Origin of the sequence: Aquimarina atlantica (assembly GCF_000626715.1) — a bacterium.
Lineage (GTDB): Bacteria > Bacteroidota > Bacteroidia > Flavobacteriales > Flavobacteriaceae > Aquimarina > Aquimarina atlantica.
The window spans coordinates 173,015-403,700 of sequence record NZ_AQRA01000001.1 but is presented as its reverse complement, the minus strand read 5'-3'; the positions used below and the strand labels follow the sequence as shown (position 1 = coordinate 403,700).

Below are 230,686 nucleotides of genomic sequence, written 5' to 3'. Positions count from 1 at the left end.
CAGGAGCATTAGCACCATTCATAAACCATACTCCAAACTCATCATTACCATTATCTACACCTCCGGCATTATCTGTAGGAGTTGCCAAGAAAAACTGACCCGATGTATTAGAAAGATCAGCAACTACTGGTGGAAAACTAAGTTGTGCAGAATTACCATTAAAATTACCGGTCAAAATTTTTGTATCAGAAGGCCCGTTATCAATATCTCCCACTGGTTCTACTGTCAATATGAACTGAGTTGCACTTGCCAGGTCAGATGCAAATACTTCTAAGCGAACAACTCCTGCAGGGTTAGTAAATTTAGTAGTACTAACAGGTTGCCCATTAACGATAATCCATCCTTGATAAGAGGTTCCTCCTGTAAGAGCCTTTAATCCGATCGTCTCTAATTCTATTATGGCAACCGCTGGGCCATCATCATCACTAGAACACGAATTGAATAGCACTCCAAAAAGCAGAGCAGCTATTAATAATTTTGTTTTTGTCATCATTTTGCTTTTTAATTATCTATCAAATGTAATTAGATTACACTAAAATTAACTCCAAAACACTTACAAAATTGTATACAAAAACACATTCTTCCTATGTAAAAATGCATTCTCTATTTCTCTTGTTGCCCTTCAACATTAGGTCTCTTAAACAATTCTATAAAAGCAGGACCTATATGAGATATGATTTCACTAGCGATCAATCCTTCAAAACCAGTTTTTTGAACAGCTATGTCTCCCGAACTTCCATGTAGATAGACTCCAAAAACAGCAGCATGTAAAGGATCATAACCTTGAGACAATAAACTGGTAATCATCCCTGTAAGTACATCACCACTTCCTGCAGTTGCCATTCCCGGGTTCCCAGTGTTATTCACGTACAATTGATCTTCAAATACAGTTATAGAGTTAGCTCCTTTAATTATTACAACACAATCATATTGCTTTGAAAATGCTTTTGCTTTTTCGATTTTATCAAAATCATCTTTCCATTTACCAACTAGTCGTTCTAACTCTTTAGGATGTGGTGTTAAAATAGTTTTCTTTGGAAGTTTATCTAGAAATTCAGGTTTTTTCGCCAAAATATTAATCCCGTCTGCATCTATAACAAGAGGAGATGTATTTTCTTTTAAAAACTCTTCAAATGCACTAATGGTTTTTTCACCAGTTCCAAGACCAATTCCAATTCCGATAGCTGCAGGTGTAAAATCCAGAGTAATTTCTTCTAATTCGTCATCACTATCTGCAATTACCATAGCTTCCGGAACTGTGGTTTGAAGTACTTCATATCCACATTCTGGGATATAAGCAGTAACCAGGCCTGCACCTGTTTTCAAGGCAGCTTTAGTCGCCAAAACCACACTTCCTATCTTACCATAACTACCTCCTATCACTACACAATGGCCATAAGTTCCTTTATGACTAAATTTATGTCTTGGTCGATATAATGGTAATATTTCATTCTTATTAATCAAGACGCCGATACCGGGATTTTGCATTAGAAAATTACGGTCTAATCCAATATCAATTACCTCCAGGTCTTGCGTATACATGCCGGTCTCTGGTAAAAAGAAAACAAGTTTAGGTAATTGAAACGTAACCGTAACATTAGCAAAAATAACACCTTCGGGATCATCTGGAGCTTTATCAGAGTACAAACCAGATGGAATATCTACAGAAAGTTTAAAACACCTTGAAGTATTAAGATGTTTGATCAAAGAAACCACCCAAGGCACCAGCGGTCTGTTAAGTCCAATACCAAAAATGGCATCAATAATTATATCCTCACGTTTAAGTTGAGGAAAATCCTCTTCACATTTAAGCTGGATTGGCCAATCTTTGGCTATTTCTTTTAATCGATCATAATTAGATAAAAATTCCTGTGATCTGTTATCGCTAAAATTTACTATATAAGTTTTTACATTATACCCATGTTCCAACAGTAATCTCGAAACGACTAGTCCATCTCCTCCATTATTTCCAATACCACAAAAAACGTGGATCATAATTGGAGACCCCTGTAGTCTGCTATGAATCAAATTAAAAATTTGTGTTGCAGCACGTTCCATCAATTCTAATGATGTGATCTTAGCCGAAACCATTGTAGCTTCATCTGCCATACGCATTTGTTGCGCAGAAAATATTTTCATCTATCTATAAGTATTAATATGTATTCTATTAGTTCATGCTTTTATATTAGAAACTCTATGTTGAGAGTTTTTAATAAATTAAATAATCCTTTCTCAAATTCACTAAATACAATTTTAATCTAGCCAGTTTCATGCTTTTTTTATGAATTACACAATGAAATAAGTTATTAATTATTGAATTAGCAAAAGTTTAAGAATGCCGTTAATTTAATTTTCTTTAAAAGTAAAAAATTATACATTTGAACACGCAAAGTAAAGCAAACAAATGTTTAGTACCATTTTTTTATCGGCTTTATTATTTATCTTAGGAACGATTATCGTATCTGAGGCTTCTTCTATTACAACAGGTACTATTACTATTATTACCCTTAGGGGTTAGTTCATTTATATATTACCACCGGACCATGTATGTAATTCATAAAAAAAGAATTACAAACAAAGCTTTTATTAATAATTTTCAACTTAAAAAATATAATATATTATGAACGTTCTAAAATTTGGAGGTTCTTCTGTCGCTAACGCATCAACCATAGAAAGTGTAATAGAAATCATAAAACAACAATCACAAAATCAACCCTTATATGTAGTTGTTTCTGCAATGGGTGGAATTACAGATTTGTTGTTACAAGCCGGAGAGGAGGCTTCTGCTAATAATGAAAATTATAAAAACACACTGGCAGAAATCGAAAAAAGACATTTTGAGGCTGTAAAAACTCTTATTCCTATCGTATCTCAAAGTGCAATAATAAGTAAAGTTAAAGCAGAGCTAAACGCCTTAGAATCATTGTGTGAAGGTGTATATTTATTAAGTGAATTATCCCCAAAAACTGCTGCCGTAATCGCAAGTTTTGGGGAGATGCTCTCTTCGTATATTATCTCAGAAGCAGCCAAAATAAAAGGTTTAGATATTGTTTTAAAAGACTCTAGAGAGCTTATTGTTAAAACGAGTAATTCTAAAGTTATAATTGATTATAAAGAAACTAATGCCCGAATCAAAGAATTTGCAAATAACAATACGCATAAAGTAAGTCTTTTTCCTGGTTTTGTTGCAAGAACACAGGATGGTGAACCCACAACATTAGGAAGAGGCGGGTCTGATTTTACTGCAGCTATTCTAGCTGCGGCTATCGATGCCAACGAATTACAAATCTGGACAGATGTAAGTGGGCTATTTACTGCCAATCCAAAATTAGTAAAACAAGCAAAGCCAGTATGTCATATTTCATATCAGGAAGCTATGGAGCTTTCTCATTTTGGAGCTAAGGTAATCTACCCTCCTACTATACATCCTGTATTAGAAAAGAATATTCCTATAGTGATTAAAAATACTTTTAAACCTAAGGATCAAGGAACTTTTATCACTCGAAAAGTAGAAGAACGAAAAAAACCTGTTACAGGAATTAGTCATATAGATAGTATCTCGATCATTTCTCTGGAAGGAAGTGGCATGGTTGGCATTCCTGGTTTTTCAAAACGTTTATTTGAAGCGCTATTTTTAGAAAACATAAATGTAATCCTTATTACACAAGCTTCGTCTGAGCATTCTATATGCCTTGCTGTCGAAGCTTCTGAAGCAGAGAAAGCTAAGACTATTTTGGATACTACATTCGAATTTGAGATTTCTAAACATAAACTAGATCCCGTTAAAATAGAAAATGATGTAGCTATTGTCGCACTGGTTGGTGATAATATGTACCATCACCAGGGATTAAGTGGCAAAATGTTTAGTACACTAGGTAAAAACAATGTAAATATAAGAGCTATTGCACAAGGTGCTTCAGAAAAAAATATCTCTGTCGTAATTGCAAAAAAAGACATCAAAAAAGCCTTAAACATACTACATGAACGATTTTTTGAAGTAAAAACGAAACAGCTTAATTTATTTATAACTGGTGTTGGAAATGTAGGAAGTAAATTACTTGAACAGCTTCAGCAACAAAATAAATATTTAAAAAATAAACTACGTTTAAAAATTCGTGTGGTCGGGATGTCAAACTCCAAAACAATGGCGTTTAATGAAAATGGAATTGATCTTGATGAGTGGCAAGAAATCCTTGCCCAAGGAGAAAAAGCCAATGCAGAATCATTTTTTGCAAAAGCAAAAGAAATGAATCTACGTAATTCTATCTTTGTAGACAATACTGCAAATCCTAATATCGCTAAGATTTATAAACACTATCTGGCAGAAAGTATGGCTGTAGTAACTTGTAATAAAATTGCATGTGCCGATGAATATTCGAATTATGAAGAGTTACAAGATCTCTCCAGAAAATTTAATGCTCCGTTTTTATATGAAACCAATGTTGGAGCTGGTTTACCAATCATCGATACACTTAATAACTTAATCGCTTCTGGAGATAATATTCATAAAATACAAGCTGTATTATCTGGCAGTCTTAATTTTGTATTTAATAATTACACCGAAGAAGTTACTTTTCATGATATCGTAAAACAGGCTCAGCAAGAAGGATATACAGAACCAGATCCTAAGATTGATTTAAGCGGTGTTGACGTTGCTCGAAAAATCTTGATCCTTGCCCGCGAAAGTGAAAAAGTTATGGAGCTTGAAAATATAGAGAATGAAGCATTTCTTCCTCAGGAAAGTTTAGAATCCAAAAGTGTAGACGAGTTCTTTAATTCACTAGCCAAAAACGAAGATCATTTTAAAGAAATCCTGGCAGAAGCCAACAAAAAACAATGTCGACTAAAGTATGTAGCACAATATGAAGCAGAAAATGCCAAAGTAGGATTACAACATATACCAGTTGATCATCCCTTTTATAATCTAGAAGGAAGTGATAATATTGTACTTTTTTATACCGATAGATATCCTAAACAACCTTTAATTGTTAAAGGAGCCGGTGCCGGAGCCGAAGTTACTGCTTCTGGTATCTTTGCAGATATTATAAGGATTGGTAAAAGTAAATAGTATAAAATGTCGGTCTGACGAATAAAACGTACTAAAAAAACAACAAATGAAAAGTATCAAAATATTTGCTCCTGCTACGGTTGCCAATCTTTCTTGCGGATTTGATGTATTAGGATGTTGCCTGGATAATGTTGGTGACGAAATGGTAATTTCTATCACAGCTGATCCTGGTGTAAAAATAACAAAGATTGAAGGAGCTAATCTTCCGATGGAGACTCATAAAAATGTTGCTGGTGTTGCTGTTGAAGCTTTTCTTAAAGCATACGGAGAAAATATTGGAGTCGCTATTGAGATTTATAAAAAGATAAAAGCAGGTAGTGGAATAGGAAGTAGTGCTGCCAGTAGCTCTGGTGCTGTTTGGGCGGTAAACCATTTATTAGGTAATCCATTTACCACACATGAATTGGTAAAATTTGCAATGGAAGGGGAAAAACTTGCAAGCGGTAACGCACATGCAGATAATGTTGCCCCTGCCCTTCTTGGTGGATTTACTTTGGTACGCAGTTACGACCCATTGGATATTATAAAACTACACTCTCCAGAAGACCTGGTAATGACCGTTATTCATCCGCAAATAGAAGTAAAAACATCAGATTCCCGATCTGTAATCAAACATAAAGTAACTTTAAAAAAGGCAATTCATCAATGGGGTAATCTAGGAGGGTTTGTTGCTGGATTGTTCACAGAAGATTATGATCTAATCGGTAGAAGTTTAGATGATGTAATTATCGAACCATTACGATCTATTTTAATTCCTGAATTTAACAATGTTAAAAATGCAGCTATTGCAAAAGGTGCTTTAGGTTCTGGGATATCGGGTTCGGGACCTTCTATTTTTGCACTTAGCAAAGGTATGAAGGTTGCAAACGACGTAGCAACTGCGATACAAGATATTTACGAAAAAACAGGAATTGATTTTGATATACACATTTCAAAAATTAATAGCAAAGGAATTAAGATAATAGAAGAAACTGAATACAGAAAATAAAAAAATAATGCAATACTATAGCTTAAACAATAATGCACCTAAAGTATCTTTTTCTGAAGCTGTCATAAAAGGTTTAGCTCCAGATCGAGGATTATACTTTCCGGAAAACATAACTCCGTTACCCAGTTCGTTTTTTGAAAACATAGAACACCTGGATAACAAAGAAATAGCCTATCAGGCTATACAACAATTTGTTGGTAATGAAATTCCTGAACCAGAACTACGGGATATTCTGGCCGATGTTTTAAGTTTTGATTTCCCGGTAGTAGAAGTCGAAAATAATATAGGAACCTTAGAACTATTTCATGGTCCTACTATGGCTTTTAAAGATGTTGGAGCTCGTTTTATGGCACGATGCTTAGGGTATTTTAATAGAAATAACGAAAGCCAGGTTACTGTTTTGGTCGCTACCTCTGGGGATACAGGTGGTGCAGTTGCCAATGGGTTTTTAGGAGTAAAAGGTGTGAATGTAGTTATTCTTTATCCAAGCGGAAAAGTAAGCGACATACAAGAAAAACAATTAACTACACTTGGGCAAAATATAACAGCTTTAGAAGTTGACGGAGTATTTGATGACTGTCAGGAAATGGTAAAAACTGCATTTCTGGATGCAAGTATTACCAATCATAAACAATTAACGTCGGCAAATTCTATCAATGTGGCTAGATGGCTTCCGCAATTATTTTATTTCTTATTTGCCTATAAGCAAGTTAAACATAAGAAGAAAGATATTGTATTTTCTGTACCCAGTGGTAATTTCGGTAATATTTGTGCAGGAATTGTTGCTCACAAATTAGGGCTTCCTGTTAAACAGTTTGTAGCCTCGACCAATGTAAATGACACCGTTGTTAGATATTTAGAAACTTCAGAATATGAACCAAAACCATCAAAAGCTACAATTTCTAATGCGATGGATGTAGGAAACCCGAGTAATTTTATCAGGATACAACAACTTTTTAATCATAACTTTTCTGAGCTTAAGAATAACTTCTCTGCATATAGTTTTAACGACGATCAGACAAGAGAAGCTATGAAAATGATTCATAATGAAACAGGATATGTTGCTGATCCACACGGTGCTGTTGGATATTTGGGGCTCAAAGAGCATGAGATCACTAATGATCAATATGGTATATTTCTGGAAACGGCTCATCCGGTTAAATTTCTAAACATAGTCGAAGAAACCCTGGATACAACTGTAGAAATCCCTAATCAAATTCAAAAAGTAATGGGTAAAGAAAAACACAGCATAATGGTAAATAGCTATGAAAAACTAAAAGAGTTCTTACTGCGGTAAGAACTCTTTTAAAAATATAGTATTATTTTTTAAATCTTTATTTAGCCAGGGATTTCATTACTCCATGAACAATATCGGTAGTAGATGCTAAGTATTTGAAATTTACTGTAGTATACTTATCTTCACTCTGACGTACAAAAGGTGAGTTGTCAGCATTTTTCAACTCTGCAGTAAGCGTAACGGTTTCATAACCAAAATTAGCAAAAAACCTACTTTCTGGTGTAGCTACTTCCCTTTTATAAATAGGTACAGGAGATTCTATACGATATAATGATTCTAAACTAAGACTAGATGCCAACATTTCGATTGCTCTATCTTCGTCATTATCCCATCCCATATAATCAGATCGGTGCATCGAATGAATTTTATATTCTTCTTCTTTCAATTTTTTGGTAAACATTCTTGTGCCAACCATATTACTTTTCCAGTGGTCAAAGAACACGACCATAAAATTTCGGTTACGTTCTTTTAATTCTGTTAGTTTCTTAGCAACATAATATGCTATCGCAACTCCTGTAGCATTATGAACTGCACCAGGGCTATCTTTTACAGTATCAAAATGCGCGGCTATTACGACATATTCATCATTGCCATTGGTAGCAGGAATTTCTGCATAAACGTTTGTACCATTAAATAAGTTCCCTTTTTTATCCTTCACATTATAAGAATGCCTTTCAGGCTTAAGTCCTATGTCCTTTAAAGAATTATATAAAAAGTCTGCAGAAGCTTTCCTTTCAGAAGCACTTTCTCTACTTTTTAATTTTTTTCTGCCTTTAATAGGTTCATGACCTGTAAGTTTGGCAACAATTCCTTTTTGGACATTAATAATCTCTGCTTCTTTTCGATCTTGTTCAGTCTGAGCTGGGGCCATCTGAATTACGAAAATAAATAATAGTAAAAATTCTCTATAATAATTCATTTTGTAGGTTTTGTATTCTATTCCCTTTAACACAAATTTATGAAAAATCTGTAATTATACAATTTTGTATTTTTATTGCTTAAAATAACATTTTAATATGTCTTTTGCAAAAACCATACCTTTTATTATAATAACGTTATTATTTGTTCAATGTGACAATAATACCAAAATCAAAAATTTATTAAGTGCTTCAGAAAATTGGAAGGGCGAAGTTATTGAATTTCCTTTAGAGTTTGCCACTTCTTTACAATATTCTGGTGTCGAATATGTTCGTTTTGCTCCAGGATGGGGAAAAGAAGGTGCTTCTGACTATTTTTCATATGCATTTTTATGGGATATAAACGAGGATCCACAGTTATCTGCCAAAAAAATTGAATCCGAAATGGAAGCTTATTTTGACGGCTTAATGCGTTTGGTATCTAAAACAGATGCTAAACAAAAGAGTAAAATACCTAAGTCTAAAGCGTTTTTTGAAAAAGTAAATGATTCTGTATATGTAGGAAAAATACTGACTTATGATGCTTTTACGACAAAAAAGGAATTGAATTTAAATATTACAGTACATTATAGTAAGTGCAAGTTACAAAATAAACACCTTGTATTATTTAATTTATCTCCACAGCCCCTCGAACATCAAATCTGGAAGAAATTAAAAAAGGTTACCGTTACTACCAATTGCGAATAACAAGTTTATTTGTAATTGCAAACTTTACTTATACGTTATTTTAAACCATTGTAGCGCTATAATGGTTTTTGCATCATTTATCTTTCCAGATACTAATAAATCATCTATTTGTGAGATATGATACTTACATAGTTCTATATCTTCCTCCTCTTCCTGTACTCCTCCTCCTTCATATATTTTATCTTTCTCAGAAACTTCGGCATAATACAGATACATTCTTTCAGAAGAACCACCCGGAGTAGCATAAAATGTAGTGATATGTCTTAAATCATTTACTCGATATCCCGTTTCTTCTTCAGCTTCGCGAATAGCACATGCAACAGGGTCTTCATTTGCTTCTAATCCTCCTGCGGGAATTTCAATCAGCCAACCATTACCATTTTTTGTGGTAGGGTAACGAAATTGATTGATCAAGATTAGGTGACCGGTGTCTTTTTCATATAATAAAATAGCAACAGAATCTCCTCGATCTACCATTTCTCGGGAATATGTCACCGGAGTATTTTTATGAAAACGATCATGAGTAACAACAGCTTTTTTAACTTTTAAAAAACCATCATAAACTAAATTTTCATCAAGAATTTTATAATTCATCCATTTAAAATTAGCAAAACAAAATATTACATTTTTGTCACTGCCAAGATATGGTTTTTTAAATGGAAATATAGTGATCAAACGGGTCCATATATAAATGAGCTCGACTAATTTTTAATAGTAATCGAGCCCATTATAATGACTAACTCAAATCCCTGTACTTTTTTTATAAAATTCCTTTTATCGATATAGAATCTAGTATGATCATTTCTGTACCTGCTCCATTTCTAAATGTTACTACCAATCTTCCTGTAGCTAATTTGTTATCTGGTATTGGTATTCTTAATTCTTGCCATGTTCCTTCTACTGCCTCAACATCATCATCAAAAATAGAAAGGATAGGATCTCCTAAACCATCTGCTGTTTCAAAATAAATTACAATTCCGTCTTCGGTTTCCCAGGAAGTGGTTCTAAAAAATAGTTTTACATCTAACACTGCATTAGTTACATCTGGATTTAAACCTGTAATTTCATCAAAGGTTAAGGTTACAAAACCATCGAGATCAGATGTAACATACCCTTGATTTCCATCTATAAAATTAGTTTCGAAACTATCAGGGTTTGCAGCAGTAACGGTAGTGTTATAGACTCCCATTATTTCTTGTTCAATTGCACTAACACTAGCTGCCAAAAAGGATGCTGTAAACCCCAGCTCATCACCTGTACTTACATAACTAACATATGGTACTTCTGATGCCGGGTCTGTATCTTGAATATTTGGCAATGGATCTTGTGTTGCTGCCGGACGTGGATACCTGGTTAAAGTTCCGAAAGTTGGTATTTCTTCAAAACTAGTATATCCAAATTCGAAAAGATCATCTTCTCCTATATTTATAGTTACACTTTTATTTTCTCTTTGGTCTGGTGCTCCTAAAATATAACCCTGTATCGGTTGAAGACTAAATATTACGGCTCTTGATCCTTTAGAAAGCTCATCATTAACCAAAGATTCGAGCAATGTTACATCTACCGTTGACTGCCCTGCAGGTAACACAAAACTACCCGAACCTGCTGGAAGGGTAAAATCAACTCCTTCTTGAGCAGCATCCTGATCCGGAAATGCTATGGTATAGTTTACAGTTAAGTCTGTAGCAAGAAGTTCTCCCGAGTAGGTAAACGTAGTGGTAACGCCTCCCATATCAGATTCTAGGACATTGATTTCATTCGTTTTAAAAGAAATATAACTAAATTCTGAAGGTAATAGCACATCGTTTTCAGTATCACAACCTAGGATACTTACTAAAGCTATGAGGTATATAAATTTTATACTTTTCATTTTTGTTTTGTTTTTAGTATCCTGGGTTTTGTTGATTAGCAATATTAGGGTTTACATTGATTTCATCGATAGGTATCGGTAAAATCGTTCTATTAGCAGGTGCATTAATCTCGATTGGATCCCCATCTTGCCTGTATTTATTAAAAGTGATACCATGCCTGGTAAGATCAAAAAGCCTAAACCCTTCAAAAGCCAATTCTTTTCTTCTTTCTAATAAAATTTTATCAAGCAATGCCTGCCCTGTCTCTGTCGATACAGGTAATGTATCTGGAGGAACAGGTGCTTCTAATGCACGATGAATAATAACATCTAATGCTTGCTGAGCGTCGGAATCTTCATTTAATTGTGCATGGGCTTCTGCTTTTATTAAATACATCTCTGAAAGCCGTAAAACATGTACATTATCATCCTGAGTGTCATTACGAGGAAATTTTTGTATCAAATTTACTGCCCCCTCTGCAGGATACAGCTCTTTTCTAACATCTGTATCGGATAAATTACTTTTAAAATTGTCTGTAGCAAATGCATCTTTATAATTCAGGTAAAAGTGACTAATTGAATTGGATCCCGAATTATCCGTTTCGTTATTCGCAACAACAAATAAGCTTTCTGAATTAAAGTCCTCTGCCCAGGCTGCAATGTAATTATCTCTTGTTAGTAAACTTTTACCGCTAGTATTAATAACGTCGGTAGCCATATCTCTTGCTCCCGACCAATTTTCCTGATGTAAATATACTCTCGCTAATAATGCTTTTGCAGCGTTGATATCTAACCTTGTTGGTCTAGATTCTGTACGCATAAGACTAATAGCTTCTTGTAAATCACTAATTATCTGTTGATAAACAGCTGCTGTTGAACTTCGTGGAGGCTCTTGCAAGTTTGCTCCGTCACCCAGCAGTGCAAAATCTGGTATTGGTACCCCTAAATGAGAAGCATCTGTAGTAAAATTGTAAGGTTGAGCAAATAAAAGTTGAAAATTATGAAAAGCCAGCGCTCTTAACGCATACATTTCTCCTATATACTGATCTGCATCTTCTTGTACTGTCTCTGGAAAAGATAATTTCTTTGCTTCACGAATTACAATTGAAGTCGTCGCAATTATTCGAGACATAATATTCCAAGCCTCATTGGTTCGGGCATCATTAGAGGTAACTATATAATCATCAAATTCTAAATACCTTCCTGTATTGTCAAAAGCGTCAATAAATGCATTATCCGACATAATTTCGGGCAATAGCGTAAAAGTTCTGTTATATAAAGCTGAATTTGCTAAGAAACTATATGCTCCACTAGAAGCCAGTTTCAAAGAATTAATATCTGTAATAGCATTTTCTACTTCGACAGCATCAGAAAAGCGTTGCTCTAAAGTATCCTCACACGACAATAAGGTGAGTATTGTGGCAATAAATATATAAATGTATTTTTTCATGATAATTCGTTTAAAATGTGATGTCTAAACCTAAAAACAATGTACTTGAAATAGGTATTTCCTGATTTAATCTACCGTCTGATCCGGCTTCGGGATCTCGTTCTAATCGATCATCTTTGATAAAAGTGTATAAATTGTTTCCTTTTATATACACTCGAGCGGTAGAAAGCCCAATTCTTTCTATAGAAGTTAAAGGAAGATCATAAGAAAGCGCTACTTCTCTTAATCTTATATAGCTTCCATCATACACAAATCTACTTGATCGCAGTGCAGAACTTCCTGATTGTCCATTTCCATATACAAAAGCAGGAACATCTGTAACATCTCCTGGCTTTTGCCATCTTCTTTCGTAGGTACCACGGCTTACATTTCCGGTAGACGATAATCGTCGAGAACCATCACTATTAGTAAATCTATTCCATGTATCATATACCAAACCTCCCCAGGCTGTATATAATTGAAAATTAAGAGTAATACCTTTATACGAAAAAGAATTTCTAAGGCCTGCGTAAAAATCTGGAGTGGCATTACCTATAATTACTTGTTCTGCATTGTTATAGTTTGCAGTTACTTCTGTTCTAGTATCATCAACATACCAAAGAGCATTACCGTTTGCTGGATCTACTCCAGCATATCTAGGCAAATAAAATGTTTCTATATCCTCTCCTATTGCTACAATACTAGTACCACCTACTATAGGATCACCACCTCTACTTAATTTGGTTACTTCATTTCTATTTGCTGTAAAATTGAAATTTGTTGTCCAGGTAAATCCATTAGTATTCGACACTATATTACGAGAGGTAATATCGAATTCTATTCCTGTGTTTTCCATCGATCCAATATTTTCTGCAATATTATTTCCTTCACTTCCATCTTCTCCTCCATCTCCATTAGCTGCAGAAATTGGTCTCTGTCTTAATAGATCTGTTGTTTCTCTTGTATACCAATCAACACTACCTTGTATTCTATTATTTAACAAGGAATAATCTAATCCTACATTGAATGCTTTGTTCAGTTCCCATTTTATATCAGGGTTTCCTACTGATGTAAAAATTAAACCTGGATTACCATCACTATCATTAACTCTGAACAGGTTAAATATTCCTGTCTCGGGATCATTACCATTTACACCATAACTCGATCTTAATTTTAGATCATTTACAAAGCCAACTGATTCCATAAATGATTCATTGGCAATATTCCATCCCAGACCTGCTGACCAAAATATTGCAAATTGATTATTTTCTCCAAAACTTGAGGATCCATCACGTCGTATAGAACCGCTTATCAAATATTTGTCATTTTGCGAGTATTCTGCATTAAGAAATACAGAGTTTAAACCACTTTGCGCTTTATTAGTGGAGGCCAAGGTTGGGGTACTACCATTATTAAGATCTTCAAAACCATCTGGAATATTTTCTACGGTAAGATCACTAAACTTATTTCTGGTTTTTTGCAATTCGTATCCTCCGAATGCGGTTAAACTGTTGTTATTCCAATTTAGATTATAGCGTAATAGATTTCTAAACAGCCAAGAAAACAAGAAATTAGAATCCTGTTCTCCTCGACCTAAAGGTCTTCCGTCTCCATAACTAGCGGGAAGTCTTATAAACTCGTCCTGAAAGGTTTGATTCATATTGATCAAAGATTCATAAGATAAGCCTTTTACAATTTCATACGATAACCCAGCTCCAGCTAGTATTCTATGATCTATATCTTTTCGTATCTCATCTTGCGCCTGTGCAATTGGGTTATGGGTACTATTGAATCCAAAATTAAATGTTCCGTCTTCATTATAAGGAGATATATCAGGTCGAATTCTATATATCGAACGAACTGGATTAGCAAACTGCCCTCCTGTTGGTCTTTCTTTAGAAATTGATTTATTATAAGATATATTAACATCTAGTTTTAAACGATCTGTAAATTTGTGGTCGATTTTTAGCCTGGTATTCATTCGCTCTAATTGCGAATTTAGAATAATTCCTTCCTGGTTAAAATATCCTCCAGAAAGGTAAAATTTTGTATTTTCTGCTCCTCCTCTTACAGAAAGATTATGCTGTTGGTATAATCCATCTCTAGTAAGTTCATCATACCAATCTGTATTCACATTAGGATTAAATCCATTATCGGTCAAAAAAGTTAGTGCATCAGCATCATTATCACGTATTCCTGCATTTTGCACTCCTTCTACCAATAATTCTTGTAATTCTGAAGTGTTTAATGGTTTAAATCGTTCTGCAACAGTCGCTGATGACAAACCAGATTGTACACTATATGAAACCTGAGTCTTACCAGAAACTCCAGACTTGGTTTTTATAACGATTACCCCATTGGCCCCCCTTACACCATATATTGAGGTAGCGGCAGCATCTTTTAGGATAGACATTGCTTCAATATCATTGGGGTTGAGTGATGTTACCACTGCAGAGTTTGTTGTCTGAAAACCATCAATAACATATAGAGGAAATGCAGATTCGAATGATCCAACTCCACGTATTCTCACATTAGGAGATGCTCCCGGTTGTCCACTGCTTGCGGTTACCTGTACACCAGCAATATTACCTTGAATACTCTCCTGTATAGCTGCTCTAGGTGTAGCTGTAATTGATTTTACATCTATATTTAATGCCGAACCTGTGAGTCTTGATTTTCGCTGAACACCATATCCTGTTACAATAACTTCTTCTAGATTACTAATATCTTCTTTTAGGACTACATCTATAGTATTCTTAGTTACTACAATTTCCTGTGTTTCAAAACCTACATAAGAAAATACCAGGGCATCACCTTGGTTTGCTTCTAATTTGTAATTACCATCAAAATCTGTTAACGTTCCTTTATTTGTTCCTTTAATAATTACGTTAACTCCTGGTAAAGGGTAGCCTTCTTCACTTTGTATTATACCACTTACAAAATTTTGTTGTGTTTTGGTTTTATTATCAATTGTGTTTTTATTGGTTTGTTCTATTGATTTTTCTTCAATATAATCCAATAGATTTTTAAGAGCTAGACCTGATGTTTTTACATTTCTTGGAAATAAAACGATTTGATTTTTATATATCTTAAAATTTATATTAGTATCATCAAATAGTCCGTACAACACTTTTTTTACTCGCTCATTAGTCGCAACAAGAGACACTTTTCTTGAAATATCGACCAAATTATTATTATAAAAGAAACGAAATTCGCTTTTTTGTTCAATCTCTTCAATAGCAGTTTGTAGTGTAACTTCCTCAAGTGAGATTGAGATATTTTGAGAATATGTATTAAATGAAAATAGTTTTGAAATGGTAATACATATAAGTAAAGAATAAATTTTCATAATTCTTATAAGATGTTTTCTGGATAAGAAAACTCCGGAAAGGTTTTTTTTCATAATTTTGTGTGATTTTAATTATTCTAATTCTGAGTCTAATTAAATGATTAACAGAAGAGGATGTTACCGCATCCTCTTCTTTGTTTATTATATTATTCTGAATTGAGCATGACTTTGTTGTTTACATATTTATAATTAATAGGTGAAGACATTTTGATGAGTTCTAACACCTCTTTTAGGGTAAGGTTATCGAACTCTCCTGTATATTTGTATTGTAGAAGTGAATCAGACTTAATTGTAAACTCTACATTATATTTTCTGTTTAGATCTAATACAACTTGTTTTAATGGGGTTTTGTCAAAAATTAATTTACCTTCCTGCCAGGCAACTATATTTTTAGAATCCACTCTATCCACTTTGATATCACTTTTTTCTTTATCAAAAATTGCTCTCTGCGACGGTTCCAAAACGATAGGTTCTTCTTTTTGTTGTTGAAAAACTTCAACTTTTCCTGTTACCAATGTAGTTTCAACTTTTTCATCTTTTGGATAGGATTTTACATTAAACGATGTACCCAAAACCCTAATGTTAATATGATCTGTAGTTACTATAAAAGGTTTGGTTACATCTCTCTTTATATCAAAAAACGCTTCTCCTACTAATGTAACTTTTCTAATACTATCTGTAAATCTATTAGGATAAGTAAGACTACTATTTGCATTTAATACAATTGTAGAACCATCTGGCAATACTACAGTTTTGTAGCCTCCATGGCTGGTCGCTACATGCTTAGTAGTAGAATTAAGAATTTCTGTAGTATCAACAACCGAATCGTTACCAGGAAAAGATGTAAACATATACCACATCATAAAAGGTACTACTATCGATGCTGCAATAGCCGTGTAATAGTATCTTTTCTTTTTAATTCTCTTTGAAGAAAAACGTTGGTATGGAGCATTGACATCCATATTACTTAGTGAATCTAAAGTAGAAGCAACATATTCTGCTTTAAGTAAATTGAACTGTTTTTGATGCTCACTATCTTTTTTAATCCATTCGATTACTATTTTCTTTTCATCAGGACTAGCATCTCCCTTTATAAATTTTATAAGGTCTTTTTCTTGCATTAATTACAATCTTATATTTATACAGACGTACAAATATGGATTACCCCCCAATAACTTTTGGTTTTTTTTAAAAAAAAGATAAGAATTCTCGTAGGTGTAGTCTCATATGCTTTATCGCTTTAGACATATGATTCTCTACAGTTTTAATCGAAATATCTAATTCATCAGATATTTCTCTATTCTTTAAACCTTCAATTCGGCTTTTAACAAAAACTTTTTTACATTTCTTCGGAAGTAATTCGATACCTGTCTGTATTCTTTGTTCTAATTCTTTTTCTAGTATAGAAGAAGCATCCTTATCTGCAAGTGCATTATGGTTTATAAAAGCTTCAAGTTGTACTATATTGTTTGAGCTATTAAGCTTATATTTTTTGGATCGTAGATAATCTAGGCAGGAATTTTTGGTGCTCTTAAAAAGATATCCATTAATATTAGTAGTAATATTTTTTTTGTTTTTCCAAATTTTCACAAATACATCCTGTACTATCTCTTCTGCTTCTTCTTTATTAGAAACATAGCTTTGAGCTACGTATAATAACTTACCATAATAAAGTTCAAAAAGAATTTTGAAGGCTTCTTCATTTCCTTCGTTTATATTCTTAATGAAAAAGCTTTGTGTTATTTGTGATTCCTTTTTCACCAGTACAATAATTCATGATAAAGGTAAATATTTTTTTTTAACGATACTACAACAAATAATTAACATTAAAAATTTCATTATCACAAAATAAGCTACAATACCCTTGGATATATGCATATATCCAAGGGTTTTATTAATTTATTATTTCCACATAAAAACTTTAAAAAAAGACATATTAAGAAGTTTTTATTTCATTAATTTCTATCCTTGATTCTATATACAAATTTTAATCCGCTCCAATCTTTATCTATTGCAGCCACTTTTACATCGACTAATCCTATACTAATTAGGTAATTTCTTATAGGATCTCTTTTAAGATCTGTAGGAATAGATGAGCTTCCTTTTGGCCAACTTACCCATAGCATTCCGTTCTTTTTTAAAGCAGCCTTATACGTGACTGTTACTTCCTGCAATTCTATAAAAGTGGTACAAAAAATATGAATAAAATCTACACTTTCATTTTCAGGCTGCTTTACCTCTCTAATTCTTTTTGGTATGTCTGAAAAAAGACGATAATAATGATTTGGCTGCTTATATAACATTAGTATATCATCATCTTTAATTCCTAATTTTTTGGCTAGAGGTGTACCCGAATATCCTGTTGACATAATTAACATGTGTTTACAATACATTAATAACACTACTCAAAGTTACTAAATACCATGAATAGGAATGCATTTAGAATTATTTTGTACCTTTTATCTATCCAAGTTTTTATTCATAAATACAATATTTAATCAATAATTTATTAGGATTATGTAAAAAAAGCATTGGATACCGGCACAAAGTTTTTTACATTCGGCGTCTATTTGATAACCATAAATCATCTATTATGCAAAATACTGCTTTGACAAAAATTCATACTGCCTTGGGAGCAAAAATGGTTCCTTTTGCTGGGTATAATATGCCTGTATCTTATGAAGGTGTAAATATAGAACACGAAACAGTGCGTAAAAGTGTTGGAGTTTTTGATGTGTCTCATATGGGAGAATTTCTTATTACTGGCCCCAATGCATTAGATCTTATCCAAAAGGTAACTTCTAATGATGCTTCTAAGTTAGTAGACGGAAAAGCACAGTATAGCTACTTACCAAATGACAAAGGTGGGATTGTCGATGATTTAATTGTGTATAGAATTGCCGACCAAAAGTATCTTATGGTAGTCAATGCATCTAATATTAAAAAAGACTGGGATTGGATAAGCAGCCATAATACAATGAATGCTGAAATGCGTGATCTATCTGATGAGTACTCTTTATTAGCTATTCAAGGACCAAAAGCTGCGGCAGCTATGCAGTCTTTAACATCTGTTGATCTAGAGGCAATGAAATTTTACACTTTTGAAGTTTCTGATTTTGCCGGGATCGAAGATGTTATTATTTCTGCTACAGGGTATACGGGTAGTGGTGGTTTTGAAATCTACTGTAAAAATTCTGAAGTAGAACAAATCTGGAATAAAGTTTTAGAAGCTGGAGCAGATTATGGTATTAAACCTATCGGTCTTGCCGCCAGAGATACATTAAGATTAGAAATGGGGTATTGCCTTTATGGAAATGATATTAATGATACCACCTCTCCTATTGAAGCTGGATTAGGTTGGGTTACCAAATTCTCAAAAGATTTTATTAACGCAGAAGCCTTAGCCAAAGAAAAAGAGCATGGTGCAGAACGAAAATTAATTGGTTTTGAGTTAGATGAACGTGGTATTCCTCGTCATGATTATGATATTGTAGACGGAAACGGAAACAGTATTGGGATAGTAACATCTGGTACTATGTCTCCTTCTTTAGGAAAAGGTATTGGTCTTGGATATGTTCCTTCGATTTTTGCAAAACCAGGAAGCAAAATCAATATTCAAGTACGTAAAAATGCGATTCCTGCAACAGTAATAAAGTTACCTTTCTACAAGGGGTAGTTTTACAATAAAAATAGTATAGTTAAGTTTCAAAGTTACAGTAGTAATATTTGAAACTTAATTTTTTTTACACATAACTAATATTGAAGAAAGTTTTAATCATAGGAGCCAGTGGTTTTATAGGAAATGCTTTATATAAAGAGCTTAATTCTTATTTTGATACTTACGGTACATATCATACAGATAATCCCTTTTTTGAAAAAAATCAAAAGTTTTTTCAGTATGACATGGAACTGGAAGATATCTCTATTTTATTAGACAATCTTAAGCCTACTACTATTATTACTGCTCTTAGAGGTAACTTTAATTCACAATTAGATGCACATCAACGTATCATACAGTGGATTCAAAAACATAAATGCCGACTTGTTTTTATCTCAAGTGCTAATGTATTTGATTCTTTTAGCAATTACCCATCATACGAATATGATAAAACCCTTAGTGATAGCGTTTTTGGTAGATTCAAAATCAAAATTGAAAATGCACTAATGCGGTTACCTTCTCATAAATATGTAATAGCTCGGGTACCTATGGTTTTTGGTTCTACTACTCCCAGAGTACAAGAGCTTAAAACTCTGCATGATCTTAGAGCACCTATAGAAGTTTTTCCAAATGTTATTATTAATGCAACTTCGATATCTAAATTAACACAACAAATACATTATATCATTAATCGCAGTAAGAAAGGAGTTTTTCATCTTGGAAGTACTGATCTTATTTATCATCTCGATTTAATAAAAGAAATTTGTGATGCTTTGCAATTAGATGATCCGGTTTTCAAGCAAGTCTATGATTCTAATAATGATCGTTATCTTGCTGTTTTACCAAAAGATAATAAACTTCCTAAAAACCTTCAGATTACTACACAACAGGTTATTGATTCTGTAATCGCTAAATGATTCTTAATATATTGATAATTGATTATTAATAATATATATTCCTGTTATCTTTGTATTATGATTGAAGATGGAAAAAAAATCATATTATTTGATGGTGTTTGCAACTTATGCAACAGTGCGGTTTTATTTACTATTAAACGAGATAAAAATGATGTATTTCGCTATGCCCCATTACAAAGTAAAATTGGCAAAAGATTAATCGCAGAGCGAAATATAGACCCTAAAAAATTAGACTCTATATTATTGATCGAACCTGATATTGCTTACTACTATAAATCTACGGCTGCTCTGCATATTGCAAAACAACTTTCTGGTATATATCCCTTACTTTCGGTTTTTCTTATTTTACCTAGATTCTTTAGAGATTGGATTTATGATATTATTGCCAAAAACAGGTATAAATGGTTTGGTAAAAAAGAAAGTTGTATGATTCCAACTCCAGAACTCAACGCTCTTTTTATAGATCAATAGTAACTGAATCATTATCTATATTCCTTCATTTGGTTTCTGGCATAATAACCGAAGAATCACTAGTTTGGTGTTTTATTGTGTATTCTGTTTGATATTTTTTTCTGAGCTCGTTGGATTGAGCATCTAACTTATTGACATTGTCTATATGTACAATACTTAAGCATATTACAGCAAAAGCAATAAGCACTACGGGTAGTAAAAGCCTTTTCATTTCTATGAGCATTTATGTGATACTTCAAATGTATAGATAAGAACGATACGGCGTAAGGGGATTTTAACTAAGAATGCATAGGGGGTTTTTCCCCTACTAAAATTACTGACAAACAACTTCAAAAAGAAGCGTTACCTATGTTAAAGGTTACTTTTTAACGTTGAAAAGTATAACGAAAACCATCTTTAAACTGTTCGTCAACGATAAATTCATTAGTTGTAATCTCAAAATTACCTAAGTTTCTTTCATTGACGATCAGTTCTTTATTACCATTTATGGTAACAATAGAAAAAGTATAAACCCCTGTTGGAAACAAATCTTCGGTAGAAGAATTAGCCGCGTTATTATTAGTTACTTCTACTCTTTTTTTGGTATCATCAAAATCCCAAACTATAACACCTTTTTCAAAATTATCATTTATACCTGCAAACCCTCCTGTAACATTTACCAAATGCCAAATACCTGTCAAACCAGATGAATTAGAAGGCGGATTAACCGGGTTACCATCATCATCGCCACTACAACCTATTATCACAAATAGGAATACTACATAAATAAAATGTTTCATCACTATTAATTTTGGTTACTACTATATAACAGTAGATGAATTACATTTAGTATACGTTGCGTTAACAAATGTTAAATATCAAAATATGAATCCTATCCTTATCAAACTCTAATTAATCATATCAAAGTTTCTGCAATATGCTCTATTTCATCCAAAAGGGCTCGTAGATCATCTTCCTGAGTTAATGGGTTCATAATCGTAGTTCTTAAATAACGATGCTCTCCTATTGTGGTCTGAACGATATAAAACTTACCAGATTTTACTAACCATTGGCGAATAGCATTATTAAGAGTATTAAGATCTTCACTATCTGTTTTGAAATATCTGAAATTAACAATATTAGCTTCTGGCTCCAGTGCTAACTCAAAAGAAGATCGCTCTCTTACCATTTTTGCAAAGACCGAACCCAGGTCATAAAGTTTATCAATATTTTTTTCGAATATCTCTTCTCCATATGTCTTAAGAATGGTATATACTTTAATAGACATCATTAATTTTGTACATTCAAAAGTTCGTTTTCCCGAATTGTACCATTCTCTGGTATGTTGAGAATCCCAAAGGTATTGAGCTTTTTGAGCAAATGTTTGATAAGCATTTTCTTCTTTCTTAAAAATTAATGCAGTGTTTAAAGCGGGAGTCATTAACATTTTATGAAAATCTATAACTACAGAATCAGCACGAGATATTCCATTGGTTAGATGTTGATATTTTTTTGAGAATACCACTCCTCCACCATGTGCTCCATCAATGTGAAACCACAAGTTATTTAGTTCTGCAAAATCAGCTAATGCTTCTAAATCATCATATGATCCTGTGGCTGTAGAACATGCACAACCGATAAGTGCAATCACATGAAACCCATCAGATTTAGCTTTATCCAAATATGTATCTAACACACTTGTATCTATTTTAAAATCTATATCTACTGGTACTTTAATAATTCCTTCACTTCCTAAACCAAGAATTCTGGCTGCTCTATCAATACAATAATGTGCTTCTTCAGAAACCATAACCGCCAATTTTTCTTGATGCCCCTGTTCCCAAACAGCAGATGGAGCTTTAGCTTTACGTGCTGCTAATAGTGCAGTAAGATTAGCCAAAGTACCTCCAGAAGTAAGAAAACCAGAAGTTTTTGCAGTATATCCAATTCTTTGCGCTACAAAATCAGTAACGATCTTTTCAATTGCATTAGCCGCCATTCCCATTTCATATACACCAGTACCATTACTTAATAAATCAGACATCAGTCCTGCCAAAGTTGAAACCAATGCAGGAACTGCAACTTGATGACCAATATATCTTGGGTGATGTACCTGAACCGAGTGATCCAAAATACTTTTAAACACATCTAATGTTCCTGAATCTGAAGAAAAATCTTCTTTCCAGTAGGATAATTCTTCTTCGGGATTGCGAAAAGGTAGTACAGGATGCTCTCGATCGGTCTGAACCTTTTCTAAGTGATCTGCTAGTAAATCAATAACTTGATGTCCCATCTTTCTAAAGTCTGAAGGATCGTAAGCTTTTTCTAATATATCTGTTTTTGGTATCGTATTCTGCATGTTTCGTATTAGAATTAGGTCTTTTAATAGTATGCATATAAAAAATTAGTGATCAAGAAAAAGTCAGCCTGTATAACAAGCAGTAAAAGTATCAACTACATTAAGACAATCTCTACCAGAATAGCAGGCTGACAAGTTCTGATCAGTAATTCTCCAATATGCGCAATGGATTAAACAAACATTTAAACATTCCAAAATTAGCTATCTACATTTATAATAAAAAATACTTAATTTTGATAGACTAATAATAAAAAGTAATAAATGACACTTCAGCAAATAAAAAGTGTAGTTGTATTATCAGAGAAATTAAATTTCACAAGAGCGGCAGAAGAACTAAACATTGTTCAACCAGCTTTAAGCAGACAAATTAAGCAGTTAGAAGAACAGATTGGAGCTATTCTATTTATAAGAGATAAACGTAACGTAAAACTTACTCCTGCCGGGCAACATTTTGTAAAAGAAGTTAAAAAACAACTTGCTCAATTAGAAAGGCTAAAAAAACAAACTGTTAATATTCACAATGGGCACGCCGGAGAGATAAATATAGGGTTTACGCATTCTATAATGCAAACGATCCTGCCCGAGATTCTAAAAACAATTAATTGTCAAATACCTGGTATAAAAGCAGTTTTAAAAGAAATGAATAACCGAGATCAATACCTGGCATTACAACAAAACGAATTAGATATTGGTTTTGCTACAAACCCGATGGTTCCTTTTAATCTAAAAAGCAAAGTGCTGCGTATTGATAATTTTTTAATACTTCTACCCGAAGATCACCCTGTTGATAAACATAATTATACCGATTTTTCTATTTTCTCTAATGAGGAGTTTATATTTCCATCTGTGGCAGATGGCCCAAATTATGTTCATATCCTGGAGTCTATCTGCATTGATGCCGGGTTTGCTCCAAAAATTGTTCATGAAACAGATTCTGCAAGTACTAGTTTCAGGCTAGTCGAAGCTGGATTGGGAATTTCTTTCGAGCCTGTATCTTCATTACAGGGGCATGAATTTCCTATAAAAATTATTGAATTAAAAGATATAAAACAGAAGGCACAACTAACCATGATGTGGAACCCCGAAAGAGAAACAGAATATCCTCTATTATTTGAATTACTTAAAAACTGGGCAGTTAGCTAAATAAAATAATTAATCAAGTTTAATTTAATTTACCCTTGATAATCATCGTCCCATTCTTTTACATTGGGTTCTCCTAATTTTCCAACCGATTTTGCTACAATCATAGACACAGTAGCATCTCCGGTAACATTAACTGTTGTTCTTAACATATCTAAAGGTCTGTCTACTGCAAAGATGAGTGCTAAACCAATTGGTAATTTATCCGACGGGAAACCAATTGCTTCTAATACAATAACCAACATTACCATTCCTGCACCGGGAACAGCCGCCGATCCAATTGAAGCCAATAAAGCAGTTAGTACTATAGTAATTTGATTACTAAAGGTTAATCCTTCGGGCCAAAGCACTTGCATAATAAATACTGAAGCTACCGCTTGATATAAACTGGTTCCATCCATATTGATAGTGGCACCAACCGGTAATACGAAACTAGATACTTCTTTATCCACACCGATATGTTCCTCTACTCTTTCCATGGTAACAGGAAGTGTAGCGGCACTAGAACTTGTTGAAAATGCTAATAACTGTGCAGGACTGATTTCCTTTAAAAACCACAATGGGGATTTCTTGGTAAGAACCGCAACCAATGTACAATAGAATACGATCATTAATGCTAATCCAAATATTACAACGCCAGCATATTTTAATAATGCTAACAATATATCAGGGTCATCAGAAGTAACCACAACATTAGCTAATAATGCAAAAACAGCATATGGTGCCGTAAGCATAATCAAATCTACCATCTTTAACACTACATCATTTAAACTATCAAAGAATTTCTTAAGAGGTTCTGATTGCGCAGGTTTTATTAATAACATACTAATACCCAAGAAAATCGCAAAGAATATCACCTGCAACATCATCTTATTGTTACTCATTGCTTTAAAAGCATTTTGAGGAACCATATCTACAATAAACTGCAAAGGACCACTTTCTTTTTGTCTACTTGCTTCAGCAATACGTTCTGATATTTTAGCATTACCAGCATATTCTGTACTTAGCTTTTCTATAGTTTCTGGAGTAATTCCATTTCCTGGTTTAAAAGCATTGACCAGTAATAAACCGATAGTTATGGCAATCACCGTAGTTAAGATATAGATAACGATAGTTCTTCCTCCTATCAATTTAAATTTAGAAATATCTTTTAGATCAGAGATTCCTTTTATCAAAGAGGCCAAAATTAACGGAACTGCAATTAGTTTCAACAGATTTACAAATATGGTCCCTAAAGGTGCAATCCAATCTCCTGTAAATTCTTTTCCCCATGAAAATGTTGTCATTAAAAATCCGAATAATATACCTAATATCATTCCGATCATAATTTTCCAATGCAGTGCTATTTTTTTCATGTGAAGAATTTAATTTTTAAGACAAAACAGCGTCCAATATATAAATTTAAAATAATAAAAGGGGATATAAATTGCGAAATACGAAATAAAACATCCGTTTTTTTAGCATATAAGAGTTCCACAGCATAGTAATTCTAATTGTTTCTACATATTAAAACTACATGGTTGTGTATTAATTTATTTCTTAATTGTTCTATTCATTAACCAATAATCGACAAGTACCAAGGCGGCCATAGCTTCTACGATAGGTACTGCTCTGGGAACTACACAAGGATCATGTCGCCCTTTTCCTTGCATAGTGACGATATTACCATCTTTATCGATAGTTTCCTGATCCTGCATAATTGTAGCTACCGGCTTAAAAGCTACATTAAAATAGATATCCATCCCATTAGAAATCCCTCCTTGTATACCTCCAGATAGGTTTGTTTTTGTAGTCCCATCGGTATTAAAAAGATCATTATGCTCACTTCCTTTTAGCTCTGATCCTGCAAAACCGCTGCCATATTCAAATCCTTTAACGGCATTAATAGATAGCATAGCTTTCCCTAATTCGGCATGTAGCTTATCAAAAGCTGGTTCTCCTAACCCTACTGGCACACCAGAAATGGCGCAACTTACAATTCCGCCAACAGTATCTCCTTCTTTCCTAATTTGTTTGATATACTGTTCCATTTCCGAAGCCATCTCAGGATCTGGGCATCGCACAATATTACTTTCGGTTAATGATAAATCAAGTTCGGTATGGCTTTTTCCTAATTTGATGGGGCCAACACCGCTTACATAGGCCTGAAATTTAATATCAGACAACACTTGCTTAGCTATTGCTCCTGCTACTACTCTGCTTGCTGTTTCGCGAGCAGAAGAACGTCCTCCTCCTCTATAATCTCTAATACCATATTTCTGATCATAGGTATAATCTGCATGAGACGGTCGATAAGAATCTTTAATATGAGAATAATCTTTAGACTTTTGATTTGCATTTTTGATTGCAAAACCTATTGGGGTTCCTGTAGTAATACCTTCAAAGATACCAGAATAAAACTCAACAGTATCAGGTTCTTTACGTTGTGTAACAATAGCCGACTGACCAGGTTTACGACGATCAAGTTCTTGTTGAATAGCATCTAAGTTAAGTGTTACACCAGCTGGACAGCCATCAATGACTCCGCCAATAGCTACTCCATGTGATTCTCCAAAAGTAGTAACCTTAAATAGGTTACCAAATGTATTTCCTGCCATGCATACAATTTTTAGCAAATGTAATTTTTAATCTTTAAAAATACAGTAGTATTATGATATAAAAAATCGGGTTTTATTTACAAAAATTGAATCTATTCTCTAATTATAAATAATATCATTAACAAAATTTAGATTCCTTCATTCTCAGTATCAAGCCAAAGGCTTCTTAATCTCAAATTAATATTATGGCTTAATTCTTAAAGACCACATAACAATATGCTTATACTTTCTTAATCCATGATTTATAATCCGTTCTTTTCTTTGTGTAACTATTATGTTTTATATGAAAAAACGTATTGTAGAACTTGTTGTAATTTCGGATATCCATCTTGGTACTTATGGCTGTCATGCAAAAGAGCTTCTCAACTACCTAAACAGTATCAAACCAAAAACTCTTATTCTTAATGGTGATATCATAGATATCTGGCAATTTAGAAAACGATATTTTCCAAAATCTCATCTTAAGGTTATCAAAAAGATTATTTCGTTTGCTTCAAAAGGAACAGAGGTTATCTATATCACAGGCAATCATGATGAGATGCTTCGCAAGTTTAGCGATGCTCAAATGGGGAATTTTAAATTAGTTGATAAACTCGTTCTGGAATTAGATGGCAAAAAAGCATGGTTTTTTCATGGAGATGTTTTTGATGCCTCAATCCAAAATGCAAAATGGTTAGCAAAATTAGGAGGTTGGGGATATGATATGTTAATTCTTTTTAATCAAGCTATTAATTGGTTTCTTGTACGTATAGGAAAAGAAAAATTCTCTCTTTCGAAGAAAATCAAAAATAGTGTAAAAAAAGCTGTCAAGTATATTAATGATTTCGAAGATGTTGCTGCAGAGCTAGCCGTCAAGAATAAGTATAGCTATGTAGTATGTGGTCATATTCATCAACCTCAAATGCGTAAATACGAGGATAAAAGTGGGTCCTGTATTTATTTAAATTCTGGAGACTGGATAGAAAATCTAACTTCGTTAGAATATCATGATGCAGCATGGAAACTAGTACACTATGAGAATGAATCTATGAAAGCTTATGAAGAATCTATTGAAGAGGCCGATAGTTTAGAAATTGATCCCGAAGCCCTACAAGCTTCTTTTATTACCAACCAGGTAATTACATCTCTCAGAAAATTATAACCTGTTTTTCTCACGTTTTATTGTTATTACTTTTTCAATATCCCCAAAAACAGTGACTTTTCCTTAAAAACCTTGTGACATATTTGAGATGTCCCAATAAAACCTGTTGTTGTTACTACTAACCTTTTTTATGATGTACAAAAAACATGTTTTAATTTTTGCAGTTTTTGCATTGATTGTAAATACCACTCAATCACAAGAATTTTCTAAACACACCTGGAATACTTTTTGCCAAATATGATAGCAACTCCACTTCGGCATATCCTCATACAGGGTTTGGATTAGGGATTCGTTATCAATTTTAATATTTGTTTCTTAAGAATTCTATCTATACTAAAGCATTTTTGAGAATGCTAATGGGATGAAGTGCTTCTCGCTGGGTCCCATCTTTTATTTGATGCCTGCAGCTAGTTCCTACAGCCACAATAATAGTATCCTTAGGTGTTTTTCTAACCGATGGAAATAAGGTCTGCTCCCCTATTTGCATACTAATATTATAATGCTCTTTCTCATATCCAAAAGATCCTGCCATACCACAACATCCTGATGGAATAATCGTAACGTTGAAGTTTTTGGGTAAGTTTAGAATCGAAAATGTATTGTGTATACCCGATAAAGCCTTTTGATGACAGTGCCCATGTATTTTGATGGTTTTAGTATCTGTAGTAAACAAATCTGCATTTATATTTCCTTTTTCTATTTCTGTATGTAAGAATTCATCAATCAAAAAAGTATGTGTTGCTACTGATGTTGCTTTTTCTTTATCGTCTGCCAATCTCAAATACTCATCCCTAAAAGTAAGTATGGCAGAAGGTTCTAATCCAACCAAAGGAGTTTCTGCTGTAATATGATTGCTGAACGTTTTAATATTAAGATTTGCCAGCATTTTGGCTTGTTTCAGTAACCCTTTTGATATAAAAGTCCGCCCACTTTCTTTATGATCAATAATCTTTACTTCATAATTTAATCTGGTAAGTAACTTGATCGCATCTATTCCAATTTCGGCATCCAGATGATTGGTAAATTCATCTATAAAAAAGTATACTGATTTTATAGGTTGCTCTGGTTGTATTTTTTTTATATTTTGTTTACACCAACCTTCTAAGGATTGTTTGCTTAACAAAGGTAAATTTCGTTGTTTGGCAATACCTAAAATAGATTTTAAAACACCAGATGTTAATGTATTGGAAAAGAAAAAATTTGTTAAACCAGGCGCGATTCTTCCTATAGCATTCAATCTATTATTGTGGGCAAAAAGCTTTGTACGTAATGATACTCTGTTTTCTTTTTGATATTGATATTCGAATTCTGCTTTCAGCGCAGCTACATCAACATTAGAGGGACATTCACTGGCACATCCTTTGCAACTTAGACAGAGGTCAAAAACTTCTTTTAATTCTTTATTATCAAATTTATTAACCTTCTCACTATTGGTTAAAAATTCTCTTAATGTGTTTGCTCTGCCTCGGGTAGTATCTTTTTCGTTTTTTGTAGCCCGATAACTGGGACACATGGTTCCTCCTGCTTCTACAGACTTACGGCAATCACCACTACCGTTACATTTTTCTGCAGCTCTTAGAATTCCCATCGAGTCAGTAAAATCAAAAATGGTATCTATTTCTGGTTCTTTTCGATCGACCTCATATCTCAGCTTTTGATCCATGGGATAAGCATCTATAATCTTACCCGGATTAAAAATAAAATTAGGATCAAACGTCCTTTTAATACGTTCTAAAATCTTATAATTATCCTCACCAATCATAAAAGGTATGTATCCAGCTCTTACAATACCATCGCCATGCTCACCACTCATAGAGCCCTGATATTTCTTTACCAAAGAAGCTACATCATCTGTTATTTTTTTAAATAGCGTTACGTCTTTACTTTTTTTCAGATCCAGAATAGGTCGAAGATGAATCTCTCCTGCTCCAGCATGTGCATAATACACCGCTTGTTGGTCATAAGATTTCATTAAATCTGTAAATTCTGATATGTAATTTGCCAAATCAGAGATTGCGACTGCCGTATCTTCTATACAAGCAACCGCTTTTTTATCACCAACAATATTACCTAATAATCCTAATCCTGCTTTTCTTAGTTCTAAAGCCTTATCTATTTCTTCCTTACGTAAAATTGGATTGGCATAGCTTAGTTTTGAATCATCAAGAGTTTTTAATAGCTTATCTTTTTGCTGTTCTAAATGATTCGTGTCGTTTGCCCTAAGTTCTAACATTAGGATTGCTTCTGGGTCATCAACAATAAAAAAACGATTCTTTAATTGCTCAATGTTATTTTTTGTACAATCCAAAATGGTTTTATCCATCATTTCGCAAGTGAACAGCGAATGTTGCATTACAGGTGCTACTGCTCTCATACAATCATCAATAGTCCTAAAATGCGCTGCAATCATTAAGGTTTCTTCTGGTGGGAGTTCATCTAACTGTAATGTAATTTGTGTTGTAAAAGCTAATGTCCCTTCACTTCCTGTAAGGAGTTTACACATATTAAAATGTGTATTTGTTGTAGAAAAAACTTCAGAATCAATTAACTCATCAATAGCATAACCAGTGTTACGTCTATGAATTTCTCGTTTCGGGAAATGCGCCGTAATTTGTTGTTGAATCTCTTTAGAATAAAGTTCGGTATAAATCTGGTTATAAATTTCTCCTTCAAGAGTATCCAAATTTCGTTTTGCCTCGAAATCATCTAGTGATATTTCAGAAAAAGTAACTTCACTACCATCAGACAATATAGTTTGCAATTCTAAGACTTTATCTCTTGTAACACCATATTGAATCGATGTAGTACCGCTACTATTGTTTCCTACCATTCCGCCAATCATACAACGATTAGATGTCGATGTATTGGGCCCAAAAAATAATCCATAAGGCTTTAAAAAACGATTAAGGTCATCTCGTATCACTCCTGGTTGAACAGTTACTGTTTTTTTGGTTTTATCTACAGCGATTATTTTAGTAAAATATTTAGAAACATCTACCACAATACCATCCCCCACACATTGCCCCGCAAGCGAAGTTCCTGCTGTTCTGGGAATTATACCAATATCATGCTGAGACGCAAAAGCAATTATTTTTTTTACATCTTGTATTGTTTTTGGAAATGCTACCGCCAGGGGAATTCTACGGTACACTGAAGCATCTGTAGCATATAAAGCAGTAATTAGAGTATCAAATTGTAGTTGACCTTCTAGCTGGTTTTGTAAAGGTGTCAATATACTTTTATCAATCATATGAAATATTCTTTCCTAAAGAATTTAAAGAAACCTGCCTTCTAAAATTGGTATCAAAACAAATAAAACTATCTGTTCCTGCGACTCCATCAATTTGGTGCACCTGTTCATACAGAATCTTACGTAAATGATGATTATCAAATGCAAAAATAAGAATGAAAATAGCATAATGACCTGATACATAATTGCATTCTAATATTTCAGGAATTTCTTTTAAACCGTCAACTACTTGTTTTGCATATCTAGCTTCTCTTAGACGAATACCAACATAAGATTTCGTTTTAAAACCGATTTGTTTTTCATCTACAACAAACTCGGCTTTCTTTATTACACCACGTTGCTTAAGTTTTTTAATTCTTTGATGTACCAAAGAATTAGAAATTTTTAAATTCTCTGCTATTTGAGAGAAAGGCTTTCTGGCATCTTCACGTATCTGCAATAAAATCTGCTGATCTATATAATCAAAATGATTCATACTCATAAAAAATTTAAAACACTTGCAGTCAAAATTGATAATAAAAACAAAACATTACCTTCAATTTGACACAAAATTTATACAATTGAAACTAAAAACAATATATATACACGCAATAATAGTCAAAAATAATAATTTTGCTTCAAATAAAAACATAATTGAAATGGATTTGACTTATTTTTTTGAAGAACTTTGGAAACAATACACTGTAAAAACTCCTTCAGCGCAAAAAATTAAATCTTTATTTGAAGCAGAAGGCAATACCGTTTTTAATGATCATATTGCAATACGTACTTTTAATGATCCCAGAGTTAGTATCGATATTTTGGCAAAACCTTTTATTGCTATGGGGTATGAACCCAAAGGAGAATACCATTTTAAGACAAAAAAATTACGTGCAAAACATTTTGAACACAAAAGTGATGGTAATGCACCAAAAATCTTTATTAGCGAATTGCTTCTTGAAGAATTTTCTGTTGAACTAAATAGCATCATCCAAAACTCTATAAATCAAATAGATCATACAGTTTTACAACAAGAAGATCTTATCCTAAAAGGTAGAGTTTGGGATAAACCATCCTTTGAGATTTACAAAAGACTTCTTTCTGCATCAGAATATGCAGCCTGGGTATATGTTAATGGTTTTTGCTCTAATCATTTCACGGTAGATGTTAATAAACTTCAAACATTTAAAAATCTATCCCAGGTAAATGAATTCCTCAAAGAGAATGGCTTCAAAATGAATACTTCTGGAGGCGAAATAAAAGGTTCTGCCTCTCAATTACTAGAACAATCCAGTATTTTGGCTGATGTAGTCGAAGTAGAATTTGAAGAAAACGTTAAAGAAATCACATCCTGCTATTACGAATTTTCATATCGTTACAAAAATAATCAAGATGCTATTTTTAATGGATTTATTGCTGATTCTGCAGATAAGATTTTTGAGAGTACCGATATGCAGTTACAGCATAGCTAATTCAATCTTAACAAAGATTTAAGACTTATCCTTACAGAATAGGAGATTTATGACGTTATAGTCGGAAATAGGAAATTACTATTTACGATTATGACGAAGAACATATTTTTTATACTTCCTTTTCTATTTCTTTGTATGGGTACTATACAGTCTCAGGAAATTTCTGAACATACTATCGGTTTACGTATAAGCGAAGCAAATGGTTTTTGGGCCGAAGCTTCATATCAAAATGCTTTAAGTTCTAAAACAAGAATAGAAGTAGGACTTGGAGCACAAGGTAAAAGAAGCTACAATGCCCTAAAACTTACCGGGATATATCAGTGGGTTTTTAATATTAACCAAGGTCTAAATTGGTATGTTGGTCCTGGAATCGGAGGCGGATTAGTTGATTTTGACTCTGATATTGTACGTGACGATAATTTAACTACTTTTGGTTTTGTAACGGGAGATATTGGTATAGAGTATAATTTTGATTTTCCGCTATTAATTTCTTTAGACTTCAGGCCAGAAATATACTTCGATAGTTATACCAATGATGATATCATTTTTAACTTTGGCTTAAGTGCCAGATACAAATTTGATTAATACTCTCAATACACTAGTTTTACAAACAATACTTTAAGATACAACACTAACCATTTTTATAATAATCAATTAAAACTTTTAAAAATTTAAATCATGAAAAAACTTTTTTTTGTACTATCAATCATTATCTCGGTTTCACAACTGCAAGCTCAAGATATTCCTGAAAACGCTATAGGAATTCGGTTATCAGAAGGAGTTATTGGAGATGAAGGCTTTGGTCCCGAAATTACATACCAACGACAAATAATAAGTGAGCACAATAGAATTGATGCTAATTTAGGCTTTAAAACAAATTCTTTTATCTCTACATATCGTGGTGGAGTATTTTTTCATTGGACATATAATATTTGGGATAAATTAAATTGGTTTGCAGGTCCTGGTTTAGGTGCAGGCTATATCGATTTTAAAACCAGATATCTTGGTTTTAATGTTGTAAGCGTAGATAGAGATAGTGAATTTTTTCCATACATTGGAGCAGATTTTGGAGTTGATTATCGTTTTGATTTCCCGCTTCAGGTAGCATTTAGTATTCGTCCTACATTTGATATTCATGATATCGATCGACCAAACGGGTTTAGAGATGTAGATAATACCGGAGTCAATGTTGGTATTTCTGCCAGATATACGTTTTAGGCATACATCAAGTAAAATAATAACCAAAACCCCCTTGTTATGATATAACAAGGGGGGTTTAATTTTACCAATAAATGATATTATACTGCTGCTAAAGCACTCTCATACATTTTTATATATAACGGGATAATATTACTTATGTCAAATTTCATTGCTTCTTTATACGCATTTTCTTTAAAGGTTTCTAATCTGTCATCATTTTCAAGAATTTTGATCGAGTTTTCTGACATATCTCTTACATCTCCTACATCACTCATATAACCAGAAACACCATGATTATTCACTTCAGGAATCCCTCCTGCATTACTCGATATTACAGCTACTTTATTTACCATCGCTTCTAATGCTGCCAAACCAAAACTTTCTCGCTCAGATGGAAGTAAAAACAGATCAGAAAAACACAATATCTTATCTATTTCATTACTGTTACCAAAGAAAACCACTTTATCTTTTATACCAAGTTCTTTACATCTTTCTTCTGCCGGTTTACGTTCAGGGCCTTCTCCAACCATCAATAACTTTGCAGGTATCTTTTTCTGAATATTATAAAAAATATCTACAACATCGGTTATACGTTTTACAGCTCTAAAATTACTAATATGAGTAACTATACGTTCTTCTGGAGTTGCCATGAGTTCTCGCTGGCAATCTGTAAAACTAGTTTTTCTTTGGCTCGCATCAATAAAGTTAGGGACTACCTCAATATTGTTTTTGATATCAAACAGGCGTAATGTGTCGTCTTTAAGGCTTTGAGATACCGAAGTAACAATATCACTTTTATTGATACTAAATGTTACTGCAGGTTTATAAAAAGGATGGTTCCCAACCAGTGTAATATCAGTACCATGTAATGTGGTCACCATAGGAACATAAATTCCTTCTTCTTCCAACATTTTTTTTGCCATATATCCAGCATATGCATGCGGAATAGCATAATGAACATGAAGCACATCGATTTTATACTTTTTAATCGTATCAACCAATTTACTAGATAATGCCAATTCGTAGGGTTGATAATGAAAAAGAGGATATGTAGGTACGCTTACTTCATGAAAATGAATATTCGGATTTAATAGATTTAACCTAACAGGCTGTTTATAGGTAATAAAATGTACTTCGTGGTTTAGTTTTGCCAGAGCAATTCCTAATTCTGTGGCCACTACTCCACTACCTCCAAAGGTAGGATAACAGACTATAGCAATTTTCATTCAAATAATTTTTCTTGTGGTACAAGGTACAAGAAAATTGATATTAGATATTGTTAAAAGAGTTGTAAAAAAAAGCAGATCATAAGCCGGATTCTGTTTCCCGATATATCGGGTCCTTATCATTTATCTAGACTAATAATTACTTATCAGCTCAAACCGCCTACCCTCCAACATTGGGCGCACAACCCTCAAAAGCTGGTTTACATGGCGTTGCACCGTATAGAGTTTACCTGGTTTCACTACAGCATTACCTGTACATACTTTCTGCTGCACTTGTCCTCGCCTTACGACGGACGGGCGTTACCCGCTATACTGTGCTATGGTGTCCGGACTTTCCTCCCCCGAATCATCGAGAGCGATAAGGTGATCTGCTTTGTGCAAAAGTATCATAATTCTGAACTTAGAATTCAGAATTCAACATAATTTTTTAGCTGTTAATAACTAAAAATAAAAACCGATAGCTATAATTTATTTTTTGTAAGCAATTTTTAACTTTGTAGCGATGGAGCATTTTATAGTATCAGCACGTAAATACAGACCCCAAACATTTAAAGATGTTGTGGGGCAACAGGCAATTACCAATACACTGCTTAATGCTATAGAAAATAATCATCTTGCGCAGGCTTTATTATTTACCGGGCCAAGAGGAGTTGGAAAAACTTCGTGTGCCAGAATTCTTGCAAAAACAATTAATCAGGATGAAAATGAACATCCTGATGAAGATTTTGCTTTTAATATTTTTGAGCTCGATGCAGCTTCAAATAACTCTGTAGATGATATTAGAAGCCTTATCGACCAAGTACGAATCCCTCCACAAGTTGGGAAATATAAAGTCTACATTATTGATGAGGTACATATGCTTTCTCAAGCAGCCTTTAATGCCTTTTTAAAGACATTAGAAGAGCCTCCTAAACATGCTATTTTTATTCTGGCTACGACAGAAAAACATAAAATCATACCTACAATTTTATCTCGTTGTCAAATATTTGATTTTAAACGCATTACTGTGACTGATGCAAAAAATCACTTAATGCAAGTAGCAGCGCAAGAGGGGATCACTGCAGATGAAGATGCTTTGCAAATTATTGCCCAAAAAGCAGATGGGGCAATGCGAGATGCGCTATCAATCTTTGATAGAGTTGTTAGTTTTAGTGGAAAAAATTTAACCAGACAGGCAGTAACCGAAAACCTGAATGTTTTAGATTATGAAACTTATTTCAAAACTACCGATTTAATACTTGAGAATAATATCCCACAACTCCTTATAGAATTTAACGAAATTCTTTCTCAGGGTTTTGATGGGCATCATTTTATATCTGGCCTTGCATCTCACTTTAGAGATTTATTAGTATGTAAAAATCAAGCTACTATAAACCTTCTCGAAGTAGGGCAACAAACGAAAGCTAAATATTTAGAGCAATCGCAAAAAGCCACACATGCTTTTCTTATTAAGGGTATTGAGCTTGCTAATGATTGTGACCTAAAATATAAAACTAGTCGCAATCAAAGATTGCTGGTCGAGTTATGCCTAATGCAACTTGCCTCTATCCTTGTGGATGGAGAAAAAAAAAATGACAAACCCTACATAATTCCTCCTTCTTACTTTAAGGAAAAAGGAATTAAGCCCGTTAAAATTTCATCTGAAGTAAAAGAAAAGGCTTTAGAAAAAACTGAAACTGAAAAGCAAAACAATACACTTTCTCAAGTAGAAGAAAAAATAGAGTCTTCTGCTACTACCGTTTCTGAAATTACACAAAACAAAGATGTAAAATCTGATATTCAGGAAGATAATCCTGAAAGTACAATTACAACTGAAACTCCTGTAGCAGTAGAGAAAAAACCTGGTTTAATACATAGAGAACGTAGAACTTCTGGCTTATCCTTAAGTAGTATTAAAAGGAAGAAAGAGCATGAAGAGAATAAAGAGGAGCAAATAATTGATCCCAAAAATTTACCTAAAGAAAAGTTTACAGAATCGCAAATGCAGGGGGCCTGGATAGAATATGGCAAAATGCAAGATAAAAAGGGAGAGCGTATTATTGGATCTATGTTTGCTATGAATATCCCAACCCTTGACGAAGATGCTATTGTATTAGAATTACCCAATCAATCGATGAAAGTCGATATGGAAGCTGCTCAATCTGGATTATTGCAGTTTATGTTCAAAAAATTAAAAAATTACAGTATTGAGCTAAAGATTATTGTAAATGAAGAAGCTTCTAAAAAATATGCTTTCACTCCCCAGGATAAATATGAAAAATTAAGAGAGAAAAACCCTCTTATTGATAAGTTACGTTCCTCTTTTGATTTAGATATATAAAAATCTATTCAATACCAATTACAGGCTCTGTATTACAGAATCAAATTACTATAATTAATCATTTTTTTCTTTTCCCCGAAGGCCTTTTAAAATAATTCCTAGTTCTAATTTTGTTATATAAAACCACAATAACGACAAATAAACCTAATATTAGCATTCCTCCTCTTCCAGTTAAATAATCAAATATCTCCATCATAAATTCTATTTCCTGATTTAGTAGTACATCTGTTAGAAAACTTACAGTGTATAAATTGGTTAAAAACAACATAGAAGAAACTATTTTTATGTTTCTATAAAGCGATTTAATCAAGTTCGATAGGAATACATTTTTTTTATCGTATATAGAAAGTTTAGATCACTTCAATATCTTTGTAAAAAAATTATAAAAAAAGAGATATGCTTGGCTTAAAACTTCCTACAGACCCAAGATGGGTAAATATTGTAGAAAAAAACATTGAAGAGATTCTTACAGATCATGCATATTGCGAGCAAAAAGCTACTTCTACAGCAATATCACTTATTGTAAGTTTTCCTGAATACACAGAGTTAGTACAAGAAATGGTAAAACTTGTAAAAGAAGAAATAAGTCATTTTAAAATGGTTCATGATAAAATCCTGGATCGAGGCTGGGTTTTGGGTAGAGATCGAAAAGATGATTATGTCGTTCAATTGGTAACTTTTTTTCCGAAAGGAGGAAGTAGAACAACTCAACTTGTGCACCGTTTATTATATGCAGCTTTAATTGAAGCCAGAAGTTGTGAGCGCTTTAAATTACTATCTGAAGAATTAGAAGATCAAGAACTGGCTGACTTTTATAGAAGTCTGATGGTAAGTGAAGCTAATCATTACACCATGTTTTTAAATTTTGCACGCCAATATGGAAATCGCGAAGAAGTCGATAAAAAGTGGCAGGAATTATTAGTTTTTGAAGCAGAAATAATGAAATCTCTTGGTAATAAAGAAACCATTCATGGATAAATAAGATGAGTTAATGTAGTTATATCTAAATGATTGATAATCATATTGACTTATACAAACGGGATAATTCTTGAGAAGTAAATCATCATAACTCGGAAGCAAAAGACTAGATTGGCATTGACGCTAAGTTTTGAAAACAACTTTATGGTTTATATAGCCTAAGGATAAGAACCATACTCAAATAATAAAAAAAGAGACTGCCTTTTAAACAGTCTCTTTATAAATAGGGTCAAACTTTATTATTATTTAAAAATTTATTTTACAAAAAACTTTTTAGTAAGAGTTGTACCACTATTGGTAACTTTTACAAAATAGATACCGGTAGATAACTTACTAATATCTACTGTTTTTCTCACTATATTTCCTCCCGGAGGTGTTTTAAGATCTATGATTTCTAATGTTCTTCCATTCATATCTTTGATACTGATTTGAGAAGAAGATTTCGCATTACTAATTTCCAGGTTTAAAAGATCTTTTGCTGGATTAGGGAATGCTTTAAATTGTAATCCTCCCGCTGGTCCATCGCCTTTGAAAGCAGAAAATGCTCCTCCACAAGCACCTAAATTAGTCCATCCGTTAAAAGTTCTTTCATATAAAGATCCATTATAAGTTACACGGTCACCTACGTTATATACAGTACCAGAAGAATATGGTGCCACTCCTGCACAAGGATCAGTTGTTGTAGTACATGGCCCTAAATTAGTCCATCGACCATTTTGTACTTGGTATAAATCCCCTTGGTATGTAACTTTATCTCCTTCATAGTAGGTTTTATTAGGATCATAAGGTGCTACACCATCACAGTTACCACCACCACTACTACAATTTCCTGAAGAGTTATAGGTTGTTTGGCCACAAGCAATAGTAAAATTATCTACAGTATCTCCCGAAGCTTTTTTGGCTTGCCACGTGCTTCCTACAGTAGTATTTGCATTATACGAGCCTCCTGCATTGGCAGATCCTTGTAAAGAATTGTTCTGAAAATACTCTAAAGTACAATCTGTATTATTGGTAAATGTTACCGATATAGCATCTCCTGTATTACATCCTCCGCCATCACAAGTCTGTATACAATTTGATCTCGAAATATGATTACGGATCACATTAGCAGGTTGAGAGCCAAACCCTAAATTAAAATCCACCCCAACACTAGTTTGTGGGCAATAGCTCATAATGGTTCCTCCTCCTGCAGGATTCCCTGGTAATCTACAATTTCCTTCTACACGGCCAGCACAACCATCTATAGCTGTATTATTGCCGTTCCACACACATGCATGTGTATGACGTGATCCTACATTATGTCCTGTTTCATGAGAAATTAAGAATACATCGAAAGAATAAGTAGGTACATTACTAAAACTACCTTTAATACCAGAAACAGCATAATTCTTAGAACCACACAAACCTCCAATAGAAGCAGCTAATCCTCCATTAAATGAATAATTAACCAGATGTGCTAAATCTGCTCCATTAAGACCATTATTTCTCCTATATCTACCATAGCTATCAAGATTAGAATTCTGGAATGGCTCATTAGAACTCCAAGCTTTGGTACCAGATAATTTAAGAGTTATCTGATCATTGGCATACAGGGCAGCTACTTGATTAAATAAAGTTTCCATATAATTGGTAGCCTGTTGTTCTCCTCCTTTATCCCTAACAATATCTGCGGCTATATCAAAGAACATTTTTACACACTTTGCTGCTGATTTACTCTGTGGATTATAAGACAATTCTTCAAGAGTGTATCCTTTTTCCATATTGTCTTCTACGTGGCAAGAAAAATCATTTATATGACTAAGTTCCTTGTCCTTATAAATAATATGGTTCTTGCTATTGCTTAAAGCACCTAATACTATGCTTCCTTGGCCATTAGGACTAATAAAACCAGATACATTATCTTTATAAAAACTGATAGCTACTAGAGAATTAGACTGTCCGCTTACCACACCTCTATAATGTGCTATACCAGAAGAAGGCAAAACATTACCCTGTGTACCTTTAGCCAAAAAATCATCTGTTTTAATATTTACTTTTACAAGATCAACCGACATTGCTGATTTCTGCCCTGGAATACTCAAATTCATAGTATTTGGGTAACTCCCTTGCAAAGATTTCATCTTATTTTGATCTAATGAGAATAACACATAATCATGAAGCCCTTTAGGAAGTTTTAGGTTATTTTTTTGTTTATTTATTATTTTGAAAAGTTGAATTTCTTCAAAAGCCGAACCAGATTTTTTTTGTTGGGATACTAGATCACTAGCCTTTTGTGGTTGAGTTTGCGCAAAGCCCATTATTGTAAAAAAAGCAATTGCGATTGTTAATATACGTTTCATATTTTTGGTTTTTATGATTTTGAATCTACAAATTGATAATGGCTGACCCCAAACCATTAACTCTAAAAATTTTATATTAATTAGTTCTAATAAAACTATAAAGTTGATGTACTACATTAATGTGTTAAATTCTAAAATAATGCACTAATTATGTAACACAAGTAGAGTTTATCTAAATAGAAAATGATGCTACACATTAAAACTTTAAGAGTTTTAATAGTAATTTGTATTAGTTAAAAATTTAGTTTAAATGCAAAAAGAAGTGATCATAGAATTATTGAAGAATAATTTACGAGACTATTTATATCTCACTGTTAGAAAAATCATATCCAACAACAGCAAGTGAATGAATAAGCTCTGAGATTGAGGTAATTTTGCATTGATTATTAGGAAATAACTAAATAGCAGTTATTCTAACTGTGAATACAGCCAAAAGCCTTGTGGATTGTAATAGTAACATTTTAGTCAAATTTGTGTTAAAGTTACCGCTAAGTTCATACAATAAATAAATACAATGCAATTAATACATGTCTCAAAACATGTAATAAGACATCTCAATTCATGTATTAAGTCAAATACAAATGATGTAAAATCAAAACACTAATCTTTTTAATATCATTTAAGCCAAAGATTTCGTAAGACCCGTTTTGAAGTCGATAAAAGTAGCTGGAATTGTTAGTTTTTGAAGCAGAAATAATGAGGTCTTTAAGAAATAAAGAAACGATTCATGGATAAATGCAACGGATTAAAAATAGAATAAAGCTATCTTTCGATAGCTTTATTCATTACATCACAAGTAAAGATAATATAACAATCTGAACTGTGAAAACGGACTTTTAATCCTTACCGCATAAATTTGGTATACAGATTAACACTTATCCTCTTTAAAATGGTATAAAAGCAGATACTTTATAAAATTCGTCTGATGCACCTACATCTGTGACCAGGTTAGCTCCCGCAGAAAATCTAAATGCCATACCGTTATCAAGTTTTAATTTAACAGAACCTCCCAAATAACGATATACCTGTATATTCTTATTAACATCGTCATTTTCTAGGTTCATAAAGGCTAATTCTTCAAAAAAACCACCTAGTACTAAACGATCGCTTACATTAATTCCGGGTGCTGCCCAAAAAAGGAGTAAATCTTTGGTCGAGATATCATCTCTATCTCTTAACGATTTATAATAAGCCAGATATGCTTCTATATCAAAAATAGAGTTATGGTACGCCACAAAAGTATTAGGGATTACAGCCTCTCCTATTTTTGTACCTGCAACATCCGAAAAGAATTTACCATGCGCAAACCCAACCCCTGGGTTAAGAAATAATTTTCCGTCCATGAGTTTAAATCCTAATCCAATACCAGTTTCTAATAATTGATCACTACCCGATTCTGGAGTTCCGAAGGAAGGGTTTGTCCAGAACATACTATAAAAAGTAATATCAAAATTTTTATTAGTTTCAAAACCTCCTAAAAATAAGGTCGAAAATCCTGCAACACTATTTTGGATCACTTTTACTGCTAATGTTGCTTTTTTCTTTTTCTCTTCTTGTCCTTGTATTGTTGAATACTGAAAACCTAGTACAATTAATATTATTATGAGTTTTTTCATGATTTAATTTCTTTAATTATGTGTTTAATGATTAGTGAGCTTGAATGATTTGTTTTTGATTAGGAATAGAAAAGTTAGCTTTTCGTTTTTCTACAAAAGCCTGCATACCTTCTTTTTGGTGTTCTGTAGCGAATAATGCATGAAAGGCTCTTCTTTCGTAGAGTACTCCTTCGCGAAGACTTAACTCCATAGCTCTATCTATAGCTTCTCTTGCAACCATAGCTGTTGTTTTACTATAAGAAGCAATAATTGCTGCAGCCTCTACAGATTCTTCCAATAAGGTTTCTACTGGTATTATACGAGACACCAGCCCTGATCGTTCTGCTTCTTCTGCATTCATTAAACGTCCGGTAAGAATCAAGTCCATAGCCTTTGTTTTTCCTACCATTTTTGTTAAGCGTTGGGTTCCGCCAATCCCTGGGATCACTCCCAGTTTAATTTCTGGTTGACCAAATTTTGCTGTATTCGATGCATAAATAATATCACACATCATAGCTAATTCACATCCTCCTCCTAAAGCATACCCAGATACGGCAGCGATTTTTGGAGTTCTAATTGCGGTAAAAGCTTCCCAGGCAGCAAAATAATCTTCATGAAACATATCCATATAAGATTTATTTTCCATTTCTTTTATGTCTGCTCCTGCCGCAAACGCTTTTTTAGATCCTGTGATTACAAAACACCCTACACTTGGGTCCTTATCCAGTTTCTGCATAACAGAAACCATTTCTCGCATCAATTCACTATTTAGTGCATTTAATGCTTTTGGGCGATTTAAGGTTATAATCACTACCCGTTTTCTCTGTTCGATTTTTATATTCATAGTTTTAATTTTTACATAGCATCTCCTAAAGACTATTCGTTTTTTTAAATGTCTTTATTAAAATTGCTGGTTTCAGCTATGTGTTGTTGTATAAAAAAGGTTGAGTTTGTGTTAGTACATATTTAAGTTTAAGAGTCCCAAATTGCGCCATATGCTGGTATCCCTCTACTTTCCATTCCGTAGACTACTTTCCAGGTAAGTTTTTTATTAGAAATACATATTACTGCTTCTGCATTAAAATCTTTATATGCTTTATATGCTAGTTTTACCATATCAGGTTTTCCATGTGCATCTGTATCCCATATGATAGCTTCTGGCTGTGATTCGAGAATTTCTTCTACCAATTCATCACCATATGTTTTTCTTGGATTTCGGGTTGCCCATATTAACCGAGCGGGAGTTTCTCCAGAAAAAAGATGTGGTAAGCATGGGCCAATACCACTACCTGTTGCTACCCAAATAACTTTTTTAAATAGCTTATCAACATTTCCTACTCCTGCAGTAGTGATTCCTTTAACCCACAAGTATTTTGGCATATCATCAATAAGTTCACCTGTCCAATCCCCTGCTCTGGAGATAGTTAAACGAAACCCTTCTCTACCTGGTTCAGGTACATTTGCAAAGGAATGCCACTCCATTAATGGATCTCTACTAATCGCTGTAGAGGAACCTGCAAAAGGGGTTTCTCCATAATTGAATCGTGCTAGAATAACATGGTTTGATGGCCTTGTAATATCGACTTCTACTTTTTTTAATCTTAACCATGGTAATGCTATACTAATTGTTATCACTGTTAATGCCCAAAAACTAAAAGAATCAAATAAGTTTTCTAATAAAGTGTGTTCAGAACCATTTCCTTGTATTATGAGTATCGTTTGTACCCAAAATAATAATAGTGCTGTCCAACCACCAAATCGATGAGTTTTTTCAAAACTATTATGAAATTTTGCTCTTAATTTTGGCAAAGCCATAATAATCATAAAAACTAAAATTCCTGTAAGTATTGTAGTTACCCATAACAGCGTAATATCTTTAGTAGTTTCATTTTGAGGATTAAAAAAATCATAATATAGGGATCCCATAAATAGTATAAACCAAAGGGTACCACTTACGGTCCCACCGATATGAATTCCTCCAAAATGATATATTTTCCCTGCTCTTCTTCTTATCGACAAAGGCCAGCTTGTGGGAATACTGGTTGCAACCCAAAACAAGAAATTAATAACGTATTGCTGTCTGATAAGGATCCCTATTGTAAAGTTAACTAGTGTGATTTTAGAGATAATATCTAAACGCATTTCTTGCTGAGACCACCAATTACCTTCTGTTGCCCCATAGATCATTATTCCGATATTTGCTATTAAAAGCAGTGCAAACAAGCGGTAATAATGCATTAATTTTTCTCCTTTCCACATTCTGCTAAATGACTTTTTTTGAGGAGGTAATTGTATTGCCTCTAAATCGGGGATATCATCATCATCTGTAAATTTTTGATCTTTTTTTGCACTTGTTGTCTTTTCTTCCTCTTCTTGTTTATGAGGAATAAGTTTCATTAATTTCATTTTATCTATTTTACCGCGATCTGTCATAGGAAGTTCTGGCATTGCTACCACTATTGCTGGAACACAGTAATATGGCAACACTTCTTCTACTTGTTTTTTAACCTTTTCCTGGTCAATATCTTCTGGGCTTACAAAGGATATTAAGGTTCTATTATCTATTTTTAAAGTAGCTGCTCTTTTACTTTCTGGCATTTTCTCTATAATAGAGGATACAGAATCTAATTCTACTCTAAAACCACATATCTTTACCTGATCATCGGTTCTTCCCAGATGTTCTAATTCACCATCCAAAGTCCATCTTCCCAAATCTCTTGTTCTGAACATTTTTTTGCCTTGGCCCAGAAATGGATCATCTACATATCTTTCGTTTGTTAATTCTTGATTATTGATATATCCATGAGTAACACAAAGACCTCCTGCCCACATTTCACCGGGTTCTCCTATACCACAAGGTTTTAAGTTTTCATCCAAAACATATACTGTATTATTGGGCGTAGGTTTTCCTATGGTAAGTAATTCATCTGTTGGAAAAAATCGTTTTACGGTATTGATAATCGTAGTTTCGGTGGGTCCGCAAGAGTTATGAAAAGCACAAAACGAAGACCATTTTTCTGCTAAAATCCTTGGACAGGGCTCTCCTGCAACTATAGCTACGCGAACATTCTGGCAAAGTGTAACATCTAAAGAACTAAGAATTGTTGGTGTAGAAATCACCACATCTACCTCACTTACTGTTTCTTGAATATTTTTTCCGCGTATAACTAAGGTGGCTCCGTTTGCCAAACTTCCCAGAATCTCCCAAACAGACATATCAAAAGCAATACTCAAAATTTGCCCTACTTTTAATCCGGGTCTCATTCCTAAATTACCAGGTGACGTAAGGAGTATGTTACATGTATTTCCATGGCTAACCTGAACTCCATTAGGATCCCCAGTTGTTCCGGATGTAAAAATTATATAGCAAATATCATTTTCGGTAACAGGAATTTCTGGTAGTACGATCTTCTCGCTGTTATTTATGTTTAATTTTAAGAAATCATCTATTACTATAAGTTTATTATCGTCTATTACCGGAACTAAATCTTTAAACTCTGATAAAGTGAGTATTAAATTTATATTCGCCGATTTAACAACATACCTTAATTGTTCGTCTTTGGCTAGCCCGATATGTTGAGGAACATAAGCCCCTCCTGCTTTTAAGATGGCTAATATCCCTACTAACATTGGTATTGATCGTTGAACAAATAGCCCAACATTATCACCTTTTTGGATTCCGTTTTTTATGAGTTCTAAAGCCAGTAGATTTGCCTGATGATCCAATTCTTCATATGTGATTACCTTACCTAAATGACTGGCTGCAATAGCATTAGGATTTACCTTGGCATGAGCCTCAAATGCATGATGTATACATCTATACGGAACTCTGGTTATTGGCCCTTGGCCAAACCTTTGAAAAAGATATTGATCTGATAATGATAGATTTGCTATAGTAGATTTTATAAAAGTATCGCCCGGTACTAAGGGTATATGCCCAAAAGTGTCACGTACTTCTGCTTCAGAAGTAGCATGAGAAACTGTGGTTTCCATAATAAAAATACCTTTCTAGTTTAATCTACTAAATGAAATTATCTGATGTAGGCTTCTGGAAATACTATTTTTATAGAGGTTGCATACGCCTCTACACGTTGAGTTTGTGCGCTTCATGAGTTTGTGCAAATTAAGAGTTAATATTTGTTGCATCGAAATTAGAAACGCATAGAAATTATTGATATAAAAATTCTAACACTTAATCATTTTTATTTTGGTTATGATTAGTATGATATTACATTTTTAGCGTAAAAAGAATGTGTTTAAGTCACAATAAAAAACTTAAATATCTGTTAACAATTCGATTTTTTAACATTTATTTAATGAAGGTCAGTAAATAATTCAATTTCTAAAAATAACCCCTATGTGCTTTGAATTATTAAACATTTTAGTAGAAAACAATCAATACAAGTGTAACATTTATTATCAAAATGAGATTATAAAAAGTACAGGGGCGTGCTCTAAAAAAATCTATCTTATTAAGAATGGAGTTATGAAAATTGGTTGTTTTACCGATCCCGGAGAAGAGGTAGTTCTAATTATATTGACAAAAAATCAGGTTTTTGGTGCAAGTTCTATTTTTATAGATTTTTGTTCATATTGTATGTATGAATCTCTTAGTGAGGAAACCAAAGTGTATGAATTTGATAAAAACATCATACAAAAGACCATAAAAAAAAGTCCTAATCTTTATAAAGATTTTTTATCAATACTGGGTAAGGAATATCAGGAGTATGAAAATAGAATAAAAACACTTCAAATTCAATCTGCAGAGTTACGATTGATAAAAGTACTTTTTGAATTTAAAGAAAAATTTGGAGGGCCTTATAATTCTGAAAAAATTGTTATTAATTCACCTCTCAACCAAAATGAACTGTCTAATTACATTAGGGTCTCTAGAGTAACGACTAATAAAATCATTAATAAATTTAATAATAATCATTTGTTAGAATATAGTAACAAAAGTATTATCATAAAGAAGTCTTTCTTTGAAAACTATAAGCAATATAATATATGATATTTTGCTCTATTATAATTTATAGCCAAAAGAGAGTTGAATATTTCTATTACTTCCTTTTGCTCCCCCAGGAATATTTTCATCATCAATAATATTAGACACACCAAAACCATATCGTAAATCAGCAAAGAAATTCTCTGTAAGACGTACTCCAATACCGGCAACAGCAGATAAATTAAATGTATTAAAATTGGTTTCTCCTGTCGAATTATCTTCCCATTCCCAAATCTTAAGTCCTACTTGGGGGCCAACATGAACATTAAACAATTTAGAAAAATTGTATTTAAGCATTATTGGTAATTGAAGATAGTCTACTCTTAGAGATTCGTCATCATTACCTAAAGAAGAATATTGAAACTCTGGTTGAATGCTCCATTTTTGGTTAATAGGAACTTCTGCCAAGAACCCTGCTACTATACCAAATCTGCTATCTTTAAGATTTTCGGGAATATCATCAGAACTAATAGAACTTAGATTAGCTCCAAGTCTTACACCATATGTAATTTCCTGAGCTTGAGATTTTAAAATAACAAACATTAATAAAATCACAGTGAATAGTACTGTTTTTTTCATAGTATAAATATTAGGTTACGGTTCAATTTAATACAAAATAATGGATTTTCTTTAACATTTTAGAGCTCTATACCGATTATTACTCTTTAAAAATCGATAAAATGTATTACTTATGAATTTCAACGATTATTTAGCTTCTCATTATATAATGATTTGATAATCCCATCTGATAGACCAATTTTTGGAACAAAGATTTCTCTAGAACCGCTCCATTTCATTGCAGATAGATATATTCGAGTAGCAGGAATAATTACATCTGCTCTATCCTGATTTAAGTTAAGTTGCCAAATTCTTTCTTCATAGGTTAAAGAATTAAGTAATTTATAATATGAACTTAGATATAAAAAAGATAATGGTTTACCCATTCTTTTACCACTATTCTTAAAAATATTATTAATGTTCCCTCCAGATCCAATTAATGAAACTTTACGGTAACCTACAATACTTTCCTTAATCCAATCTTCTACATTTTTCCATATTTTATCAGAAACCAAATTATTAAGCAATCTTACCGTTCCTAATTTAAAAGATCGGGATTTAATAGTATTTCCATTATGATATAGTGTAAACTCTGTACTACCACCTCCTACATCTACATATAGGTATGTTGCATCTGTATTTATCAATTCATGCAAATCGGTCATTGCAATTATAGCAGCTTCATCTTTACCATCTATAATATCTATTTGAATACCTGTTTTCTCTTTTATAAGGCGAACTACTTCTTCTCCATTCCTGGCTTCTCGCATTGCAGATGTTGCACAGGCTTTATATTTAATTACTTTATGCGTTTTCATTAATAACTGATACGCTTGCATAGCATCTATCATTCTAGTAATATTTTCCTGAGATACCTGTCCAGATTTAAAAACATCTTCTCCTAATCGTATGGGTACTCTAACGAGGCTTGTTTTTTTAAACCTTGTAGTTTTTCCTTTCTCTTCGTGAATACTACTTATTAATAATCGTACTGCATTGGAACCTATATCTATAGCTCCATATTTTTCTATAGTTAACAAAATAATTAATTTCCTAGTTTTTTTAAATAATAGTCGTATGTTGCTTTTTGTGATCTTACTTTTTCCTTATCATTTTTAATGTACACATTATCTTGCTCTTTAGAAAATCTTCTGGCTTTAACATTATCGTTCCAGCAAATATCAAAAGTATCCATTAATTCTAATTTGATATCCTCGTCATAGATGGGGCAAGAAATCTCTACTCTTCTATCAAGGTTTCGTGTCATCCAATCTGCCGATGATATATATACTTTTGGTTCTCCACCATTTTGAAATATGTATAATCGCGTGTGTTCTAAAAACTTATCTATTACACTTATTGCTCGTATATTTTCGCTCATTCCCGGGATACCCGGTATCAAACAACAAATACCTCTAATAATTAAATCTATTTTTACTCCTGCTCTACTTGCCTCATATAGCTTATCTATCATATCATAATCACTCAAGCTATTTAATTTGAGTTTAATTCCTGCAGGTTTACCTTCTTTTACATTTCTAATTTCTTTTTCTATTAGTTTCGCCAGAGAAGATCTTGTGTAATGCGGAGATACCAACAAATGTTTATAGCGGTTTATTTTATAATTTATTTCAAAAAATTTAAACACTCTATTGGTTTCTTTCAAAATAGATTCGTTGGTTGTAAACAACGTATAATCGGTATAGATTTTTGCGGTAGACTCGTTAAAATTTCCAGTACTTATAAAACCATATCGTTTAAGCTTTCCTTTTTCTTCTCGTTCTATTACACATGCTTTACAATGTACTTTAAGTCCGGTAACTCCAAAAATCAAATGTATGCCTTCCCTTTGCATTTGCTCTGCATAACGAATATTTGCAGCTTCGTCGAAACGCGCTTGTAATTCTATTTGCACAGTAACATTTTTACCATTTTTAGCGGCATTTATAAGGGAACTGGCAATATGAGATATATTTGCTAACCTGTATATCGTAATTTTAATGCTTTTTACTTTTGGATCAATTGCTGATTCTCGTAAAAATTTTACCGTATACGAAAACGTATGATAAGGTGTATATTGCAGAAAATCTTTTTTGGCAATCTTATCTAATAAGCTTCCTTGTAAAACAAGACCGGGTATAGCTAAAGGTTTGATTGGTTGGTATACCAAATTGATAGCGCCCAAATCTGGAAAATTCATATAATCTCTACGATTGTGATATCTCCCTCCAGGAATAATACTATCTGTGTTATCAACTCCCATTTTTTCCATCAAAAAATCAAGAGTATCTCTTTCGATAGTTTTATCATATACAAATCGAACTGGTTCTCCGTCACGGCGAGATCGTACACTGCTTGATATTTTTTGAATAAAACTTTTACTCAGATCATTATCAAAATCCAACTGGGCATCCCGGGTTATTTTAATCATATGAGCCGATGCCCGAACATAATTAAAAATACTAAAGTTAATATGCATACAATACCTGATCAAATCATCAAGAATAATGATAAATTGTTTTCCATCCTTTTCGGGAAGTACAACAAATCGATCTGTATTTTTTGGTATCTCGATTAGTGCATATATTTTTTCTTTGGTAGTTTGTTGCAATATTTTGGAGATTCGTCCTTCTTTAGGAACTTTATCCTTTAGTACCAGTTTTACTGCTAAGTACGCTACACTATCTTTTAAATGCGGAAATTTTTCTAGATCATTTAGTATATAAGTAACTAAAGCTGGACTAACTTTAGTTACAAAATAGTTACGAATAAAAGCATCTTGATCTGGAGTAACCTGATTTTCATCAATAATAAAAATATTATGATTTTCAAGTTCAATTTTAATATTATCAATGGTTTTAAGACTTTCTGCCTGTTGCTTGATAACTATATTTGTAATCTTTTCTAATAGTTCGTTTGCTGTGGTTCCCTTAAGTACATTTTTTCCATCCTTTCCTGCCTGATCTATTCGTTTAATGGTAGCATATCTCACCTTAAAAAATTCATCCAGGTTATTAGAAAATATCCCAATAAAACGTAATCTTTCTAATAGTGGAACTGTATCATCTGCAGCTTCTTGTAATACTCTTGCATTAAACTGAAGCCAACTTAATTCTCTATTAACATATTGATTTTTAATATTTTCTGTCATTATCGCAAAAATTTAGGAAAAATTGTTAATAAGTTTTTTCCTACAGAAATATTTTGCCACATATCCACATCAAACTCTATAGCAACTACTCCAGCAGTCGGGAGGTTATCTATATGTTGATCTCCATAAAGATTTGCGATCGAAGTAAAAGCATGGTTATGCCCAAATATCATTAAAGTATTAATATCATTATTGCAATTTTTTATCACATCAATAACCTGGGTTCCCTCAAAATCATAAAGTTTTGGTTCTAAAGAAAATACATTTTCAGGAATATCTAAATGGCTTACAATAATTTTTGCAGTGCTATATGCTCTTTTGGCTGGGCTACACAAAACTTTATCAATCGGTTTCACCAGTGTTTTCAGATGCTCACCAATCAATCCAGCATCTCTTATTCCTCTATCATTAAGAGGTCTTTTATCATCCGATACATCAAATTCCCAAGAAGATTTTGCATGTCTTATTATATATAAAGTTTTCATGAATCTGATACTATTTTAGCAAAAATGAAGTTATTTAATACAAGTTTAAGGATTCGTTTTTACAAATCTTCAATATAAGAATATAAAAAATCAATTTTTATGTAATTATAGGTGAGATTACTTTTCTTATTTATGCTATTTTACTTAACAAATGCTTAATACAAAAATAATGGATAAAGTAGCTAAAATAATGAAAATGAACATAATAAACACTTGGTTTTAATCGATAAAAATGGTATTTACATCGAAAACATGTTTTTTTTCGTATAAAATTAAATGTTAAAATATAAATTTACATACGGTTTTCCCTTAAATCAGAGTGTTTCCCCCCAAACATTATGAGCACAAATTTATCATAATATCAGTAGGGTAATAAAAAACTAAGAAAGGTGGAAAAAGTGATTACTATAAAAAGAGATCTTAAATGGTTTCAAAATATGTTCCTACTTATCATATGCAGTATTGGCTCTACAATTGCATATGGACAGGTAGAGGTACCTCTTAAGAAACGTACAGAATTAACACTTAAGGGGGATTTCAAGTTTGTATCTAATACTGTTCTGGGTAAAGTTAGTAATGATGATGGGTCTGACGTATTTGATCCTAATAAAAGTTACAATGCTGGTGGATTAAACAATCAGTTTAGGATGGGCTTTATCGATATTGATAATGACCCCACTACTTTTAATTCTAGTAGTGCAGATTTGGATATCGATTCTAATTGTAATGCTATTAAACATGTTGGTTTATATTGGACAGCTGCTTATGCAGATGATAACAGACAACATGATATTACTTCTATAAAAATAAAATATCCTGGACAACAGTCTTATTCAACCATTACTAATGGACAAATAATTCATGATTATTATAATGATAGTGAATCTTTGTTCAAACAATATTCTTGCTATAAAGATATTACTGCAGATATTTTAGAATTAGAAAATCCATTAGGAACATATACTGTTGCTAACATCCCTGCTACAACCAGTGCAATAAATGATGATGAAACTTTAGGTAATGGCCTTGCTGGTGGATGGACAATGGTTGTAATTTATGAGGATGATGCCAAACCCAGAAAAAGATTTTATGTATATGATGGCTTTGTAAACATTGATTCAAAAGCAAAACCTGTCGCTTTTTCTTTTAATAATTTTCAAACCATTCCTAACGGAGCTGTTCACGGAAAAATAGGTGTAATTGCTTATGAAGGAGACAAAGGAATTATAGGAGATCGTTTCCAGGTAATGTCTAATGAAACGAATAGATATAAAAGTCTTGCAGATGGTATTAATCCTATGAATAACTTCTTTAATGCCAATATTACCGAAAATGGGAAAAATGTAAAAACCAGAGTTCCTGCCAGCCAAAACACATTAGGATATGATGCTGATTTATTCGATATAAAAAATGTAAGAAATAGTATTATAGGTAACAATCAAACAGAAGCTAAATTTAGATTATCGACTAATAATGACGGGTATTCTGTTATGGCGGTTGCATTTAGTGTAGAAATATATGAGCCTGCAATTCACATTGTAAAAAGATCAAAATATACGGCTAATGGTCAATACATTCATCCAAATGATGTATTAGCTCCTAAACAAGAAATTACATACAATCTTACCATATATAATGATGGTAACGATGATGCAAAAAATACTATCATAAAAGATGTTTTACCAAAAAATGTAGTTTTTTCTGAAAAAACTATGATTTTACCCTCTAAAAGAATAAAGGTAAAATACGATAAAGCATCTCGAACACTAAACTTTATAGTACCTAATAAAATGGTTAAAATAGATAGTGAACCGTTTAAAATTAGTTATAATGTGATTGTAGACACCGAATGTGAATCAATTAACACAATTGATGATATTCTTGTAGTGGATCAACCTGTTATGGCCGAGTTTAATGGAACGCTAAATGAAACCATAAAATACTCTAAAGGATACAATCATATTAACTCTTGTGAATTACCTGATTTCTATCAATTTAAATTAGCTATAGATATTAGTGAATTAAATTGCCCAAACGCCAGTCGTCTTGTTTCTATTCCTAAAAAGAAAATGAATAGCCAATTTGCTGTAGTAATACCTGGGGAGATGGATGAAGTAAACAAATCTAACAATACAAAAAGTGGTGGTATTGCTTCGGGAGATATTGTAAAGTCTAGTGGTACACCTGAATCACCTTTAAAATCAGATTTAAAATTGACCAAAACCATAAATGATCTGATAAATTTGAATGAAATTTATTTTGATTTTGATAAATGGGATATCACCAAAAAAGCAGAAATTGAGCTTGATAAAGTGGTAGATATTATGAATAACGACTACCCAAATATGGTAATCAAAATAGAAACGCATTCTGATAGTCGTGGTGAAGAAAATTACAACCTAACGCTTTCTCAAAAAAGAGCAGAATCTATTTATAATTATTTGATAAGTAAAAATATCTCTAAAAACAGAATTCTATCCTATGTTGGATTTGGAGAAACCAGGCCTGTTAATAATTGTAAAGATGGAGAAGACTGTTCTGAAGATCAATACCAAAAGAACAGACGTTCTAGTTTTGTAATTATGTAATCTTTTTATGGAGATAATCTTTCTATCTCCCAATTCACTTTTTGATTAGAAAAACGAATACGATCGTGTAATCGATTAGCTCTACCTTGCCAAAATTCGAACTCAACAGGTACTATACGATACCCACCCCAGGATTCAGGTTTAGGTATTTCTTTATCTTCATATTCTTTTTCTAAAGACTGTAATCGATTTTCTAACGCTTCTCTTGATTTGATCACTTCACTTTGATCCGATGCCAAAGCTCCTAATTGACTTCCTCTTGGGCGAGATAAAAAATAACGAGTACTCTCTACTTCTTCTATTTTTTGCGCTATACCTTTAATAATAACTTGTCGTTCTAAATTAGGCCAAAAAAAGGAAATACACACTTTATTATTAGCTGCTATAGCTTTACCTTTTTCTGAAGAATAATTAGTATAAAATACAAAACCATCTTTGTCAAAATGTTTTAATAATACTATTCTTGCTTTTGGAAACCCATCTACTCCTGTGGTAGTAATTGTCATAGCGTTAGCCTCATCAACTCCACCAGCCTCTTCTACTTCTGCAAACCAATCAGAAAAAAGCTTAAACGGAGAATCCGGAAGATTCTCTTCTTCTAAAAAACTTTTTTCATATGATTTTCTGTATGCTGTTAGATCTCTATTCATTATCTCAAATTATTATGCAATTTACCTATTTTAAAAATATAGAAAACAATAATAAGTAGATAATTTTTACCATATCAATATTCAAACACTTTACCATCATCTGCTATTTCTACATCATCAAAAACGGTTTTTGCTTCTTCTCTAAAAAGTTCAATATTTTCATATCTGGTAGAATAATGACCTAAAATTAAGGATCCAACATTTGCTTTTTTGGCAATAGTAGCCGCTTCAATAGCAGAACTATGACCCGTTTTTGCACACAAATGTTTATGACTTTCTAAAAAAGTCGATTCATGATACAATACAGTAACGTCTTTTATTAAAGGAATTTTTTCTTCGTTATACTTAGTATCGCTACAAAATGCATAGCTTTTAACAGGTTTAGGAGGGCTTGTTAGCTCTTCATTAGAAATTATGGTACCATTGTCTAAAACAACATCTTTTCCTTTTTTTATCCCGCGATAATATGCCTTATCAATATTATAATTAGATACCTTATCTATTAGCAACGTTCGGTCACCAGGTTTTTCCTGAAATAAAAACCCATTACAATATACTCTATGTTGCAAAGGTATAGTACGTACCACTACTTTTTCATCTTCAAAAACAATTTCTGATTCTGCATTGGTTAGTTCATGAAAATATAATGGATAATCTGTCCACGAATTAGAAAGCTTTAATTGTAATGTAATAACTTCTTTTATTCCCTTAGGACCGTGAATATGTAATGGAGCATCTCTACCGAGCAATCTAAAAGTAGATACTAATCCAATAAGTCCGAAAAAGTGATCACCATGAAGATGCGAAATAAAAATATGTTTGATTCTTGAAAACTTGATTTTATTTCGTCGTAATTCTACTTGAGTCCCTTCACCACAATCAATTAAAAAGATATGGTTGTTTATTTCTAAGACCTGTGAAGTAGGGTTTGTAAATGTTCGGGGGGTTGCAGAATAGCAACCTAAAATCGTAAGTTTCAAAATTATTTTTCCTATTTATTAAACAGGTTGTGAATATAATCTAATCTTATTTATAAATCAATCTAACGACCAAAAGAATCAAATGATGTTAATAATGATATATATCCTTTTGCATCAAGATCTCTTCTATACCCTGTTACTCCTAATACTTTTCCTTCTTTATCTAAAACCAATATAACAGGAAAAACCCATTTTCTGTTATATTTTTGGGCAAGTGCTTCATTTTTCTTTTGTTGATCCAAAGAAAGTTTATTTTTTTTACGCTTGGGAAAATCCGCTTTTACCCAAATGAATTTTTGATCAGCAAACTCGATAAATTCATCATCAGACAAAATATTCCTTTCTAATTTAATACAAGGAGGACACCAATCTGATCCTGTAAAAAACAATATAATATTTTGGTCTTTTTCTTTTGCTAATGACTTTGCTTCATCAAAATCATATTTCCAGTCCTGAGCAATAACATCATGACCAAAACACACAAAAAAAAGTATACTTATAATTGGGGCAAATCTGTTCATGATTTATCAGACGAAAAGGAACATCAATAATTACAAAAAAGTTGAGTTTTTTAAAAACCCAGATCTCTTTCTATTTCTTCCATCTCAACCAAATCATATGCTTCCTGTAATGTAGGTACAATTGTAATTTCGCTTAAGACTTCATCATAAGATATCTTATTGGTAACAATCACGAATGAATGTTTAGCTGCCTTATGTTTATTAGAAATCCTTAGAAACTCATTAATATCATCTACAGAAATTTGTTCTAATGAAAACAGGTTAACAATTATATTATCATTTTCTAGGGAAGCATATTTGTCTTCAAGACCTTTAACAAATTCAATAATTGTAGTTTTTTCTTGTGTGATTATAGTAGTAGAACCTTCTTTATTAAAAATCATAAATTATCGTTTAATTTTTGAAGCTAAAAGATATATTACAGCCATTCGCACTGCAACCCCATTCTGTACCTGATCCAATATTATGGCTTGGTTAGAATCAGCAACATCACTCGTGATTTCTACTCCACGATTGATTGGTCCTGGGTGCATGATTACAATTTCCTTATTCAGACTATCCAATAACTTTTTATTTACTCCAAACTGTTGTGTATATTCTCGTGTTGATGGAAAATAACTAATCTCCATTCTTTCATTTTGCACACGCAACATATTGGCTACATCGCACCATTCTAGTGCTTTTTTTAGATCTGTTTCGACTTGAACTCCTAATTTCTCAATATATTTAGGAATTAAAGTTTTAGGGCCACAAACTTTTACTTCGGCTCCTTGTAATTTTAAAGCAAAGATATTAGAAAGTGCAACTCTAGAGTGCAAAATATCTCCTACAATTACAACCTTCTTTCCTCCTACTTCTCCTAATCGTTCGCGTATAGAATAAGAATCTAATAACGCTTGTGTAGGATGCTCATGCGCTCCATCTCCTGCATTAACAATACTTGCATCGACGTGTTTAGAAAGAAAAACCCCTGCCCCTGGATTAGGGTGCCTCATGACTACCATATCTACTTTCATCGAAAGAATATTATTAACGGTATCAATAAGTGTTTCTCCTTTCTTTACAGAAGAAGATGCTGCAGAAAAATTAATTACATCTGCAGAAAGTCTTTTTTCTGCTAATTCGAAAGATAATCTTGTTCTTGTACTATTTTCAAAGAAAAGATTTGCAATCGTTATATCTCTAAGCGAAGGAACTTTTTTAATTGGTCGATTAATAACTTCTTTAAAGTGATCAGCAGTCTCAAAGATTAAATCAATATCTTCTTTATTCAGATATTTTATTCCCAATAAGTGATGTACACTTAATTCGCTCATTCGTCTTAATTTATAATTTTAAATAAAACAATCTTATTTAGAGATCTTAATTTTCTATTAAATACACGGCATCTTTGCCATCATTTTCTATCCAATCAACTTTTACTTTTTCCTGGTTTATAGCATCTACCTGGCGACCTCTATAATTAGGTTGTATAGGTAAATGTCTACTAAAACGCCTATCAATTAATGTTAGTAGTTCGATTTCTTGTGGCCTCCCAAAGGACTGCACTGCTGTTAAAGCTGCTCTAATACTTCTCCCTGTATACAACACATCATCAATAAATACAATTCGTTTATCTTCTACTACAAAATCAATATGAGTTTTATTAGCCTCAAGAATTTTTTCTCCTCTCCTAAAATCATCTCGATAGAATGTAATATCAAGGTAACCTAATTTGACATCTGTTACCATATAGTCATCAACCAAAATTTTCTTAATACGATCAGCTAAAAAAGCTCCTCTTGGCTGAATACCAATCAAAACAGTATCTCTAAAATGCGTGTGATTTTCAATTAATTGACAAGCCAAACGGTGCAGAATTATATCAATCTCTTTCGCACTAAGTAGTAATTTTTGACTCATAATCTCCAAATGGATATCTGGAATACAAAAGTAGTGAAATTTTAGTACAATACAATTCAATTTTTAAATAACATACTATAGAAAATCTACTTTATAGAAAACACATTACTATGAATTAGTAGTTCTAAATTCATAGTATCTAAAAAAAGGCGTAATTGTCGTATTACGCCTTTACAAATAATCCTTTATACTATATCCCCCCAGCCAATAATACAAACGAGTTTTTGGATACAGGAGAAACCTCATAATTTTTGATATTCTCAATAGTCTCCATGTATTTTTCAGCTTCTAAAAATGCGGTTTCTAAAGCACTTAAATCTGAGCTTTCTTGTACCACAATAGTTTTAGACATAATACCACCATCTGTATATTCTATCGTTATTTTCCATTTTTTGATAGAATGAAAGCTTTTATTCTCAACTGTTTTTTTTGTTTTTTTACTTTTTGGTTCTGTGTCTGAATTCTTTTTTACAGATGCTATGATCACTTTATCATTTGCTACAACCGCCAATCTATTCGTTTCTTTTGCATTTGCCTGAATGACTATTAAGAAGTTTAATACAAATATGATTACCCTGTTTATATTTTTCATTTTAAAAAACGTTTATGATTTTTTTACAATGCAAATATCAGGAAGCTTTACCCTTGGTACCATACCACTAATAGTGAAAATCTCCTCCCGTTTTTCAGGGATATAAAACGCTATAATTTAGCCATACCAACACATTATCATAGCATTAATACCATTATATTATAATTTATTAACCATGCAACTTCTCTTCACAATACATATCAAAAGCCCTGTTATAATCACTGTTACGATATATACAAAAAAAACAGAATTGTAATTTTATATAGAATAAACTCAAAATATATGATAGTCATAACAACACTGAATACAGTGTATTTTTAAAAACAAAAGGCCGTTCTTACGAACGGCCTTTATTATATTAAAAAGTATTGAGAATACTAGTTCCCGCCTTTTTCCATTTTAGCTTTAAGATCTGCTAATGCATCGATATCACCAAGCGTTGTTTTTTCTGCTGAACCTGTAGCAGCTTTCTTCGCAGCTTGTTTAACGATTTTAGCTTCTTCTTCTTTGAATAAAGCTGTATGAGAAGCAACCACTCTCTTGAATTCTTTATTGAACTCAATAATTTGGAATTCCGCTTCATCACCTTTCTTAAGCTTGCTTCCATCTTCTTTTTCAAGATGACGAGAAGGCACAAAAGCAACAACATCTTCGTTAAAATCTATAGTAGCACCTTTGTCTACAATTTCACCGATGGTTGCAGTATGCTTAGTTCCTAAAGCAAATTCACCTTCATATTTATCCCAAGGATTATCTTCTGTTTGCTTATGACCAAGACTTAACTTACGTCCTTCTACATCAAGTTCAAGAACAATTACATCAAGTTTATCACCTACATTAGTAAAGTCTGATGGGTGCTTAATTTTCTTAGTCCACGAAAGATCTGAGATATAAATTAGACCATCGATACCTTCTTCTAATTCTACGAATACACCAAAATTAGTAAAGTTACGAACGATACCATTATGCTTAGATCCAACAGGGTATTTAGTAGTAATGTCTGTCCATGGATCTGGAGTTAATTGCTTTATACCAAGAGACATTTTACGTTCTTCTCTATCTAAGGTAAGAATTACTGCTTCTACTTGATCTCCTACTTTTACGAAATCTTGCGCAGAACGTAAATGTGTAGACCAAGACATTTCTGAAACGTGAATTAATCCTTCTACACCTTCTTCAACTTCAATAAACGCACCGTAATCAGCAATTACAACAACTTTACCTTTTACCTTATCACCAACTTTAAGTTCTTTATCAAGAGCTTCCCATGGGTGTGGTTTTAATTGCTTAAGACCTAATTGAATACGAGTCTTAGCCTCATCAAAGTCTAAGATTACTACATTCAATTTCTGATCAAGTTCAACAATCTCATTTGGATGGTTGATTCTAGACCAAGAAAGATCTGTAATATGAACTAATCCGTCAACTCCACCAAGATCAACAAATACACCGTAAGAAGTAACATTCTTAACAGTACCTTCTAATACCTGACCTTTTTCTAATTGACCAATAATTTCTTTTTTCTGCTCTTCGATATCTGCTTCGATAAGTGCTTTGTGAGATACAACAACGTTTTTGAATTCGTGGTTTATTTTTACCACTTTAAATTCCATTGTTTTTCCTACATATGCATCATAATCACGAATTGGCTTCACATCGATCTGAGAACCTGGTAAGAATGCTTCGATACCAAATACATCTACAATCATACCACCTTTGGTTCTACATTTTACAAAACCATTTACGATTTCGCCTGTATCATGAGCACCATTTACTCTATCCCATGCTTTAATTACACGAGCTTTACGGTGAGATAAAATTAATTGACCTGTTGCATCTTCACGTACATCAATTAAAACCTCTACCTTATCTCCTACTTTAAGATCCGGGTTATAACGAAATTCGTTTAATGAGATAACACCTTCACTTTTGGCATTGATGTCAATAATAGCATCACGATCAGTGATGTTAATTACCGTTCCATCTACTACCTCATCATTTAGGGTATCTACAAAATTCTCGGCAACTAACTTTTCAAACTCTTCAAGTTTAGAATCAGCGATAGGATCTATCCCTTCTTCGTAGTTATGCCAATTAAAATCTTTTAGGAATTGTTCAGGATTTGCTTGTTGCGGAGTTTCAGCTACTGCTTTTTTCTCTACTTCCTGAACGTCTGTGTTTTTTGTTTCTTCAGACATTGAAGATAAAATTTGTATCCTGTATATTATTGAGAATCAATGCGAAAATTATACAGAAGTATTAATTAAAATTACACTACGTCCTTTTTAATTCTCTTATCCGCTAAAAAGGAGTGCAAAATTACAATTTAATTTATTAGAAAGCAAAAGATTACAATTTGTTTCAGCAAATTATTAATACCTAACAATTTCGAATTCACTTCTTCTATTAGTTTGATGATCTTCTTCTGTACATACTTTACTATCGCAGTCAATTAAAGGTTGAGATTCTCCAAACCCAACAAACTGCATTCTTCTAGCATTTACATATCCCACCAAAGCTAGATAATTACGAGTAGATTCTGCCCTTTTTGCTGATAATACCTGGTTATATGATTCTGTACCTCTACTATCGGTATGAGAACTTATATTAATGTAAACGGTTTTATATCGCTCTAACTTTGCCGCAAGTTTATCCAGTACTTTTTTAGAATCAGCTCGGATATTCCATTTATCATAATCAAAATAAATTGGAGGCATATCAAAATATAATTTCCCATTCCTTTCGATAACCGGAGGGCCATCTTTATCTGCAAGAAGAATTTCTCTTAGCCTGGTTTTGGTTATTTCTTCTTTTTTACGCTCTGTGTTAGATTCACTAATTCTGGTACGCTCATCGATATTAGTGCTATCCTTAATTCGTATCCTGTTTTTGTCCTCGTTCTCATCGGTTACAACAGCATCTTTTGCTCTATCCAAATAAATGATATAAGTCTCTTCTTCTTTCTCTTTAACCACCAAAGGTTTGGTTCTGGCTTTATATTTATTTGCAGACGCTTTAAAGTTGTATCTCCCGGGAAATATCTTAATATCAAAAGCCGCAATAGAATCTAATCGGCTCTCATATATTTTTACATTATCATTATTGTACAAAACAACATCTGGATTAGCTATATAGTTATCGGTTGTATAATCCCGAACTTCAAAACGTGCTCTATACTCTCGCGGAAAAATATCTCCAATCTGAGAAAAGGTATAAATATCATCTCCAGCCTTTTTTCTATTTGAAGCAAAAAACCCATCTGTTTCATTGTAATAAGTTATAGAAAAATCATCATAACTAGAATTGATTGGTGCTCCCAGGTTTATAGGTCTTATAAATTTTCTTTTTCTTAATTCTGAAACAAATATATCCATCATACCCAATCCCAAATGCCCATTTGAAGAAAAGAATAGATTTCCTTTTTCTGAAATAAACGGAAACTGTTCTCGATTTTCGGTATTAATAGTTGGTCCTAAATTAGTTGGCTCACCATATGTGCCATCTTTATTTACAGCAACAAAATAAATGTCAAAATCTCCATATCCTCCGGGCATATTAGAACTAAAATACAATGTGTCTCCAGTTACGTTTAATGATGGGTGCTCAATAGAATAGTTCACATCATTAAATTCTAATTTCTTTGGTGTACCCCATTTGCCGTCAACTTTGATGGCCTTATATAAATGAATTGCATTATTATTAATACTATCAAATTTCTTTTTTCCTTTTTCAGAATTACTTTTAGATATGTAGATTGTATTTCCATCGGCGGTAAAACAAAAATTACCTTCATGAAGTTTTGAGTTAATTTCTTTAGAAATGGTTTCAATTTCTGAAACAGGTTTATTATCCTGATCCACTTTCACTTTATAAATATCCAGAAACGGACGATGAGTCCATCTATAATTCTTATCCAAAGGGCCATAAGAACGTCTATCGGTAGTAAAATAAAGGATACTATCTTTCCTAATAGCTCCAAATTCTGAAGCTTCAGAATTAAAAGCAGCACTTGCTATAGTATAATCATCATCCTTTAATTTAAAATCTTCTATTGTAGAAATCGCATCAGAAGCACTAAAATCCCTTACAGTATTATTAGATTTATATAAAGAGAGGTATTCAACAGATTTTTCATACTCTCCTAATGCAGACAACACCTGATACATCATAAAGTTATATTGATTATCATATGTTTTATCCTTATCATAAAATTTACCCGAAGTCAATATTTTTAGATACCGATAGGCTTGTCTAAATTGAAAAGTATTATAGTATGAAGTGGTAATGTTCTTAAGGATATGTTTGGTGTATCCTTCCTGATTAAGTTCTTCTTCGTACTGCGATGCTGCATTTATATAATCACCCTTTTCAAAAAAACGATCTGCTCTGCTTTTTTGTTGAGAAAAGGTAAACTGAGTAATCAGTATAGTTACTATTAATAATATCTTAGCTTTTATCATTTAGAAAAATCTTGGAGAGGAATATTTATTACTAAACTTAAGAAGGTCAAAATTAAATAGTATTACGATTTCATGACTTCCGTTATTATAACCACTTAAATCACTGACACTAAAATCATAGGAATATCCAACTTTTAGGTTTTTTGTAATATTAAACCCTGCCAGAGCAATAAAAGAGTCTGTATATCGATACGATATTCCTAATTCGAACTTATCATAAATTAAAGAGTTTAACGAAAGATCAAAAGTTAAAGGAGAATCTAAAACCTGCTTAATAACCATTGAAGGTTTTAATTTCACTTCATCAACAAAGTCAAAAACATATCCGGCGATACCATATATATGTGTCTTTGTTTGCGCAACACCAATACCATCGATATCTATATCACTAGGAAGTAAATTGGGCGAAGATATACCTGCATAAAAATTATTAGTAAACAAATACAAACCTGCTCCAATATTTAATTGTGTTGTAGATGTATTATCTGCAAATGCAGGATCATTAGCGACATCAGAACCAGAAGGATCAATTTTAAAATTATTGATACCTGCTTTCAATCCGTAGGATAATCTAGTTTGATCAGAAATCTTTGTGATATATGCAAAATCAACATTTATATAATCATTATTAACCGGGATAGCATCTCCTATCCTATCATTTACATAATTTACACTTAGCTCAATTTTTTCACTCATTGGGATATTAGCAAATATATTGGCGGTCTGCGGGGCTCCTTCAATCCCTGTCCATTGTCTTCTGTATAATAACCCGGTCGAAATCAAACCACTTTGACCTGTAGCATATGCAGGGTTAACCGTGCTCATATTATACATATATTGAGAATATTGTGGTTCCTGCTGGGCATAGATCATCGAGCAGAATATTATTGACATTACAAAAACTAACTTCAATTTCATTGGTTTATCTGCTTAGGTAAAAACTTCCTTGTATAGGTAAATTATTTTCAAAGTTTGGAACAAAAACATAAAAGTATGTTCCCGAAGGAAGATCATCTCCTAACTGTACTGATACATTGCTTTCTCCTCTAAATTCTTCTGTATTAATATTTCCTTCATAGACAAGACTACCATACCTATTATATATTTTCAAATCAAAATCAGGAAATGCTTCGGGGATATTATATACCTCTTCTATCAACAAATCAAAAGTATCATTTTGACTATCACCGTTTGGCGATACTCCATCCTGAAAATCAAGAGTACATAATTCTCCATTGGCAAACCTCTCCCCGGTATTTAGTATATTTATCGGAACTTCAAGACGTTCGGATTCGCAATTATTTACATCAATTGCAGCAATATAATACACCTGGTTATCAAATAGTAAAGGATTATCAATAATAGGAATTTCACTTTCTAAAGTAACATACCAGTTATAATTTAGGACATCAACTTCAATATCTTCTAATCTCGCGGCATCAAGAATACAAAATTCCTGAGGAGGTACATTAGGGGTTGGTAAATCCACAATTTGTATCGCTACATTTAAAGAAGACTGATCACAAGGCAGTGTATTTGCTATTACATATCTAAAATTATAAATATTGTTTGTTAATGTCTCAAACTCTACTACCCCATCCGCACTTAATGCACCTGTGTTATCAGTATCTTCAAAAACTCCGATACGGGGAGTATCTCTGTCTAAAAGTGAATATAAGTTAACTCTACCATCGATTTTACAAAAAGTTTCGCTTCGATCACTACCAATATCTACTGGTTCTACAATGGTAATAGTTACTGTAGATTGATCTGACGCAGAACACCCGGGATTACCCGGAACTACGTATATATATTCTCCCGCTCCCAAAATCGGTAGCAAAACATTACTTGAATCAAAAACACCTAAATGATCTGGTGATGTATATCCAAAAGGGCCCGCCCAAGTTCCTGTTGTACTTGGATTGCCTCCTAAAAGGTCAAAAAGGGTTATCGTTAAGTCATCTGAGCAGAGTGTTGCACTTGCATCTTCTCCTGCATTAGATAATTTGTTAATTGTAAATGTTAGGTCTGCACTATCAACACATCCATTTACCGTATTTGTTGAATAGGTAAATGTAAATGTCTGAGAACTGTTGCTATTTGGAAAAACAAATGTATTATCAATAACATCTCCCGCTGAGTTTGTCCATACTCCAGTAGTTGCTATTGTATTACCGTTAGTTCTTAACAAGCTTCTAAGGTCTACTTGCCCTTGAGATTCGCAAAGGTTAATATCTTTTGTATCTTCTCCTGCATAGTCAAAAGGAAGAATTTCTATTGTAACCAAAGCTGTTTCAACATTACATTGGTGTTCACAATAATTTGGTTCTCCAGAATTAGCAAAAGGATCACATTCTATAGGAGCACTAGCATCACAATTAATCCATGGACTCACTCCATACTCAAAAACATAAGTCCCAGGTTGGGCTCCAAAAGTATGTATAGAACCTAAATAAGTATAATCACCCAATACACTTCCTAATGATATTAACCCTAAATTAGATGGTCCCGATACCAAACGCCAATTGGTATAAGAATTAGATTTATAAATAAAATCAAAACTTCCTTCTGTAGTAAACTCTAATAAATCAAATAGATCTAAATCCCCAGGAGTTTCATTTCTACAAATTTGAGGGGGCGGGTTAGGTTGATTAAATGGTCTTAGTTGCTCATAAAAAGTAAAACTAACAGTTGATTCTTCATCTCCACATACCGCTGATCGTTGTTCTACTGCATAAATAAAATTATAGGTTTCACACCCATATCGTAAATTATTACCATTATCAATTAAAGCATCATAAATTGCTCTTAGATTAATCATAGAATCTTGTTCATTTTCTATCTGTCCTGTAGGATCTAAATTATGCAGCCAAATCCCTTCTATGTCTTCTCCAGAAAGATATTGATCGTCTCTCAAATTAATATCTGCATCATAAACTCCCGCTAGCAAATCATCTTCACAAATCTCTGTGATAACAGGCTCTCCAGAATCTACTTGTCTTACCATTGCAATTCTTATCGTAGTCGATTGTGATGTCGAACATCCAAAAATACCGGAAACTGTATATGTTAACTCAAAAACCTCTTGATCTACTAATGGAAGTCCCGGTTGATATGGAATATCCACAAAAAGTTTAGATTCTTCGATTTTTACAAAACTTGAGCTCGACCCATTATATGTCCATTCCCCATTAGAATGGGGAGATGGAGTATTACTATCTAATGCAAAGGCACTAAATAAATTAAAACCATCAAGGTCACAACCTTGAGCATTTACATTAAGCGGTCCAGAAGGAGGTAATGCTACACCAGAATAAGGGCCTAGAATTAATCTTGCTGTCCTAACAGGAGTATCTCCACAAGTAGTTGTATTCCTTAATTCGAAAAAATAATCATTTTGCGTAACAATTGTAGATGCCTTTTTCAACTCCCACATAAATAAATTACCCGATGCAACATCAAACGCTGAGTCAAATCTTGGGTCTATACGCCATGTACCATCAGCAGGAGTTGTTCCAGTTTCATTATATATATTGATAATCCCATCGGGGCCATTAACTCCATCGAAGTCTATATTTTCCATATCACATTTTTCAATGGTAATAAGCCCCAGATTACATTGAGAATATATTTTCTGAGTACTTAGATATATGACAAATAATAGAAATAGTAGTTTACTAGTATATTTCAAAATTGACTTTATTTAATAAATGTTAGATATCTTAAAATAATTGATATACATATCTTACTATATTAATGTAAGATTATAAAGGGTAGGAAAAATTTCACACAAATATATATAAATTTTATACTCTAAAGCCATAATTCAAAAATAGTTTTCTTGTATCAAACAATGCGAAAAATTAAGATCTTGATTTTAAGATTTCTACAATATCTTTTAATTCAACTCCTTTTGCCTGTAATAGTATCAAATAATGAAATAACAAGTCTGCACTTTCGTTTAAAAATAACTCTTCATTATCGTCTTTAGCCTCTATTACTACTTCTACAGCTTCTTCCCCTACTTTTTGTGCTACTTTATTAATTCCTTTCCTAAATAACGATGCTACATATGATGATGTATCTTTCTGATTTTCTTTTCGATTTCTAATCACATCTTCAAGTTCTGACAAAAATCCATAAGATTGTTTATTATCCTCGTTCCAACATGTATCTGATCCTTTATGACAAGTTGGGCCTACTGGATTCACCATAATCAAAAGGGAATCATTATCGCAATCATTCTTTATGTCTACTAGATTCAAAATGTTACCACTTTCTTCTCCTTTTGTCCATAATCTATTTTTGGTACGACTAAAAAAAGTTACTTTTTTAGTTTCTACAGTGGTATTGTATGCCTCTTGATTCATGTAGCCAAGCATTAATACATTCTTAGTTATTGCATCCTGTATAATAGCGGGCACGAGTCCGTCACCATTTTTATTGAAATTTATTTCCATAATTTAAAACACTTCGAGAACTTTACTATGATATCAAAATTTATATCATTTGTTTTTGCCTATCGAAGATTCTTTTTTTATAATCGTACAGGAATTTTATTATCCTGTAATTTCTTTTTTAAGTTTTTAATTTCTATTTCTTTAAAGTGAAAAACACTTGCTGCCAGTGCTGCATCTGCTTTACCTTTTTTAAATGTATCTACAAAATGTTGAACATTTCCTGCTCCACCAGAAGCAATTATGGGGATATTTAGTTCTTCTGATAGCATAGACAATGCTTCATTTGCAAATCCGTCTTTGGTACCATCATGATCCATAGATGTAAACAATATTTCTCCTGCTCCTCGTTTTTCTACTTCTTTCGCCCAGTCAAACAAATCCAACTCTGTAGGTACTTTGCCTCCTACTAAGTGTACTATCCATTTGTCATCGATTTGTTTTGCATCTATAGCCACAGTAATACATTGTGATCCAAATTTTCCTGCCAGATCATTAATCAATTGTGGATTCTTTACCGCAGATGAATTTATAGATACCTTATCTGCTCCATTTTGCAATAAAACATCTACATCTTCAATAGAAGAAATTCCTCCTCCTACAGTAAAAGGGATATTTACTTTTTCTGCTACTTTAAGCACTAATGCTGCTAATGTTTTACGACGTTCTTCTGTTGCAGAAATATCTAAAAACACTAATTCATCTGCACCTGCTTTTGAATATGCATCGGCAAGTTCTACGGGATCGCCAGCATCTCGTAGATCAACAAAATTGACTCCTTTTACGGTACGTCCATTTTTGATATCTAAACACGGTATAATTCTCTTTGTTAACATAATTCTTTTTTACTCAGTTCTTTTACGATGCAATCTCTAATTACTTCTTGAGCTTTATGTACTATAGACTTCAGTTTTTCAAAAAGTTGCTTTTCAGCAGATTTATTTTCAGAAGAAACAGCAAACTTTTGCTCCATTTTTTTATGTTTTTGACAGGACAAACTCTTCTAATTGTTTCAAGCTTATTTTATTTTCATAAATCGCTTTTCCAATAATAGTTCCTTCGCAACCAATTTCTGCCAGTTTTGGTAATTCATCAAAAGCAGAGATTCCTCCTGATGCTATTAATTTAAGTTGATCTGTTTGAGATAATATCCTTTGATATAGCTCGAATGAAGGTCCTTGTAGCATCCCATCTTTACTAATATCGGTACAAATCACATAAGTTATTCCCTCTTTCTGATACTCTTGAATAAATGGAATCAATTCTTTATCACTTTCTTCTAACCATCCACTTACTGCAATCTTTTCATGATGCGCATCTGCTCCTAAAATAATTTTATCTGTTCCAAACTTTTGCAACCAGGATGTAAAAATTTCGGGATCTTTTACAGCAATACTTCCTCCTGTAATTTGATTTGCTCCACTCTCAAAAGCGATTCTAAGATCATCATCGGTCTTAAGACCTCCTCCAAAATCAATTTTCAAGCTTGTTCTTGAAGCGATTTGCTCTAACACTTTATGATTGACAATATGTTTAGATTTTGCTCCGTCTAAATCAACTAAATGCAGATATTCGATTCCATGGGCTTCAAACTCCTTAGCAACTTCTAATGGATTTTCATTATATATTTTTTTTGTGTTATAATCTCCTTTCGAAAGACGAACACATTTTCCTTCGATAATATCTATAGCTGTTATGATTCTCATAGTTTTACTTACTGTATTATGTCTTAAGTATTATGTTTTAAGATTTCTTAATGCTTCGCTGAAGAGAATAGTTCATATTTCTAATCTCTCTACAAGAATTGAGTAATGTACCTATTTGATCCTTACTTATAAAATCTAGCTTCACGATTAAAAGTAATTGTGTTTCTAACTCACAAGTTGATCCATTCGCTATACTCAAAAAATGAATAAACTCTTTTGGTGAATTTCTACCTGCACCTTCTGCAATATTTGATGGAATCGAAACCGAACACCTTTTGATTTGTAACACCAAACCATATTGCTCATTATCGGGAAGAAGCTTCATTACTTTATAAACTTCGCATACCAAATCCATAGATTTCTTCCAAACATTTAGGTTCTCAAATTTATTCATACTACAACTTAATACTTTGTACTTATTACTTTATTTTTACATTTTCAAAAAATTCTTTAATATCTTCTCTCCTACAACACTACTTTTCTCTGGGTGAAACTGGGTTCCGTAGAAATTATCTTTTTGCAGCGCTGTACTATACGTTATTCCATAATGAGTCTTTGCAACTGTATCTTTGGTAACCGGCGCATAGTAACTGTGTACCAAATAGATATATTCATTTTCTAAGATCCCATCAAACAAAGGTGAATCGAGAGATTCTATCTGATTCCAGCCTATTTGTGGTACTTTTACATGATTATCGAATCGTACGACATTAACATCAAAAATCCCTAATCCCTTAGTATTTCCTTCTTCGGTATAGTTACACATTAACTGCATCCCCAGGCAAATTCCCAAAACAGGTTGTTCTAATTCTGGAACCAAGCGATCTAATCCAGAATCTTTAAGTTTATGCATTGCACTACTCGCCTCGCCTACTCCCGGAAAGATGATTTTATCTGCTGCTTTGATCTCTTCGGGATTGTTACTTAATATCGCTTCATATCCCAGTCTTTGTATTGCGAATTTTATAGATTGGATATTTCCTGCTCCGTAATTGATAATTACAATTTTCACTTTATATTTTTAGATTTATGATTTTCAGATTTACAATTCTTCAATCTTAATTCGTGACTAGACTAATTATAGCACTCCTTTGGTACTGGGTAAAATCATTTTATCGGGATCACGTTTTACTGCAACTTTAATAGCTTTTGCAAAAGCTTTAAAAATAGCTTCAATTTTATGATGCTCGTTAGTGCCTTCTGCTTTTACATTAAGATTTGCTTTAGCTCCATCGGTAAATGATTTAAAAAAGTGGAAAAACATTTCTGTTGGCATTTTACCAATCATTTCGCGATTAAATTCTGCTTCCCATACCAACCAATTACGTCCTCCAAAATCAATAGCTACCTGTGCCAAACAATCATCCATTGGTAAACAAAATCCATAACGTTCGATCCCCAATTTGTCGCCCAAAGCCTTACTAAACACTTCTCCTAATGCTATTGCTGTGTCCTCGATAGTGTGGTGTTCATCAACTTCTAAATCTCCTTTTACTTTGATATCTAAATCCATTTGGCCATGACGAGCAATTTGATCTAACATATGATCAAAAAATTCTAACCCTGTACTAATATCACTTCTACCGGTACCATCAAGATTTAGTTTGATGTAAATATCGGTTTCATTGGTTTTTCGGGAAATTTCTACGACGCGATCTTTCAGTTTAAGAAATTCATATATTTTTTGCCAATCATTGCTTTCTAGAGCAATATGATTGTTTAACTCTTCCTTCTTTATTGTAATTTCTCCTGTTCCCAGATTAGTGTTATCGTTAATAAAAATTCCTTTCGATCCCAGATTTTTAGCCAATTCCATATCGGTCAAACGATCTCCAATTACAAAAGAATTTACCAGATCATATTCTTCAGAAAAATATTCGGTCAATAAGCCTGTACCTGGTTTCCTGGTATTTGCATTTTCATGAGGAAAAGTTCTATCTAGAAATACTTTATCAAACACAACTCCTTCATTTTCAAAAGATTTTATAATAAAATTATGTACAGGCCAAAACGTATCCTCAGGAAATACATCTGTACCCAAACCATCCTGATTAGTAATCATTACCAATTCATAGTTTAATTCCTGAGCTATTTTACCTAAATACGTAAATGCCTTTGGATAAAATATCATTTTCTCGAACGCATCTATTTGCTCATCTGCAGTTTCTTTGATAATCGTACCATCACGATCTATAAATAATACTTTCTTTTTCATCTATTTATATATTTATTGTTTTTTAATGGTCAGATAGAATCGCCATAGCATCATTTCGGTTGGATACCAACTTAATTGTAATGGCTTATTTCATACTGTAATATTGTCTCTAGTTTTACTTTTATTTAAAAAATTTCTAAAATGAGTTCATTAGTTTGAAATTAAGGTAAGTACTTCTATCAATTTTTCATTTTCTTCCTTAGTACCTACAGTAAATCGAAGTGTATTTTTGCATAAGGGTTGTGTACTTCTATTGCGAACCACAATACCTTCCTTAATTAACTGATCGTAACGTTTATTAGCGTCATCTACTCTTACCAAAATAAAGTTGGCATCACTTTTAAATATTTTCTCTACAAAACTTATGTTAGATAACGCTTCTTCCAAAAGGGTACGCCCTTCTATTATAGCAGATATTTCAGCTAGAATTTGATCTTCATTACTAACACGTTGCAGCGCTCGCTGTTGCGTTAATTCGTTCACATTATAAGGAGGTTTAATTTTATTTAAAATATCTATTATTTCTTCAGAAGCATAACAAATCCCAAGTCGTATACCTGCCAAACCATATGCTTTAGATAGTGTCTGTGTTACTATAAGGTTTGGATACCTATCTATACTCCCTACCCAACTTTCTCTATCTGTAAAATCGATATAAGCTTCGTCTATAATTACCAATCCCCTAAAACGCTCAAGAAGTTCTTCTATTCGTTTTTGTTCAATCAAATTTCCTGAAGGATTATTAGGAGAGCAAATAAAAAGTAATTTAGAATCACTATTCGCTGTAGCAAGTATCGCTTCGACATCTGGTTGAAAACCTTCTTCTAGCCATACTTGTTGTTCTTCTATATTATTGATCTCTGCTAATACTTTATACATCCCATATGTAGGGGGCAGTGTAATGATATTGTCGATACCAGGTTCGCAAAATGCTCTAAATATCAGATCTAATACTTCATCGCTACCATTACCAAGAAGTAAATTGGTTTCTGAAACTTTTCTTTGATTTGCTATTATCTTTTTTAAGCTTTTCTGTTGCGGATCAGGATATCGATTGACTCCATTTTCGTAAGGATTTTCATTGGCATCTAAAAAAACCATATCCTGATCAAAATCTGTAAACTCGTCTCTGGCCGAACTGTACGGTTTTAGGTATTGTATGTTCTTGCGAACTAATTGTTTTATGCTGAATTGTGTTTTGTTCATTTTTAATGTATTGCTGTTGGTTAAAGCCTAATTAATGATTACCAGCTACTTGTATCAATCGAATAACAATTATTTCAAACTATCTAATCGTAATGTTACTGCATTTTTATGTGCTTGTAAACCTTCTGCTTCAGCCATAAGTTCAATTGCTTTACCTATGTTCTGGATGCCTTGTTTTGATATTTTCTGAAACGTCATTGATTTCATAAAGCTATCCAGGTTTACACCGCTATATTGTTTTGCATATCCATTAGTTGGTAACGTATGATTAGTCCCCGAAGCATAATCACCAGCACTTTCTGGGGTGTAATTACCTATAAATACAGAACCGGCGTTGGTTACATTATCAATATAAAAATCTTCATTTTTTGCACATACTATAAAATGCTCTGGGCCATATTCATTAATTAATCTTATAGCTTTCTGGTCATCTTCTACATAAATCAATTTGGAATTAGATATAGCTCCTTCTGCAATTTCTTTTCTTGGCAAAACTGCTAATTGTTTGGCTACCTCTTTTTCTACCTCATTCATCATTTCTTTAGATGTAGATACCAAAATCACCTGGCTATCTTTACCGTGTTCTGCCTGGCTTAACAAATCAGAGGCAACAAAAGATGCATCTGCAGTGTCATCTGCAACTACAAGTAATTCACTTGGTCCGGCTGGCATATCTATAGCAACTCCAAACTTAGTTGCCAACTGCTTTGCCACAGTTACAAATTGATTCCCCGGACCAAATATTTTATATACAGACGGGATAGTTTCTGTGCCAAAAGTCATTCCTGCAATAGCTTGAATCCCTCCTACTTTACAAATCTTTGTTACTCCACAAAGATTAGCAGCATACAAAATAGCTGGGTGGATTTTCCCTTCTTTATTTGGAGGAGAGCATAATACAATTTCTTTGCATCCTGCAAGGTTAGCAGGAACTGTTAACATCAAAATTGTAGAAAATAAAGGGGCCGTCCCCCCTGGGATATATAATCCTACTTTTTGAATTGGTCTTTTCTCCTGCCAGCATTTTACTCCGATTGTTGTTTCTATAGAAACTTTATCCGTCTTTTGGGCAGCATGAAACTTTTCAATATTAGATTTAGCTAATTGTATAGCATCTTTTAGGTTTTGATCTATTAGTTTTTTTGCTTCTTCTATTTCTTCAGAACCTACAAGAATTGCATCAAGATCTACTTTATCAAATTTCTTTGTATATCGTTGTACCGCCTGATCACCTTCTGTTTTAATTTCATTAAAAACGGTCAACACGTTTTCTTCAATATCTGCCACTGTTTGTGTTGGTCTCTTTAATATTTCTGACCAATTATTTTTATTGGGATTGTATATTTTTTGCATCTCTTTTTCTTTTCTGCTGTAACAGAAACACATTAAATTATTTATAAAACCATTTTTTCAATCGGACAAACCAAAATTCCTTCTGCTCCTTCTGCTTTTAACTCATCAAGAATATCCCAAAATTTATTTTTTTCTACAACAGTATGAATAGAGCTCCAGCCCTCTTCTGCCAGCGGTAATACTGTAGGGCTTCGCATACCAGGTAATATTTTAACGATATCTTCGATTTTATGATTGGGAGCATTAAGCAAGACATATTTAGAATTTCTTGCTTTTAAAACAGCTTTGATTCTAAATTGCAATTTTTCAAGAAGTTTTTTATTGTCTTCTGATATTTTTGGAGATACCGCAAGTACAGCTTCAGACGTAAGCATAACCTCTACTTCTTTAAGGTTATTTTTAAATAAGGTGCTACCACTGGATACAATATCACAAATTGCATCTGCCAAACCAATATTGGGTGCGATCTCTACCGATCCGGATATTTGATGTAATTCTGCCGAGATTCCTTGTTTTTCTAGATATTCATTAACTGTATTTGGGTATGATGTAGCAATTCTTTTTCCGTCGAGATCTTTAATCGAATTGTACTCGAAATCTTTTGGGACCGCCAGAGAAACTTTACATTTTGAAAAATTAAGTCGCTCTGTAATCGAAATATCTTTTCCTTTTTCTATAAGTACATTCTCTCCTATAATAGCGATATCAACGATACCATCTCTAAGATACTGAGGTATATCTCCGTTTCTTAAAAACATAACTTCCATAGGAAAGTTACGGGTTTGAGCTTTTAATTGATCCTTACCATTATCAATCGAAATACCGCAGTCTTTTAATATTTTTACTGAATCTTCATTAAGACGCCCGCTTTTTTGAATTGCAATTTTAATTTTTGACATTTTTTTGTTGTTGTGCTTGAGTAATTCAAAAACGAGTTTTGCAGAAACAAAAAACCCGTTTGAATTACTCAAACGGGTTTTCATATTATTGTGTTATACACATACCATACCTACCACGCCTGAGCGAAAATGTAAGAATGATGATGATGTACAAATATATTATTCATTGTTTTTTCTAAATACCCTGCGAATTTATAAAAAATTATTTTCACTCAAACGCATTTCAGCTTATTTTTTTGCGATTCATCTTTTTTCTATCATTAAATTCATAGAATTTAAAGCCTGCAATAGGTTGATTATAAACATTTTTATAACTTTAAAAAACCAATACTAATCAACAACGCATGAAAAATTTCTCCTCTTTCCTTATTTTTTTACTTTTTGCCTGGCTGGCAATATGGTGGTATTACTCTTGTGATTGGTGTTCAAAAAGCACTGATGAAAGTATACCTGTAGTAGAACAAAAACCTAACCCTGAATTAGAAGCGTTAGCTAAAAAAGCATATGAAGATAGTATCGCAGCAGCAAATAGAAATGTTGGGTTATTTGCAAAAGGCCCCCATGGGCAAGATGTATTTCGATATATTGAAAACCTAAAGATTAACAATACTAATGGAGATGTATTTATCCCCAATTCTTTAAAAGGTTTTAGTCAACAAGTAGCTGATTATTTAGGGAAACACCAAGATCAGGAACTTATCATTTATGGTTATGAAAATTCTTCTGAAAATAGTGATAGTACACAGTTAGGTATTTCTAGAGCTAACTTTATTAAAGATATCTTGGTTAAAGCTGGAATTAATGCAGATCGTATTGTAACTAAAATGCAATTAAATGATTATATCTACTCTGATAATGGAGAATATCCTGGCGGGATATTATTAAATTTCAACACATTAAACAAAGATAGATTGATCGAAGTCGAAAAAAGTATCGCTACAAGAACGTTATATTCTAATTTTGCTCAAAAAACATTTCAACCCGATGCAACTTTATCTAATTATGCGTTAGAGCTTAAAAATTACATTAATAAATATCCTGATAAATCGGTTGTAATCACAGGTCATACAGATGATGTTGGTGAGGAAGAAGCAAATCTTTGGTTTGGACAACAAAGAGCAAATAATGTGAGAGACTATCTTATTTCGCAAGGTATAGCTAAAGATAAAATCATAGCCTTATCTAAGGGAGAATCAAATCCTATCGTTCCGAATGATAGCGAGGAAAACAAAGCAAAAAACAGAAGAATAGAAATAACCGTAAACTAAAAATATTACAACTATGTTAGATTTTTTAAACGAAGCAAATTGGTGGTGCCTATTATTGCTATTATTCCTGGCATTTTTGTTAGGAAGGTTCTTATCAAGAAGAGCGCTCAAAAAGAAATATAAAAAAGCATTAGATGAATGTGAAAGAGAAAATGCTATGCTAAAAAATGCAAGTAATGAAAAAGCAAATTCGACATTTTCTAATCCTGGAAATGGAATTAAAGCGGTTAAGACACGGGGTCACGGAGGAGTTGCGGTTACTAATGGCGGAGAAATGCCTACATTAAATTTTGATAGTTTTGGCAAAGCAGACGCCTCTCAAAAGGATGATTTAAAGCTAATTAGCGGGATTGGTCCTTTCATTGAAGAAAAATTAAACAGTATTGGCATCTATACTTTTGATCAAATTAGTAAATTTACCACAGAAGATATTGATACAGTAACTACGCTTATTCAATTCTTTCCTGGTAGAATTGAAAGAGATAAATGGACAAAGCAAGCTAAAAAACTTAAAGATAAGTAGTAACCACTAACCATTTTACTATTTAGTAAGGCCTTCATAATTTGTATTATGGAGGCTTTTTTATTTATAAAAGTAAACAGAGGTAAAATAACATATTCAAAAAAAAGAAGACTGCCTTTTCAGGCAGCCTCCTAAACAAATCACTATTATAAAAAATATTATTTTTTCACGAATTGTTTGATACTTTTACTTTTTTCTGACTTCAACTCCAGAATATATACTCCTTTGGTTAAGTTTTGTAAATCAATATTATTATTTCGAATAACTCCCTGATTAACAATTTGACCAGTTATATTCATTATTTTATAATTGATTAAAGATGTCGTCTTAGCTGCGTTAATATGCATAACACCTTCTACCGGATTAGGGTAGAAACTTACATCAAAAGCTTTACTTTCCTGGTTATTAAGCCCAAAATCTGTTAAATCTCCTGTTGATCTATCAGCTACAGCTCCTGCATTTGAGGTAGTTAATGAGATATTATCTACAGCCATATCCCCTTGCCAAGAACTTCCTGAAGTACCTATAAAACGCATTTTTATTGATCTTCCTATGTAGGCATTTAAATCAACGTTGGCATTATTCCAAGCATTACCTTGAGTACCTGTTTTACTCCAGATAGATACCCAATTCGCTCCGTTATCATTACTTATTTCTAACTTAAGTTCACCTACTGCATTTCCCAGCATATGATACCTAAATGTAAAACTTGGTGAGTTTACTCCATTCAAGTCAAAACATGGAGAGTTAAGGATTGTTCTTTTATTAGGATTATTAGGAGCAGAAGTCTCAACATATATATAGTTGCTACCTTCTTGTGCTCCAGATGGGCCAGTATTTCTAGAACGGGTTCCTCCAGATTGGCGAGTCCAATCAAAATCGTCCCCAGCACCTTGAGTCCAACCTCCCATACCTGCTTCAAATCCTTCGTTATAAGGAAAAGCACTAATACCGTTTGCGCAACCAGGATCTACAGCATTACAAGGCGCACAATCTCCTCCACAGTCTACTCCGGTTTCATTTCCATTTTGAATACCATCATTACAAGTTGCTACTCCTTGAACCGTAGAAGTATACCTTGCTGCCCATCCAGGTGCAGTCACTGACCCGTCTGATGTAAATCGAACAAACATGGCATTACCTGTGGATACCATTTGATTTGGTAATGTTGCTCCAGAAAATCTACCTAATTGTGTTGCATTAGCGTTTTCTCCATCATATACCGTAACAAAATCATAATTAGATTCTGTGTTATAACTATCAAAGTTTAGTGTTACAGTACCTCCGTTTCCAGGTTTAATTAACCATGTACAATTTTGATTGTTACTGTAATTTTGTGTACCACTACCATCTTCAAAATTGCCAGAATTTGCTGTTAATGTAGCTCCTCCATTACAAGGGTCAGCTGCAGCAGCACTTGTAGTAGTATTAACAATATTACTATCTGCAGATGTATTACCAGCAGCATCTTTAGCTCTTACCTTGAATTCGTAAGAAGTATTTGCAACCAGACCAGTTACTGTTCTATTTGTAGCATTTACAGTTGCAATAACAACTCCATCTTGATATACGTCATATTCTGTTACCCCAACATTATCATTAGATGCTGTCCATCCTAAATCTATAGTTGTCTGTGTTATATTTGACGCAACAAGATTTGTTGGTGCAGTTGGGGCCTCGTTATCCTGTGCTCCATTTGCTGTGAATGAACCTGTAAACACACCTCGCCCATAGGTAGAAGCAATAATTTTATTATTATTTTGATCTCCATTTACTTCCCAATAATCAAAAGAGGTTACACTAGCATCACTCATTCCATTTTGTGATCTAACCCAATTTGGATTTGCCGCATCAAAATTAGTAGTAACCCACACTCCTAGTTGTGTTCCTACGATAACTTCTGTTCTGTCTAATGGATTTTGTAAAATATCTCTAACAGGGATATCCGGAAGATCTCCTTCTTTATTTAACCAATTAGCTCCGGCATCAGAAGAGTACCATACACTAGTAACACCATAGTTATGAATTGTTACCATGATATCATTTGCTGTTGCTCCTAATCTAACAGAAGAGACAGATCCAACAAAAGGAGTATTTATTTCTTCCCAATTAGCTGCGCCCAGGCCTACATTTGTTAATCTTAACAAACCTCCAGAAGCGGTACCAACATACCAAGTGTTATTAGCAAAAGAAGAAGCTATAAAAGCTGTTGGCTTACTAGTTAATAATGCATTTGTAATATCATCATTTCTATTTCCTGCCACATCGATTGTTCTTATAGCATAGTTCCAAGTCTGTGTAGCTGCATCATAAGAAGAGGCATTTGATAATAAATAATTTGCATCACTATCGTATCCCATCTGATTTACAAAATCACCAGTTCCCTGATCATTTACAAGTCTTGTGGCTCCTCCTTGAATTCTACTACGTCCATCCCATGGTAAATTAAATCTATAAATTACATTATGTACATATGTAGCAATCATATATTCACCATCTTTATCTATAAAAGTGTAGAAACCATCTCCTCCTGTTAATGGTTCAGATCCATTTATTCCTGCTACTACATTTCTAAATGCCTGAGATCCATTATCCTGGGATCCCGCAGAAAAAATACCTGCTACATCACCAGCTCCATTAGGTCCTATACCTGCCTTTACATACTGGGTTACATTATAATTATTATTTCTTGCTCCAAATACATTATTATTTGCAGCCGTAGACAGGCTATTTGCATAATACATCCCTCCATCATTACCAAAAATTGCCTGATTTGAGTTTCCGGGTCGAAATGCCATAGCATGCTGATCTGCATGAACAATAGAAGCTCCTAATCCGGCTAAATTATTATTGTTAGACCATTTTGAAATTTGGCTCCATGCATCACCACTATTTGTTGATCTAAAAAGATCAATTCCTCCTACATATACTATATCATCATTATTGGGATCTGATTCTATCATTAAATCATAAAACGCTTGTCCTCTGGTAAAATCATTTGCAGGAATATCATTATCTACATCATTTGGCAATGCGGTTGCAGTTGGGGCAGTTGCAAAACCATCTGTACTTCGATAAACATGAACAGGGTCTATTACTCTATTATTAGCATCTCTGGCAACTCCTTGAGTTAGTGCATATATTTTGTTAGCATCAGTTTCTGAAGTTTCTAATTCTACTCTATTAGAATCATTAAGAGGAGAAGCCGCGGCTTCTGTCCATGTTGCACCATCAACAGAACTAAATACGCGCCCTCCTCCATTTCCTAACGGAGAATTAATTGTACCAACCCATAATCTATTATCGGCTCCTATTTCAAAATCATTAGGTATATAGTAATAATTTACATTATTTCTTTGGTATTGCATATTAGCAGATTCTATTCTATTCCAGTTTGCTCCACCGTCTATTGATCTGTAAATTCCAGCAGACTGTATTCCTAACCAGTTTGTTGGTCCAGAAGAGTCTCCATATCTATGTGCACCTACACCAACAAATAATTCGGTACGATTTTGCGCTGTATTATTCCAAGCTACAATATCATTTACATAATAAATCCCAGAAAGGAAAAGATTTGTAGCATTAAAATTAATATTTCCACCTCCCGCAGGTGGGATATTTAATGCCTGCCATGTGGTTCCTCCATCTGTGGATCTATATACGCCATTACCTACAACATCTCCTGCTGTATATTGTTCTCCTGTACCCACATACCAAGTATTAGAGTTTCTTGGATCAACGGTTATTGAAGTTACTGAAAGGTTTCCGGGAACATTTTGTACACGACTCCATTGTGAAGCCGCAGATGTAATATCATTATTAACCCATAATCCACCACTTACACCACCAGCATAAACTCTTCTATTGTTGGCATCATTAGGGTCAAATAAAATAGCTCGTGTACGTCCTCCAATATCATTAGGACCTCTTTCTACCCAAGGGTTATCTTGTGCATCTCCCGGGGCTCTTTTTGCTGTATTTGCTAATTGTTTTTGAACTGCATAGATCTTCTCTGGTTCTGTTTTACCAGTTGCAGGGTTCATAGTTAACTCCCACATTTGTTCAAAATATTTATTAGGGGGAAGTCCTTTGGCTTTTCTCTCAGACTTTGTGAGTTTTAAAGTTTCTTTAAAGGGGCTGTTTTTTAAATACGAAGCATGTTGTTTTCGTAAATTGGTAATTTCGGTTTCACTTGTATTTTGTTCTAATTTTTCTGTCTTTATAGAATTTACGACAAGTGCGGATAGGGTGACCAGTCCTAGGCCCAGTACAACCGGGCGGGTCAATCTTTTTTTCATATGAGCATTCGTTGAGTTTGAGGTCTAAAAGTAGTATAATTATGGTTTTTTACCTAATTTAACATGAAAACAAGTTAATTTTAACATTTATAATATCACTTTTATATCTGCAAATTCAAGATACTACTATATCCTATTTTTCATCACTCCAAGCTACAGAAGACATTTTCCAATCAAGACCAACTTTGATAAACTGAATAGTTTTCATTCCTCGAGATTCAAAATACACACCGTTTAATTTACCTGATTTTTCATAAAAACTAAATCGTTGTGCTACATTACCGTATATTTCTGTTTTATGTAAAATTTCGCTTTCTCTAAAATCTGTAAGTGTCCCATCGCTTAGCATTTTTTTTCTCGGAGTTATAAACTCATTAAGATCATAGATTTCTGGAACACCATGGGTATTACTTATTATAATGCCATTAGCAATAAAGATATTACCAATTTCTTCAACATTAGGAGTATTCCCCTCTGCATTAGTAAACAGGCTAAAAAATCTCGTTGTTAACTGGTTTAGTTCATTTTCTTCTTTAGTGTCTGTAGGAGTAGAAAAAAACAAAACTGTATCCTTTTCTGGTAATTCTATTGTTTTCACAAAACGTAACCCTATTTTGTTTAACAATTTAATCGAAGCAATGTTATTAGGATTTGTTATTCCAACAATTTTATCAAGATGTAAGGTGTTTTTAGCATAGTGTATTGTTGCATTGGCTATTTCGTACCCATACCCCAATCCTAAATATTCTGGAAGCATTGCAAACCCAATATCAATATCCTCTAGCGTATCTCTATTTACTAGTCCACACATTCCTATAGAAGTACCGGTTTCTTTCAATACAACTACCCATAAACCGAACCCATTTTCTTTATAGCTTTTTATTAAATTATTTTCTAAAAATCCCTTTGCCTCTGCTTGTGTTCTAACATTTCTATCCCCGATAAATTCTATCCACTTTGGAGAGTTAACCAATTCTAAAACAAAATCAGAGTCTTTTAGGCTAAATTCACGAAGAGATAATCTTTCGGTTTCTAGTATTTTTCTCATTTATATTCTAATGTTCTATTAATTATTTTTCACTTATAATACTATCAAACATATCTATATCTGTTGCACCTTCGGTACTTATAAAAAGAATGTTAGTGGTTTCATTTATACATAGCGTTTCTTTTATCGGTTTATATTCTTGTTCTTTCATGATCGCAATAAAACCTGCTAAACCGCTAGCTCCAGATTCTCCAGAAATTATTTTTGTATCTGAACCATTAGGGAAATAAAGTTCCCGAATTGCTTCTCTCGAATACTTATCATCAATTTTGATCGAGATATCACTTCCATTTTTTATTAGATCCCATGCTCCTAGAGAAGGTGTTCCACAGTTAAGTCCAGCCATTATTGTTTCGCTATTTCCTAACGAAGTCGTTATTTTTCCTTTTTTAAATGAGGCAAGAATTGCATCTGCCTCTGTTGGTTCTACAATGATAATTTTGGGACGATTTGCCCCATACTTTTCTAAGTAATACCTAATGCCTGTTCCAGCAAAACTACCTACACCGGCTTGTAGAAAAACAAGATCTATTCTGGGGCATGATGGAAGAAGAAGGCTATCTTCTATTTCTTGAAATAGTGTTAAATATCCTCCCATAATATATGCTGGTATTTCTTCATAATTCTCCCAGGCAGTATCTTGTACTAGCTCCCATCCATTTTTTTCACTTACCGCTTTAGCATAAGCACAGGTTTTATCATAATTACCATCTACTTGTTCAACTATAGCTCCTTCTTTTTCAATTGCTTGTATACGTTGATCTGTCGTTCCTTTTGGGACAAAGACTACTGCTTTTTTATTAAAAAAATTAGCTGACCATGCCACAGCCCTTCCATGATTACCATCTGTAGCAGTACAAAAAGTTTCTATTTGAGGTTTCTTTTTAAGGATTTGATGTATAGCATACGATGCTCCTAACCCTTTAAACGCATTTAAACCAAAACGAAACGACTCGTCTTTGACATAAATATTACCCACATTATACTTTTGGGATAGATTAGGTAAATGAATCAAGGGTGTTGGTTTATACCCCGGCAAAGATGAATGAAATGTCATTGCGTCATCACATTTCTCTAGAATAGCAGTAGTTACATTATCTACAAATGTATTATCCGGATTATTGATATAAAACGAAGAATCCATTTTATTTTTTATCTCCATCTTAAATATTTTTTTGTGTTTATGATCTTCATGGTATAGCATCTGCTATAACTCTCTAGCGTTTATAATTGTCAAGAGGTTTCACACATATTTCAATTCATAAAAAGTACAGGCACTCTAGAGTGCCTGTAAACATAATTACACGATCTTGTTTTTTTATTGATTACCAAGAATTATTGGCATTCCGTTTTTTCCTGATCCTACAACCACCACCTTAGCATTAGGTGATTTGGCGAGTTGTAATGTTGCTTCTATTCCTTTTTCTGTAAGAATTTTATCTGTTAACGAAGCACTTAAAATTTGATTCGCTACTGCTTTACCTTCTGCATCAATTTTTTGTCTTTCGGCTTCTTTTTTGGCTTTTTCTAGTCTAAACTCATATTCTAAAGCTTCTTGTTCTTGTTTTAATTTACGCTCGATTGCTTCTTTGATTGTCGGTGGTAATGTTACGTCACGTACCAACACTTCATTAAGCTGAATGTATTGATCACCAACTATCTTTTTCGTCTCTTCAAAAATTTCTTTTTGGATTGCATCTCGTTTACTAGAGTATAATTGTTCTGGAGTATACCTTCCTACTACACTACGAGCCGCAGATCGTATTGTTGGTAATAAAACTCGTGCTACATAATTTTCTCCTTTTTGTTGATGTAATAATCCCAATTTTTCATAATCTGGTTGAAACCAAGCAGAAGCATCTAATTTAATTTCTAATCCATTAGAAGAAAGTACCTGCATTTTTTCAAAAACTTCTTGCTGCCTTACTTCATAAACGATTACTTTATTCCAGGGAGCAACGATATGAAAACCTTCTCCCAGAGGTGGAGCATCTGTAACAACACCGCCTCCAAATGTTTTATAAAGTACACCGGCTTCTCCAGAACCAATAGTTTCTGTTGATTTTGAAATAAAGACGATTGTTAATACTAATAGAATTAGAATAGGTAACCCTATTTTTGGTAATTTTTCCATAATAATTTTGAGTTTTTAATTTTAAATAAGTCCGTTATATTTTCGTGCAAACCACTCTATAGTAAGTAACAAAATAACTATTGCCAAAAGATATTTCCAGTCAATTAAAGATACTACATTTTCTTTGTTTTTCTGTACAATTTGATATCTTTGATCTTCTAGTAATTCTTTTATAAGTGTATCTTTTTGGTTTAAATAATATGACTTTCCATTAGTATTAGTAGCTACTTGCTTCAGTTTTGTTACATCTGCATTAAGAAATTGTTGTTCTACATCATATTCCAGGATTGCAAAACTTCCAGAACGTGCTATATTCTCACCTAATACTGTTACTGTATAGTCATAATTTCCTGCATCAAGATTGCTTAAATCAACTTCATATGAATTATTTTTCAATAACATAGGTATAGTCTGTGTAGCTTCTGTTTCTTTATTTTTAATTGAAATCCTTAAATTTCCTCTCCTATCAAATTCATAATTCTTGGTAAAATACTCTGCTTTAATAATAACACTGGCATTACCATAATAAAATGACTCTGAGATGGTATTTAATCTACTCTTTCTTTTATTTGAAGCCAGATACTGAATCAGTTTACCAAAAAACTCATCAAAATCTTCAAATTTTTGAGTGTCTAAATAACTTTGAGCTCGCCATCTCCATATTCCCTCTCCAAACAAAACAGCTTCTCTTATTCCTCCTTGTTCTATAGTTGCAAGTAACATTTCATCTGTATCAATATTACTTATTGTTCTATATAATAAAGGGTCATGATTCGAATTCATTCTAATTTCTCCAAAAGTTCCTATTAAGGGAGGGTAACCTTGAAAACCAATATCTTCTTGAAGAAATGCTCCATAATTAGTATTATACCTGGGAACATAATATTCATTCTGCCGTGTAATTTCCTGGGTATATTTATTTTGTATCCTATTAAGGAAAACCCAATCTGTCTTTGGGCCTGTAATTGTAAAATAATTTTTTTTCAAGGTATTTAATTTTTCATATACTGCCCTATATCTAGTATTAGGCTGATACAAAATAACCAATTGATAATCGTCTAACTCTTTATTCTCATTTGGTTTACTAATTGTTATACTTCGTCTTTCATTGCTTTCGACACTTTTCTTTATAGCTCCAAGATCTGGATGTACTATATCACTAATCAACAACACATTGGTTTTTTGATCAATTACCTCGACAGCAAAAGTTTTTGAATTATTAATTGTATTTTTTTCTATATCCAAAGGTACCAATTCGGCAACGTATTGATTTACACCTACTGTACTAGCCGATAGAGTAAAATTAACCACCGTAGAATTATTTGTTCTTGAGAAAGAAACTGGTTGAGAAAAAATTGTATTACTCCCCGATTTTACACGAAATGTAGTTGTAATTTCTTCATTACCAGAATATGTAAGAATTACCTCTACCGGAAATTTATTTTTTAAATATGCATAGCGGTTAACATTAAGTTGCTGGATTTTGGTATCCAGTACCTTAATTGTATCTCCAGAAATAATCGGGTATACCGCTTGCTTATACCCTATACTACTAAATTGATAATCTTTACCGTAAGTTTGATTACCATCAGTGATCACAATTGTAGGAGCAATTGTGTTTTTATGAATTTGCTCTAGTTCTTCTAATGCTTTTGATATATTAGTCTGCTTTTGATCAAAAGAAAAGTGTAAAGAATCATTTAGTTTATCAGAAAACGAATAATAGGCAATATCAAATCTTTCATTAAGTTCTTTATTATCAGTAATTTGGTTTACAAACTGAGTAACTTTCTGATCTTGTTTAAGATATTTTATTGAAGAAGAGTTGTCAACAGCAACTACCAGAGCAGGTTTCTCTATATAATAAGTCTTCTGTTTGAAGGTAGGGTTAATTAACAATAATAATAGAGCAAAAACACTAAGAAAGCGTAAAAAAGCAAAAAACAGGATATTTTTTTTCCTGTTTTTTGTCTTATACCAATATTGAAACAATGCAACAATTAATGCTGTGATAAAAGCGGCTATGATCAATAAAATTGTTTGTGTTTGCATTCTATAAATTACGATATACGATGTGTTGAGTTACGAAATACAGTTTATTTTAGAGTGTTAAGTGCAACTCTTTTCATACAAGTTGAAATTTAATGACTTTAGCATCAAAAAATATTAAAATATTCAAAAAAATGATTCATAAATCGTTAATCGCAATTCTAGAATTAAGTAAGCATTCCTCCGTCTACATTCAGTACTTGTCCTGTAATATAAGCACTTAAATCACTTGCCAGAAATAGACATGTATTTGCAATATCTTCGGGATTACCTCCTCGTTTTAGCGGTATTGCATTTCGCCATCCTTCTACAACTTTTTCGTCAAGTTTTTCTGTCATTTCGGTTTCAATAAAACCAGGTGCAACTACATTGCTTCTAATATTTCTAGAGCCAAGTTCTAGTGCAACAGATTTTGAAAAACCAATAATTCCTGCTTTTGATGCTGCATAATTAGCTTGACCTGCATTACCTTTTACTCCAACAACCGAACTCATGTTTATTATACTTCCTTTACGTTGCTTAAGCATAGTTCTTTGAACCGCTTTTGTCATATTAAATACGCTTTTCAAGTTTACTTCGATAACTTTATCAAAGTCTTCCTCGCTCATACGCATTAAAAGGTTATCCTTAGTAATACCAGCATTGTTCACTAAAACATCAATACTGCCAAATGTTTCTAAGACATCTGCAGCCAATTCCTGAGCCTGATCGTAACTTGCCGCATTACTTTGATATCCTTTTGCTTTTATCCCTAATCCGTTTAATTCTTTTTCTAATGTTTTAGCTGCTTCAACAGAAGAGCTATATGTGAAAGCAATATTTGCTCCTTGTTGTGCAAAAATTTCTGCTATTCCTTTGCCAATACCACGAGTAGCTCCAGTGATAATAGCTGTTTTACCTTGTAAAAGATTCATTCGTTATGTTTCTAATTTTTGTGGTATCTAAACCATTTATAATTTGCATTGTGAATTCAAATATAAGAATTACAAACAGGTCAACAGCAATAAACCCTGTGATTTCTCACAGGGTTTATAAATTAATAATCGTTTATCTGGTTTTATAGTTTTATATCTTCATTTTTCTTCTCATAATTGAAAAGATAATCGATATCCATTTCTTTAACCACACCTAATTTAGATAACGCATCCATATTTACATCTTTTTTATTACCAACTACAAGTACGTTATAGGTTTCTCCTTTTATATTTTCGTTAAAGAAAGATTTAAGATCTTCTAGAGTCATATCTTTAATTGTATTATACATCTCTTCTCGATTATCATTATCTATCCCTCTTTTCTTTAATCCTTCATAAGTCCAGAAAATATTAGATTTGGTTATACGCTGGGCAGCAATTTTCTTTAATGTTGCTTCTTTTGCTGCATTAAACTGTTCTTCTGCTTCTGGCATATTAGTCATCAAATCCATCATGGCATCTACTGCCTGAGGCATCTTATTTGCCTGGGTGCCTATATAGGCATATACATAATTTGAATCTCCTTTTTCTGATGCTGTCGAATATGCAGAAAATGCAGAATATGCCAGTGATTTTGATTCTCTTATTTCTTGAAATACTATAGATGATAAGCCGCTCCCAAAATATGTATTAAACAATCTTGAAGCTGCCATTTTATTTGGATCAAACTCTGATCCTTTAGCCAAAAATATCATTTCACTTTGCACCATATCATAATCCACAAAGTACACATTACCACCTGTTTCTTTTTCGACATATTTAATTGCTTCTGGATAATCCCGCAATTCACTTTGCACTTTATGGTTTTTGTTTATTGATGCAATTGCAGCATCTATATCCTTACCATAATAAAATATACGTTGTTTAAAATTACGAAGCTCTTTAATCTTATCTACTAATTCTTGTGGATCAACAGCTTGTAACTCTCCTATTGTATAGATATTACGCAAAGGAGAATTATCACCATACATACCGTAGTTCATCAACCCATTCCACAAAATGTTTCCTTTTTGTGTTTTCCTATCCTGGCGTCCTTTTGCAATTTGATCAACATATTTGGCATATGTTTCCTGGTTAGGGACTGCATTAGTCCATAAATGCTCTAATAAAGCCAGACCTGCATCAAGATTTTCTTTTAATCCAGAAATACCAACATACGTTTTATCAGCACCTGCATTTACATAATAATCAATACCTAGTTTATAGAATTCTTTCTTTAACTCTTCGGGAGAGTATTTATCTGTACCTAAATAATCCAGATATCCTGTTGCCAGAGAAACTTTACGATCATTATCTCTTCCCATATCAAAAATGATACTAAGATTAAATAAGTCATTATTAGGATTATCAATATAAGATACTTTTAATTCGCTATCGGTTTTAGTTTCTTTAATTGCCGATTTATAATCTATAAACTTAGGTGTTAAAGGGGGTGTTTCTTGTTGAGCGAATGCCTTGATAAATTCTGATTGTTTATCTCTATTTAGTTCTACCGGAGTAATACCAGGGTTTTCTACTTTAGTAATATTTTTATCTTCTCCTTTACGTTTGTATATCACTACATAATTATCCTTGTAAAAGGAATTTGCAAAATCTACTAATTCTTGTTTAGAAACTTTTTTAAGTTCGTTTAAGAATTCGACCTTATCTTTCCAATCCTGGTGATGTATAAATGCATTATAATATGCTGAAGCTAATGCAGTATTATTTTCATATTCTCTTGTTTGACTTAGTTTTAAGTCATTAACTACTGCAGAGATCATCCAATCTTCAAACTCTCCTTTTTTCAATTTATCAATTTGAGAAAGCAATAAATCTTTTACTTCGTCCAGAGTTTGACCTTCTTTTGGTGATCCATAAAATTGGTGATATCCATAATCATTTAAAAATGTAGGTGAACAACCTGCATTTTGAACTACTTGTTTCTGATTTAAGTTCAAATCAATCAGACCCGCATTACCGTTAGCCAATAACATATCTGCTACTGTGAGTAGTTTTTCTTCTTTTGTACCTATTGCAGCAGAGCGAAATGCTACAGAAACAGATTCTGCTGTAGGTCCAAATACTTCTTTAATAACCGGACTTGTTATTGGGTCTTCTTTTGGTAATACAGGGTGAACAACTTCTTTTTTCTCAAAACTACCAAAAGCTTTATTTACTTTTTGTATGGTTTGATCAAAATCAATATCACCAACCAACACCATCGCCATATTATTAGGAACATAATATTTATCAAAATAATTATGTATCGCTACCATTGAAGGGTTTTTAAGATGCTCAGAGGTTCCTATGGTTTTTTGTTGTCCATATGGGTGATTAGGGAACAATCCTTCTAGCATTGCTGCATAGGATTTCCAGCCATCATTATCTTGCCCTCTATTAAATTCTTCATAAACCGCTTCTAGCTCTGTATGAAACAAACGCAATACTAATTGGCTAAATCGCTCGCTTTCTACGGTAAGCCATTTATCTAATTCATTAGCTGGGATTTTGTTTTTGTATACAGTCTCTTCAAACCATGTATGTGCATTAGTTCCTTCTGCTCCCAAAGAGCTAATCATTTTATCATATTCATTCGATATCGAAATCTTTGAAGCTTCGAAAGAAACTTCATCTATCTTTTTATAGATCTCTTTCTTTTTATCTGCGTCTGTTTCTGCTTTATGCTGTTCATATAAATCAGAAATCTGTTGTAGTAGTACTTTTTCTTTTTCAAAATCCTGGGTACCTATCTCATCTGTACCTTTAAAAACCATATGCTCTAAATAATGAGCAAGCCCCGTAGCTTCTTTTGGATCATAATTAGAACCAGCTCGTACAGCTATAAAAGTTTGAATTTTTGGTTCTTCTTCATTTTTAGCTAAATATACTTTTAAGCCATTCTCTAGAGTATATAATCTTAGGCCTGTTGGATCGTTAGTTACAGTTTCATAGTTGAAACCTGCTGCGTCGGTATGTTGTTCGACTTTAATTTCTTGCGAAACATTCGTTTCTGGTGATGATTTTTTACAATTGCTAAGACAGATGACTAACAGCAATAACAAAATCGATTTAATTAATTTCATATATTATTTTAATTATTTTATGGTGTCTTTAACACCAGAGTGATTATAGGAGTTAGTTTATAATTAATGTACTATAATACGTGTAGTTATTATCAATGTTACAGTTTTTAAGGTTTTTTTAACAAAAAACATATAGTAACAAATGGTCAAATGTTACATATAAATACAGACTTACTTCTGGGTCTTTCTAAATGTTCAGGGGTAAAAAAATCAACAAAATTAAATCTAGAATAGCAAAAATCTACTAATGAAGGGAAATCATACCATGTAACCCTGATGGAATAACAGGAACTAATATCGACACTTACCATCCAAGAGAAATATGTTGAGGAAGAGATGGTTTAATCTATAGTATAGTTATTGGTCAATAGCATAAAAAAGGGCTGCAAAGTGCAACCCTTTAATATTATAATATTTTAAAGTATTTTACCCTAATACTTCGGCAACTTTTTTACCTATTTCTGCAGGAGAATCTACTACATGAATTCCGCATTCCCTCATAATTGCTTTTTTGGCAGCTGCAGTATCTTCACTACCACCAACAATAGCTCCGGCATGTCCCATAGTACGTCCTGCAGGAGCAGTTTCACCAGCTATAAAACCTACGACAGGCTTAGAGGTTCCACTTTCTTTTATCCATTTTGCAGCATCTGCTTCTAATTGACCTCCAATTTCACCAATCATAACTACACAATCTGTTTCTGAATCATTGATCAATAGTTCAACTGCTTCTTTTGTAGTCGTACCAATAATTGGGTCACCACCAATTCCTATTGCAGTAGTTATCCCAAGTCCTTGTTTTACAACCTGATCTGCTGCTTCGTAAGTTAAGGTACCAGATTTTGATACAATACCTACATTACCTTTTTTAAATACAAATCCTGGCATGATACCCACTTTTGCTTCTCCAGGAGTAATTACTCCCGGGCAATTTGGGCCAATAAGTCTACATCCTTTATCACTAATGTAGTTTGATGCCGTAATCATATCTGCAACGGGAATACCTTCTGTAATTGTAATAATTACTTTTATTCCTGCATCTGCAGCTTCCATAATTGCATCTGCGGCAAAAGCTGGTGGTACAAAAATAATTGTAGTATCTGCACCTACTTCTCTAACTGCATCTTCTACGGTATTAAAAACGGGCTTGTCTAAATGAGTTTGTCCTCCTTTTCCTGGAGTAACACCTCCTACAACATTTGTTCCGTACTCGATCATTTGACCTGCATGAAAAGTACCTTCACTACCTGTAAACCCTTGTACAATAATTTTTGAATCTTTATTAACTAAAACACTCATTGCGTTATGATTTTTTATTTTTTTTAGAGCTTCAAAAGTAAGCTTTTGAAAATTATGGTTGAAATGAAAAACTAATTATTTTGAAATAAATGACATTATACTTTCTGGAGCATTATCTCCTTGCTGGCTTATTTGATATCCTTTATACAATTTATCATTTTTAAGTTCCCAAATTGTAATAAAATGAGCTATAGGCTCTTCTTTATCTGGCGCTTCGATAGTTTGAACAAAATACGTGTGTCGTACAGTCACTGTATCCCCTTCGGCTATAAGATGACTAATTTCGCATCTTAAAGTTTCAAAAGACAACGCCATTTCATGAAACATGGCCTTAATATCATTAAAATCTTTCTTATTAAACCCAAAACTACTATTCCAATACAATTCAATTTCGGGATGTAAATACTCAGAAAAGGCTTCAGTATTATGAATAAGATCTGTTTTATAAAAAGATCGTACTATATCCTTAACTGTTTTATTCATTTTTTTTCAATTTATCTATTAAATCAGGGATTTGTCGTATTGACGCGATCTCCTTATATTTTTTCCTAAAATCATCTGCAGGAGTTCCAAAATAACTTTTATTGGCTTCTAATGATTTACTCACTCCTGATTGCGCAGAAATAATGGCTTTGCTACCAATAGTAATAGCGCTAGTAATACCAACTTGTCCCCAGATCGTCACTTCATCTTCAATAACAACACAACCCGAAATTCCTACTTGAGAAGCGATCAAGCACTTTTTGCCTATTACAGTATCATGACCAACATGTACCTGGTTATCTATTTTGGTTCCTTCTTTTATAATAGTATCTCCTGTAACTCCTTTATCTATGGTGCAGGACGACCCTAAATCTACATTATCTTCTATTACTACACGTCCGCCAGAAATTAATTTATCAAATCCATGAGGTCTTTTTTGATAATAGAAAGCATCGGTTCCTAAAATAGTCCCAGCATGTATAGTAACATTATTACCAATACTAGTGTTATCATAAATACTCACATTGGCATGAATAATACAATTATCACCAATACTCACATTATTTCCGATAAAACTACCGGGTTGTATGATCGTATTTTTACCAATTTTAGCGGTTTCTGAAATTAAGGAATCTGCTTTTTTGAAGGGTTTAAAATATGTTGTAAGTATATTAAAATCTCTAAAAGGGTCATCAGAAATAAGGAGTGCCTTACCTTCTGGGCATTCTACTTCTTTATTAATCAAAATTACAGTTGCAGCACTTTGTAATGCTTTATCGTAATACTTTGGGTGATCAACAAAAACTATATCTCCCGCGGAAACTACATGAATTTCATTCATCCCTAAAACCGGGAAATTAGAGTCTCCTACATACTCTGACGATATAATAGTAGCTATTTGTTGTAAGGTATGCGCTTGTGGAAATTTCATTATAAAAATTTGGGATATAAAATATTATTCTTTTATTCTTTCTTTATACGTCCCTTTTTCTGTTTCAACTTTAATTTTATCTCCTTCGTTGATAAAAAGAGGCACCATTACTTCTGCACCAGTTTCTACAGTTGCGGGTTTAGTAGCATTGGTAGCCGTATTTCCTTTAACACCAGGCTCGGTAGCTGTTACCTCAAGAATAACACTTGCAGGCATTTCTACAGAAAGAGGCATTTGATCTTCAGAATTAATAATAACGGTTACCACTTCTCCTTCTTTTAATAAACCAGGAGCATCCAAACTAGATTTTTGTAATGTAATTTGATTGTAATCCTCGGTATTCATAAAATGAAAAGTATCACCTTCGGCATACAAATATTGAAATTTATGCGTTTCTACTCGTACATCATCAATTTTATGACCTGCAGAAAATGTATTATCAATCACTTTTCCTGTAGTTACGCTTTTTAGTTTTGTACGTACAAAAGCAGGGCCTTTACCAGGTTTTACGTGTAAAAACTCAATAATTTTATAGATGTCGTGATTGTATCTGATACACAATCCATTTCTGATATCACTAGTATTTGCCATTATTCTTTAATTTCTTATGATTATTATCTGTATCGAATTTCTTAATTAGAAAAATATCCTTTCATAATTCCTCTCTGAGAGTTCTTGATAAACTCTAAAACCTCATCACGTTCTGGTGTTGCTTCCATTTCTGCTTCGATAATTGCAACGGCCTGAGTATTGTTATAGTTCTGTTGATATAAAATTCGATAAATATTCTGTATTTCTCTTATTTTTTCTGTTGTAAATCCTCTTCGACGCAGACCTATAGAGTTAATTCCAACATAGGATAGAGGTTCTCTGGCTGCTTTAACAAACGGAGGTACATCTTTGCGTACTAATGACCCTCCTGTTACAAATGCATGGTTACCAATACTACAAAACTGTTGTACTGCAGCCATACCAGCTAAAACAACATAATCACCAACGTTAATATGCCCAGCCAATGTACTATTATTAGAAAATATACAATTATCGCCAACAACACAATCATGCGCTATATGACAATACGCCATAATCCAACAATTTTTACCAATTTTGGTTTTCATTCTATCGGCTGTCCCTCTATTAATGGTAACACACTCTCGAATCGTAGTATTATCTCCGATTTCGGTTATAGTATCTTCATCATTAAATTTTTTATCCTGAGGAGTAGCAGAAATAACAGCTCCAGGAAAAATACTACAGTTTTTTCCTATGCGCGCTCCTTCCATAATAGTAACATTAGAACCTATCCAGGTTCCTTCTCCTATTACCACATTATTATGTATGGTTGTAAAAGGTTCTATTACAACATTTTTTGCAATTTTTGCTCCTGGATGAACGTATGCTAATGGTTGATTCATCTATTTTATTGATTATTTTGATTTTACAATTTGCGCCATAAGCTCTGCTTCGGTAACTAGTTTACCATTGGCATAGGCAAAAGCCTGCATATGACAAATACCACGACGAATGGGGGTTATCAATTCTAATTTAAATATCAAAGTATCGCCAGGCAATACTTGCTGTTTAAATTTTACTTTATCTATTTTCATGAAATAGGTAAGATAATTCTCTGGATCGGGTACTGTACTCAATGCTAAAATCCCACCTGTCTGCGCCATAGCTTCGATCTGAAGCACTCCTGGCATTACTGGTGCTCCCGGAAAATGCCCTACAAAAAATGGCTCGTTCATGGTTACATTCTTAAGACCAACCACATGTTTATCAGACATTTCTAAAATTCTGTCTATTAACAAGAAAGGAGGCCTATGTGGAAGCATCCCCATGATCTTATTAATATCCATTAAAGGTTCTTTAGAAAGATCAAATTGAGGGACTTTATTACGCTTTTCAATTTTTATAATCTTCGAAAGCTTTTTAGCAAACTGGGTATTTACATAATGTCCAGGCTTATTAGCTATGATTTTTCCTCTAATCCTTGTTCCTATTAAAGCAATATCTCCTATAACATCTAATAGTTTATGGCGTGCAGCTTCGTTTGGATAATGTAATGTTAAATTATCCAAAATACCATTGGGTTTTATAGCGATAGATTCTTTTCCAAATGCTACTTTAAGTTTTTCCATTGTGCTTGGGCTTAATTCTTTATCCACATACACTATAGCATTATTTAAATCTCCTCCTTTAATCAGACCATGTTCTAACAGCATTTCTAATTCGTGTAGAAAACTAAAGGTTCTGGCATCTGCTATTTCCTTTTTAAAATCCGAAAGACGTTTTAAAGAAGCATTTTGAGTTCCTAATACTTTGGTTCCAAAATCTACCATTGTAGTCACTTGATATTCATCAGATGGCATTACAATAATCTCACTACCAGATTCTTCGTCTACATAAGAAATTACATCTTTTACAATATATTCTTCTCTTTCTGCTTCTTGTTCTACAATTCCTGCTTGCTCCAGAGCTTCGATAAAAAACTTACTAGAACCATCCATAATCGGAGGTTCTGATGCGTTTAATTCTATCAAAAGATTATCGATTTCTAATCCAACACAAGCTGCAAGCACATGTTCTGATGTTTGAATACTAACCCCGTTTTTCTCTAGATTTGTACCTCGTTGCGTATTTACAACATAGTTAGCATCAGCTTCAATAATTGGATTGCCTTCAAGATCAATTCTACAAAATGCGTAGCCATGATTCTCTGGTGCCGGTTTAAAAGTTAAGGTCACTTCTTTTCCGGTATGTAAGCCTACACCTGTAAGCTTTATTTCCTTTTTAATGGTTCTTTGTTTTCCTACGACAATATCACTCATTATTGTTTATCTTTTTCTCTAGTTTGTATACTCTATCCACAATTTTGGGAAGATTTTTAAAATGCACATAAGATTTATTAAAGTCAGAGTATCCTAAAGCAGGGGATCCTTGAATAGCTTCTCCGTCTTTTATATTTCTTCCTATACCTGATTGTGCTTGTATTTTTACATTATTACCTATAACAAGATGTCCTGCAATACCAACTTGCCCACCAATAAGACAATGTTTACCTATCTTGGTAGATCCTGCAATTCCTGTCTGGGCGGCAATTGCTGTATGCTCTCCTATTTCTACATTATGAGCAATTTGTATTTGATTATCTAGTTTTACTCCTGTACGTATGATTGTAGACCCTAGCGTAGCTCTATCAATAGTTGTACCTGCTCCTACATCAACATTATTTTCTATGATAACATTACCAGTTTGAGGCACTTTACTATACTCTCCCTTTTCATTAGGTGTAAATCCAAAACCATCGGCTCCTACTATAGCTCCACTATGAATTACACAATTATTTCCGATTATGGTTTCTGAATATATTTTTGCACCGGCAAAAACAATTGCATTATCACCAATGGTTACATTGTCTCCTATATATACATTAGGAAAGATCTTAGCATTTTCGCCAATTTTAACATTATCTCCTATATATGAAAATGCTCCGAAATAAATATTTTCTCCAAAAGATGCTGTTTCAGAAATAAAACTTGGTTGTTCTATCCCTGCCTTATTCATCTTTACCATATTATAATACTCAAGCAGTTGAGAAAAAGCTTTATATGCATCATCTACTCTAATAAGAGTTGTTTTAATTGTAGACTCTGCCTCAAAGTTTTTATCTACGATAGTTATTGATGCATCAGTAGAATAGATATATTGGGTGTATTTAGGATTTGACAAAAAGGTTAATGAACCTTTAGTTCCTTCTTCAATTTTAGCTAGTTTAGATACTTCGACGGTTTCATCTCCTTCGATTTCTCCGTTCAAAATACCCGCAATTTGTGTGGCTGTAAAAATCATTCTAGCAAAAGTATAAAAAATGTGTTAATGTTTGTGCTTTGGATAGCACATAAAATATTTGGTTACCGGTTTTGATAGGGCTTCAAGATTAAACTCATCTGTAGCTTTAACTACATCAACAATTTTTCTTGATTTATATAAAATATTTATATTCTGCTTATTAAGGTGGTAGGCCTGGTTAGAAATAGTCCCTTCAAAAATAAAATAACGAGCTTCTTCATCAGAAATTTTATATTGTTTCTTAAATTTTTCGATATGATTTTCTTTTTTATGGCTCTGAAAAGGTTTCTTTTTTATTTTTATTTTTAAAAGATCTCTATCAATAATCATTGAAGATAACATACTTAAAACAAAATCTTCTGAACGAGACCATTCTTTCATTGCCGAAATAATATCGTAATCGTCTAATCTAGAAAATGTTTCTAAAACTTCTGTAGTAAAATTTTCTGCTGTTATCTTATTTTCGAGAAAAAATGTTAATGCTTCACTAGCTTTTAGCTCTGTCCCCTTCTCTACTAATTCTTTAGCTCTTTTCAATACTCTAATCAATAAATTCTCTGCTACCAAACTTGTTTTATGAAGATATACCTGCCAATACATCAAACGTCTTGCCAATAAAAATTTTTCTACAGAATAAATCCCTTTTTCTTCTACTACCAATTCATCATTAACAACAGTAAGCATGGTAATTAAACGTTCACTATTGATATTTCCTTCGGCTACACCTGTGTAAAAACTATCGCGTTTCAGATAGTCCAAACGATCCATATCTAATTGGCTCGAAATCAACTGATGTAAAAAATTACGGTGGTATTCTCCTTTAAAAATCTGAATTGCCAACGTTAAACTACCGTTAAATTCTTCATTAATCTTCTCCATAAACATAAGAGAAATAGACTCATGATTTACCTCATTTACGATACTATGCTCCATTGCATGAGAAAAAGGACCATGCCCTATATCATGTAATAAGATTGCTACATAAAGGGCTTCTTCTTCCTCTTCAGAAATGCTAACCCCCTTAAAACTAAGAACTCTCACCGCTTTTTGCATAAGATGCATACATCCCAAAGCATGATGAAATCTAGTATGATGTGCTCCCGGATATACCAAATATGAGAGTCCCATCTGAGATATACGACGTAACCTCTGAAAATACTTATGTTCGATAAGATCGAAAATTAGTTCATTGGGTATCGTAATAAAACCGTAAATTGGGTCGTTTAATATTTTAAGCTTATTTCTTTTTTTCAAGTTCATCTTACATTTACGGAAGCAAATATACATATATGCTAGGCATATAAAACATTTCAAAATGAATTTAAATTATTAAAGTTTTCTTAGTAATGTGAATAAATAGGCTATATATTAAGTTTATAAATAAAAAAAATAAAATTTGATGAGTAAAATAAAGATACTTTGGGTAGATGATGAAATTGATTTGCTTAAACCACATATACTATTTTTGGAACAAAAAAACTATGATGTAACCAAGTGTCAAAGTGGAACTGAAGCCTTAGACATAATAGATGATGATAATTTTGACATCATTTTTTTGGATGAAAACATGCCTGGTCTTTCTGGAATAGAAACATTATCAGAAATTAAGGAAAAAGAAGATAGTATTCCTGTAGTAATGATAACCAAAAGTGAAGAGGAATACATCATGGAAGAAGCAATTGGTAGTAAGATTGCCGATTATTTAATTAAGCCTGTTAACCCTAATCAAATACTTTTAAGTTTAAAGAAAAACCTGGATAATTCCCGTTTGGTTTCAGAAAAAACTACAGCTAACTATCAACAAGAATTTAGAAAAATAGCTATGGATATGGCTATGGTAAATTCATGCGAAGAATGGTCTGATCTGTATCAAAGACTAATTTATTGGGAATTACAATTAGAGAATATTGAAGATACGGGGATGTTTGAGATTTTAGAATCACAAAAAGTAGAGGCAAATTCTCAATTCTGCAAATTTATTGACAAAAACTATCCCTATTGGTTTGACAAAAACAAGGAAGCCCCGGTGATGTCACACACTTTGTTTAGAGAAAAAGTAGTGCCCGAAATTAGTAAAAATCAACCTACTCTTTTAGTAGTAATTGATAATCTGCGATATGATCAATGGAAAGCTTTTGAACCTATTATAAATAATTATTATAAAAAAGAACAAGAAGTTTCATACTATAGTATTCTTCCAACGGCAACACAATACGCCAGGAATTCTATTTTTTCGGGACTTATGCCTTCTGAGATGAAAAAAATGCATCCTGATCTCTGGTTAGATGACACAGATGAAGGAGGGAAAAATATGAATGAAAATGAATTTCTAACCGCACAATTACAGCGATTAGGCATGGATATCAAGCATGAATATTATAAAATCACTAACGAAAAATCTGGAAAAACCTTAGCCGCAAATTTTAAAGGATTAAAAGACAACGATTTAACAGTTGTAGTGTATAATTTTGTGGATATGCTTTCTCATAGCAAGACAGAAATGGAAGTTATCAAGGAACTTGCCTCAAATGACAAATCATACAGATCATTGACTCAGAGTTGGTTCAAAAATTCTCCTTTACTAGAAATGATTCAGCAAGCGCAACAACTTGGGTTTAAACTATTGTTAACTACAGATCACGGTACAATAAATGTAAAAAACCCTTCTAAGGTGATAGGTGATAAAAACACTAGTCTTAATCTACGATATAAGACAGGAAAAAGTCTTACGTATGAAAGGAAGGAGGTTTTGGAAGCCACAAACCCAAAAGCGGTACATTTGCCATCAATAAATATGAGCAGTTCTTTTATTTTTGCAAAAGGAGATTATTTCTTTGCCTACCCTAATAACTATAATCATTATGTTAGTTATTATAGAAATACATACCAACATGGTGGAGTATCTTTAGAAGAAATGATCATTCCTTTTATAGTATTAAACCCTAGATAACCAATTTTTGTAGTATTCTTATTAGAATATAGAATTAGAAAAATGACAATAGAATATACCTTGCAGGACCTTCCTGATGTGGCAGAAAAAATAATATCAAATGTAGCTGGTAAAATAATTCTCTTTAATGCCAGGATGGGGGTTGGTAAAACCACGTTAATAAAAGAAATATGTAAACACTTAGGGGTAGAAGATATCATTTCTAGCCCTACTTACTCTTTGGTAAACGAATATGAAAGCAATGATGGAATAATATATCATTTTGATTTTTATAGAATAAAAGAAGAAGAAGAAGCATATCAAATAGGGTTTGAAGAATATTTAGACTCTGATGCATGGATATTTATAGAATGGCCCGAAAAAGTTTCAGGATTATTACCTGAAAATAGTATTAACATTACTATTAATTTACTTGATAATGAAAAGCGGATTCTTTCATTTTAGAAATACTGATAATCAAAGTAATACTATCAAATAATTAATCCTATTTGTTTTCTTGGCATTTTTATTCGTAATTTGAGATACAGAATTTCACACAAATGAGTACACCAAAATCTCCTTTTACCAAAGAGCAGCTGCTACCGCAGGAAGAAATGATAGAAGTAGCCCGCAAAAAAGGAAAGCTTTTTATTGGTATCCCTAAAGAAACTCACTATCAAGAAAAGCGAGTATGTCTTACACCAGATGCTGTAGCTGCATTAACAGCACATGGTCATCGAGTTTTATTAGAAACCAATGCTGGTATTGGAGCAAGTTTTACTGATAGAGATTATAGTGAGGCAGGTGCAGAAATCACTAATGATAAGAGAAAAGTTTTTGGGTGCCCTATCATTTTAAAAGTAGAGCCCCCTTCTTTAGAGGAGCTCGAATATATCAACCCTCAAACTGTATTAATTTCTGCTTTACAGCTTAAAACACAGTCTAAAGAATATTTTCAGGGACTTGCCAAAAAGAGAATCACAGCTCTTGGTTTTGAGTTTATTCGAGATATGGATGGCGCCTATCCTGCTGTAAGAGCGCTTAGTGAAATTGCAGGAACAGCAGCTGTACTCATTGCTTCAGAATTAATGAGTAGTGCTACAACTATGGGTTCGGGATTAATGATGGGTAATATTAGTGGTGTCCCCCCCGTAGAAGTTGTTATTCTTGGTGCTGGTACAGTTGGTGAATTTGCTGCACGTTCGGCTATTGGGTTAGGTGCAAACGTAAAGGTCTTTGACAATTCTATTACCAAACTTCGCTGTATACAAACCAATGTAGGACGCCCTTTATACACATCTACTATCCAGCCAAAAAATTTATTAAAAGCGCTACGTCGTTGCGATGTTGTAATTGGTGCCGTAAGAGGAAAAAATCGTGCACCGATTATAGTTACTGAAACCATGGTAGAGCGTATGAAACCTGGAGCTGTAATCATTGATGTTAGTATAGATATGGGAGGATGTTTTGAAACAAGCGAAGTTACTTCTCATGACCATCCCACTTTTGAAAAACATGGGATCATACATTATTGTGTTCCTAACATCCCTTCTCGATATGCCAGAACATCTTCATTATCGATAAGTAATATTTTCACACCTTATCTATTGCAAATTGGTGATGAAGGAGGAATAGAAAATGCTGTGCGTTTTGATCGTGGGCTTAAAAATGGATTGTATTTTTATCATGGGATTTTGACCAGCAAACCTATAGCTGATTGGTTTGACCTTTCTTATAGGGATATAAACTTGCTCATTTTATAGTAGTATTGCATTACTCTTTTTATAGTAAACTTTGTATCGCTAAGCGTATGATTTTTTAAAACTTTGCTTACTTTTGGCGTCATAATATTGCATTCTATTTATGAAATTAGCACAACGATTATTTTACTACTTAGGCGGGTTTGCCATTGGACTTATTCTTTTATTTTTCTTTCTTGGCGGAAAAAAAGCTTCTTGTGACTATGGTCCTTCGGCCAGAGTACTAAAAAATATTAGAATAAAGAAAAAAGCTTTTTCAGAACAAGCTTCAAGTAATATGATGAAATACGAAATAGATACTGCAGATGTTTCTTTTTTACTAACAAATGGGGATGTGATTTTTTCTAAAAGCAATACTAAACTAGATTCTTGCAAAACCTATTTTATTGAAGGAACTGTTAAAGAAAAAAATGTTAATATGCTTATCGAAAATTGTGATTCTATTGCTAAAATTAATGTGCTGGATGTTATTCCCTAAATTTATTTTCACATCATTTCATTCAACTAATTCGAGAATTGAATTTTATACATATAAAAGAGGCCATTATATTATATAATGACCATATTTGATTATTATTTTATTAGAGTATTTACCTACTTCCGACTATTACCATCTTTGATTCATCTTCTTCTTCAGAACATGTGTCTTCTGTCCCAGAACCCCCATATATTTTAAGCAATAATTTTCTATTTAATGAATTCTTCTTGTTTTCTTTTTCAAAAGTACAGATATCTATTTTTTTTATCATCTTAATCATATTAAGTTTCTTTATCATATTATAAATTATTAGCAATATTGCATTACAAGTTTAATAATTTTCTAATTCTTTTTTTAGTAAAATCATAAAAATATTTATGGTGAAAATTATAAAAAAATTAAGTAGTTTATAACCAAATAAAGTTTAGAAGCCCTCTACTTTTCTCCCAAAATGTAGTGATTCGACTTCGAATCCTTTATTCAAATATAAACGATAAGCATCTTTTCTTTGGAAACCAGAATCTAACGAAACATGATCATACTTATTTTCTTTTGCATAGTCTTTAATCCAATCCAACAGCTGTCCTGCATATCCATTTCTCTTATGGTTTGAATTCGTTATTAAGTCATCAATATAAAGTGTTTTACCACTAAAGAAAAAGTTTAAAGTTCTGAAACCTGCTATAGCAAAAGCAAGTTTATCATTCCCTATAAAAACGATTTGATACCCTTCTTCTAGTTGGTTTATGAATTTCTGTTTTAGAGTTGTGAGGTCTAAATTTGGTCTTAATTCTAAAAGTGTAGGGATCAATACTTCTATATCTTTAAGTTGAGCAATACGTATTTCCATCTTTAATCCTTACATATTTTTAGTTGAGTTCTTTAATGAAACATAATTTCATGGTATACACCCAATACTTTTTTCCTAATCGTTCAATTTCTTTTATCCTTTTAAACCCTATTTTCTCATATATGGTCCGAGCAGGATCCATAAACTCTGATGTATGCAGAGCAATAGTTTGTTCTCCAGTCTTTTTTGCATATCTTAAACAGGTGTTCACCAATTCTTTTCCTATTCCAAAACCACGGTATTTTGGATCAACTCCTAAAAACCGTATATAACACCAATCAGATTGGTACAATTCTGTTGGATTTCCTTTCGGAATAAAATAAATCATTCCAATTATATCTGAATCGATTTCACAAATAAAAATTTTACTAATTTCTATTAGATTTAATACATTTTCTTCACTTTCTAAAACGGTACTCAATGTTTTCCAGTTCTCCGGACTTAACACCTCTGAAAATTCTGCATATGAAATTTTCCCTAATCGCCGTAATCCCTCAAAATCATCAGCATTAGCTTCTCTATATTTCAAACCCATATTCATGTATGACTATTTCGGTTTAGTTTGCATTGCCCAAAACTCAAAAGTTTCATCACCAATCGTAAAAGTATGTTCTCCTGCAATTTGGTAGCCTTTCTTTTTATAAAAAGCAACAGCCTGTTTTTTAAGTTTTAGGTTGGATAACCATATGCAATTGCTTTTGTTATCAACTGCAGCCTTTACTATACACTGATGTAGCTTCCCTCCTATACCTCTTGCTTCATACCCTTGCAGTAAATATATACGTTGAAGCTTACAAATGTGCTTTTCATCTATAAACTCTGAAGGGGAGTCTAGTTTCAATTTGGCATATCCTATGGGCAGTGAATTATAGGTATCTGTAACCAACCAATATAAATTCTCGGGTTTTGTCAAACTATTTTTAATCTTATCAATAGAAAAAGCCCAGTCTAAGTAATTGATCAGATTGCTTTTATTATTAAAAAACTCTCCATAGGATTCATCAAAGGTCTTTCTTCCTAAAGATGAAATTTTTTCTGCATCCTTTATAGTTGCTCTTCTTATGTCAATCATCTTCATTTTTTACCATCTTTTCTTCAGTAAGCTTATTTAAGTTATTATTTTAGTATCTTAATTATTTCTGATAGTGTAACTGTATGCATAAAAATCTTCATCCTTTACAAATCCAATTTTTTCATACAATCTTTGGGCTGTAGCATTATCTTTTCCTGTTCCTAAATCTACTCTTATAGCTCCAACTTGTTTTGCTAAATCAAAAGCTGAATTAATTAAACGTTCTGCAATTCCTTTTTTACGATACTCAGGTACCACAAATAAATCATTCAAAATCACTATTTCCCCCTGTGACACTGAACTAAATGAGTGATAATTTAATACAAAACCTGCAGGGTTACTAGTGTTATCATCTAAAGCTAAATAGGCTATTGCCTCCTTATTTTGAAGCCTTTCTTTTAGGTAAGACCTGTACTTGTTTTTATCTGAAGGCTTCTTATAAAAAACCATATATTGATCAAATAATTCTGTCAAAACATCTAATTCTTCAACAGTAGTTTCAGTAATTTTAATATTCATTTTTTTGTAGTATGTTACTTAGATTTGTTCTTATCTTTTTCGTGGTTCTATATTGTTAAATTCTTTCAAAATCTTTTTAAAAACATTTTTATCAATTGGTTTATATACTTTTCTTGTACCAACAGGGTGTTTTTCTACGCAATTACCTGTCAGACAATTTACCGGTCGAGTTGGTCTTTTTTCAAAACCGCCTCCACAATTAGGACATACATTATGTAAAACATTATCTACACAGCTAGTGCAAAAAGTACATTCATAAGAACAAACCATTGCCTCATCACTATCATTAGGTAGTGCTTTATTGCAATGTTCACAATTAGGTCTTATTTCTAGCATATCCTTTATTTTTTTTATGGTTTGTATTGTTCTAACGCACTTTGTATTTGCTGTTCTTCGGTTGTTTCTGGATATAAAATATATTTTGGAGCGATTATAGGTTTCACATCTTTAACCATAATATTTGTGATTGTTGCAAACGGAAACTTACCCCCGGTTAACTGCAACAAAGGAACTTGCATAGCAGCATATTCGGGGTCGTTTTTTGTTATAATCTTTGCTATTCCTTTTAGCTGAAATCCTTTTTGAACAAAAACATCTATAAAGCTAATACATACATTATTATTCTCTTTAATGTTTTTTACGGTTTGCGGAGAGGCAATATTGGCAATAATAATAGTAGTATGGTTATAATATGTGAAAATTTCTTTGGGTGACACATTAGGAATATGATCTAATGAAGATGTAGCTAACCAGCATAAAACACTTTTATCGATATATTTCTTTATTTCTGCAGTAAGCATTGCTATTATTATTTTTTATTGTTAGTCACATAATTCAATACTGCATTTGGTACTTTAATATCCTTTTGCAGGTCATCATCAGAAATGGCGTCAAAAGCTACTTGTTTAATAGGAATTACTCCTGCCCATATCGGTAAATCAAGATCACCGGGTTCATCATTTACTCCTTCTGCTCTTATTTTTGCCGAAGCCGTTTCTATATTAATTTCAAGAACTAAAGTTCCTTTAAATTCTTTTTCGTTTGGTTGCCTTACATTATCCCAATGACCAGGAACCATATGATTAAGTATATATTCCAGAGCCTTCATTTTTTCTTCTGGGTCTTCTACTTTTTTTACCTTACCAAATACATTTACCGATCTATAATTCGCAGAATGATGAAAAGCCGATCTTGCCAATACCAATCCATCAAGGTGCGTTACCGATATACTAGCCTCTCCTGCTTCTAATAAACTCAGCATCATTCTATTTTTAAGTGACCCATGTAAATAGATCTTATCATCTTTTCTGGCATATGCCATAGGAATCACAATAGCTTGATTTTTATACACATACCCAACATGACACAAAAATGCATCATCTAATATGGTATTAATAGTACCTACATCGTAACTTGCTCTTTTTGGTCCGCGAACTACCTTATTGAGTGCGGAAGTTGAATATTCTGCCATAATTTATTTTATTTCTTACTCAAAAATAATAGTTTTATGGTGTGTTAAAACAATCCAGTTTATAAATAATTAGTAGTCCAGTTTTGTTTCCATTTAAAAATAATATAGTTCTTGTTAGAAATAGTAATCGTAATCTATACCTTCAGTTATGTGATCAAATTATTGGTTTTATAAAATCCGGAAAGCTACCCCCTTCTACAAAATTACCAGGATCACGAAAATTAGCTGAATCTCTTAGTGTTCATCGCAAAACAGTAATTTCGGCATATGAAGAACTTATCTCCCAGGGATGGATCGAAACCATTCCCACAAAAGGTACTTTTGTTACCAGTTCCTTACCAATAGTAAATCCTAAAAATTTTGTTCAACCTGTTCTACAAAACAACATCAAAGAGAAAAGTGGTTTTTCATTTCTTACCCGATCCCATTTAATACGTAAACCCAAACATAAGATCGATCAAAAAATGCTTGTTGTAGATGATGGTTGCCCTGATCACAGATTAGCACCAATAGAAGAGATTGCAAAAGTATACCGAAATATTACCAAAAAAAGTCATTATGAAAATTTGCTCACCTATAATTCTACATATGGAAATTTAGAATTAAGAAAATCCTTGGTTACCTATCTTAATCAAACCAGAGGTTTACACATTACTGTTGATAATATTTTGATTACGCGTGGGAGCCAGATGGGAATTTATTTAAACAGTCAATTACTACTTTCTGCAAAGAATAAGGTTATTGTTGTTGGTAATACTAATTATATGACAGCAGATAATACCTTTAAAGAAGCAGGAGCACGTATAGAACAAGTACCTGTTGATGATCAGGGTTTAGATACTAATGCTATCGAAAAGCTTTGTAAGATCAAACAGATTAATGCTGTTTACACTACTTCTCATCATCATCATCCAACTACTGTAACACTTTCTGCAGAACGACGTATGCACTTACTACAGCTAGCCCAATATTACAATTTTGCAATTATCGAAGACGATTATGATTATGATTTTCATTATAACAATGCTCCGATTTTACCATTAGCCAGTAATGATGACCACGGAAATGTAATTTACATAGGTGGGTTCACCAAAATTATTGCTCCAGCTATTCGAATCGGGTATTTAATCGCCCCGAAAGATTTTGTTGGTGAAGCTGCCAGATTAAGGCGTATTATTGATAGACAAGGAGATACACTGCTAGAACAAACCTTAGCTCAAATGATTAGTACAGGAGATGTACAACGACATTGCAACAAGGTTCTTAAAATTTACAAAACAAGAAGAGATCTATTTTGTTCTTTATTGAAAGAAAAACTAGGAGATTATTTTGATTTTGAAATTCCGAAAGGAGGAATGGCAATATGGGTGAAGTTAAACAAAGCATATAATTGGGATGTAATATGTAATGAAGCCGAAAAACTAGATATAGAGCTTAATCCAGATTGGCGTCGTTATGATAATGACAACTCAAGGCATAACGGAATCAGAATGGGGTTTGCTTCGTTAAATGAAGAGGAGATTCGCGAAGTTATCGAGCGATTAGTAAAAGTATTCGAATTAGTTAAGCAAAAACACAACAAACTGATAACCTGATAAATACTACACAAAATCACTCTATCGTCAAATCATATTTTTCTAACAGCCCTATAAGTCCAGGTGTACTAAATTTTGCTTTCTTTAATTTATTGATTTCTGGATCAATACTAAAATTTGTAGCAGTTCTAAAATCAACTTTCTCTGCAATAGTTCTCTCAAAAATTGCTCCTGATAAATTACATTTGGATAATACTGAACCCGTAAGATTAGCATCTGTAAAATCTGCTTCTTTTAAGCTACAATCATTAAACACAGTATTTTTCATAGAAAAGCCATAAAAAGATGCATAATCAAGATTGCAATGATCAAATTCTACTTCAAACAGAAAATCGTTACACGTACTAAAATCTAACCCTAGCATTTTACAAGCATAGAAAACAACTTCCTGAAAAGAAGTCTCTTTCATCATTACTGCATTAAAATTACAGGTATCAAATTTACATTCTAAAAAAGTAACTACAGACATATCTGTCTTAGAAAAATTACAATTTATGAACGCGCAATTATCATATTCTTTTGATGGTAATTTTTGATTAGAAAAATCTTGGTTTTCAAAAGTTTTATCGATGACTGGATGACTCATAAAATAGATCTCAATAGGTTAGTTTATTCTCCAGGGTGGATTTTTTCTATTATCTCCTGCAAAATATAAAATGATTTGATTTCCATCAGGATCTTTAAGTTTTGCTTCCCTCCATAACCAGCGTTGATCTGTAGGCAATAGATCGAATTGCAGTCCTTCGTTAATAAGGCGTTCTACTTCTTTATCTAATTTTTCAGTTTCAAAATATACATATACACTATTATTATCGGGCAATGCATCAACCAGATGAATAGAAAAAGTAGCATCACCTTCTACACATTCAAAACGTGCATAATGTGGTAATGATTCAACGATAAGATGTAACCCCAATTTCTTATAAAAAGAAATAGAGGTTGAAACATCAAGGGAAGGTATAGTGACCTGATTTAGATTCATTTTATATTCTATCTCATGTATCGAAATTTCTAAGATACCTATAGTTTTCTTCTTTTCTTTTCTTGAGAAAGCAAGTTTAATTCTCTACTGGTTTGCCCGGCAACCGAAGTATTTTCTTCTGCTCTACGAATTAGATATGGCATTACATCTCGCACAGGGCCAAAAGGCAAATATTTTGCCACATTATACCCTTCTGCAGCCTGGTTAAAACTTATATGATCACTCATTCCATACAATTGCCCAAACCAAACTCTAAAATCATCTTTAGCAATATTAAGTTCTTCCATCAATTTCATCGCCAGGTAACTACTATCTTCATTATGCGTTCCTATAAACACAGAAATATCTTCTATATTTTCAAGAATATATTTCATTGTAGTATCAAAATTCTGATCTGTATGTTGTTTGTCTTTGCAAATAGGTGTAGGATATCCTTTTTCCTTAGCACGTTCATTTTCTTTTTCCATATACGCACCACGTACAATCTTTACACCAATCTTAAAATCATAGACTCGAGCCTCTTCGTGTAATTTTTGTAAATACTCTAGGCGATCGTGTCTATACAGTTGCAATGTATTATATACTATAGCTTTTTCTTTATTGTATTTTCTCATCATTTTTGCTACCAATTCATCAGCAGCATCCTGCATCCAACTTTCTTCTCCATCAATCAGTAAAGCTACATCGCAATCATAGGCTTTTTTACACACCATATCAAAACGCTCTTCGATACGCTCCCATTCTTTTTCTTCTTCTGCATTTAAAGGAGTGCCTTCGGTTTTCTTTTGCCAAACCAAAAACCGACCAAACCCTGTAGGTTTAAATACTCCAAAAGGCATTGCATCTTTTTGATCAGCAAATTCAAGGAGTTTCATTGTTTTTTCTAATACTGCATCAAACTGAGCTTCTTCTTCTTTTCCTTCTACAGAATAATCCAATACAGAACATACCCTCTTGTCATACATTTTATCAACTACAGATAAACAATCTTCTTCACTAACTCCTCCACAAAAATGATCAAAAACAGTAGCTCTTATTAATCCTTGAACTGGCAAATGTGCTTTTATGGCAAAATTTGTAACCGCAGTTCCTATTCTAACCAAAGGTTCATTAGAAATCATTTTAAACAGAAAGTACGCTCTTTCTAGCTCTGAGTCGCTTTTTAAGCTAAATGCAGTCTCAGTATTCTCAAACAAATTGTTTTGGTTCATCAAAAGTTAATTTTAAAAATATGCATATAGAAATACGATGAATTCTTATGCATACATTGCACTTATTTTAAGATATCTGCAAATATAGAACTTGCGAGTTTATTTTATTATAAATTCTGCTTAATTTCGCTCCCAATAATTTAATACTATATGAAGCCCATAGTTTCAAAAGACTCTGTTGTATATTTTGGTGAAGAATGCTATACTGCATTGAACGCATATCTCGAAAAAGCTAACCATTCAAAAATATGTATCCTCGTAGATGATAATACCCATGAGCATTGTTTATCTTTATTAATGAGCAAGATTGAAAAAGAATATGATATCGAAGTGATTGAAATAGAGAGTGGCGAAATCCACAAAAATATCGAAACATGTAGTGGTATCTGGAATGCACTCTCAGAATTAGGTATGGATCGAAAAAGCCTCATGATTAATCTGGGAGGTGGTGTTATTACAGATCTGGGTGGTTTTATAGCTTGTACTTATAAAAGAGGAATTAACTATATCAATATCCCAACTTCACTATTGGCAATGGTAGACGCCTCTGTAGGAGGGAAAACTGGTGTTGATTTGGGTAACTTAAAAAATATGGTAGGTGTAATTAGTGAATCCGAAATGGTTCTTATTGACACAGAATATCTGGCTACCTTACCAGTAAATCAAATGTGCAGTGGCTTTGCCGAAATGCTAAAACACGGACTTATTCAAGATCGAGGATATTGGGAAAAAATAAGTGACCTTTCTCAACTTAATTTTGAAGATCTGGATCAGATGATTTATGACTCTGTAGTAATCAAAAACAAAATTGTTTCTAAAGATCCTACCGAGCAAAATGTTCGTAAATATCTTAATTATGGCCATACGCTAGGTCATGCAATTGAATCTTTTTATCTCACGCATCCCGAAAAACCTACATTGCTTCATGGTGAAGCCATAGCAATTGGGATGATTATGGAAGCCTATATAGCTACAGAACTACTTTCTTTAACCAAAGAAGAATTAGAACATATTAGCGCTGTAATTTTGGCTACATTTCCAAAAATAGATATTGATGCAGAAGATTATCAAAAAATTATGGAACTTCTTATTCATGATAAAAAGAATGAGAATGGGAACGTCTACTTTGTTCTGTTAAATACCATTGGCGAAGCAAAATACAACTGTATTGTATCAGACGAATTGATTCTTACGTCTTTTGAGTATTATGCTTCTTTATGATGCTGAGTATAAAAAACATTCATACTACATGATTAGCTAGTATAGTGAGAATCTTTAGGACATTTTGGTTAAGCAGGGATATCTATTTCTATAACAGTACCTCTATTGATTATAGTATCAATATGCATATTGCCGCTTAACACCTTAGTGCGAGATAATATATTGTTTAACCCTATTCCTTTTGATATATTTTCTGTATCGAATCCTATTCCATTATCTTCGATAATAAATTTAATTCGCTTGTCAATCATTATAAACTGTAAACTCACTTGATCGGCTTGAGCATGTTTAATGATATTATTCATTAATTCCTGAGTAATTCTATATAACTCAATTTTAATCTTATCTGTAAGTTGATTAAATCTTGATGATGGGTAAAAATCATTGCTTATTGTAAATGAACAAGTTTTAGACAAATTATTCAGATAATCTTTTATCAGTTTCTCGAATGAAGTTTTTAGGATTTTTGGTGGAATTAAATCATGAGAAAGTGTACGAACCTCATTATATGTTCCATTAACATTTTTAATTACTTTTTGAAGTTCATGATTAGAACCATTTGACAACTTAGATAAATCGAGCTTAATGGCTGCAAGATTCCCTCCAATACCATCATGTAATTCTTTTGCTATTCGTTCTCTTTCTTTTTCCTGACCATTGATATTAGCGTTTATTGCTTCTATTTCCTTTCTTGCAATGATTTTTTGGGTTTTTAATCGTTGTCGATAATACATTAATGCCAAAAATAAAACTATAAAAGCCAGAACTCCACCACCTATTATAATATTTCTGATTAGCAATTCTCTAGCAAGACGAGATTTCTGTATACTTAACTGGTTATTTTTGATTTCTTTTTCTGCTATTTCCAGATTATTTTGCATATTTAACTGTTCGATCTCACTCTGTTTTCGAGCCGATTTTAATTGAATTATATCACGTTCTTTTCGCTCTCTTTCTAAATCTTTTTCAAGATTTACTCGATATAATTCATTCTTTTGACTATTAAATAAAATGGTTTGATATTCCTTTTCTTTTTGCAAAAACAATATCTCTTTTTCCTTTTTATCGGTATCATACTTTATCTGTATATCTGCAATTTGCTTAATCTTGTTAAGATTAAAAATACTATCTTTTATAATAGAGTATTTTTTATAGTACTCTAAGCTTTTTTCATATTTATTTAATTTTTCATAACATTTGGATAACCAAAAATAATTATTCTTAATTTCCATTTTAGATTTCATTACTATAGATGTTTTTAAGCTTTTCCTAAAAAACATCTCTGCTTTTTCGTATTTCTGAAGTTCGTAATAAATTGTACCTAACCTTGTGTATGATTCTATTTCTGGTTTTTTAAATTCTTTCAATTTATGCTCCATACTCAAAACCTGAAGCATTAAATCGAGAGCCTCTTCAATTTCACCTTGATTATACTTACATTCTGCCATAGCATTATAATAAAGTATCAGTTCTCTGGAGTGACCCATTTTTTTCACCTTATCATGTGCTTTTTCTAAATATAGCATAGCTTCTTCAAATAGCTTTTGTTTCACTTTTAAAGCTCCCAAGCTCAAATAAGAAATCGCAATGCCTTTCTGATCTCCTAATTCTTCACATAATACCACCCCGTTTTGATAATTCTCTTCTGCTTTGCTAAAATTATTTAATTGGTAAAAAGCCTCTCCAATATAGTTATACACTACAGACAGTGAACTTTTATCATTTAATGCTTCATAAAAACCTAAACTTTTATATAAGTACTCAATGCTTTTTTCATAGCTCCCTTGTTCAATATGTATAGCTCCAATTTTTCTATAAATACTAGCTTTCCCCCTTTTATTATTTGTTTTATTTACTATTCCTAAAGCTTTAACAAAATAATTCATAGCTTTCTCATAGTTACCTTTACCAAGAGAAGTTTCTCCTAGACCAGAGTATACAAGTATTATCCTATTATGATATCCATATTGTTCGCATGTTTTTAAAGCATCCATAAAATGCTTCTCCGCTTCCTTAAATTTCTCATAGTTGCTAAGGGTTACCGCCCAATTGATATTTATTGCACTACTTGCTCTCGGATTCTTCTTTTCTACCGCTAATTTAAGAGCTCTTTGATAATGCTCACTTATCTTATCTAAATCTCCATGTTGATAAGCGATGATATCGGCAATTTTTACATGTAAATTAATCTGTAAATTTTTATCTTTTAATGATTCAGCTAATTTTAATGCTTCAAAAGCAGAGCTTTCAGCCTCCTCCATTTTTCCTCTTTCAAGATAAATACTCACAAGATTATTTATACTCCAAGCAATCTTTTTTTTACCCCCTATTTTTTTACTAATTTTTAATCTTTTAAGATAATATTCCTCAGCTTTGTCGTAATTATTTGTTTTAATATATAACTCTCCTAAGTATCCATATAAATCAACTTCATCTTTTTCACTTTTAACTACAGAGAATATATCTTTTGCTTGTTCAAGATGTTTTTCAGCTTCATCAAATTTACCTGAAACTGTATATGCATCTCCAATTAAAATATGAGCTCTTCCTATATGTAACTGATCATTATATTTTTCACTTAACAATATAGATTTGTTTGCATACTTAATGGCCTCTTTTTGCTCGCTGTTTTGGTGAGATTTAGCCAATGCTAATAATATAGAAATACGTTCTCTTTCATTAGAATTAGCTAATCTAGTAGTAAGACTATCAATAACATTGAGGTTTTGCGCCCGAGTCACTGGAAACGATAAAACAAGTACAAGAAAAATTTTAATGAATGATTTTGATTTTAAAATATTTTTCAAAACGCAAGGGGTATTTTTTGATGAGTAAGCTAAAATAAATAATTCACCTATTAAATCCTATAAAACTAACTCCCTGTACATTATAACTACCTAATTATAAAAAAGTACTTTGTACTTATACTAAAAATCAATATTGAAAAACTACATTTTTAGTATTTCACTACATTAGCAAAAGACAATACTTATTAAAATGACAACCTTTTGAGAAAAAAATTTATAAAGCTTTTTAAAATACTACTACTAAGCATACTCACATTAGTAGTTATTACTGTTGCAACTTTGTACTTTTCTTTACATGAAAAACTTCCTGAAGGAAAACCTGGTCCTGAAGCTGATAAATTTGCATTAAAAATACTAGATGCCGTTAAGCATGAAAACTACCTAAATACTGATTATTTGCAATGGGCTTTTAGAAATAAAAACCATTATCTCTGGGATAAAAAATCAAATATTGTAACTGTAAAAATAGACGATCAATCAGTACTTCTGCATTTGGATACTCCAGAAAAAAACCGAGTACATAGTACCATGCATCTTAGTCATCATGAGAAGAAAAAAATGATAGAAAAAGCATTGATGAACTTTAACAATGATTCTTTTTGGTTGATTGCTCCTCATAAGCTTTTTGACAAAGGAACGATTCGTAAATTGGTAACCTTAGAAAACGATACTAAAGGATTGTTAGTTACCTATCAATCTGGAGGAACTACTCCCGGAGATTCTTACCTATGGAAAGTGGATAAAAACTACAGGCCTACAAGCTACAAAATGTGGGTATCTATTATTCCTATTGGAGGTCTTGAAGCTACCTGGGAAAACTGGATAACAACAAAGACAGGAGCCCACCTCTCCCAACACCACAAATTACTTGGCTTCGGAATCCCAATACGTAATCTTAAAACCTGGAATGATTAACAAGTATAAAAAAGTGGGGCTTGCACCCCACTCTATTATAGCCCAATAGTATATTCTACTTATTTTATAGATATTTTTTTGGTAACTGTCTTTTTAGAATCTGTTACCTGAACAAAATACATACCCGGAGAGAATGTGCTAATATCTATAGTATGACGATCTTTTCCTCCCGGAGGAGTATCTAAATCAACAACTTTTAATATTCTACCATTAATATCTTTAATAGACAATGTAGAAGAAGTATTTAATACATTACTAACTTCAATGGTAAGAATTTCATCGGCTGGATTAGGATACGCTTTAATACTTAGCTCACCAGAAATTCCATCTCTTTGTAAAGAAGCTTGAGTAGCAGAACCACAACGTCCAAGATTTCTCCAACCAGTAGATGTTCTTTCGTATAAACTTCCTTGATAGGTTACTCGATCTCCTACAGCGTACGTTTCTGAAGATGACCATGGAGAAACTCCTGCACATGGATCATTTGGATTAGTTGGGCATGGTCCCAGGTTTTTCCAACCTGTCGACGTTCTCTCATATAAACTTCCTTGATAGGTTACCCGATCTCCTACAGAATATACAGTACCACTAGAATAAGGTGGTACACCCTCGCAAGTGATTCCACCATCAGTACAGTTACCAGAAGAGGCATAACTATCCTGACCACATTGAACCGTAAAAGAATCTACAGTAGCATTAGATGAATTTTTAGCTTCCCAACTCGCTCCTCTAGTCGTTGAAACCTGTCTGGTTTGACCAGAATTAATAGAGAACTGAGAGCTATTATTTGTAAAATACTCTAAAGTACAATCTGTATTATTGTTAAACGTTACCGTTGCAGAATCACCAGTATTACATCCTGTAGTACCACAGGTTTGAAGACAACTGGCAGAACTGACCGTATTACGAATCACGTTACCCGGCTGTGGGCCAAATCCTTTAGTAAAATTAATTCCTGCACTAGTTAGGTGACAGTAACTCATAATAGTACCTCCATCCGATGGGATTGCCGGTCTGGAACAACTACCTTCTACATTATAACAACCATCAATCGCAGTATTATTACCATTCCAAACACAAGCCTGAGTATGATTTGAACCTAAGTTATGCCCCATCTCATGTGCAATTACCATTACAGAAAATGAATATGTAGGTACATTATTAAAAGTTTTATTAATACCAGAAACTGCAAATCTATAATTAGATTGACAAACACCACTCAGGTATGCTACTCCACCAGAGAAATCATAAGTTACAAAATGCCCCAGATCAGCTCCGTTAAGACCATTTTGCCTTCTATAACTCGAATAATCAGATAATCCACTAAAAGGATTTTGAGAAGTCCACGCATTTATCTGTGATATTTTTACAGTCACATTATCATTAGAATACAATATTGCTACCTGATTAAATATAGATTGCAAATAATCAGATGCTTGCTGGCTTCCTCCTTTATCTCTTACAACATCATTTCCTATATCGAAGTATACCTTAACACACTTTTCTGCCGCTTTACTGGTAGAAGGGTTATCAGAAAGCTCTTCTTTTGTATAGCCTTCATAATTTGCTTCAGCATTACAAGTAAAGTCTTGTAAGTGAAGTAAATTACTATCCTTATACATGATATGTTTCGAACTATTTTCTAATCGCCCCATAACAAGGTTCCCATCGTCGCCACCTATACTAATAACGCCCGAGACCTCACCATCTAATAAACTAACAGCGGCAATAGAGTTTGTTTTACCTCTTACTACTCCTCTATAATGAGAAACAGTGCTACTCGGTTTAACAACGTTACCAGAAGGCATTTCTACAATTTTAAAATCATCTGTAGCAATATCTACTTTAACTAATTCTAGTATTATAGACGATTTTTGCCCTGGGATTTCCAAATTCATAGTTTTGGGAGTATTAGACTTCATAAATGCCATTTTTTTAGCATCTAAAGAAAATAAAGTGTAATCCTTAACCTCTTTTGGTAATTGTACACTCGATTTTTGTTTAGCAGTCATTAAACTAAACAATTTAACATCCTGAAAATCAGAACCCAGTGATTTTTGTTGTTTTACCAACTCACTAGGTGTATGCTGTGGCTGTTGAGCCTGCATAAAATTTATTACCATAAAAAAGGTAATTGCAATTTTGAATATGTTTTTCATCGTGATAAGTTTTAATTTTGAAGAATTCCTCTATTGACTACATTGGGCTATTTATACGATCAATAGCAAAAACTTCAAAGAGTTTGTGAATAATTAAGTTACTAATTCTACATACCGATTTAAAAAAGTTAATGTGGAGTTTCATAAATTGCAAATCACTCAATATTTTAGTTAAAAAATTAAAATATTCTTACTATTAAAATCATTTAATTAAAAAAAAATCTTAAAAAAGAATATACCATTAGATATATTTATTTCTAAAACTCGATCTCAAATTCAAATAAATGTCTCATATTACGTAATAGTTTTTTTTAGAATGCTGGCCCCTAAAATTTTATAAAACTTCTTACTTGTTAAAACAAAATTCTTACACGCACTTTATCTTGAAAGAAAAGTAATACACTGATTTTACGTTTTTTACACATATAAAATACTGTTTTTCAGTTATTTACACTTTAATTTACACAACACAAAACTGATATCTACAATAAAAATGTTGATTTAACACAACTGAAACTTTTCCAATTTCACAAAACGCTGTCAAATAACTACATTTGCAATCTTGGTTTAAAATTTATGGTTACATCAGAAGAAAATATTGAGGTTTTAGGAGCACGTGTTCATAACTTGAAAAATATCGACGTTACCATACCTCGTGAAAAATTAGTAGTGATTACAGGTTTATCGGGATCTGGTAAATCTTCTTTGGCCTTTGATACCATTTATGCAGAAGGGCAACGACGTTATATAGAAACCTTTTCTGCTTATGCAAGACAATTTTTAGGAGGATTAGAACGACCTGATGTTGATAAGATTGATGGGCTCTCTCCTGTTATTGCGATCGAGCAAAAAACAACCAGTAAAAGTCCACGTAGTACGGTTGGAACCATTACAGAAATTTATGACTTTCTCAGGTTATTATTCTCTAGAGGAAGTGACGCCTATAGCTATAATACTGGTGAAAAAATGGTGAGCTATAGCGATGAGCAGATCAAAGATCTTATTTTAAAAGATTTTGTAGAAAAAAAGATCAGTATCCTGGCTCCTATTGTTCGTTCTAGAAAAGGACATTATCGAGAGTTATTTGAGCAAATTGCAAAACAAGGTTTTGTAAAAGTACGTACTAACGGAGAAATTAAAGATATCACCAAAGGTATGAAGCTCGATCGCTATAAAACCCATGATATAGAAATTGTTATTGATCGATTAAAAGTTACCAAAGATCAGGATAATTCAAAACGTCTAATGGAAACGATCAATACTGCAATGTACCACGGTAATGATGTATTGATGGTAATCGAACAAGAATCTCAGGAGGTACGTTTCTTCAGTCGAAATCTAATGTGCCCATCTAGTGGTATTTCGTATCCCAACCCAGAACCCAACAATTTTTCATTTAACTCTCCAAAAGGAGCATGTCCTAAATGTAATGGCATAGGAAATCTGTATGAAGTAAACCTAAAAAAGATCATCCCAGATGATTCTATATCTATAAAAAATGGAGGTTTAGCTCCGCAGGGACCTCAAAAAAATAATTGGATTTTTAAGCAATTAGAATTAATCGCACAACGCTATGATTTTAAATTAAGTGATCCTATAAAAAAAATCCCCGAAGAAGCCATGCAAATTATTCTTTATGGCGGAAAAGAAAAGTTTACTGTAAACAGCAAATCTCTTGGAGTTACCAGAGACTACAAAATTGATTTTGAAGGGGTAGCATCGTTTATAGAAAATACATATAAAAATAATGATTCGACATCATTGCGAAGATGGGCCAAAGATTTTATGGACAATATTCAATGTCCTACATGCGAAGGATCAAGACTGCGTAAAGAATCTTTATATTTTAAAGTAAATTCTAAGAATATTGCCGAATTATCTGCAATGGATATTAGCGAGCTTTCTGATTGGTTTAAATCCCTTTCTGAACATCTAAGCGAAAAACAAAAGAAGATTTCGGGAGAAATATTAAAGGAAATAAATGCCAGGCTTCAATTTTTGGTAGATGTAGGACTCACTTACTTATCTTTAAACCGAAGTAGTAAGTCACTTTCTGGTGGCGAGGCACAACGTATACGATTAGCGACTCAAATCGGTTCGCAATTGGTTGGGGTTTTATACATCCTGGACGAACCTAGTATTGGTTTACATCAGAGAGATAATCAGAAATTAATTAATTCACTGGTTCAGTTAAGAGACATCGGTAATTCTGTTATTGTTGTAGAGCATGATAAAGATATGATAGAACGTGCAGATCACGTTATCGATATTGGCCCTTTGGCTGGGAAACATGGCGGAGAAATTATTAGCGAAGGTACTCCCGAAGAATTACAAAAACACAATACGCTTACGGCAGATTATTTAAGTGGTAAAAAGCAAATCGAAACTCCGGCCAAACGTAGAAAAGGAAACGGAAAAACCATTTCATTAAAAGGAGCTACAGGAAATAATTTAAAAAACGTATCTATTGATATTCCTTTGGGTAAAATGATTGCTGTTACCGGGGTATCTGGTAGCGGAAAATCTACACTTATCAACGAGACACTCTACCCTATTTTAAATGCATATTATTTTAATGGTGTAAAAAAACCAATGCCATATAAAAGCATCAAGGGTCTCGAACACTCTGATAAAGTAATTGATATTAATCAATCTCCTATAGGTCGTACACCAAGATCTAACCCTGCAACATATACAGGTGTTTTTTCTGAAATAAGAAGTTTATTTGCCAAAACTCCAGAAGCTATGATTCGCGGGTATAAACCAGGACGTTTTAGCTTTAATGTTCAAGGAGGAAGATGTGAAACCTGTAAAGGAGGTGGATTAAGGGTAATAGAAATGAATTTCTTACCCGATGTATATGTAGAATGCGAAACCTGCCAGGGAAAACGATTCAATAGAGAGACCTTAGAGATTCGATATAAAGGAAAATCTATTTCTGATGTCTTAGAAATGACCATCAATGAAGCCTGTGTATTCTTTGAACATATTCCCAAAATTTCAAGAAAATTGAAAACCATCCAAAATGTTGGTTTAGGATATATTACTCTTGGGCAGCAATCAACCACACTATCTGGTGGTGAAGCACAACGCATTAAACTAGCCACAGAATTATCAAAAAGAGATACTGGTAATACTTTTTATATTCTAGATGAACCCACGACAGGGCTTCATTTTGAAGATATTCGTGTTTTGATGGAAGTACTAAATGAATTAGTAAATAAAGGAAATACGGTTTTAATTATAGAACATAATCTAGATGTAATCAAAATGGCAGATTATATTATTGATATCGGATATGAAGGAGGAAAAAATGGAGGAAAAATTGTAGCTACAGGTACGCCAGAAGAAATTATAAAAGATAAAAAAAGCTATACTGCTCAGTTTTTAAAGAATGAGTTGTAAGTAACAATATTTAAAAAATAAATTTATGAGAAAAGAGCAACACCATAAAGGTTGGAATGAAATAAAGACAAATGACTCATGGGCAATCTTCAAGATTATGGGAGAGTTTGTTAATGGGTTTGAAAAAATGAGTAAAATAGGACCTTGTGTATCTATCTTTGGATCTGCCCGTACAAAAACAGATGATAAATACTACCAATTAGCTGTAGATGTTGCCAAAGAAATTGTGGATCAGGGTTATGGAGTTATTACTGGCGGTGGTCCCGGTATAATGGAAGCAGGAAATAAAGGAGCACATCTGGGAGGAGGAACTTCTGTAGGACTTAATATAGATCTACCTTTTGAACAACATGATAATCCGTATATCGATAGCGACAAAAGCCTGGATTTTGACTATTTTTTTGTGCGTAAAGTGATGTTTGTAAAATATTCTCAGGGATTTGTAGTTATGCCAGGAGGGTTTGGAACTTTGGATGAGTTATTCGAGGCGATAACATTAATACAAACCAAGAAAATTGCAAAATTCCCAATTATACTGGTAAGCACAGAATTTTGGGGTGGACTAATCGATTGGGTAAAAAGTACATTGCTTCAAAAGTTTGGAAATATAAGCCCAGAGGATTTAGACCTAATACATATTGTAGACACCCCAGGTGAAGTATTAGAAATTTTAGATAAATTTTATACTCAGTATAATTTAAGTCCAAATTTCTAATTCATTTTGTTATTAAATTAATTATTAATGTAAAATCGATTTTGAAGAGTATTTCAATAAAGTGCTGCCATAGTCAATAAAGTTTTAATAGATAAAATCAAATAGGTAACAATATTCCTTTTTGGTTTATATCTTAGAAAACGTCTTTTAATTAAAAATAAAGGTTGAATATTTTAAAAATATATAGTTTTATAATTTTCTTTTTTGCGCTTACCGCAGGGTCTGCACAGCATAATATCATTATAAATGCTAATCTAGATGCCAAAAAAAAGATAATAACTATAGAGCAGAAAGTTACCTATACGAATTTATCAAAAGATACGCTTACACAAATATTCTTTCATGATTGGGCCAATAGCTTCTCTGATAAGACCACTCCCCTTGGCAAAAGGTTTGCAGAAGATTTTATAAAACGTTTTTATTTTGCCAAAGACGAAGAACGAGGAGGAACTATAATTCAAAATATAAGTGATAAAGAATCACGACCTCTACAATGGGGTCGACACGATGGAATCCAGGATATATTATGGATAAAATCTTCTAAGCCTATTTATCCAGGAGAAAGTCGAACTTTTCTTTTAAAATATCAAATTAAAATTGCAAGTAACAAATTTACCAGGTACGGATATCATCCTAACGGAAACTTCAGTTTAAAGTATTGGTATATTCTTCCGGCAGTATATGATACAAAATGGAATATCTATAGCCATAAAAACCTGGATGACTTATATGCTCCTATAGCAAATTATCAAATTCATTTCACTTTACCTTCTACCTACGAAATAGTTAGTGATCTAGAACAAAAAAATAGCATTCTATCAAAGGATGAAACTATCAAAACTATACAACTCGAAGGCAACAAAAGAAATGAAGCTAACTTATACTTAGAAAAAACATCTTCTTTCTATAGTTTCCCTTCTGATGGTGTTCAGTTTATAAGCAATATAGATGACAATGATTTAATGCCAGAAATGAAATCGGTAGCAACTGATAGGATTATTGGATTTTTACAAAAAAAATTAGGCCCATACCCTTTTGATAAGATCGTAATTTCTGAAAATGATTACAAAAGTAACCCTGTATATGGACTAAACCAATTACCCGATATATTAAGGCCTTTTCCTGATGGCTTTCAGTTTGAAATCAAACAACTTAAGGCTATTACCGAAAATTACCTCGAAAGAACCATTATTATAAATCCCAGATATGACGCATGGATAAAAGATGCGATACACATCTACTTAATGATGGCATATACAGAACAGTATTATCCCGAAATGAAAATTATCGGTAAACTGAGTAAAGTAATCGGTATACGATGGTTTCATGCTGCCGATCTGGATTTTAATGATCAATATTTCTTAGCTTATAAAAACATGGCTCGATTGTTTTTAGATCAACCTCTATTACAACCACAAGATGAATTGGTAAAATTCAATAAAAATATAGCAAATGCATATAAAGCAGGAGTAGGATTTAAATATCTGGAAGATTACCTGGGTGATGATAATATTGTCGACCAGAGTATTAAAGATTTCTACACTCAAAATGTATTAAAATATACAAATTCAGATACGTATAAAAAAGTACTTCTCGATATAGCCCCTCTAGATGTAGAATGGTTTTTTGAGGATTATGTGCAAACCAATGAAAAGCTTGATTTTAAAATCAAATCTGTAAAAAAAGGAAAAGATTCGATCGAAGTGACGATTAAGAATAATGGTAATAATACAATGCCGATTTCTCTTTATGGATTTAGAAAAAAAGATATGGTTTCTAAAACCTGGATTATGGGGATCACAGGGACCAAAAAAGTAAAAATTGCCAATGAAGATATTAGTAAACTGGTATTGGATTATGATCAGAATATCCCAGAAGTAAACAGACGTAATAATTACAGAAATCTAAAATGGATATTTAATAAACCTATACAGTTTAGGTTTTTACAGGATATAGAAGATCCCAGGTATACCCAAATATTTTTTATTCCAGAAATCGAGTTTAATGTATATGATGGTTTTACATTAGCGTCAAAGTTTTACAACAAATCTTTTATAAAAAGAAACCTAGAATATAACTTCTCCCCTGCATATGGTTTCAAATCCAATAGACTATTGGGGTCAGCATCTATTTTTTATAGACAACAACTTTCTGATTATGGATTATACAAAATGCGATATGGGATAAATGGCAGTATGTTTAGCTATGCTCCCGATTTGTTGTTTAAACGATTCTCATCATCTGTAAGTTTTTATTTTAGGCCAGAGGATCTTAGGTCTAATAAAAAGCAAAGGCTTCTTCTTAGAAACATCAATGTATTTAGAGATCGGGATAAAGAAAACCCTGTTACCACTCCAGATTATAATGTATTTAATGTAAGATATAAATATTCTGATTTTAATCTTACTAATTTTTTAGGATACACTATTGATTATCAAATATCAAAAAACTTTAGTAAACTATCAGCTACTGTAAATTACAGGAAGCTGTTTCTTAATAATCGACAATTAAATTTACGTCTATTCGCAGGGTCTTTTCTTTTTAATGATACAGAAAAAGATGGTGATTTCTTTAGCTTTGCATTAGACAGGCCCACAGATTATTTATTCGATTATAACTACCTTGGACGTAGTGAAGATACCGGTTTGGTAAGCCAACAGATTATTTTGGCAGAAGGAGGATTTAAGTCACAACTCGAATACCCTTTTGCTAATCAATGGATTACCACTCTTAACGCAAATACCAATATATGGAAATGGATTTATGTATATGGAGATGCAGGGGTGGTAAAAAACAAAAACATCTCTCCAAAATTTGTTTATGATGCAGGAATTAGACTTAGTCTAGTAGCTGATTATTTCGAAGTCTTTTTTCCTGTAGTTTCTAATAAAGGGTGGGAAATATCACAACCAAATTACGAAGAGCAAATTCGATTTATTATAACATTAAGTCCAGAAACATTAATAGGCCTTTTTACCAGAGAATGGTATTAATGTTCTTGTAAAAAGCCAAATCAAAAAACAAATGTGAAAATTTTGAACATTTGTTAACCAATCCTTAAAATACTGCTCAAAAACTATAATTCATCAACAAAAACACAGTTTTAATGAATTATATTCAAAAAAATTAAGAGTTTACGCCTTGCAAATGGTTAGGATTTTAGCTAAATTTGCAAAACATTAAAACACCGTTCACATGCAGCCTGAAACCATTACTTCATCTAATATTTCATTCGAAGAATATAGAGATCAAATACTTAGAGACTACAAAATAGCTTTAATTAGTAGAGAATGTAGTTTACTGGGAAGACGAGAAGTATTGACAGGTAAATCTAAGTTTGGAATTTTTGGAGGAGGAAAAGAGTTGCCTCAACTTGCAATGGCCAGAGTTTTTCGCAATGGTGATTTTAGATCAGGGTACTATAGAGATCAAACATTTATGATGGCTATTGATCAATATACAGTAGAACAATTCTTTGCGGGATTATACGCTCATACTGATATCAACAAAGAACCTTTTGCGGCGGGAAGACAAATGGGAGGTCATTTTGCTACTCACAGTCTAAATGAAGATGGCACATGGAAAAATCTGGTGCAACAAAAGAACTCGAGTGCAGATATTTCTCCTACCGCAGGGCAAATGCCCAGGTTACTAGGTCTTGCCCAGGCATCAAAGGTGTATCGTAACGAAAAAGGCATTTCTAATCATTCTAATTTCTCAAGTAAAGGAAATGAAGTAGCTTGGGGAACTATTGGTAATGCAAGTACCAGTGAAGGTTTATTTTGGGAGACTATTAATGCAGGAGGAGTGCTACAGGTACCTATGGTGGTTAGTGTTTGGGATGATGAATACGGTATCTCTGTTCATGCAAAGCACCAAACAACCAAAGAAGATATTTCTTTAATTCTCGAAGGTTTTAGACGTGACGAAAATCACGAAGGCTATGAAATCTTAAAAGTTAATGGTTGGGACTACCCTGCCCTAATGGACACTTATGAAAAAGCTGAAAAATTAGCACGCGAAAAACATATTCCTGTTATTATTCATGTAAAAGAATTAACGCAACCGCAAGGACACTCTACTTCTGGGTCTCACGAAAGATACAAAAGCGAAGAGCGTTTAAATTGGGAACGTGAATATGATTGCAACAAAAAGTTTAAAGAATGGATCATTGAGCATAATATCGCAACAGCGGAAGAACTTCTGGATTTTGAAAAAGCTGCTAAAAAAGAAGTAAGAAAAGGTAAAACCGAAGCCTGGAATGCGTATCTGTCAGAAATTAAGTCAGAACAAAAAGAAGCATTAGAAATTCTTAAATCTGTAGAAAGCAAAAGTGCTAATAAAAACTTCATTTCTCCTCTGGTTAATATTTTGGCTTCAAAAGAAGAACCAATACGCAAAGATATTCTTGAAGCTACAAGAAAAACATTACAATATATTACAAAAGAAAACTTTGCAGAAAAATCTACACTTCAGGAATGGATAAATAATTACATTGCTCGTATTCAACCAAAATACAGCAGCCATTTATATAATGAAAATGATTCTAGCGCTATTTATATTGATGAAGTAAAAGCTCAATACGATACCAATGCACTGCAAGTTGATGGTAGAGTTATTTTAAGAGATAATTTCGAAAAATTATTTAACAGAATTCCCGAAGCTCTTATTTTTGGAGAGGATAGTGGTAAAATTGGTGATGTAAATCAAGGACTTGAAGGGCTTCAGGAAAAGTTTGGAGAAACCAGAGTATCTGATACCGGTATTAGAGAAGCTACTATAATAGGGCAAGGAATTGGGATGGCTATGCGAGGCCTTAGACCGATTGCAGAAATTCAATATTTAGATTATATCTTATATTGTGTACAAGGATTAAGTGATGATCTTGCTACATTACGATACAGAACATTTGCAAAACAAAAAGCTCCTCTAATTATAAGAACTCGAGGACACAGACTAGAAGGAATATGGCATTCTGGTTCTCAAATGGGTGGCCTTATTCATTTACTAAGAGGTATTCATATTCTTGTACCTCGAAATATGACTAAAGCTGCAGGTTTTTATAATACACTAATGGATAGTGATGAACCTGCTTTGGTTGTAGAATGCCTTAATGGATACCGCTTAAAAGAAAAGATGCCTTCTAATTTATCTGAGATAAGAACACCAATTGGTGTTGTTGAAACTGTTAAAGAAGGAACAGATATCACCTTGGTATCATATGGTTCTACATTACGATTAGTTGAGCAAGCAGCAAAAGAACTATTAACCGTAGGGATTAATGCCGAAGTAATTGATGTACAGTCTTTACTTCCTTTTGATCTAAATCATGATATCGTTAAAAGTGTTGCAAAAACAAACCGATTATTAATTATTGATGAAGATGTACCTGGTGGTGCGACTGGATATATTTTACACAAATTGATTGATGAACAAAACGTGTATCAATACCTGGATAGTAAGCCACAGACTCTAAGTGCACAACCACATAGACCTGCTTTTGGAACTGATGGAGATTACTTTAGTAAACCTTCTACAGAAGATATTTTCGAAAAAGTGTATGAAATTATAAATGAAGCAGATCCAGCTAATTTCCCAAAATTAAGGTAATTAGCTACTGAAATTCTTCTATTTTTAATCGTTTTCCGTCTTTATAAGATATTACAAATATTCTTTTATCAAACCCGGAAGCTATAAGTGTTTTTCTAAAGTCCTGGGCTTCGCTCAAGGTTTCAAAAATACCTAAACTCATTTTATAGAACGAAGTATCGCTATAAATAAGTGCATTTGTATATTTCTCAGAAATAGCTGGTGTGTTTTTTGCACTAAATGCTTTTAACTGCACCGAATATACAGTATCCTTTTTAATCAAACTTCTATACAGGTATAGATCTTTGATTTCTTTTAGGCTAACTTTTTCTTTTTTTAACACTTCTAATTCCTGCTTAGCAGAGATAAGTTCTTGCTTTACCAAAGAAAGCTCGTTATTTTCTGCCTTACTACTTTTTGATTGTGATTTACTAAAATAAAAAGCATTAGCTACAAGGAAAATGGTTAATAAAAATAGAACTAATGAGAATGACCCAAATAGCCTATTAGATTTCTTACTTTTTTTTAGCTTATCAGACTCTTCATCCAGAAGATCTTCGAGCTTTTTCTGTTTAATTTCGGCTTTTTCTATCTGATAATGTAAAGATAGAAGATCCTCATCTTTCATAACTTTCATTGTGGGGGATAGATTCAAAAGTTTAGTTAGTTATTCTAAAGATATTTTTTTTAAACAATGCTTAAGGGAGTTTCTGTTCGGTTATTTTATACACTATTCCATTACTAATTTCCAAAATTAAAACAGGTCTGTCTGTAATTACTTTCTGGAAAGCTTTTAATGGAAAACCGGAAGAAATTTGATTAATATTTTCAATCTTCACCCTCGCCTTATCGTCAAGCTCTAATATTTTAGACTTAGAACTCTGGTTATGAATATAATAATTATTATATAAAAAATACAATGTATCTCCATTTTTATCCAAATCATACTCAGCTTTCCCTAATTCTTTAGCTTTTTTAACTGCTTTTCTACCCTGATAATACTCTATAATATCTGCTTCTATAAAAACAACATCATTGCTTTTATACACCTTATTTATGTAACAATATTTCCTTTCAAATTTTAGTTTAGATTTCCCTTCTTTACCATCCTCTTCTTCTTTCTTTACATCTCCGATAGTACCCGAAAGGGAAGTTGTTGAATTTGCTTTATTCGATAATTCTTCATTTTGATATTTAGAAATATCTGTTTTAAGTTTATTCACTTCCTTTTGTAAAGAATCATTTTCAAACATAAGTCGCTGAACGTCCACTCCTCCTTCTAAAGAGTCAATTTGGGTAATATTTTCCTTTTTGCCAAGGATCACATATAGACTTCCTGCGGTTAACAACAACATCAAAACAAGAATAAATATAAAATAAAAATTACGTATTCTTTTACTTCTCTTCAGATCTTCAGAAATAGAGATAAGTCGATCCTCCAGCCGTTGCTGTTTGATATCAGTTTTTTCCATCTGATAATGCATCGATATAAGCTCTTCTTCTTTCTTATCCATTGTATGTTAAGGTAATTCTTATTTTAGGAAAGATCGATAATTACAAAACTAAGGCATCCATTTAATGTTTTTAAAATCTGGTTTTCTCTTTTCAAGAAACGCATCTCTTCCTTCCTTGGCTTCGTCTGTCATATATGCCAGTCGTGTTGCTTCTCCTGCAAATACCTGTTGTCCTACCATACCATCATCTGTAAGATTCATTGCAAATTTTAACATTTTGATAGATGTTGGTGATTTCTCAAGTATTTCTTGTGCCCATTCATATGCCGTATCTTCAAGGTCATCATGAGGAATCACTGCATTTACCATTCCCATTTCATAAGCATCTTGTGCCGAGTAATTTCTTCCTAAAAAGAAAATTTCACGTGCTTTTTTTTGTCCTACCATCTTTGCCAGATATGCAGAGCCGTATCCTCCATCAAAACTTGTAACATCTGCATCGGTTTGTTTAAAAATAGCATGTTCTTTACTTGCCAGAGTAAGATCACAAACTACATGAAGGCTATGCCCTCCTCCTACGGCCCATCCTGGCACAACTGCAATAACAACTTTTGGCATGAATCTAATAAGCCTTTGTACTTCTAAGATATTTAATCTGTGTCTACCGTCATCACCCACATATCCCTGGTGACCTCTAGATTTTTGATCTCCTCCACTACAAAAACTATATACACCATCCTTTGTTGAAGGTCCTTCTGCAGAAAGTAAAACTACACCAATAGATGTATCTTCTTGCGCATCATAAAAGGCATCATAAAGTTCGCTTGTTGTATTTGGCCTAAAAGCATTACGCACATTTGGCCTGTTAAATGCTATTCTAGCAACACCTCCAGATTTTTTATAGGTAATATCTTCGTATTCTTTTACAGTTTTCCAATCTATTGAACTCATTAATATGTTTTTTTGTATCCTCAAAAATACTACAATATACTATATCTCACAGCATCAATTACAGGGTAAATCCCCTAATTTTTAATTTTATTTTAAATAAAAAATAGATTTTAGTATAGTTTTTGATAGTTTTATTCTGAATTGATAATATATTTACCATTATGAAAGTTTTTTTAGTACTACTTATCGGAAGCATCAGCTTTTTATCATATGGACAAGAGGATGCAATACAAACAATAGCTATAGCTATAGAATGGGAACAACTAAGTGCTCCACTGGTAATGCATAAAAAAGAGGCTAAAGCTCAAAATTATCAATTACAGGAAGTAGATTTGACGGTGGATTTAAGACAACAAGCTTTTAAAAAAAGCTATACAATGTATATTGATACTCCAAAATATAAAGATATTTCATCAAAATATAATGTTGCAATCCCACAGCCCAAAACATCTGGTTTTAGGGTATATGGTAACGGTTATACCCCCAATACCAATAGAGGAGGTATAAAAAACACAGCTTATAAAGATGCTAGTTTGTATAGTGGTGCTTTCTGCCCTATTACAGGTTTAGCATATTAATTTATCATCCCGAAAAGAATCTGAAGCCCCAATATTTATTTTGATTTAAAATCTTTTATAAGGTTATTTACCAACAGGAATTCTTTCGTCGATGAATTGAAGTGGCATATCTCCTGATAAATCAAACATATCTAAAATATCTTTGATAGTTTCTTCTTCCTCTAGCTGCTCTTCTACAAACCACATCAAAAAGTTTTCTGAACCAAAATCATTTACCTGTCTGCATTTTGCAACAATTTTGTATATAGATTGTGTGATAGATATCTCATGATTAAGAGCCATTTCAAAAATTTCCCGAAGTGAAGAAAATTCATGAGTAATATTAGAGACATTAGGAGAGTAAGCCGATCCACCCGTATCATTAATGAATTTAAAAATTTTCATCATATGCTCTCTTTCCTCCTCTGCTTGTTTATAAAAAAAAGAAGCACTATTCACAAGCGTTTTCTGATCACACCATGAAGCCATTGCCAGATATAATGACGAGGCTTTTTGTTCTTTCTCGATTTGCTGATTAAGCATATCCATTACTTCTAGATTAATGCTTATTTCCTGTCGTGTTAGATTTTCCATTTTTCAATATTTTTAATAAAAGTATAGAAAATCCAGATGTAAAACTTAATCGATACTCAATTTATAGTAAGTCTAAATCTAACATCAAAATATCATGCTACCAACATAGCATTTAGCTCTATCATAGCAAATGTTCCTTTCATAAGATCTACAAAATCCAACACCATTAATGTATCTAATAAAATTAAATGTTCTTTATCGCATAATGATAACAATACAGTGTCATTATGATTAAGTAAATTATTTATATAATCAAATGTAGACATTTGTTTTGCCTTGTATCTTAGACTAAGCAATTGACAGAAAGAAATTTTAACCATTTTATGGCCAAAATCGATATAATAACATCGCTCTGTAGATGATTGATAAGAGGCGTAGTATGTTGAAGAAAAAATTAATTCCATAATTAACGGCCGCTAAAATACCTTTTATTTAGATTTAATCCAAATAAAATAAATAAAAATTAACTTTCCCTTTAATTATAACTGTGGATTGTATTTTTGGTTTACTCTACCAGGCGTATTCCTTCTTTTTCGATGATAATTTTTCTGTCTTTATATAACGATCCTATAGCTTTTTTAAAACTTTTCTTACTTAATTGAAACATTTCTTTAATATCTTCTGGATCCGATTTATCATTCAGATCAATAAAACCGCCACTAGATTTCAACTCTTTTAAAATCAGCTCTGCATTTGGTTCTATTCCTCTAAATCCATGTCGTTGCAATGTAAGGTCTATTTTACCATCAGGGCGAACTTTTTTCACAAATCCTTTAAGCTGATCTCCTGGTGTAATTTTTTGAAAAATCTCATCGCTATATACCAGTCCTAAATGTTTTTGATTTACAATCATGTTCCATCCGTGTGGTGAAGGATGGGAAGCAATAAGATCAACCTTATCATATGACGATAGTAAAACCAAAGAATTATCTAAAAAAGCGTTAGTCTTACTTGATGCAACAAGTCGATTGGTTTCTTCATCGAGGTATACATAAACAAGATACCAGCTACCTACTCTCATTTTTGAAGATTGCTCTCGAAACGGAACAAAAAGATCTTTTTCTAACCCCCAATCCAGAAAAGCGCCAATTTCTGATACGTTTGTACATTTTAGATAGGCAAAAGATTTTACAGTTGCAAAAGGCTCTAAGGTAGTAGCAACAATACGTTCTGAGCTATCTAAATATACAAACACCTTTAAAACATCTCGTATCTGAAATTGTTCTGGCACATACTTATTAGGCAATAAAACCTCATCCCCTTCTTCGTCACAAAGGTAAATCCCCTGATCTCTTTCTCTAACAATCTCTAACATATTGTATTCCCCAAGCTTAAGCATGTCTCTATTTTTTTGCGCAAAGATAATTTTTTAACCTGATTAATGTAATGTAGAGCATCAAGAAAATTAATCTACAAAAGAATAATAGGTCATCTAACATAAAAAAAAATCAAATTAACACAATAAATAAAAAATAGGGTTTACAGAAATTACATTGTTGTTAATATAAAACAAACATAAATCAAAAAAGATGACTTTTAAAACTCAATTCCCTGAATCAAAAAACAACAATAAGCACATTGACATTAGCTTATTTAATCAAACAACTCACAATCCTTCTTATGCTAGTCTAACCAATAATTTTGAAAAAATAAACGGATTGAAAGACTTTTGTATTCCTGTAAACACTTACTTCCCTTCAAGATCATTAATGGATGATCTATACAAAAAAATACCAAGTGCTTTAAAATACTATCCTAGTTCCAACAACCTTATCACAGAATATATTGCAAGCTTCTCTGATATTGAAAATCCTAAAAGAATTATTGCCGGAAATGGATCAACCGAAATTATTTCTTGGCTTAATTCACTATTTATAAAAGATAGTCTATTTGTTCCTGTACCTTCTTTTGGCAGATGGATAGAAGAGCCTATAAACTTAGGAGTAAAACTACACACTATACAATATTGTGACAGCAACAATCAGTTACTCTCTTCGAAAAAATTTGTAGAAGCTGTACTAAAATCTGGAGCAAAAAACGCAGTTATTTGCAACCCAAACAATCCAACAGGCTCTATTTTCTCAAGAGCTGAACTATTATTTATATTAAGGAAATTAGATCATTTAGACAATATTATCATCGATGAATCTTTTATTGATTTCTCTTCTAAAACTCCACCAACAATAAAAAATGATGTTCATTTGTTCTCTAATGCCTGGGTTATCAAAAGTTTAGGAAAAAATGTTGGTTTACATGGGCTTAGAATGGGATATGCTATTAGTAATGAAAATAATATTAACAAGCTTAAAAAACACCTTCCATATTGGAATATTAATGGAATATCAGAAATGCTATTGATGCTTATACAAAAAGAAAAATTAGCATATGATGAAAGCAGAGTTAAAGTAATTCACGACACAATATATTTAACAGATCGTTTTAGTGAATTAGATTTTTTTAAAGTTTTTCCTACAAATTCTAATTTCGTATTTGCTAGATTAGACTCACAAATTAACGGAGAAGAATTAAGAAATAGGCTACTAAAAAACAAATCTTGTTTTATTAGAAATTGTGAAAATAAAATGGGCTCTACTAAGCAACACTTTAGAATTGCAGCACGACCAAAACAAGATGTAGATTTTCTCGTAAATGCGATAAGAGAAGAAGTTTCAAAAATGTAAAAGTTTTAGCGTCTAGATCTATAACACTTATTTGTCCATAAGAAAACCTTCAATAATTATTTACCGTAAATTTTAAAATTCGAAAATAACTATTGAAGGTTTAATAACTTGCTACAGAAACAACTGACACAAGGAAGTATAACTCTAGACCAACAAGATTACAAATCTTATGTTATTCTAAAATTATAAAAACAATCTATTATTTGTAAACAGATTCTTTTCCGAAATGTTTTGTTAAAAGATAATAAACAACCGCTCTATATTTATTACGGTTTGATTTACCATATGCTTCAATTACAGAAGCAATAGCTTCATCTAACTTTGGTCCATCAGCAAGACCTAGTTTATTAATTAAAAAGTTTTTCTTTACGGTATCTAATTCACTTTGATCAGAACCAGATACAGTAGCAGCATCTGCATTGTATATTGAAGGACCACATCCAATAGTTACTTTGGTTAAAAGATCCATATCTGGAGTTTGACCAATTTTATCTTTGATATCTGCGGCGTATTTTGTGATTAATTCATCTCTTTTACTCATAGGATAAATGTGTTTTTAGGTTTTTAGTTCACTTTTTTTTCCAGATCAAATATAGATGAATTATTCATTAATAATTCATCTGCAAAGTATATTAAAACAAAGAAATTAGACAAAATGCTTAAAATAATCGATCAAAGTACTATCATTTTCTTTTCGAGGTGTAAAAACTTCAAGGAGTTGAGGCATATGATCATTTTCGTACACTTTTTTAGATTCACGAACTAATTCTTCAAACGTATGCGCAGTATGGTATTCAAAACCAAACATCTTACATAAATGCATTGCTGTAAGATGATGTGTTGTTTCAAAATATGTTTTAAAATTAGCACTTTCCTCTTTTCCGGGTAAAATCCTGAATATCCCTCCTCCTTCATTATTAATAACAATAATTTTGAAATTCGAAGGAATATAATCATTCCACAACCCATTACTATCATAAAAGAAGCTTAGATCTCCCGTTATCAAAGTTGTAGGTAATCCTGAAGCCAGAGCTGCACCAATGGCAGTAGATGTACTTCCGTCGATACCACTTGTTCCTCTATTACAGAACACCTGAAAAGTTGGGTTTAATGTAAATAGTTGTGCATAACGAACAGTAGAGCTATTACTTAGCTGTATCATTTGCCCATCTGTAATACTATTAAAAATAACTTCAAACGCTTTAAGATCGGTAAAAGCGATTTTATCAAGATATGCCGCATGTCTCAATCTACGATGATCTCTTATAGATACCCAAGAAGACTTATAGGTACTATCCACGCTCTTTATTTCTTGAAAAAAACGCGAGAAAAATACATTGGGTTGTAATTTTATATGTTCTGTAAGACAGAAATAGGTATCAAATGCTTTTTTTGAATCAATATGCCAGTGTGATTTTGGTTGGTATTGTCTCAAAAATGCTTTGATACGCTTAGAAACAACCATACCTCCTATAGTTAAAAGAATATCGGGTTGTAATGCCTTAAATTCATTTTCGTTCAAAGTAGAAATTAATTGATCAATACAATTAATATGGGACGCATGATGAATATTAGATGTTGTCTCTGTTAACACCAGAACCGAAGGATCATCGGCAAAGTATTCTATCCATTTTTGCTCAACTGTTCCTGGTGAATTAACACCTATCAATACCATTTTACGTTTTGCCAGGCTCCACTCTTCGCGCATTTCTGATTGTAAGTCTTCAGAAAACTGATGATGTGGCTTTTCTACTGGGATATTTCTGGAAACAATGGTAGGGTGCTCTAGTTTATCGTATAAAGGCTCATAAAAAGGCACATTAATATGTACTGGTCCTTTTTGTTCTATTGCTTTATTTAGCGCCAGATTGATTTCTCTTTCATTATGTTTTTGAGCTTCATGGTGTTTTTGGCGTACTTTGGGATCATCAATTTTTGTTTCTGCAACAACTTCAGAATACAAATTAGCCGAATACAAAATATGATTTTCAAATACATTTTTTTGACGAATCGTTTGTCCGTCTCCAATATCAATTCTTTCAATAGGACGATCTGCACTTAGGACCACTAGCGGTATATCACTATAAAATGCTTCAGAAATTGCGGGGTAATAGTTTAACAACGCACTTCCCGAAGAACAGACCAAAGCAACCGGTTTTTGGATTTGTTGTGCAATACCTAATGCAAAAAATGCCGCACATCGTTCATCTACGATACTATAACATTGCATATCGGGATGTTCACTAAAACCAATTATTAGTGGTGCATTACGAGAGCCAGGCGAAATAACAATATGAGTAATTCCTTTTGCTTCGCATAAGGTAACAATAGATTGTGCTAAAGGAATTTTTGAATATAAGCGTTTCTTCATTCGAATCGCTAAATTACAATATCGAACTAATTTACACCAGAATTTTAAATAATTTAACCCTGATTACAACAAAACTCTTTTCATTGTCTCTGTTTTCTTCACAGTTTCCTCCCATTCTTTCTCTGGATCAGAATCTTTTGTAATTCCTCCTCCTACATAAATAATAGCTTTACCATTACTCAACTCCATACAACGAAGATTCACAAACAAGTTTGATTTAATTACACCATCTTTATTCATATTGAGTTCTCCCAGAAAACCTGTATAATACTTACGATTATACCTTTCTGTAGCTAGAATAAAAGATTTAGCTTCATCTTTAGGAAGCCCACAAACCGCTGGAGTGGGATGCAATGCTTCAATTATTTTTTCAATCCTTGAGTTTTCATTATCCAAAACCCCGCTAATATCGGTACGCAAATGCAAAAGTGTACCAGCTTTATGTGTATACGTTTTAGAACGTTGTATATCCTTAATAACTGAAGATAATTTATTCGTAACAAAAGAAGTAACCATTTCCTGCTCTACTAATTCTTTAGCTCCCCAATCGACATCTATAGTATCTATATAGGGTTGGGTACCGGCCAGAGCCATAGTAAAAAAATTATCATTTTTTATCCGAATCAAGGTTTCTGGAGTCGCTCCCATCCATGTACCAATTTTTGGGTGATACCATAGATACACAAAGGCTTTTGGATAATAATCTATTAGGTTTTTAAATGTGTGTAAACTACTAAAAGAATCTGGTATCGAAACCTCTTCTTTTCTCGACAACACTACTTTTTTAAAACGGCCTGATTGTATTGTTTCAATCCCTTTTTCTACAAGCTCTATATGTTTTTTTTGAGCTTCAAGATCTTCTAAAAGTGTATTATCTATTATTCCCGAAGTTCTTTTTTCACTATTTACGGTTTGTGATAAAATGGTAGCAGTGCAATAATTACTTTTTCCCGAAGGAATAATAACGGCTTTATGAGTATTATCAAAAGGAGCAAAAACAAATCCCGAATCAGTATAATCTTCTACTTCATATACCTTATTATTTTCTTGAAAAACAGCATGTAGTATCATAGAATCAGCTTTCCTATATACTACAAAAGGTAAGTTTTGGTCTAACTGCTCTTTAATTTTAGCATAAACATCTCCTATGTCCATACTATTTAGTTTTAGGAAGCGCAATAGTGGTTAACTTAACTATCGAAATCAAGTTACCTTCTTCATCCTTTATCTTTATATCCCATAACTGAGTAGTACGACCCTGATGTAATATTTCTGCTTTTGCAAACACATACCCTTGCTTAACACTCTTTACATGATTTGCAGAAATCTCTATTCCTCTTATATAAAAATCTTTGGCATTAAGAAAAATAAATGATGCAGCACTACCCACACTCTCGGCCAGCGCTACCATAGCTCCCCCATGTAAAACACCATCTGGCTGATGTACTCTTGGAGTCACTGGCATTTTAGCAACCAGATAATCTTTACCAACTTCACAGAAAGAAATCTCTAAAGTTTCCATTAAAGTGTTTTTACACATCTTAGCGCATTGTTCCAGCACTTCTGTCTGTGTCAAATTCATAAGCTTTATAATTTAAACCAAAAATATACAATGCTATTTAATAATTCTAACTATATTTGATTATTATTTTAACGAACGTTCAATAAAATGCCAAAAGTAAAAACATCAAAAGAAGAAGTTCTAAAAAAGGTAATCCCCATTCTGCGATCACGCGGTGTGCAAAACAGTAGTATGAGTGAGCTCTCTAAAGCCTGTGGCATACAGAAATCTCATTTTTATTATTATTTCAGTAATAAAGAAGATCTAATTAGAGAAGTTCTAGCAACTGTTCACAGTTATTTTAATTATAACTTATTTAAGATTATTGAAAGTAATGCTTTATCCCTTAACGAAAAAGTGTTAAAAATGAAGCTACTTCTAGACAAATTATTCAGAGCTTCAGATGGTGGTTGTATTATGGCAAATACTGCATTAGAAACCATTCACCTCGACCCCACATATAAAAAAGAAATACAATCATTTTTTAAAGATTTCATTTTAGGCTTACAACAACTGCTTGAAGTACATCACTCAACCGAAAAAGCATTACTACTGGCAGAGCAAATGGTTCAGGATATTGAAGGAGGTATCTTATTAACGCAAATTTATGATGACCCAAAATACATTAACAACGCTATGAAAAGAACAGAAACGGCAATATTAAATCTATAACATATGGAATCATACACTATTCGTTCTTCTGACGGCTACCCTATTTCGGTTCATGAGTTTGTTCCTAAATCTCCTAATCACAAAACAATAGTTTTTGCTCCTGCGGTGGCAGTTCCTCAAAAAATTTATTTTCCTCTTGCCAAATACCTCGCTGCCAAGGGATGTAATGTATTTACTTTTGACTATCGCGGAATCGGAGATTCTCTTTCTCAAAGCATTCAATCGTTAAAAGAACATGGCTTTTTATTCTGGGCACAGGATTTTAAAACTGTTTCTAAACATGCAAAAGAAGAATTCCCTGAAAACGAACAATATATGATCGGCCATAGTTATGGTGGCAATAGTGTAGGTTTTAGTGATGCATATCAATATTATGACAAATACTTTACTGTAGCTTCGCAATTTGGATTCTACAAGCACTTCACTTTAAAAATGAGAATACTCATCTATCTTAATTTTAAGTTTTTTGTACCGCTTACCACATCGCTTTTAGACTACTACCCTTCTGGTTGGTTTGGATTAGGAACCCCCTTAACTACCAAAGCAGCAAAAGATTGGGCTATTTTTTTATTACATCCCGATTCGATGTTATATTTTACTCAAAAAGACACTAGCACATATTATAAGGAAATCAAAGAGCCTATGCTTTTATTAAGCATTGATGATGACTTATTTGCTCCTAAAAAATCAGTAGACATTTTGGGTGAACGTGTATATAAAAATGCCAAGGTGACTAGAAAACATCTAAAACCAAGTGATTTTAACCTAAAAACTATTGGTCATTTTGATTTTTTTAGAACAAAAAATCGAGATATCTTGTGGCCCATTATCGACGATTGGTTTCATCTTAATTAAATACAAAAGATCTATTATCATATATCATATGAATGCTATCGAAAAAGAAATTTCCTATACTGCAACAAACACCTATTCTACACTTAACAATTTACACCCGAATACTAAAAATGTTTGGTTAGTTTTTCATGGCATTGGATATTTGAGTCGCTATTTTATTCGGTTATTCGAAAGTCTTAATAAAGAAGATAATTATTTTATTGCTCCGCAGGCTCCTTCAAAATATTACAAAGGTGATAACTACAGAAGAGTTGGCTCTAGCTGGTTAACCAAAGAAAATACACCGGCAGAAACCAAAAATGTATTACGATATGTAGATGCAATACTAACATCTGAAAAGCTTCCTGAGCATGCCAAGTTAATTGTTTTAGGGTACTCTCAAGGAGTAAGTATTGCCAGTAGATGGGTTGCCAGTCGTAAAATACATTGTGATGCCCTGGTTATGATATCTGGTGGTTTTCCTAAAGAATTGTCCAGAGAAGATTTTACTTTTCTTACCGATCAGACAAAAATCACTCATATTCTGGGAGAAAAAGATCCATTTTTTGAAATAGAAAAAGTTGAAGCCGAGAAAGTACGGGTACAAGAGATATTACCCCAGATTGAATTTAGAACTCATCCGGGAGGACACGAGCTAGATCCGAAAACCCTGATCAATTTATTATAAATCCATCTAACTACTTTTTTAACTCTTCTATTGCTGATCTGCTATGAACAGTGTCATAAATAATAGTTAGTTTTTGAATCTTATTTTCAGAATTTAGCACTATGATATCTACTACTTTAAACACAACCCTTTTTCCGTCTTTTAATTCCCAATCAAAATCGAAAAGTAATGAAACTCTATCTGAATCTTTTTCAAAAAACAAACCATCAAACTTCAATTTTGAAGTAGTGGTATCCTCTGCCAAAGCTTTATAAAACTTACTAGCTGGCATTGTTCCGTACAATGGAGATTCAACAATTCCGTCATCGGCAAATAAACTAACAACTTTATCTACTTCATTTTTTTCTAAAAACGAAAGGTAATTCTGGGCAACTTCTTCTTTTGTCATACTTATAAATATCTTTCTTTTATAACCTCAAAATGGTGGTTTTGATGTCCTATTAATATATATCCTGCAGCTCTTGAACTCATAGGACTACCGCATGCCTCTCCTATTCTGATCAACATTTCGTCGGTAAAACTTTTAAACAAAGAAATAGAGTTATTTCTTGCAGATTGAAAATCTGAGACCAATTCTTCTTTACTATAATTATTTGCATTTGAATATGGCACATAATCATCCTGTTCGAATCCTATGATTGGTGTTTTATCATTCCTTGCAAAACGCAAAGCTCTATATGCAAAAATACGCTCGGCATCAATTATATGTTGTAACACCTCTGCTATAGTCCATTTACCTTCTGCATAAGCGTGGGTAAGCTTTTCTTTTGGAATAGATTGCACAAAATCCACAAATTCTATTTGACTGCTCTGCAATCCTTTTACAATATCAGACGATCCTGCTTTAGAAATATATGTCCCATAATACGGATCAAACTCTCCTTCTTTTAACTGTGCTATCATAGTATATTAGGTGTTAATTAAATTTCAATTTATTTAAAATAGTACATAAACCCACATTATTATAATATAGGCTAAAAAATGAAGCCGGAATTTAATCATTCCAGCTTCATAATATAATATCCTTAACAGTACTTTATTAAAAAATTATGCCGAATTACGGCTTGCATTAATATTTCCAAACAAAGAACGAGTTACCATCTTCTCATAAATTGCAATATCTTCTAGATCTGCATCTTTATTTTTATTTAAATCCTGAATTTTCTTCAATGCATATTGCTGTATTGTAAGCAGAGGCAATACGATATTTTCTCTAATATCGATAGATGCTTTTCCTGCAGGTTCGTTTTGCATTAACTCAGAGTATCCTGTTAACTTAAATAACAATCGTTTGGTTAACAAGTATTCGTCATGAATGATATCCCAAAATGCACCATATTCCTCATCTTCTTTCATGTAAGAAGTTAATTCGAAAAAGGATTTGGTAAGACTCATCATACTATTACCGATCAGCGCTCTAAAAAATGGCGAATCCCTATACAACGACATTACTTTATCAAATTCTCCTTTTTCTTCAAATACTTTTAGAGCGGTTCCTACTCCATAAAAACCAGGGACATTCTGTTTTAACTGGCTCCAACTTCCAACAAAAGGTATAGCTCTTAAATCCCCAAAATCTAAAGTTGCACTTTTACTTCTCTTAGAAGGTCGGCTACCAATATTTGCTTTCCCATAATACTTTAACGTACTCATGTGCTCCAGATACGGAAGGAATTTAGGATGATTTTTAAAATCAACATAAGTTTGATAACTTATATCTGCAAGCTCTTGCATAGTCTGCTTATTCTCTGCAGAGAAAAGGTTACCCTCGTTACTTGTTAATTCATTTTCTACTCCGGCTCCTAATAGTTGTTCTAAATTATACTGACAAGAATCCAGTGTACCAAAATTAGAACTAATCGTCTGCCCTTGAACAGTTAATTGAATTTCTTCGTCTTCGATTGTAGGTCCAAGAGATGCATAAAATTGATTTGTATTTCCTCCTCCTCTCGCTGGTGGTCCGCCTCTACCATCAAAGAATATCACTTTTACATTATATTTTCTAGAGACTTCAGTTAATGCTTCTTTCGCTTTAAAGATTCCCCAATTCGCCATAAGGTACCCTCCATCCTTGGTTCCATCAGAAAAACCAAGCATAATAGTTTGTTTCATTCCACGGCGTTTTAAGTGCTCCATATATTCTGGATTATTATATAAAGACTCCATCACCTGGTGTGCAACCTGTAAATCTGGCACTGTTTCAAAAAGAGGAATTACATCTACCGTAGGAAATTCCCAATCACAAAGCCTTATTAACGCAAATGTTTCTACTATATTAAGCTCGCTTCCATTATTGCTAATGATATAACGATTAGCTGCTCGTTCTCCATTATTTTGCTGTATAGTTTTTATTGCATAAATAGATTCTATTGTTGCTCTTGTTATATCATCATCAAAAACAGAAGGATCTAATTTTCCTTTAATAGTTGAAAGCGCATTAACCTGTTCCTTTTCAGAAAGAGATTCATACTGTTTAGGAAAAATATCTAGCCCCAACTCATTCGTCTTTTGTACAACTTCTGTAAGCACTTTATGATGAACTCTTGAATCTTGTCGAACATCAAGTGTCCCAAAGTGAAAACCAAAAATTTTAACTTTATTAATTAGATCTTGCAGGTCTTCTAAAAACAAAGATTGATGCTCTTTTATTAATTCTTCTCTAATCTCGAGCAATCCATTCATTAATGTTTCTATCGATAATGGTTCTGCAGTTTTTGCATAATAAAAGTTATCATATAATGCATTTTCTAAAACCGCTATTTTATCCTGAAGGTTCCCAAAAGTAATTCTTCGCTTTAATACCCGAATATCTCGATAATAATTAATCAAAATTGTTTTTCGTAATCGTTTTGCTACTTTTAAAGTAATCTCTGTGGTTACAAATGGGTTTCCGTCTCTATCTCCTCCAGGCCAGAATCCTAAATTAATTAAGTCGTTTTCGAGATCTTCGCCTTCAAATATATTTTGCTGGATATAATTATATATCGTTCCTGCAGAATGGTAAAATACGTTTTCTAAATACCAAATCAAGCTTACCGCTTCATCATAAGGTGTTGGTTTTTCTTTCTTAAAAAAGGCTGTTTTACCTAGTTGAGCTAGTAGCTTTTTTATTCTAGGTGAATCATTATTACGAATTGCTGCGTCCAAATCATGAATAATCCCAAGTACTGTTCCCGGATAAAATTGTGTAGGGTGAGCTGTTAAGGTAGGTCGAATTTTAAATCTTCTTAGATAATCTTTTAACTCTTCTAATTTACCTTTTGCCTGAGCTTCTTCTTTAATACTTCTTAAAGTCCCTCGGCCATCCATATTGTTTACTACAGGAAAAGCAGCATCTTCTATTGCATCAAACAATACAACTTGACGTTCGATATACTGAATAAACCTAAATAGTAAATCATGCTTTTCTTTTGAAGTAGGTTTATCCTGGTATAATAAAAAAAAGTCTTCTACAATTTCTGTAGGATTTTTGTGTTGATCATAGCCTTTTTCGCATACTTCTTTAAAAAGTGGTAATAAAACCCCTGTGTTACTTATAGTATCAAAAGGTAGTGTTATAAATATACTATTGTATATCTGGTACTTAGCAAGAACGTTTTCATTAAAACGTTCAATTTTTGGTTTTCTAGCCATTGGTGTGGTGGTACTTGTTTATGGTTAATATGTATTCTTGTTAATGATATAGCAGAGAAATTTGTTTAGAACATCTCGCCATATATAGTTAATAAAAGGGTTTTAACTAATAAAATAAGCCCTTTAAGGTTTTCTTAAAGGGCTTATTCTATAATTTGTTTAGTTATTCCCTTTATAAATCCTGAAAAATAGAATGCATTAATCGTTTCTTATCATTAATACTTTCTTCTAATGAAATCATAGTTTCGGTACGATATACGCCATCAATATCATCTAGTTTAAAAATAATCTCCTTAGCATGATTCGTGTCTTTAGCTCTTACTTTACAGAAAATATTAAACTTTCCTGTTGTTATGTGAGCAACCGTTACAAATGGTATTTCATTAATCCTTTCTAAGACGAATTTGGTTTGCGAAGTATTTTGAAGATAAATCCCAACATATGCTATAAATGAATATCCCAATTTCTTATAGTCTAATGTTAATGAAGATCCTTCAATAATACCTGCTTCTTCCATTTTTTTAACTCGCACGTGTACTGTACCTGCAGAAATCAACAATTTTTTTGCGATATCTGTAAATGGTGTACGAGTATTCTCGATCAGCATGTCCAGAATTTGGTGGTCAACTTCGTCTAATTTAAACTTTGCCATATTGTTTTTTTATTATTTTTCCCGATTATTTACATTGCAAATTTAGCAGAAAAATACAGTTTCCATACATTTTATTTTAACTTTTTGTTGATTCTATTAAGAATAATTCAGAGTTTAGGTGAAATTTTAACAGCTTAGCCTCTGGAACTATCTCTACTGTAACGTTTTCGTTATATATTGTCCTTTTTTTGCCAATAATTTCTCTATGACCGTAAAATTTTTGAAGATTGCCAATTTTAACAATTTTTGGTATAAATTTCACACTATTTTTGACTAGTTCTTCACTGTATTGAACTGCTATATCTACGTTTTTCTCCTTTAACATCACATCTCTTATAATAATATCATAAAAGCATTTTCCGTTTTCTGGTATTGAAAAATAATCTTTATACCTATCTCCTGTAATTTGAGTAGTTGCTATATATTCTATTGAAGTTATAAGAGAATAAAATATATATTCTCGTGTTATTTCCCGATCATAATCATTTGAATAGTGCCCGGCTTCAAATAATATTGTAGGCACCCCCATATTTGCCAAAGTATCTCCCACACAATTTAAATTAAAACCATCATCATACCGCCCTACCTGATTCGGAATAAATTGTTGGAGTACCGTATTCATTTTAGCAATGATTTCCATAGCTATTTTACGGCCTGGAGTTATCGATCGTTCTAAATCACTTGCAGGAGATAAAAAAGACACAGTAGCAGGATGTTTAGTTTCTCCTGCACTAAAAATAGTACGTTGCCCATGAAGATTAAAGGCAAAATCCGGTCGAATACGTTCTATTAATTTACCAAATACTATACTCTCCTTTTGAGTTTTTTGTTGTGCATCTCTATTAAGATCTACCTGGTTAAAATTAAGCCTGGTATACGCCTTTGCTCCGTCAGGACTTAAAATAGGTATTATATATATTGTACACTCTTTTAAAATGGTTTTTGCCAAGTCATTTGAAACGTCTGTAACGAAGTTTAATAGGTCAAATACAGCCTTTGTAGTTGTGCTTTCGTTACCATGCATTTGCGACCAAAACAAAAGCTTTTTAGATCCGTTACCTAGTTTAATAAGATGTATAGGCTCATTATCTTCAGAAAGTCCTATCTGTTCAATTTCGGTTTTTAAAGATAAAAGATCTAGTAAAGGAGAAATATGATCCGGGGTAATATAACGCCCAAATAAGGAAACTTCTTTATAGGTATTGAACCAATTTTGCAACGTATGTGTGTTCATTAATTTGTTTTATAAGACTACGAAATTACTATAGTTTACTGAAGATTCATAACAAATCAGATTAATATTTACACTTGTAAACTGGAGTGATGTTTACAAGTGTAACAATACTTTATTTACATTTGTAAACATAACAAATATACTTATTTGTTTACATTATTAAACACTACTACTTACCGTGTTTCCAAATGTATTTTAGTTATTAACAAAAAAAACATTTATCACATATTCACAATATCAATATATTATTAATCAGATATTTAATCATGTTAATGTAAATTAAAAGTTTAACACCAATAATCCTCAGTTTACAATTGTAAACCAGTGTTTTCAACAAATTTGTTTACCTTTGTAACCAATATTTACTCTTAAACTCGTTTACAATGGTAAACAATAAAGATTTTGGTAAAAGAATCCAAAAAATAATGGATTATCATGCTGTATCTGCCTCATCCTTTGCAGATTACATGGGTGTAGGTCGTTCTTCTATTTCTCATATTCTTAGCGGACGAAACAAACCTAGTCTTGATTTTGTAATGAAAATTGTTGATGCATATACTGATGTAGATTTACAATGGTTGTTATATGGAAAAGGAACATTTCCTAAATCTGAGAATGTACCTGTAGAGAAAAAAAATCCTTTGCCAGACACTTCTACTATTTCTCAATCTACACCTCCTCCAATTACAGTTTCTAAACAAGATTTATTTTCGCAGTCATCACTAGAAGAAAAAACGGTTGCCCCAAATACTCCTCCTCTAGAAAAAATTTCTCAAGTAATTTCTACCGAAAACAAAATAGATAGAATTGTTATTTTTTATACCGATGGTACCTTTAGTTCATATCACATGAAAAAATCTTAACAACTTTTTTCTTCCTTTCTATTAACTTTCTGGAAATAGAATTATTTTCGTTTTTCATTTATAACAATTATGAAGCAATTTGCTTTACTATTTTTCTCTACACTACTTATAAGTAGTTGCTACCAACAAGAACGCAACTGTGTAGATTTTCATACAGGAACTTTTGAATTCGAAACTTTTCTAGATGGCGAATTAGTTACAACCACTTTTATCCGTAATGATTCTATAGAAATTGATTTTTTCAGAGGTAAGGTGGACACGGCCAGTATTCGATGGATTAATGACTGCGAGTATATTGTACAAAAATTGTCTCCAAAAAATATGGCAGAGAAAAAAGCTATACACATGAAAATCTTAACTACGGATAAAAACATCTACACTTTTGAATACGGATTAGTAGATTCTAATAACAAACAACGTGGAACCGCAAAAAAAATAAAATAATGTTCGAAATTTTTACATCTGCAGATGCCTGGGTCGCCCTATTAACGCTTACATTTTTAGAAATTGTTCTAGGTATCGATAATATCATATTTATCTCACTGGCTTCTAGCAAATTACCAGACCAACAACAAAAAAAAGCGACTAATATCGGACTACTGTTGGCTATGCTTATGCGTGTCGTTTTATTATTTGGTATATCACTATTAGTTGCTATGGAAGCTCCTTTTTGGCATATCAATCTTCCCTGGATAGAAGCCGGTATTAGCGGTCAGGCTTTAATCCTATTTGCAGGTGGGATGTTTCTGCTGTATAAAAGTGTGCATGAAATTCATGAAAAAGTCGATGAAAAAGGTGAAGAAGAAAAAGAAATAAAAGCTAAAAGTTCTTCTTCTCTTTCTAATGCGATTGTACAGATTACTTTAATTAATGTTGTCTTTTCTTTTGATTCTATCCTTACTGCGGTTGGAATGACAAACGGATTAAGTGATAATCCTAATGATGCTTTAATAATAATGATTATTGCTGTAGTAGTATCTGTTTTAATTATGATGATATTTGCAACTCCTGTAGGACGTTTTGTAAACAAACACCCATCAATTCAGATATTAGGGCTTTCGTTTTTAATCCTTATCGGATTTATGCTTATCGCAGAAGCTGCACATTTAGCACATCTTCAGATATTCGAAAGCGAAGTGGGTACCATACCAAAAGGATATCTTTATTTTACAATAGCATTCTCCTTATTGGTTGAATTTTTAAACTTCAAACTACGAAAAAAGCAAAAATCGGCTAAACAAAAGGTATAACTGTAATTTGTAATAGTATACCATTTCAAAAGGAAAACAGTTTAAATGTATTAAAAACAAAATATGAATAATTTTCTCTCTATTGTATCCCTATTCTTTATTACTATTTCTATCTATGGGCAAGAGTATAAGGAAAAACTTAGCAATGATGTTTGTAAATGTTTTACAGAAAATAATAAAAAAGGGATCAATACACTAGAAAACTGTTTTACCCAAAATATTGGTAATTATAGAAATGAATTGGATAAACTCATTGACAAAAATTCTTCTATTTCTGAGTATAAGCAAGGCGAAATCATAGGTAAAAAAATATTTTTTGAAATGCAACAGAGTTTGATTCAAAAATGTGATGCCTATTTTCTTTTCTTTGAAAACTTAAGAGAACAATCTATTCTCGCTATGAAAAAGAAATATAGTCAATCAAAAGTAGATTCTATCACTACTCTTATTTCAAAAAATAAAACAACTGAATTACTTTGGGAAAGAGCAAATTTGTATTTCGCTAATAACGAATTGAAAAATGCAAAAATTGATTATCAGGAGTGCTTAAAAATGGATCCCAATCATATTCCAAGTATGTTCTTTTTGAGTTGGTTATATGAAAGAAATAAGGACTATGATAAAGCAATCAAACTTTATCAGGTGATCGAAAAAGTAACCAAAAAACAAGAAATAGTTTTGTTTATTGAGATTGCTACGAGAAAATCAAAAGAATAAATTGATATTACTCATAAAATTATACATTTCTCTGAAGGGATTACGACAAGTGTAACAACTTACTTATTGATTCGTCTTCAGGGAAATGTATAGATGATGAGTCAATTAATAGTTAAAACAGAAAAGCTTAACTTCTCCTATTCGAAATCCAAAAAAGATATTGATAGTTTAGATTTAGAAGTCCCTAAAGGAAGTATATATGGTTTTTTAGGTCCAAATGGTTCGGGAAAAACAACTACCATAAGACTTCTCTTAGGTTTACTCAATAAAAACTCAGGAAATGTTAAGGTTTTTGAAAAACCTTTTGCAGATCACAGAATTGATACCTTATCAAAAATCGGTGCATTAATAGAAAACCCTTCTCTTTACAACCATTTAAGTGCAAAACAAAATTTGCGTATTGCCTCTACATATCGGGCAAACATTAATAAAGATCGAATAGATGAAGTTTTAGAAACGGTCAATCTTTTGCACGTAAAAAACAAAAAGGTCAAAACTTTTTCTTTGGGAATGAAACAACGCCTGGGATTGGCAATAGCCCTGCTTTCAAAACCAGAGTTATTGATATTAGATGAGCCAACAAATGGATTGGACCCAAAGGGAATCATCGAAATGAGAGAATTAATAAAAAAACTAAACAAAGAGGGTATCACCATTTTTATCTCAAGCCATTTATTAAGTGAAATTGAAAAAACATGTACCCATGTTGGGATTATTCGAGAAGGAAAAATGCTTTTTCAAGATACTGTTAAGGCATTAACTGCATCACAATCAGACCGATTACAAATCGAACTTGAAACAGATGACAAATATCGTACATATGATCAACTGATTAAAATGGGATTCGAAACAAAAAAAATAGCGCACGAAGAACACCTCCTTATGGTTTCTGTAAAAGAAAAATCCCAAATCCCTGTATTGGTAGACTCACTGCGAAAAAACAATATTGGTATTTACCAGGTAACAATTAAAAATAACCTAGAAGAATTGTTTCTTAATCTCACCGAAAATTAATTCAAATGACAACTACTACATTTTATTTCAAAAGCTTAAGAAACGAAACATTAAAATTAAAGCATACGTTTGCTTTATGGTTAACGGCTATTTGTGCATTATTAATTCCTTTATTATTTTTTATAGTTTATATAGTTAAGTGGGAAAAACTGATTCCTGCTGAAGGAGTTAACCCCTGGAATAAATTCGCAAATGAACAAATTGCAAATAGCCTTCCTGCTCTGGTTCCTTTATTTATTGTCCTTATTACAAGTTTAATTATTCAAGTTGAACATAAAGCTACAGCTATTAAACATTTGTTTGCTTTACCAATCCCAAAATGGAGTGTGTATTTTGGTAAACTAAGTATTGTTATTGCTACTGTATTTGTTACATATACTATGTATTATGGTTTAATTTTGCTAAATGGAAATGTATTAGGTAGCATACGTCCACAATTAAATTTTTCAGAATTTTCTCCAGAATATGTATTTCATATAAAAATACTATTTCGCTCTTTTGTTTCTGTTCTAGGTATTTTGGCTATTCAATTCTGGTTAAGTTTTCGATTTAAAAACTTTATCATTCCTTTAGGTGTTGGTATGGTATTGGTAATTGTAGGCCTAATTGCCGCAAGAGCACCCGAATCTATTTATTTTCCGTATTCCTATTCTATGATAAGCATGAATCCATTAGATGAAAAAACTTCAGATCTTAATCTCTTTTGGTGGTTTCCTACAGTATCATGGTATAGTTTAGGATATTTTGTTGTTTTTGCGATTGCAGGTTTCTTTGATATCAAAAGGATGAATGTAAAGTAAAAAAAGAACATTCATTATATAAACAATTATACTTATAAATAACTCTGGATCAGAATCCATTCTTATCTTTAATTATAATCAACATAAATTATCATTATCTGAAAATGTTTTTCACAAGTATAATATTAGAATCAAAATAATTTAATTAATATTATACTCCTAAAAAAATGATTTTCACATGAATGATTTAGAAATAGCAAAACAAATACAACTTAAACACATAAGTACTATTGCCGAAAAACTGGGATTAAACTCAGATGATATTGAAATGTATGGTAAATATAAAGCCAAATTACCACATTCTGTTATTGATAAAGATAAGGCTAATAAAAGTAACTTAATTCTTGTTACTGCTATTTCTCCAACACCTGCTGGTGAAGGAAAAACTACAATGTCTATTGGTTTGTCTGAAGGTTTAAATCAACTCGGGAAACAAACCACAGTAGTCTTAAGAGAACCATCATTAGGTCCTGTATTTGGGATCAAAGGAGGAGCAACGGGAGGTGGTTATTCCCAAGTGCTTCCTATGGAAGATATTAACTTGCATTTTACAGGTGATTTTTCTGCTATTGAAAAAGCACATAATTTACTCTCTGCTGTTATTGATAACAATATTCAAAGTAAAACAAATTCACTGGGAATAGATGCCAGAACTGTTACCTGGAAAAGGGTAATGGACATGAACGATAGAGCTCTTCGGCATATTATTGTAGGACTGGGAGGAACAACTTCTGGTGTGCCAAGAGAAACGGGGTTTGATATCACAGCAGCATCAGAAATAATGGCAATCTTATGCCTTGCTGATGATTTAGAAAATCTAAAAGAACGATTAGGAAACATATTTATTGGCTATACTTTTGATAAAAAACCAATCTATGCCAAAGATTTAAAAGTCGAAGGAGCCATGGCAGCACTTCTTAAAGATGCTGTTAAACCAAATCTGGTGCAAACTATAGAAGGTAATCCCGCGATTATTCATGGTGGACCCTTTGCAAATATAGCACAAGGCACCAATTCTGTAATTGCTACGCGAATGGGAATGTCGCTTTCTGATTACACCGTAACCGAGGCAGGTTTTGGTGCAGATTTAGGTGCAGAGAAATTTTTAGATATAAAATGTCAAAGTGCAGGAATATCGCCAAAAGCAATTGTAATTACTACTACAATACGAGCATTAAAATACCACGGAGGAGCGGATCTAAAATCATTAACCGATCCTAATGTAGAAGCACTAAAAAACGGAATACCAAACCTTGAAAAGCACTTAGAAAATGTAAAGCAGTTTGGAATCACTCCTGTTATTGCAATTAACCGATTTGTATCAGACAGCGATGAAGAAATTGCGGCTATTCAAGAGTTTGCAAAAAGGAATAACGTGAGAGTTGCTTTAGCCGAAGTTTGGGCCAAAGGAGGTAAAGGCGCCTTAGAGCTTGCAAAACACGTCGTAGAGATTGTAGAGTCGGGTGAATCAAACTTTACTCCTTTATACAATTGGGAAACAGATGTAACTGCCAAAATCGAAACCATTGCCACAAAAATATATGGTGCAAATCGCGTTGATTATACGGCAAAAGCTAAGAAAAATCTAAAAACAATTGCAGCATTAGGATTAGAAAACCTTCCGGTTTGTATTGCCAAAACTCAAAAATCTTTATCCGATAATCCAAAGCTAATTGGTCGTCCTAAAAATTTCACTATAACGATTAGAGAAATAGAAATTGCTGCAGGCGCAGGATTTTTAGTGCCTATTACCGGAGACATGATGAGAATGCCTGGCCTTCCTGCACATCCGGCATCAGAAAATATAAATATTGATAATGATGGCAATATTACAGGGCTATTTTAGAAATCAATAGCAACAAACACGCCCTTTTGCATAATAGTTAATGTTTAACATAATACAATTATTTCTATTAACTTTGTGTAAATAGCTCTTTATTAATTAATAGTTCTTATGGCAATTAGAAATTATGAAGGCAAGAAATATGAAGTAGATTCAGTGAATAAAACATTAGATTCACTTACTATTGAAGAAGCATTGCAAATAAATATCAACGACAAACCTTTTACGGTGTCTATGAGGACTCCGGGAGAAGATATTAGCCTAATTCGTGGCATGCTTCATTCTGAAGATATCATCAAAAATATAAATTTTCTTCCCGATATCGTTTTAAAAAAAGAAAACGATGATGGTATTGTAACTGTGGTAAATCTCACCATCCCCGAAGAAGAATTAGGTGATGGATATTCTAATAGCAGAAGTTTATTATCTGTCTCTTCTTGTGGTATTTGTGGGCGAACAGAACTTGGAGACTTATCTTTCTTAGGAAAAACCATTGATGATACCGAAATAATTGATGTTGATCTTATTCATCAATTATTTACAAAAATGAGTGCCTTACAGCATAATTTCAATCAATCTGGTGGTGCACATGCTGCTGCAGCATTTACTATTACAGGAGAATTACTATGCTCGATGGAAGATATTGGTCGTCATAATGCCGTAGACAAAGTTATTGGTAAACTAATTTTAATGAGCAAATTAGATCAAGCAAAAATAATTACCGTAAGCGGACGTGTTTCTTATGAAATTGTTGTTAAATGTTTTAAAGCAAAAATTCCGTTTTTAGCAGCCGTTTCAGCTCCGTCTTCTTTAGCCGTAGATTACTCTAAAGAATTAGGAATCACATTATTAGCGTTTTGCCGTAATCATAGAGTAACCTGTTATTCTAATCCTTACCGAGTTAAAACGACCAAACAATTTCGAAACATCGATATAAAAGCAAGTTAAAAAGAACATATGTCAGATAATTTAAGTGAATTATTAGGTAGAAAAAAAGTAGATCAAAGCCTCTTCAATAAAATGGGAGAATTGGCAAAACCTACAGGGGCACCAAGTGATGAAGAATTAGCCAAATTGGCTGATGCTTTTTTAATTGGAAAAGCTAATACATACGGTACAGCTAGTTTTTATGATTTTTTAAAACCTGAAAACAAAGGCAAAAAAGCATATGTATGTAATGGAACCGCATGTGTTTGTGCTGGCACGCAAAATACTGTAAGCAATTCACTTAAAGAGCATTTTAAAGAAGACGAAATCGGGCATATGACTTGTCTGGGGAGGTGTCATGAAAACAATGCGTTTCATTATAACGGAAAAAATTATTCTGGCGATGCGTTTCAAAATCTTGATAATATCATCAATTCGCAAAATGAACTAAATCAAGATAGTTATAATGTAAAAGCTAGTGGAAAAGCAATACTTACCCAATCATTCACTACTATTGCTGATTTTTACAAACCTTTTATAGATGCACTTCAAAAAGATTCTGCTACGGTATTAGAAGAAATTAAGACCTCGAATGTTCGTGGTCGTGGTGGCGCTGGTTTCCCAATGGGATTAAAATTAGAGTTTTGCAGAAATGTAGAAAACACTACAAAATTTATCATTTGCAATGCAGATGAAGGAGATCCAGGTGCTTTTTCAGATCGATATTTACTAGAACACAGACCACATTCGGTATTATTTGGGATGCTTATTTCTGGATATGTTACTCATGCCAATTATGGAATTGTGTATATACGTGCAGAATATCCTGAAGCCGTAAAAATTGTACAAGATGCTATTGATGATCTTCGAAATGAAGGATTAATAGGTGATAATATTTATGATAGCGGGTTTAGCTTTGATTTCAAAATTATACAAGCACAAGGGTCATACATTTGCGGAGAAGAAACCGCGCTTATTAACTCGATAGAAGGGCAACGGCCAGAAGTTCGTGTTCGTCCCCCCTATCCTGCTCAAAAAGGCTTATTTAATAAGCCAACCGTAGTTAATAATGTGGAAACACTAGCTGCTTTACACTATATCATTAGTAATGGAGGAAATGCCTGGAAACAAATTGGAACCGAACGTTCTTCGGGAACGAAACTGGTTTCTTTAGATAGTTTTTTTAACAAACCTGGTCTATATGAAGTAGAAATGGGGACACCTCTTTCTGTTGTTATTAATGAACTGGGGGGTGGATTTAAATCCGAAGTTAAAGCACTTCAGATTGGCGGCCCTCTTGGCGGAGTGGTACCTGTTTCAAAAATTAATGATTTAACAATAGATTTTGAATCTTTTTCAAAAGAAGGTTTTTTACTTGGTCATGCATCTATTATTTGTATTCCTGTAAGCTTTCCGATGATGAAATTTATTGAACATCTTTTTGATTTTGCTGCTTATGAAAGTTGTGGAAAATGCTTCCCTTGTAGATTAGGAACGAAACGAGGACATGAACTTTCGACCAGAGCGTTACATTCTGGTCATAAAATAGATCAAAAATTGTTCTCAGACCTTTTAACAACCCTAGAACAAGGGTCATTATGTGCACACGGAGGAGGTATTCCGTTACCTATCCGAAATGCATTACATTATTTTGAAGATGAATTGAAAATGTACTTCAACTAAATATTAGATATCATGAAACGAGCCATTACTATTACGTTTATACCAACCAAAATACTCAGTGGCGAATTCCATCTGACCATTAAAAAACAATAAAAAACGAACAGATGAAAACAGCATATATAGATAATCAGGCTTTTGAAATAGTTGAGGGAGAAACCATGCTCACCTTTATAAGGAGGTATAAGGAAAGAAATCTTGTTCCCACCTTATGCGACGCACCCAACTTAGATCCTTTTGGTTCTTGCCGTGTGTGTAGTGTAGAAGTAGCATTAGAAGAAAATGGAGCTGTTAAAACTATGGCTTCTTGTCATACCCCAATAGCAGAAGGGCAATATATATATACAAATTCTGAATCAGTAAAAGAATTACGAAAAAATATCGTTGAGCTGGTATTAACCGATCATCCTCTTGATTGCTTGACTTGTGAGGTAAATGGAAATTGTGAATTGCAAACAGTTGCGGCTCAAGTAGGAATCAGAGAAGTGCGATACCCAGAAGGAGATAATCACCTTTATAAAACGAAAGATTTAAGTCATCCTTATATGACTTCAGATTTGTCTAAATGTATTAATTGTTATCGATGTGTGCGTGCTTGTGATGAAGTGCAAGGGCAGTTTGTATTAAGTATGTCTGGTCGAGGTTTTGATTCTTCAATTATTAAAGGATTAGATCAATCTTTTATGGATTCTGATTGTGTAAGCTGTGGTGCTTGCTCTCAAGCATGTCCAACTTCTGCTATTTCAGATGTTTTTCAGTCGAAAGCTATTAAAGCAACCGATACAACAAGAACTATTTGCACCTATTGTGGTGTAGGATGTAATCTTGAAGTCGCTACCAGTAATGGAGAAATTTTAAGTATACAAGCTCCCTATGATGCCGAAGTAAATCAGGGACATACTTGCCTAAAAGGTCGATATGCATTTAAGTTCTATGATCACCCAGAGCGTTTAAACTCTCCTATGATCAAAAGAAATGGAACGTTTGAAAATGTTAGCTGGGATGAAGTATATGACTATATCGCTTCAAAATTAACTGCTTATAAAGATGAATTTGGTTCTGATTCTATGGCAGGGATTTCATCTTCGCGATGTACCAATGAAGAGAATTATTTAATGCAAAAATTCTTTAGAGCTGTAATCCAAACCAATAATATTGATGGTTGTGCAAGGGTATGCCACTCTCCCACTGCTTTAGGGATGCAACGTACTTTTGGTACTGGTGCTGCTACAAATTCTATCGATGATTTAAAAGATACAAATTGCATTATGGTAATTGGGGCCAACCCAACCGATGCACACCCCGTTACAGGTGCCAAATTAAAGCAATTTGCCATGAAAAGTGACAATGTATCTATTGTTATTGATCCAAGACGTACCGAATTGGCTAAATATGCAACACATCACTTAGCATTACGACCAGGAACTAATGTAGCCGTTCTTAATATGATGATGTATTATATCATCACCGAAGAATTAACAGATATTTCTTTTATCGAAAGCAGGACTGAAGGATTTGAAGAGTATAAAAAAGAGATTCTTTCTATAAATATAGATAAGCTAGAAGCCGTTTCTGGTGTAGATCGTAACCAGGTACGTGAAGCAGCTATTGCATATGCATCTGCTCCTAATGCCATGTCTTTTCATGGATTAGGAGTGACAGAACATTCTCAAGGAACATTTACTGTAATGCAAATAGCAGATTTAGCTCTTCTTACAGGAAATATCGGCAGACGTGGTGTTGGTGTAAACCCATTACGTGGTCAGAATAATGTACAAGGTTCTGCTGATATGGGGGTACAACCACACCAGGGAGCAGGATATCTGGATGTTACGAATGATCAGGTTAATAAAACATATAATGAATTTTATGGTGTTAATGTGCCTAAAAACATAGGATATAAAATTCCGGAAATGTTTGATGCTGCTCTAAAAGGTAATCTTAAAGCTATTTGGATTATTGGAGAAGATGTAGTACAAACCGACCCGAATACTCAAAAAGTTATTAAAGCACTTCAAGCTACAGATCTGGTAATTGTACAGGAATTATTTATGACCGAAACTGCAAAATATGCAGATGTTATATTACCTGGCGCATCATTCTTAGAGAAAAGCGGAACCTTTACTAATGGAGAACGACGTGTACAGGCAGTACACCAAGTAGTTGAGCCAATTGAAGGTTCTAAGCCTGATGGACAAATCATTGTAGATATTATGAATAAAATGGGATATGCACAACCAGATTATACACCAGATGGAATGCTGGAAGAAATATCGCAAATTGTTCCTTTCTTTGCGGGAATTAAATGGGATCGATTAGGTGAGAATGGATTGCAATGGCCAGTTGCCAAAGATGGTACAGACACTCAGATTCTTCATAAAACTGAATTTAAACGTGGAAAAGGGTATTTTGAATTTAACCCTTGGGAAGAAACCAAAGAATTAACTTCGCATGCTAAAGATTACCCGTATATCTTAACAACAAACAGAGAGTTAGAACACTATAATTGTGGTGCCATGACTCGCAGAACATCAAATGAACAGATATTATCAGATGACTACTTAATGATTCATCCCGAAGATGCTCAGGAAAATCTGGTAAATGAAGGTGATTATGTTTGTCTAGAGTCTCCACGAGGAAAAGTAGATGTAAAAGCGAGGATTACAGACGAAGTAAAAAAAGGTGTTTTGAGTACTACTTTTCATTTTCCGGAAATTATGATTAATAATTTAACTGGGGACATTCATGATTCTGAGGCAATGTGTCCAGAATACAAGGTTGTCGCCGTAAGGATAAGAAAAAGTAAAGGTAAATTTAAACCACAGTTAAGTTAGTTAAGAAATTTTCAATACTCAAGATAATTTTGTGCACATAAAGGCAAGGGATTACTCGGTAGTGTAAAAACATTTTTAAACTGCCTGGTAACCTTATGTTTTGTGCTACACATTACAAAATATACTATTTTGATTTGTTTTTTCTGAACATATATTTTCGCAATACCGATCAAAAAATAGTCGGGTTTTAGATGTACTATTGTAATGTTCAAAAAGCAAATTATGTCTGAAAACATAAAAGATTCATATCAGCATAGGATTTCTAAAGCTATTACTTTTATAGAAGATAATCTGAAGAATGTGCTTACATTAGATCGTATTGCACAGGAAGCGTGTTATTCTAAATATCATTTTATTCGTCTTTTTGCAGCAGTTACAGGAGAAACGGTAGTAAACTATGTAAGAAAACGAAGAGTATCTGAATCTGCTCATGAGTTAATTCTTACGCAACAACCTATTGTAGCTATTGCAGAACGTTATCAGTTTGATTCTCAGCAAGCATATACACGAGCTTTTCAATCTGTTTTTAAGACAAGCCCTGGGAAATATCGAAAAAAAGGGCATCGATTCGTAGCTTTTGAACGATATACTTTATCACCAACAGATATCAATACACTACAAAACGATTTTGTTTCTATGGAGCCAAAAATTATTACGATCACCGACAGAAAATTAATAGGGATGCGAATAAAAACCTCTCTAGCTAATGATACCACTTCACAAATGTGGCAACAATTTATGCCTAGAAGATTTGAAATTAAAAACAACAAAAACACTGGGTATTACTCGGTACAGACCTTTGATGAAGATATCACTTTTGATACTTTTACAGAAGATGTTGTATTCGAAAAATGGGCTGCCGTCGAAGTTACAGATTTTGATCATATTCCAGAAGGTATGAGCTCTTATATTTTACCTGGTGGTAAATATGCTATATTCATTCATAAAGGGCCTGTAGATACTTTTAATAAGACAATGGATTATATACACGGAAAATGGCTTCCCAACTCTGGATATGAATTAGATAAAAGAAATCATTTTGCCATTATGGGAGACAAATATCACGGCCCACATCATCCAAAATCTGAAGAAGAAATCTGGGTTCCCATTCAATAATATATTTAGCCTGAAATTTTAATATCTAAAAAATAGAGCGTATTCATATGTTCTCTAAGAAAGGAAACACCTTATCTCTATAACTAACACCTATAGGAATCTCTACAGTATCGATATCAATATCGTTAGTTGTAAAAGCGGTTACTTTTTTTAGATTAATAATATAAGATCGGTGTGTTCTTAAGAATTCTTTATCTGCTAATTCGAGTTCTATATCACCGATTTTATACTTCGCCACAATACATTTCTTATCGGTATGTATTTTTATATAATCTTTTAGACTTTCTATGTATAAAATAGTATTTAAATGTATTTTATGATGTTTATTACCTGATTTGACAAGAATATATGGGTTTTCACTTGTTAATGCATTAGCAGGAGCTTCTGCGTTTCTCTGTATTCCATTTTTTATTCTGAAATAACGTTCTACCGCTTTAAAAAACCGATCAAAAGTTACAGGTTTCAAAATATAATCTACTATATCCAGATCATACCCTTCTAATGCATAATCCCTATAAGCCGTTGTTAATATGGTGCTAGGAGGATGTTTTATTGTTTTTAAAAGATCAATTCCTGTAACCGATGGCATTTTTACATCCAAAAAAAGTAAATCAATGGTTTCATTATTAAGAATTTCAAATGCTTTTAATGCATTATTACAAGAAGCTACTACTTCTAAAGATTCTATTTGAGAAATATGCTTTTCTATAAGTCTTGCAGCTAAAGGTTCGTCATCTACAATCAAACACCTTGTTTTTGTTGTACTTGTATTCATATTTCAATTTCTAACGTTACGGTAAATACATCTTCTTTTTCATCAATATTTAGGACATAACCATCTGGATAAATCATATCTAATTGTTGGGTAATGTTATTCAGTCCAATAGAATCCTTAACTCTTTCTTGGGTTGAATTTGCAATAGAATTAGCAACTACAAAGGTAAAAATAGTGTTTTGATAACGAATAGAAATATCAATTTTTGGAGATCCGCTATCCTCTCCTGCTCCATGTTTAAAGGCATTTTCTACCAATGGAAGTAATATAAGCGGAGCTATTTCAATATCCTTCTCTAATGATGTATTAAATGTTACCTGTAAACGATCATCATATCGTAGTTTTTCGAGACCAATATAATTTTCTAAAAAAGAAATTTCGTTTGTAACCGAAACAAATTTAGTATTACATCTATATAATACATAATCCAATATCTCTGATAACTTACTTATTGATTCTGGAGTTTTTGGAGAATTCTCTAAAGACAACATATAGATATTATTAAGTGTATTAAATAGAAAATGAGGGTGTAATTGCGTCTTAAGCATTTTTAACTCCGCTCCCACTTTCGCTTTTTCTAATAACAAGTTTTGTTGTTTCACCTTAGAAATATCAACTATAAACCGAACTGCCACAAAAATTAGCGCAGCTATATAAATACTAGGAAAATAATGAGTCATTAAGAATTTTACATCCAGAAAAATCTCTGCTATTGATTCTTGAGTAAATGGAGGCACTCTTACCAAAGGTTCTGCTATATGAACTATCAATACTCTACTTAATGCACTAAATATGTAAGCACTAAGAATAATCAAAACAGTAAAACTCACATATCTTTTTGTATATATAAATTTGGGAACCAAAACGTATGCTAGAGAATACGAAGCCAATATCTGAGGAATCATAATACAAGTCTTATAGACCAAAGAAGCAATCATTGTATGATTTTCTTCAAAATCATCTCTAACCATGAAAAACAATAACACAACCAACCAAAATACAATATGAAAAGATAATTTTGACTGTTTAAAATCTTCTTTTATTTTTTTAAAATTCATAATCTAAATATACTGTTATGTGCGATTCTTTCTCAAAAAAGAAATGATTTATTTTACTCCAAAATACTGTTTTCCTGAGGAGATTCCTTACTATAGATTTTACTGTTTTTTATAAAGAAATTCGGCAGCAGATGCTCCCATTTTTCGATGATCATGACCAATATTGGGTATTATTTTCAATTCCCAATTAAAATCGAGATTCATCTTCTTTGCTTTCGTTTTTGCCGTATTAAAAAAGAATTTTCCTCTTTCTAATCTATGTTTTCCTTGTTTATCAGCAGACACTGATCTCAACAAGGTACCTCCCATTTCATGTTCATTATCTAATTCTCCAATATATAAGATTAGTTTTTTTCTAAACGAAGATTTCAAATCTTGGTCAGTAAGTTTTGTATTTTTTATTCCAAAAGGAAGTTCGGATTCAAAATCCGGTAACGTATAAAACCCAGAATTAGATGCTACAATCCTATTGGCTTTAGAGGTATGTTGAAAGATTGCCATGCGATGTAAAATTTGACCACCTGCAGAGTGCCCAAAAAGATCATATTGGGTTTGGGTAGCACCCAGAGAATCAATAACAAGATCAAATATCCTATCGAAATCATTAAAAATCCATTTTTCGGGATCAGAATTTACTTTAAAAGTAAATCCTTCCTCTTTTAATTTTACAATATTAGAGTTTTTTACATATTCTATAGTATTCTTTAGATTCAAATCATACATCAATCCACACATATGATAGTCACCAAATCCATATTGTTTTTCAGAATACATTGGAGAAAGAATAAGAACGCCATATTTTTCTGAAGCCGAAATCCAGGCATCTCTATAGCTATCACCGTTTCTTCCTGCCCCGGGGACAATAATCAAAATTTTAGATTCTGGTTGGTATTTTTTTGGTTTATGATAAAACACTTTTATAGTCTTGTCTTTACTTCGATTTCCTCCGTCAATAAGAAATTCTCCCGAACCGTTTTGAATATTAACTTCATTTAAAACTAATTCTTTTTCTTTTTTAAGATCACTCTTCTTTATGAGTTTCATTTTACAATGTGGGCAGGTTCCTGCTTTAGGAAAAATTAATTCATCGCAAGATAATCCGCAAGGCTTACAGACGTAGTCTTCTATTTGATTATCAAAAGAAGTAAAAACCAGAACTATGACAAGTAGAAAGGTTGGTTTCATTTTTATGTAATTATAATATTTAATTCAAAAATAGTTGCTGTATCGCTTTTAAAGTGATGAAATAGACGAATTCATAAAAAAACCACCTCAATCAGATAAAATAAAAGACGAATACTTCCTACTCATCCTTTTTTATCATCTGACGATTTTTTGATAGTATCTGTCGATAACTTAAAATCTACACTGATAAAACAAGCACTTTTGGCAAGAATCAAAAAACGAATCAGAATGAAAAAAATAGCATTTATATGCTTGTTAAGTGGTTTTATGTCATTACAAGCCCAAATATCAAAACAACTAACACTTAGCGGTAAGATAATAGAAAAAGTATATAAACAACCCTTAGAGTTTGCAACAATAACAATTATAAACGCTATAGATCAAAAAACAATCACTGGTGGAATCACCAATGCAGAAGGAAATTTTGGGATAGAAGTTTCTCCCGGGAAATACCATATCAAAATAGAATATATCTCTTTTAAACCTTATATACTAAATAATATAACCATTGATGCAGATCATACTCTTAATACCATAGAACTTGAAGAAGATAATGAGCAATTGGCAGAAGTAACTATTGTATCAGAAAAAACTACTGTCGAGTATAAATTGGATAAAAAAGTATTTAATGTAGGAAAAGATCTTATTCATAAGGGAGGAACCATAAGTGATGTATTAGACAACGTACCTTCGGTAAGTGTAGACGCGGCAGGAGGTGTTAGTCTTAGAGGAAATCCGAGTGTTAGAATATTAATTAACGGTAAACCTTCTGTACTTACTGCAAACAATGGGCTTGAACAAATCCCGGCAGAAAACATCGAAAAAGTAGAAGTAATTACGAATCCTTCGGCCAGATACGAGTCTGAAGGTGCGGCTGGTATCATAAATATTATTCTTAAAAAAAATAAACGTTCTGGTTTTGGAGGCTCTTTACAACTTACTTCAGGAATTCCTGCAAATCATAATGCTAATATTAATCTGAATTACAAAACAGAAAAAATTAATGTATTCGCTAACCTGGGATACAGATATGCTAACTTTTTTGGAGAAGAAAAACAAACACAAACGACTTTAACAGATGATATAACCAATAGTGTAAATCTTAATGCAGACACCAAGAGAAATGATGATCATTACAATATCTATTTTGGTGGAGATTATTACATTAATGATAAAAACACACTTACAGCTAGTTTTTATCATAACAAATTAAGAAATACAGATAAAACCGATTTCATATATACGTATCTAAATACTAATAAAGAAACCGATAGTATACTATCCCGAAAAGAAAATTATGAAGAACCTCAAAATTTTAACCAGTTAGAAATCAATTACGTAAAGACATTTAATAAAAAGGGACAAAAATTTACTACTAATGTTCAGTATGACTTTTGGAATGATGATGAAAATGAAATGATCACACAACAACGCATTCTTCCTACTGAAGGAAGTTTATCAAGAATCAGAACCCGTGATGTAGAAAGCAGTAAAGATTTACTCATATTATCTGATTTCATATCACCATTAACCGAAAAATCAAGATTAGAAACAGGTCTTAGGGCTGAAATCAGGAGAATTACCAGTGATTATACTGCATGGATAGACGATCAAATAATAGAAGGTTTTGACAATCGTCTGGACTATGACGAGCGTATTTATGGAGCATATATGCAATATGGTAACAATAGAAAAAAGTTTAATTACCTTCTTGGAGTTAGATTAGAACACTCTGATATTGGTATTAATGACCGTGAAGCACTTTTTAGTAATACCAAAAAATACACAGATATATTTCCTACCACTCATCTTACTTATAATTTTACAGAAAGGACCAATCTTCAATTAAGTTATAGCAGAAGAATTAATAGACCTCGATTCTGGCAGTTAAACCCATTTGGTGGACTTTCGGATCCCAGAGATCTCTTTGCAGGAAACCCCGATTTAAACCCTTCCTATGCTAATATTCTTGAACTTGCACTATTAAAACGGTGGACTAAAATAACACTCAACCCGTCAATTTACCATCAATACCATACCGATTTCTTTCAGTTTATTACTTCACCTACAGCTCAAGGTGGTTTTATAACAACACCAGTAAACTTATCTCGTGAAAAACGTTTTGGATTTGAACTGGCAACCACATATAACCCATTTAAATGGTGGCGACTATCGGGCGAGTTTAACTATTATACTTTTACTCAAGAAGGTACTTATGAAAATATCAATTATGATACAGAAGACACGCAATGGTCTACACGAGTAAGTTCTAGAATGAAGTTTTCAAAAGGGTTTTCTATACAAACAAATTTCACCTACCAAGGAAAAAGTAATAGTGGTCAAAGACTTATTAAATCACAATATTGGGCAAATTTTGGAATTAGTAAAGACCTATTTGAAGATAAAGCCTCTTTGACATTTAATGTAAATAACATTTTTGATTCGAGAATTAATAAATCTACAATTACAGGGCAAAACTACAATTTGGTTTCCTCTACTGTTAGAAGCGGCAGAAGGGTTACTGCAACTCTTACATATCGATTTAATCGTAAAAAATCTGATCGTGACCGTTTACCAGATTAATCAATGAACAGGTATTAAAATTTCGACACTAAAGGCCCATTACATTTTTGAATTCTAATGGGTTTTTATTATTATTTACCATCATCAATAAATAGGGTATCTGCTATTTCATAATTACAAATTTTAATGCACTTTTGCAGTACTAAACAATCCATATAGTAAACATATCATTATAATGAGTCTAGAAAGAGAATTACACAAGCGTAGCGGATCTGTATGTGAATTATCAGGAGTAACTGAAAATTTGAAAGTCTATGAAGTACCTAAATCTCCGGGAACGGGTCTGGACTCGCATATTCTTATTTCTCAAGTGTGCTTAGAACAAATAGAAGACCCAGAGAAAGTAGATATAAATCACTGGCGTTGCCTTAATGATAGTATGTGGAGTGAAGTTCCTGCTGTACAAGTAATGGCATGGAGAATGTTACATAGATTAAAGTCTGAAGGTTGGCCGCAAGACTTATTAGATATGCTTTATTTGGATGACGACATGACAGCATGGGCAAATGCTACTGGAGATGGGGATGATAAAGAAAATGCAATTAAACATCTAGATGCTAATGGTGCGCTATTACAAGCTGGAGATTCTGTTGTTTTAATTAAAGATCTCGATGTAAAAGGCGCTAATTTTACTGCTAAACGAGGTACTCATGTTAGAAATATCTCATTAGTTCATGACAATCCAGAACATATCGAAGGTCGTGCAAATGGGCAACATATTGTTATTCTAACAAAGTTTGTAAAGAAATCTTAAGAAGATTACAGGTAATAGAACAGTATCAGGATACGTATAAAAAAACTGTGAACTTATAAAGTATCACAGTTTTTTTATACCTCAATTTTATACATAAATTTCTACAGTACATTCATTAATTTTACCCGTGGTTGTTCACAGTGATAACCTCTTGCCAAGAAAGCTTTAACCTGAGAGTGTTTGGTTACAAATGCACTGCCCTTTATATCAGTCATCGAACAAACCCAACTTTCTCCTTTAATGTCTTTTAACTTAGATTTTTCTATTTCAAATTTTTTGAATTTTCCTAATGTACTTTTCATTATACTATTTTTTTTAAATTAAATATAAATAGCAAAAGTATTAAGGTTTTAAATTTTAAAAACCTGTACTATATAATCGCTCTTGTTTTTACAATAATTGATCGCATTAAATTGATAAGTGTAATAAAAAAAGACCCATTTTTGAAGATAGAAATGGGTCTAATTTTTTATTTTTTAATCAAAATCTAGAACAAACTAGCTTGTTCTCCTTCTCCTCCTGCATCGGTATCATTATCATTATCTGCAGGTTTTGTCGAAGTTTTAGAATCTGTTGCTTCTGGAGATACATTCTCTTCTTCAATCACTTCAATTTCTTCGGCAGGAAGGGATTCTTGTTCTTCATATGGCAATGGATCCAGTAAATTGATTTGTTTTACTTTATGTGTAGTTAACTGATTCCCTAGCGCTTTTATTCCTTTGATCGATATAAACTCTTCTAGATTTATTTCTTCGTTAGGTCGTTGATCTTTACCTCTAAGCTTAGAAAATACTATTTCTGCCATCGGTCTATAATCAGTAGAGACAACCTCTAAGAAAGATTTTTGATGTTCTGTAATAAAATTCTCTTCGCGTTCAGAATTTTCAATTAAAAATCGTTTCACATAATATCGTTCTTTCTCTCCATCCCAATATATTGCAGATATTGGTTTTTTAGGTTTCCATTTTTCTAAAACAATCATATCTGAACTAAAATGCAATGTCATTTCGGGGATAATTGTCTTTGCAACACCATTTTGATTTATAACCAAAATACGATCTTCTCCTCTAAATTCTCCCAACAATTCTCCTCTCCCATCTACATTAAGTCGTTGCACAGAATCATCAAACCAAATCCTTCGTGGTTTTAAAGTAGATACTCCCTGTTCTTTTAGTTCAATTTTCTTAATGTTATACTTAGTAACAATATTTCCTTTTACTCCTCTACCTTTGATTAGTAAATCTGCAAAATCCAGATCAAATTTTAATTTTTTGATACTTCCGGCCTGTCTTAGATATATAGTAACTACTTCGGCTTCTCCATTCGGGTTTGCCGAAAAATATGAAATCTTAGATGATTTTTTGCCCTGAGTAAGGTCATATTCTTTATCTCTGGTAACCCCGGTAACAGCAAAACGCTTAACATACGAAGCTCCACCTCTACCATCCTGATAAATCAAATTATAGATAGTACGCTTATCCTTTTTCTTAAAGACAGCAACATGAATTATATTTTTACCAATAAAAGTCTTTGATCCAACTTTGGTGATCATCAACTTTCCTTCTCCTGTAAAACATATAATATCATCAATATCAGAACAATCTGCTACATATTCATCCCTACGAAGCGAAGTTCCTATAAATCCTTCTTCTCGATTTACATATAATTTTGTATTTCGAATTACTACTTTGGTAGCTTCAATATCATCAAAGATCTTGATTTCGGTTTTACGCTCTTTTCCTTTACCGTATGTAGTTTTTAGCCTTTTAAAATAATCTATAGCAAACTCAATAAGATGTTCGAGATTATATTTTACCTGGGCTATATCTTCTTCAAGCGCTTCTATTTTTTGTTGCGCTTTATCAATATCAAATTTAGAAATACGTTTAATTCGAATTTCTGTTAGACGTACAATATCTTCTTCGGTAACTGCTCGTTTTAAGTGTTTTATATGAGGTTTCAACCCTTTATCAATTGCTTCTATCACTCCTTCCCAGGTATCTACTTCTTCAATATCACGATAAATACGATTTTCTATAAAAATTCTTTCTAACGAAGCAAAGTGCCATTGTTCCTGTAACTCACTTAATTGAATTTCGAGTTCTCTTTTCAATAATTCTACAGTATTGTCTGTAGAACGACGTAACATTTCTGAAACACCAATAAAGTTTGGTTTATTATCTTCTATTACACAACCAAGAGGAGAAATAGATACTTCGCAATTCGTAAATGCATATAAAGCATCGATTGTTTTATCAGGAGAAATACCCGAAGGAAGATGTACCAGTATTTCTACTTCTGCTGCAGTATTATCCTCTATTTTTTTAACTTTTATCTTTCCTTTCTCATTTGCTTTAAGAATAGAATCTATTAAAGAAGTTGTTGTTGTAGAAAACGGTATTTCATTTATGACCAAAGTATTTTTGTCATATTGTGAAATTTTTGCACGTACTCTTACCTTACCTCCTCGATTACCATCATTATAATTGGTAAAATCTGCAATACCAGATGTAGGAAAATCGGGTAAAATCGTAAATCGTTTACCTTGTAAATGTTTTATTGATGCATCTATTAATTCTATAAAATTATGAGGAAGAATTTTAGTACTTAATCCAACGGCTATTCCTTCTGCACCTTGAGCTAGTAACAAAGGAAATTTAACCGGGAGATTAATAGGTTCTTTTTTTCTTCCATCGTATGACAATTGCCATTCGGTAACTTTGGGATTATATACCACATCTAATGCAAATTTAGATAGCCGAGCTTCTATATATCTCGAAGCTGCTGCTCTATCCCCAGTAAGGATATTACCCCAGTTCCCTTGCATATCGATTAGTAATTCCTTTTGTCCTACTTGCACCATGGCATCAGAAATACTGGCATCTCCATGGGGGTGATATTGCATTGTATGCCCTACAATATTGGCCACCTTATTGTATCGACCATCATCTAAATCCTTCATAGAATGAAGAATACGGCGTTGTACTGGTTTTAGACCATCTTCAATTGCAGGTACTGCACGCTCCAGGATTACATAAGATGCATAATCCAGAAACCAGTCTTTGTACATTCCTGTGACCTTGGTAATCACCTCTTGTGGTTCGTGATCTTCAGGGTTTAAATCGTGATGTAATTCTTCGTTTTCGTTTTCCAAATCCATATATAACTTCTGGGGCTTCTAATAATTATAATTCTTCCTCTACAGAATCCAGTTCTACTTTTAGGTTATCAATAATAAATTCTTGTCTTTGCGGTGTATTTTTCCCCATATAGAAAGACAGTAATTCTTCGATCGACTTTTCCTTATCTAACATTACAGGATCTAAACGGATATCATCTCCTATAAAATGTACAAACTCGTCTGGAGAAATCTCTCCTAATCCCTTAAATCGTGTAATTTCTGGTTTGCCCGATAATTTTGTTATTGCATCTCTTCTTTCTTGTTCTGAGTAGCAATAAATGGTTTCTTTTTTATTACGTACTCTAAATAATGGAGTTTGTAATATATACAAGTGTCCTTCTTTTATAACCTCTGGAAAGAATTGTAGAAAGAAAGTAATTAGCAATAATCGTATGTGCATCCCATCTACATCGGCATCGGTAGCAATTACAATATTGTTATAGCGTAAATCTTCTAATGACTCTTCTATATTTAATGCTGCCTGTAATAGATTGAATTCTTCATTTTCGTATACAATCTTTTTACTCATGTTGTAGCTATTCAACGGTTTTCCACGTAAGCTAAAAACAGCCTGAGTATTTACATCTCTTGACTTAGTAATGGATCCACTTGCAGAATCTCCCTCGGTAATAAATAGAGTACTTTCGAGATTACGATCTTTCTTACTATCGGTAAGATGAATACGACAATCTCTTAATTTTTTATTATGCAAACTAGCTTTCTTTGCTCTCTCTTTTGCTAGTTTTCGAATTCCGGATAAATCTTTACGTTCACGTTCTGCCTGTAATATTTTTCGCTGTAAGCTTTCTGCTGTATTGGGATTCTTATGAAGAAAGTTATCCAATTTAGTTTTTACAAAATCATTAATATAGGTCCTAACGGTTGGTAAATTCCCTCCCATTTCTGTAGAACCTAATTTGGTCTTGGTCTGACTTTCAAAAACAGGTTCCATCACTTTAATGCTTATCGCAGATACAATTGATTTACGAATATCGCTGGCTTCATAATTTTTACTATAAAACTCTCTAATTGTTTTTACTACAGCTTCTCGAAATGCAGCCTGATGTGTTCCTCCCTGGGTGGTATGTTGCCCATTTACAAAAGAATGGTACTCTTCACTATATTGTGTTTTACTATGTGTAATTGCAATTTCGATATCATCACCTTTGAGATGTACAATATCATATAATCTATCTTCTTCTTTTATATTATCGGATAAAAGATCTTTTAATCCATTTTCTGAAAAATATTTCTCTCCATTAAAAATAATGGTCAAACCAGGATTAAGATATACATAGTTTTTAAGCATTTTAGCGACATACTCTGTACGATACTTATAGTGCTTAAATATGGTATTATCTGGGACAAAGGATACTTTGGTTCCTCTTCTACGAGACGTTTCATCTAATGTTTCCTGATTCGTGAGGTTTCCTTTTTCGAATTCTGCCGAAGCTGATTTGCCATCTCGTGTAGATTCTACTCTAAAGAATGTAGATAATGCATTAACTGCTTTTGTACCTACACCGTTTAGTCCTACAGATTTTTTAAACGCTCTAGAATCATATTTACCTCCGGTATTCATTTTAGAAACCACATCTACCACTTTACCTAATGGGATCCCACGACCATAATCTCTAACAATTACTTTATCTCCCTGAATAGAAATTTCGATCGTTTTACCGGCCCCCATTACATATTCATCTATAGAATTGTCCAGTACTTCTTTTAATAAAATATAGATACCATCATCTGCAGAAGATCCATCGCCTAGTTTCCCGATATACATTCCGGGTCGCATACGTATATGTTCTTTCCAGTCGAGGGATCGTATATTATCTTCGGTATATTTGGTTTCTTTGCTCATAAATATAGGGTAGAATGCCTGCTAATATAAGGTTTCACTTACAAAATTAAAACAGCCTTTCTACAAAGTAATTAACAAATCGATAGCGAATTTTGTTGATTATTTGGTATGCAGCCATTTGATGCATTTAATTAGACCGTTTTTAAATAAAAAACTGAAATCACATACTCACAAACTCCTCTTCAAAACTTGAAACAAAATCGTTGATATACTTTTTATGTTCATCTTCTTTTCTAACGACCAGATAATGGGTTCGTTTTACTCCATACTTCCCAATGCTTTTAAACATTAAATCTTCTGGTATTTTTAGCGATTTTAATGCCCATTTCGGCATGCATATAATTCCCATATTGGCATTCACCATTTCTAAAGAAACTTCGGTAAGTGGGATGGCAGAAATTTTTGCAGGAGTTATTTTATTGGGTTTTAAGAATTGCTCATAAACTGATACTGTTTCTAAAGGGAAAGAATGAATGATCAAATGAAGATCTGCAAAGTCATTAGCACTTAAGTATTCTTTTTTGCTATACTTATGCTCTTTGTGCATAATAGCATAGGTTTCATCCTCAAATAGTGTAATACTTGACAATCTATCATTTGCAGGTATAGAAGTAACCAAAGCAATATCAATTTCGTTTGATAATAATTTTGAAATCGGTTGATGCGTGGCTTCAAGAATAAGATCTACATCAATTTGAGGATATAGCATTTCCATTTTTTGAAGGAATCCCGGTAATCCCTGATAAAAAGAATAACATTCTGTACCTACCTTAATATTTCCTTTAGATCCCGTTTTTATTTGTTGGATTGTATTAAACCCCTGTTCAATGGTATCGAGTACATTATTAGCTATATTATATAATTCTATACCTTCTTCTGTTAGTTTCCATTTATTTCTAGTTCTATGAAATACTTTAAAACCTAATCTTGTTTCTAACTCTTTTAATTGATGACTCAAAGCTGATTGCGTTAAAAACAATCGCTCTGATGAGTTAGCAATATTACCTTCTTCTGTAATCGTTTTTATAAGTCTGAAATACTTAATATCCATACCCACAAAACTACAATAATACAATGGTACTGAATGTGAAAATATTTCAATTATAACATCAAATCATTCACATAAACACATAGGAATAAGCAATGAATTGATATTACATTTGATCAAACAAAAACACAGTATTATGGAAAATCAAATTAAATTTTACGAAAACAAATTAGCTTATGAAATGGATCCTTCTGATTTATTTGATGCTCTCGAAAAAGAAGAAAATATCGTAGTGGTTGATGCCAGGCAATCTTTTGGATATGAAAAAGAGCATATCCCAACCGCCATTAACCTACCTCATCGTGAAATGACGGTAGAAAATACGGCCCACCTTGATAAAACAAAAACTTATATTTGTTATTGTGATGGTATTGGTTGTAACGCTTCTACCAAAGGAGCATTACGTATGACCAGGCTTGGATTTAAGGTAAAAGAATTAATCGGTGGTATTGAATGGTGGAAATTTGATGGGTATGCTACTCAAGGAACACAACCTTCTCAAGGTTCTATAATTCAATGTGCATGTTAAAACGAAAAGCATGATCATTAGATTCGCAAAAGAAGAAGATATCGAACAAATTGTTTTACTGTGTAAAGCTCATGCAATATATGAAAGAGCAACGTTTAATTCTAACGAGAAAGCAACATTACTTTTGCAATATCTTTTCAAGTCAGAGAATATTCTAAAATGTGTTGTTGCAGAACAAAATAATGAGCTCTTGGGATATGCGACTTTTATGAAACAGTTCTCTACCTGGGATGCTAATTTTTATATCTATCTCGATTGTTTATATCTTAAAAAAGAAACTCGTGGAAAAGGAATTGGCACAAAAATAATGACTTTGGTAAAAGAATATGCTATATCACAAGGTTGTACTATTATCCAGTGGCAAACTCCCGATTTTAATACCGATGCTATCAACTTTTATAAAAAAACAGGAGCAAATTCAAAAACCAAAGAAAGGTTCTTCTGGAAAGTGTAACCTAAAAAATAATATAAAAATATTCTTCAAGTTTTTTTATGCTAAAGAATTGTTAGTATAGTGCGATAAAATTCATTTTATTTTTACCTTTAATCGCTACTTACAGAATAACAAATTACAAACTTTATGTTTACACTTGAAGAATTAAATCAAGTCAAAAAACGGAAACATTTGATCAATCTTGCTGATCAAAAAAACATCGACATCAAAAAAATATTACAGAAACTTCGATATGAAGAAGAATTACGTTACCTACAAGGAGAATTGGTAAACCTTCAGCAATGGATTGCAAAAAAGAAGCTACGTGTTGCCATAATTTTTGAAGGGAGAGATGCTGCTGGTAAAGGAGGGTCTATAAAACGATTTACAGAGCATCTTAATCCTCGTTCTATGCGTATTGTTGCGCTATCAAAACCTACAGAAGTCGAAAAAGGGCAATGGTATTTTAGAAGGTATATTAAAGAACTGCCTAATCCGGGAGAGATTGTTTTTTTTGATCGTAGCTGGTATAACCGTGCTGTTGTAGAACCTGTAATGGGATTTTGTACCAATAAACAATATAAAAATTTTATGGTACAGGTTCCCGAATTTGAGCATATGCTATATGAAGATGGAATTATAGTAATCAAGTTTTGGTTCTCGATATCTAAAGAAGAACAGAAAAAACGTTTTGATGCAAGACTACAAAACCCATTAAAAGTATGGAAATTTAGTCCTGTAGATATGAAAGGACAACAGCTCTGGAATAAATACACTAAATACAAAGAACAAATGTTCTCTAAAACCCATACTACATTTAGCCCATGGGTGATTGTAAAAACCAACAGTAAGAAAACAGCTCGTTTAGAAAGTATGAGATATGTGTTATCCAGATTTGATTACACAGGTAAATCGAAGGCAAAAACTACATTACTTCCTGATCCCAATGTGATCCTGAGGTACTATAGATATATTGAACAAATAGACATTTGATGTATGACGACAACGCAAAAAACAAAACATATTGATCTTTCTAAAGAAGATCTGGAAATACTAAATTCTCCTATTGGTTTAAAGTATCTGTTTATGGATAAAAAAACCGATGTTGAAAAGGTATTGAGAATGGTTAAATATGAAATACAACTAAAAGAACTACAGGCAGAACTTATCAAATTACAAAACTGGACCATAAAAAACGGGAAGAAAATAGTAATCATTTTTGAAGGTCGTGATGCTGCAGGAAAAGGCGGGGCAATCCGTAGAATTACTTCTCATATAAATCCCAGGCATTTTCGAATTGTAGCATTGCCAAAACCGACTAGTGAAGAAGAAGGGCAATGGTATTTTCAGCGCTATGTTAATCAACTACCTACACCAGGAGAAATGGTTCTTTTTGATCGTAGCTGGTATAATCGGGCAGTTGTAGAACCTGTTAATGGGTTTTGCACCGAAAATCAGTATACAACATTTATGGGACAGGTAAACGATTTTGAAAGAATGATACTAGAATCAGACACCTATCTTATTAAATTTTATTTTTCTATTACCAAAGAAGAACAAGCTGCTCGGTTTAAAGATATCAAATCAAGCCCTTTAAAGAAATGGAAGATGACTCCTGTAGATGAAAAAGCTCAGGAACTCTGGGAAGAGTATACAAAGTACAAGGTGAAAATGTTTGAAAAAACAAATACCGAAATTGCTCCCTGGGTTATTATCGAGGCTGATCGTAAAACCAAAGCGCGAATTAAAGCCATACAACATGTATTAGATATGATTCCTTATAAAGAAGAAGTTATTTAAAACAAAAAAAGGCCCTGATATCAGGGCCTTTTTTTGTTTTATAAACCTATCCTTTTAACCATGCTTCTCTAAGCGCTGTTTGTTCTTTTGTAGAATCATTAATTACTTTAAGCTTCTTTCCTTTGGTAAAGGATTTGGTTACTTTAGCTTTAATAATAACTTCCTCTCCTGCTCTATTAAGTTTAACTTCAATATCATCGCCTTCTTGCCATTGAAAAGTTGAACCAAGTACATTATTAGCATTCTGTAATGTTAATTTTGTACCATTCACCTCTACAATATCATCATTAGGTTTTGCACCGTTGTCTGCCCAGAAACTATTGTCAGAAACTAAATCTGTAAAAAAGATTGTACCTTTTTCCTGGTTTCCGGCTACGATTAAAACTCCCGAATTTTGGATATAATTGGTCTCTACTCTTTCTGATGCTACAGATAATCCAACTTTTTTGAAGAATTCTTCATAGTTAATAGGTGTTTTCCCTACTACATGGGTTTTTAAAAATTCACCTATAGCAGGGTAAGTCATTGCCGTAATTTCTTCTATAATGCTATCATCATTAAAAGGTTTATTTTTACCATATTTAAGAGATAATTCTTTCATTAAAGATAAAATCCCTCGATTTCCGTTACTCTCTTCTCGCATCAGAATATCGATACACATACCAATTAATGCTCCTTTTTCATATACATTAACATAATTAGAAGCATAGGGCTGATCCAGTATGTTCTCGCTCATCACCGTAAAACTCATGGTGTCATCAAATCCACTTGCACTCTGAATTTTTCCCATGATTTTATCGTAAAACTCCTGCTCTTCTACCAATCCCTGGTTAACCTGAAATAAGGTTGCAAAATATTCGGTTACTCCTTCATACATCCATAAATGTTTTGAAAAAGTGGGCTTGTCATAATCGAAGTAATGTACATCTTCAGAATGCACACTAAGCGGAGTTACAATATGAAAGAACTCATGAGAAACCACATCAATCATTGCAGATGCCAACGCTTCATCAGGCATTTGTTCCGGTAACACTACTACAGTAGATGTATGATGCTCTAATGCTCCAAATCCTGTAGGAGCATTTTCGGTACTTGGTGCTAAATATAAATATATATCATAACGAGGTGTACTATTGATGTCTCCAAGGTACGCCTTTTGCCCTTTCATCATTTTAAATACAGTTTCTTTTATCTTAGCTGCAGTATGTACTTTATTTGGCGAATATATACTTAGTACAATTTTGATATCTCCAACCATAAATTCTTCGACATCAAGATTACCATACATCATAGGATTATCTGTAATCTCGAAGTATCGTGTTGCCAAATATTTATCTGTGGTAACCGTTTTATCTTCGCTAACTGTTGTTCCTGCATTAGGTAAAGCAGAAGTTCTTTTCATTTCTGATGGTGCTTTTACCTCTAAAGCATACTGATTATTTTTCAGTACATCAAAATATCCTATAAACCCATGAAGATTTAACACATAATTTTCTGGCTCAATATTGGTTCCAGAAGGAGAAAAAGGTGTACCGATATCTGTATTTTCTATATCATAAGTATCATTAACCAGGTAGCTAATTTTATCAAGCTGTTTGGCGTTTGTAATCAACCATGTATTGGTATCCTTTTTTTCTGTTTTAATTTCATTTCCCTGATAATCATAAGCCTTGAAATCATCAACAAATTTTCCAAAATCACTTACAGCATAAGTACCTTGAACCACCTTGGGAATACGATAGTTTACGGTATCCTGAATAAAGCGTCCTGGATCTATTGTAACCGGAACTTTATCATCTTTTACCTGAGTTAAATCTATAGCAGTCGCTATAGGTACATTTGTTGCTATATCATTTGTAGGATTACTGGTTCCACAACCAATTAATAATACACCAATGGAAATCTTGGCTAATGTTTTTTTCATTGTATTGGATTAACTATTTATTTTAGCTAGACTCAAAAAAATGTCTAGTGTGTCAATTTTGATGACGCAAAATATACAATTTGCATAGACTTTAGCTTATTTTTAGCACTTTTTATAACAAAACCATTATTTTGGATTTAATAATTAATAAACATCGGTTACAATTCTCTCAATACCCCGAGTCACTAGCATCAGAAAAAGTAACTATTATTTTTTTACATGACTCTTTAGGGTGCATTGAATTGTGGAAAGATTTCCCCAAACAAATAGCAATAAAAACAAGGTGCAATATTCTTTCTTATGACCGCCAGGGGTATGGTAAATCTGCTCCTTTTATTACTTCTAAAAGAAATAACGATTACTTAAAAGAAGAAGCATATGTTCTAGGGAAAATAATACAGAATCTAGAGTTAAAAAATGTGATATTATTTGGTCATAGTGACGGGGGTAGCATTGCTTTATTAACTGCAGCATTGTTTCCAGAAAAAATTACAGGTATTATTACCGAAGGGGCCCATGTATTTGTAGAACAAGAAACCATTAATGGCATTAAGGCAGCGGTTCTTGCATATCGAAATACTTCACTTAAAGAAAAACTATATAGATACCATGAAGATAAGACTGAAGCTGTTTTTAGAATGTGGACAGAGACGTGGCTTTCTGAATCTTTTCAATCCTGGAATATTGAAGAATATTTGCCTAAAATTAAATGTCCTTCTCTAATAATTCAGGGTGAAAAAGATGAGTACGGAACACTGGATCAGGTAAATTCTATTGTAAAAAACACATCGGGTTACTCTAAAGCTTTATTAATTCCTGATATTGGGCATACACCACATAAAGAAAGTACAGAAATTGTGGTGAAAAATGTTATCTCATTTATTAATGAAATATATCCTTCTCATTAAAAATTAAGGCAACAAATGTTTTGTTATGATGTTTTTAAGATCATTCTTATTTAATGGCTTATTAATAATATCATTCATTCCTATTTCCATACATTCTTCTTGTACTTCACTTAACTCTGAGGCAGTAAGAGCAATAATGGGTGTTACCTCATTAAATTCTCGTATACGTCTGGTAGCTTCTGTTCCATTAAGATAGGGCATATTTAGGTCCATAAGTATAAGATCAAAATCTTCTTTTTTAACCATTTGCAAAGCATTAAAACCATTCTCTACAATAGTACAGTCGTACCCTATTATATTTAAAAGGTTTTTGGTAACAATTTGATTTATTTTATTATCCTCTGCCACCAATATTCGTCTATAAACCGTATTGATATTATTGTTATTTGAATCTATTTCTTTCTCTTCCTTTTCATCTATAATTTCTAATTGTAAGTCAAAATGAAACTTGGTTCCTCTGCCCTCTTTACTATCCAAATAAATTTTGCTATCCATCATCTCTAAAAGGTTTTTAACAATAGATAAGCCTAATCCTGTTCCTTCAGATTTATTAAACTCTCTACCTACCTGAGAAAACTTCTCGAATACAAACTCTTTTTTATCTTCTGGAATTCCTACACCATTATCCTCTACTTCATATCTAATAGTAATCATCTCATTCTCTATAGAGAGGATTTTTATTCTAAGCCATATCTTACCATTTTCAGTAAACTTTGATGAATTTCCGATCAGATTAATTAGAACTTCTGATATTTTAAGAGAATCCACATTTAGTACATCGGGTAGTTCATCAGGGATTTCTAAAACAAGTTCATTATTTTTATTTTTGGCCTGGTACTCAAAAGAATACAATAAGTTCTGAGAAAGCTTAAGCAGATTTGTAGGCGTCTTAGTAAGTTTTTCATTATTAGACTCAATCTTACTTATTTTCAATACTTTATTTATTAAATCCAGAAGGTAGTCTCCAGAAAATTTTAATGAACTAAGCAATTTCTTATGCTTTGTCGAAATATCTTTTTCTTCTAACAGTAGTGTAGTAATCCCAACCACACCATAAAGAGGAGTCCTAAGTTCATGGCTTACAGTAGAAATAAATTGTGATTTTGTATTGGTAAGTTTTTCAGCTTCTGCCTTTGCTTCAATAAGCTGTTCATTTTTTTCTTTTAAAGCATCACTACTTTTTTCCCTCATTCTATATTTTCTATAGAATAGAATTAAAATTATTAGTACCAGAACGAGACTAACCAATAATATATTAATAATAGTATTTTTTCTGGCTATTTCTTCTAAGTATACTTCTTGTTTATTGTTTTCAAGTTCTCTTTGATATATATCATCATCAAAGTTTACTTTTTTACCCTCTACCGGTTTTGGTTTTCCTCTACTGAATTTTTCTACTGATGCCGCTTTGTTGTCATCAGTATTATCGTTTATTCGTCCATAACCAACAATACTAATAAATACAAAACAGTACAGTACTACTATCCTTAAGCCCCCTTTACTCATAAATATTACAAATCTAATTTACTTATCCAATCTTTTCTTTGGAAAGCAATCCCCATCAACGTAAGTAAACACTTACTAATTAGAGTGTTAAATTAATGAAAAAACATTAAAAAATGTTCAAAAACAACATTGAAACTTTTTATAGGCGAATAGATTTTACCATATTTTATTTTTTCTTTGAGATTACATATATGCCCAGAATCACTATTGCAGCTCCAATTATCTGTATTATTGACAAGTTTTCTCCCAAAAGAAAATAAGCCAGTAAAATTGTAGATACAGGTCCTAAGCTTGCTATAATCGAAAAATTAGAAGCCCCGAGTTTAGCAATAGCTGCAGACACCAAATACGAAGGTATAATTGTAGAAAAGATTGCCATGACAATACAAATAAAATATACTTCTAACGGATAGTTCACTATATTTTGCCTATCAAAAACTAAATATTGAATAATAATACATAGAGATGATACTATCATTGCGTATGAAGTAAAAGTTACTACACCAAACTTAGGAATTAACCATCCACTCCCTACGAGATAAATTGCATAGGTTAATGCACTTAAAAAAACCAAGGCTCCACCTAGAATAATATGCGTAGTTTCAATTTGAAGCTCTCCCCAAAATGTAACGATCACACCTATATATGTTAGTAAAATAGCTAATAGTTGTTGCCTGGTTATTATATTCTTCAAAAAAATACGAGAAATAATAATAACCAGTGTTGGATAAATAAAAAGAATTATTCGCTCTAATCCCGCCTTAATATACTGCAATCCTAAGAAATCAAAATAGCTTGCTAAATAATACCCAACGAATCCAAAAAATAAAATCCACAAGTAATCTATTCTTCTAATTTTATTTTTTTCTACTGGTTTTTTATATAAGGCCAGTACAATATATATTGGTAAAGAAAACAACATTCTAAACAATAATAAATGTTCTGAGCTTATTTCAAATTTATACGCTAATTTGACTAATACTGCTTTTGCAGAGAATAAAACGATACCAACAATTGCCAGTGCAATTCCGTACGAGGATAACTTACTATTTTGCATTTTTCAAAAATAGCAGTATTGTTATTTTTGAAAAATCTAAATACTTTCTAATTACGATACCCAACAAAAAAACCTTTTCTGGTACTACCAGAAAAGGTTTTATAAATCAACAAAGTGATTTTTATACATTAAATAAGAAATGCATTACATCTCCATCATTTACAACATATGCCTTTCCTTCTACGCCAAGCTTTCCTGCTTCTCTCGCCTTGGATTCGCTACCATACTTTACAAAATCATCATACTTGATAACTTCTGCTCGTATAAAACCTTTCTCAAAATCGGTATGAATCACTCCTGCTGCTTGTGGTGCGGTAGCTCCTATATTAACAGTCCATGCTCTTACTTCTTTCTCACCAGCAGTAAAATACGTTTGTTGGTTTAATAATTTATATGCTGCACGAATTAATACAGATGCTCCTGCTTCTTCTAATCCCATATCCTGCAAAAATAATTGGCGCTCTTCATAATCATCTAACTCGGTAATATCAGCTTCGGTACCTACGGCTAATACTATTACTTCTGCGTTTTCTGATGCTACAGTTTCTTTTACTTTTTTCACATAATCATTTCCATCGACAGCAGCTCCTTCATCTACGTTGCAGACATAAAGTACTGGTTTATCTGTTATAAACTGTAACGGCTTAACATATGCTGCATGATCATCTTCAGAAATATCAATGGCTCTAACCGATATCCCAGCTTCTAATCCTTCTCTAAGTTTTAGTAAAATTGCTTCTTCCTTTTGTGCTTCTTTATTACCGGTTTTGGCAGCTCTTTTTACTTTATCCAGTTTTTTTTCTACACTTTCCAGGTCTTTAAGTTGCAATTCTATGTCGATCGTTTCTTTATCTCTAATTGGGTCTACCGAGCCATCTACATGAACAATATTATCATTATCAAAACAACGCAATACATGTATGATAGCATCTGTTTCTCTAATATTACCTAAAAATTGATTCCCTAGTCCTTCTCCTTTACTTGCTCCTTTCACTAAACCAGCAATATCCACAATTTCTACCGTTGCAGGGATTACTCGTTCGGGCACTACTAATTCTTCTAATTTCTCTAATCTGGGGTCTGGTACATTCACAACCCCAATATTGGGTTCTATGGTGCAAAAAGGAAAATTAGCACTTTGTGCTTTTGCATTAGATAAACAATTAAACAATGTTGATTTTCCAACATTTGGTAACCCTACGATTCCTGCTTTCATGGTACGTATATTAATAATGGTTGGGATATTTTTTATAGTTTACTCCCAATTTTTAAGAGTGCAAAGATAATGCTATTCATCTATAGTAAACAAGTACAGATTCATAAGATTATTTAATAAATAATTTATAACAAAAATTACCAATTAAGATATTTAGATTTTAGCATATTTTAGTTTTTTTGTAAATTTATATCTAACAAATTAACAAATGAAAACTTTAAAAACTCTAATCACAGCAGTATTTATGCTATGTATTGCTGTTAACCACGCACAATCAGACGAGAAAAAAGATCAACAAAATTCTTCACAAGAAACAGTAACTAAAACTATTCGTATTAAAGGGCCTAATGGTGAAGAAAAAGTTATTAAAAAACAGGAAGTTATTACCAAAAAAGGTAAAATAAAGCTTAGCTCCGATGGTGAGACCGAAAATCAATCAGCCACTTATGAAGATGATGAAGTAGTAGTACAAAAGTTTGAAACTACTTCTGATATGGTTGGTTATACCAAAGTTGCCGATGAAAAAGGTTTTATCGTAACTTTTTTAAATAAATCGGGAGATAAAGTTGCTAAAGTAAGACCACTTAGAAAGGGGCTCTATATTGTAAACTCTGGAGGTAATGATAACTGTTTAGGATATTTTGATGAAAATAAAAATTTCATCTTAGAAATGTATGATGCTAAAATAGATGAAGTAACTACAATTGTATATAAATATCAAGAAAACTAAATATTAAACAATATTAATTAATAATTAAAAACCGGATCTCTAATAGGATTCGGTTTTTTTATGGTGTTTGCCATATAGAACTATCCATGTAAACTTCTATTTATAAATAATTTATGACAAATAATTGGCACAGCTTTATTTGAAAAACCTAAATTTAGGTGATGATTTAAAATCATAGTATAAACCTTAAAACCAAAATTATGTTACAAACAATTTTAAATTTTAAAGGAGTCCAGAAGCTCAACAGAAAACAACTTCAGATTATTAAGGGTTCTGGATGGCCGAGAAACGAAAGAGATTGTCTCGCTTGTGGTGGTGAGTGGAGCGCTCCTTTATGCGCATTACCTTGGAATTCTCCATGTGTATAAGTACTAAAAATCATTAAATATTTAGACAAATTAAGGGTGTAAAACACCAATGTAAATTCTTACGCCCTTAGTTTATACATAATGAACATATTTTTAGGTTTTAAATACCATTTTGCCTTTTCTTTTTTTGCACTACAATCATCAATAAAATAAGGAATCCAATTAAAAAACACGTGAGAGTTTATGCTAAATACCAACCTTTTAGATATATTTAAGGACACAATCACCTTAAATAAACATTTTTTATGAAAAAAATCACACTCATTTTATTTTGCTTATTCACCAGTTGGTGCTTTAGTCAACAAGTAATAACAGGTACAGTTACTGACTCTTCAGGATCTCCGTTACCTTATGTAAATATTATAGAAAAAGGATCTGCAAAAGGTACTACAACAGATAATCAAGGAAACTACTCAATTGCTGTAGACCCAAATGCTATTCTTGTATTTAGCTTTATTGGTTTTGAGACACAAGAAATAGAAGTAGGAACACAAGAAAAAATAGATGTCACCCTCCTCGAAGGAGAATCACTAAGTACTATTATTGTGGTTGGATCCAGAAGCCCAAAGAGAACAGCAACCGATACTCCTGTTGCCATTGATATTATTGATATGCAGGATATTATCACCAAAAGTGGTAAAATAGAAATTAATGAACTCCTGCAATATACCGCTCCTTCTTTTAATGCAAATAAGCAATCGGGATCAGATGGAGCAGATCATATAGATCCAGCAACATTACGTGGTCTTGGGCCAGATCAAACTTTGGTTTTAATAAACGGAAAAAGAAGACATTCTTCTTCTTTAATTAATGTTTTTGGAACCCGTGGAAGGGGAAATTCTGGAACCGATCTTAATGCCATTCCCGCATCTGCTATTAAAAGAATTGAAGTTTTAAGAGATGGTGCTGCAGCGCAATATGGTTCTGATGCTATCGCAGGTGTTATTAATATTGTTCTAAAAGATAATGTTAATAAATTAACCGGAAGTATTAGTTATGGTGCTTATAATGCAAATGCCAAAGGAGATTTTCCTGCCGGAACTCCTAATACCGACGGAAATCGATTGGATACCGAAAATGATGGAAACATCATTGCTGATGATAGAAACTTTGATGGAGGATCTGTAAAAATAACTGCCAATTATGGGGTAGAGATCGGAGAAGGCGGTTATGCTAACTTTACTACAGAATACCTTAGTAAAAACAAAACATTACGACCTGGTTTTGATTTCAGAAGAGGTTTTGGTGAAGCTGCAATAGATGGTTTTAATTTCTTTGCTAATGCTGCAATCCCAATATCTGAAAAAACTGAAATCTACGCTTTTGGAGGAAGAAATTATCGTGATACAGACGCTTTTGCTTTTACACGTAACGACGGAGAGCGTGTGGTACCTTCAATCTATTCGAATGGTTTTACACCAAGAATAACATCGAATATCATTGATAATTCTGTTTCTGCCGGCGTTAGAACCGAAACTAAAGGCGGTTGGAAAATTGATATTAATAATACCTGGGGTAAAAATAACTTTCATTATTTCATCAAAGGAACTTTAAACGCCTCTTTGCAAGGTTCTTCACCAACAGATTTTGATGCTGGTGGACATAGTTTAAGCCAAAATACAACTAGTCTTGATCTTTCTAAATATTATCCAAACATCCTTAAAGGATTAAACATTGCTTTTGGTACAGAATACAGAACCGAGAATTTTGAAATTTTTGCTGGTGAAGAAGGGTCTTATGCAACATATGATGTAAATGGTCTACCCATTACAGATCCCGCAAATCAAATACAGCCTACAGATCCTCTTTCTGGAGAATTGAGACCAGGTGGATCACAGGGATTCCCTGGATATAGCCCTGCAAACGAAGTAGATCGCTCAAGATCTAACCTCTCTATATATGCAGATGCAGAATTAGATATTTCTGATAGTTTTTTATTAGGAGTTGCCGGAAGATTTGAAGAATATAGTGATTTTGGAAGTACTACTAATGGTAAGTTAGCTTTTAGAATTAAAGCTACAGAAGGTGTTAATATTCGCGGATCTGTAAGTACCGGTTTTAGAGCTCCTTCTCTAGCCCAGATATACTACAACCTTAGATTTACTGATTTCCAGGGTGGTGTTGCAACAGAAACTTTATTATCTGCCAACAATAGCCCTGTAACAGCTTCTTTTGGAATTGATCAACTCGATGAAGAAACAGCACTAAATGGAGCCTTAGGAGCCACAGCAACTTTTGGAGGATTTACTGCTACCGTAGATGGGTATTATATAAATGTTAAAGATAGAATTGTATTAACAGGAACATTTGCCGCCCCTCAAATACCAAACGTAGCAGAAGCGCAGTTCTTTGCTAATGGTGTAGATACAGAAACTATTGGTTTAGATTTAATATTATCCTGGAAAGGAAACTTCGATTTTGGTAACATCTCGGCAACACTAGCTGGAAATATTAATAATATGACTATTGAAGAGGTAAATACTGATTTACCAGAAGAGATCTTTTTTGGAAGAAGAGAAAAAGCATTCTTATTAGCTTCTGCTCCAGAAAGTAAGTTTTCATTTAATGCTAATTACAGTAAAAATAAGTTTAATGCAGGACTTGGCTTAACACATTTTAGTGAGATTGTTCTTATCGATTTTGCAGACACAGAAGATGTCTATGGTGCTAAAATTACTGCTGACCTAAATGTGGGATATAAGTTAACAGAAAATCTAAAATTTACTATAGGAGGAAACAATATCTTTAATGAGTATCCTGATCAACAAAACGATGGAGAAACTGAAGCTGGTGGGTACTGGGATGCTGTTCAAATGGGATTTGGTGGAGCTTATTACTATGCTAGATTAGATTTTAACTTCTAAAAAACACCTAATATTATATATTAAAAGACCGCTTTAAGCGGTCTTTTTACTTTTGCCCTCATACTTATTTTTTTTTCATATCAAAAACTTTCTTAATACAACATAATCATATTTCTTAATAATAATTTGTAATGTCTTATATCACCCCATCACTTTTATACCTAAAACACCGCAGCAAAACGTGGTTAATCCTCTACTAGAACAACTTCTATCACTATATATTTCAAGTACAAATTCCTGAGGTTTTCAAAGTAAAAAAAACATATTTTTTTATGATTTTTTCACATATATTTTGAAAAATTCATAAAACTTTATGTTAAATACTATCATTTTTAAATATATTTAGCCGACAATCATTTTAAACCAACATTCATTTAAACACAAATTATTACATGAAAAAACTCGCATTTATTTTAATCGTACTATCCACAAGTCTGTGCTTTTCGCAACAGACAGTAACTGGAGTCGTCTCTGATGCAGATGGTTCCCCGTTACCTGGAGTAAACATTATTGAAAAAGGAACCAGTAATGGTTCTACAACCGATTTTGATGGTAAATACAGCATCGAAGTTAATCCCGAAGCTGTTCTCGTTTTTAGTTATGTAGGCTTTAATTCTAAAGAAGTGCCTGTAAATTCCCAAACGACAATCAATATCTCACTAAGTAGTGGAGCAGAACTAGAAGAGATTATCTTAGTAGGATCCAGAGCTCTACCAAGAAGTAATACCACTTCTTCACTTCCTGTCGACGTATTACCAGCAAAAGAATTAACCTCTACTGGTCAAATTACATTCGATAAAGCGTTACAATATAAAATACCATCATTTAATACCGTTCAAACACCAGTAAATGATGCTACTTCATTGTTAGATCCTTACGAGATTAGAAATATGGGGCCTAGTAGGACCTTAATTCTTATTAATGGAAAACGTAAAAACTTAAGTGCTTTACTATATACTCAAACCTCTCCGGGAAGAGGTGAAACTGGCTCAGATATTTCTGCAATACCAACAGATGCAATAAAACGAGTAGAAATATTAAGAGATGGTGCATCTGCACAATATGGTTCTGATGCTATCGCGGGTGTGATGAATATTATTCTAAAAGACAGCCCCGAAGAAGGTTCGGTGACTATTAGATCAGGAATTACATCTGAAGGCGATGGAGAAACGATCGGAATTAGCTTAAATAATGGTAGTTCTATAGGAGAAGATAAAGGTTTTTTTAACTATACTGTAGATTTCTCTAAGGTAAGCCTGGCTAACAGACCAGGAACTGTAGATGCACAAGGAGAATTTGATGATTTTGTGTTCACAGATCCTGATAGCTACAGCAGTTATTTAGATGCAGGAGGGCAAGCTTTAGACGGGGGAGCTATCCTAACAGGTCTTACTGCAGAGCAAGCTCAGCAAGAATTCATAGATAACTATGTAGGTACTCCTAATCATACTACCAGGCTAGCAGAAATAAATGCTGCTAATACACAAGGGAGAGCAGATGTTGATCAGTTTTTAGCTCTTAAGCCAGATGCCGGAAATATTAATGGGTCACCAGAAACATCTGCAGCAAAATTTTTGGTAAATGGTGGATATGATATCAGTAAAAATACACAGATCTATTTGAATGCCGCCTATGTGTATAAAAAAGTAAATAGTTTTGCTAACTATAGAACTCCATATTGGAGAACATTAACAGACTTTCCCTATCTGGCAGATTTTTTCCCTGATGGCCCAAATGGTCAATATGTAGGGTATGTACCTACTTTTGAAGGAGATCTTAACGATTACAATGCTACTATTGGTTTTAAAACTAAAAGAAATGGTTGGAATTATGATCTAAGTTATACTACTGGTGGTAACACACAAACCTACAAAGTAAATAACTCACACAATCGTAATACAGTATATTCTCCATCTACATGGATTGATTCAAACGACAATGGTACTGTAGATCCTGGTGAACTCACACAAGGTTCTGAATTGTATAGAGAAAATAGTCCTATATCATTTGACCCCGGAGGAACTGGGTTCAGGCATAGCGTAGGGAATATTGATATTGCAAAATTGATTACCGATAAAATTAGTGTTGGTTTTGGAGCAGAATTTAGAACAGAAACTTTTGAAATTATTGAAGGAGATCTTGCCTCGTATGATGGTGGTGGTGCCGATTCTTTTGCAGGAAATAGCCCCGAAAACTCAGGAACTTTTAACCGTTATAATTTTGGTGGATATTTGGATGTAGCATATGATATTACCGAAGATTTTTTGGTTAATGGTACTGTTAGATTAGAAGATTATAGTGATTTTGGTGACGCTTTTGTATGGAAATTGAGTTCACGTTACAAATTTTTAGAAGACAAATTAACAGTAAGAGCCTCTATCTCTACAGGTTTTAGAGCACCAACACTTCATCAAATTTATACTCAAAAAGCGCAGTACAGTTTTGTTCCAGGAGCGGGAATTCAAGTTGGTGGACTAATAAATAATGTTTCACCTCAAGCAAAATTATTAGATATTCCACAATTAGATGCAGAAGAATCTACAAATATAACTGTGGGTATTGGAGCTAAGATTAACAACAATATAAACTTCACTATTGATTATTACAATATTCAGGTTGAAGATAGAATTGTCCTAAGTACAGAAATTGGAAAAACTGCTACCGATGCCGTTGGTAATAGTATTGGTAATACCAACCTTGATCAATTACTAAATAATAATAATCTAAATGATCTCAGCTTTTTTGTTAATGCATTAGACACAAGAACTTCTGGTATAGATGTCGTTGCAAATTATAAAAACATAGGTCTTGCCGGTGGTTCTCTTGGATTTAGTTTATCTGGAAATTATACAATAGAAAACGAAAGAGATGGAGATGTTAAGAACCCGGCAATTGTTGCAAATGCTGGACAATCTGTCGTTAACCTAACTCAGGAAGCTTTATTCTTTACCTCTAGGCCAAAGACCAAATGGATTTTGGGAACCAGTTACAATATCGGTAAATTTGGTTTTAACTTAAATAATACATATTTCGGAAAAACAGAATTTAGACAACAAGGTTTAGGTCCTAATCTAAAAACTGAGTTTATTCCAAAAATCGTTACGGATTTAGGTATTGATTTTAATGCTACAGATAAATTTACTGTATCTGTAAACGTTAACAATCTATTAAACGTTTTACCAGAATGGGAGTTTAAATCTCTTAACGCTGCCGGTGATGCACTTCTGAATGATCCAGCAGAATTAAAAACCCGTTCTAATTTAATCACCTTTAACCAAAGGTATTCTCAAATGACATATAATGGTTTCCATTTTAGTCAATTAGGTACTATGTTTAATGTATCACTAAACTATAAATTATAGTACTATTTTATAGTTAATTATAGTAGAATGATTGTTTAAGTAACATCTAAAAAAACAACCATTCTGTCATATTAAGCAGAGTCGAAATATACCTAGAGTAAAAGATGATTGTCTTTCGGCTCTGCTTTACATTATAGAAAAATAAACTTTTCTGAACTTCTTACTTCCTCTATATTTTTAAAAAAAGTTAAATCTTTCATTTTATATATTGTATCAAAAGCTAGAATCCTATTTTTGCATGAATTTTAGTACCAGATATTCATGAAAGATTTAACCCGTTACTTCTACAACCTTTTGATTTCAAAAGGTATTTCAGAACATACAGCAGAATACTTAAACCTTCTTATCGGGATATGCATCCTGGCAGTTGTTCTTTTTGTATTAGATTTTGTAATGAAAAAAGTTATTGTAGCGATCTTTAAAAGCTATGCTTCAAAATCTAAAAATACCTTCGATGATCATTTGGTAAAAAATAAAACCTTTGATTACCTGGCACATATAGTACCATTGTCTCTAACCATATGGATTGTTCCTATGCTGTTTATTGCTTTTCCTACAGCAGAAAAATATCTTGAAATCCTGTTTAACATTATGGTTATTGTATTAACCATATGGATTTTAAGAAGCATCCTTAGAACGTTTAGAGATTTTTTAAAATCTTTAGATTCCTTTAAAGATAAACCTATTGATAGTTATGTACAGGTATTTATGATATTTGTATGGTTTATAGGAGCTATTCTGGTATTCTCGTCGATGACAGGAAAATCAATATGGACATTCTTAACAGCACTTGGTGCGATGTCTGCCGTAATTCTCCTTATTTTTAAAGATATCATCCTTGGATTTGTTGCCAGTATACAAGTAGCAGTAAATGATACGGTGAGAATTGGAGATTGGATCACTATGCAAAAATATGGAGCCGATGGAGATGTGATCGAGATTAACCTATCTTCGGTAAAGGTTCAAAATTTTGATAAAACGATTTCGACAATACCAACGTATTATCTTACATCGCAATCATTTAAGAACTGGCGAGGTATGATGAACTCTGGTGGAAGAAGAATTAAAAGAGCATTGTTAATCAAAACATCGAGCATTTCATTTTTATCTGAAGATGATATCAATAAATTAAAAAAAATTGAACTTATTGAAGGTTACCTCACTACTGTTCAACAAGAAATAGACTCTTATAATCAAGAATCTAAGGTTGATAAAAGCGTATTGATGAATGGAAGAAACCTGACTAATATGGGTGTTTTTAGAATGTATGTAGAGTTATATCTAGAAAACCACCCGTTTATCAATAAGGAAATGACAATTATGAGTCGTCAATTACCACCTTCTGCACAAGGAACACCTCTAGAAATATATGCCTTTAGTAATAATAAAGTTTGGAAAAACTATGAACAGATAATGGCAGACATTTTTGATCATTTATTATCTGCCATACCCTATTTTAACCTGGAGGTATTCGAACTAAATTATACTTCTGAAAAATAACATAACACCAATAATTTTATGATTTCAAGTTTTAGATTAATCAGCTATCTTGAAGGTATTTCATACCTGCTTATTCTATTTGTAACCATGCCTTTAAAATATATGTTTGAATCTCCAGAGCCTAATAAAATAATAGGAATGGCTCATGGATTTCTTTTTCTAATTTATATTGTATTTGCATTTCTTGTGAAACCAGAAAAACAATGGAACACCAAAACACTTATGATTGTTTTAGTTTGTTCTATTATCCCTTTCGGAACTTTTTGGATGGATCGAAAATATCTTGGTAAAACGGTAAAAGCATAGAATCTACGTAACAGATATTCTTGTCATTGGCAAAGTCTTACGTATATCGATATTATTCTGGATATTCTATTCTAAGATGATAAATATTGGTTAGTTTACGTTTAAAGACTTTTTTGATCTGTTGGATTTCTTTAAAGGTAATATTGGCATTCAGAAACTGATTATCTTCCATTTGTTTGCTCACTATTTTTTCTACAAAAGAGTCGATCAAACTACTTGTAGGATTTTTAAGGCTTTTTGAAGCAGCCTCTACACTATCACTCATCATCAAAATAGCAGTTTCTTTAGAAAATGGTTTCGGGCCAGGGTACCTAAAATCCTCAATATTCACATTTTCATTAGTTTCTTTTTCTTTGGTATAAAAATAGTAAACGGTACTAGTACCATGATGCGTTCTAATGAAATCAATAACACGATCGGGTAAGTTATTTTTTTTAGCAATCTCTATTCCTCGTATCACATGGTTAATAATAATTCTGGCACTTTCTTTTGGAGATAATACATCATGTGCATTACCAGAGGCAGATTGATTTTCGGTAAAATATGTAGGGTTTGCCATTTTACCAATATCATGATATAATGCTCCTACTCTTACTAACATAGCGTTAGCTCCTATTTCATTAGCAGCAGCTTCTGCAATATTAGCCACATTAAGTGAATGGTGAAATGTTCCTGGTGCTTTATTAGACAATTCCTTAAGTAAAACCGAATTTGTATCACTAAGCTCTAATAATGAAACATCAGAAATCAATCCAAAAACCTTTTCATAAGCATAAATTAATGGATGCACTATAAGAGTTGCAAATCCACTTATTACAAACAACCCAACTGTAATCCAATCGATATTGCTTATACTTCCTTCATGAATAATATGAAATGCAATATACGCCAGGATATAAATTAATGTGATCTGACCTACAGAAATAAACAAATTAGCTCTCTTAAAAGATTCTGAAATTGTTAATATCGTTACGATTCCTGCAATAATCTGCAAAAAGGTATACTCATAACTATTAGGGACAACAAACCCCAATATAAGTACTGTAATTACATGAGTAAATAATCCTAATCTCGAATCGAAAAATGCTTTAAGAACCAAAGGGAGAATACATAGAGGGACAACATAGATATATTCTGATCGATATTTAACCACCAAGGTAGTTATCAATACCAGAAAAAGAACATTAAAGAAAATAAAAGTTACCTGAGTATTGTTTTCATAAATATCTGCTCTATATTTTTTAATAAACAACAGAAGCATCATAAGTGCTAACGAAACTAATAAACAATACCCCAATACGATCCAATAAAAATTTTTATCACTCCATACCTGGGATTCATATTCTGCTTTTAACGAATTTAATATTTGTAATTTATCTCCTTCTACTACCTCTCCTTTGGCTATAATCCTACTGCCTCTGGATACTCCCCCTCTAGTAGTTAGAACCTTCTCTAATTCAATTTCTAAAGTACTCTCTGTTAGCCTTTTGTTTAGTCTAACATTTGGTTTTATCAGATCATAAAACAAGGCGACGTAATCGCTTTTAAACTTGGTATATTCACTTTTATCAATACGGGAATTAATGGTTTTGGTTAAGACATCAGAGGTTAGAATTTGACCATAAGTTATTGCTTCTGCTGTATTTCCTTTATTTAAAAAAATTTGTCTATCATTATCATAAGAATATTTTTCTTGCAAAACTCCATATCTATATATATCATTTAGCAATATCCTACCAAAAAGTTTTGCCTGATCCCTGCTACTACTTTGGTCAAGCGCTTTTAAATAGTTAGAAAATGCAATATCATAAGATTCTTTGGCAGAATTAGCAATTATAGTGTCGTATTCAAAATAGGGAATTACATTATCCTTAATTCGTTTTTTCTCTTCTTCAATTTCTGCTTCGGTTTTTGCAATTGCAAAATCAAAAGGAGCATATAAATTTTCATATTGCCAGGGTTTACCTTTTGTAAATTCATATTTAAATATCCCTCCTTTCGGAAATAAGTATACAATTAGTGCTGTGGTACATATAAAAAGAAAAATCCTATATATAGAGGATTGTTTTTTATATAATTTGTTCAAAAAACTTTTCATATTTTAGAAATTACCCAAAAATACTAAAAGAACTTATCTTGAGTAATTCTTTTTCTTTCAAAATTTATCTTCTTCAATGATATCTATATGAAATGGTTAAAACGAGTTCTTTAATGTGATTATAATTATAACCCAAAAAGATATAAGATATAAAACAAAAAACGATGATCCCGGATCATCGTTTTTTGTTTTATATGATTTTTACATTATACTTATAAAGAACAATTACTAGAATATACCGCTGTATCATCTTTAGACCAATTATAGTTTGCAGTAGGATCATCAACCTCTACACATGTAAGAGAAGGGTTATTGTGAAAACTAGCTGTTAAATTCGCATTGTTACCATTCTTCAAATTTAGAGAGGATAGCTTGGCACCATTACAGGCTAGATTAGTCAATGCAACATTATTACTTAGATCTAAAGTATTTATAGTACATGCCAGAAAATCCAGGTGGGTTAGCGCTGTATTATGACTTAAATCCAGAGTTGTCATATTACTAAAAAGAAAAGCTAGTCTAGTTAGTTCGGTATTATTGCTCAAATCTATAGAGGTTAAGTCGGTATATCCAATAAATAAAGTGGACAATTTTGCATTTTTACTTATATCTAAAGTAGTTAACGGACTATTTTCATCGCCATAACCTAACGTCTCTAATACTGTGTTTTTACTTATATCCAAATCTATTAATGGATTTTGAGAAGTATTCAAAAAATTTAGTTTTACGTTTTTACTCACATCAACAGAGGTTAAATCATTATCATTACAATTTAGTTTAGTCAATTCAATGTTTTTGCTTACATCTAAGGTAGTTATGTCGTTACTACTACAATCCAGTTCGGTCAATGCTATATTTTTGCTTAAATCTAGAATAGTCAAATTATTATTTGAGCTACAATTTAGTGTAGTCAATGCTGTAAAATATTCAATTCCAGAAAGGTCAGTAATACTTTTTCTTCCTACATCCATTTTTGTAACAACTTTTGCTTCTTCTAGTGTTATTACACCATCTGTATTAGTATCGATTATAGGGTTGGTATGTTTTAATAAAGCCTTTTTAAAATTGAGGTCAGCAAAATTAATATCCCCCACAATATCATTTAGTTTCACTGTTATAGTTACTTCTTTGCTTGTTTCTCCATTTGTTACCAATACTATAGCAGTAAGTTCTGTTCTTTTTTCATAATCAAATAAACTAACGTCTTTTATCTCTATATAAAAACCATTTTCTCCTTCTTCCCCTTTTTCACTAGGGAATATCATAAATGCTCCTGCAGGATTCTCTTTTTTAATACTATAGGTTAGTTTACCTTGATCGGTGGTGACTTTTACAAATCCTAAACCTTGTCTTTGTTCAGTATTCTCATCTATAGTGGTTTCGAAATCCTTTGCTGTTATGGTTGCGTTCCCATTAATATTATTAAGGTGTACAGTTATTTTTGTTTCTTTACTTTCTTCTCCATTTTTAATCAACACTATAGCTGTAAGTTGATCTCGGGTTTCATAATCAAACAGGGTAACATCTTTTACTGTTAGTTTTCCTGTTTTATTATCAATAGCAAAAGCGCCTGTGGGTTCTTCAGTTTTGATAATATATGCTAATTCCCCTTCATCGGTAGTTGCTTCTATAGTACCCAACTCTTGCCCTTGATCAGGGTTCTCATCTATAGTGGTTTCAAAATCTTTTACCGTTATGGTAGGCTTATCAATATTGATCAAATCTACTGTTACCGTTACTTCTTTACTTTCTCCTCCTACCTTAATCAACACTATAGCTGTAAGTTTAGGATTCGTTTCATAATCAAACAGGGTAGCATCTTTTACAGTTAGTTTTCCTGTTTTACTATCAATAGCAAAAGCACCTGCAGGATCTTCTGATTTAATACTATAATCTAATGTTCCTAGATTGGTACTCGCCTCTATAACACCCAATTCTTGATCAACAACCGGATTCTCTTTTATAACTGTTTCAAAGTCTTTTACGGTAATTATAGTTGCTATAGTATCATCATCATTAGAACATGCTATAATTAGAATACTCATAAACAAAGCAAAAGTATATTTTAGATTTTCCATTACTTTTTTTACGCAAAAATATGCTCCAAAAAAGTTGTAACTCCCCCTGAAAACAGTGAAATCACTTATAGACCAGGTAACAATAGAATCTTTTTGTAATTCGAAATCATCACTCAATGTAGCATAAAAAATAAGTCAGTACCTCATTATAACTCTTGTTAGTAACTTCACTATGCATATCCTTCAAAAATCACTAAATTCGCAAAAAACAATACACACATTTTTAAAACATAAATAATGAGTAAAGAAGTAGTAATTGTATCTGCAGTACGTACACCAATAGGAAGTTTTATGGGAAGTTTATCTACTGTTCCGGCTACTCAATTGGGAGCCACTGCAATTAAAGGTGCATTAGATAAAATAAATTTAGATCCTTCATTAGTTCAGGAAGTATATATGGGTAATGCTGTTCAGGCCGGAAATGGGCAAGCTCCTGCCAGACAAGCTGCATTAGGAGCAGGTATTAACGATACTGTTCCTTGTACGACTGTAAATAAAGTATGTTCGAGTGGTATGAAAGCTGTTATGCATGCCGCACAAACCATTGCTTTAGGTGATGCAGATATTGTAGTTGCCGGAGGAATGGAAAACATGAGCTTAATACCTCACTATGTACGATTAAGAGCAGGACATAAATTTGGACCTCAGACGATGGATGATGGTATGCAAAAAGATGGATTAGTAGATGCTTATGATCATAATGCAATGGGAGTTTGTGCAGATCTTTGTGCTACAGAGCATAATTTTAGCAGAGAAGATCAGGATGCTTTTGCTATTCAATCTTACGAACGTTCTGCAAAAGCTTGGGCGGATGGTAAATTTGATAATGAAGTAGTGCCTGTAGCCGTACCACAACGTCGTGGAGAACCTATTATGATTACAGAAGACGAAGAGTATAAAAACGTAAAAATGGAAAAGATTCCTACTTTACGTCCTGCGTTTTCTAAAGAAGGAACAGTTACTGCTGCAAATGCTTCTACAATTAATGATGGTGCAGGAGCTGTTGTTGTTATGAGTGCCGAAAAAGCAAAAGAACTTGGATTAGAACCTCTTGTAAGAATAAAAAGTTATGCAGATGCTGCACAAGAACCAAAGTGGTTCACTACTGCTCCTGCAAAAGCATTACCAAAAGCAATAGAAAAAGCAGGAATCTCTCTTGATGATGTAGATTTCTTCGAGTTTAACGAAGCTTTCTCTGTTGTTGGGTTAGCAAATCAAAAAATTCTGGGACTTAATGACACCAATACCAATGTAAATGGTGGTGCGGTTTCATTAGGGCATCCATTAGGATGTTCTGGAGTACGAATATTAATTACCTTAATCAACGTATTAGAACAAAACAACGCCAAGATCGGTGCTGCGGCCATTTGTAATGGTGGTGGTGGTGCATCGGCTATGGTAATCGAAAGAGTGTAATTGTACATTAGAAAATCGAAGCTAAGGATCGAAAACTACTCCCTTAGCTTCTATTTTCTGAATTTCAAACTAATCATATAATAATCTGACGTTTATTCGTCTTTTTCCTATAAAAAATTCATGCAATACGGTATTTGTAATTTAAGTATTGTTCCGTTACGTTTTGAACCTCAAGACCCTAGCGAAATGGTTTCCCAAGTGTTATATGGTGACCATTTTAAAGTGCTGGAAAAACGTAAAAAATGGAGTAAAATTCGATTGGCTTTTGATCGTTATGAAGGTTGGATTGATAACAAACAATATGTAGAAATCACCGAAGAAGAATATACTAATTTCGATAATAAACCACTTTGCATGGTGGGAGATATGGTCGAATTTGTAAGCTGCGATGATAATCAATTAATGCTTATTCCTCTAGGCTCTTCTCTAAAAGCATTAGACTTTTTTAAACATCACTATGAAGGAGCCCGAATTACAGAAAAACAACCTAAAGAAAATATCGTAAATACCGCTTTTCTATTTCTTAATGCACCATACCTATGGGGAGGAAAAACAAATTTTGGTATTGATTGTAGTGGCTTTTCTCAAATGGTATATAAACTTAATGGATATAAATTATTACGAGATGCATCTCAACAAGCAACACAAGGAGATCCGCTAAGTTTTATAGAAGAAAGTGAACCCGGAGATCTGGCGTTTTTTGATAATGAGGAAGGTGCAATTACCCATGTAGGTATTATAATGAAAGACAATTACATCATTCATGCGCATGGTAAAGTGCGTGTAGACCGTATCGATCACACCGGGATTTATAATGCCGAGAAACGTACGCACACTCATAAATTAAGAGTAATCAAACGAATTATCTAGTTAAAAACCAAAATGATACATTGACTTTGGTTTTTATACTTATTAATTAATCATTTAAATCACAATTTTTATTTTCTCAGTTCCCAGAACTTGGTAGTTGTAAATATTGTGATGATTTTATATAAGTTTTTAAAAAATTAGTGTTCAATTAATTCAGTATCAAAATGGGATTACCAGAAGTTCTGATCAAACCAGTACAACCAGAAGATAACCATAAATTGTTAGACATCGGGCGTCAGACCTTTTATGATGCTTTTGGTCCCCCTCATAATACAGAAGAGAATATCAATGAGTACCTTAATGAAAACTTCACTTTGGATAACATTACACGAGAGTTACATAACCCAAACTCTAAGTTTTACTTTGCGTGGATAAATAATCAAATAGCTGGATATATTAAAATAAATTTTGGTAATGCACAGACAGAGCCTGTAGAAGGTAATACTCTGGAAATAGAACGAATATATGTCGTAAAGGAGCAACAAGGGAAAAAAATTGGGCAATTGCTATTTCAAAAAATCTTACAAATAGCAAAAGAAAAATCTATAGAGTTTATCTGGTTAGGGGTCTGGGAGAAAAATCCAGGAGCCATCAAGTTTTACAAAAGAAATGGCTTTAAAGTCTTTAATACCCACAAATTTATGTTAGGAACAGATCTTCAGACAGACATGATGATGAAGCTCATTTTATAAACTTTATGATTTTTATAACAGTGTACATTGCCAATTTTAATTATTTTTGAAACGATCATTTCATTTTAAATATGCCAAAAGTAGAAACATTTAACAGAAACACAGTTTTGCAAAAAGCTACCGAAGTATTCCACAAAAAAGGATACAATGGTACTTCTATGCAAGATTTGGTAGATGCTACTGATTTAAACCGATCGAGTATTTATAACTCGTTCGGAAGTAAATTAAATATGTTTCTTGAAGTTCTTTCGCATTATCAGTCCATATATGGAAACAGTTTTAGCCAAAAGTTAGCACAATCTTATAATGCAACCGAGGCCATTGAAGCAATTTTTGATTTATACATTCAAGAAATTATTAATGATAATGATCGTAAAGGTTGTTTGGTTATTAATTGTAAATCAGAAATGACAAACCAGGAGCCTTTGATTAAATCCTTTATGGAAAAAAATCAAGATCGAATGATTGCAATGCTTGAAGATATTGTGACCAAAGGACAAATGGAAAAGATATTTAACCAAAATCAAACAGCAAGTCAATATGCATTATACCTGTTCTCGTCTATACAAGGACTTAGAATGACAGGAATATTAAATAAAAATGAAAATGACTTAAGAAATCTTACTCGTACTGTACTCAAAGTATTGTACTAATTTTTTTTAATCTATTTTGAAACGATTGTTTCAAATAAACTAATAATACATATAAAATAATACCATGAAAAAGTTACAAAACAAAGTAGCCGTTATTACAGGCGCCAACAGCGGAATAGGATTAGCAACAGCAAAACTGTATTTACAGGAAGGAGCCAAAGTGGTGCTTTCGGGAAGACGCCAAGAAGCACTAGATGAAGCTGCAAAAGCACTTGAGGGTGATTTTATTACCATAAAAGCAGATGTAGCCAAAGCAGAAGATAACAAAAGATTAATTGAAGAAGCAACCACTAAATACGGAAAAATTGATGTGTTATTTCTAAATGCCGGCATTGCACCAGTAGCACCTGCACATGAAATAACAGAAGAGCATTACGACACTCTATTTAACACGAATGTAAAAGGACCAATATTAACAACTAAAGAAGCGTTACCTCATATCAATGACGGGGGAGCTATATTATTTACAAACTCTATCGTTTATCAAAAAGGGTTTGATGGATTAGGAGTCTATTCTGCCACCAAAGGGGCATTACGAGCTTACCAACGTGTTTTAACTTCTGAGGTAAAGTCTAGAGGTATTCGTGTTAATTCTATTGCACCAGGACCTATCGAAACACCTCTTTACGGTAAAATGGGATTACCAGAAGACGTTGTAGAAGAAATGGGTAAAGGTTTTGCTCAACAAGTACCATTAGGCCGTTTCGGAACTTCTGAAGAAGTCGCAAAATCAGCTTTATTTCTAGCCTCAGAAGATGCATCTTTTATTAATGGTGTCGATTTAGAAATTGATGGTGGGTTAAGTCAAATATAAAATACTTCTTTGTGAAAAAAGGCTGATTTATATCAATAATCAGCCTTTTTTCATCTTCCTCAATTCTATTATCATTCTTTTATAATATCACAACTCTATAAAACTCAAAATATCAAGTTTTGCATAACACATTGATTATTCGTATATTATCATCCGTAAATTAATTACACATATAAAAAAACATACTTTTTTGTGTAATTTCCAGGCAAATCCCCCTCTGGTATATACTTCTTAAAACCACTATACTATGGGAGAAAAAAATGATACTCACAAATGGCCCTGTCAGACAGAATTATATAACAACTTCTTCAAAAAAATGGTATCTGTTAGCCTAAATAAACTTAGCTATAATCCTCCATAAAGCAATACTATTTCAGAATAACAAGCCCCCCTCTAATATACCCCATTGGATGCATAGTTTATTCTTCAATTCCAACAATCGCTTAGCACATAAACACAATTCTATTAGTATACATCATGTATATCATTACAATGATGATTTCTACTACACATTCGGTAAAAATAATTTTAGTTCTACTTCCCCAGTAGAAATCTTATAAAGGAGTTATAGGATTGTCATATGTATCGTTTAGCATATTCGAAATAATTGCCTCAAGTAAAATTTATTAACAAAAAATCAATTAAGATGAAAAAACTGCACAACAAAGTAGCCGTTATTACAGGAGCAAATAGCGGAATCGGATTAGCAACAGCCAAATTGTATTTACAAGAAGGCGCCAAAGTGGTACTCTCGGGAAGGCGCCAGGAGGCATTGGATGAAGTTTCAGAAACACTTGTAGGGGATTTTATAACCGTTACTGCAGACGTAGCCAAACCAGAAGATAATAAAAGATTGATTAAAGAAGCTATACGTAAATATGGCAAAATTGATATTCTATTTCTTAATGCTGGCGTTGTTTTACGTCCTACTCCAACCCATGAAATCACAGAAGCGCATTATGAAGAGATTTTTAATATTAATGTAAAAGGACCAATATTAGCAATTAAAGAAGCATTACCACATATTAATGATGAAGGAACAATCCTTTTTAATAACTCTGTAGTAACACATCGAGCCTTTGATGGCCTAGCGATATATTCTGCCACCAAAGGTGCATTACGGGCTTACCAAAGAGTTTTAACTTCAGAGGTAAAGTCCAGAAGTATTCGTGTAAATTCTATTTCTCCAGGGCCTATTACAACTCCAATTTTTAGTAAAATGGGATTACCAAAAGATGTTTCAGAAGAAATGGGAAAAGGTTTTGCCAGCCAAGTACCTTTGGGTCGTTTTGGAACTCCAGAAGAAATAGCTAAATCTGCTTTATTCCTGGCATCTGATGATGCATCCTATATTAATGGAATAGAATTAGAAGTTGATGGAGGAATGACTCAGGTTTAATTCCCTTTATCTATATCCTATTCGCAACATAGGTTAAAAGTAACTACATCAAATCAAGATCAGTTTGTTGTTTACTAATCAATATATCTGTGAGGTTTTATTAATGCATCATTTTAAGTTCAAAAAACCTCACAGAATTTTCCAATATTAAGTAATATAATTTTTAAAACATCAAGCTCAAACGGTTCTGATCAGATAATTTCTCCCATTGAGTACATAGCTCATCAAAACTGGACTTGATTTTTTTAACATCGGATAATTTCATTTCTGGAGGCTGAATTGACATCGTATTTGTTTCCCAGGCAACCAAAGAAATAAATTCTTCTATTGTACTAGAGCCCGAACCCAATGCCTGAAGGTTTCTAGCCAAAACCTCAGCAAGCCAGGACTCTTTTCCTAAGGTTTTAATAATTTCTTTATTAGAAAGTTCTTCTATGGTCATTCCTGATTTTATCATTCCGTAAAATCCTTGTTTTAGACCAAAATAAGATTCTACAACAAAATGCGCCATATCGTGATTAGGAAGATCAGGACCTAAATCAGTACTGGTTGTGCTACCATCTTCTCTAACACAAGACAATACATTTCTTCTATTATTTTTGATAATATGTATTTCCATTATTCTCTAATCAATCAAAGAAACACCATTAAGGTCTGTAGTAAGCACATCGCTCATATAATCAAAAAATGGTCTTAGTAATTCATAATGGTATACTACTTTATCCAGAAAATCAGGTGCGAAAACTTCTGCATCTGTAAAGTTATGCGCAACAAAAAATGATTTATTTTTGATCAAATCAATACTAGGGTGATCTTTACTAAATCCTTTTGGAGCTGTTTTCACTTGGTTTGAAGGATCAAAACCATCAAATGCTTTCTTGAAATCTGCATTTGATAATATTTCGCGAATCTCTTGATCATCCATTTCGAATTCTTTTCTAATACGCAGTAAATCTGCTGGCTCTGGGCTAAAAAAACCTCCTGCCATAAGTGAATTACCCGGTTCTAATCGCAAATAATACCCTCCTCTCCTATGTGCTCCTGCTCTGCTAAAACTCGCACTACGATGTACATTATATGGTGTTTTATTTTTACTAAAACGAATGTCTCTATTAATTCTAAATACTTTAGTTTTTTCGATCTCGTCTTTCTCATTTAATCGTTCTGCAACAGATGCATAAAACGTTTTGAGTATTTTTTCATTACTCTGATACTGTTTCTTATTTTCTGTCATCCAATCTCGATGATTGTTTTCTTTGAGATCTTTTAAAAATTCAAATATTGTTTTTGGTATGGTACTCATAAAATATACTTTGATCTTAAAAATACTAAAATCTGTTTTCTCTATCGAAGTTTAACTAAAATTTATAGAATATGATAGATCAACCCTTACTTTATTTCAACAAAAAAGAGAAGCACATTGCTTCCCTTTTTTACGTTTTCTAAAAACCGGGTTATTAGAACTGATCTAATAAATAATTTATCAAATCTGTTGTGGTTACTATACCTACCAGTTTATCATTATCTACTACTGGTAATGCATGAAATTCTTTTTTTGACAATATTTCTGCAACTTCCTTGATTGTAGTACTAGAGTTTACACTTATCAGATTTTTTGCCATTACCTGTTCTATAGTAAACATTTCGTACACTACCGTATCAACATCTTGCTCGTCTATTTCTACGGCATCGGCAAAACTTATACGTAATAAATCTGTATAACTTAACATACCAATAATAGCATCGCCACTAACTACAGGAATATGACGAATATTGTTTTCTTTAAATAGCTTTTCCGCTGTTTCTAAACCATTAGTGTGATTTAGGGTAATTACATCGGAAGTCATAATTTTGGAAACAGGTGTTCTTTTTTTCATTCTATTAGGTTTAAATTCTATATTAAAGATAGGATCAAACTCACAAAAAAATTATGATAAATATCAGTTCATATATTCAAAATTTGTATCAATTTTTCAATACACTATTCATATCTATTATAGATCAATTTGCATTGATAAAACTGTAATACCATCAAATCATTAAAACAATGATAATCAAGGCTATTGCATAGCCAATTATAATAGATTTCCAAAAAGTATGTGCTTTTTTTAAATCCATAAAATAAAACGATACGCCAATAAATTTTAATGCAGACAACAGTAAAATGATAAAAGAAATATTTTTATTTATCGTACCTGATATTATTCCAGAAATAATGGTTAATAATAGTAAGAATATGTAACTTATAGTTATACTTTTTTTCATGGGGAAATCTTTTAAAATTAGTGTGCTTCACTTAAAACGGATATATGCTTTTTTATCAAAAAAATAAATAAATGATAGGAAAGATGAATAACCATATCAAATCACACATATGCCAAAATGAAGCACTTGCTTCTACATCTTCTATAGTTGTTTTCTTATTTCGTAGTCCAAAGTAAACCGAACCTAATATTACTAAACCAACAATAACATGTATCACATGAAATAAAGTGAGTAACCAATAAAACGTAAAAAACAAATTATGATTAATATCAAAGCCCAGGCTTATTTTTTCGTTATATTCGAAGGTTTTTACTAGTAAAAACAGCATTCCAAACAGCATGGTTACCAATAACAGTATTTTAGATTTTTGAGGGATATTAATTCTTAGATAATGAACCGAAATTGCCATACAAAAACCGCTGGTAAGTAAAAGAATAGTATTAATAATTCCGTAAATTGGATTTAACAGCATTCTCGATTGATGAAAAAGATCAGGTTCTTGTTTGCCACTATATACCATTGCTATTATCGCCATTCCAAAAGTTATTAATTCTAAAGAAATTATGATCCACATAAGGATTCCTCCTGGTGGGTAGTATATATTGCTATAGTTAATAGGTTCTTGTTTCATTTATCTTCATTAATCCTTTGTTATTTGTATACAATTCTATCTAACAATTGTACTTTTTTTGTGCTTTCAATCCCAATCTAATAATCGTTTTTCTCCCTTCAATTTTTGAATTTCAGTTACATCCTGAGACATTTCGATAACTCCTTTGTAGTTTTTGTGCTTATCTCTAATGGCAAAATATCGGATATGAATTATCTGTCCCCTATAATTAAACCAGAACTCTGCTACATCTTTTGTTCCTGCTCTAAATTCATCTACTATGCGTAGTACCATGTCTACACTTTTGGGAGGGTGACAAAAACGAACTTCTCTTCCTATAATTCCTTTGCTTCTGGGAAAAACACGATCTTCTCCCCGATTATAAAAAATAACTTTGTCGTTTTCATCTACATAAGTAATATCAACTGGTAAATAGCGAAGTAATAGATTTACCTGATTTGGGGTCATGTAGCCCTCATCATAATGAAAGGTATCTTCTAAAGAAAATGGTAAATCACGTTCGGTAAAATCTTCACTTGGGTGAATATATCCATTTTCTATTGCGGGATATGGCTTTGGTTTCTGTGGTAACATCCACCCCATTTCTTCGTCTCCTTCATAAAATTCTTTCCAGTCATCTTCACTAAGCATTTGCATTGCAATAGGAAACAATCGCATATCTTCAATGGTTAGAAGGCGTTTAATTCCTTCAATCAAATACGGAAGGTTTTCTATGATTTTAGTAGTATTTCTCTCTGTATTATATGTGTTTAGCAGCCTAATCTGGTCTCTTAAATTATCGTGAAAAGACCACATACCTCTGCTAGGGCCATTCCAACCATGTTTCTCTAAATACGGGAATAGCTGGTTCTCCTTTCGAGCAAATCGTTTTTCTATCGTTGTTAACTGGTTAAATATATTGAAGTATTGTTGAAAATCTGCTACCGCATCTGCTTCATATAATTCTGATAGTAATTTCTGGATGAGTTCACTTTCCTGATAATATACTTTTACCGGGTGTCCCTCGGGTAATTTTTCTACTTCTGGTAAAAAAGAGTTCATTTAATTTTGGTATTTTATTTTTTCATAAAGCTGTACTAATGATTGTAAGAGTTCTACCGGTGTTGTTAAAATCTGATAGTGGTTCTGTCCAAACATTTGTGGTAAGTAGTATTTTGCCTGTGCTTCTATAGCCAGTGCATACGAATTTATTTGTCTTTGGTTGAGTTCTCTAAGTGCCTGTTTCACATCGTTAATACCATATTTTCCTTCGTACTTATCATAATCATTAGGTTTTCCATCAGAAATAAGAATTACCCATTTATTTTTAGTAGCACGCTGATCCATTAACATTCCAGAATGTCTTAATGCAGCACCAATTCGAGTATATCCACAAGGTGATACCGCTCCTATTTTAAACTTGGATGTATTCCAATCCTCTTCAAATCCTTTTAGAGTGATATAAGTAGAATAGTTTCTGGTTTTAGAATAAAAACATTGTATAGAAAAATCGACTCCAAACTCATCAAGGATTTCTCCAAAAATTATAGATACCTGTTTTTCTACATCAATAACTTTATTTCCGGCAGCATATCCATCACTAGATAAACTAACATCTAACAATAATAAAATAGAAAGGTCTTTTTCTTTTTTTCGTTTAGACACATATACTTTATCTGATGGTGTATGCCCAGAATGTACATCGGTAAATAAATCTGTAATCATGTCTAAGTCGAATTCTTCACCTTGTACCTGCCTTCGTTGTTGTTGATACTTATTATTAACAGAGGTTAGCATTTTGCGAAGTCCCATTAAAGTCGAAGCATTTTCTTTTACTGTTTTTTTGTAATATTCAATATCGGTTTTGATTTGATTTTTGGGATAAACTTTACAAAAATCAGGTTTATAGCTTCGTTTAGAACAATCCCATTCATCATAAGACAAGTGGTATCCTTTGGTATTTGTTTCAATGCTTTCTGAAATTGTTGTATTTTCTATAAAATCAGCCTGGTAAACAGAATGTGTGGGATCATCAACTCTTACTGTATGTTTCATAGTAAGTTCTTCTAATGCATTGGCATGCTCCTCTAATTCATCGTCTCCATCAAAATTACGCCATCCTCCGTCATACTCCTCTGCTGTTTCTACTTTTTCAAAATTATGGGTAAGTACATAATCTTCCTGTGTCTTTTTGTCTACTTCTATATTTACGATTTCTTCTACTGCATTAGCCTTTAGCGTAGTTTTGATTTCATCGAGAATTGCTTCTTTTGCTTTCTCAGAAAAATTTTTTAGTTCATGTTTTGGTTTTAAAAATGGATCATTGCTCATCCATTTTCCGTAGATATAAGTAAAATCTGGTTGTTTTTCTTTTGGTGTTATTGATTCAAAACAGGTTTTTAGTTTTTGATATATCTCTAGTACAAAAGGAAATTGATCCTGTACTTTTATCAAAACCTTATCAGAAGTTTCTCTTGCTTTTTTTTGAGCCTCTTCTACAGCGTACTCATCTGCTGGAGTAAAATTAAATCCCAGTTTCTTTTGCATCGATAAATACACTGTTCTAAATACATAAAATGAAATATTTTCTTCTATCGTTAAAAATTCTGAAAAACGAGTGGGTAGAAAAAAATTGTTGTTTTTGTATCCGCCTTCTCTTTCTGCTTCAAAAATTTCTATTGCTTCCCCCGTTATTGCACGAGCCAGAATGGTTAATCTTGGTTTTATATCTTCTAGTTTTACTGCAAACTGATTTTTCTCCTGAGACTTTTTTTTTCGTCTTTTTAAAAAACTAACGATTTTGCTATATATGTATTCATCGGGCTCAAACATAAGATTCTGTTATATCATTAAATCGCATAAATCTGTCAATGCAGTTGCTATTTCCTCATCATCTGTTAGTGGTTCTACTACAGCCACCTTAACCGATAATCGTTTTGGTAATCCAGAATGAATTAATTTTGCTGCATCCACCAATAATCGTGTCGAAACTGTTTCTGTTAACCCTAATTCTGTAAGATTTCTGATTTTATTGGCAATATTTACCAGTTTTCTTGCTAATGCCTCGGTAACCCCTGTTTCGTTTTCTATAATTTCGGACTCGATCTTTGGAGATGGATATTGAAATGACACAGCTATAAATCGTTGTCTTGTAGATGGCTTTAACTCTTTAAATCCTTTTTGATACCCTGGATTAAAAGAGGCAACCAGCATAAAGTCCCGATGTGCTTTTATGGTCTCTCCTAATTTATCAATAAACAACTCTCTTCGATGATCTGTTAATGCATGAATTGCAACAATAACATCTGGCCTGGCTTCTGCTATTTCGTCGAGATAAATAATAGCCCCTTCTTTTACAGCTTTTGTCAAAGGACCATCTATCCAGATAGTCTCTGCTCCTTTAATGATGTAACGGCCTATCAAATCTGTAGATGAAGTTTCTTCATGACAAGAGATCGTAATTAGTTTTTTTCCTAATTGATGTGCCATATACTCGATAAACCTTGTCTTTCCTGTTCCTGTCGGCCCTTTTAAAAGAACGGGAAGTTTATTTTTATAAGTATGCTCAAAAACTTCTATCTCTTTAGCAATAGGCTTATAAAAAGGAGGACTTAGTGGTATTTCAACAGCCATTTTAGATAGTACTGTTTTGTTTCCGTTGACAGCATTATGATCCATAATTTTATTGTTTTTAAATTGAAAAAGGCCTAAAAAGTTATGAGTAGTAATAAATGAAGTTTTTCAAATCATTATATCACTGTAACATCAATTGTACATCTACATCATATGGGGGAAAGGTAGATTCATAAACGCAACATGTCTTTTTAGACCTTATCTTGAAAAAAGAAAACTATATTTTTGTGTCAATTAGACTTCTTGAACTTCCATAGCTTCATCACTAGGACGACCATGTTTTATAAAATCAATTATATATAATATGATTCCGATAGTAAATAGTGTGGCACAAAGAATCAATACAACAAAGTGAATACTAATCTCTTCCTGTACAGCCATAAATTCCATCTTAAACTTACGTTCTAAATATACCTGAGCAACACCAGCTACACCAAAAGCAACAGTCATACCTATCATACCAATATTAGATGTCCAGAATGAGGTTCTTCCTCTTACACTATTGTACAATTTTCTTCCTGTTAGATTTGGTAAAGAATAACTAATAATTGCAAGTACGATCATTGCATATGCTCCCCAAAAAGCAAGGTGACCATGCATGGCAGTAACCAGAGTACCATGAGTATATAAATTGGTTTGTGGTAATGTATGAGCAAAACCTAATAGCCCTGCTCCTACAAAAGATACAATTGCTGACCCAATAGTCCAGAATAATGCTATGGTGTTAGGATGTTTTTTCTCTCCTTTTCGATACATATTTACTGCAAAAAGTGCCATTGCCAAAAATGCCAGGGGCTCTAAAGCAGAAAATATACCTCCTACAATTAACCATATTTTGTTAACGCCTATGTAATAATAATGGTGACCAGTACCTAATACTCCTGATAAAAAAGTTAATCCCACAATAACATATAACCATTTCTCTATAACCTCTCTATCAACCCCGGTAAGTTTTATTAGCAAGAAGGAAAGAATACCTCCCATAATAAGCTCCCAAACTCCTTCTACCCATAAATGTACAACCCACCAACGAAAAAATGAATCAGTCACCTGGCTATCAAATGGTAACATCCCTGGTAAATACAATAAGGCAGCAAACAATAACCCCATAGAAAGTACTAATGCTGTAGTAGTCCTACGTTTTCCTTTAAAAAGAGTGATGAGTATTAACCCTAAAAATAATAGTACATTAATAACAACCAAAAAGTCTAATTGCCTTGGTATTTCTAAAAATTTACGTCCTTCCCACCAATTAAAATGATACCCTATAATAGCAGTAACACCAACCAGTGCAAGTGAAATTAATTGTACATAAGCCAATTTTACATTTACAAGTTCACGTTGAGCTTCTTCGGGAATAATGTAATATGCAGCTCCCATAAAGCCCGATAATAACCAGACTACTAATAAATTTGTATGTACGGCTCTAGCCGTATTAAAGGGAATAAAATCATGTAATCCATCCAGACCAATACGGGCAAAACCCATAATAAATCCATAGGTAATTTGTAAGACCAATAGTAACATGGATAAGGCAAAGAACCAGTATGCTACTTTTTGAGATTTGTATTTCATCTATTTATATTTTTAAGTTATTTAGTTTTCATCTTTTGCTAATGGAGACACAACTCTATCAAAGCCATTTAGATCAATATCATCAATCCAATCAAAAAAGGCGATAAGATCTTTTGCTTCTTCTTCAGAAAAACCATAAGCTACCATCTTTCTGCCATTTGGTGCCCAGGGAACAGGGGTCATTAGCACTGCTTTTACATACCCTTCTCCTCTTCTGTCCAGAACCTTGGTTAGCTCTGGCGCATAATAGGCTCCTTCTCCCAAAATAGTATGACATCCCATACAATTATTTGTTTCCCATAACTGCTTTCCACGTACAACCTGTTCTGTTATGTTAGTATAGTTGGATTGATCTTGTTCTTCACTAAAAGAGTAGATCGTTAACCCAATAAATGCCAAAAAAGTGACCAATGTTCCTCCCAGAAAGAAATTTCGCGCTTGTTTTTTAGATAACATAGTGATAATTAATTTAATTTATTATTAAAAGATCTTTTTATCTTTTATTTGTGTAAAAATAGATAATCACAATGCTCCTAAATATGATTTAAATCATAAATCGATCAACAACCATTCATTATATAAAGACCTAATACTGATAAAAGTTTAACTAAAAATTACAGAATACCAGCAATTATACCCTCCTAATGTTATTATTATTTTAAAAATGTAAGTATTTATAGTTTAAAAAGACTTTTATACCTTTTATTCTATATATTTACTAGAGTTTTCAAACAAACTAAAATGACTAAAGAAAGAGATCAAATTATCGCTAAGATAAAAGAGCTGAAAAAGAACCCGAATCTTAAACTTGAGCTAAAAGAAAAAACCGAATATTTTACGAAATTACTTTTCTATACATTATTCGATACAGATACAGAAGTAGCTAGGAACATAGATCGTCTTGAAAAAACTTTTGAAACACTTGTCGATCTAGCTTGTTGGGAAACCGAGAAACCATGTAGTAAACTATGGCAATCTTATCTAGAGAAGTTACCTGGTATATTAGAAAAACTAAATCTCGATGCTCAGGCTTTTATAAAAAGTGATCCGGCGGCAAACTCTATAGAAGAAATATATATGGCCTACCCTGGTTTTTTTGCTATAGCAATCTATAGATTAAGTCATGAGCTTCTTAAATTTGGCCTACCCCTTGTTCCTAGATTAATGACAGAATATTCGCATCGATTAACAGGTACCGACATTAACCCGGGAGCAGAAATCGGAGAATCTTTTTTTATTGATCACGCTACCGGTATTGTTATCGGAGAAACGGTAATAATAAAAGACAATGTTAAGATATATCAAGGTGTAACTCTAGGTGGATTATATGTAGACAGAAAACTTCGTAATGTAAAACGTCATCCAACCGTAGAAAACAATGTAACCATCTATGCTAATGCAACAATACTAGGCGGAAGTACCGTTATTGGGGCCAATAGTACTATTGGTGGTAACGCATGGATTACCTCTTCGGTTCCCGAAAATTCAATTATTTCAAATACAGCAGAAATTAAGATCAAAAAAGTTATTTAATGTCACATCGTATTTTAGACCTTATAGGAAATACCCCTTTGGTAAAGGCTACTTCCTTAATAGACAATCCTAATATTACATTATATCTAAAACTAGAAGGACATAATCCAGGAGGAAGTGTTAAAGATCGTGCCGCTTATAATATGATTAAATCAGCCATCGATCGTGGTGATATTAATCAAAATACTAAACTTATCGAAGCAACAAGTGGTAACACAGGAATTGCTTTGGCAATGATCGCAGGAATTTTTAAACTGGATATCGAATTGGTAATGCCCGAAAATTCTACCAAAGAACGGGTACAAACTATGCGCGCTTTTGGTGCTAAAGTAACACTTACCTCATCAGATATAGGGATAGAAGGTTCTAGAGATTATGCAGAAGACAAAGTTAATAAAGAAGGGTATGTAATGCTAAATCAATTTGCTAACGATGATAATTGGCGTGCCCACTATAAAACTACCGGACCAGAAATCTGGAAAGATACACAAGGTAAAATCACTCATTTTGTATCCTCTATGGGAACTACAGGAACGATTATGGGAACATCGACTTATCTCAAAGAACAATCAAAAGATATACAAATTGTTGGAGTGCAACCAACCGATGAATCCCGAATTCCCGGGATACGTAAATGGCCAAAAGAATATCTTCCCAAAATATTTAATCCGGATAAAGTAGATCAGGTTATTGAAGTAAGTCAGGAAGAAGCCACTGATATGGCAAAACGATTAGCAAAAGAAGAAGGCGTTTTCTCTGGCATGAGTAGTGGCGGAGCTGTTACTGCCGCTGTAAAACTGGCAAAAACACTAAAAAGTGGTGTACTTGTTGCTATTATTTGTGATCGTGGAGATAGATATTTAAGCTCTGATTTATTTAAGTAACGTCTATTTTTTTTATTATATACCTTATAATTCCTTTTATGCAAGCTTTTCTAGTTTAGATACATATTACTCTTAATTTCTTTAGTCTTAAAAATAATAAATAGGGTCAAAAAATTAGAGTTTTGACATATTGCATATACTTCTATTTCATTATCTTAGATTACCCTTAGGATACTAATAAGAATTGATATTTATAATTCAAATTATTTATGGATGATCGTTTAGAATTATTCTTGAGTGAATTAAAAGAAAGGTGTTCGGAAAATAATAGTAATGAATTTGAATATTTTTGGGAAATGTGGGGTGTTTTGTGGATGCCATGGTTTATTGAAATAAATGGAGAATCGATGTATTTTACAACAAACGATATTTCTCAAAATGATTTAGATCAATTGCACAAAGATGGCTTTATTGAACTTTTGAAAATATATGATCAAAATGAAATGAAAGATGAATTTGATAGAAAAAGATATCGATTAATAGAAACGTAAGTAGTCTTGTCCTGAATAGCCTTTTTTATTCCAAAAATCTATTTTCAACATATTTCTCCCAAAGTTGAAGTCCTCTAGTTGACAAATTTTAAATTATAAAAACAGAATCAGCAATAATTTGCATCAAGTATATTGTTAGTCATGAACTCAATAAAGTAAAAAATGAAGATTGATTTAAATAATAAAAAATTCAAGACACAATCTAATACCAATAATGGAGAAGTATCAGACGAAACCATTTTTAGATATAACCAAAATGAAAACATTATTTGGGCTAATTATGATGGTGGTCAAATTATAAAAGGGCATTTGGTAGGAAAATGGGTTAATGATCACTTAGAATTTGTGTATCAACATATAAACAAAGAACATGAATTAATGACCGGAAAATGTAAATCATACATTGAATATATGGAAGATGGAAAAATAAAGTTGAACGAATTTTGGCAATGGACTTGTAACGATTTTAGTTCTGGAGAATCTACCATAATCGAGATTTGATATAAAAGTACTCATCACATACTTATCACTCAAATAAATAATAGAGTAGAATACTAATGTAAATAAAATTTAGATGGAAATAAAAATCTCAGAAACAAAAAACATAGAGTTAAAGCAAATCATTGATTTGTATAGAGCTAATAAATGGAGTTCTGCAGATAAACCCAAAGAATTATATAATGCCTTACTAAATTCTCATTCATTAGTTTCTGCCTGGAACGAAGATCATTTGATTGGACTGGGCAATGCAATTTCTGACGGATATTTGGTAGTGTACTATCCTCATTTACTTATCCATCCAGAGTATCAGGGAAAAGGTATTGGAAAAATGATAGTGGACAAAATGCAGGAAAAATATGGTCATTTTCATATGTAAATGTTAACAGCAGATGGCAAAGCAATTGATTTTTACCAAAAAGTAGGATTTGTTAGAGCGGGCGAAACCGAGCCCATGTGGATTTACAAAGGTAACGAACATTAATAAATTCATTTTCACACGCTATTTTCTTTTCTTTGTAGTTATGCCAGATCAACAACTCATTTCACATACCTTAAAAGAATATTTTGGGTACGACAGTTTTCGTCCATTACAGCAAGATATCATTACCTCTGTTTTTGCCGGAGATGACAACCTTGTTATTATGCCTACAGGAGGAGGTAAATCTATATGTTACCAACTACCAGCATTATTATTGCCTGGGGTGACTTTGGTCATTTCTCCTTTAATTGCTTTAATGAAAGATCAGGTAGATGGCTTATTAGCAAATGGTATTAAGGCAGCTTTTATCAATAGTAGTCAAACCGAAACCGAGCAACAGGATATTTATCAAAAATTATCGGATAAAGAAATCAAGTTATTATATATCGCTCCAGAGAGTTTATCGTTTTTAGATGTGATATTCTCTCAAATAGAAATTAGCTTAATTGCAATTGATGAAGCGCATTGTATTTCTGCCTGGGGTCATGATTTTAGACCTGCATATACGCAACTGGGATATCTTAAAAACAGGTTTCCTAAAACTCCGGTTATTGCATTAACAGCTACAGCAGATAAAGCGACGCGTCAAGATATTTGTGATCAGTTAAATATTTCTAATGCCAAACAACACCTTGCCTCTTTTGATCGTAAAAACCTTAGCCTCGAAGTACGGCCGGGAAACAAAAGAATTGAGCAAATCATTGACTTTCTAAAAGACAAACCTAATGATAGTGGGATTATCTATTGTTTAAGTAGAAAAACTACCGAAATGCTATCAGAAAAACTGCAAAATCAGGGATATAATGCAGAAGCATATCATGCAGGGGTAGATCATCAAAAACGATCTTATGTGCAGGAAGGTTTTATTAATGATACTATTCAGATTGTTTGTGCTACTATCGCTTTTGGTATGGGTATAGACAAATCTAATGTACGTTGGGTGATTCATTATAATTTACCAAAGAATATCGAAGGATATTACCAGGAAATCGGACGTGCCGGTAGAGATAATTTACCATCTTCTACTCTACTCTTTCATAGTTATGCAGATGTGGTACAATTACAAAAGTTTGCTAACATGGCTGGCAATCAAGAAGTACAATTAGCTAAATTGGATCGCATGAAACAATATGCCGATTCTCTGAGTTGCCGGCGTAAAATTTTACTTAGTTATTTTGGAGAATTAATCGAAGAAAATTGCGGTAATTGTGACGTATGTAAGAATCCTCCAACCTTTATAGATGGAACTATTATTGCCCAAAAAGCATTATCTACAGTAACCCGAATCAAAGAACAAGAACCTATCGGTACTGTGATTGATATATTACGAGGGGCACAAAATACAGCTGTATATGATAAAGAATATCAAAATTTAAAAACATATGGTATTGGTAAGGATATAGCATGGAGAGATTGGCAACAATACATTATACAATTAATCAATCAAGGATACCTGGAAATTGCTTTTCATCAAAACAACAAATTAAAACTTACTTCGCTTTCTAAAAAGGTACTATTTGAAGGAGAAAAGGTAAGTCTGGCACATTTAAAAGAGTTTGAAAAAGTAAAACAAGCTACTGTTGTAAAACAGGTAGATCAGGGAGCCGCACCAAATCTATTCGAAAAATTACGTCAACTGCGATTAGAATTAGCAAAAGAAGCTGGTATTCCTGCCTACCAGATTTTTAGTGATGCAACTCTTAAAGAAATGGAGAAGTTTCGCCCGATGAGTGATGAAGAATTTATGCAAATTAATGGAGTTGGACGACAAAAGATGCAAAACTACGGGTATCAATTTATTAAAGCTATTATTGATTTTTCTTCTGAAAAAACAAAAAAGACAAAAAAGAAAAGTACTAAAAAAGGAAATACGCATTTAGAAACTTTGACCTTGTACCAACAAGGCCTTTCTATAGAAGAAATTGCACTGCAACGCCAATTGGCACAATCTACTATCTTCTCACATATAATGAAGCTCTATGAAAATGGTGAAAGTATTGATTTAAAACAATTTGTAAATAAAGAAGATATTAATGCCGTAAAAAATGCAAAAAAAGAATTAGACAATCCAGAAACCTTAAAACCATATTTTGAACATTTTGAAGGCGCTATAGCGTACAATACTATTAAATTGGCATTGACAATTTTGGAAGAAGAAAGCTCAAAATCTTAATGTTATTCTGCAGATTGTATAGTATTATGAAATAAATCTGCTAATCGTATTTCTAAATAATGAATTACTTCTTTTTGCGAAGTTTTATTTTTGTACATCTCGAATGTCTCTGCAATGTTACGATCTTTTAATATCTTAAAATCATCAGTAGAGTTTTGAAAATCTTCTAACTTTAAATTCCAATCCAGGAGCGTTTTTAATAGTTCTTTATGTGATGTATATTTTTTTTCTAAAACTACTAGTTTTTCTATATCTATAGAATCTTTAACAGTACTGCTATTGATTCTCCCATACACAGTATTGTATTCTTCTTCTATCGAACGATCAAGTTGTTTTGCTTCTATTACCAATTTTAAATAAGCATCGTACAATCTTTCATTATAAAACTCTACAAATTTCAAATGATTATCAATTTGTACAAGGTAGTCAATCGCTATATCTTTATATACTTTACCACCAATATCTTCTCTACTTATTAACTTTTCTTCTAATATTTCTAATGTCGCTTCTTGTTGTTGTATCAACCTGTCAAAGCCTTCTCGTTTGGGTAATGTTACTATTTGATTAGTGACTTCTTGTGGCAACCCAATAAAATGATACCTTCTATATTTAATTTCGATAGAATCACTTTCTATTTCTTTCTTCTTTATTCTTTTCCTTTTTTCCTTTGCTTTTTTTCCTGGTGATTTTTCTCTCTTTGTTAGTATAGTATCTTCTTTTTTTGAGACACTTGGTTTTATTTTAACTTTATGTACTCCTGTAATTATATAATCATCATTAAGTATATATCTTAAAAAGGTATCATCATTTGTTTTTTCTGCATAATTATTAGTTAGCCGAACACCACGAACATATTTATCTTCTAAAAGTTTATCATCATTACTACAGGATAGAAAAATAGTATAGACTAAAATTAATATGTAAAAGCCCCTTTTCAAAAGTACTGAGTTTGTGTTATTACTTTATATGGTCTATCATATGATCATTACAAATTGTAACGTATCATAATTAAGACTCTTGAAATAGTTAAACTAAAATATTTACAATTATAGAGTGATCTCTATTATAAAATTTTGGGGCGTTAATAAAACTTTAATTTTTTAAGAATCAACCCTATAGTAACTAAAATTTTATGAATTAATTGTATTTTACCATTCAAAAATTATGATTCGCAATTTTTGATGACCTATTTAAAAGTAAAAAAATGGAGACTAATTAGAATTGGATTTTACAGAAATAACAACCTCATATTTTTCATACCCCGAACTATAATCAAACCCTGTATGTAGTTTATCTACAGAAACACTAGCAGGATAAAAAGTAATAGGTTCTATACAAACCATATTTGTTACTTCGCTCCATAGCATTATATGTCTAAAACCATTTGTATTTATAGTAACAGTAAGATTACCATTGTTGGTAAGAACTACCTCTTTACAGTTTTCTAATAAAAAAGCAGGTGCTCCGGCTTTTAAGACAGCGTCCAAAGAAATGTGCCGATCTGTCGTTTTCATTTTGACATTCTGGTCATAAATTTTAAATGCCGGATGAAACCCCAACATCAATGGCATATTTTTTTCTGATTTTATCTCAAAGATAATTTTTAAAGCCTCATTTGATAATTCAAAAGTTTTAATAAACTCAAAATCATACGGCCAATTAAGCCATTGTTGCGTAGATTTATTAGGAAATTTATGATTAGACAATTGGGTGTTAGCTATGTATTTTTTATGAAAACAAGCACTACTTTTCTCAATTGTTATAGGAAGATAATCCATAACCCTTAAAATCCCATGCTGATCCAGTTTTGCTTCTCCTCTTGGAGTTTGTACAGAAAACTGATTTTCTTTAGTCGAGCCAATCGTAGGAAACATTTCGATTTCTGTGTTTCCCCATCCCAAATCTCCTTTTTGGTGCATTACTTCTGTACCATCAACCTGGTAACTTATTAACTCACCATTATCAATAGTCACTATAGTTTTTTTATCGGGGCTATGCAATCTTGTCTTATCTGGCATATGCTAGTAAGCTTTTATTTTTTTTCTAAAATATTTTTTATCACTATCAGAAACCAAAATATCACTAAGTGCTTTTTTAGCGAGTTCTAAGTGTGTGTTTTCATCATAATGAAATAATAAAGTATTTAATTCGGCAATAGATATTCCATCATCATTTTCTTTTGTGAGCTGTAATTCATCACCAACAGCAACAGATCCTGGGTGAATTACTCGTACATACACTCCGGAAAGCAGTGAATCTATCATTTGCTTTAACACTCCTTGATCACCAAAACGAATACCTAATTTGTAACAAGGTTGTCTGGGGCGTGAAATCTGTATTGTAGCACTTCCAAGTTGATAAACAGATCCAATTTTTATATTTTTTTCATCAAACCCTTCAATTGTAATATTCTCACCAAACATTCCGTACTTCCATTCTAAATCAGGGTATTTTGTTTTCCAATAAGGATAATGATCTGCAGAATACAAATAACAGGCTTTGTCAACGCCTCCATGATACTTTCTATCTATAACATGGTCATTTCGAACATCTTCTTTCTCTAAATATATAGGATCTTCTACCGGAAGTTTATAGATTCCCGTTTTCTCTTCTCTTCCTTTCCAAAGTATATTGCGCGGAGTTGCAATATTAGTAGATAAAACTTTCATAGTTTATGTTTTAAATTCAACAGAGTTTAATATTAACCCAGAACCCGGAACTATATGTTCTAATACAATTTCTTCTGATTCAGAATCAAGGGTTTGTCTAATGAAATCAAGGTTTATTTTTCCTTTTCCTAAATCCAATAATACTCCCATCATTAAGCGAATCTGATTTCTTTTAAACCCTTCGCCTTTTACTCGTAAAAGATAACTTTCTTTTGGGAAAAAACTAGCAGTATACACTTCATTTTTTTCAATTTCACAATGTGTTATTTCACCTTCTAAAATTGTATTTTTTGTAGGCCTATGGCAATATGATCTAAAATTGTGTTTTCCTACAAATAAAGCAGCAGCTTCTTGCATTAAATTTATATTAAGATCTTCTGCAATATTGTACATAAACGGGGCACAAAAAGGATGAAATTTCTCTCCAAAGGAGAATAAATACAAATACTCTTTACTCTTTGAAGATTGAATGATATTAAACTGCTCATTAGTTTCTTCAATACCCAAAGCCCTAATATCCTGAGGAAGGTTTTGATTCAATAATGGATAAAAAGTCTCGATATCCAAAGGTTGATGGTCTACAAACAACTCAATATAGGTTTGATTAGCCGATACCTTAGCATCTGTTCTTCCTGTAGCCAAAACCTTAAAATCTTTATGTTCGAGAACAAAAGCAATTGTTCGTTCTACCATTCGCTGAAGAGTATTTACTGTAGGTTGTTTCTGCCAACCATGATATCTAAAACCGAGGTATTGTAACTGAATGATATAATAATAACGCTTACGGAACATTGAATACTGTATTAAAAAGTGTTCAGATATAGATAAATTATGCATTTCAACGATAATTGATCAATTTTTAATCCTAAAATTATGTGAACACCATTCTATTATTTGTTATATTTGGGTAAAGCTAATTAATAATTTAAAATCAACTTAGTTATGGTGAAGTCAAAATATCAAAGTGTTCTGGATTTAGGACAAGAATTAAATATCCAGGATGGTGATGTATCTGAAGAAAATGGAACTCTTAAGATAAAAGGTACTGCAAAAACGCAGTATGAAAAAAATCAACTTTGGGATAAAATAAAAGAAATAGGTGGAGAATCTCCTTCTGATATCATGGCAGACATCAAAGTTGCTGACACATCTGTGTACCATAGACATACAGTAAAAAGTGGTGAGTCATTAAGCAAAATTGCAAAGCACTATTATGGTGATCCAATGAAATACAAAGCTATTTTTGAAGCAAATACAAATATTCTTAAAAATCCTGACGTTATTCACCCAGACCAGGAACTTGTTATTCCTAATTTATAATATCATATATATTTAAAATAAAAAAGACCACTAATTATAGTGGTCTTTTTTTATTCCCATATTTAAAACTTACTTCTTTAATAAATTCTCCTTCCTAAAAATGAGTTTTTCTAAATTTTGAATACCAAATACCTTTTACAAGGTCGCATTTCTCGCAAAACTCTTTATTAAAACCGTTATCAAATTACGTATAAACCATAAATATTAACTAAATACTAACAAATCCTCAAACATTTAATAAAAATTAAGATAATATTTTTACTTTTGGCGCCTAACTCAAACTCAACTTATATGAAACTGCGATTATTTTTATTCGTGGGCTTATTTATTGTAGCCCACGTATGCGCACAAGGTACTAACCCTTGGCAAAGAACAAGTTCTTCAAAAAGTCTTAATGTTATAAAGACAAAGACAGATCTACCATCAAACACTCTTTTTGATCTTAATATCGAAACTCTGAAAAAAGCACTTCAGAATTCTCAATTACGAGGAAAATCATCAAATGGCTCTGCTGTTGTTATGCAGTTCCCTAATGAACAAGGTATTATGGAATCTTTTAGAATAGTAGAAGCTCCTGTAATGCACCCAGATCTTGCAGCTAAATATCCCGAAATTAAATCGTATGCTGGTCAGGGAATTGATGATCCAACAGCTACAATCAGATTTAGTGTTGCTCCTTCTGGATTACAAAGTATGCGCCTATCTGGTAATTCTAAAACTGTATTTATAGAGCCTTATACAACAAGTGGTTCTGTATATACTATTTACTCTAGGGATCAGAGATCAGGTACTACTGACAGATTAAATTGTTCTGTAGATGAGAATACACCCAATTTTTCTCACGGTGCAAACAATCAAAAAAATGCTGATGATGGTGTTTTAAGAACATATAGATTAGCTGTTTCTACTACCGGAGAGTATGCTCAATTTCACGGAGGTACTAAAGCAGGCGCTATGGCTGCAATTAACGCTACTATGACTCGTGTAAACGGGATATATGAAACAGACTTTGGGGTAACAATGGTTCTTATTGCGAATAATGACGATGTTGTTTATACCAACGCAAATACAGACCCATATACAGGAAGCTATAACAGCCAGTTACAATCTACATTAACGAGTGTAATTGGAGAAGCTAATTATGATATTGGTCATGTATTTGTTCTTGCTCCAAAAAATGGTAATGCAGGATGTATCGGATGTGTATGTGTAGATGGAAAAAAAGGGAGTGCGTTTTCTTCAAGAAATACACCACAGGGAGATATTTATGATGTAGACTATGTAGCGCATGAAATGGGACATCAATTTGGAGGAAATCATACGTATACATTCCGTAGTGAAGGAACAAACGTGCAAATGGAACCAGGAAGTGGTACTACTATAATGGGGTATGCAGGAATTACTGGTGCTACAGATGTACAACAGAATAGTGATCCTTATTTTCACGCAGCAACAATCCAGCAGATTACAAATTATGTAAAATCAACAAGCTGTCAGACCAATACTAATACAGGTAATGCTGTTCCTACTGCAAATGCAGGAGCAGATTATACTATTCCTAAAGGAACTGCATTTGTATTAACTGGCCAAGGTACTGATGCTAATAGTGGAGATGCACTTACTTACTGCTGGGAACAAATGGATAATCGTGTAGGAACATATCCTGGACCAACTGTAACTTCTGGTGTTGCTTTCAGATCTTATACTCCTACTGCATCTAATCAAAGATATTTTCCAAGATTACAAACTATTAAAACTGGTGCTACCTCATGGAAATGGGAAGCTGTACCAGATGTAACGAGAGCTTTAAACTTTAGATTAACCGTTAGAGATAACAAAGCTGGTGGTGGAGCAAATAATAGTGATAACATGAAAGTTAATGTTACTGCTTCTGCTGGGCCTTTTGTAGTTAACACTCCTAATACTAATGTTAGCTGGTCTGCAGGTTCTACGCAAACTGTAACCTGGGATGTTGCTGGTACAACTGGAAATGGAATTAATGCTGCTAATGTAGATATTTTATTATCTACAGATGGAGGAAATACATATCCAACTGTTATCGCTACAGCAGTACCAAACGATGGTTCTCATAGTATAACGGTTCCAAATTCTCAAGGAACACAAAACAGAATCATGGTAAGAGGATCTGGAAACATATTCTTTGACATCTCTAATACCAACTTCGAAATTACCGGAGGAACAGGTGGAGACACACAAGCACCTACAACTCCTGCAAGTTTGGCTACCTCTAACGCAACGCAAACTACTATTGATCTATCCTGGAACGCTTCTACAGATAATGTTGGAGTAACTGGATACGATGTTTACCAAGGAAATACAGTTATAGGAACAGCTACAACTACAACCTACCAGGCTACAGGACTATCTGCAAATACATCATATTCGTTTAGAGTAAAAGCTAAAGATGCTGCAGGAAACCAATCTGGTTTTAGTAATACTGCAACAGCAACTACACTACCAGGAAATACTGGTGGAGGATGTACAGGAGAGATTTCGTCTTTCCCTTATGCTGAAGGATTCGAAAATACGCTTGGAGCATGGTCTCAAGATACTAGTGATGATATTAACTGGACTATAGACGCTAATGGAACTCCATCAAATAACACGGGGCCATCGAGTGCGGCAGAAGGCACATACTATGTATATACAGAAGCTTCTGGAAACGGCTCGGGATTCCCTAACAAAAGAGCAATATTAAACTCTCCCTGTTTTGACCTTAGTGCTGAGTCTCAAGCAACATTTACTTTTCAGTATCATATGTATGGTACCAGTATAGGAACATTAACACTAGAGGCCAGTACAGATAATGGATCTAATTGGACTTCTTTATGGACTAAATCTGGTAATCAAGGTAATTCCTGGAAATCAGCAAGTGTTGATTTAGCATCTTATACCGGAGCTACAGTAAAATTAAGGTTTAATGGTATTACCAGTACATCTTGGAGTGGTGATATTACTTTTGACGATGTTAAACTAACTACAGGAACAACTCCTTCTTGTACCGATGTAAACTTATCTATTACATTTGATAATTACCCAGAAGAGACAAGCTGGCAAATTACTAATAGTAGTAATCAAGTTGTAGCTTCTGGAGGAACATATGGTTCTCAGGCCGATGGTTCTACATTAACTCTTACAGAGTGTTTGGCTGCTGGTACTTACACATTTACAATAAGTGATACTTATGGAGATGGTATTTGCTGTCAATATGGTAACGGGTCGTACTCATTAACAGCAGGTAGTACAACATTAGCATCTGGTGGTTCTTTTGGTAGTTCAGAAAACACTTCATTTACAATAGGTGGTACTGCCAGAGGTGTAACAGTAGAGAGTTTTAATACTACAAAAGCTTCTCAGGTTTCTATAGCACCAAATCCAGTAGTAAGTGGTACTAACACTATCCTTAGAGTTACTGCTCCAACAGATAATATTTCGGTTATCATTTTTGATCTATTTGGAAGAAGTGTATATAAAAATGGTAATGTAACTAATAAATCATTTAACCCAGGTAATCTTGCCAATGGTGTATATCTGGTAAAACTAAAGACTGATCATAAAACATCGGTTCACAAACTAATTATGAACTAATTACGAATCATTTTAGTGATCAAAACATGAATAAAAAGCCATTAAAAAGTATTTTTTAATGGCTTTTTTTCTTTTTTAAGTAAGTTCAATGGTAAAATCATGCATTTCATCGAAAAAACAACGATCTAAGCCATATAAAATCTTGTATTTTTACGGTTTTACCGTATTTTTGCTGTCCAAATCGATAGAATATTTATATGAAAAAATTATTACTTTTAGTTTTCTTATTTATTTCATTACATAATTACGCACAATCCTTATCCAAAACAAGGATTATATATGAGCATAAGGATCAAATAGTAATGAATAACGGAAAACAATATAAAATCTTGGTTGACAAACCATTTTATTCAGTTTCTGACACTACAATAAAAAAATACAAGCAATATGCTAATCATCATCTTTTACGATTAAATCGTGTTCTTATTCTTAGTAATGATGAAGAGTATATTCAATTAATCGAATGGGTAAAAGAAGAAATGAAGTTATATGAATCTCGTGAGCTTTCTGATTTAAATTTAGAGAAAAATAATATCTCGGGTTCTCTTGTTGCTCCAAGAAATTAAGTAGCAGTAATAACAGTAGTTTTAGCAAGTTGTAGAATTTGTTCAAATTGCTCTTTTAAGGTAAGATTAGAATTATCAATTTTGATTGCATCTTCTGCTTTCCTAAGAGGTGAGTCTTTTCGTGTACTATCTATATGATCTCGATTTACAACATTTTTTAAAACATCTTCATAAGTTACATCTTCTCCCCTTTCTCTTAGTTCTATAAATCTACGTTCTGCACGATCCTTAGCAGTTGCGGTCATGAATAGTTTAAGTTCGGCATTCGGAAAAACAACAGTTCCTATATCTCTTCCATCCATAACAATCCCTTTATCTACTCCCATTTTTTGTTGTTGTTCGACTAATTTTTTGCGAACACTAGAGATTGCAGCAATTTTGCTTACATACTTAGAAACGCTAAGTGTCCTGATTTCTCTTTCTACATTTTCTCCATTAAGTAAGATTTCTGCCAGACCAGTTTCGGGGTTTATCTTAAATCTGAGATCTATTTCGGGAAGGTCCTTTTCTAGTGCTTCCTGATCAAAATGAAACTCATCAATAATTTTTTTCCTCATTGCATATAAAGAAACAGCTCGATACATTGCTCCAGTATCTACATAAATATATCCTAATGCTTTCGCCAATTGTTTCGCGACGGTACTTTTTCCTGTAGAAGAATGTCCATCTATAGCTATTATTATCTTATTGTCTTCCAATTTATGAGAAATACTATTTGTATTAAAAATCAAAAATAAACCAAACTATTTGGAAAATACAGATTATACAAAAAAAGTTATTATCAATGAAATAATTATATCTTATGATATCCCACAAATTACTTATCAAAATATACAGGACTACTGTGCAACAGCAAAGGCAAATAATCTTTTGACACTATAACAAATAATGTAAAACTTATTGATGAATACAATAATTACGTTTTATCGAAGTTATTTACCTTTAAACCATAACAGCATGAATGTAAGCTACTTTATTACACCTTAAATCATCACATATTAACCTAATAAGTACACACAAATCATGGGCTTTTTTGATTTTTTAAACGAAAAAATAGCAATAGATCTTGGCACCTCAAATACGCTTATTACCTACAAAGGAAAAATAGCAGTAGACAACCCTTCTATCATATCAATTCATCAAATTACCGGAAAAATTATTGCAGTAGGCAAAGAAGCGGGTATGATGCGTGGCAAAATTAACAAGAACATAAAAACAATATCTCCGTTTAACAATGGTGTTATTTCTAATTTTGATGCGGCAGAGAAAATGCTCAAAACATTTATAAAAGGATTATCTGTTTTTAATACTTCTGCTTTTTCTACTTCTTATAATATGATTATATCTATACCCTGCGGAAGTACAGAGGTCGAAATGAGAGCTGTGCAAGAGTCTGCAAAACGACTTAATGCAAAAAATATATTTCTCATACCAGAACCTATAGCTGCTGCTATAGGCGGAGGAATAGATGTTTTAGAACCTAAAGGAAACATGGTCGTAGATATAGGTGGAGGAACTACAGAAATTGCAGTAATCTCTTTGGGTAGAATAATTAGTGGACAATCTGTAAAAATTGCCGGAAATGTTTTTAATGAGGATATTACTCAATATGTTCGAGAATCTCGAAATCTACATATTGGCGAATCTATGGCAGAGAAAATAAAAATTAAGATCGGTTCTGCTATTGATACCTTAGCATCACCACCAGAAAAAATGCAGGTAGAAGGAAGAGATATTCTTACCGGAAAACCTAAACAAATACAATTATCATATAAAGAGATTGAAAAAAGCCTGGATAAATCTATCATTCAGATAGAAAATGCAATTATGGAAACACTTTCTGAAATTCCTCCAGAGATCTCTGCTGATATTTACAATTCTGGGATCTATTTAACAGGTGGAGGATCAATGTTAAGAGGATTAGATGATAGATTATCTAGAGCTACAGAACTCCCTGTACATCTTGGGGACCAGCCACTAAAAACTGTGGTAAAAGGAAGTGATATTGTTTTAAAAAACATGGAATTATATAAAGATGTCCTGATTAAAAAGAGAAGATAACTTAAAAACAAAGCAGCATTTAAAAATGCTGCTTTGTTTTTATAATCATGTTAAGACGATAACTATATTCTTATAATTTCTTTGCGTTCTTAACCTTGGTATTAGTAATTGCAAGTTTTAATACATCTTCCATATCCTTAACATAATGAAATTTAAGTCCTTTTAAATATTCTTCTTTAATTTCATTAATATCTCTTCTATTATCTTCGCAAAGTAATATCTCTTTTATATGTGCTCTTTTTGCTGCAAGGATCTTTTCTTTAATTCCACCAACAGGTAATACTTTTCCGCGTAGTGTAATCTCTCCTGTCATCGCCAGGCTTTTCTTAACTTTACGTTGTGTAAATAAAGAAACCAGAGATGTTAACATTGTAACACCAGCACTAGGACCATCTTTTGGTGTAGCTCCTTCTGGCACATGTATGTGTACATTATACGTTTCAAAGATATCTGGATTAATACCCAATTCTGTTGCATTAGCTTTAATATATTCCATAGCAATGGTAGCAGATTCTTTCATCACTTTTCCTAAGTTCCCAGTAATCGTTAGATTTCCTTTTCCTTTAGACAGAATGGATTCTATAAATAGAATATCTCCTCCTACGCTTGTCCATGCAAGCCCTGTTACTACACCAGCAACATCATTATTTTCATACTTATCACGTTCTAATTTTGGTGCTCCAAGAACTTCTACAATATCTTCATTAGTAATTTTCACATTATACTCCTCCTCCATTGCTATATTCTTCGCAGCATAACGTACCATTTTAGCAATTTGCTTTTCCAGGCCTCGTACTCCAGATTCTCTTGTATATCCTTCGACTATTTTTTCCAGTTGTTGTTTTCCTATCTTAATATGAGACTTATCTAACCCGTGTTCTTCTAACTGTTTTGGTAACAAATGTTGCTTGGCGATCTCTATTTTTTCCTCAATTGTATATCCCGTAACATTAATGACCTCCATACGATCTCTAAGTGCAGGTTGAATTGTCGCCAAACTATTAGAAGTAGCTATAAACATTACTTTAGAAAGGTCAAATCCCATTTCGAGGAAATTATCATGAAATTCAGAATTCTGTTCGGGATCCAAAACTTCTAATAAAGCAGAAGATGGGTCACCTTGATTACCGACTGATAATTTATCTATTTCGTCTAACACAAATACAGGGTTACTGGTTCCTGCCTTTTTAAGACTTTGGATGATTCTACCAGGCATCGCTCCTATATATGTTTTTCGATGCCCTCTTATTTCTGCTTCATCACGCAATCCCCCTAATGATATTCTTACATATTCTCTTCCCAGCGCTTCTGCAATAGATTTTCCTAATGAAGTTTTACCAACCCCAGGAGGGCCATATAAACATAATATCGGGGATTTCATATCATTACGCAGTTTTAGTACTGCGAGATACTCTATAATTCGGCGCTTTACTTCATCTAAACCATAATGATCTCTATCCAAAATCTTCATAGCTCGTTTCAGATCAAATTTGTCTGTACTAAACTCATTCCAGGGTAAATCCAGAAATAGATCTAAATAATTACGTTGTATAGAATATTCTGCAACCTGAGGATTCATACGTTGCATTTTGGACAGCTCTTTATCAAAGTGTTTTTTTACTTTTTCGTCCCATTTCTTATCCTTGCTACGTACTCGCATTTCTTCAATTTCATCTTCATGAGAAACACCACCAAGTTCTTCTTGTATGGTTTTCATCTGTTGATGTAAGAAATATTCTCGTTGTTGCTGACTCATGTCATGCTGAACCTTACTTTGAATGACATTTTTAAGTTCCAGTTTCTGAAACTCAACATTCATATATTTTAAAGTAGCTAATGCTCTTTTCTTAAGGTCATTAATCTCTAGTAATTTTTGTTTCTCCTCTACGGGGAGGTTTAAATTAGATGACACAAAATTGATAAGAAAAGAATTACTTTCTATATTCTTTATAGCAAACGAAGCTTCAGAAGGTATTGTAGGACTTTCTTTTATAATTTCTAGAGCCAAATCTTTGATCGAATCGATTATAGCACTAAATTCTTTATTCTCTTTTGCCGGTCTTGCTTCGGGAACTTCTCTAACCTTGGCTTTAATATAAGGTACTTCTTCTACAACTTCATCTATATGAAACCGTTTTTTTCCTTGTAATATTACCGTAGTATTTCCATCGGGCATTTTTAAAACCCTTAGAATACGTGCTACTACACCTACTCTATTAATATCTTTTAAGGATGGGTTTTCTATACCCTCTTCTTTCTGAGAAACTACTCCAATTGTTTTATTACCATTATTGGCTTCGTTAAGAAGTTTAATCGATTTATCTCTTCCTGCAGTAATAGGAATAACCACTCCAGGAAATAGTACGGTATTTCTTAAAGGTAATATCGGTAATATTTCGGGTAAATCTTCTTTGTCTATTTCTTCTTCATCTTCTGGCGTCATTAAAGGAATTAATTCTGCATCTTCATCTATCCCTTGAAATGACAAACTGTCAAGTGTTGTAAATTTGCTTTTAGCCATAAGTATATATCAAAGTCATTTTGTCATCACAACAAAACAACATTTTTTTTAGAATTTAATGAAACTGATTAAAAACCATATAAAGTCCATTAAAACAAGGGCTTTATAATAGATTCACTATTTATATTTCAATTGTTATGCCACAAGTTTTTAAAAAAAAATTAAAAAACTGTAACAAAGCGTTACAATATATATCTTTATGTTAAAGTAAATTATTTTTTTGTCACTAACCCAACTAAATACAGAGCAATTAATTGCGAAATGTCGCGAGCGAGATCAAAATGCGCAGCTCGAAACGTATAATCGTTATTATAAGGCAATGTACAATACAGCATTGAGAATCATAAAGGACACAGCAGAAGCTGAAGATATTATGCAAGAAGCTTTTTTAACCGCTTTTACAAAACTATCAATGCTAGAAGACAATAACATGTTTGGGGCTTGGTTAAAAAGGATAGTAATTAATGCCAGTTTAACCGCATCACGTAAAAAAGATGTTCATCGTGAAATAGCTCTGGAAACTGTTGAGTATGCTCTTACAGATAGCGACGGAATTGTAGAAGAAGACCTTGCTTCTGTTAAAGTAAAAACAGTGCTAAATACACTAACTCAGCTTAAAGACAGTTATAGTACTGCATTATCATTACACCTTATAGAAGGGTATGATTATGAAGAAATCTGTCAAATTATGAATATATCATATTCTAATTGTCGTACGCTTATTTCGCGCGCAAAAGAAAGCTTACGAAAAAAATTACAATTTGTATGAATACCGATAAAATAGAAAAGTTATTTAAACGTATGCAAGATCAATTAGACATACATGAACCTTCTGCTAATCACCAAATGCGGTTTTTAGAAAAGTTGCAGCAACAAAACAAAGTTGTACAGCTACAGCCCAAAAAGGTAAATTGGTTTAAGCCACTTGCAATAGCTGCTTCGATTGCTATACTATTTGGAATGGCAGCAATGACTTTTATGTTTAATCCAACAGAAGAAGTAGATCTGGCAAATGTATCTCCCCAAATGAAGGAAACTCAAAGCTTTTTTACCTCTGCCATTCAATTGCAACTCGAAGAAATCGATAAAGTTTCTTCTGCAGAAACCAAAGAATTGGTTTTGGATGCTATGAATCAATTAGAAAAGCTAGAATCTGATTATGAAATACTAAAAAAAGATCTTTTTCATAGTGGAAACGATAAACGTGTAATTAGTGCTATGATTAAAAACTTTCAGAAACGTGCAAATTTATTAGACGAGGTACTACAAAAAATTAACAGCATTAATGAATTTAAATTATCAGAAAATGAAAACTTTATACTATAATATGCTCCTCTTGTTCATGATTCCTACATTGGCATTAGCTAATAATGGAGATCTGAAAGGAAAATATACCAAAGAAAAAACATTAAAAAAAGACTTCTCGGTTAACGCAGATGCTTTATTAAAAATTAGTAATGATTATGGCAACCTGGATATTACTTCCTGGAATGAAAACCGAATCGTTATGGAAATTACGATCAAAGTAAGCGGAAATAATGAAGAAAAAGTAATCAAAAAACTAGAATCTATCGATGTCGAGTTTGATTCTTCCTCTCAAATGGTTAGTGCCAAAACCATTTTTAACAAAAACAATAGTTCCTGGTGGGATAAATGGACTAGTGGATGGAACAACAATATGAATATGAAAATCAACTATTCGGTAAAAGTTCCTGTAACTAATAGTGTCGATTTTAATAATGATTACGGAAGCATCACCTTAGATAAAATAAAAGGTAATGCTAAAATCAATTGCGATTATGGCCAAATTATTATCGGAGAATTATTAGGCGATAACAACTATGTAAATATAGATTATACCAATAACAGTACTATCTCTTATATGAAAAATGGAAAAATCAACGCAGATTATTCTGATTTTGAAGTTGGTAATGGGGATAGAATTGATCTGAATGCAGATTATACACAATCAAAATTCAAATCTATAAAAAGTCTAAATTATAATTGTGATTATGGTGGGATTCGAATAGAAAATGGAGGAAAAATAATAGGTGTTTCAGACTATGTAAATACAAAATTTGGAAGTATTTCTGAAGAACTAAGTATCGACTCTGATTATGGATCCATCGAAGTCCGTTCGCTACAACCAACCTTCAAAAGTGTAACAATCAAAACAGATTATACCAGTGTTAATATCGGATATGAAGATGGATGTACTTTTGATTTTGCAATCAAGACTTCATATGGAGGTATAAAACTAGATGACGGTATTAATGTGCAAAAGAAATACGTTAAGAGCTCTAAAAAAGATTATCAAGGATATAATGGCCAGGCTAATAGCGGGAAAACAATTAATATAACCTCTAGCTATGGTGGAATCAAACTAAGAAAAAACTAATACATACAAAACATTAATACATCAATACAATGAGAACAGCAGCATTTATTATAGGACTTACATTATGCAGTATCACTTCTTTACAGGCACAATGGTGGGGAAATGGAAAAAAAATCAATGGTAATGGTGATTCTGTTACCAAAAATAGAACGACATCTGATTATGATCAAGTAAAAGTAAAAGGAAGCCTGGATGTATCTTTAATATCAGGAACAGAAGGAAAGATTACAATCAAAGGAGAAAGCAATCTTATAGATTATATAGTAACCGAAGTCGAAGGAGATGCTCTTAAGATTTATGTAAAAAGAGGATATTATCTAAAGCCGTCTAGAGGAAAAAAATTAATTATTACGGTTCCTTTTAAAGATCTAACTCAGGTTACACTATCAGGATCAGGTGATGTATATAGTTCTGATACAATTAAAGCTTCTGATTTTAAAACCGGAGTATCCGGATCTGGTGATGTTCAGCTTGTTGTAGATGCCGAAAACATATGGGGACAAGTATCTGGTTCTGGTGATTTGGCTTTAAAAGGAAGTGCCGGTAGTTTTAACGGAAACGTATCTGGGTCTGGAGACCTTTCTGCGTATGAGTTAAATGCAAAAAATGTAACAGCAACCGTATCTGGTTCTGGAGACATCGAAGTAATGGCAACTACCTACTTAAAAGCTCGTGTATCAGGATCTGGTGATATATTTTATAAAGGAGACCCTCAAAAAGAAGATAAAAAGGTATCTGGATCAGGAGATATTACAAAAAGATAGTAGTAAGATAACTATTAATTATATTAAACTGTTTAAGAATCTCTGTTCTTAAACAGTTTTTTATGTATAATAAATCTATATTTTTACATTTTATTTGCTATAATGCACTAATAATGTTATTATAACGAATATATTTTATTTTACGTTCACCCCAAAACAAAAATCAAATTGCGGTTCTTATCAAAAAAAGATGTTCCTTTTAAAGAAGTTGTACCAGATGGTTACATCGATATTCATTCACATTTGCTTCCGGGTATTGATGATGGAGTAAAGACAATTTATCAATCAGGTTATATCCTGGAACAATTTGAAAATTTTGGCTTTAAAAAAGTAATTACTACTCCTCATATAATGCAAGATATATGGCCAAATTCTTCGCAAACTATAACTAGTAATTTAAAAAAGCTTAAAGATGTTCTTGTTCCTTTGGGAATAACAAAAATAGAATTACGTGCAAGTGCAGAATATATGATGGACGATTTGTTTTATGAACGTATAAAAAACAATGACATTTTACCATTACATCAAAATTACATATTGGTCGAAATGTCTACTTTTGCACCTCCTATTAATCTAAACGAAATTTTATTCGAAATTAAATTAGCAGGATACATTCCTATTTTGGCACACCCAGAACGATATTCTTTTTATCATGATGACCTAAAAAAATATGATGAATTAAAAGCATCAGGGTTTCTGTTTCAGGTTAACCTATTATCAATATCAGGATATTACGGTGAGCAAATAAAATCCTTTGCCAAAAAAATGATAGATCAAGGATATATAGACTTTACAGGTACAGACGTACACAACTATCATCAATTAGAAGTCTTAGAAAAGGGATTTGAGTTTAAAATTGCTAAAAAGATTACTTCATTAATGAAAAATAATATCGAATTTTCTTAATTCTTTTTTCCGTAACCATACCCATAATTATACCCCGTCTTATTACCAGCAGCATTAAGTAAAACTGCAATATTTGGTAAACGTTTTTCTATATAGAAATTTTCCGGAACCTGTAATACTCTTTTATCAGAGTAATTTTCTCTTACAATATAAATACTTAAATCTGCATGCTTTGCTATTAAAAGTGTATCGGTTACAAGGCTAACAGGAGCAGTATCTACAATGATATAATCATAATGTTCTTCTAGATACTTAAACATTACATCTACTCTTTCCTGCATTAAAAGTTCTGCAGGGTTAGGTGGTATTGCTCCAGATGGTATAATATCAAATGCATCTTCTTTTTTATATTTATATATGATATCTTCTGGAGTTAACTCATCATTCATTATAAAATTAGTAAGTCCTTTAGAATCTTTCCCATTAGGCAGATCAAAAAACTTATGCAATTTTGGATCTCTTAAATCTGTACCTAAAAAGGCTACTTTTTTTCCTGAAATAGCCAAAGTTTTAGCCAAATTTGAGGAGATTAAAGTCTTTCCTTCTCCAGAAATAGTAGATGTAACAAAAATAACTTTTCCTTTAGTTTTGTTAATCCCTGCCATTAAGAAATCTAAGTTTGTTCTTAAGATCCTAAATGCTTCTGCTATTCCTGATCTGTCATTTTGCGAAATCATGATTTTATTTTTAGATTTCACCTTTGGTATAGATCCAATAATTGGCATAGAAAGTACTTTTTCGAGATCTTCTCTAGAGCTTACTTTTACATTCAACAAATCTGAAGTATAAATAATAAGAAAAGGTAATATCAAACCAAGAAAGAAAGCTCCTGCATATATGGTTTTCTTATTTGGAGATACTGGATACGATCCCAATGTAGACGCTTTGTCGATCACTCTGGCATTAGAAAGCGTAATATGACTCTTTATCTCTGCTTCTTCTCTTTTTTGAAGTAGATAAAGATATAATTGTTCTTTTATAGTCTGTTCTCTCTCAATAGCTCTAATATCTTTCTGTCGCGTTGGCGCACTATATATCTGACCTCCAAAATATTGGTTCTGAGTATTTAAGCTTCGCAATTGCCCATTAATAGAATTTTTTAAGCTATTTAAACTTCCTATAAGCACTTGTCTTAATCCACCGATTTGCTGATCTATATTTACAACAACCGGATTCTTTACACTCGAACTTTTTAACAACCGCTGCCTCTGAAGAATTAATCCATTATATCTTGATATTGTAGTAGCAACTGTTGGATCACTAAACCCAGAATTAGATTGTGGCACAAGGTCAAACT

General features: G+C 32.8%; 199 protein-coding genes and 1 other RNA gene (2 of these 200 cut by a window edge). 79 read left to right on the top strand and 121 right to left on the bottom strand.

Going from position 1 to position 230,686, the window contains the following annotated elements; genetic code table 11:
• Together ATO12_RS01755 and ATO12_RS01750 are read right to left on the bottom strand one after the other, a co-directional pair.
• Positions 1-490, bottom strand: partial view of an anti-sigma factor gene (locus ATO12_RS01755; RefSeq protein WP_051575525.1) — the 5' portion only. Its footprint begins 392 nt before the window's first position; the window shows 490 of its 882 coding nt (coding positions 1-490); its start codon is at positions 488-490; its stop codon lies off the left edge, out of view.
• 113 nt (positions 491-603) lie between these two features.
• Positions 604-2,139: a bifunctional ADP-dependent NAD(P)H-hydrate dehydratase/NAD(P)H-hydrate epimerase gene (locus ATO12_RS01750; RefSeq protein ID WP_034238099.1), complete on the bottom strand. Its 1,536-nt coding sequence runs from the start codon at positions 2,137-2,139 to the stop codon at positions 604-606.
• 481 nt (positions 2,140-2,620) lie between these two features.
• Between ATO12_RS01750 and thrA the strand changes: the two genes are divergently transcribed.
• From thrA to thrC, 3 genes are read left to right on the top strand one after another with little or no spacing between them, the layout of a single operon-like run.
• Positions 2,621-5,068 carry a bifunctional aspartate kinase/homoserine dehydrogenase I gene (gene thrA / locus ATO12_RS01745; RefSeq protein WP_034238097.1) on the top strand — a complete coding sequence of 816 codons (2,448 nt, stop codon included), beginning with the start codon at positions 2,621-2,623 and terminating at the stop codon, positions 5,066-5,068.
• A 46-nt stretch (positions 5,069-5,114) separates the two neighbouring features.
• Entirely contained in the window at positions 5,115-6,056 is a 942-nt protein-coding gene (locus ATO12_RS01740) for a homoserine kinase (RefSeq protein WP_034238096.1), read from the top strand.
• Positions 6,057-6,063: 7 nt separating this feature from the next.
• On the top strand, positions 6,064-7,353 hold the full coding sequence (gene thrC, locus ATO12_RS01735; RefSeq protein WP_034238094.1) for a threonine synthase: 1,290 nt from the start codon (positions 6,064-6,066) through the stop codon (positions 7,351-7,353).
• 37 nt (positions 7,354-7,390) lie between these two features.
• Here the strand turns inward: thrC and ATO12_RS01730 are convergent, their stop codons facing one another.
• A complete protein-coding gene (locus tag ATO12_RS01730) occupies positions 7,391-8,272 on the bottom strand; it encodes a M28 family metallopeptidase (RefSeq protein ID WP_034238092.1) in 882 nt (293 codons plus the stop codon).
• A gap of 97 nt (positions 8,273-8,369) precedes the next feature.
• On the opposite strand from ATO12_RS01730, the gene ATO12_RS01725 reads away from it, so the two are divergent.
• Complete coding sequence (locus ATO12_RS01725) at positions 8,370-8,957, top strand: hypothetical protein (protein WP_034238090.1); 588 nt, start codon at positions 8,370-8,372, stop codon at positions 8,955-8,957.
• 24 nt (positions 8,958-8,981) lie between these two features.
• Here the strand turns inward: ATO12_RS01725 and ATO12_RS01720 are convergent, their stop codons facing one another.
• The 7 genes from ATO12_RS01720 to ATO12_RS01690 form a co-directional block, all read right to left on the bottom strand.
• Positions 8,982-9,551, bottom strand: coding sequence for an NUDIX domain-containing protein (locus ATO12_RS01720; RefSeq protein ID WP_034238088.1), 570 nt, complete (start codon positions 9,549-9,551; stop codon positions 8,982-8,984).
• Positions 9,552-9,717: 166 nt separating this feature from the next.
• Positions 9,718-10,827, bottom strand: a complete 1,110-nt coding sequence (locus tag ATO12_RS01715; RefSeq protein WP_131248746.1) for a hypothetical protein — start codon at positions 10,825-10,827, stop codon at positions 9,718-9,720.
• Between the two features lie 13 nt (positions 10,828-10,840).
• Positions 10,841-12,256 carry a RagB/SusD family nutrient uptake outer membrane protein gene (locus ATO12_RS01710; RefSeq protein WP_034238083.1) on the bottom strand — a complete coding sequence of 472 codons (1,416 nt, stop codon included), beginning with the start codon at positions 12,254-12,256 and terminating at the stop codon, positions 10,841-10,843.
• Between the two features lie 10 nt (positions 12,257-12,266).
• Complete coding sequence (locus ATO12_RS01705; protein ID WP_051575524.1) at positions 12,267-15,638, bottom strand: TonB-dependent receptor; 3,372 nt, start codon at positions 15,636-15,638, stop codon at positions 12,267-12,269.
• 92 nt (positions 15,639-15,730) lie between these two features.
• Positions 15,731-16,705, bottom strand: coding sequence for a FecR family protein (locus ATO12_RS01700; protein WP_034238081.1), 975 nt, complete (start codon positions 16,703-16,705; stop codon positions 15,731-15,733).
• Between the two features lie 67 nt (positions 16,706-16,772).
• Complete coding sequence (locus ATO12_RS01695; protein ID WP_051575523.1) at positions 16,773-17,345, bottom strand: RNA polymerase sigma-70 factor; 573 nt, start codon at positions 17,343-17,345, stop codon at positions 16,773-16,775.
• 194 nt (positions 17,346-17,539) lie between these two features.
• Positions 17,540-17,953 carry a hypothetical protein gene (locus ATO12_RS01690; RefSeq protein ID WP_034239135.1) on the bottom strand — a complete coding sequence of 138 codons (414 nt, stop codon included), beginning with the start codon at positions 17,951-17,953 and terminating at the stop codon, positions 17,540-17,542.
• 224 nt (positions 17,954-18,177) lie between these two features.
• Between ATO12_RS01690 and gcvT the strand changes: the two genes are divergently transcribed.
• From gcvT to ATO12_RS01675, 3 genes are all read left to right on the top strand, one after another.
• A complete protein-coding gene (gene gcvT, locus ATO12_RS01685) occupies positions 18,178-19,260 on the top strand; it encodes a glycine cleavage system aminomethyltransferase GcvT (RefSeq protein ID WP_034238079.1) in 1,083 nt (360 codons plus the stop codon).
• Positions 19,261-19,343: 83 nt separating this feature from the next.
• Positions 19,344-20,159 carry a sugar nucleotide-binding protein gene (locus ATO12_RS01680; RefSeq protein ID WP_034238078.1) on the top strand — a complete coding sequence of 272 codons (816 nt, stop codon included), beginning with the start codon at positions 19,344-19,346 and terminating at the stop codon, positions 20,157-20,159.
• A 57-nt stretch (positions 20,160-20,216) separates the two neighbouring features.
• Positions 20,217-20,630, top strand: a complete 414-nt coding sequence (locus ATO12_RS01675) for a thiol-disulfide oxidoreductase DCC family protein (RefSeq protein WP_034238076.1) — start codon at positions 20,217-20,219, stop codon at positions 20,628-20,630.
• 25 nt (positions 20,631-20,655) lie between these two features.
• Here ATO12_RS01675 and ATO12_RS01670 read toward each other — a convergent pair whose 3' ends face one another.
• From ATO12_RS01670 to ATO12_RS01660, 3 genes are all read right to left on the bottom strand, one after another.
• The gene (locus ATO12_RS01670; RefSeq protein ID WP_131248745.1) at positions 20,656-20,841 is read right to left on the bottom strand and encodes a hypothetical protein; all 186 of its coding nucleotides are present in this window, start codon (positions 20,839-20,841) and stop codon (positions 20,656-20,658) included.
• 154 nt (positions 20,842-20,995) lie between these two features.
• A complete protein-coding gene (locus ATO12_RS01665; protein ID WP_034238073.1) occupies positions 20,996-21,409 on the bottom strand; it encodes a hypothetical protein in 414 nt (137 codons plus the stop codon).
• A gap of 116 nt (positions 21,410-21,525) precedes the next feature.
• A complete protein-coding gene (locus ATO12_RS01660) occupies positions 21,526-22,968 on the bottom strand; it encodes a pyridoxal phosphate-dependent decarboxylase family protein (protein ID WP_034238067.1) in 1,443 nt (480 codons plus the stop codon).
• Positions 22,969-23,229: 261 nt separating this feature from the next.
• Between ATO12_RS01660 and ATO12_RS01655 the strand changes: the two genes are divergently transcribed.
• Entirely contained in the window at positions 23,230-24,111 is an 882-nt protein-coding gene (locus ATO12_RS01655) for a LysR family transcriptional regulator (RefSeq protein ID WP_034238065.1), read from the top strand.
• A 29-nt stretch (positions 24,112-24,140) separates the two neighbouring features.
• Here ATO12_RS01655 and ATO12_RS01650 read toward each other — a convergent pair whose 3' ends face one another.
• The gene (locus tag ATO12_RS01650; protein ID WP_034238063.1) at positions 24,141-25,463 is read right to left on the bottom strand and encodes a dicarboxylate/amino acid:cation symporter; all 1,323 of its coding nucleotides are present in this window, start codon (positions 25,461-25,463) and stop codon (positions 24,141-24,143) included.
• A 177-nt stretch (positions 25,464-25,640) separates the two neighbouring features.
• Positions 25,641-26,705: a chorismate synthase gene (aroC, locus tag ATO12_RS01645; protein ID WP_034238061.1), complete on the bottom strand. Its 1,065-nt coding sequence runs from the start codon at positions 26,703-26,705 to the stop codon at positions 25,641-25,643.
• 283 nt (positions 26,706-26,988) lie between these two features.
• Between aroC and ATO12_RS01640 the strand changes: the two genes are divergently transcribed.
• Positions 26,989-27,846, top strand: coding sequence for a UDP-2,3-diacylglucosamine diphosphatase (locus ATO12_RS01640; protein WP_034238059.1), 858 nt, complete (start codon positions 26,989-26,991; stop codon positions 27,844-27,846).
• A gap of 328 nt (positions 27,847-28,174) precedes the next feature.
• On the opposite strand, the gene ATO12_RS01635 is transcribed toward ATO12_RS01640, so the two are convergent.
• Together ATO12_RS01635 and ATO12_RS01630 are read right to left on the bottom strand one after the other, a co-directional pair.
• Positions 28,175-31,096, bottom strand: a complete 2,922-nt coding sequence (locus ATO12_RS01635; protein WP_034238057.1) for an FAD-binding and (Fe-S)-binding domain-containing protein — start codon at positions 31,094-31,096, stop codon at positions 28,175-28,177.
• Positions 31,089-31,571 (bottom strand): Lrp/AsnC family transcriptional regulator, encoded by a 483-nt coding sequence (locus ATO12_RS01630; RefSeq protein ID WP_051475984.1) that lies wholly within the window; start codon positions 31,569-31,571, stop codon positions 31,089-31,091. The genes ATO12_RS01635 and ATO12_RS01630 overlap by 8 nt, the downstream gene beginning before the upstream one ends.
• Before the next feature lie 163 nt (positions 31,572-31,734).
• On the opposite strand from ATO12_RS01630, the gene ATO12_RS01625 reads away from it, so the two are divergent.
• The 3 genes from ATO12_RS01625 (at position 31,735) to ATO12_RS01615 (ending at position 33,765) form a co-directional block, all read left to right on the top strand.
• Positions 31,735-32,547: a DUF1338 domain-containing protein gene (locus ATO12_RS01625; RefSeq protein WP_034238055.1), complete on the top strand. Its 813-nt coding sequence runs from the start codon at positions 31,735-31,737 to the stop codon at positions 32,545-32,547.
• A gap of 90 nt (positions 32,548-32,637) precedes the next feature.
• Positions 32,638-33,132, top strand: a complete 495-nt coding sequence (locus ATO12_RS01620; protein WP_034238054.1) for a hypothetical protein — start codon at positions 32,638-32,640, stop codon at positions 33,130-33,132.
• A 93-nt stretch (positions 33,133-33,225) separates the two neighbouring features.
• Positions 33,226-33,765: a hypothetical protein gene (locus ATO12_RS01615; RefSeq protein ID WP_034238051.1), complete on the top strand. Its 540-nt coding sequence runs from the start codon at positions 33,226-33,228 to the stop codon at positions 33,763-33,765.
• A gap of 80 nt (positions 33,766-33,845) precedes the next feature.
• On the opposite strand, the gene bshA is transcribed toward ATO12_RS01615, so the two are convergent.
• Both bshA and rnpB read right to left on the bottom strand, forming a co-directional pair.
• Positions 33,846-34,973 carry an N-acetyl-alpha-D-glucosaminyl L-malate synthase BshA gene (bshA, locus tag ATO12_RS01610; protein WP_034238049.1) on the bottom strand — a complete coding sequence of 376 codons (1,128 nt, stop codon included), beginning with the start codon at positions 34,971-34,973 and terminating at the stop codon, positions 33,846-33,848.
• Positions 34,974-35,040: 67 nt separating this feature from the next.
• Positions 35,041-35,348: RNase P RNA component class A (gene rnpB, locus ATO12_RS24615), an RNA gene on the bottom strand.
• A 127-nt stretch (positions 35,349-35,475) separates the two neighbouring features.
• Here rnpB and ATO12_RS01605 point away from each other — a divergent pair.
• Together ATO12_RS01605 and miaE are read left to right on the top strand one after the other, a co-directional pair.
• A complete protein-coding gene (locus ATO12_RS01605) occupies positions 35,476-37,293 on the top strand; it encodes a DNA polymerase III subunit gamma/tau (protein WP_034238047.1) in 1,818 nt (605 codons plus the stop codon).
• 396 nt (positions 37,294-37,689) lie between these two features.
• Positions 37,690-38,271: a tRNA-(ms[2]io[6]A)-hydroxylase gene (gene miaE / locus ATO12_RS01595; protein WP_034238041.1), complete on the top strand. Its 582-nt coding sequence runs from the start codon at positions 37,690-37,692 to the stop codon at positions 38,269-38,271.
• Positions 38,272-38,525: 254 nt separating this feature from the next.
• On the opposite strand, the gene ATO12_RS01590 is transcribed toward miaE, so the two are convergent.
• From ATO12_RS01590 to ATO12_RS26315, 4 genes are all read right to left on the bottom strand, one after another.
• Positions 38,526-40,610 carry a M12 family metallo-peptidase gene (locus ATO12_RS01590; RefSeq protein ID WP_165583308.1) on the bottom strand — a complete coding sequence of 695 codons (2,085 nt, stop codon included), beginning with the start codon at positions 40,608-40,610 and terminating at the stop codon, positions 38,526-38,528.
• A gap of 884 nt (positions 40,611-41,494) precedes the next feature.
• Positions 41,495-42,226 (bottom strand): DUF6733 family protein, encoded by a 732-nt coding sequence (locus tag ATO12_RS24525; RefSeq protein ID WP_051575521.1) that lies wholly within the window; start codon positions 42,224-42,226, stop codon positions 41,495-41,497.
• 31 nt (positions 42,227-42,257) lie between these two features.
• Positions 42,258-43,049 carry an enoyl-CoA hydratase gene (locus ATO12_RS01580; protein ID WP_051575520.1) on the bottom strand — a complete coding sequence of 264 codons (792 nt, stop codon included), beginning with the start codon at positions 43,047-43,049 and terminating at the stop codon, positions 42,258-42,260.
• A gap of 128 nt (positions 43,050-43,177) precedes the next feature.
• Positions 43,178-46,198, bottom strand: a complete 3,021-nt coding sequence (locus ATO12_RS26315) for an amino acid adenylation domain-containing protein (protein WP_205625218.1) — start codon at positions 46,196-46,198, stop codon at positions 43,178-43,180.
• 364 nt (positions 46,199-46,562) lie between these two features.
• Between ATO12_RS26315 and ATO12_RS01570 the strand changes: the two genes are divergently transcribed.
• Entirely contained in the window at positions 46,563-47,216 is a 654-nt protein-coding gene (locus ATO12_RS01570) for a Crp/Fnr family transcriptional regulator (RefSeq protein ID WP_034238037.1), read from the top strand.
• Positions 47,217-47,228: 12 nt separating this feature from the next.
• Here the strand turns inward: ATO12_RS01570 and ATO12_RS01565 are convergent, their stop codons facing one another.
• The 4 genes from ATO12_RS01565 to ATO12_RS01550 all read right to left on the bottom strand — a co-directional run bounded on the left by ATO12_RS01565 (position 47,229) and on the right by ATO12_RS01550 (position 51,404).
• Positions 47,229-47,789 (bottom strand): porin family protein, encoded by a 561-nt coding sequence (locus ATO12_RS01565; protein WP_034238034.1) that lies wholly within the window; start codon positions 47,787-47,789, stop codon positions 47,229-47,231.
• Between the two features lie 119 nt (positions 47,790-47,908).
• The gene (locus tag ATO12_RS01560) at positions 47,909-48,808 is read right to left on the bottom strand and encodes a Ppx/GppA phosphatase family protein (RefSeq protein ID WP_034238031.1); all 900 of its coding nucleotides are present in this window, start codon (positions 48,806-48,808) and stop codon (positions 47,909-47,911) included.
• Between the two features lie 5 nt (positions 48,809-48,813).
• A complete protein-coding gene (gene ppk1, locus ATO12_RS01555; protein WP_034238030.1) occupies positions 48,814-50,919 on the bottom strand; it encodes a polyphosphate kinase 1 in 2,106 nt (701 codons plus the stop codon).
• Complete coding sequence (locus ATO12_RS01550) at positions 50,919-51,404, bottom strand: SixA phosphatase family protein (protein ID WP_034238027.1); 486 nt, start codon at positions 51,402-51,404, stop codon at positions 50,919-50,921. Before ATO12_RS01550 ends, ppk1 begins: the two co-directional genes overlap by 1 nt.
• A gap of 389 nt (positions 51,405-51,793) precedes the next feature.
• On the opposite strand from ATO12_RS01550, the gene ATO12_RS01545 reads away from it, so the two are divergent.
• Complete coding sequence (locus ATO12_RS01545; protein WP_034238025.1) at positions 51,794-53,992, top strand: OmpA family protein; 2,199 nt, start codon at positions 51,794-51,796, stop codon at positions 53,990-53,992.
• Positions 53,993-53,997: 5 nt separating this feature from the next.
• Here ATO12_RS01545 and pdxH read toward each other — a convergent pair whose 3' ends face one another.
• From pdxH to hisG, 21 genes are all read right to left on the bottom strand, one after another.
• Positions 53,998-54,642 carry a pyridoxamine 5'-phosphate oxidase gene (pdxH, locus tag ATO12_RS01540; RefSeq protein WP_034238024.1) on the bottom strand — a complete coding sequence of 215 codons (645 nt, stop codon included), beginning with the start codon at positions 54,640-54,642 and terminating at the stop codon, positions 53,998-54,000.
• Between the two features lie 74 nt (positions 54,643-54,716).
• Positions 54,717-55,622, bottom strand: coding sequence for a ribonuclease Z (locus tag ATO12_RS01535; protein WP_034238022.1), 906 nt, complete (start codon positions 55,620-55,622; stop codon positions 54,717-54,719).
• Positions 55,623-55,684: 62 nt separating this feature from the next.
• On the bottom strand, positions 55,685-56,143 hold the full coding sequence (locus ATO12_RS01530) for a thioredoxin family protein (RefSeq protein WP_034238020.1): 459 nt from the start codon (positions 56,141-56,143) through the stop codon (positions 55,685-55,687).
• A gap of 50 nt (positions 56,144-56,193) precedes the next feature.
• The gene (locus ATO12_RS01525) at positions 56,194-56,526 is read right to left on the bottom strand and encodes a hypothetical protein (protein ID WP_034238018.1); all 333 of its coding nucleotides are present in this window, start codon (positions 56,524-56,526) and stop codon (positions 56,194-56,196) included.
• Between the two features lie 3 nt (positions 56,527-56,529).
• Positions 56,530-57,459: an aspartate carbamoyltransferase catalytic subunit gene (locus ATO12_RS01520; RefSeq protein ID WP_034238016.1), complete on the bottom strand. Its 930-nt coding sequence runs from the start codon at positions 57,457-57,459 to the stop codon at positions 56,530-56,532.
• A 46-nt stretch (positions 57,460-57,505) separates the two neighbouring features.
• Positions 57,506-58,045, bottom strand: a complete 540-nt coding sequence (gene pyrR, locus ATO12_RS01515) for a bifunctional pyr operon transcriptional regulator/uracil phosphoribosyltransferase PyrR (RefSeq protein WP_025663732.1) — start codon at positions 58,043-58,045, stop codon at positions 57,506-57,508.
• A 190-nt stretch (positions 58,046-58,235) separates the two neighbouring features.
• Entirely contained in the window at positions 58,236-58,637 is a 402-nt protein-coding gene (locus ATO12_RS01510) for a hypothetical protein (RefSeq protein ID WP_034238015.1), read from the bottom strand.
• A gap of 377 nt (positions 58,638-59,014) precedes the next feature.
• Complete coding sequence (gene rpsA / locus ATO12_RS01505) at positions 59,015-60,835, bottom strand: 30S ribosomal protein S1 (RefSeq protein ID WP_025663730.1); 1,821 nt, start codon at positions 60,833-60,835, stop codon at positions 59,015-59,017.
• 174 nt (positions 60,836-61,009) lie between these two features.
• A complete protein-coding gene (locus ATO12_RS01500; protein ID WP_034238012.1) occupies positions 61,010-63,097 on the bottom strand; it encodes an OmpA family protein in 2,088 nt (695 codons plus the stop codon).
• A complete protein-coding gene (locus ATO12_RS01495; protein WP_034238011.1) occupies positions 63,098-64,015 on the bottom strand; it encodes a PorP/SprF family type IX secretion system membrane protein in 918 nt (305 codons plus the stop codon). It abuts the gene before it with no gap.
• A 4-nt stretch (positions 64,016-64,019) separates the two neighbouring features.
• A complete protein-coding gene (locus ATO12_RS01490; RefSeq protein ID WP_051575519.1) occupies positions 64,020-66,680 on the bottom strand; it encodes a gliding motility-associated C-terminal domain-containing protein in 2,661 nt (886 codons plus the stop codon).
• A 280-nt stretch (positions 66,681-66,960) separates the two neighbouring features.
• On the bottom strand, positions 66,961-67,557 hold the full coding sequence (gene hisIE / locus ATO12_RS01485) for a bifunctional phosphoribosyl-AMP cyclohydrolase/phosphoribosyl-ATP diphosphatase HisIE (protein WP_034238008.1): 597 nt from the start codon (positions 67,555-67,557) through the stop codon (positions 66,961-66,963).
• A gap of 77 nt (positions 67,558-67,634) precedes the next feature.
• Complete coding sequence (hisF, locus tag ATO12_RS01480; RefSeq protein WP_034238006.1) at positions 67,635-68,390, bottom strand: imidazole glycerol phosphate synthase subunit HisF; 756 nt, start codon at positions 68,388-68,390, stop codon at positions 67,635-67,637.
• Positions 68,384-68,527: a hypothetical protein gene (locus ATO12_RS25845; RefSeq protein WP_165583307.1), complete on the bottom strand. Its 144-nt coding sequence runs from the start codon at positions 68,525-68,527 to the stop codon at positions 68,384-68,386. Before ATO12_RS25845 ends, hisF begins: the two co-directional genes overlap by 7 nt.
• Positions 68,528-68,531: 4 nt before the next feature.
• Positions 68,532-69,260 carry a 1-(5-phosphoribosyl)-5-[(5-phosphoribosylamino)methylideneamino]imidazole-4-carboxamide isomerase gene (gene hisA / locus ATO12_RS01475; RefSeq protein ID WP_034238004.1) on the bottom strand — a complete coding sequence of 243 codons (729 nt, stop codon included), beginning with the start codon at positions 69,258-69,260 and terminating at the stop codon, positions 68,532-68,534.
• A 37-nt stretch (positions 69,261-69,297) separates the two neighbouring features.
• Entirely contained in the window at positions 69,298-69,654 is a 357-nt protein-coding gene (locus tag ATO12_RS01470) for a four helix bundle protein (RefSeq protein WP_034238003.1), read from the bottom strand.
• 36 nt (positions 69,655-69,690) lie between these two features.
• Positions 69,691-70,272: an imidazole glycerol phosphate synthase subunit HisH gene (hisH, locus tag ATO12_RS01465; RefSeq protein ID WP_034238001.1), complete on the bottom strand. Its 582-nt coding sequence runs from the start codon at positions 70,270-70,272 to the stop codon at positions 69,691-69,693.
• 66 nt (positions 70,273-70,338) lie between these two features.
• A complete protein-coding gene (gene hisB, locus ATO12_RS01460) occupies positions 70,339-71,475 on the bottom strand; it encodes a bifunctional histidinol-phosphatase/imidazoleglycerol-phosphate dehydratase HisB (RefSeq protein ID WP_034237999.1) in 1,137 nt (378 codons plus the stop codon).
• A gap of 150 nt (positions 71,476-71,625) precedes the next feature.
• Complete coding sequence (gene hisC / locus ATO12_RS01455) at positions 71,626-72,681, bottom strand: histidinol-phosphate transaminase (RefSeq protein ID WP_034237998.1); 1,056 nt, start codon at positions 72,679-72,681, stop codon at positions 71,626-71,628.
• 69 nt (positions 72,682-72,750) lie between these two features.
• On the bottom strand, positions 72,751-74,034 hold the full coding sequence (hisD, locus tag ATO12_RS01450) for a histidinol dehydrogenase (protein WP_034239125.1): 1,284 nt from the start codon (positions 74,032-74,034) through the stop codon (positions 72,751-72,753).
• Between the two features lie 41 nt (positions 74,035-74,075).
• On the bottom strand, positions 74,076-74,933 hold the full coding sequence (gene hisG / locus ATO12_RS01445; protein ID WP_034237996.1) for an ATP phosphoribosyltransferase: 858 nt from the start codon (positions 74,931-74,933) through the stop codon (positions 74,076-74,078).
• A gap of 344 nt (positions 74,934-75,277) precedes the next feature.
• Between hisG and ATO12_RS01440 the strand changes: the two genes are divergently transcribed.
• Positions 75,278-76,201 (top strand): OmpA family protein, encoded by a 924-nt coding sequence (locus tag ATO12_RS01440; RefSeq protein WP_034237995.1) that lies wholly within the window; start codon positions 75,278-75,280, stop codon positions 76,199-76,201.
• Between the two features lie 13 nt (positions 76,202-76,214).
• Positions 76,215-76,724 (top strand): hypothetical protein, encoded by a 510-nt coding sequence (locus ATO12_RS01435; protein ID WP_034237993.1) that lies wholly within the window; start codon positions 76,215-76,217, stop codon positions 76,722-76,724.
• 158 nt (positions 76,725-76,882) lie between these two features.
• Here ATO12_RS01435 and ATO12_RS01430 read toward each other — a convergent pair whose 3' ends face one another.
• The 15 genes from ATO12_RS01430 to ATO12_RS01360 form a co-directional block, all read right to left on the bottom strand.
• Positions 76,883-81,022, bottom strand: coding sequence for a CUB domain-containing protein (locus ATO12_RS01430; RefSeq protein WP_051575518.1), 4,140 nt, complete (start codon positions 81,020-81,022; stop codon positions 76,883-76,885).
• Between the two features lie 133 nt (positions 81,023-81,155).
• Positions 81,156-82,070: a GNAT family N-acetyltransferase gene (locus ATO12_RS25620; RefSeq protein WP_051575517.1), complete on the bottom strand. Its 915-nt coding sequence runs from the start codon at positions 82,068-82,070 to the stop codon at positions 81,156-81,158.
• 22 nt (positions 82,071-82,092) lie between these two features.
• A complete protein-coding gene (locus ATO12_RS01420) occupies positions 82,093-83,232 on the bottom strand; it encodes a diaminopropionate ammonia-lyase (protein ID WP_034239119.1) in 1,140 nt (379 codons plus the stop codon).
• A gap of 156 nt (positions 83,233-83,388) precedes the next feature.
• Complete coding sequence (locus ATO12_RS01415) at positions 83,389-84,204, bottom strand: prohibitin family protein (RefSeq protein ID WP_034237991.1); 816 nt, start codon at positions 84,202-84,204, stop codon at positions 83,389-83,391.
• 21 nt (positions 84,205-84,225) lie between these two features.
• Positions 84,226-86,256, bottom strand: coding sequence for a hypothetical protein (locus ATO12_RS01410; RefSeq protein ID WP_034237989.1), 2,031 nt, complete (start codon positions 86,254-86,256; stop codon positions 84,226-84,228).
• A 164-nt stretch (positions 86,257-86,420) separates the two neighbouring features.
• Positions 86,421-87,167: a 3-oxoacyl-[acyl-carrier-protein] reductase gene (gene fabG / locus ATO12_RS01405; protein WP_034237987.1), complete on the bottom strand. Its 747-nt coding sequence runs from the start codon at positions 87,165-87,167 to the stop codon at positions 86,421-86,423.
• A 143-nt stretch (positions 87,168-87,310) separates the two neighbouring features.
• Positions 87,311-90,292 (bottom strand): M16 family metallopeptidase, encoded by a 2,982-nt coding sequence (locus ATO12_RS01400; RefSeq protein ID WP_034237985.1) that lies wholly within the window; start codon positions 90,290-90,292, stop codon positions 87,311-87,313.
• A gap of 426 nt (positions 90,293-90,718) precedes the next feature.
• Positions 90,719-91,591 carry a succinate--CoA ligase subunit alpha gene (gene sucD, locus ATO12_RS01395; protein WP_025663703.1) on the bottom strand — a complete coding sequence of 291 codons (873 nt, stop codon included), beginning with the start codon at positions 91,589-91,591 and terminating at the stop codon, positions 90,719-90,721.
• Positions 91,592-91,666: 75 nt separating this feature from the next.
• On the bottom strand, positions 91,667-92,074 hold the full coding sequence (locus ATO12_RS01390) for a nuclear transport factor 2 family protein (RefSeq protein ID WP_034237982.1): 408 nt from the start codon (positions 92,072-92,074) through the stop codon (positions 91,667-91,669).
• Positions 92,067-93,005: a UDP-3-O-(3-hydroxymyristoyl)glucosamine N-acyltransferase gene (gene lpxD / locus ATO12_RS01385; RefSeq protein WP_034237981.1), complete on the bottom strand. Its 939-nt coding sequence runs from the start codon at positions 93,003-93,005 to the stop codon at positions 92,067-92,069. Before lpxD (ATO12_RS01385) ends, ATO12_RS01390 begins: the two co-directional genes overlap by 8 nt.
• Before the next feature lie 24 nt (positions 93,006-93,029).
• Positions 93,030-93,596 carry an elongation factor P gene (gene efp, locus ATO12_RS01380; RefSeq protein WP_034237979.1) on the bottom strand — a complete coding sequence of 189 codons (567 nt, stop codon included), beginning with the start codon at positions 93,594-93,596 and terminating at the stop codon, positions 93,030-93,032.
• A gap of 41 nt (positions 93,597-93,637) precedes the next feature.
• The gene (gene lpxA, locus ATO12_RS01375; RefSeq protein WP_034237977.1) at positions 93,638-94,420 is read right to left on the bottom strand and encodes an acyl-ACP--UDP-N-acetylglucosamine O-acyltransferase; all 783 of its coding nucleotides are present in this window, start codon (positions 94,418-94,420) and stop codon (positions 93,638-93,640) included.
• A 12-nt stretch (positions 94,421-94,432) separates the two neighbouring features.
• Positions 94,433-95,836, bottom strand: a complete 1,404-nt coding sequence (locus tag ATO12_RS01370) for a bifunctional UDP-3-O-[3-hydroxymyristoyl] N-acetylglucosamine deacetylase/3-hydroxyacyl-ACP dehydratase (RefSeq protein ID WP_034237975.1) — start codon at positions 95,834-95,836, stop codon at positions 94,433-94,435.
• The gene (lpxD, locus tag ATO12_RS01365) at positions 95,829-96,857 is read right to left on the bottom strand and encodes a UDP-3-O-(3-hydroxymyristoyl)glucosamine N-acyltransferase (protein WP_051575516.1); all 1,029 of its coding nucleotides are present in this window, start codon (positions 96,855-96,857) and stop codon (positions 95,829-95,831) included. The genes ATO12_RS01370 and lpxD (ATO12_RS01365) overlap by 8 nt, the downstream gene beginning before the upstream one ends.
• Positions 96,858-96,881: 24 nt before the next feature.
• Positions 96,882-98,111 carry an HD domain-containing protein gene (locus tag ATO12_RS01360; RefSeq protein WP_034239117.1) on the bottom strand — a complete coding sequence of 410 codons (1,230 nt, stop codon included), beginning with the start codon at positions 98,109-98,111 and terminating at the stop codon, positions 96,882-96,884.
• A 145-nt stretch (positions 98,112-98,256) separates the two neighbouring features.
• Between ATO12_RS01360 and porX the strand changes: the two genes are divergently transcribed.
• The 4 genes from porX (at position 98,257) to ATO12_RS01340 (ending at position 102,024) form a co-directional block, all read left to right on the top strand.
• Entirely contained in the window at positions 98,257-99,807 is a 1,551-nt protein-coding gene (gene porX / locus ATO12_RS01355) for a T9SS response regulator signal transducer PorX (protein WP_034237971.1), read from the top strand.
• Between the two features lie 42 nt (positions 99,808-99,849).
• On the top strand, positions 99,850-100,251 hold the full coding sequence (gene tsaE / locus ATO12_RS01350; protein ID WP_034237970.1) for a tRNA (adenosine(37)-N6)-threonylcarbamoyltransferase complex ATPase subunit type 1 TsaE: 402 nt from the start codon (positions 99,850-99,852) through the stop codon (positions 100,249-100,251).
• A 95-nt stretch (positions 100,252-100,346) separates the two neighbouring features.
• Entirely contained in the window at positions 100,347-101,549 is a 1,203-nt protein-coding gene (locus ATO12_RS01345) for an alanine dehydrogenase (protein WP_034237968.1), read from the top strand.
• Between the two features lie 100 nt (positions 101,550-101,649).
• Complete coding sequence (locus tag ATO12_RS01340) at positions 101,650-102,024, top strand: DUF4258 domain-containing protein (RefSeq protein ID WP_034237966.1); 375 nt, start codon at positions 101,650-101,652, stop codon at positions 102,022-102,024.
• 112 nt (positions 102,025-102,136) lie between these two features.
• On the opposite strand, the gene ATO12_RS01335 is transcribed toward ATO12_RS01340, so the two are convergent.
• The 8 genes from ATO12_RS01335 to ATO12_RS01300 form a co-directional block, all read right to left on the bottom strand.
• On the bottom strand, positions 102,137-102,322 hold the full coding sequence (locus ATO12_RS01335) for a hypothetical protein (protein WP_034237965.1): 186 nt from the start codon (positions 102,320-102,322) through the stop codon (positions 102,137-102,139).
• Positions 102,323-102,448: 126 nt separating this feature from the next.
• On the bottom strand, positions 102,449-102,874 hold the full coding sequence (locus ATO12_RS01330) for a GNAT family N-acetyltransferase (RefSeq protein WP_034237964.1): 426 nt from the start codon (positions 102,872-102,874) through the stop codon (positions 102,449-102,451).
• 19 nt (positions 102,875-102,893) lie between these two features.
• Entirely contained in the window at positions 102,894-103,415 is a 522-nt protein-coding gene (locus ATO12_RS01325) for a GNAT family N-acetyltransferase (protein ID WP_034237962.1), read from the bottom strand.
• A gap of 6 nt (positions 103,416-103,421) precedes the next feature.
• Positions 103,422-103,952, bottom strand: a complete 531-nt coding sequence (locus ATO12_RS01320) for a GNAT family N-acetyltransferase (RefSeq protein WP_034237961.1) — start codon at positions 103,950-103,952, stop codon at positions 103,422-103,424.
• A gap of 51 nt (positions 103,953-104,003) precedes the next feature.
• Entirely contained in the window at positions 104,004-104,465 is a 462-nt protein-coding gene (locus tag ATO12_RS01315) for a GNAT family N-acetyltransferase (protein WP_034237959.1), read from the bottom strand.
• A 30-nt stretch (positions 104,466-104,495) separates the two neighbouring features.
• Positions 104,496-104,801: a DUF1272 domain-containing protein gene (locus ATO12_RS01310; protein ID WP_034237958.1), complete on the bottom strand. Its 306-nt coding sequence runs from the start codon at positions 104,799-104,801 to the stop codon at positions 104,496-104,498.
• Between the two features lie 14 nt (positions 104,802-104,815).
• Positions 104,816-105,265, bottom strand: a complete 450-nt coding sequence (locus tag ATO12_RS01305; protein ID WP_034237956.1) for a pyridoxamine 5'-phosphate oxidase family protein — start codon at positions 105,263-105,265, stop codon at positions 104,816-104,818.
• A gap of 8 nt (positions 105,266-105,273) precedes the next feature.
• Positions 105,274-105,936 carry a pyridoxamine 5'-phosphate oxidase family protein gene (locus tag ATO12_RS01300; RefSeq protein ID WP_034237955.1) on the bottom strand — a complete coding sequence of 221 codons (663 nt, stop codon included), beginning with the start codon at positions 105,934-105,936 and terminating at the stop codon, positions 105,274-105,276.
• Positions 105,937-106,019: 83 nt separating this feature from the next.
• On the opposite strand from ATO12_RS01300, the gene pdxR reads away from it, so the two are divergent.
• A complete protein-coding gene (gene pdxR, locus ATO12_RS01295; RefSeq protein ID WP_051575515.1) occupies positions 106,020-107,531 on the top strand; it encodes a MocR-like pyridoxine biosynthesis transcription factor PdxR in 1,512 nt (503 codons plus the stop codon).
• 16 nt (positions 107,532-107,547) lie between these two features.
• On the opposite strand, the gene ATO12_RS01290 is transcribed toward pdxR, so the two are convergent.
• From ATO12_RS01290 to ATO12_RS01280, 3 genes are read right to left on the bottom strand one after another with little or no spacing between them, the layout of a single operon-like run.
• The gene (locus ATO12_RS01290; RefSeq protein WP_034237951.1) at positions 107,548-108,117 is read right to left on the bottom strand and encodes a pentapeptide repeat-containing protein; all 570 of its coding nucleotides are present in this window, start codon (positions 108,115-108,117) and stop codon (positions 107,548-107,550) included.
• An 18-nt stretch (positions 108,118-108,135) separates the two neighbouring features.
• A complete protein-coding gene (locus ATO12_RS01285) occupies positions 108,136-108,513 on the bottom strand; it encodes a VOC family protein (RefSeq protein ID WP_034237948.1) in 378 nt (125 codons plus the stop codon).
• A 38-nt stretch (positions 108,514-108,551) separates the two neighbouring features.
• On the bottom strand, positions 108,552-109,724 hold the full coding sequence (locus tag ATO12_RS01280) for a proline dehydrogenase family protein (protein WP_034237946.1): 1,173 nt from the start codon (positions 109,722-109,724) through the stop codon (positions 108,552-108,554).
• Between the two features lie 150 nt (positions 109,725-109,874).
• Between ATO12_RS01280 and aroB the strand changes: the two genes are divergently transcribed.
• Positions 109,875-110,945, top strand: coding sequence for a 3-dehydroquinate synthase (aroB, locus tag ATO12_RS01275; RefSeq protein ID WP_034237943.1), 1,071 nt, complete (start codon positions 109,875-109,877; stop codon positions 110,943-110,945).
• Between the two features lie 68 nt (positions 110,946-111,013).
• On the opposite strand, the gene ATO12_RS01270 is transcribed toward aroB, so the two are convergent.
• A complete protein-coding gene (locus ATO12_RS01270) occupies positions 111,014-113,752 on the bottom strand; it encodes a tetratricopeptide repeat protein (RefSeq protein ID WP_034237941.1) in 2,739 nt (912 codons plus the stop codon).
• Between the two features lie 201 nt (positions 113,753-113,953).
• Here ATO12_RS01270 and ATO12_RS01265 point away from each other — a divergent pair, with 201 nt between their 5' ends.
• Positions 113,954-114,667, top strand: coding sequence for a hypothetical protein (locus ATO12_RS01265; protein WP_034237939.1), 714 nt, complete (start codon positions 113,954-113,956; stop codon positions 114,665-114,667).
• 59 nt (positions 114,668-114,726) lie between these two features.
• Here the strand turns inward: ATO12_RS01265 and ATO12_RS01260 are convergent, their stop codons facing one another.
• Entirely contained in the window at positions 114,727-116,826 is a 2,100-nt protein-coding gene (locus ATO12_RS01260) for a M12 family metallo-peptidase (protein WP_034237936.1), read from the bottom strand.
• 576 nt (positions 116,827-117,402) lie between these two features.
• Here ATO12_RS01260 and uvrA point away from each other — a divergent pair.
• From uvrA to ATO12_RS01240, 4 genes are all read left to right on the top strand, one after another.
• A complete protein-coding gene (uvrA, locus tag ATO12_RS01255) occupies positions 117,403-120,231 on the top strand; it encodes an excinuclease ABC subunit UvrA (RefSeq protein WP_034237934.1) in 2,829 nt (942 codons plus the stop codon).
• Between the two features lie 25 nt (positions 120,232-120,256).
• Positions 120,257-120,946: an LOG family protein gene (locus tag ATO12_RS01250; RefSeq protein WP_034237931.1), complete on the top strand. Its 690-nt coding sequence runs from the start codon at positions 120,257-120,259 to the stop codon at positions 120,944-120,946.
• 164 nt (positions 120,947-121,110) lie between these two features.
• Complete coding sequence (locus tag ATO12_RS01245) at positions 121,111-123,939, top strand: gluzincin family metallopeptidase (RefSeq protein ID WP_051575514.1); 2,829 nt, start codon at positions 121,111-121,113, stop codon at positions 123,937-123,939.
• 202 nt (positions 123,940-124,141) lie between these two features.
• Positions 124,142-126,556 (top strand): alpha-ketoacid dehydrogenase subunit alpha/beta, encoded by a 2,415-nt coding sequence (locus ATO12_RS01240; RefSeq protein ID WP_034237928.1) that lies wholly within the window; start codon positions 124,142-124,144, stop codon positions 126,554-126,556.
• A 4-nt stretch (positions 126,557-126,560) separates the two neighbouring features.
• Here the strand turns inward: ATO12_RS01240 and ATO12_RS01235 are convergent, their stop codons facing one another.
• From ATO12_RS01235 to ATO12_RS01225, 3 genes are all read right to left on the bottom strand, one after another.
• Entirely contained in the window at positions 126,561-127,163 is a 603-nt protein-coding gene (locus tag ATO12_RS01235) for a hypothetical protein (RefSeq protein WP_131248744.1), read from the bottom strand.
• A gap of 70 nt (positions 127,164-127,233) precedes the next feature.
• Positions 127,234-128,049 (bottom strand): hypothetical protein, encoded by an 816-nt coding sequence (locus ATO12_RS01230; protein ID WP_034237923.1) that lies wholly within the window; start codon positions 128,047-128,049, stop codon positions 127,234-127,236.
• A 48-nt stretch (positions 128,050-128,097) separates the two neighbouring features.
• Positions 128,098-128,940, bottom strand: coding sequence for a 1,4-dihydroxy-2-naphthoyl-CoA synthase (locus tag ATO12_RS01225; protein ID WP_205625217.1), 843 nt, complete (start codon positions 128,938-128,940; stop codon positions 128,098-128,100).
• 161 nt (positions 128,941-129,101) lie between these two features.
• On the opposite strand from ATO12_RS01225, the gene ATO12_RS01220 reads away from it, so the two are divergent.
• Positions 129,102-129,518: a hypothetical protein gene (locus ATO12_RS01220; RefSeq protein WP_034237920.1), complete on the top strand. Its 417-nt coding sequence runs from the start codon at positions 129,102-129,104 to the stop codon at positions 129,516-129,518.
• 63 nt (positions 129,519-129,581) lie between these two features.
• Here the strand turns inward: ATO12_RS01220 and ATO12_RS01215 are convergent, their stop codons facing one another.
• From ATO12_RS01215 to ATO12_RS01205, 3 genes are all read right to left on the bottom strand, one after another.
• Positions 129,582-130,091 carry a ferritin gene (locus ATO12_RS01215; protein WP_034237919.1) on the bottom strand — a complete coding sequence of 170 codons (510 nt, stop codon included), beginning with the start codon at positions 130,089-130,091 and terminating at the stop codon, positions 129,582-129,584.
• 92 nt (positions 130,092-130,183) lie between these two features.
• Positions 130,184-130,495, bottom strand: a complete 312-nt coding sequence (locus tag ATO12_RS01210; RefSeq protein WP_034237916.1) for a hypothetical protein — start codon at positions 130,493-130,495, stop codon at positions 130,184-130,186.
• A 101-nt stretch (positions 130,496-130,596) separates the two neighbouring features.
• The gene (locus ATO12_RS01205) at positions 130,597-131,430 is read right to left on the bottom strand and encodes a CvfB family protein (protein WP_034237913.1); all 834 of its coding nucleotides are present in this window, start codon (positions 131,428-131,430) and stop codon (positions 130,597-130,599) included.
• Positions 131,431-131,620: 190 nt separating this feature from the next.
• On the opposite strand from ATO12_RS01205, the gene ATO12_RS01200 reads away from it, so the two are divergent.
• Positions 131,621-132,772: a pyridoxal phosphate-dependent aminotransferase gene (locus ATO12_RS01200; RefSeq protein ID WP_034237910.1), complete on the top strand. Its 1,152-nt coding sequence runs from the start codon at positions 131,621-131,623 to the stop codon at positions 132,770-132,772.
• Positions 132,773-132,971: 199 nt separating this feature from the next.
• Here ATO12_RS01200 and ATO12_RS01195 read toward each other — a convergent pair whose 3' ends face one another.
• From ATO12_RS01195 to ATO12_RS01180, 4 genes are all read right to left on the bottom strand, one after another.
• Positions 132,972-133,313: a DUF2853 family protein gene (locus ATO12_RS01195; RefSeq protein ID WP_034237908.1), complete on the bottom strand. Its 342-nt coding sequence runs from the start codon at positions 133,311-133,313 to the stop codon at positions 132,972-132,974.
• A 105-nt stretch (positions 133,314-133,418) separates the two neighbouring features.
• Positions 133,419-135,143 (bottom strand): 2-succinyl-5-enolpyruvyl-6-hydroxy-3-cyclohexene-1-carboxylic-acid synthase, encoded by a 1,725-nt coding sequence (gene menD / locus ATO12_RS01190; protein ID WP_034237905.1) that lies wholly within the window; start codon positions 135,141-135,143, stop codon positions 133,419-133,421.
• A gap of 63 nt (positions 135,144-135,206) precedes the next feature.
• The gene (locus ATO12_RS01185; RefSeq protein WP_034237900.1) at positions 135,207-136,298 is read right to left on the bottom strand and encodes a chorismate-binding protein; all 1,092 of its coding nucleotides are present in this window, start codon (positions 136,296-136,298) and stop codon (positions 135,207-135,209) included.
• A gap of 1 nt (position 136,299) precedes the next feature.
• A complete protein-coding gene (locus tag ATO12_RS01180) occupies positions 136,300-136,725 on the bottom strand; it encodes a PaaI family thioesterase (protein ID WP_034237897.1) in 426 nt (141 codons plus the stop codon).
• Between the two features lie 87 nt (positions 136,726-136,812).
• Between ATO12_RS01180 and ATO12_RS01175 the strand changes: the two genes are divergently transcribed.
• The 3 genes from ATO12_RS01175 to ATO12_RS01165 are packed head-to-tail and all read left to right on the top strand — an operon-like array spanning position 136,813 to position 138,898.
• Complete coding sequence (locus tag ATO12_RS01175; RefSeq protein ID WP_034237894.1) at positions 136,813-137,376, top strand: TetR/AcrR family transcriptional regulator; 564 nt, start codon at positions 136,813-136,815, stop codon at positions 137,374-137,376.
• Positions 137,377-137,379: 3 nt separating this feature from the next.
• Positions 137,380-138,231 (top strand): alpha/beta hydrolase family protein, encoded by an 852-nt coding sequence (locus tag ATO12_RS01170; protein ID WP_034237891.1) that lies wholly within the window; start codon positions 137,380-137,382, stop codon positions 138,229-138,231.
• 28 nt (positions 138,232-138,259) lie between these two features.
• The gene (locus tag ATO12_RS01165) at positions 138,260-138,898 is read left to right on the top strand and encodes an alpha/beta hydrolase (protein WP_034237890.1); all 639 of its coding nucleotides are present in this window, start codon (positions 138,260-138,262) and stop codon (positions 138,896-138,898) included.
• A 10-nt stretch (positions 138,899-138,908) separates the two neighbouring features.
• On the opposite strand, the gene ATO12_RS01160 is transcribed toward ATO12_RS01165, so the two are convergent.
• From ATO12_RS01160 to ATO12_RS01140, 5 genes are all read right to left on the bottom strand, one after another.
• Positions 138,909-139,286 carry a nuclear transport factor 2 family protein gene (locus ATO12_RS01160; RefSeq protein WP_034237888.1) on the bottom strand — a complete coding sequence of 126 codons (378 nt, stop codon included), beginning with the start codon at positions 139,284-139,286 and terminating at the stop codon, positions 138,909-138,911.
• Positions 139,287-139,288: 2 nt separating this feature from the next.
• Positions 139,289-139,801 (bottom strand): DinB family protein, encoded by a 513-nt coding sequence (locus ATO12_RS01155; protein ID WP_034237887.1) that lies wholly within the window; start codon positions 139,799-139,801, stop codon positions 139,289-139,291.
• Between the two features lie 144 nt (positions 139,802-139,945).
• Entirely contained in the window at positions 139,946-142,531 is a 2,586-nt protein-coding gene (locus tag ATO12_RS01150) for a phosphoenolpyruvate carboxylase (RefSeq protein ID WP_034237885.1), read from the bottom strand.
• A gap of 172 nt (positions 142,532-142,703) precedes the next feature.
• Entirely contained in the window at positions 142,704-143,183 is a 480-nt protein-coding gene (locus tag ATO12_RS01145) for an Lrp/AsnC family transcriptional regulator (RefSeq protein ID WP_025663656.1), read from the bottom strand.
• 76 nt (positions 143,184-143,259) lie between these two features.
• A complete protein-coding gene (locus tag ATO12_RS01140; RefSeq protein ID WP_034237883.1) occupies positions 143,260-144,417 on the bottom strand; it encodes a M14 family zinc carboxypeptidase in 1,158 nt (385 codons plus the stop codon).
• Positions 144,418-144,800: 383 nt separating this feature from the next.
• Between ATO12_RS01140 and ATO12_RS01135 the strand changes: the two genes are divergently transcribed.
• From ATO12_RS01135 to ATO12_RS25250, 11 genes are all read left to right on the top strand, one after another.
• Positions 144,801-145,280, top strand: a complete 480-nt coding sequence (locus ATO12_RS01135; RefSeq protein ID WP_034237881.1) for a helix-turn-helix domain-containing protein — start codon at positions 144,801-144,803, stop codon at positions 145,278-145,280.
• 69 nt (positions 145,281-145,349) lie between these two features.
• Positions 145,350-145,724, top strand: coding sequence for a hypothetical protein (locus tag ATO12_RS01130; RefSeq protein WP_034237880.1), 375 nt, complete (start codon positions 145,350-145,352; stop codon positions 145,722-145,724).
• Positions 145,724-146,530 carry a TerC family protein gene (locus ATO12_RS01125; RefSeq protein ID WP_034237879.1) on the top strand — a complete coding sequence of 269 codons (807 nt, stop codon included), beginning with the start codon at positions 145,724-145,726 and terminating at the stop codon, positions 146,528-146,530. Before ATO12_RS01130 ends, ATO12_RS01125 begins: the two co-directional genes overlap by 1 nt.
• Positions 146,531-146,593: 63 nt before the next feature.
• On the top strand, positions 146,594-147,247 hold the full coding sequence (locus ATO12_RS01120; protein ID WP_034237877.1) for a tetratricopeptide repeat protein: 654 nt from the start codon (positions 146,594-146,596) through the stop codon (positions 147,245-147,247).
• A 96-nt stretch (positions 147,248-147,343) separates the two neighbouring features.
• Positions 147,344-148,261 (top strand): ABC transporter ATP-binding protein, encoded by a 918-nt coding sequence (locus tag ATO12_RS01115; protein WP_034237875.1) that lies wholly within the window; start codon positions 147,344-147,346, stop codon positions 148,259-148,261.
• A gap of 5 nt (positions 148,262-148,266) precedes the next feature.
• Positions 148,267-149,061 carry an ABC transporter permease gene (locus tag ATO12_RS01110; RefSeq protein ID WP_034237874.1) on the top strand — a complete coding sequence of 265 codons (795 nt, stop codon included), beginning with the start codon at positions 148,267-148,269 and terminating at the stop codon, positions 149,059-149,061.
• A gap of 178 nt (positions 149,062-149,239) precedes the next feature.
• Positions 149,240-150,907 (top strand): formate--tetrahydrofolate ligase, encoded by a 1,668-nt coding sequence (locus ATO12_RS01105; protein WP_034237871.1) that lies wholly within the window; start codon positions 149,240-149,242, stop codon positions 150,905-150,907.
• Positions 150,908-151,015: 108 nt separating this feature from the next.
• Positions 151,016-151,852 carry a formate dehydrogenase accessory sulfurtransferase FdhD gene (gene fdhD / locus ATO12_RS01100; RefSeq protein ID WP_034237870.1) on the top strand — a complete coding sequence of 279 codons (837 nt, stop codon included), beginning with the start codon at positions 151,016-151,018 and terminating at the stop codon, positions 151,850-151,852.
• A 9-nt stretch (positions 151,853-151,861) separates the two neighbouring features.
• The gene (locus ATO12_RS01095; RefSeq protein ID WP_034237868.1) at positions 151,862-153,514 is read left to right on the top strand and encodes an NADH-ubiquinone oxidoreductase-F iron-sulfur binding region domain-containing protein; all 1,653 of its coding nucleotides are present in this window, start codon (positions 151,862-151,864) and stop codon (positions 153,512-153,514) included.
• A gap of 104 nt (positions 153,515-153,618) precedes the next feature.
• Positions 153,619-156,345, top strand: a complete 2,727-nt coding sequence (fdhF, locus tag ATO12_RS01090) for a formate dehydrogenase subunit alpha (RefSeq protein WP_117589990.1) — start codon at positions 153,619-153,621, stop codon at positions 156,343-156,345.
• Between the two features lie 222 nt (positions 156,346-156,567).
• Positions 156,568-157,461, top strand: coding sequence for an AraC family transcriptional regulator (locus ATO12_RS25250; protein WP_165583306.1), 894 nt, complete (start codon positions 156,568-156,570; stop codon positions 157,459-157,461).
• A 43-nt stretch (positions 157,462-157,504) separates the two neighbouring features.
• On the opposite strand, the gene ATO12_RS01075 is transcribed toward ATO12_RS25250, so the two are convergent.
• The 3 genes from ATO12_RS01075 to ATO12_RS01065 all read right to left on the bottom strand — a co-directional run bounded on the left by ATO12_RS01075 (position 157,505) and on the right by ATO12_RS01065 (position 160,479).
• Positions 157,505-158,236: a LytR/AlgR family response regulator transcription factor gene (locus ATO12_RS01075; RefSeq protein WP_034237864.1), complete on the bottom strand. Its 732-nt coding sequence runs from the start codon at positions 158,234-158,236 to the stop codon at positions 157,505-157,507.
• Entirely contained in the window at positions 158,233-159,294 is a 1,062-nt protein-coding gene (locus tag ATO12_RS01070; protein WP_240486088.1) for a sensor histidine kinase, read from the bottom strand. The genes ATO12_RS01075 and ATO12_RS01070 overlap by 4 nt, the downstream gene beginning before the upstream one ends.
• Before the next feature lie 99 nt (positions 159,295-159,393).
• Entirely contained in the window at positions 159,394-160,479 is a 1,086-nt protein-coding gene (locus ATO12_RS01065; RefSeq protein ID WP_205625216.1) for a hypothetical protein, read from the bottom strand.
• Positions 160,480-160,707: 228 nt separating this feature from the next.
• On the opposite strand from ATO12_RS01065, the gene ATO12_RS01060 reads away from it, so the two are divergent.
• A complete protein-coding gene (locus ATO12_RS01060; RefSeq protein ID WP_034237863.1) occupies positions 160,708-163,062 on the top strand; it encodes an outer membrane beta-barrel family protein in 2,355 nt (784 codons plus the stop codon).
• A gap of 175 nt (positions 163,063-163,237) precedes the next feature.
• Positions 163,238-163,816, top strand: coding sequence for a PhnA domain-containing protein (locus ATO12_RS01055; RefSeq protein WP_034237861.1), 579 nt, complete (start codon positions 163,238-163,240; stop codon positions 163,814-163,816).
• Positions 163,817-163,917: 101 nt separating this feature from the next.
• On the opposite strand, the gene ATO12_RS01050 is transcribed toward ATO12_RS01055, so the two are convergent.
• From ATO12_RS01050 to ATO12_RS01035, 4 genes are all read right to left on the bottom strand, one after another.
• On the bottom strand, positions 163,918-164,118 hold the full coding sequence (locus ATO12_RS01050) for a hypothetical protein (RefSeq protein ID WP_034237859.1): 201 nt from the start codon (positions 164,116-164,118) through the stop codon (positions 163,918-163,920).
• Between the two features lie 185 nt (positions 164,119-164,303).
• A complete protein-coding gene (locus ATO12_RS01045; RefSeq protein ID WP_034237857.1) occupies positions 164,304-166,976 on the bottom strand; it encodes a DNA gyrase/topoisomerase IV subunit A in 2,673 nt (890 codons plus the stop codon).
• 25 nt (positions 166,977-167,001) lie between these two features.
• Positions 167,002-168,861: a DNA topoisomerase IV subunit B gene (locus ATO12_RS01040; RefSeq protein WP_034237855.1), complete on the bottom strand. Its 1,860-nt coding sequence runs from the start codon at positions 168,859-168,861 to the stop codon at positions 167,002-167,004.
• A gap of 160 nt (positions 168,862-169,021) precedes the next feature.
• On the bottom strand, positions 169,022-169,912 hold the full coding sequence (locus ATO12_RS01035; protein ID WP_034237852.1) for a LysR family transcriptional regulator: 891 nt from the start codon (positions 169,910-169,912) through the stop codon (positions 169,022-169,024).
• Between the two features lie 133 nt (positions 169,913-170,045).
• Here ATO12_RS01035 and ATO12_RS01030 point away from each other — a divergent pair, with 133 nt between their 5' ends.
• From ATO12_RS01030 to ppk2 (ATO12_RS01015), 4 genes are all read left to right on the top strand, one after another.
• A complete protein-coding gene (locus tag ATO12_RS01030; protein WP_034237850.1) occupies positions 170,046-170,438 on the top strand; it encodes a rhodanese-like domain-containing protein in 393 nt (130 codons plus the stop codon).
• Between the two features lie 10 nt (positions 170,439-170,448).
• Complete coding sequence (locus ATO12_RS01025) at positions 170,449-170,892, top strand: GNAT family N-acetyltransferase (protein ID WP_034237848.1); 444 nt, start codon at positions 170,449-170,451, stop codon at positions 170,890-170,892.
• Positions 170,893-171,018: 126 nt separating this feature from the next.
• The gene (gene ppk2, locus ATO12_RS01020; RefSeq protein ID WP_034237847.1) at positions 171,019-171,864 is read left to right on the top strand and encodes a polyphosphate kinase 2; all 846 of its coding nucleotides are present in this window, start codon (positions 171,019-171,021) and stop codon (positions 171,862-171,864) included.
• Positions 171,865-171,867: 3 nt separating this feature from the next.
• Positions 171,868-172,671, top strand: coding sequence for a polyphosphate kinase 2 (gene ppk2, locus ATO12_RS01015; protein WP_034237846.1), 804 nt, complete (start codon positions 171,868-171,870; stop codon positions 172,669-172,671).
• A 46-nt stretch (positions 172,672-172,717) separates the two neighbouring features.
• Here ppk2 (ATO12_RS01015) and ATO12_RS01010 read toward each other — a convergent pair whose 3' ends face one another.
• Positions 172,718-174,595, bottom strand: coding sequence for a M61 family metallopeptidase (locus tag ATO12_RS01010; RefSeq protein WP_034237845.1), 1,878 nt, complete (start codon positions 174,593-174,595; stop codon positions 172,718-172,720).
• A gap of 131 nt (positions 174,596-174,726) precedes the next feature.
• On the opposite strand from ATO12_RS01010, the gene ATO12_RS01005 reads away from it, so the two are divergent.
• Entirely contained in the window at positions 174,727-175,503 is a 777-nt protein-coding gene (locus tag ATO12_RS01005; RefSeq protein WP_240486087.1) for an alpha/beta fold hydrolase, read from the top strand.
• Between the two features lie 3 nt (positions 175,504-175,506).
• Here ATO12_RS01005 and ATO12_RS01000 read toward each other — a convergent pair whose 3' ends face one another.
• From ATO12_RS01000 to ychF, 3 genes are all read right to left on the bottom strand, one after another.
• Positions 175,507-177,009 (bottom strand): response regulator, encoded by a 1,503-nt coding sequence (locus tag ATO12_RS01000; RefSeq protein WP_051575513.1) that lies wholly within the window; start codon positions 177,007-177,009, stop codon positions 175,507-175,509.
• Between the two features lie 166 nt (positions 177,010-177,175).
• On the bottom strand, positions 177,176-178,066 hold the full coding sequence (locus ATO12_RS00995; RefSeq protein WP_034237841.1) for a DMT family transporter: 891 nt from the start codon (positions 178,064-178,066) through the stop codon (positions 177,176-177,178).
• A 121-nt stretch (positions 178,067-178,187) separates the two neighbouring features.
• On the bottom strand, positions 178,188-179,282 hold the full coding sequence (gene ychF, locus ATO12_RS00990) for a redox-regulated ATPase YchF (protein WP_034237836.1): 1,095 nt from the start codon (positions 179,280-179,282) through the stop codon (positions 178,188-178,190).
• Between the two features lie 208 nt (positions 179,283-179,490).
• Here ychF and ATO12_RS00985 point away from each other — a divergent pair, with 208 nt between their 5' ends.
• The 6 genes from ATO12_RS00985 (at position 179,491) to ATO12_RS00965 (ending at position 188,412) form a co-directional block, all read left to right on the top strand.
• Positions 179,491-180,012 (top strand): hypothetical protein, encoded by a 522-nt coding sequence (locus ATO12_RS00985; protein WP_034237835.1) that lies wholly within the window; start codon positions 179,491-179,493, stop codon positions 180,010-180,012.
• A 200-nt stretch (positions 180,013-180,212) separates the two neighbouring features.
• The gene (locus ATO12_RS25840) at positions 180,213-180,380 is read left to right on the top strand and encodes a hypothetical protein (RefSeq protein WP_165583305.1); all 168 of its coding nucleotides are present in this window, start codon (positions 180,213-180,215) and stop codon (positions 180,378-180,380) included.
• 245 nt (positions 180,381-180,625) lie between these two features.
• Complete coding sequence (locus ATO12_RS00980; RefSeq protein WP_034237834.1) at positions 180,626-183,244, top strand: TonB-dependent receptor; 2,619 nt, start codon at positions 180,626-180,628, stop codon at positions 183,242-183,244.
• Between the two features lie 392 nt (positions 183,245-183,636).
• The gene (locus ATO12_RS00975) at positions 183,637-186,606 is read left to right on the top strand and encodes a TonB-dependent receptor (protein WP_051575512.1); all 2,970 of its coding nucleotides are present in this window, start codon (positions 183,637-183,639) and stop codon (positions 186,604-186,606) included.
• 261 nt (positions 186,607-186,867) lie between these two features.
• Positions 186,868-188,106 carry a mechanosensitive ion channel family protein gene (locus tag ATO12_RS00970; RefSeq protein WP_034237833.1) on the top strand — a complete coding sequence of 413 codons (1,239 nt, stop codon included), beginning with the start codon at positions 186,868-186,870 and terminating at the stop codon, positions 188,104-188,106.
• Positions 188,107-188,124: 18 nt separating this feature from the next.
• On the top strand, positions 188,125-188,412 hold the full coding sequence (locus tag ATO12_RS00965) for a DUF3817 domain-containing protein (protein ID WP_034237832.1): 288 nt from the start codon (positions 188,125-188,127) through the stop codon (positions 188,410-188,412).
• 52 nt (positions 188,413-188,464) lie between these two features.
• Here ATO12_RS00965 and ATO12_RS00960 read toward each other — a convergent pair whose 3' ends face one another.
• Positions 188,465-190,510 carry an HD family phosphohydrolase gene (locus ATO12_RS00960; protein WP_034237831.1) on the bottom strand — a complete coding sequence of 682 codons (2,046 nt, stop codon included), beginning with the start codon at positions 190,508-190,510 and terminating at the stop codon, positions 188,465-188,467.
• A 212-nt stretch (positions 190,511-190,722) separates the two neighbouring features.
• A complete protein-coding gene (locus tag ATO12_RS24515; RefSeq protein WP_165583304.1) occupies positions 190,723-192,588 on the bottom strand; it encodes a hypothetical protein in 1,866 nt (621 codons plus the stop codon).
• Positions 192,589-192,825: 237 nt separating this feature from the next.
• On the opposite strand from ATO12_RS24515, the gene ATO12_RS00950 reads away from it, so the two are divergent.
• From ATO12_RS00950 to ATO12_RS00925, 6 genes are all read left to right on the top strand, one after another.
• On the top strand, positions 192,826-194,004 hold the full coding sequence (locus ATO12_RS00950) for an acetyl-CoA C-acyltransferase (RefSeq protein ID WP_034237830.1): 1,179 nt from the start codon (positions 192,826-192,828) through the stop codon (positions 194,002-194,004).
• Positions 194,005-194,124: 120 nt separating this feature from the next.
• Entirely contained in the window at positions 194,125-194,874 is a 750-nt protein-coding gene (locus ATO12_RS00945; protein ID WP_034237828.1) for a C40 family peptidase, read from the top strand.
• Positions 194,875-195,038: 164 nt separating this feature from the next.
• Positions 195,039-195,566 carry a GNAT family N-acetyltransferase gene (locus ATO12_RS00940; RefSeq protein WP_034237827.1) on the top strand — a complete coding sequence of 176 codons (528 nt, stop codon included), beginning with the start codon at positions 195,039-195,041 and terminating at the stop codon, positions 195,564-195,566.
• Between the two features lie 71 nt (positions 195,567-195,637).
• Positions 195,638-196,219, top strand: a complete 582-nt coding sequence (locus tag ATO12_RS00935; protein ID WP_034237825.1) for a TetR/AcrR family transcriptional regulator — start codon at positions 195,638-195,640, stop codon at positions 196,217-196,219.
• 64 nt (positions 196,220-196,283) lie between these two features.
• Positions 196,284-197,033: an SDR family NAD(P)-dependent oxidoreductase gene (locus ATO12_RS00930; protein ID WP_034237824.1), complete on the top strand. Its 750-nt coding sequence runs from the start codon at positions 196,284-196,286 to the stop codon at positions 197,031-197,033.
• A 646-nt stretch (positions 197,034-197,679) separates the two neighbouring features.
• Positions 197,680-198,432 (top strand): SDR family NAD(P)-dependent oxidoreductase, encoded by a 753-nt coding sequence (locus ATO12_RS00925; protein WP_034237823.1) that lies wholly within the window; start codon positions 197,680-197,682, stop codon positions 198,430-198,432.
• A 163-nt stretch (positions 198,433-198,595) separates the two neighbouring features.
• Here ATO12_RS00925 and ATO12_RS00920 read toward each other — a convergent pair whose 3' ends face one another.
• From ATO12_RS00920 to ATO12_RS00875, 10 genes are all read right to left on the bottom strand, one after another.
• Positions 198,596-199,051: a hypothetical protein gene (locus ATO12_RS00920; RefSeq protein ID WP_034237822.1), complete on the bottom strand. Its 456-nt coding sequence runs from the start codon at positions 199,049-199,051 to the stop codon at positions 198,596-198,598.
• Positions 199,052-199,057: 6 nt separating this feature from the next.
• The gene (locus tag ATO12_RS00915; RefSeq protein ID WP_034237821.1) at positions 199,058-199,735 is read right to left on the bottom strand and encodes a DUF2461 domain-containing protein; all 678 of its coding nucleotides are present in this window, start codon (positions 199,733-199,735) and stop codon (positions 199,058-199,060) included.
• 154 nt (positions 199,736-199,889) lie between these two features.
• A complete protein-coding gene (locus tag ATO12_RS00910; RefSeq protein WP_034237820.1) occupies positions 199,890-200,309 on the bottom strand; it encodes a CBS domain-containing protein in 420 nt (139 codons plus the stop codon).
• A gap of 154 nt (positions 200,310-200,463) precedes the next feature.
• Positions 200,464-200,697 (bottom strand): cytochrome C oxidase subunit IV family protein, encoded by a 234-nt coding sequence (locus ATO12_RS00905; protein ID WP_034237819.1) that lies wholly within the window; start codon positions 200,695-200,697, stop codon positions 200,464-200,466.
• A gap of 55 nt (positions 200,698-200,752) precedes the next feature.
• On the bottom strand, positions 200,753-201,328 hold the full coding sequence (locus tag ATO12_RS00900) for a cytochrome c oxidase subunit 3 (RefSeq protein ID WP_034237818.1): 576 nt from the start codon (positions 201,326-201,328) through the stop codon (positions 200,753-200,755).
• A gap of 66 nt (positions 201,329-201,394) precedes the next feature.
• Positions 201,395-202,369 (bottom strand): DUF438 domain-containing protein, encoded by a 975-nt coding sequence (locus ATO12_RS00895; protein WP_034237817.1) that lies wholly within the window; start codon positions 202,367-202,369, stop codon positions 201,395-201,397.
• A complete protein-coding gene (locus ATO12_RS00890; protein WP_034237815.1) occupies positions 202,370-204,139 on the bottom strand; it encodes a nitric oxide reductase activation protein NorD in 1,770 nt (589 codons plus the stop codon).
• Between the two features lie 9 nt (positions 204,140-204,148).
• On the bottom strand, positions 204,149-204,985 hold the full coding sequence (locus ATO12_RS00885) for a CbbQ/NirQ/NorQ/GpvN family protein (protein ID WP_316932912.1): 837 nt from the start codon (positions 204,983-204,985) through the stop codon (positions 204,149-204,151).
• A 189-nt stretch (positions 204,986-205,174) separates the two neighbouring features.
• Positions 205,175-206,515 (bottom strand): cbb3-type cytochrome c oxidase subunit I, encoded by a 1,341-nt coding sequence (locus tag ATO12_RS00880; RefSeq protein ID WP_034237812.1) that lies wholly within the window; start codon positions 206,513-206,515, stop codon positions 205,175-205,177.
• A 21-nt stretch (positions 206,516-206,536) separates the two neighbouring features.
• Complete coding sequence (locus ATO12_RS00875; RefSeq protein WP_034237809.1) at positions 206,537-206,971, bottom strand: c-type cytochrome; 435 nt, start codon at positions 206,969-206,971, stop codon at positions 206,537-206,539.
• Between the two features lie 285 nt (positions 206,972-207,256).
• On the opposite strand from ATO12_RS00875, the gene epsC reads away from it, so the two are divergent.
• The 6 genes from epsC to recQ all read left to right on the top strand — a co-directional run bounded on the left by epsC (position 207,257) and on the right by recQ (position 212,575).
• Complete coding sequence (gene epsC / locus ATO12_RS00870) at positions 207,257-208,048, top strand: serine O-acetyltransferase EpsC (RefSeq protein WP_034237808.1); 792 nt, start codon at positions 207,257-207,259, stop codon at positions 208,046-208,048.
• Positions 208,048-208,932 (top strand): cysteine synthase CysM, encoded by an 885-nt coding sequence (gene cysM / locus ATO12_RS00865; RefSeq protein WP_034237805.1) that lies wholly within the window; start codon positions 208,048-208,050, stop codon positions 208,930-208,932. Before epsC ends, cysM begins: the two co-directional genes overlap by 1 nt.
• Before the next feature lie 209 nt (positions 208,933-209,141).
• A complete protein-coding gene (locus ATO12_RS00860) occupies positions 209,142-209,423 on the top strand; it encodes a hypothetical protein (RefSeq protein WP_034237802.1) in 282 nt (93 codons plus the stop codon).
• A 162-nt stretch (positions 209,424-209,585) separates the two neighbouring features.
• Positions 209,586-209,924 carry a hypothetical protein gene (locus ATO12_RS00855; protein ID WP_034237799.1) on the top strand — a complete coding sequence of 113 codons (339 nt, stop codon included), beginning with the start codon at positions 209,586-209,588 and terminating at the stop codon, positions 209,922-209,924.
• Between the two features lie 73 nt (positions 209,925-209,997).
• On the top strand, positions 209,998-210,300 hold the full coding sequence (locus ATO12_RS00850) for a GNAT family N-acetyltransferase (RefSeq protein WP_240486086.1): 303 nt from the start codon (positions 209,998-210,000) through the stop codon (positions 210,298-210,300).
• A gap of 145 nt (positions 210,301-210,445) precedes the next feature.
• A complete protein-coding gene (gene recQ, locus ATO12_RS00845) occupies positions 210,446-212,575 on the top strand; it encodes a DNA helicase RecQ (protein WP_034237796.1) in 2,130 nt (709 codons plus the stop codon).
• A gap of 2 nt (positions 212,576-212,577) precedes the next feature.
• Here the strand turns inward: recQ and ATO12_RS00840 are convergent, their stop codons facing one another.
• From ATO12_RS00840 to ATO12_RS00825, 4 genes are all read right to left on the bottom strand, one after another.
• On the bottom strand, positions 212,578-213,513 hold the full coding sequence (locus ATO12_RS00840) for a hypothetical protein (RefSeq protein ID WP_034237793.1): 936 nt from the start codon (positions 213,511-213,513) through the stop codon (positions 212,578-212,580).
• Between the two features lie 273 nt (positions 213,514-213,786).
• Positions 213,787-214,593, bottom strand: a complete 807-nt coding sequence (locus tag ATO12_RS00835; protein WP_034237790.1) for an aldose epimerase family protein — start codon at positions 214,591-214,593, stop codon at positions 213,787-213,789.
• A gap of 3 nt (positions 214,594-214,596) precedes the next feature.
• Positions 214,597-215,244: an MOSC domain-containing protein gene (locus ATO12_RS00830; protein ID WP_034237788.1), complete on the bottom strand. Its 648-nt coding sequence runs from the start codon at positions 215,242-215,244 to the stop codon at positions 214,597-214,599.
• Positions 215,245-215,247: 3 nt separating this feature from the next.
• Positions 215,248-216,036, bottom strand: coding sequence for a tRNA pseudouridine synthase A (locus ATO12_RS00825; RefSeq protein WP_034237775.1), 789 nt, complete (start codon positions 216,034-216,036; stop codon positions 215,248-215,250).
• 150 nt (positions 216,037-216,186) lie between these two features.
• Between ATO12_RS00825 and ATO12_RS00820 the strand changes: the two genes are divergently transcribed.
• The 3 genes from ATO12_RS00820 (at position 216,187) to ATO12_RS00810 (ending at position 220,739) form a co-directional block, all read left to right on the top strand.
• On the top strand, positions 216,187-216,564 hold the full coding sequence (locus ATO12_RS00820) for a LysM peptidoglycan-binding domain-containing protein (protein WP_034237773.1): 378 nt from the start codon (positions 216,187-216,189) through the stop codon (positions 216,562-216,564).
• Between the two features lie 291 nt (positions 216,565-216,855).
• Complete coding sequence (locus tag ATO12_RS24510; RefSeq protein WP_051575510.1) at positions 216,856-220,173, top strand: reprolysin-like metallopeptidase; 3,318 nt, start codon at positions 216,856-216,858, stop codon at positions 220,171-220,173.
• A 197-nt stretch (positions 220,174-220,370) separates the two neighbouring features.
• Complete coding sequence (locus tag ATO12_RS00810) at positions 220,371-220,739, top strand: hypothetical protein (RefSeq protein ID WP_034237770.1); 369 nt, start codon at positions 220,371-220,373, stop codon at positions 220,737-220,739.
• On the opposite strand, the gene cmk is transcribed toward ATO12_RS00810, so the two are convergent.
• Positions 220,736-221,437, bottom strand: a complete 702-nt coding sequence (gene cmk / locus ATO12_RS00805; protein ID WP_034237759.1) for a (d)CMP kinase — start codon at positions 221,435-221,437, stop codon at positions 220,736-220,738. The genes ATO12_RS00810 and cmk overlap by 4 nt on opposite strands.
• A 325-nt stretch (positions 221,438-221,762) precedes the next feature.
• Between cmk and mreB the strand changes: the two genes are divergently transcribed.
• A complete protein-coding gene (gene mreB / locus ATO12_RS00800) occupies positions 221,763-222,800 on the top strand; it encodes a rod shape-determining protein (protein WP_034237757.1) in 1,038 nt (345 codons plus the stop codon).
• 70 nt (positions 222,801-222,870) lie between these two features.
• On the opposite strand, the gene lon is transcribed toward mreB, so the two are convergent.
• Positions 222,871-225,321: an endopeptidase La gene (lon, locus tag ATO12_RS00795; protein WP_034237755.1), complete on the bottom strand. Its 2,451-nt coding sequence runs from the start codon at positions 225,319-225,321 to the stop codon at positions 222,871-222,873.
• 220 nt (positions 225,322-225,541) lie between these two features.
• Between lon and ATO12_RS00790 the strand changes: the two genes are divergently transcribed.
• The 5 genes from ATO12_RS00790 (at position 225,542) to ATO12_RS00770 (ending at position 229,389) form a co-directional block, all read left to right on the top strand.
• Positions 225,542-226,090 carry an RNA polymerase sigma factor gene (locus ATO12_RS00790; RefSeq protein ID WP_034237753.1) on the top strand — a complete coding sequence of 183 codons (549 nt, stop codon included), beginning with the start codon at positions 225,542-225,544 and terminating at the stop codon, positions 226,088-226,090.
• On the top strand, positions 226,087-226,647 hold the full coding sequence (locus ATO12_RS00785) for a hypothetical protein (protein WP_034237750.1): 561 nt from the start codon (positions 226,087-226,089) through the stop codon (positions 226,645-226,647). The genes ATO12_RS00790 and ATO12_RS00785 overlap by 4 nt, the downstream gene beginning before the upstream one ends.
• Entirely contained in the window at positions 226,628-227,719 is a 1,092-nt protein-coding gene (locus ATO12_RS00780) for a DUF4097 family beta strand repeat-containing protein (RefSeq protein ID WP_034239087.1), read from the top strand. The genes ATO12_RS00785 and ATO12_RS00780 overlap by 20 nt, the downstream gene beginning before the upstream one ends.
• A 29-nt stretch (positions 227,720-227,748) precedes the next feature.
• Positions 227,749-228,483 carry a head GIN domain-containing protein gene (locus ATO12_RS00775; protein WP_034237747.1) on the top strand — a complete coding sequence of 245 codons (735 nt, stop codon included), beginning with the start codon at positions 227,749-227,751 and terminating at the stop codon, positions 228,481-228,483.
• Between the two features lie 168 nt (positions 228,484-228,651).
• Positions 228,652-229,389 carry a tyrosine-protein phosphatase gene (locus ATO12_RS00770; protein WP_034237744.1) on the top strand — a complete coding sequence of 246 codons (738 nt, stop codon included), beginning with the start codon at positions 228,652-228,654 and terminating at the stop codon, positions 229,387-229,389.
• On the opposite strand, the gene ATO12_RS00765 is transcribed toward ATO12_RS00770, so the two are convergent.
• A protein-coding gene (locus tag ATO12_RS00765) for a GumC family protein (protein WP_081801933.1) crosses the window boundary here: on the bottom strand, positions 229,386-230,686 show its 3' portion. Its footprint extends 1,060 nt past the window's final position; 1,301 of the gene's 2,361 nt are visible here — the last part of the coding sequence; the start codon falls outside the window, past its right edge — the gene reads right to left on this strand; the stop codon is at positions 229,386-229,388. The two genes, ATO12_RS00770 and ATO12_RS00765, sit on opposite strands and share 4 nt — an antisense overlap.

Bases quoted from the DNA above. Each gene is read 5' to 3' on its own strand.
- ATO12_RS01750 (WP_034238099.1), bottom strand. From the start codon at position 2,139: ATGAAAATATTTTCTGCGCAACAAATGCGTATGGCAGATGAAGCTACA.
- thrA (WP_034238097.1), top strand. From the start codon at position 2,621: ATGAACGTTCTAAAATTTGGAGGTTCTTCTGTCGCTAACGCATCAACC.
- ATO12_RS01740 (WP_034238096.1), top strand. From the start codon at position 5,115: ATGAAAAGTATCAAAATATTTGCTCCTGCTACGGTTGCCAATCTTTCT.
- thrC (WP_034238094.1), top strand. From the start codon at position 6,064: ATGCAATACTATAGCTTAAACAATAATGCACCTAAAGTATCTTTTTCT.
- ATO12_RS01730 (WP_034238092.1), bottom strand. From the start codon at position 8,272: ATGAATTATTATAGAGAATTTTTACTATTATTTATTTTCGTAATTCAG.
- ATO12_RS01725 (WP_034238090.1), top strand. From the start codon at position 8,370: ATGTCTTTTGCAAAAACCATACCTTTTATTATAATAACGTTATTATTT.
- ATO12_RS01720 (WP_034238088.1), bottom strand. From the start codon at position 9,551: ATGAATTATAAAATTCTTGATGAAAATTTAGTTTATGATGGTTTTTTA.
- ATO12_RS01715 (WP_131248746.1), bottom strand. From the start codon at position 10,827: ATGAAAAGTATAAAATTTATATACCTCATAGCTTTAGTAAGTATCCTA.
- ATO12_RS01710 (WP_034238083.1), bottom strand. From the start codon at position 12,256: ATGAAAAAATACATTTATATATTTATTGCCACAATACTCACCTTATTG.
- ATO12_RS01705 (WP_051575524.1), bottom strand. From the start codon at position 15,638: ATGAAAAAAAACCTTTCCGGAGTTTTCTTATCCAGAAAACATCTTATA.
- ATO12_RS01700 (WP_034238081.1), bottom strand. From the start codon at position 16,705: ATGCAAGAAAAAGACCTTATAAAATTTATAAAGGGAGATGCTAGTCCT.
- ATO12_RS01690 (WP_034239135.1), bottom strand. From the start codon at position 17,953: ATGTCAACAGGATATTCGGGTACACCTCTAGCCAAAAAATTAGGAATT.
- gcvT (WP_034238079.1), top strand. From the start codon at position 18,178: ATGCAAAATACTGCTTTGACAAAAATTCATACTGCCTTGGGAGCAAAA.
- ATO12_RS01675 (WP_034238076.1), top strand. From the start codon at position 20,217: ATGATTGAAGATGGAAAAAAAATCATATTATTTGATGGTGTTTGCAAC.
- ATO12_RS01670 (WP_131248745.1), bottom strand. From the start codon at position 20,841: ATGAAAAGGCTTTTACTACCCGTAGTGCTTATTGCTTTTGCTGTAATA.
- ATO12_RS01665 (WP_034238073.1), bottom strand. From the start codon at position 21,409: ATGAAACATTTTATTTATGTAGTATTCCTATTTGTGATAATAGGTTGT.
- ATO12_RS01660 (WP_034238067.1), bottom strand. From the start codon at position 22,968: ATGCAGAATACGATACCAAAAACAGATATATTAGAAAAAGCTTACGAT.
- ATO12_RS01655 (WP_034238065.1), top strand. From the start codon at position 23,230: ATGACACTTCAGCAAATAAAAAGTGTAGTTGTATTATCAGAGAAATTA.
- ATO12_RS01650 (WP_034238063.1), bottom strand. From the start codon at position 25,463: ATGAAAAAAATAGCACTGCATTGGAAAATTATGATCGGAATGATATTA.
- aroC (WP_034238061.1), bottom strand. From the start codon at position 26,705: ATGGCAGGAAATACATTTGGTAACCTATTTAAGGTTACTACTTTTGGA.
- ATO12_RS01640 (WP_034238059.1), top strand. From the start codon at position 26,989: ATGAAAAAACGTATTGTAGAACTTGTTGTAATTTCGGATATCCATCTT.
- ATO12_RS01635 (WP_034238057.1), bottom strand. From the start codon at position 31,096: ATGATTGATAAAAGTATATTGACACCTTTACAAAACCAGCTAGAAGGT.
- ATO12_RS01630 (WP_051475984.1), bottom strand. From the start codon at position 31,571: ATGAATCATTTTGATTATATAGATCAGCAGATTTTATTGCAGATACGT.
- ATO12_RS01625 (WP_034238055.1), top strand. From the start codon at position 31,735: ATGGATTTGACTTATTTTTTTGAAGAACTTTGGAAACAATACACTGTA.
- ATO12_RS01620 (WP_034238054.1), top strand. From the start codon at position 32,638: ATGACGAAGAACATATTTTTTATACTTCCTTTTCTATTTCTTTGTATG.
- ATO12_RS01615 (WP_034238051.1), top strand. From the start codon at position 33,226: ATGAAAAAACTTTTTTTTGTACTATCAATCATTATCTCGGTTTCACAA.
- bshA (WP_034238049.1), bottom strand. From the start codon at position 34,973: ATGAAAATTGCTATAGTCTGTTATCCTACCTTTGGAGGTAGTGGAGTA.
- ATO12_RS01605 (WP_034238047.1), top strand. From the start codon at position 35,476: ATGGAGCATTTTATAGTATCAGCACGTAAATACAGACCCCAAACATTT.
- miaE (WP_034238041.1), top strand. From the start codon at position 37,690: ATGCTTGGCTTAAAACTTCCTACAGACCCAAGATGGGTAAATATTGTA.
- ATO12_RS01590 (WP_165583308.1), bottom strand. From the start codon at position 40,610: ATGAAACGTATATTAACAATCGCAATTGCTTTTTTTACAATAATGGGC.
- ATO12_RS24525 (WP_051575521.1), bottom strand. From the start codon at position 42,226: ATGAAAAAACTCATAATAATATTAATTGTACTAGGTTTTCAGTATTCA.
- ATO12_RS01580 (WP_051575520.1), bottom strand. From the start codon at position 43,049: ATGAATATAAAAATCGAACAGAGAAAACGGGTAGTGATTATAACCTTA.
- ATO12_RS26315 (WP_205625218.1), bottom strand. From the start codon at position 46,198: ATGGAAACCACAGTTTCTCATGCTACTTCTGAAGCAGAAGTACGTGAC.
- ATO12_RS01570 (WP_034238037.1), top strand. From the start codon at position 46,563: ATGTGCTTTGAATTATTAAACATTTTAGTAGAAAACAATCAATACAAG.
- ATO12_RS01565 (WP_034238034.1), bottom strand. From the start codon at position 47,789: ATGAAAAAAACAGTACTATTCACTGTGATTTTATTAATGTTTGTTATT.
- ppk1 (WP_034238030.1), bottom strand. From the start codon at position 50,919: ATGACAGAAAATATTAAAAATCAATATGTTAATAGAGAATTAAGTTGG.
- ATO12_RS01550 (WP_034238027.1), bottom strand. From the start codon at position 51,404: ATGAAAACTTTATATATAATAAGACATGCAAAATCTTCTTGGGAATTT.
- pdxH (WP_034238024.1), bottom strand. From the start codon at position 54,642: ATGAATAGAGATCTAACAGCATACAGAAAATCATATGAAAAAAGTTTT.
- ATO12_RS01530 (WP_034238020.1), bottom strand. From the start codon at position 56,143: ATGAACAGATTTGCCCCAATTATAAGTATACTTTTTTTTGTGTGTTTT.
- ATO12_RS01525 (WP_034238018.1), bottom strand. From the start codon at position 56,526: ATGATTTTTAATAAAGAAGGTTCTACTACTATAATCACACAAGAAAAA.
- ATO12_RS01520 (WP_034238016.1), bottom strand. From the start codon at position 57,459: ATGAGCGAATTAAGTGTACATCACTTATTGGGAATAAAATATCTGAAT.
- pyrR (WP_025663732.1), bottom strand. From the start codon at position 58,045: ATGAGTCAAAAATTACTACTTAGTGCGAAAGAGATTGATATAATTCTG.
- ATO12_RS01510 (WP_034238015.1), bottom strand. From the start codon at position 58,637: ATGAAAAATATAAACAGGGTAATCATATTTGTATTAAACTTCTTAATA.
- rpsA (WP_025663730.1), bottom strand. From the start codon at position 60,835: ATGTCTGAAGAAACAAAAAACACAGACGTTCAGGAAGTAGAGAAAAAA.
- ATO12_RS01500 (WP_034238012.1), bottom strand. From the start codon at position 63,097: ATGATAAAAGCTAAGATATTATTAATAGTAACTATACTGATTACTCAG.
- ATO12_RS01495 (WP_034238011.1), bottom strand. From the start codon at position 64,015: ATGAAATTGAAGTTAGTTTTTGTAATGTCAATAATATTCTGCTCGATG.
- ATO12_RS01490 (WP_051575519.1), bottom strand. From the start codon at position 66,680: ATGGAAAATATAGACTTCGATGGAGTTAATGGCCCCGATGGGATTATC.
- hisIE (WP_034238008.1), bottom strand. From the start codon at position 67,557: ATGGAAATAAATTTCAATAAAAATGGTGACGGACTCGTGCCCGCTATT.
- hisF (WP_034238006.1), bottom strand. From the start codon at position 68,390: ATGTTAACAAAGAGAATTATACCGTGTTTAGATATCAAAAATGGACGT.
- ATO12_RS25845 (WP_165583307.1), bottom strand. From the start codon at position 68,527: ATGGAGCAAAAGTTTGCTGTTTCTTCTGAAAATAAATCTGCTGAAAAG.
- hisA (WP_034238004.1), bottom strand. From the start codon at position 69,260: ATGAGAATCATAACAGCTATAGATATTATCGAAGGAAAATGTGTTCGT.
- ATO12_RS01470 (WP_034238003.1), bottom strand. From the start codon at position 69,654: ATGAATAAATTTGAGAACCTAAATGTTTGGAAGAAATCTATGGATTTG.
- hisB (WP_034237999.1), bottom strand. From the start codon at position 71,475: ATGAAAAAGAAAGTATTATTTATAGATCGTGATGGTACGATTATCAAA.
- hisC (WP_034237998.1), bottom strand. From the start codon at position 72,681: ATGAACAAAACACAATTCAGCATAAAACAATTAGTTCGCAAGAACATA.
- hisD (WP_034239125.1), bottom strand. From the start codon at position 74,034: ATGCAAAAAATATACAATCCCAATAAAAATAATTGGTCAGAAATATTA.
- hisG (WP_034237996.1), bottom strand. From the start codon at position 74,933: ATGTCAAAAATTAAAATTGCAATTCAAAAAAGCGGGCGTCTTAATGAA.
- ATO12_RS01440 (WP_034237995.1), top strand. From the start codon at position 75,278: ATGAAAAATTTCTCCTCTTTCCTTATTTTTTTACTTTTTGCCTGGCTG.
- ATO12_RS01435 (WP_034237993.1), top strand. From the start codon at position 76,215: ATGTTAGATTTTTTAAACGAAGCAAATTGGTGGTGCCTATTATTGCTA.
- ATO12_RS01430 (WP_051575518.1), bottom strand. From the start codon at position 81,022: ATGAAAAAAAGATTGACCCGCCCGGTTGTACTGGGCCTAGGACTGGTC.
- ATO12_RS25620 (WP_051575517.1), bottom strand. From the start codon at position 82,070: ATGAGAAAAATACTAGAAACCGAAAGATTATCTCTTCGTGAATTTAGC.
- ATO12_RS01420 (WP_034239119.1), bottom strand. From the start codon at position 83,232: ATGGAGATAAAAAATAAAATGGATTCTTCGTTTTATATCAATAATCCG.
- ATO12_RS01415 (WP_034237991.1), bottom strand. From the start codon at position 84,204: ATGGAAAAATTACCAAAAATAGGGTTACCTATTCTAATTCTATTAGTA.
- ATO12_RS01410 (WP_034237989.1), bottom strand. From the start codon at position 86,256: ATGCAAACACAAACAATTTTATTGATCATAGCCGCTTTTATCACAGCA.
- fabG (WP_034237987.1), bottom strand. From the start codon at position 87,167: ATGAATCTTTTACAAGGTAAAACAGCTATTATCACTGGAGCTACTCGT.
- ATO12_RS01400 (WP_034237985.1), bottom strand. From the start codon at position 90,292: ATGAAATTAATTAAATCGATTTTGTTATTGCTGTTAGTCATCTGTCTT.
- sucD (WP_025663703.1), bottom strand. From the start codon at position 91,591: ATGAGTGTTTTAGTTAATAAAGATTCAAAAATTATTGTACAAGGGTTT.
- ATO12_RS01390 (WP_034237982.1), bottom strand. From the start codon at position 92,074: ATGAATAAAACAGTTAAGGATATAGTACGATCTTTTTATAAAACAGAT.
- lpxD (WP_034237981.1), bottom strand. From the start codon at position 93,005: ATGAAATTTCCACAAGCGCATACCTTACAACAAATAGCTACTATTATA.
- efp (WP_034237979.1), bottom strand. From the start codon at position 93,596: ATGGCAAATACTAGTGATATCAGAAATGGATTGTGTATCAGATACAAT.
- lpxA (WP_034237977.1), bottom strand. From the start codon at position 94,420: ATGAATCAACCATTAGCATACGTTCATCCAGGAGCAAAAATTGCAAAA.
- ATO12_RS01370 (WP_034237975.1), bottom strand. From the start codon at position 95,836: ATGAGTGATATTGTCGTAGGAAAACAAAGAACCATTAAAAAGGAAATA.
- lpxD (WP_051575516.1), bottom strand. From the start codon at position 96,857: ATGATTTTTACAGCCACACAAATTGCGGGTATTTTGAACGGAGAAATC.
- porX (WP_034237971.1), top strand. From the start codon at position 98,257: ATGAGTAAAATAAAGATACTTTGGGTAGATGATGAAATTGATTTGCTT.
- tsaE (WP_034237970.1), top strand. From the start codon at position 99,850: ATGACAATAGAATATACCTTGCAGGACCTTCCTGATGTGGCAGAAAAA.
- ATO12_RS01345 (WP_034237968.1), top strand. From the start codon at position 100,347: ATGAGTACACCAAAATCTCCTTTTACCAAAGAGCAGCTGCTACCGCAG.
- ATO12_RS01340 (WP_034237966.1), top strand. From the start codon at position 101,650: ATGAAATTAGCACAACGATTATTTTACTACTTAGGCGGGTTTGCCATT.
- ATO12_RS01335 (WP_034237965.1), bottom strand. From the start codon at position 102,322: ATGATAAAGAAACTTAATATGATTAAGATGATAAAAAAAATAGATATC.
- ATO12_RS01330 (WP_034237964.1), bottom strand. From the start codon at position 102,874: ATGGAAATACGTATTGCTCAACTTAAAGATATAGAAGTATTGATCCCT.
- ATO12_RS01325 (WP_034237962.1), bottom strand. From the start codon at position 103,415: ATGAATATGGGTTTGAAATATAGAGAAGCTAATGCTGATGATTTTGAG.
- ATO12_RS01320 (WP_034237961.1), bottom strand. From the start codon at position 103,952: ATGAAGATGATTGACATAAGAAGAGCAACTATAAAGGATGCAGAAAAA.
- ATO12_RS01315 (WP_034237959.1), bottom strand. From the start codon at position 104,465: ATGAATATTAAAATTACTGAAACTACTGTTGAAGAATTAGATGTTTTG.
- ATO12_RS01310 (WP_034237958.1), bottom strand. From the start codon at position 104,801: ATGCTAGAAATAAGACCTAATTGTGAACATTGCAATAAAGCACTACCT.
- ATO12_RS01305 (WP_034237956.1), bottom strand. From the start codon at position 105,265: ATGCTTACTGCAGAAATAAAGAAATATATCGATAAAAGTGTTTTATGC.
- ATO12_RS01300 (WP_034237955.1), bottom strand. From the start codon at position 105,936: ATGGCAGAATATTCAACTTCCGCACTCAATAAGGTAGTTCGCGGACCA.
- ATO12_RS01290 (WP_034237951.1), bottom strand. From the start codon at position 108,117: ATGAGTCATCCAGTCATCGATAAAACTTTTGAAAACCAAGATTTTTCT.
- ATO12_RS01285 (WP_034237948.1), bottom strand. From the start codon at position 108,513: ATGAATCTAAATCAGGTCACTATACCTTCCCTTGATGTTTCAACCTCT.
- ATO12_RS01280 (WP_034237946.1), bottom strand. From the start codon at position 109,724: ATGAACCAAAACAATTTGTTTGAGAATACTGAGACTGCATTTAGCTTA.
- aroB (WP_034237943.1), top strand. From the start codon at position 109,875: ATGAAGCCCATAGTTTCAAAAGACTCTGTTGTATATTTTGGTGAAGAA.
- ATO12_RS01260 (WP_034237936.1), bottom strand. From the start codon at position 116,826: ATGAAAAACATATTCAAAATTGCAATTACCTTTTTTATGGTAATAAAT.
- uvrA (WP_034237934.1), top strand. From the start codon at position 117,403: ATGGTTACATCAGAAGAAAATATTGAGGTTTTAGGAGCACGTGTTCAT.
- ATO12_RS01250 (WP_034237931.1), top strand. From the start codon at position 120,257: ATGAGAAAAGAGCAACACCATAAAGGTTGGAATGAAATAAAGACAAAT.
- ATO12_RS01240 (WP_034237928.1), top strand. From the start codon at position 124,142: ATGCAGCCTGAAACCATTACTTCATCTAATATTTCATTCGAAGAATAT.
- ATO12_RS01235 (WP_131248744.1), bottom strand. From the start codon at position 127,163: ATGAAAGATGAGGATCTTCTATCTTTACATTATCAGATAGAAAAAGCC.
- ATO12_RS01230 (WP_034237923.1), bottom strand. From the start codon at position 128,049: ATGGATAAGAAAGAAGAAGAGCTTATATCGATGCATTATCAGATGGAA.
- ATO12_RS01225 (WP_205625217.1), bottom strand. From the start codon at position 128,940: ATGAGTTCAATAGATTGGAAAACTGTAAAAGAATACGAAGATATTACC.
- ATO12_RS01220 (WP_034237920.1), top strand. From the start codon at position 129,102: ATGAAAGTTTTTTTAGTACTACTTATCGGAAGCATCAGCTTTTTATCA.
- ATO12_RS01215 (WP_034237919.1), bottom strand. From the start codon at position 130,091: ATGGAAAATCTAACACGACAGGAAATAAGCATTAATCTAGAAGTAATG.
- ATO12_RS01210 (WP_034237916.1), bottom strand. From the start codon at position 130,495: ATGGAATTAATTTTTTCTTCAACATACTACGCCTCTTATCAATCATCT.
- ATO12_RS01205 (WP_034237913.1), bottom strand. From the start codon at position 131,430: ATGCTTAAGCTTGGGGAATACAATATGTTAGAGATTGTTAGAGAAAGA.
- ATO12_RS01200 (WP_034237910.1), top strand. From the start codon at position 131,621: ATGACTTTTAAAACTCAATTCCCTGAATCAAAAAACAACAATAAGCAC.
- ATO12_RS01195 (WP_034237908.1), bottom strand. From the start codon at position 133,313: ATGAGTAAAAGAGATGAATTAATCACAAAATACGCCGCAGATATCAAA.
- menD (WP_034237905.1), bottom strand. From the start codon at position 135,143: ATGAAGAAACGCTTATATTCAAAAATTCCTTTAGCACAATCTATTGTT.
- ATO12_RS01185 (WP_034237900.1), bottom strand. From the start codon at position 136,298: ATGGACATAGGAGATGTTTATGCTAAAATTAAAGAGCAGTTAGACCAA.
- ATO12_RS01180 (WP_034237897.1), bottom strand. From the start codon at position 136,725: ATGAATTTGACACAGACAGAAGTGCTGGAACAATGCGCTAAGATGTGT.
- ATO12_RS01175 (WP_034237894.1), top strand. From the start codon at position 136,813: ATGCCAAAAGTAAAAACATCAAAAGAAGAAGTTCTAAAAAAGGTAATC.
- ATO12_RS01170 (WP_034237891.1), top strand. From the start codon at position 137,380: ATGGAATCATACACTATTCGTTCTTCTGACGGCTACCCTATTTCGGTT.
- ATO12_RS01165 (WP_034237890.1), top strand. From the start codon at position 138,260: ATGAATGCTATCGAAAAAGAAATTTCCTATACTGCAACAAACACCTAT.
- ATO12_RS01160 (WP_034237888.1), bottom strand. From the start codon at position 139,286: ATGACAAAAGAAGAAGTTGCCCAGAATTACCTTTCGTTTTTAGAAAAA.
- ATO12_RS01155 (WP_034237887.1), bottom strand. From the start codon at position 139,801: ATGATAGCACAGTTAAAAGAAGGAGAGTTTGATCCGTATTATGGGACA.
- ATO12_RS01150 (WP_034237885.1), bottom strand. From the start codon at position 142,531: ATGGCTAGAAAACCAAAAATTGAACGTTTTAATGAAAACGTTCTTGCT.
- ATO12_RS01145 (WP_025663656.1), bottom strand. From the start codon at position 143,183: ATGGCAAAGTTTAAATTAGACGAAGTTGACCACCAAATTCTGGACATG.
- ATO12_RS01140 (WP_034237883.1), bottom strand. From the start codon at position 144,417: ATGAACACACATACGTTGCAAAATTGGTTCAATACCTATAAAGAAGTT.
- ATO12_RS01135 (WP_034237881.1), top strand. From the start codon at position 144,801: ATGGTAAACAATAAAGATTTTGGTAAAAGAATCCAAAAAATAATGGAT.
- ATO12_RS01130 (WP_034237880.1), top strand. From the start codon at position 145,350: ATGAAGCAATTTGCTTTACTATTTTTCTCTACACTACTTATAAGTAGT.
- ATO12_RS01125 (WP_034237879.1), top strand. From the start codon at position 145,724: ATGTTCGAAATTTTTACATCTGCAGATGCCTGGGTCGCCCTATTAACG.
- ATO12_RS01120 (WP_034237877.1), top strand. From the start codon at position 146,594: ATGAATAATTTTCTCTCTATTGTATCCCTATTCTTTATTACTATTTCT.
- ATO12_RS01115 (WP_034237875.1), top strand. From the start codon at position 147,344: ATGAGTCAATTAATAGTTAAAACAGAAAAGCTTAACTTCTCCTATTCG.
- ATO12_RS01110 (WP_034237874.1), top strand. From the start codon at position 148,267: ATGACAACTACTACATTTTATTTCAAAAGCTTAAGAAACGAAACATTA.
- ATO12_RS01105 (WP_034237871.1), top strand. From the start codon at position 149,240: ATGAATGATTTAGAAATAGCAAAACAAATACAACTTAAACACATAAGT.
- fdhD (WP_034237870.1), top strand. From the start codon at position 151,016: ATGGCAATTAGAAATTATGAAGGCAAGAAATATGAAGTAGATTCAGTG.
- ATO12_RS01095 (WP_034237868.1), top strand. From the start codon at position 151,862: ATGTCAGATAATTTAAGTGAATTATTAGGTAGAAAAAAAGTAGATCAA.
- fdhF (WP_117589990.1), top strand. From the start codon at position 153,619: ATGAAAACAGCATATATAGATAATCAGGCTTTTGAAATAGTTGAGGGA.
- ATO12_RS25250 (WP_165583306.1), top strand. From the start codon at position 156,568: ATGTCTGAAAACATAAAAGATTCATATCAGCATAGGATTTCTAAAGCT.
- ATO12_RS01075 (WP_034237864.1), bottom strand. From the start codon at position 158,236: ATGAATACAAGTACAACAAAAACAAGGTGTTTGATTGTAGATGACGAA.
- ATO12_RS01070 (WP_240486088.1), bottom strand. From the start codon at position 159,294: ATGAATTTTAAAAAAATAAAAGAAGATTTTAAACAGTCAAAATTATCT.
- ATO12_RS01065 (WP_205625216.1), bottom strand. From the start codon at position 160,479: ATGAAACCAACCTTTCTACTTGTCATAGTTCTGGTTTTTACTTCTTTT.
- ATO12_RS01060 (WP_034237863.1), top strand. From the start codon at position 160,708: ATGAAAAAAATAGCATTTATATGCTTGTTAAGTGGTTTTATGTCATTA.
- ATO12_RS01055 (WP_034237861.1), top strand. From the start codon at position 163,238: ATGAGTCTAGAAAGAGAATTACACAAGCGTAGCGGATCTGTATGTGAA.
- ATO12_RS01050 (WP_034237859.1), bottom strand. From the start codon at position 164,118: ATGAAAAGTACATTAGGAAAATTCAAAAAATTTGAAATAGAAAAATCT.
- ATO12_RS01045 (WP_034237857.1), bottom strand. From the start codon at position 166,976: ATGGATTTGGAAAACGAAAACGAAGAATTACATCACGATTTAAACCCT.
- ATO12_RS01040 (WP_034237855.1), bottom strand. From the start codon at position 168,861: ATGAGCAAAGAAACCAAATATACCGAAGATAATATACGATCCCTCGAC.
- ATO12_RS01035 (WP_034237852.1), bottom strand. From the start codon at position 169,912: ATGGATATTAAGTATTTCAGACTTATAAAAACGATTACAGAAGAAGGT.
- ATO12_RS01030 (WP_034237850.1), top strand. From the start codon at position 170,046: ATGGAAAATCAAATTAAATTTTACGAAAACAAATTAGCTTATGAAATG.
- ATO12_RS01025 (WP_034237848.1), top strand. From the start codon at position 170,449: ATGATCATTAGATTCGCAAAAGAAGAAGATATCGAACAAATTGTTTTA.
- ppk2 (WP_034237847.1), top strand. From the start codon at position 171,019: ATGTTTACACTTGAAGAATTAAATCAAGTCAAAAAACGGAAACATTTG.
- ppk2 (WP_034237846.1), top strand. From the start codon at position 171,868: ATGACGACAACGCAAAAAACAAAACATATTGATCTTTCTAAAGAAGAT.
- ATO12_RS01010 (WP_034237845.1), bottom strand. From the start codon at position 174,595: ATGAAAAAAACATTAGCCAAGATTTCCATTGGTGTATTATTAATTGGT.
- ATO12_RS01000 (WP_051575513.1), bottom strand. From the start codon at position 177,009: ATGAGTAAAGGGGGCTTAAGGATAGTAGTACTGTACTGTTTTGTATTT.
- ATO12_RS00995 (WP_034237841.1), bottom strand. From the start codon at position 178,066: ATGCAAAATAGTAAGTTATCCTCGTACGGAATTGCACTGGCAATTGTT.
- ychF (WP_034237836.1), bottom strand. From the start codon at position 179,282: ATGAAAGCAGGAATCGTAGGGTTACCAAATGTTGGAAAATCAACATTG.
- ATO12_RS00985 (WP_034237835.1), top strand. From the start codon at position 179,491: ATGAAAACTTTAAAAACTCTAATCACAGCAGTATTTATGCTATGTATT.
- ATO12_RS25840 (WP_165583305.1), top strand. From the start codon at position 180,213: ATGTTACAAACAATTTTAAATTTTAAAGGAGTCCAGAAGCTCAACAGA.
- ATO12_RS00980 (WP_034237834.1), top strand. From the start codon at position 180,626: ATGAAAAAAATCACACTCATTTTATTTTGCTTATTCACCAGTTGGTGC.
- ATO12_RS00975 (WP_051575512.1), top strand. From the start codon at position 183,637: ATGAAAAAACTCGCATTTATTTTAATCGTACTATCCACAAGTCTGTGC.
- ATO12_RS00970 (WP_034237833.1), top strand. From the start codon at position 186,868: ATGAAAGATTTAACCCGTTACTTCTACAACCTTTTGATTTCAAAAGGT.
- ATO12_RS00965 (WP_034237832.1), top strand. From the start codon at position 188,125: ATGATTTCAAGTTTTAGATTAATCAGCTATCTTGAAGGTATTTCATAC.
- ATO12_RS00960 (WP_034237831.1), bottom strand. From the start codon at position 190,510: ATGAAAAGTTTTTTGAACAAATTATATAAAAAACAATCCTCTATATAT.
- ATO12_RS24515 (WP_165583304.1), bottom strand. From the start codon at position 192,588: ATGGAAAATCTAAAATATACTTTTGCTTTGTTTATGAGTATTCTAATT.
- ATO12_RS00950 (WP_034237830.1), top strand. From the start codon at position 192,826: ATGAGTAAAGAAGTAGTAATTGTATCTGCAGTACGTACACCAATAGGA.
- ATO12_RS00945 (WP_034237828.1), top strand. From the start codon at position 194,125: ATGCAATACGGTATTTGTAATTTAAGTATTGTTCCGTTACGTTTTGAA.
- ATO12_RS00940 (WP_034237827.1), top strand. From the start codon at position 195,039: ATGGGATTACCAGAAGTTCTGATCAAACCAGTACAACCAGAAGATAAC.
- ATO12_RS00935 (WP_034237825.1), top strand. From the start codon at position 195,638: ATGCCAAAAGTAGAAACATTTAACAGAAACACAGTTTTGCAAAAAGCT.
- ATO12_RS00930 (WP_034237824.1), top strand. From the start codon at position 196,284: ATGAAAAAGTTACAAAACAAAGTAGCCGTTATTACAGGCGCCAACAGC.
- ATO12_RS00925 (WP_034237823.1), top strand. From the start codon at position 197,680: ATGAAAAAACTGCACAACAAAGTAGCCGTTATTACAGGAGCAAATAGC.
- ATO12_RS00920 (WP_034237822.1), bottom strand. From the start codon at position 199,051: ATGGAAATACATATTATCAAAAATAATAGAAGAAATGTATTGTCTTGT.
- ATO12_RS00915 (WP_034237821.1), bottom strand. From the start codon at position 199,735: ATGAGTACCATACCAAAAACAATATTTGAATTTTTAAAAGATCTCAAA.
- ATO12_RS00910 (WP_034237820.1), bottom strand. From the start codon at position 200,309: ATGAAAAAAAGAACACCTGTTTCCAAAATTATGACTTCCGATGTAATT.
- ATO12_RS00905 (WP_034237819.1), bottom strand. From the start codon at position 200,697: ATGAAAAAAAGTATAACTATAAGTTACATATTCTTACTATTATTAACC.
- ATO12_RS00900 (WP_034237818.1), bottom strand. From the start codon at position 201,328: ATGAAACAAGAACCTATTAACTATAGCAATATATACTACCCACCAGGA.
- ATO12_RS00895 (WP_034237817.1), bottom strand. From the start codon at position 202,369: ATGAACTCTTTTTTACCAGAAGTAGAAAAATTACCCGAGGGACACCCG.
- ATO12_RS00890 (WP_034237815.1), bottom strand. From the start codon at position 204,139: ATGTTTGAGCCCGATGAATACATATATAGCAAAATCGTTAGTTTTTTA.
- ATO12_RS00885 (WP_316932912.1), bottom strand. From the start codon at position 204,985: ATGGATCATAATGCTGTCAACGGAAACAAAACAGTACTATCTAAAATG.
- ATO12_RS00880 (WP_034237812.1), bottom strand. From the start codon at position 206,515: ATGAAATACAAATCTCAAAAAGTAGCATACTGGTTCTTTGCCTTATCC.
- ATO12_RS00875 (WP_034237809.1), bottom strand. From the start codon at position 206,971: ATGTTATCTAAAAAACAAGCGCGAAATTTCTTTCTGGGAGGAACATTG.
- epsC (WP_034237808.1), top strand. From the start codon at position 207,257: ATGACTAAAGAAAGAGATCAAATTATCGCTAAGATAAAAGAGCTGAAA.
- cysM (WP_034237805.1), top strand. From the start codon at position 208,048: ATGTCACATCGTATTTTAGACCTTATAGGAAATACCCCTTTGGTAAAG.
- ATO12_RS00860 (WP_034237802.1), top strand. From the start codon at position 209,142: ATGGATGATCGTTTAGAATTATTCTTGAGTGAATTAAAAGAAAGGTGT.
- ATO12_RS00855 (WP_034237799.1), top strand. From the start codon at position 209,586: ATGAAGATTGATTTAAATAATAAAAAATTCAAGACACAATCTAATACC.
- ATO12_RS00850 (WP_240486086.1), top strand. From the start codon at position 209,998: ATGGAAATAAAAATCTCAGAAACAAAAAACATAGAGTTAAAGCAAATC.
- recQ (WP_034237796.1), top strand. From the start codon at position 210,446: ATGCCAGATCAACAACTCATTTCACATACCTTAAAAGAATATTTTGGG.
- ATO12_RS00835 (WP_034237790.1), bottom strand. From the start codon at position 214,593: ATGCCAGATAAGACAAGATTGCATAGCCCCGATAAAAAAACTATAGTG.
- ATO12_RS00830 (WP_034237788.1), bottom strand. From the start codon at position 215,244: ATGAAAGTTTTATCTACTAATATTGCAACTCCGCGCAATATACTTTGG.
- ATO12_RS00825 (WP_034237775.1), bottom strand. From the start codon at position 216,036: ATGTTCCGTAAGCGTTATTATTATATCATTCAGTTACAATACCTCGGT.
- ATO12_RS00820 (WP_034237773.1), top strand. From the start codon at position 216,187: ATGGTGAAGTCAAAATATCAAAGTGTTCTGGATTTAGGACAAGAATTA.
- ATO12_RS24510 (WP_051575510.1), top strand. From the start codon at position 216,856: ATGAAACTGCGATTATTTTTATTCGTGGGCTTATTTATTGTAGCCCAC.
- ATO12_RS00810 (WP_034237770.1), top strand. From the start codon at position 220,371: ATGAAAAAATTATTACTTTTAGTTTTCTTATTTATTTCATTACATAAT.
- mreB (WP_034237757.1), top strand. From the start codon at position 221,763: ATGGGCTTTTTTGATTTTTTAAACGAAAAAATAGCAATAGATCTTGGC.
- lon (WP_034237755.1), bottom strand. From the start codon at position 225,321: ATGGCTAAAAGCAAATTTACAACACTTGACAGTTTGTCATTTCAAGGG.
- ATO12_RS00785 (WP_034237750.1), top strand. From the start codon at position 226,087: ATGAATACCGATAAAATAGAAAAGTTATTTAAACGTATGCAAGATCAA.
- ATO12_RS00780 (WP_034239087.1), top strand. From the start codon at position 226,628: ATGAAAACTTTATACTATAATATGCTCCTCTTGTTCATGATTCCTACA.
- ATO12_RS00775 (WP_034237747.1), top strand. From the start codon at position 227,749: ATGAGAACAGCAGCATTTATTATAGGACTTACATTATGCAGTATCACT.